At 41.2% G+C, this 193657-nt stretch carries 166 protein-coding genes, 1 tRNA gene, 1 other RNA gene and 2 pseudogenes; 78 read left to right on the top strand and 92 right to left on the bottom strand.

Annotated features, from left to right (window positions below):
• Window positions 1–509: 509 nt before the first annotated feature.
• The 4 genes from EO92_RS00925 to EO92_RS00910 are packed head-to-tail and all read left to right on the top strand — an operon-like array spanning window position 510 to window position 5657.
• Entirely contained in the window at window positions 510–1646 is a 1137-nt protein-coding gene (locus EO92_RS00925; RefSeq protein ID WP_048168743.1) for a glycoside hydrolase family 57 protein, read from the top strand.
• Window positions 1643–2833 (top strand): glycoside hydrolase family 57 protein, encoded by a 1191-nt coding sequence (locus EO92_RS00920; RefSeq protein ID WP_048168742.1) that lies wholly within the window; start codon window positions 1643–1645, stop codon window positions 2831–2833. Before EO92_RS00925 ends, EO92_RS00920 begins: the two co-directional genes overlap by 4 nt.
• A gap of 44 nt (window positions 2834–2877) precedes the next feature.
• Window positions 2878–3684, top strand: coding sequence for a V4R domain-containing protein (locus EO92_RS00915; RefSeq protein ID WP_048168741.1), 807 nt, complete (start codon window positions 2878–2880; stop codon window positions 3682–3684).
• A complete protein-coding gene (locus tag EO92_RS00910; RefSeq protein WP_048168740.1) occupies window positions 3681–5657 on the top strand; it encodes a glycoside hydrolase family 15 protein in 1977 nt (658 codons plus the stop codon). The genes EO92_RS00915 and EO92_RS00910 overlap by 4 nt, the downstream gene beginning before the upstream one ends.
• A 174-nt stretch (window positions 5658–5831) precedes the next feature.
• Here EO92_RS00910 and serS read toward each other — a convergent pair whose 3' ends face one another.
• On the bottom strand, window positions 5832–7097 hold the full coding sequence (gene serS / locus EO92_RS00905; protein WP_048161344.1) for a serine--tRNA ligase: 1266 nt from the start codon (window positions 7095–7097) through the stop codon (window positions 5832–5834).
• Between the two features lie 139 nt (window positions 7098–7236).
• On the bottom strand, window positions 7237–8481 hold the full coding sequence (sppA, locus tag EO92_RS00900; protein WP_048168739.1) for a signal peptide peptidase SppA: 1245 nt from the start codon (window positions 8479–8481) through the stop codon (window positions 7237–7239).
• Window positions 8482–8802: 321 nt separating this feature from the next.
• Here sppA and metG point away from each other — a divergent pair, with 321 nt between their 5' ends.
• The gene (metG, locus tag EO92_RS00895) at window positions 8803–10950 is read left to right on the top strand and encodes a methionine--tRNA ligase (RefSeq protein WP_082107898.1); all 2148 of its coding nucleotides are present in this window, start codon (window positions 8803–8805) and stop codon (window positions 10948–10950) included.
• Between the two features lie 175 nt (window positions 10951–11125).
• On the opposite strand, the gene cyaB is transcribed toward metG, so the two are convergent.
• The 5 genes from cyaB to EO92_RS00870 all read right to left on the bottom strand — a co-directional run bounded on the left by cyaB (window position 11126) and on the right by EO92_RS00870 (window position 15175).
• Complete coding sequence (gene cyaB / locus EO92_RS00890; RefSeq protein ID WP_048168737.1) at window positions 11126–11659, bottom strand: class IV adenylate cyclase; 534 nt, start codon at window positions 11657–11659, stop codon at window positions 11126–11128.
• 90 nt (window positions 11660–11749) lie between these two features.
• Window positions 11750–12148 carry a Zn-ribbon domain-containing OB-fold protein gene (locus EO92_RS00885; protein WP_048168736.1) on the bottom strand — a complete coding sequence of 133 codons (399 nt, stop codon included), beginning with the start codon at window positions 12146–12148 and terminating at the stop codon, window positions 11750–11752.
• Window positions 12149–12154: 6 nt separating this feature from the next.
• Window positions 12155–13327 carry a thiolase domain-containing protein gene (locus EO92_RS00880; RefSeq protein ID WP_048168735.1) on the bottom strand — a complete coding sequence of 391 codons (1173 nt, stop codon included), beginning with the start codon at window positions 13325–13327 and terminating at the stop codon, window positions 12155–12157.
• A 15-nt stretch (window positions 13328–13342) separates the two neighbouring features.
• The gene (locus EO92_RS00875) at window positions 13343–14392 is read right to left on the bottom strand and encodes a hydroxymethylglutaryl-CoA synthase (protein WP_048168734.1); all 1050 of its coding nucleotides are present in this window, start codon (window positions 14390–14392) and stop codon (window positions 13343–13345) included.
• Between the two features lie 42 nt (window positions 14393–14434).
• Window positions 14435–15175 carry a helix-turn-helix domain-containing protein gene (locus EO92_RS00870; protein WP_048134125.1) on the bottom strand — a complete coding sequence of 247 codons (741 nt, stop codon included), beginning with the start codon at window positions 15173–15175 and terminating at the stop codon, window positions 14435–14437.
• Window positions 15176–15317: 142 nt separating this feature from the next.
• Between EO92_RS00870 and EO92_RS00865 the strand changes: the two genes are divergently transcribed.
• The 4 genes and pseudogenes from EO92_RS00865 to EO92_RS00850 all read left to right on the top strand — a co-directional run bounded on the left by EO92_RS00865 (window position 15318) and on the right by EO92_RS00850 (window position 19604).
• A complete protein-coding gene (locus EO92_RS00865) occupies window positions 15318–16136 on the top strand; it encodes a Dna2/Cas4 domain-containing protein (RefSeq protein ID WP_235283109.1) in 819 nt (272 codons plus the stop codon).
• Window positions 16137–16685: 549 nt separating this feature from the next.
• Window positions 16686–16826: pseudogene (locus EO92_RS18355) on the top strand (YncE family protein); the annotation flags it as partial.
• A gap of 139 nt (window positions 16827–16965) precedes the next feature.
• Window positions 16966–17553: a UPF0228 family protein gene (locus EO92_RS00855; RefSeq protein ID WP_048168731.1), complete on the top strand. Its 588-nt coding sequence runs from the start codon at window positions 16966–16968 to the stop codon at window positions 17551–17553.
• Between the two features lie 146 nt (window positions 17554–17699).
• On the top strand, window positions 17700–19604 hold the full coding sequence (locus EO92_RS00850; RefSeq protein ID WP_048168730.1) for a phosphoadenosine phosphosulfate reductase family protein: 1905 nt from the start codon (window positions 17700–17702) through the stop codon (window positions 19602–19604).
• Window positions 19605–20157: 553 nt separating this feature from the next.
• Here the strand turns inward: EO92_RS00850 and EO92_RS00845 are convergent.
• Both EO92_RS00845 and dinB read right to left on the bottom strand, forming a co-directional pair.
• On the bottom strand, window positions 20158–20412 hold the full coding sequence (locus EO92_RS00845) for a protease inhibitor I42 family protein (protein WP_048134120.1): 255 nt from the start codon (window positions 20410–20412) through the stop codon (window positions 20158–20160).
• 496 nt (window positions 20413–20908) lie between these two features.
• A complete protein-coding gene (gene dinB, locus EO92_RS00840; RefSeq protein WP_048168729.1) occupies window positions 20909–22006 on the bottom strand; it encodes a DNA polymerase IV in 1098 nt (365 codons plus the stop codon).
• A 284-nt stretch (window positions 22007–22290) separates the two neighbouring features.
• Between dinB and EO92_RS00835 the strand changes: the two genes are divergently transcribed.
• Window positions 22291–23274 (top strand): energy-coupling factor ABC transporter ATP-binding protein, encoded by a 984-nt coding sequence (locus EO92_RS00835; protein WP_048168728.1) that lies wholly within the window; start codon window positions 22291–22293, stop codon window positions 23272–23274.
• Between the two features lie 37 nt (window positions 23275–23311).
• A complete protein-coding gene (gene cbiQ / locus EO92_RS00830) occupies window positions 23312–24118 on the top strand; it encodes a cobalt ECF transporter T component CbiQ (RefSeq protein ID WP_048142183.1) in 807 nt (268 codons plus the stop codon).
• Between the two features lie 74 nt (window positions 24119–24192).
• Here the strand turns inward: cbiQ and EO92_RS00825 are convergent, their stop codons facing one another.
• The 3 genes from EO92_RS00825 to EO92_RS00815 all read right to left on the bottom strand — a co-directional run bounded on the left by EO92_RS00825 (window position 24193) and on the right by EO92_RS00815 (window position 26788).
• Complete coding sequence (locus EO92_RS00825) at window positions 24193–25014, bottom strand: nicotianamine synthase family protein (RefSeq protein WP_048168727.1); 822 nt, start codon at window positions 25012–25014, stop codon at window positions 24193–24195.
• Window positions 25007–25879 carry a nicotianamine synthase family protein gene (locus EO92_RS00820; RefSeq protein ID WP_048168726.1) on the bottom strand — a complete coding sequence of 291 codons (873 nt, stop codon included), beginning with the start codon at window positions 25877–25879 and terminating at the stop codon, window positions 25007–25009. The genes EO92_RS00825 and EO92_RS00820 overlap by 8 nt, the downstream gene beginning before the upstream one ends.
• A gap of 303 nt (window positions 25880–26182) precedes the next feature.
• Entirely contained in the window at window positions 26183–26788 is a 606-nt protein-coding gene (locus tag EO92_RS00815; protein WP_235283107.1) for a class I SAM-dependent methyltransferase, read from the bottom strand.
• A gap of 823 nt (window positions 26789–27611) precedes the next feature.
• Here EO92_RS00815 and cbiM point away from each other — a divergent pair.
• Complete coding sequence (gene cbiM, locus EO92_RS00810) at window positions 27612–28277, top strand: cobalt transporter CbiM (protein ID WP_048168724.1); 666 nt, start codon at window positions 27612–27614, stop codon at window positions 28275–28277.
• Window positions 28274–28579 (top strand): PDGLE domain-containing protein, encoded by a 306-nt coding sequence (locus EO92_RS00805; RefSeq protein ID WP_048168723.1) that lies wholly within the window; start codon window positions 28274–28276, stop codon window positions 28577–28579. Before cbiM ends, EO92_RS00805 begins: the two co-directional genes overlap by 4 nt.
• Window positions 28580–28618: 39 nt before the next feature.
• Here EO92_RS00805 and nth read toward each other — a convergent pair whose 3' ends face one another.
• Window positions 28619–29323: an endonuclease III gene (gene nth / locus EO92_RS00800; protein WP_048168722.1), complete on the bottom strand. Its 705-nt coding sequence runs from the start codon at window positions 29321–29323 to the stop codon at window positions 28619–28621.
• Window positions 29324–29728: 405 nt separating this feature from the next.
• Between nth and purH the strand changes: the two genes are divergently transcribed.
• Window positions 29729–31345 (top strand): bifunctional phosphoribosylaminoimidazolecarboxamide formyltransferase/IMP cyclohydrolase, encoded by a 1617-nt coding sequence (gene purH, locus EO92_RS00795; protein ID WP_048134099.1) that lies wholly within the window; start codon window positions 29729–29731, stop codon window positions 31343–31345.
• Between the two features lie 921 nt (window positions 31346–32266).
• Complete coding sequence (locus EO92_RS00790; protein WP_235283106.1) at window positions 32267–32902, top strand: winged helix-turn-helix domain-containing protein; 636 nt, start codon at window positions 32267–32269, stop codon at window positions 32900–32902.
• A 281-nt stretch (window positions 32903–33183) separates the two neighbouring features.
• Here EO92_RS00790 and EO92_RS00785 read toward each other — a convergent pair whose 3' ends face one another.
• From EO92_RS00785 to EO92_RS00775, 3 genes are all read right to left on the bottom strand, one after another.
• Window positions 33184–34107, bottom strand: a complete 924-nt coding sequence (locus tag EO92_RS00785; protein ID WP_048168721.1) for a UbiA family prenyltransferase — start codon at window positions 34105–34107, stop codon at window positions 33184–33186.
• A 698-nt stretch (window positions 34108–34805) separates the two neighbouring features.
• Window positions 34806–35645: a class I SAM-dependent methyltransferase gene (locus tag EO92_RS00780; protein WP_048168720.1), complete on the bottom strand. Its 840-nt coding sequence runs from the start codon at window positions 35643–35645 to the stop codon at window positions 34806–34808.
• A 344-nt stretch (window positions 35646–35989) separates the two neighbouring features.
• Window positions 35990–36592 (bottom strand): acetate uptake transporter, encoded by a 603-nt coding sequence (locus EO92_RS00775; protein ID WP_048161357.1) that lies wholly within the window; start codon window positions 36590–36592, stop codon window positions 35990–35992.
• Window positions 36593–36864: 272 nt separating this feature from the next.
• On the opposite strand from EO92_RS00775, the gene gpmI reads away from it, so the two are divergent.
• Window positions 36865–38412, top strand: a complete 1548-nt coding sequence (gene gpmI, locus EO92_RS00770; RefSeq protein ID WP_048168719.1) for a 2,3-bisphosphoglycerate-independent phosphoglycerate mutase — start codon at window positions 36865–36867, stop codon at window positions 38410–38412.
• A gap of 422 nt (window positions 38413–38834) precedes the next feature.
• Here gpmI and EO92_RS17365 read toward each other — a convergent pair whose 3' ends face one another.
• Window positions 38835–39011, bottom strand: coding sequence for a hypothetical protein (locus EO92_RS17365; RefSeq protein WP_156165689.1), 177 nt, complete (start codon window positions 39009–39011; stop codon window positions 38835–38837).
• A gap of 165 nt (window positions 39012–39176) precedes the next feature.
• Here EO92_RS17365 and EO92_RS00760 point away from each other — a divergent pair, with 165 nt between their 5' ends.
• Entirely contained in the window at window positions 39177–40133 is a 957-nt protein-coding gene (locus tag EO92_RS00760) for a beta-ribofuranosylaminobenzene 5'-phosphate synthase (protein WP_048168717.1), read from the top strand.
• 137 nt (window positions 40134–40270) lie between these two features.
• On the opposite strand, the gene EO92_RS00755 is transcribed toward EO92_RS00760, so the two are convergent.
• The 6 genes from EO92_RS00755 to EO92_RS00730 all read right to left on the bottom strand — a co-directional run bounded on the left by EO92_RS00755 (window position 40271) and on the right by EO92_RS00730 (window position 47519).
• A complete protein-coding gene (locus EO92_RS00755) occupies window positions 40271–41278 on the bottom strand; it encodes a cation diffusion facilitator family transporter (protein WP_048168716.1) in 1008 nt (335 codons plus the stop codon).
• 78 nt (window positions 41279–41356) lie between these two features.
• A complete protein-coding gene (locus EO92_RS00750; protein WP_048168715.1) occupies window positions 41357–42613 on the bottom strand; it encodes an RNA-guided endonuclease TnpB family protein in 1257 nt (418 codons plus the stop codon).
• 178 nt (window positions 42614–42791) lie between these two features.
• Entirely contained in the window at window positions 42792–43808 is a 1017-nt protein-coding gene (gene fen / locus EO92_RS00745) for a flap endonuclease-1 (RefSeq protein ID WP_048168714.1), read from the bottom strand.
• Window positions 43809–44123: 315 nt separating this feature from the next.
• A complete protein-coding gene (locus EO92_RS00740) occupies window positions 44124–46049 on the bottom strand; it encodes a clostripain-related cysteine peptidase (protein ID WP_048168713.1) in 1926 nt (641 codons plus the stop codon).
• Window positions 46050–46147: 98 nt separating this feature from the next.
• Window positions 46148–46450, bottom strand: coding sequence for a hypothetical protein (locus tag EO92_RS00735; protein WP_011032857.1), 303 nt, complete (start codon window positions 46448–46450; stop codon window positions 46148–46150).
• Between the two features lie 733 nt (window positions 46451–47183).
• Entirely contained in the window at window positions 47184–47519 is a 336-nt protein-coding gene (locus EO92_RS00730) for a hypothetical protein (protein WP_048134073.1), read from the bottom strand.
• Window positions 47520–48039: 520 nt separating this feature from the next.
• On the opposite strand from EO92_RS00730, the gene EO92_RS00725 reads away from it, so the two are divergent.
• From EO92_RS00725 to EO92_RS00675, 11 genes are all read left to right on the top strand, one after another.
• Window positions 48040–48933, top strand: a complete 894-nt coding sequence (locus tag EO92_RS00725; RefSeq protein WP_048168712.1) for a presenilin family intramembrane aspartyl protease PSH — start codon at window positions 48040–48042, stop codon at window positions 48931–48933.
• Window positions 48934–49053: 120 nt separating this feature from the next.
• Window positions 49054–49854 carry an HAD family hydrolase gene (locus EO92_RS00720; RefSeq protein ID WP_048168711.1) on the top strand — a complete coding sequence of 267 codons (801 nt, stop codon included), beginning with the start codon at window positions 49054–49056 and terminating at the stop codon, window positions 49852–49854.
• 244 nt (window positions 49855–50098) lie between these two features.
• Complete coding sequence (atwA, locus tag EO92_RS00715) at window positions 50099–51733, top strand: methyl coenzyme M reductase system, component A2 (RefSeq protein WP_048134068.1); 1635 nt, start codon at window positions 50099–50101, stop codon at window positions 51731–51733.
• Window positions 51734–51774: 41 nt separating this feature from the next.
• Window positions 51775–53352 carry a methanogenesis marker 3 protein gene (locus EO92_RS00710; RefSeq protein ID WP_048168710.1) on the top strand — a complete coding sequence of 526 codons (1578 nt, stop codon included), beginning with the start codon at window positions 51775–51777 and terminating at the stop codon, window positions 53350–53352.
• A 168-nt stretch (window positions 53353–53520) separates the two neighbouring features.
• Window positions 53521–53964: a methanogenesis marker 6 protein gene (locus EO92_RS00705; RefSeq protein ID WP_048142219.1), complete on the top strand. Its 444-nt coding sequence runs from the start codon at window positions 53521–53523 to the stop codon at window positions 53962–53964.
• Window positions 53965–53970: 6 nt separating this feature from the next.
• Entirely contained in the window at window positions 53971–54474 is a 504-nt protein-coding gene (locus EO92_RS00700) for a methanogenesis marker 5 protein (RefSeq protein WP_048134062.1), read from the top strand.
• Window positions 54471–55718 carry a methanogenesis marker 15 protein gene (locus tag EO92_RS00695; protein ID WP_048134060.1) on the top strand — a complete coding sequence of 416 codons (1248 nt, stop codon included), beginning with the start codon at window positions 54471–54473 and terminating at the stop codon, window positions 55716–55718. Before EO92_RS00700 ends, EO92_RS00695 begins: the two co-directional genes overlap by 4 nt.
• Window positions 55693–56325, top strand: coding sequence for a methanogenesis marker 17 protein (locus EO92_RS00690; RefSeq protein ID WP_235283105.1), 633 nt, complete (start codon window positions 55693–55695; stop codon window positions 56323–56325). Before EO92_RS00695 ends, EO92_RS00690 begins: the two co-directional genes overlap by 26 nt.
• A gap of 1 nt (window position 56326) precedes the next feature.
• Window positions 56327–57262: a methanogenesis marker 7 protein gene (locus EO92_RS00685; RefSeq protein WP_048134058.1), complete on the top strand. Its 936-nt coding sequence runs from the start codon at window positions 56327–56329 to the stop codon at window positions 57260–57262.
• A 142-nt stretch (window positions 57263–57404) separates the two neighbouring features.
• Entirely contained in the window at window positions 57405–57896 is a 492-nt protein-coding gene (locus EO92_RS00680; RefSeq protein ID WP_048168708.1) for a carboxymuconolactone decarboxylase family protein, read from the top strand.
• A 489-nt stretch (window positions 57897–58385) separates the two neighbouring features.
• A complete protein-coding gene (locus EO92_RS00675; RefSeq protein ID WP_369793099.1) occupies window positions 58386–59039 on the top strand; it encodes a matrixin family metalloprotease in 654 nt (217 codons plus the stop codon).
• A 38-nt stretch (window positions 59040–59077) separates the two neighbouring features.
• Here the strand turns inward: EO92_RS00675 and EO92_RS00670 are convergent, their stop codons facing one another.
• Window positions 59078–59515: an NUDIX domain-containing protein gene (locus EO92_RS00670; protein WP_048161711.1), complete on the bottom strand. Its 438-nt coding sequence runs from the start codon at window positions 59513–59515 to the stop codon at window positions 59078–59080.
• 301 nt (window positions 59516–59816) lie between these two features.
• On the opposite strand from EO92_RS00670, the gene EO92_RS00665 reads away from it, so the two are divergent.
• The 3 genes from EO92_RS00665 (at window position 59817) to speB (ending at window position 63491) form a co-directional block, all read left to right on the top strand.
• Complete coding sequence (locus tag EO92_RS00665; RefSeq protein ID WP_048168706.1) at window positions 59817–61535, top strand: aldehyde ferredoxin oxidoreductase family protein; 1719 nt, start codon at window positions 59817–59819, stop codon at window positions 61533–61535.
• Between the two features lie 614 nt (window positions 61536–62149).
• Complete coding sequence (locus EO92_RS00660) at window positions 62150–62536, top strand: translation initiation factor IF-5A (RefSeq protein WP_048168705.1); 387 nt, start codon at window positions 62150–62152, stop codon at window positions 62534–62536.
• 79 nt (window positions 62537–62615) lie between these two features.
• A complete protein-coding gene (speB, locus tag EO92_RS00655) occupies window positions 62616–63491 on the top strand; it encodes an agmatinase (RefSeq protein WP_048168704.1) in 876 nt (291 codons plus the stop codon).
• A gap of 144 nt (window positions 63492–63635) precedes the next feature.
• On the opposite strand, the gene EO92_RS18175 is transcribed toward speB, so the two are convergent.
• From EO92_RS18175 to EO92_RS00615, 9 genes are all read right to left on the bottom strand, one after another.
• The gene (locus tag EO92_RS18175; protein WP_200896719.1) at window positions 63636–63812 is read right to left on the bottom strand and encodes an MM0924 family protein; all 177 of its coding nucleotides are present in this window, start codon (window positions 63810–63812) and stop codon (window positions 63636–63638) included.
• Window positions 63813–64029: 217 nt separating this feature from the next.
• The gene (locus tag EO92_RS00650; RefSeq protein ID WP_048134045.1) at window positions 64030–64209 is read right to left on the bottom strand and encodes an MM0924 family protein; all 180 of its coding nucleotides are present in this window, start codon (window positions 64207–64209) and stop codon (window positions 64030–64032) included.
• A 722-nt stretch (window positions 64210–64931) separates the two neighbouring features.
• On the bottom strand, window positions 64932–65150 hold the full coding sequence (locus tag EO92_RS00645; protein ID WP_048168703.1) for a helix-turn-helix transcriptional regulator: 219 nt from the start codon (window positions 65148–65150) through the stop codon (window positions 64932–64934).
• A gap of 1 nt (window position 65151) precedes the next feature.
• A complete protein-coding gene (locus tag EO92_RS00640; RefSeq protein ID WP_048168702.1) occupies window positions 65152–65535 on the bottom strand; it encodes a DUF2178 domain-containing protein in 384 nt (127 codons plus the stop codon).
• 445 nt (window positions 65536–65980) lie between these two features.
• Window positions 65981–67087 (bottom strand): rod shape-determining protein, encoded by a 1107-nt coding sequence (locus EO92_RS00635; protein WP_048162979.1) that lies wholly within the window; start codon window positions 67085–67087, stop codon window positions 65981–65983.
• Window positions 67080–67877: a hypothetical protein gene (locus tag EO92_RS00630; RefSeq protein ID WP_156161325.1), complete on the bottom strand. Its 798-nt coding sequence runs from the start codon at window positions 67875–67877 to the stop codon at window positions 67080–67082. Before EO92_RS00630 ends, EO92_RS00635 begins: the two co-directional genes overlap by 8 nt.
• Before the next feature lie 512 nt (window positions 67878–68389).
• Window positions 68390–69490: a cell division protein FtsA gene (locus tag EO92_RS00625; RefSeq protein WP_048168701.1), complete on the bottom strand. Its 1101-nt coding sequence runs from the start codon at window positions 69488–69490 to the stop codon at window positions 68390–68392.
• A gap of 2 nt (window positions 69491–69492) precedes the next feature.
• Entirely contained in the window at window positions 69493–70281 is a 789-nt protein-coding gene (locus tag EO92_RS00620) for a hypothetical protein (protein ID WP_156164026.1), read from the bottom strand.
• Between the two features lie 958 nt (window positions 70282–71239).
• Window positions 71240–73228: a cation:proton antiporter gene (locus tag EO92_RS00615; RefSeq protein WP_048168700.1), complete on the bottom strand. Its 1989-nt coding sequence runs from the start codon at window positions 73226–73228 to the stop codon at window positions 71240–71242.
• A gap of 603 nt (window positions 73229–73831) precedes the next feature.
• On the opposite strand from EO92_RS00615, the gene ablA reads away from it, so the two are divergent.
• Both ablA and ablB read left to right on the top strand, forming a co-directional pair.
• Window positions 73832–75091, top strand: a complete 1260-nt coding sequence (ablA, locus tag EO92_RS00610; RefSeq protein WP_048168699.1) for a lysine 2,3-aminomutase — start codon at window positions 73832–73834, stop codon at window positions 75089–75091.
• 144 nt (window positions 75092–75235) lie between these two features.
• On the top strand, window positions 75236–76111 hold the full coding sequence (ablB, locus tag EO92_RS00605; RefSeq protein WP_048168698.1) for a putative beta-lysine N-acetyltransferase: 876 nt from the start codon (window positions 75236–75238) through the stop codon (window positions 76109–76111).
• 42 nt (window positions 76112–76153) lie between these two features.
• On the opposite strand, the gene EO92_RS00600 is transcribed toward ablB, so the two are convergent.
• From EO92_RS00600 to ffs, 6 genes are all read right to left on the bottom strand, one after another.
• Window positions 76154–76771, bottom strand: coding sequence for a hypothetical protein (locus EO92_RS00600; protein ID WP_048168697.1), 618 nt, complete (start codon window positions 76769–76771; stop codon window positions 76154–76156).
• A 470-nt stretch (window positions 76772–77241) separates the two neighbouring features.
• Window positions 77242–79191 (bottom strand): type II secretion system F family protein, encoded by a 1950-nt coding sequence (locus EO92_RS00595; RefSeq protein WP_048168696.1) that lies wholly within the window; start codon window positions 79189–79191, stop codon window positions 77242–77244.
• 11 nt (window positions 79192–79202) lie between these two features.
• A complete protein-coding gene (locus EO92_RS00590) occupies window positions 79203–80900 on the bottom strand; it encodes a type II/IV secretion system ATPase subunit (RefSeq protein WP_082107899.1) in 1698 nt (565 codons plus the stop codon).
• Between the two features lie 1281 nt (window positions 80901–82181).
• A complete protein-coding gene (locus tag EO92_RS00585) occupies window positions 82182–82880 on the bottom strand; it encodes an RAD55 family ATPase (RefSeq protein ID WP_048168695.1) in 699 nt (232 codons plus the stop codon).
• Between the two features lie 222 nt (window positions 82881–83102).
• Window positions 83103–83187: transfer RNA gene (locus EO92_RS00580), tRNA-Ser, on the bottom strand.
• A gap of 151 nt (window positions 83188–83338) precedes the next feature.
• An RNA gene (gene ffs / locus EO92_RS16875) (signal recognition particle sRNA) lies at window positions 83339–83653 on the bottom strand.
• Between the two features lie 445 nt (window positions 83654–84098).
• Between ffs and EO92_RS00575 the strand changes: the two genes are divergently transcribed.
• Window positions 84099–85724 (top strand): methylamine methyltransferase corrinoid protein reductive activase, encoded by a 1626-nt coding sequence (locus EO92_RS00575; RefSeq protein ID WP_048168694.1) that lies wholly within the window; start codon window positions 84099–84101, stop codon window positions 85722–85724.
• 1837 nt (window positions 85725–87561) lie between these two features.
• Here EO92_RS00575 and purB read toward each other — a convergent pair.
• Entirely contained in the window at window positions 87562–88908 is a 1347-nt protein-coding gene (purB, locus tag EO92_RS00570) for an adenylosuccinate lyase (protein WP_048168757.1), read from the bottom strand.
• A 556-nt stretch (window positions 88909–89464) separates the two neighbouring features.
• Between purB and EO92_RS00565 the strand changes: the two genes are divergently transcribed.
• The 4 genes from EO92_RS00565 to EO92_RS00550 all read left to right on the top strand — a co-directional run bounded on the left by EO92_RS00565 (window position 89465) and on the right by EO92_RS00550 (window position 93139).
• Window positions 89465–89614, top strand: a complete 150-nt coding sequence (locus EO92_RS00565) for a 50S ribosomal protein L40e (RefSeq protein WP_048168693.1) — start codon at window positions 89465–89467, stop codon at window positions 89612–89614.
• Between the two features lie 6 nt (window positions 89615–89620).
• Window positions 89621–90364, top strand: coding sequence for a geranylgeranylglyceryl/heptaprenylglyceryl phosphate synthase (locus EO92_RS00560; RefSeq protein ID WP_048134019.1), 744 nt, complete (start codon window positions 89621–89623; stop codon window positions 90362–90364).
• A 235-nt stretch (window positions 90365–90599) separates the two neighbouring features.
• The gene (locus EO92_RS00555; protein WP_369793101.1) at window positions 90600–90890 is read left to right on the top strand and encodes an MTH865 family protein; all 291 of its coding nucleotides are present in this window, start codon (window positions 90600–90602) and stop codon (window positions 90888–90890) included.
• A gap of 512 nt (window positions 90891–91402) precedes the next feature.
• Window positions 91403–93139 carry an ABC transporter ATP-binding protein gene (locus EO92_RS00550; RefSeq protein WP_048168756.1) on the top strand — a complete coding sequence of 579 codons (1737 nt, stop codon included), beginning with the start codon at window positions 91403–91405 and terminating at the stop codon, window positions 93137–93139.
• 171 nt (window positions 93140–93310) lie between these two features.
• Here the strand turns inward: EO92_RS00550 and EO92_RS00545 are convergent, their stop codons facing one another.
• From EO92_RS00545 to EO92_RS00535, 3 genes are all read right to left on the bottom strand, one after another.
• Entirely contained in the window at window positions 93311–94048 is a 738-nt protein-coding gene (locus EO92_RS00545) for a flavodoxin family protein (protein ID WP_048168691.1), read from the bottom strand.
• A 143-nt stretch (window positions 94049–94191) separates the two neighbouring features.
• Window positions 94192–94830, bottom strand: a complete 639-nt coding sequence (locus EO92_RS00540; RefSeq protein WP_048168690.1) for a flavin reductase family protein — start codon at window positions 94828–94830, stop codon at window positions 94192–94194.
• A 253-nt stretch (window positions 94831–95083) separates the two neighbouring features.
• Window positions 95084–96298, bottom strand: a complete 1215-nt coding sequence (locus EO92_RS00535; RefSeq protein WP_048168755.1) for an ABC transporter permease — start codon at window positions 96296–96298, stop codon at window positions 95084–95086.
• Between the two features lie 590 nt (window positions 96299–96888).
• On the opposite strand from EO92_RS00535, the gene EO92_RS00530 reads away from it, so the two are divergent.
• Window positions 96889–98229: an ATP-binding protein gene (locus tag EO92_RS00530; RefSeq protein WP_369793100.1), complete on the top strand. Its 1341-nt coding sequence runs from the start codon at window positions 96889–96891 to the stop codon at window positions 98227–98229.
• Between the two features lie 390 nt (window positions 98230–98619).
• Here the strand turns inward: EO92_RS00530 and EO92_RS00525 are convergent, their stop codons facing one another.
• From EO92_RS00525 to EO92_RS00510, 5 genes and pseudogenes are all read right to left on the bottom strand, one after another.
• Window positions 98620–99876, bottom strand: a complete 1257-nt coding sequence (locus tag EO92_RS00525; RefSeq protein ID WP_048168688.1) for a COG1361 S-layer family protein — start codon at window positions 99874–99876, stop codon at window positions 98620–98622.
• Window positions 99877–100202: 326 nt separating this feature from the next.
• Window positions 100203–101090: an ABC transporter ATP-binding protein gene (locus EO92_RS00520; protein WP_048168687.1), complete on the bottom strand. Its 888-nt coding sequence runs from the start codon at window positions 101088–101090 to the stop codon at window positions 100203–100205.
• 132 nt (window positions 101091–101222) lie between these two features.
• The gene (locus tag EO92_RS00515) at window positions 101223–101648 is read right to left on the bottom strand and encodes a GbsR/MarR family transcriptional regulator (RefSeq protein ID WP_048168686.1); all 426 of its coding nucleotides are present in this window, start codon (window positions 101646–101648) and stop codon (window positions 101223–101225) included.
• Between the two features lie 780 nt (window positions 101649–102428).
• Window positions 102429–102569, bottom strand: a pseudogene (locus EO92_RS18890) (IS1634 family transposase); the annotation flags it as partial.
• A 306-nt stretch (window positions 102570–102875) separates the two neighbouring features.
• Window positions 102876–104687: a DEAD/DEAH box helicase gene (locus tag EO92_RS00510; protein ID WP_082107894.1), complete on the bottom strand. Its 1812-nt coding sequence runs from the start codon at window positions 104685–104687 to the stop codon at window positions 102876–102878.
• A gap of 1586 nt (window positions 104688–106273) precedes the next feature.
• Between EO92_RS00510 and EO92_RS00505 the strand changes: the two genes are divergently transcribed.
• The 4 genes from EO92_RS00505 (at window position 106274) to EO92_RS00490 (ending at window position 110202) form a co-directional block, all read left to right on the top strand.
• Complete coding sequence (locus tag EO92_RS00505; RefSeq protein WP_048168753.1) at window positions 106274–106546, top strand: carboxymuconolactone decarboxylase family protein; 273 nt, start codon at window positions 106274–106276, stop codon at window positions 106544–106546.
• 421 nt (window positions 106547–106967) lie between these two features.
• Entirely contained in the window at window positions 106968–107546 is a 579-nt protein-coding gene (locus EO92_RS00500; RefSeq protein ID WP_048168685.1) for a TetR/AcrR family transcriptional regulator, read from the top strand.
• A gap of 147 nt (window positions 107547–107693) precedes the next feature.
• Window positions 107694–108785, top strand: a complete 1092-nt coding sequence (locus EO92_RS00495; protein WP_082107893.1) for an aldo/keto reductase — start codon at window positions 107694–107696, stop codon at window positions 108783–108785.
• Between the two features lie 64 nt (window positions 108786–108849).
• A complete protein-coding gene (locus EO92_RS00490) occupies window positions 108850–110202 on the top strand; it encodes a tyrosine-type recombinase/integrase (protein ID WP_052734230.1) in 1353 nt (450 codons plus the stop codon).
• A 369-nt stretch (window positions 110203–110571) separates the two neighbouring features.
• Here EO92_RS00490 and EO92_RS00485 read toward each other — a convergent pair whose 3' ends face one another.
• The 7 genes from EO92_RS00485 to EO92_RS00450 form a co-directional block, all read right to left on the bottom strand.
• A complete protein-coding gene (locus EO92_RS00485) occupies window positions 110572–112602 on the bottom strand; it encodes a hypothetical protein (protein ID WP_048168684.1) in 2031 nt (676 codons plus the stop codon).
• 911 nt (window positions 112603–113513) lie between these two features.
• Window positions 113514–114629, bottom strand: a complete 1116-nt coding sequence (locus EO92_RS00480) for a pentapeptide repeat-containing protein (protein ID WP_048168683.1) — start codon at window positions 114627–114629, stop codon at window positions 113514–113516.
• Window positions 114630–114721: 92 nt separating this feature from the next.
• Window positions 114722–115531, bottom strand: coding sequence for a DUF4145 domain-containing protein (locus EO92_RS00475; RefSeq protein WP_156165688.1), 810 nt, complete (start codon window positions 115529–115531; stop codon window positions 114722–114724).
• 160 nt (window positions 115532–115691) lie between these two features.
• Window positions 115692–115964, bottom strand: coding sequence for a hypothetical protein (locus EO92_RS00470; RefSeq protein WP_048168681.1), 273 nt, complete (start codon window positions 115962–115964; stop codon window positions 115692–115694).
• A 67-nt stretch (window positions 115965–116031) separates the two neighbouring features.
• A complete protein-coding gene (locus EO92_RS00465; protein ID WP_048168680.1) occupies window positions 116032–116682 on the bottom strand; it encodes a hypothetical protein in 651 nt (216 codons plus the stop codon).
• Between the two features lie 320 nt (window positions 116683–117002).
• Complete coding sequence (locus tag EO92_RS00460; protein WP_156165687.1) at window positions 117003–117317, bottom strand: hypothetical protein; 315 nt, start codon at window positions 117315–117317, stop codon at window positions 117003–117005.
• Window positions 117318–117682: 365 nt separating this feature from the next.
• Window positions 117683–118336, bottom strand: coding sequence for a hypothetical protein (locus tag EO92_RS00450; RefSeq protein WP_052734229.1), 654 nt, complete (start codon window positions 118334–118336; stop codon window positions 117683–117685).
• 316 nt (window positions 118337–118652) lie between these two features.
• Here EO92_RS00450 and EO92_RS00445 point away from each other — a divergent pair, with 316 nt between their 5' ends.
• From EO92_RS00445 to EO92_RS00435, 3 genes are all read left to right on the top strand, one after another.
• On the top strand, window positions 118653–118946 hold the full coding sequence (locus EO92_RS00445) for a hypothetical protein (protein WP_048168677.1): 294 nt from the start codon (window positions 118653–118655) through the stop codon (window positions 118944–118946).
• 140 nt (window positions 118947–119086) lie between these two features.
• Window positions 119087–119599 (top strand): winged helix-turn-helix domain-containing protein, encoded by a 513-nt coding sequence (locus EO92_RS16580; RefSeq protein WP_052734228.1) that lies wholly within the window; start codon window positions 119087–119089, stop codon window positions 119597–119599.
• Window positions 119599–120015, top strand: a complete 417-nt coding sequence (locus EO92_RS00435) for a hypothetical protein (RefSeq protein WP_048168676.1) — start codon at window positions 119599–119601, stop codon at window positions 120013–120015. Before EO92_RS16580 ends, EO92_RS00435 begins: the two co-directional genes overlap by 1 nt.
• A 191-nt stretch (window positions 120016–120206) precedes the next feature.
• On the opposite strand, the gene EO92_RS00430 is transcribed toward EO92_RS00435, so the two are convergent.
• Window positions 120207–120743, bottom strand: a complete 537-nt coding sequence (locus tag EO92_RS00430) for a hypothetical protein (RefSeq protein ID WP_048168675.1) — start codon at window positions 120741–120743, stop codon at window positions 120207–120209.
• 799 nt (window positions 120744–121542) lie between these two features.
• Here EO92_RS00430 and EO92_RS17360 point away from each other — a divergent pair.
• Together EO92_RS17360 and EO92_RS00425 are read left to right on the top strand one after the other, a co-directional pair.
• The gene (locus tag EO92_RS17360; protein WP_156165685.1) at window positions 121543–121683 is read left to right on the top strand and encodes a hypothetical protein; all 141 of its coding nucleotides are present in this window, start codon (window positions 121543–121545) and stop codon (window positions 121681–121683) included.
• Complete coding sequence (locus EO92_RS00425) at window positions 121680–122039, top strand: hypothetical protein (RefSeq protein WP_048168674.1); 360 nt, start codon at window positions 121680–121682, stop codon at window positions 122037–122039. Before EO92_RS17360 ends, EO92_RS00425 begins: the two co-directional genes overlap by 4 nt.
• Before the next feature lie 763 nt (window positions 122040–122802).
• Here the strand turns inward: EO92_RS00425 and EO92_RS00420 are convergent.
• Window positions 122803–124146, bottom strand: coding sequence for a hypothetical protein (locus tag EO92_RS00420; RefSeq protein ID WP_048168673.1), 1344 nt, complete (start codon window positions 124144–124146; stop codon window positions 122803–122805).
• A gap of 934 nt (window positions 124147–125080) precedes the next feature.
• Between EO92_RS00420 and EO92_RS00415 the strand changes: the two genes are divergently transcribed.
• Window positions 125081–125323, top strand: coding sequence for a hypothetical protein (locus EO92_RS00415; RefSeq protein WP_048168672.1), 243 nt, complete (start codon window positions 125081–125083; stop codon window positions 125321–125323).
• Between the two features lie 355 nt (window positions 125324–125678).
• On the opposite strand, the gene EO92_RS00410 is transcribed toward EO92_RS00415, so the two are convergent.
• The 6 genes from EO92_RS00410 to EO92_RS00385 all read right to left on the bottom strand — a co-directional run bounded on the left by EO92_RS00410 (window position 125679) and on the right by EO92_RS00385 (window position 133204).
• Window positions 125679–126371, bottom strand: a complete 693-nt coding sequence (locus tag EO92_RS00410) for a hypothetical protein (RefSeq protein WP_048168671.1) — start codon at window positions 126369–126371, stop codon at window positions 125679–125681.
• A gap of 601 nt (window positions 126372–126972) precedes the next feature.
• Window positions 126973–129087: an ATP-binding protein gene (locus tag EO92_RS00405; protein WP_048168670.1), complete on the bottom strand. Its 2115-nt coding sequence runs from the start codon at window positions 129085–129087 to the stop codon at window positions 126973–126975.
• The gene (locus tag EO92_RS00400; RefSeq protein ID WP_200896718.1) at window positions 129084–130316 is read right to left on the bottom strand and encodes a hypothetical protein; all 1233 of its coding nucleotides are present in this window, start codon (window positions 130314–130316) and stop codon (window positions 129084–129086) included. Before EO92_RS00400 ends, EO92_RS00405 begins: the two co-directional genes overlap by 4 nt.
• 395 nt (window positions 130317–130711) lie before the next feature.
• Window positions 130712–130942, bottom strand: a complete 231-nt coding sequence (locus EO92_RS00395; protein WP_048168669.1) for a DUF3006 domain-containing protein — start codon at window positions 130940–130942, stop codon at window positions 130712–130714.
• 2 nt (window positions 130943–130944) lie between these two features.
• Window positions 130945–132234: a lamin tail domain-containing protein gene (locus EO92_RS00390; RefSeq protein WP_048168668.1), complete on the bottom strand. Its 1290-nt coding sequence runs from the start codon at window positions 132232–132234 to the stop codon at window positions 130945–130947.
• Window positions 132235–132397: 163 nt separating this feature from the next.
• Window positions 132398–133204, bottom strand: a complete 807-nt coding sequence (locus EO92_RS00385; protein WP_048168667.1) for an FRG domain-containing protein — start codon at window positions 133202–133204, stop codon at window positions 132398–132400.
• 248 nt (window positions 133205–133452) lie between these two features.
• On the opposite strand from EO92_RS00385, the gene EO92_RS00380 reads away from it, so the two are divergent.
• Window positions 133453–134193 carry a hypothetical protein gene (locus tag EO92_RS00380; protein ID WP_156165684.1) on the top strand — a complete coding sequence of 247 codons (741 nt, stop codon included), beginning with the start codon at window positions 133453–133455 and terminating at the stop codon, window positions 134191–134193.
• A 38-nt stretch (window positions 134194–134231) separates the two neighbouring features.
• Here the strand turns inward: EO92_RS00380 and EO92_RS00375 are convergent, their stop codons facing one another.
• Window positions 134232–134750: a hypothetical protein gene (locus tag EO92_RS00375; protein ID WP_048168665.1), complete on the bottom strand. Its 519-nt coding sequence runs from the start codon at window positions 134748–134750 to the stop codon at window positions 134232–134234.
• Between the two features lie 268 nt (window positions 134751–135018).
• Here EO92_RS00375 and EO92_RS00370 point away from each other — a divergent pair, with 268 nt between their 5' ends.
• The gene (locus EO92_RS00370; RefSeq protein ID WP_048168664.1) at window positions 135019–135900 is read left to right on the top strand and encodes a hypothetical protein; all 882 of its coding nucleotides are present in this window, start codon (window positions 135019–135021) and stop codon (window positions 135898–135900) included.
• 194 nt (window positions 135901–136094) lie between these two features.
• A complete protein-coding gene (locus EO92_RS00365; protein WP_048168663.1) occupies window positions 136095–136700 on the top strand; it encodes a site-specific integrase in 606 nt (201 codons plus the stop codon).
• A gap of 347 nt (window positions 136701–137047) precedes the next feature.
• Here EO92_RS00365 and EO92_RS00360 read toward each other — a convergent pair whose 3' ends face one another.
• From EO92_RS00360 to EO92_RS00350, 4 genes are all read right to left on the bottom strand, one after another.
• Window positions 137048–137314 (bottom strand): hypothetical protein, encoded by a 267-nt coding sequence (locus tag EO92_RS00360; RefSeq protein WP_156165683.1) that lies wholly within the window; start codon window positions 137312–137314, stop codon window positions 137048–137050.
• Between the two features lie 98 nt (window positions 137315–137412).
• The gene (locus EO92_RS00355) at window positions 137413–138126 is read right to left on the bottom strand and encodes a hypothetical protein (protein WP_048168661.1); all 714 of its coding nucleotides are present in this window, start codon (window positions 138124–138126) and stop codon (window positions 137413–137415) included.
• A gap of 49 nt (window positions 138127–138175) precedes the next feature.
• Complete coding sequence (locus tag EO92_RS18715; protein ID WP_255350312.1) at window positions 138176–138301, bottom strand: hypothetical protein; 126 nt, start codon at window positions 138299–138301, stop codon at window positions 138176–138178.
• Between the two features lie 152 nt (window positions 138302–138453).
• Window positions 138454–139887, bottom strand: coding sequence for a winged helix-turn-helix domain-containing protein (locus tag EO92_RS00350; protein ID WP_162197434.1), 1434 nt, complete (start codon window positions 139885–139887; stop codon window positions 138454–138456).
• 149 nt (window positions 139888–140036) lie between these two features.
• Between EO92_RS00350 and EO92_RS18710 the strand changes: the two genes are divergently transcribed.
• Entirely contained in the window at window positions 140037–140165 is a 129-nt protein-coding gene (locus EO92_RS18710; RefSeq protein WP_255350311.1) for a hypothetical protein, read from the top strand.
• A gap of 324 nt (window positions 140166–140489) precedes the next feature.
• Here the strand turns inward: EO92_RS18710 and EO92_RS00340 are convergent, their stop codons facing one another.
• From EO92_RS00340 to EO92_RS17350, 3 genes are all read right to left on the bottom strand, one after another.
• On the bottom strand, window positions 140490–143009 hold the full coding sequence (locus EO92_RS00340) for a hypothetical protein (RefSeq protein WP_048168658.1): 2520 nt from the start codon (window positions 143007–143009) through the stop codon (window positions 140490–140492).
• A gap of 188 nt (window positions 143010–143197) precedes the next feature.
• Window positions 143198–143425 carry a hypothetical protein gene (locus EO92_RS00335; RefSeq protein ID WP_048168657.1) on the bottom strand — a complete coding sequence of 76 codons (228 nt, stop codon included), beginning with the start codon at window positions 143423–143425 and terminating at the stop codon, window positions 143198–143200.
• 2 nt (window positions 143426–143427) lie between these two features.
• Window positions 143428–143574, bottom strand: coding sequence for a hypothetical protein (locus EO92_RS17350; RefSeq protein ID WP_156165681.1), 147 nt, complete (start codon window positions 143572–143574; stop codon window positions 143428–143430).
• A 762-nt stretch (window positions 143575–144336) separates the two neighbouring features.
• Here EO92_RS17350 and EO92_RS00330 point away from each other — a divergent pair.
• The 4 genes from EO92_RS00330 to EO92_RS00315 all read left to right on the top strand — a co-directional run bounded on the left by EO92_RS00330 (window position 144337) and on the right by EO92_RS00315 (window position 151137).
• Window positions 144337–145494 (top strand): hypothetical protein, encoded by a 1158-nt coding sequence (locus EO92_RS00330; protein WP_156165680.1) that lies wholly within the window; start codon window positions 144337–144339, stop codon window positions 145492–145494.
• Window positions 145495–146113: 619 nt separating this feature from the next.
• Window positions 146114–146929: a nitroreductase family protein gene (locus EO92_RS00325; RefSeq protein ID WP_048163341.1), complete on the top strand. Its 816-nt coding sequence runs from the start codon at window positions 146114–146116 to the stop codon at window positions 146927–146929.
• Between the two features lie 172 nt (window positions 146930–147101).
• On the top strand, window positions 147102–148298 hold the full coding sequence (locus EO92_RS00320; RefSeq protein ID WP_048168747.1) for an aldo/keto reductase: 1197 nt from the start codon (window positions 147102–147104) through the stop codon (window positions 148296–148298).
• Window positions 148299–149004: 706 nt separating this feature from the next.
• Window positions 149005–151137, top strand: coding sequence for a PAS domain S-box protein (locus EO92_RS00315; protein WP_052734227.1), 2133 nt, complete (start codon window positions 149005–149007; stop codon window positions 151135–151137).
• 82 nt (window positions 151138–151219) lie between these two features.
• On the opposite strand, the gene EO92_RS00310 is transcribed toward EO92_RS00315, so the two are convergent.
• Window positions 151220–151786, bottom strand: coding sequence for a flavin reductase family protein (locus EO92_RS00310; protein WP_048133701.1), 567 nt, complete (start codon window positions 151784–151786; stop codon window positions 151220–151222).
• Window positions 151787–151981: 195 nt separating this feature from the next.
• Between EO92_RS00310 and EO92_RS17345 the strand changes: the two genes are divergently transcribed.
• The 6 genes from EO92_RS17345 to EO92_RS00290 all read left to right on the top strand — a co-directional run bounded on the left by EO92_RS17345 (window position 151982) and on the right by EO92_RS00290 (window position 157206).
• Window positions 151982–152185 (top strand): hypothetical protein, encoded by a 204-nt coding sequence (locus EO92_RS17345; protein WP_156165679.1) that lies wholly within the window; start codon window positions 151982–151984, stop codon window positions 152183–152185.
• A gap of 141 nt (window positions 152186–152326) precedes the next feature.
• Window positions 152327–152479 (top strand): hypothetical protein, encoded by a 153-nt coding sequence (locus EO92_RS17340; protein WP_156165678.1) that lies wholly within the window; start codon window positions 152327–152329, stop codon window positions 152477–152479.
• 322 nt (window positions 152480–152801) lie between these two features.
• Window positions 152802–153332 (top strand): Ig-like domain-containing protein, encoded by a 531-nt coding sequence (locus EO92_RS00305; RefSeq protein ID WP_052734226.1) that lies wholly within the window; start codon window positions 152802–152804, stop codon window positions 153330–153332.
• Between the two features lie 391 nt (window positions 153333–153723).
• The gene (locus tag EO92_RS00300; RefSeq protein WP_048168655.1) at window positions 153724–155232 is read left to right on the top strand and encodes a serine--tRNA ligase; all 1509 of its coding nucleotides are present in this window, start codon (window positions 153724–153726) and stop codon (window positions 155230–155232) included.
• Window positions 155233–155659: 427 nt separating this feature from the next.
• A complete protein-coding gene (locus EO92_RS00295) occupies window positions 155660–156274 on the top strand; it encodes a 30S ribosomal protein S3ae (RefSeq protein ID WP_048133703.1) in 615 nt (204 codons plus the stop codon).
• 341 nt (window positions 156275–156615) lie between these two features.
• Complete coding sequence (locus EO92_RS00290) at window positions 156616–157206, top strand: hypothetical protein (protein ID WP_048168654.1); 591 nt, start codon at window positions 156616–156618, stop codon at window positions 157204–157206.
• Between the two features lie 62 nt (window positions 157207–157268).
• Here the strand turns inward: EO92_RS00290 and EO92_RS00285 are convergent, their stop codons facing one another.
• Window positions 157269–157538 carry a hypothetical protein gene (locus EO92_RS00285; protein ID WP_156161172.1) on the bottom strand — a complete coding sequence of 90 codons (270 nt, stop codon included), beginning with the start codon at window positions 157536–157538 and terminating at the stop codon, window positions 157269–157271.
• A gap of 61 nt (window positions 157539–157599) precedes the next feature.
• Here EO92_RS00285 and EO92_RS00280 point away from each other — a divergent pair, with 61 nt between their 5' ends.
• Window positions 157600–157785 carry a hypothetical protein gene (locus tag EO92_RS00280; RefSeq protein ID WP_048168653.1) on the top strand — a complete coding sequence of 62 codons (186 nt, stop codon included), beginning with the start codon at window positions 157600–157602 and terminating at the stop codon, window positions 157783–157785.
• A 37-nt stretch (window positions 157786–157822) separates the two neighbouring features.
• Here EO92_RS00280 and EO92_RS00275 read toward each other — a convergent pair whose 3' ends face one another.
• A complete protein-coding gene (locus tag EO92_RS00275; RefSeq protein ID WP_048133706.1) occupies window positions 157823–158080 on the bottom strand; it encodes a type II toxin-antitoxin system RelE/ParE family toxin in 258 nt (85 codons plus the stop codon).
• A gap of 1 nt (window position 158081) precedes the next feature.
• Window positions 158082–158282, bottom strand: a complete 201-nt coding sequence (locus tag EO92_RS00270) for a hypothetical protein (RefSeq protein WP_048133707.1) — start codon at window positions 158280–158282, stop codon at window positions 158082–158084.
• A gap of 338 nt (window positions 158283–158620) precedes the next feature.
• On the opposite strand from EO92_RS00270, the gene EO92_RS00265 reads away from it, so the two are divergent.
• The gene (locus EO92_RS00265) at window positions 158621–159259 is read left to right on the top strand and encodes a MarC family protein (protein ID WP_048168652.1); all 639 of its coding nucleotides are present in this window, start codon (window positions 158621–158623) and stop codon (window positions 159257–159259) included.
• A 102-nt stretch (window positions 159260–159361) separates the two neighbouring features.
• On the opposite strand, the gene EO92_RS00260 is transcribed toward EO92_RS00265, so the two are convergent.
• From EO92_RS00260 to EO92_RS00245, 4 genes are all read right to left on the bottom strand, one after another.
• Window positions 159362–160633 (bottom strand): helix-turn-helix domain-containing protein, encoded by a 1272-nt coding sequence (locus EO92_RS00260; RefSeq protein WP_048162487.1) that lies wholly within the window; start codon window positions 160631–160633, stop codon window positions 159362–159364.
• Between the two features lie 824 nt (window positions 160634–161457).
• Window positions 161458–161589, bottom strand: a complete 132-nt coding sequence (locus EO92_RS18705) for a hypothetical protein (protein ID WP_255350313.1) — start codon at window positions 161587–161589, stop codon at window positions 161458–161460.
• A gap of 339 nt (window positions 161590–161928) precedes the next feature.
• Window positions 161929–164346, bottom strand: coding sequence for a phosphoenolpyruvate synthase (gene ppsA, locus EO92_RS00250; protein WP_048168651.1), 2418 nt, complete (start codon window positions 164344–164346; stop codon window positions 161929–161931).
• A 386-nt stretch (window positions 164347–164732) separates the two neighbouring features.
• Window positions 164733–165206 carry a nucleoside deaminase gene (locus EO92_RS00245; protein WP_048168650.1) on the bottom strand — a complete coding sequence of 158 codons (474 nt, stop codon included), beginning with the start codon at window positions 165204–165206 and terminating at the stop codon, window positions 164733–164735.
• A 185-nt stretch (window positions 165207–165391) separates the two neighbouring features.
• On the opposite strand from EO92_RS00245, the gene EO92_RS00240 reads away from it, so the two are divergent.
• From EO92_RS00240 to EO92_RS17335, 4 genes are all read left to right on the top strand, one after another.
• Window positions 165392–165664 (top strand): DUF5661 family protein, encoded by a 273-nt coding sequence (locus tag EO92_RS00240; protein ID WP_048133712.1) that lies wholly within the window; start codon window positions 165392–165394, stop codon window positions 165662–165664.
• A 700-nt stretch (window positions 165665–166364) separates the two neighbouring features.
• A complete protein-coding gene (locus EO92_RS00235; RefSeq protein ID WP_048133713.1) occupies window positions 166365–168665 on the top strand; it encodes a PAS domain S-box protein in 2301 nt (766 codons plus the stop codon).
• Window positions 168666–168973: 308 nt separating this feature from the next.
• Entirely contained in the window at window positions 168974–169741 is a 768-nt protein-coding gene (locus EO92_RS00230; RefSeq protein WP_048168649.1) for a GTPase, read from the top strand.
• Between the two features lie 132 nt (window positions 169742–169873).
• Complete coding sequence (locus EO92_RS17335) at window positions 169874–170035, top strand: hypothetical protein (protein WP_156161173.1); 162 nt, start codon at window positions 169874–169876, stop codon at window positions 170033–170035.
• Window positions 170036–170074: 39 nt separating this feature from the next.
• Here EO92_RS17335 and EO92_RS00225 read toward each other — a convergent pair whose 3' ends face one another.
• The gene (locus EO92_RS00225) at window positions 170075–170689 is read right to left on the bottom strand and encodes a hypothetical protein (protein WP_048168648.1); all 615 of its coding nucleotides are present in this window, start codon (window positions 170687–170689) and stop codon (window positions 170075–170077) included.
• 495 nt (window positions 170690–171184) lie between these two features.
• Here EO92_RS00225 and EO92_RS00220 point away from each other — a divergent pair, with 495 nt between their 5' ends.
• Window positions 171185–171505 carry a hypothetical protein gene (locus EO92_RS00220; RefSeq protein ID WP_048168647.1) on the top strand — a complete coding sequence of 107 codons (321 nt, stop codon included), beginning with the start codon at window positions 171185–171187 and terminating at the stop codon, window positions 171503–171505.
• A gap of 145 nt (window positions 171506–171650) precedes the next feature.
• On the opposite strand, the gene EO92_RS00215 is transcribed toward EO92_RS00220, so the two are convergent.
• Window positions 171651–172166 carry an NTPase gene (locus tag EO92_RS00215; protein WP_048168646.1) on the bottom strand — a complete coding sequence of 172 codons (516 nt, stop codon included), beginning with the start codon at window positions 172164–172166 and terminating at the stop codon, window positions 171651–171653.
• Window positions 172167–172312: 146 nt separating this feature from the next.
• On the opposite strand from EO92_RS00215, the gene EO92_RS00210 reads away from it, so the two are divergent.
• Window positions 172313–172504: a hypothetical protein gene (locus EO92_RS00210; protein ID WP_048168645.1), complete on the top strand. Its 192-nt coding sequence runs from the start codon at window positions 172313–172315 to the stop codon at window positions 172502–172504.
• 114 nt (window positions 172505–172618) lie between these two features.
• On the opposite strand, the gene rsgA is transcribed toward EO92_RS00210, so the two are convergent.
• Together rsgA and EO92_RS00200 are read right to left on the bottom strand one after the other, a co-directional pair.
• Window positions 172619–173716, bottom strand: coding sequence for a ribosome small subunit-dependent GTPase A (gene rsgA, locus EO92_RS00205; protein ID WP_048168644.1), 1098 nt, complete (start codon window positions 173714–173716; stop codon window positions 172619–172621).
• An 81-nt stretch (window positions 173717–173797) separates the two neighbouring features.
• Window positions 173798–174295 carry a Holliday junction resolvase-like protein gene (locus EO92_RS00200; RefSeq protein WP_235283102.1) on the bottom strand — a complete coding sequence of 166 codons (498 nt, stop codon included), beginning with the start codon at window positions 174293–174295 and terminating at the stop codon, window positions 173798–173800.
• 281 nt (window positions 174296–174576) lie between these two features.
• On the opposite strand from EO92_RS00200, the gene EO92_RS00195 reads away from it, so the two are divergent.
• Together EO92_RS00195 and EO92_RS00190 are read left to right on the top strand one after the other, a co-directional pair.
• Complete coding sequence (locus EO92_RS00195; protein ID WP_048132385.1) at window positions 174577–175623, top strand: hypothetical protein; 1047 nt, start codon at window positions 174577–174579, stop codon at window positions 175621–175623.
• Complete coding sequence (locus EO92_RS00190; protein WP_048168643.1) at window positions 175624–176499, top strand: mechanosensitive ion channel family protein; 876 nt, start codon at window positions 175624–175626, stop codon at window positions 176497–176499. It begins immediately after the preceding gene.
• Window positions 176500–177387: 888 nt separating this feature from the next.
• Here the strand turns inward: EO92_RS00190 and EO92_RS00185 are convergent.
• The gene (locus EO92_RS00185; protein WP_235283101.1) at window positions 177388–178233 is read right to left on the bottom strand and encodes a mechanosensitive ion channel family protein; all 846 of its coding nucleotides are present in this window, start codon (window positions 178231–178233) and stop codon (window positions 177388–177390) included.
• Window positions 178234–178638: 405 nt separating this feature from the next.
• Here EO92_RS00185 and EO92_RS00180 point away from each other — a divergent pair, with 405 nt between their 5' ends.
• From EO92_RS00180 to EO92_RS00170, 3 genes are all read left to right on the top strand, one after another.
• On the top strand, window positions 178639–179448 hold the full coding sequence (locus EO92_RS00180) for an AzlC family ABC transporter permease (RefSeq protein ID WP_082107892.1): 810 nt from the start codon (window positions 178639–178641) through the stop codon (window positions 179446–179448).
• Window positions 179448–179786 carry a branched-chain amino acid transporter permease gene (locus EO92_RS00175; RefSeq protein ID WP_048168640.1) on the top strand — a complete coding sequence of 113 codons (339 nt, stop codon included), beginning with the start codon at window positions 179448–179450 and terminating at the stop codon, window positions 179784–179786. Before EO92_RS00180 ends, EO92_RS00175 begins: the two co-directional genes overlap by 1 nt.
• A gap of 80 nt (window positions 179787–179866) precedes the next feature.
• Window positions 179867–180724: a 4Fe-4S binding protein gene (locus tag EO92_RS00170; RefSeq protein WP_048168639.1), complete on the top strand. Its 858-nt coding sequence runs from the start codon at window positions 179867–179869 to the stop codon at window positions 180722–180724.
• 100 nt (window positions 180725–180824) lie between these two features.
• Here the strand turns inward: EO92_RS00170 and EO92_RS00165 are convergent, their stop codons facing one another.
• The 6 genes from EO92_RS00165 to EO92_RS00140 form a co-directional block, all read right to left on the bottom strand.
• Window positions 180825–181892, bottom strand: a complete 1068-nt coding sequence (locus tag EO92_RS00165) for a hypothetical protein (RefSeq protein WP_048168638.1) — start codon at window positions 181890–181892, stop codon at window positions 180825–180827.
• Between the two features lie 282 nt (window positions 181893–182174).
• On the bottom strand, window positions 182175–182684 hold the full coding sequence (locus EO92_RS00160) for a nitroreductase family protein (RefSeq protein ID WP_048168637.1): 510 nt from the start codon (window positions 182682–182684) through the stop codon (window positions 182175–182177).
• 486 nt (window positions 182685–183170) lie between these two features.
• The gene (locus EO92_RS00155) at window positions 183171–183602 is read right to left on the bottom strand and encodes a serine O-acetyltransferase (RefSeq protein ID WP_235283004.1); all 432 of its coding nucleotides are present in this window, start codon (window positions 183600–183602) and stop codon (window positions 183171–183173) included.
• A gap of 1114 nt (window positions 183603–184716) precedes the next feature.
• On the bottom strand, window positions 184717–185265 hold the full coding sequence (locus tag EO92_RS00150) for a ferredoxin-thioredoxin reductase catalytic domain-containing protein (RefSeq protein WP_048168635.1): 549 nt from the start codon (window positions 185263–185265) through the stop codon (window positions 184717–184719).
• 14 nt (window positions 185266–185279) lie between these two features.
• Window positions 185280–185585, bottom strand: a complete 306-nt coding sequence (locus EO92_RS00145; RefSeq protein ID WP_048163034.1) for a glutaredoxin family protein — start codon at window positions 185583–185585, stop codon at window positions 185280–185282.
• Window positions 185586–185836: 251 nt separating this feature from the next.
• Window positions 185837–187324, bottom strand: a complete 1488-nt coding sequence (locus tag EO92_RS00140; RefSeq protein ID WP_048168634.1) for an MFS transporter — start codon at window positions 187322–187324, stop codon at window positions 185837–185839.
• 740 nt (window positions 187325–188064) lie between these two features.
• Between EO92_RS00140 and EO92_RS00135 the strand changes: the two genes are divergently transcribed.
• Together EO92_RS00135 and EO92_RS00130 are read left to right on the top strand one after the other, a co-directional pair.
• Window positions 188065–189189 carry a DUF21 domain-containing protein gene (locus EO92_RS00135; RefSeq protein ID WP_048168633.1) on the top strand — a complete coding sequence of 375 codons (1125 nt, stop codon included), beginning with the start codon at window positions 188065–188067 and terminating at the stop codon, window positions 189187–189189.
• A gap of 215 nt (window positions 189190–189404) precedes the next feature.
• On the top strand, window positions 189405–190715 hold the full coding sequence (locus tag EO92_RS00130; protein WP_048168632.1) for a hemolysin family protein: 1311 nt from the start codon (window positions 189405–189407) through the stop codon (window positions 190713–190715).
• Window positions 190716–190741: 26 nt separating this feature from the next.
• Here the strand turns inward: EO92_RS00130 and EO92_RS00125 are convergent, their stop codons facing one another.
• On the bottom strand, window positions 190742–192418 hold the full coding sequence (locus tag EO92_RS00125) for a nitroreductase family protein (RefSeq protein ID WP_048168631.1): 1677 nt from the start codon (window positions 192416–192418) through the stop codon (window positions 190742–190744).
• A gap of 191 nt (window positions 192419–192609) precedes the next feature.
• On the bottom strand, window positions 192610–193152 hold the full coding sequence (locus tag EO92_RS00120) for a DJ-1/PfpI family protein (RefSeq protein ID WP_048168630.1): 543 nt from the start codon (window positions 193150–193152) through the stop codon (window positions 192610–192612).
• Between the last annotated feature and the right edge of the window lie 505 nt (window positions 193153–193657).

Below are 193657 nucleotides of genomic sequence, written 5' to 3'. Positions count from 1 at the left end.
TTTCAAACCTATACTCTATTGTCAAGTTTTGTTCTGGAAGCTGTGAATGCTACAGAAGTCGCTTGACTTTGCTCTGAACTTAAACTATGAGGTTCTATAGAGGAGTTCTATAGGTAAAAGTTTGAACGGTGTTGGCGAGACAAACATTATTTGCTCTAGGGCGGTATAGCATAGGTGCAATCCCTTAGATGCCTGCCAATTCATTGGCGGGAGCCGTCACCCTGTTGTCTGTATATTGCTACGATCTACGCAGGAATTCCTTCAATATACTATCTCTCTTAATTGCGTTACTGGCTTGTAAGTTGTTTTTTATCTGGTTGGCAGGCAGGCCCTAACCCCCTTACGGCGCAGGAAGAGAAAACTGAGAAATTCCTTCTCCGGGTTCCGGCTTAGATCCCCCAATTAACCAGGAATCAGCTTTTTTGAATATGATCAATAATTCTGTTATTAGGCAAAAGACTAAAAGAAACAATAGTTTTTAGTAGGTTTCCGCACAAGATTCTTTTGTTATGAAAGCCGTGTGCATGTGTCTGGGAGTACATCTGCCTTACAGTCCCAAATGGTACTGGCCTGTGGAGGGTTTTTCCGGAGTGCCTGAAATGGACAGGTATTTTGACCGAAATCAAATTTTTTCAAGGCTCTTGAAAACAGGCAGAGAATTTCTGCGCCTTAATGATTTTTTTCTAGAATCCATTGAAAGGGGGGGAAGCTATGCCTTTGACCTTTCAGGTCCTTTCCTGGAACAGTGTAGATGGGACCCTGAACTTCTTGAATCTTTCAGGGAACTTTCGGAGAGTCGAAGGGTAGAGTTTACAGGAAGCTGCAGTTACCATTCCCTGAGCGCCCTTTATCCTGACCTTTCCTGGTTTAAAGAGGAAGTAATGAGTTACAGGGAAATGCTCAGGGAACTGTTAGGAGTAAACCCCAGGACTTTCGTGAACACAGAACTTCTGTACACGGAAAGAGTAGGAAGTATACTTGCAGATGTGGGTTTCAGGTGCCTTATTGCCGAAGGGTCAAGAAACATTCTGGATGGATGCGATCCTGTCCGCGTTTTTGAAAACCACCTTCCGACTCTTCTCAGGCATATAAACCTCAGTGAAGACCTTGAACTGCGCTTTTCGGAACAAAACTGGGAAGGCTATCCTCTGATCCCGGAAAAGTTCGCAGACTGGATTGCAGGCATGGAAGGGGATGTCCTGACCCTTTATTTAAATTACACAAGCCTCTGCCTTCACCACAGGAGCAAGAGCATGATAGCCGATTTTATACGGGCTTTTCCGGAAGCCCTGAAGAGCCGAGGCATTGAAATGATCACACCTTCGGAAGCAGTAAGCAGGTTCAGTCCTTTGAGACTTTCTACCCTTGGGACCGAACAGACAATCCGTTACGGAATGCACAATGCTGTCGGAAACCATGCGCAGCAACTCTACCTGAGGGAACTGGTAAGGGTAGGGGAAGAACTTGCAGAAATTAAAGAAAAACCGAATTACCAAAAGCTGAAGCATCTTTTCGGCTACCTCCAGCAGAGTGAAATCCTTTTTTCAATGAATGCTGGAAACGCCCGGGAAGGGTCTGAAAGGGCTGTGAACTACTTTTCCATTCTTTCTGATTTAAGAAGAGCCGTTCTGGAGGAAGGGGCATGACCTCTCTCTGCATGTACTTTCAGGTGCATCAGCCTTTCAGGCTGCGCAGGTTCTGGCCTGATGACAGGTCTGGCTTTTTCCGCTACTTTGATGAAAGAAGCAACAGGGAGATTTTTGAAAGAGTGGCCCATAAATGCTACATCCCTACAAACAGGGCTCTTCTGGACTCCCTCGACGAGCATAAAGGAGAGTTCAGGTTTTCCCTTTCAGTTACTGGCACACTGCTCGAACAATGCGAACTCTGGGGAAAGGAGGTGCTTGAGAGTTTCCGGCAAATGGCAGAAACAGGGGCTGTAGAGTTTCTGGACGAGACCTGTTATCATTCTCTTTCAAGCCTTTTTGATGACAAAACTGAATTTATTGAAGAAGTGAAGGAACACCGTGAAATGGTTTTCGACCTCCTTGGGGTTAAACCTCAGGTATTCCGCAACACAGAACTTCTTTACAATAACACCATAGCAAAGGTAGCTTCCGAGCTGGGTTATAAGGCAATTCTTACGGAAGGTGCGGATCATATGCTTGAGGGAAGGTCTCCTAACGTACTTTATAAGGCAAAAGACTCAGGGTTACCTATTCTCTTCAGGAACTACAAGCTGAGCGACGATATCGGGTACCGTTTTTCGGCAAGGTGGTGGGAAGGATATCCACTTACTGCGGAGAAATGGGCATCGTGGGCTTCAGGGGTTAAGGAGGATTGTATCAATGTTTTTATGGACTACGAGACGTTCGGAGAACACCAGTGGGAAGAAACCGGAATTTTTAATTTCCTGGAAAAACTGCCTGCAGAAGTCCTCAAAAACGGTCTGGAATTCAGCACTCCTGTAGAGGTTGCCAGAAAATATTCCCCTGTAGCCGAGATCGATATTGGAGACTTTTCGACGATTTCCTGGGCTGATATGGAACGCGATACCAGCGCATGGCTTGGAAACGACATGCAAAGACGTTGTTTTGAAGAAATGAAATTGCTTGAGCCTTTTGTGAAAAAAACAGGAGACCCCGAAATCCTGCGCATATGGAAGCACCTGTTGACTTCGGACCACTATTACTATATGTGCACCAAGTGGCTCGGGGATGGAGATGTGCATTCTTATTTCAGTGTCCACTCCACACCCTTCGAGGCAGCAGTAAACTTTATGGCAGTACTTATGGACTTCAAGGCTCGTGTATTCAGGAGCTTAACGCAATAACTTAATGAAATGTATGCATATAGATTCATGGGAGTTTGAGTCACATGGTTAGGGACTTATGCATGTTTGCAGGATTTAATGAAGATTCGCAGATTTTATGGTTCAAGGTTACTTATTCTAAAGAGCCTGGTTCTTTATCTATAATAACTGATTTTTTTGAAAAAGAGAATGCCTTCATTATGTTCGGGCATATTGACAATATTACACAGACGACCGGAGAATACTCCATATTTACAGAGCTTAAGAAAGATGTGGATATAGCGAATCTTGCTCAAAAAATAGGAGAATTGGAAGTTGTAAATGCAGTGGAATTTGGGATTTCAGAATTCGGGATGATATACTCTGTTGATTTCCCCCTGAATGTCATAGGTGTCAGGGGAGTTATGGCAAGGGCACTCACAATTGTTGATATCATCAAAACTCTTAATCAGAGTGTGCCACATGCAGAAGGGCTTCTTACCCTATCCGGACTGCGGGGAGGAAGTCATGCTGCAAAATATTTCAAGAGTATAATGCCTATTAATAACAGCAATTTCGCAAGCATGCTTGCAGAGCTGTACATAGCTGTGGGCTGGGGGATCCTGGAAATTGACTGTAACCCCGAAACCTACGAAGGAAAAATCATTGTAAAAGACTCGTTTATAGCCGATGTTTACGGAGCTTCGGACCAGCCGGTCTGTGCCTTCATGAGCGGCTACTTTGCGGGTTACCTGACCGAGTATTTCGGGAAGAACATAAGTGTGAGGGAAGTCAGCTGTAAAGCCACAGGAAAGGATGTCTGCGAACATATTATCTCCCTGGCCCCCTCCAGCGCAAGCCAGGAATACCAGCTCAGAGGGGACACACGGTGATCAGACAACCGAATGTCATTCTCGGAAATGACGAACTGCTTGTGACAATGGGCAGAAAGGGAGATATTTTAGGCTTATTTTATCCTCGCAGAGACCATGCCCAGCACGTAGAAGAATCCCTTGCCTGTATCCATACAGGGGAAAAGCTTCTCTGGACAAATGATAACGACTGGCACTCTATTCAGAACTACATCGAGGATACCAATATCGTATCCACAAAACTCTACCACGATTCAGGGATAAGGATCTCGATTCTTGACCTTGTGCATCCTGAAGTGCCTGTCCTTATCCGTAGGTTTAAGGTGCAGTCCCAGCAAAAAATGTCGGGGAAATTCTTTTACTATTCAAATTTGAACGTAGGGGAAACTTCCAAGAAAAACTCCGGATTTTGCGATACGGAAGCTCGTCTGCTTGCACAGTACTGGCAAAATTACTATATAGGAATCTATGCCCTGCCGGAGTTTACGGAATGGCAGATCGGAAAGGCAATGGATACCATATGGTGGACAAATTCCAAATACGATATGGAAGACGGAAAGCTGCAGCGGAACAAGGAAGATATAGGGAATATCAACAACGCTGCTGGCTGGGACCTTGAACTGGAAGCTGATGGGGCAAATGAGTTTGTAATCTTTATAGGAGCTGCATCTTCCCGGAGCCTCCTGTATAAGAGGATGCATGAGTTATCCAAAATGCCCCTGGAACACATCTTTGAAAAGACGCGGGAACACTGGGTGATGTGGCTATCAAAAAAACACGTGCTCAAGATGCCAGGACTTGAAGGACATAATAACCTGCGCCAGGAGTTATTCAATGCATATAACCGGGCTCTTCTCATGCTTTATCTCCTGAACGACCGTGAATATGGGTCTTTCGTGGCTGCTCCGGAGTTTGACTCCAATTTCGAGAAATGCGGAGGATACGGGTTTTGCTGGAACAGGGATACCTCGGAGGTTGTGCTTGCTCTCAAGCATTCCGGATATCCCGAGTATTGTGACAGATTTTTCAAGTGGTGTATCCGGGCCCAGCTCCCCGATGGTTCATGGTTCCAGCGTTACTGGCTCAACGGAGACATAGCTCCTTCTTGGGGTAATTTTGACTATTCAACCCAGATAGACGAGACCGGGTCCACACTTCATGCCATGGATGTGTATTACAGGATTCTCGAAGGCCTCAAAAAGGTTGAATTTCTGGAAGAGGTCTGGGTCTCCGTGCTCAGGGCTGCCGAATACCTGATGAAGAGGACCAAGTCCGGGCTGCATGAAAGCTGTATGGACCTGTGGGAGACTTATTACGGAGTTTTCACCTATACCAATGCCTCGATCTATGCAGGGCTCATGGGCGCCTCTCACCTTGCGGAAGAAAACGGTGAGTCTGGCATGGCAAGACGCTGGAAGAAAAGGGCGGAGTTCATCAAGCAGGCTACAATTGACCGGTTCTGGCTTCAGGAAGGCTATTTTGCAAAAGGAATCATTAATGAAAAACTGGATAAAACGATTGATGCAAGCGTCCTTGGAGCTTATATGCCCTTTGGAATGCTCTCCCCGAAAGACCCTGTGGAAAGGGATATGATTCTTTTCCTGATAGAAAATATCCAGAAAAAGCTCTCAATTCCTATCAATTCGGGTAATGGAATCAAACGTTACGAAAATGACAGTTACATCGACGGAAATCCCTGGATAATAACCACTCTCTGGCTTTCGGAGGCTATGTTTGCCTTTGTCCTCGATCTCCCCAATGGAAAAGAGGGACCTTATGCCGAAGATGTGAAAAAATTGACCGATGAAGGGGTTAAATGCCTGAGATGGGCTCTGGCCGGAGCAACAAGCACAGGGCTTCTCCCTGAACAGGTGGACAAGTCTACAGGAAAACCAGCATGGGCCATTCCTCTTGGCTGGAGCGGTTCTCTCATGCTTGACAATATCCTTCTCCTTGATAAGATTTGCAGAAGAAACGCAGGAAATCATGAATAAGGCTGAATATATGAAAAAATAAGTACTGGAAAAAGAGAAAGTAAGGGAGCCCGTTAATTACTTTATACAGGCAAGGATTTACTCCTAAGAGCGTTCCTCAAAGTAATTGACGAGCTGCCGTTTTTCTCATCGAATTCCGGATTATATGGTTTTTTTTAAAAGTAATCCACAAGCTCAAACTTTGCAGATTTCTTCGGCCCCTCTCATGTACGGCCTGAGGACTTCCGGAATCTCTACGCTGCCGTCCTCACGCTGGTAGTTCTCCAGTATCGCAACGACGGTCCTGCCGACAGCAAGGCCTGAACCGTTAAGCGTGTGGACGAACTGAGGACCTTCAGGGGTTCTGAAACGGATATTGGCTCTTCTGGCCTGGAAGTTCTCAAAATTCGAGCACGAGGAGATCTCCCGGTACTTTTTCTGTGCGGGTACCCATACCTCTATGTCGTAAGTCCTGGCCGCCGAGAACCCTATGTCGCCAGTGCAAAGGCTTATGACGCGATATGGTATCTTCAGGAGTTTGAGAATCTCCTCAGCATCGAGGGTGAGTTTTTCGAGTTCTTCATAGGATGTTTCCGGCTTCACGAATTTGACAAGCTCAACCTTGTTGAACTGGTGCTGGCGGATGATGCCTCTTGTATCCTGACCATGTTTCCCCGCCTCACGCCTGAAGCAGGCGGTATATGCTGTAAGTAATACCGGCAGATTTTCTACATACTCGTCCATGAAGAGGTTGGTCACCGGGACTTCCGCGGTCGGTGCAAGATAATAGCCGTCAGCGCTGCATACATACATGTCATCTTTGAACTTTGGCAGCTGCCCTGTGCCGGTCATGGCTTTTTCATTGATAAGCACAGGCGGCAGAACTTCGAGATAACCCTGATCGGCGTGTACATCAAGCATGAAGTTTATGAGAGCTCTTTCAAGTTTCGCGCCCATGCCTTTATAGACTGTAAAGCCCTGGCCTGCTATCTTTGTTCCTCTCTCAAAGTCGAGTATATCCAGCGCCTCCCCTATCTCCCAGTGAGGCTTTGGAGTGAACGTAAATTCTCTTGGCTCTCCAACTACCCTTACAACCGGATTGTCATTTTCATCCTTGCCTATAGGCGTCATGTCAGAAGGGATATTGGGGATACTGAGCATTATTTCATTTATTTTTGACTTATAGTCGCGTATCTTATCATCTATTTCTTTAATACGATCATTGATGCCCTGCATTTCGTTTATTTTTGATAAAGCATCTTTATTTTCCTTCTTAAATTGCGCTATCTCGCGGGTGACCACATTGCGTTTATGCTTCAGGCTATCACCCTCGGTGATACAGTCCCTCCAGGCCGCGTCATATTCAAGAAGGCTATCTATAAGCTCGGTGCCCATATTCCTGTTAATAAGAGCACGCCCAACTATGTCGGGGTTATTACGTACAAATTTGAGTTCCAGCATGTTAAGCCCGAGATATCCTGCATGTTAGCTAATATATATTTTGCTATTTTCAGGCTGTAAGCCTGTCTAAAAAACAGAAAACTGAATTAATTAAGAAAAATGAATAACGGAAAAAAAGGAAATAGAGGGAATCCGATAATTAACTTATACAGGCAAGAATCTTCCCATAAGGGCTTTTCTCAAAGTAATTGACAAGTTGCCTGGTTTCCTCATTGGAATCCCCGGACTCCGAACCGAGAAGTAACCTTGAAATGCTTGCCCTGTTCATATATACAACTCTTGGTTCACCCTGAATGCCTCCAAGTTCCGCAGCTTTATCAATTGCGTCATAGAGGTTTCCAAAGTCGTCCACAAGCCCAAGTTCCTTTGCTCTGGACCCGGTATATACGCGTCCGTCGGCGAGGTCTTTTACTTCACTCCGGCTCATATTACGCCCTTCTGCAACCTGGGTTACAAAGTTTTCATAACTCTCCATGACAACGGTATCAGCGTATTCTTTTTCGTCGTCCGTAAGCCCTCTCCAGGACCCTCCCATATCTTTGAACTCTCCGGACTTTGAAATGTAATAATCTATACCTTCCTTTTCGTTGAAAGAAGACATATTCTCAAAGACCCAGATAACTCCTATGGATCCCGTACTTGTGGAGGGATTTGCAAATATGTAATCTGCGGGCGCAGAGATGTAATATGCAGCGCTGGCCGCAAGATCTCCCATGGAAACAATAACAGGGATACCCTGTTCCTGAGCTTTCTCGATCTCTATTGCAATCTCCTGGGCGGCGGCAGGAGACCCTCCAGGACTGTTTACCCTGAGCACGATTGCCCTGACGTTTTCATCTGCTACAGCGGCGTGGATGTTTTCAGAAATCTCTTCTGAGGTTGCATAGCCGAACCCTGAGGGAACGTTTCCAGTGAGCATGGAGCCCTGTACATAAATTACCGCTATCTTCTCGGAGGTCCCTAAATTTCCTCCGAAACCGAGGCCGTAGAATATAGCAGCCATACTGACTGCAATAACAGTAATCAGAGCCAGTAAGACCACAACATAGGACGTACCGCTGCGTTTCTTTTTATGTACGGAAGGAGAAGAGCCTGAATTCATGCTTAAACTCTCATTTTCAATTATTTTCTTCTCATGAATTTTCTTCTCAGGGTCCCGGGGAGGAAGTCCCTGATCATCCGTTTTTGCCGATCCCTGTTTTTCAGGAGCAGAATCGGAATCTGAGGAATTTTCCTTGATGGTAATATCTGAAATATCCTCCTCAGGGATAATAGTCTCTTTTTTATTGAAAGCACTACTTCCCGAAAGGTCGTCTCCGGATGCCTCTTCCGGATTCATACTTTCTGAATCCGTACCTTCTGAGTTTACATTTTCATCATTCATATCTGACAGGACCGCACTTCCTGGATTTGTTTCTTTAATTTCCGGTCTATGTTTATTTACTGCTGAAAACTCCAGTTAAGGGGACAGGCAAATTCTCCTGGTAGGGGAACTGCCAGAAACATATTTTTCAAAAGCCCGCAAATAAAAGGGTCAATTCAACAGGTCTGAATTGTCAGAGCAACTATTTATGTTTCTCTGCGTTCCACCCCTCTTTTATATATGATTATCAACTATCCCTCAAATAAGTTCCCTTGTACATACAATAAGCGAAATATATTTCAGAATTGCAGTCATCCAGAAGAGATACACTTATAAAAATATATGGAGATAAAAATGTCAATATCATCCAGTAAACCCGTACTTGTCACCTGTGGCCTACCCTATGCTAACGGCAAGGCACATATCGGGCATCTCCGGACCTATGTGCCCGCTGATATTTTTGCCCGCTCCTTGCGGAAGGAAGGGAGGGAGGTTACCTTTGTTTGCGGTTCGGACACCCATGGAACCCCCATTGTCGTAAACGCCGAGGAGCTCGGGATCACCCCTAAAGAACTTGTAGAGGTCTATCATAAACACTTTGATGAAACTTTCAAGCAGCTTGGAGTTTACTTTGATGCTTTTGGGACAACCGATGACCCTGAAAATCATAACCGGACCCTTAATATTGTAACCAGGTTGATTGAAAAGGGCTATGTGTACCCGAAAATCATAGAAATCGCTTACTGCCCAAAGTGCAACCGCTTCCTTCCTGACCGCTATGTGGAAGGAGCCTGCCCTCACTGCGGAGAAACAGCCAGAGGTGATGAATGTGACCAGGGCTGCGGAAAACACCTTGAGCCTGGGGAGCTTCAGAACCCTGTATGTACTATCTGCGGAGGACCTGCAGAGTACCGCCAGCAGGAACACTTCTTTTTCAAACTTTCCGAGTTTAGCGACTACCTGCTGAATTACCTCTCTAATGATCTGGGAGGCACCACCAATGCTATCAATTACGCACTTGGCTGGGTAAAGCAGGGGCTTACGGACTGGTGTATCACAAGAAACCTTGAATGGGGAGTTAAATTCCCGGGGCATGAAGATCTTGTGGTTTACGTCTGGGTGGATGCCCCCATAGGATACATGGCTTTCACCGAGGAATGGGCTGCAAAGACAGGGGATTCCTGGGAAAAATTCTGGAAAGAGGACGGGGAGATAGTCCACTTCATTGGAGGGGACATTACCTACCACCACTGCATTTTCTGGCCTGCCATGCTTAAAGGTGCAGACTATTCCGTGCCTACAGCTGTTGTAGCATCAGGCATGGTCAAAATAGAAGATAAAAAGTTTTCCAAGACCAGAGGTTATGTGGTCTGGGTAGGGGAAGATTATCTTGACCATGGCTTCCATCCAGACCTCCTCAGGTATTACCTTGCAAGCTACACCTCCCATACTAAGGAACTGAACTTCTCCTGGCGCGTGCTTCAGGAAAAGATCAATACCGAACTGGTGGCTGTATTAGGAAACTTCCTGTACAGGACCATGCTCTTTGCTTTCAAGAACTATGGAGAAGTCCCTGAAGGGAAACTCGAACCTGAAGTAAGCGCAGAAATAGAAAAGGCTCTAAAAGAAATAAAAGCTGCAATGGCTGAGTACGAGTTCAAAAAAGCTGTCGATTCTGCCATGACTCTTGCGTCTTTCGGGAACATTTACTTCCAGTCCCACGAGCCCTGGAAACTTCTTAAAGAAGATCGGGCCGCTTGCGGACAGGTCCTCTACAACTGCCTCCACCTGGCAAAAGCCCTGAGCATTATATTTGAACCCGTGCTCCCGCTGACCATGGAAACAGCCTGGAAAGGACTCGGACAGGAAAGCGATATACATGCCGTGCAGTATGAAGAAGCCCTCGTGCCCCTGAAGGCGAGCACAAAACTTGCAAAGCCTGAGCTCCTCTTTACCAAGCTCGAAGATGACAGGATAGGAGAGATGGATGAGATTGCAAATCAGAGGGTAAAAGCTGCAAATGAAAAGAAAAACGCGGCAAAGGGAAAGGGAAAGGAGCCCGCCAAATCTGATGGAATGGGCCCTGTAGAAGAGGCAAAACCAGCCGAAAAAGCCGGAGATGCAGCAAAAACAGAAGAAACAGAGCAAATAGAAACCCTTCCCCAGATAGATTACGAGGACTTTGCAAAACTTGACATCAGGGTAGGAAAAGTTATCTTTGCTGAACCTGTAAAGAAGTCAAAAAAGCTCCTGCGGGTTGAAGTGGATATAGGAGAGGAAAAGCCAAGACAGCTTGTAGCAGGCCTATCTTCATATTATACTCCTGAAGAACTCACAGGTAAATCCGTAATTGTACTCGCCAACCTGAAACCCGTCAAACTCTGCGGAGTTGAGTCAAACGGCATGATACTTGCAGCCGATGACGGCGGAGCGATTGTAGCAGCCCTTATGCCGGATAAAGATCTAAAGCCCGGCTCCAGAATAAGGTAAAAATAGAGTAAATTAAAATCAAAATCGAAATTAAATCAAAATTAAATCAAAATTCGCCAGTTGTTTTCATGTCCGTACATGATGCGGGCATGAACAACTTATTGAGCCGATCCAAGGGCCCATTTTAGGAGCAATAAAAAATAGTCGGGAAAATTACTGAAATTGAACCGGTAAATTAATCATTGCTTTTATCCAGTACCATTTCAAGATAAGAAGTCCGAATAGAGTCTTTTTCCCCGGCGCCAAACTGTTTTAGCAACTCGAATAATTTTTCCCTTGAAGTTTCGAGCTCTTTTTCATCTTCAGCTACGATTTCGACTTCCAGGAATTCTCCGAGCCCTTCGACTGCGTCAAGACAGACAGTTATCTCTCCTGCCCTGAAGACTTCCCTTTTTTTGCGGACAATTCCGGCTTCCGAGAATCCAAGGGCACGTAGTATTCCTGTGGTAGTGGCCTCATCCACAGAAGTTTCGAGCTCTTCTCTGGTTTTGGAGACTTTATCGAGTTTGGGACCTTTATAGGTCAAAACAGCACAACCGTCCAGGGAACGAATCCTGAGCGCCTCGTCAGTTTTTGCAAAATCCCTATAAGGAGCTGCAAAATAAGTATCTGACTGATTCTCTACCCCTATTTTTATTGCCCCTAATTTCTGAAGGATGAAGCGGACCTTTGAATGATCCGCTCTGACCTTTACTTCCACTTCAATCATAGTTTACAGACATCTCCAATTTGATCCGGGAGGCCCCGGAAAATCCTCACTTTAGAATCATTAACGGAATCCGGAATAATCCGGATCCGATCATGTATCTGCAGGGATGAATTTGGTGCCGTAGTAGATCATACCGCGCTCGCCGTCTTCCCCGAGCTTCCTGAACACGGATTTAACCCGTGTTCCTATCTGGATTTTATCAGGGTCGCCAATCACCTGGGAGGTTAGACGGGGTCCTTCATCCAGTTTAATAATTGCAAGGGTATAGGGAGTCTGGTTTTCAAAACCTTCCGCAGGGGTGTGGATCAGCGTATAGCTTACTATTTCACCGGTGCCTTTGAATTTGAAGGGTTCGAGCTCACCCATGCGTCTGCAGTTTACGCAAACATTGCGTGGGGGATAGAAATATTCTCCGCATTCCTTGCAGCGGGTCCCTTCAAGGTTGTACCTGTTGCCCAGGCTTCTCCAGAATCTTGGAACAGAAGACATCGAATATCACCTCTCCCTCGAGAAAATATGTATTACTGCGGTCGCTCCTGACCCTCCTACGTTGTGGGTCATTCCATACTCGGCTCCTGTTACCTGGCGCTTTCCGGCATCCCCGCGAAGCTGGGTTACAATTTCCACAGCCTGCTTTATACCGGTTGCTCCCACGGGATGTCCGCAGGCTTTCAGGCCACCGGAGGTGTTTACAGGGATCCTCCCGCCTATCGCAGTTTCCCCATTTGCCGTGACAATTCCACCTTTCCCTTTCTCTGCAAATCCGAGGTCTTCAATTGCGCAGATCTCGGCAATGGTAAAGCAGTCATGCACCTCGACAAGGTCGATGTCTTCAGGCTTCACTTTTGCCATGGAATATGCCCTCTTTGCAGCCACCACTGTTGCGTCCAGAGTTGTGATATCCCTTCTGTCATGAAGGGCAATTGTGTCACTTGCCTGTGCTGTTGCCTTAATGTAAACAGGCGTATCAGTATATTTGTGGGCAACGTCCGCAGGAGCCAGAACAAGTGCAGATGCCCCGTCTGTTATAGGGGAGCAGTCAAAGATATGTAACGGGTCGGCTACCATTATTGAATTCAGCACGTCGTCCACGCTAATTTCATTCTTGTACTGGGCAATGGGGTTAAAACACCCATTTTTGTGGTTTTTTACGGCTACTTCTGCAAGCTGTTCGCTTGTAGTTCCGTACCTGTGCATGTGCAGCTTTGCAATCATTGCATAAAGCCCGGGGAAGGTTGCTCCTGCCATGCCTTCCCATTCCCGGTCAGCAGCTGCTGCAAGAGCTGAAGAAGCCTCTTCAGACCCGACATCAGTCATCTTTTCTGCTCCTGCTGCTACTACGATGTCGCTGTAGCCTGAAGCCACAGACATTATAGCCTGGCGCAGGGCAAGCCCTCCGGATGCACAGGCGGCTTCTACTCTGGTAGCCGGGACATGAAGGTTTCTCGAAAGCCCGGAATAGTCCGCGATAAGGGCACCTATGTGCTCCTGATCAATAAAGCGGCCTCCACTCATGTTTCCTACATACAGAGCGTCAATCTCTTTTCCACTTACGCCTGCGTCCTGGATTGCTCCGATCCCGGCTTCTACGACGATGTCTCTCAGGGAACGCTCCCAGAGTTCCCCGAATTTTGTATTCTTTATTCCGATAATTGCTACGTCTCTCATGTATTCACCCCGTTTTCAGGCCAGGCGGATTTTACCTTTATGTCTGGCATACTTTGCGTAGTCGATGTATATAGGATCCTTGATAAGTTCGGAAACCGTCGGAGCCAGGTTTCGAATTTCCTCAATCCTGTCAGTAACTGTTATGCTGAATGAATCGGACCCTGCTCCGGACCCGAAGGCGGTTGCAAAAATCCGGTCCCCGGGTTTTGCCTGGTCAAGGGTTGCGGCGATTCCCATAAGGCAGGACCCTGAATATGTATTCCCTATTTTTGGAACTACAAGTCCCGGAGTTATCTGGGCTTTTGTGAACCCCAGCATCTTTGCAGCTTTGGTAGGGAACTTCCCATTTGGCTGGTGGAAGACTGCATAATCATAATCTTCAGGCTTTGTCCCTAGTTTTTTAAGCAGACCTTTTGCGCCGTTTGTTACATGTTTGAAGTACCCCGGCTCTCCTGTAAACCGGCCTCCATGTTCGGGGTAAGGCATCCCTTCCCTTCTCCAGAAGTCAGGAGTATCTGTTGTAAAAGAGTACGTATCTTCAATGATTGCTGCAAGTTCGGATTCTTTTCTCCCGATGAGGCAGGCGACTCCTCCTGCTGCGGCAGTGTACTCAAGGGCATCACCGGGGGCTCCCTGGGAAACGTCTGCTCCTATAGCCATGCCAAGGTCAATCATTCCGGAACCCACCAGTCCCATACATGCCTGAACTGCAGCTGTTCCTGCCTTACATGCAAACTCAAAGTCTGCTGCAGTCATTTCAGGGGTTGCGCTGATAGCCTGGGCTACGATAGTGCTTGTTGGTTTTACAGCGTAGGGATGACTTTCTGAACCTGTATATACCGCCCCAATTCTGGAGGGATCGACGCCGCTTCTTGCTATTGCGTATCTTGCCGCTTCCACTGCAATCGTTGCTGCGTCTTCATCTACATCAGGTACGGATTTTTCGTACACCATGAGGCCATTTTTAAGAGCCTCTGCGTCATCACCCCAGAGCCGGGCAATTTCTTCAATTTTTATACGGTATCTCGGAACATAAGCACCGTATGATACAATTCCAATAGTCATGTGTTCACCTGTTTTTGAGTGTTTAGGGCATCTTCCAGGGGGTCATTCCCTTGCATAGTATTGACTGTATTTTTTCAGTAACTGCACAATCTGGTCGAGGTCCATTGTAGTTGCGACCAGGGGTACACGGTCTACTTCCGCCATCTTGACTGCAACAGGTTCGACCTCTTCTTTACAGAGCCCGTGAAGCACAACGGCTCCGGGTTTCAGGTTGGTGACTCGGATAGCTACCATGGGGGATTTCCCGGTACTGACCTTCGTAAAGATCATGGCTCTGTCCGTACTCCAGCCGTAGAGCTTCTGGAATTCGTGGGAGGAAAGTTCCAGGACTGCCCGCTGGCTGTCGATGACAGAAAATCCATATAGAGGTCTTTCAGCTCCTTTGTAGACAATCTCGCCTTCAATAAGGTTTACCAGTTTAGCAAGCTGTATCGGGATAGTATACTCGTAGGTTGAGTAGATTGATTTTGAGCCGCATTCGGCGTTAAGTATCGATTCGTAGGTGTGAATCTTTTTGCCTCCCCGCTCTATATCAACTTCAAGCAGGGATTCTACGATCTTCCGGACGATCATTGTCCCTGGAGACTTTCGCCTCCCGCTTTCATAATCACTGATAACAGAGGGAGAAACCTTCAGGTAATTTGCAATATCGGTCTGGGATATCTCAAAGTTTAACCTCCACTTTTTCAGTGACTCTCCGGGTTTTTCGGAAAGTGTGATATCTCCAGCCATTTTTTCTGCCAGGCGGTTGCGCAGATTTTCTGAGGAATCGTTGGATGTCATGACTTACTTAATCTAAGAGGAAACGTTCCCTTATATATTTAACGAATGCGAGTTCGGCAATTGTCGCAGAAGCTTGACTACCGAGTAAGGGCGAGGTCTTATCCAAAAAATTTATATCAAGTGTAAAAGAAATTAGTATGTGATGCCTGCAGATTCACGGAATCCTGAGATAAGCGTTTCTGATATTCTCCTGTATATCAACTGCCCGCGGCGCGTATACTTTGTCAGCCGGGGTTTTGAGCTGTTTCCGGAAATAAACGCTTCAAGGCTTGAAAGAATGCTCCTTAAAGAGTTTTCTCTGAATTTTCCTGAAATTGTGAGGGAATGTTCGTTAAACGCCGATAACCTGTGCAAAGAACTTGAAACTGCTTTTCTCCAGGCATGTGAAGATCTTCCTCTTATGTTTCCAACAGAATTCGCATGCATTGAAAAGGAAGTCCTTGAAGAAGGGCAGGCGCGGGCAAGAGCTAAAATTCCGGAAATTGCCGCTAATCTTCTAAAAGGACTTGAAGAATTCGGAAAAGATCCTATGCTTGCGGCACTTACGCCTGTTAAAACCGAGCCATTTCTTTCATCGGAAAGGCTTAACCTGAAGGGTGTTCCGTCCAAGCTTGTCTGTTTCGAGGGCATGAATGTCCCCTCTATTCTAAAACCGGGAAACTGCCCTTTACAGGGGGTGTGGGCATCTGACAGGATGCATGCTGCATCCCTTGTCCTTCTCCTTGAAGCCGAGGCCGGAGGGGAAGTGCCCTTTGCCTTTGTTGAATACGTAAGTTTCGGCCTGATTCGAAAAGTGGCTATCCGAAGCTCGGACCGCAGGGAGGTATTAAAAATCTGCAGGCGTGTGGAGAAAATAAAAGCCGGATTCATGCCTGAGAAAACGGAAGAAAAGTTCTGTCCGGAATGCACCTTTTCAGAGCACTGTGTTTCGAATTCTTCACTTATGTCTAAATTTTTCTAAACCGGGAATGGGCGGAGATAGATTACAGCACAATGAAAAGGGAAAAAGAACCTGTCCCATTTGTATGGTTGGATTTGGAAGGAATAGATGAATGGTAAAAATGGAACATTAGCGCTATGTATTGCTATGGCATTGTGTCTATTTCTGATGCCATCAGCAATGGCTTCGACCGAAGAACAGCAAACCAACCAAACTAAAGATGCTTCTCAGTTAAAGATTGAGGCTTTGGAAGCTGAGCTGGGTGAAGAAGGAATGAAAAAAGTTGCGGATTACCTGGAGCTACAGGCTTCTTTGCCTGATGTAGTGAAACGTATGCCGTATAGAGGACTTGCTTTTGCTGCTACTGATCCTGAAAGTCAAGCCATAAAGATGGGATATATTGACAATTTCGATGTTTCTGAACAGAAGAAAGAGGAGTATAAAACTGGATTGCAGGACATCTGGGACAGGTATCCAGAAAATATTACTAAAGATGACTATGCTTTCATGATCGAGTTGGGTCCAATGATCGATAAAGAGGCTTTTAAGAAATATCAGGATCAGGATTATTCAAACAACAGTGATTTTGAATCTGATAATGTTAGTAGCTCAGGTGAAAATGAATCGAGCAAAAGTAACTCTACTCCAGGCTTCGGATTATTGGGGAGCTTGACCTGTCTGTATGGAAGATGGAAACTCGGGAAAAAGTAATGAAGGACCTAGATAACCGGATCGCTGGCAATTGGTAATCTGTAGCCTGTTGGATCTGATATACAAACGGTTGAAGCCTCTGGTTATGAAATTAACCGTATATAAGCGGGATTAAAGCCATATTTTTGAGTGGTTAAATATGATTAAAGTAAATAAGAAAATCGCCTTCTTTATTATTTTTCTGATTTTTGTAGTAATTATTGGATTATTTGTAAAAATGACAATTTTTACTCCAACAGTAACTCCTGGACAAGAAGAGAGAAAAGTAGCTGGTTTAATCATTCAATTTAGAGATGGGGTTAGTGAGCAGGAAGCAAAATCTATTCTCAAAAACTATAATTTAGCTAGATATAAACTGGATTTCACGGTTGATGTCCCGGATAACTACTACATAATAGTAGATGAAGATAATATAATGGATGTAAAAAATGAATTGAGAGACGAAAATTGGACTGAAGCTACTCCGGCTTTAGAAAAAGGAAATTATTACATAACTAAAAAAGGAGATTATTACATAATTACAATAGCGGAACAAAACATTCATAATGAAAGTTTTATTGAGATGCTAACTAAATATAATCTTGAAGTGAAAAAGTTCGTCTACTGCCATGTTATCATTACAGATCGCCCAGATAGTGGGATTTCAGAGGAACGTGCGAATAAATTAAAAAGTGAGCTTGAAATGAATGAAAATGTTTTCACCGTATACTTTGAGTCTATTGAATAATGAATATTTCACATTATTTGGTAATTAATGATCCTTGCTTGTTGAGTCTGGTACTTATTATATGGAATCATTTGGGAGTTTAGATAAGAAGGCTCTGAGGAAAAGCCAAAGCCTTTTAAAGGTGAACCTCGCTCAATCTGCATGACATGTCCAAACCAGTATACCTTGGCAAAATGCTCCTGCACTGGTGCGATGCCTGCAATGTGCCTGTGCTCGGAAAACAGTGTGGTTGCGGCAATAGAGCAAAAAAAGTTGAGGTCACTCCTCCCGGCGATATTCGTCCGGCTTTTGATTATGATATAAAACGCATAAATTCCGTTTCTGAAAAACAGTTCAATGCCCCCCTTATCCCCGAAGGGCACCTTGTGGTGCTTAACAAAGCCCCTTATGAAGACCGGATGGATGAAATTATAGTGGACGGGGAAGTCCTTGCATCTATCAGGTTTGAAATAGAAAACTGCACATGGGTCCTGCTCCCCAGGCTTGAAGGAGCACGGCGGCTTTTTCAGGGCAGGGACAGGAAAGAGCTTAAAAAATGGGTTGTTATCGAGCCGGAAATTATGCCTTTTATCCTGAAAAAAGGGGCAAGTATTCTTGCTCCCGGAGTCCTTGATGCAGACCCGGAAATCGAAAAAGAGGACGAGGTTGTCGTTCTTCTTCCTTCTGGAGAGGTAGTTTGCTGCGGGAGAGCCCGGCTGACAGGCAGGGAAATGATTGAAGAGAAGCGCGGGAATGCGGTAAAGCCGCGCTGGAGTGCAGAACCCGTGGCTGCAAAAATCCTCCTCCCGGAAAAGAGCTGGGATGATGCCGTAAAAGCTAATGAGAAAATTCTTGACTCAATAATAGAGACTGCTCATTCTTTCATAAGAAACGTTTCCGGAAGTATGGATCTGAAAGTCAGCGTATCCTATTCCGGGGGCAAGGACAGCCTTGCAGTGCTGCAGCTTGTGGATGAAACTCTGGACGATTATGAATTGATGTTTGCAGATACAGGGATTGAGTTTCCGGAAACCCTTGAAAACGTCAGAAAGGTTTCAGAATATTATGGAAAAACCCTCAGGACAGCTAATTCAGGAGATTCTTTCTGGGAGTCTATCGGAGTTTTCGGGCCTCCTACAATGGATACGCGCTGGTGCTGCAAGATCTGCAAACTGGGGCCCATTACCAGGGTTATTGACGAAAACTATGAGGGGGGCTGCTTGAGTTTCATAGGCCAGCGCCAGTACGAATCCCATGCTCGCTCCATCAGTAATAAGGTCTGGAAAAATCCCTGGGTTGGAAATCAGGTCGGAGCGTCTCCCATACAGGAATGGACAGCTCTGCATGTCTGGCTCTATCTCTTCAGGACAAAAGCTCCCTATAATCCGGCTTATGAGAAAGGGTATGACCGGATGGGATGCTGGCTTTGCCCCTCCTCCTCACTATCCGACTTTTTCCAGCTTAAGGAAAGCCATCCTGAACTTGCACAAAAACTCAACTCCCACCTCCTGGCTTACGCAGAACGGATGGGGCTTTCCCCCGAATGGGTAAAATACGGCTTATGGCGCTACAAACGCTACCCAAAGGTCCTGCAGGAGCTTGCGGATAAAAAAGGAATATCCCTGCTCCCTACCCAGGAAGCTCCCGGAGAGCTCCATTTTGAAGTTGCCACCGGATACAGGCCCTGCAAAGCAGGAGGGATTTCTGCGGATGGAAGTTTCGGACAGGCGATAGATATCGAAACTCTTGAAGAAAGCGGAATGCTTAATCCTGTAGGGAAAGTTTCCTTTATAGAAGGGGCTGCCTCTGTTGCCCTGGGGGAATCCAGAGCTCAGGTCTTTGCTTCAGGAAATGTAAACGGAAGAAGCGAAAACGAAAAAACACTGAAAAAGCTCATGCGAATGGTCGAGTTCTCGGTAAGAAGAGCTGTTCTTTGCCAGGGCTGCGGGGTCTGTGTAGGACACTGTGAGCACAGCGCGATTGAAATGAAAGAAAAGAGAGCCTGGATCAGGGAGAGCTGCACTCACTGCGGAGCCTGTATAGAGGTCTGCCCGCTTGTGAAATTCATGTAAGTATTATCCAGTGTTAAATGTTCAGGTTGTCCATATTTAATCTCTTGACATTATTCCGGGCAGCCTGACTTACATCTCCTATTTTTTTTCTGTCTTGTGCCTTTGCCACTGTTTTCGGTGTTCTCTTATGACTGCGCAGAGCTGAGCCGGCTCGCCAGCCAGAGAATCTACAACACCAGGCAATCCGTCACTGCTGTTGAAATAAGCCATAATCGAAATTCTTTCATTGACCTCAACTAAGAGATAAATTATAGAATACACGATGGAAGGACAAGGAAAAGCTATCAATATTTTTTAATTCGCCCTCTTGAATGCAGCTCAGCTAAACCCCATCAAGTAGTCCTCTTGAGCGCAGCGAAAAGGACCGCGTACTCCCGAGGCGCAATTCGGGTGCCGAGGCGCAATTCGGGTGCCGAAGCGAAACTCGGGAAGCACAACCAGGGGAAAAAGTAGATTAAATATAAAGTGAGCCCACGGCAAGGTAGGGCGGATGGACTTAAACCAGAGAAGGTGGCCTTGTCAGGGCTCCAGGTCCCGTGACCTGTAAAAAGTATTATTCGGCATCAATATTGATCTCAAAGCAACTTGCTATCTGGTTACCCCTCCGGTATGTGCCTGTTATCTTTTGACTTCCCTGGCAAGTTACCTGAATGTCCCATACACGGTATCCCCCGCTGCCAGTCTCTTCTTCATCTTCAGGGACAAACCTGTCCCTCATTATCTGTAGACCGTTACTGGTTGCGATATCCCAGCTGAAGCCGCTGACTGGATTTTCCGGAAACTGGATTGTAAACGGTTTTTTAATCATATTGTCCCTCTCCTAACCGTCCTTATGCAGCCGTCCTTCCTTTCCCACTTTTAATATTTTTCGCCATTTTTTGTGAATTTCAGATAAAGTGTCGTTTTGAAGAAACCCACATGCAGAGGTGATCTTCATAAAAAATAGCCTCTTTCAAAAAATGGGGTAGGAATTCAGGTTATGGAAGCAATTTCAAAATGTTATCCTTATTATTATTGCATTTCTTGTTTGATAAATTTTATGAAAAAAATTCTCTCCCGGGTTAACAATAAAGTGGTAATCACAATAAAATAATTCCAACTAAGGCAATGGTCATTTATATACTGGTGATGTATATAAATTATGTAGGTAGATAGAATCCTGTACATCTATAATAGAGTAAACATAACTCTCGTAGAGTAAACATAACTCTCCTAACCTGTATAAACGACCAGGCAAACATAAAATCTAAACATACACAAACAGTAAGGTAGACATACTCCCAAACACCTGCACAACACAGCAGTCAATAATCAAAAAGGCTTTTCTGACCCTTTCTTTTCTGGAGCCCTTCTACCTTTATCCCCACGCGCCGGAGTTTAGTCCTGTTTTCCGAAAGGAACCCGCCCAGGATTTCCCGGGATACTTCAAGAAGTATTTCCTTTGAAGAGACTGCATGGTTGAGTGTGTGACTCCTGGTGTACATCCTGAAATTCGAGTTTATGGCTGTAACGGTTACAACCCTGAAGGAGAGTTCCCTTGAGTCCAGTTTTTCAATAACGTCTCCTGCTAGCCTATCCAACAGCGGAAAGATCAGTTCCGGGTCCAGAGTATCCTCAGACAGGGTTGCAATCCTTCCGATCTGCTCTGAGCCGTCCCTTTCCTTAAGGGGGGAGTCATCAATTCCTGCAGCAGCTTGTTTAAGCCACGTACCCCGGGATTTTCCAAAGCTGGAAATAAGTTTGATAACATCATACTCTGCAAGGTCCTTTACTGTAACTATGCCCATTTCCTGCAATTTTCTTGCAGTTATATCCCCTATCCCCCAGAGTTTGGACACCTTCAGCGGCCAGAGAAAAGCTTCCAGATCCTGCGGACTCACGACCGTAATTCCATCAGGTTTTTTTGCGGAGGAAGCCATCTTGGCAATAAGCTTATTTGGTCCGATTCCTATAGAGCAGGTCAGGTTCTCCTTTTCTTTGATTTCCTTTTTAATCTGCATCCCGAGCTCTAAAGCAAGGTTAAAGTCTCCCCCCGTCCTGTCGGTAATATCAAGGAAAGCCTCATCAATACTTATCTGTTCAAAGGAATCTCCGTTTTCTCCGGGGTCTGCATAGTTGCGGAGAATTTCCATGATCCTGTCTGAAACTGAAGTGTAAAACTCCTTCCTTACAGGCAGGAAAACGGCTTCGGGATTGAGTTTCTTAGCCCTTGAACAGGGCATCCCTGATCGGACTCCAAACTCTCGTGCAATGTAATTACATGTGCTTACAGATCCGCTGAGTTCGCTTCTTCCGGAGAGCATGCAGACCACAACTGCTTTTCCGCGGAGTTCCGGCTTTTCCCGCTCCTCAATGGCTGCATAAAAATAGTCCATGTCTATGTGAAGAATGACCCGGTGCATCACAGTAAAAGATGCGGGGAAGATTTGTATAATTATCTCTCAAGCTTTGAAACAGGAAAATTGCAGACAAAAGTGCAGACAATGGAGCACAAACTTAGAAACTCTCGTAAAAACATAACGCGCAAGCAGCAAAATGAACTCATGTGTCTTTAAAATAAAATGGAATAAATATAAAATAAAAACCATAACACATAAAAAAGATAACTTCATTAGATGTAACACGATTTTTGAAAAAATTATTTTTCAGCAGTTAAACACGATCTTCATACAGGACGTTTTCAAGTATGAGTATATCGAAGCTCCCACACACCTCAGAAGAAGCAAAATCTATCCCGAAAGAAATCGCAGGTCGGAGGAATCTTAATACAGGGGTCAGCTCCGAAAAAGCAGACCGGACCTCTGAAATAAGTGGTATTCCTATCCTTGAAGTCAAAGACCTCTGTCATAGATATCCTCATCTTGATTCAAACGCCCTTGATAATATCAACCTGAAAGTCTTCAAAGGGGAAAGGGTTGCAGTGCTTGGGGCTAACGGGGCAGGAAAATCAACTCTTTTTAAGCACCTCAATGGGATCCTTCGTCCTCTTTCCGGAGAAGTTCTGGTAAAAGGAGAAACTGTTACTAAAAAAAATGTCCGTATGTGCAGGGAGGCAGTGGGGATAGTTTTTCAGGACCCTGATGACCAGGTGCTTGCTCCAAGTGTTGAAGAAGATATAGCTTTTGGGCCTATCAATATGGGTTTGTCCAGAGAAGAGGTAGAAACCAGAGTTAAAGAAGCCCTTGAAATGGTGGGCCTTACAGGTTTTGAAGAGAGAGCTCCGCACCATCTGAGCGGAGGGCAGAAGAAACTTGTGGCAATTGCAGGCATCCTTGCCATGCGTCCGGAAGTTATTGTGCTTGACGAACCCACCGCAGGGCTTGACCCTTTGAGTTCAGCCCGCATCCTGGAACTCATCATGAAAATGAACCGGGAACTTGGAATTACCCTGCTTCTTTCAACCCATGATGTGGATGTTGTCCCTTATTTTGCTGAAAGGGTATTTGTGCTTCATCATGGGAGACTTGAGGCTGACGGAAGTCCGGAGGGGATATTCAATGACCCCGAACTCCTGAAGAAAGCTCACCTTAGACTTCCGAGAGTGGCTGAAGTATTCGAAATGCTCCGGCAAGAAGGACTCGATGTAAACATACAGATAACAGCCGAAGCGGCCAGAGATGAAATACTGCGGCTCATAAACTCTGGACAGCAAAAATCGGGGAATGAGTGAAAGCCGGAAAGAAGGCTCCTTACAGGAGATTATATTTATGGTAACTCTCACGGATATCGAACGCGAATCATATAAAAACAGTCCCATACACAGGCTTGACCCCCGGGTCAAATTACTCTTTGCGCTCGCGATAATCATTTATGTAGTTAGTCTGCCCCGGATTCACGAAAAAAATATGATTCACCTTTTTGCCATAGAAGTTTATTTGCTGCTTCTTGTGCTTGTTTCCGGGCTGGATTTAAGATATTTTTTCCTTCGTATTGTTGCGATTTTACCGTTCGGACTCGGAATTGCCCTTATCCAGCCTTTCCTGAGACCTTCCTTCATTGAAAATTATACTCTTTACCCATTTGACCTGCCTTTAGGGCTAAGTATAACATACGAGGGACTTGCTTTTGGGAGTACATTGCTTGCGAAATTTCTGGTCTGCATAACAGCCATCGTCCTGCTATCTTCCACTACACGGCTGAGAGACATGGTTTCAGCAGCAGATAGGATGGGCATTCCAAGGGAATTTACTTTGCTCCTGAGCATGATGGTGCGTTATCTCTTTCTGTTCTGGGCCGTCCTCAAAAGGATAAGAATCGCACAGCAGACCCGGCTCTTTGATATCTGGAACAAAGATGTGCCGAGGAGATGGGCCATCGAGCAGGTAGGAAATAGTATGAGCGCAATTTTCATACGCTCCTACGAGCAGGGAGAAAGGACCTATATCAGTATGCTTTGCAGAGGCTATGGAAGAGGGTATGAAAAAGCATATTATCGGACAAAAATAAGGATTCCGGATATCTTTTTTTTGCTCCTGAGCGCATGTTGCATATTATATATCCATCTTTATATCTGAAAGATCTGCTGCCTGAAAAGAGGCTAGAGTTGTATCGTTTTTGAAACTCGTTTTCTGCAGATCTCCAGAGGTTTTCATCTTTTTTTCAGAAATACAACCGTATTATTAACTGGAGGTTCCGGCTGAACCCTGAGGCATTCTTCAAATCCTGAAGGCAGCTCAAAGAGGGAACTGCCGTCCAGAACTCTCCGAAGACCTTTTTCGTAGAGGCGGTAGGAGACTTTGCTCCCCTCAGGAATGACTTTTGCAAGGTGTTCGAATACCTCCTTTTTGGGTTCAGCCTGGGCAGCGACCATGTAAAGGTCACAGCTGATTTTAAGGGGCAGGATGAAGTGGTTTCCTTCTATTATCTTGATGCTTTCGGAAAGACCGAGGCGGGCAATTACCTCTCGGGAGAGGCTTGCCCTTTTTCCATCCTGCTCAATTCCTATTCCGGAAAGGCCGTATTCGCTGCAGAGCACTATCAGACTCAGGGGGAGAGGGCCGCTGCCAAGAAAAAGAACACAGTCGTTGGGTTCCAGGCCGGAATCTGTATATTCGGTCCTGGCAAGCTGCAGGTAGTTCGGGTAAAATGTAAAATTCCGGAGAGTTTTCCACGGATTCGAGCTTTCAAGAAGGCTTTTTGCTTTTTCAATCTCAAGTTTCAGGTTATATAAAAACCGAAAGCGAGAGATCGCATCCATCAGATAATTAAAATCCGGGCTTTTAAGGATTGCATCAGTAGACTTTTCATCTACATTTAGGGCTGCAAGTTCATCCAGCCTTATAAATATGGAATGCAGTTCTTCAGAGGAGCTTTCCAGAATCTCTTCCTCTCCAAGATCATTTACCATAACAGAAATCTGCCAAAGTTCGGCAATTAAGGGCGCGGTATCGATTTTCGGGATGTTATTCACACTCCATGAAGACCAGGGTATTGTTTACCTTGCCAGAAGGGTAGATTTCAGTTATTTTTCGAAAACCCGTGGTCTGGTCCGGTTGGACTGGCCAGTAGAGCAACTGCCTCATTCCGCTATAGTTACGGTAGCACACCGAGGTTGGATTTTCAGGTTCTGACTTTCGATTTTTTATAATCGAATGGAGGTTCCTAAAGATGCGCTGTTTGGGTTCAGCGAGCCCTGCTACAAGCACAGAGTCCCAGTCGAGTTCTGCAAGTGTATTTTCATCTCCCTCGACAATACTGATTTCTTTTTCGAGGCCAAAGTGCTTTACACAACTTTTTGCCAGTACCACTGCTTCGGGATCCTTATCTACGCCGATACAGCGGATGCCGTATAGTTTACTAAAAATTAGCAGGGTAACAGGAAGGGGGCCGCAGCCTATAAAAGCCAGCACTTCAATTTTGGGGGAATTCTGGACATGGGTTTTAATCATATCTTCGTATCTGGAATACAGGGGAAAAGACTCCAGCATTTCCCAGGGTTCTTTGCAGTCCAGAATTTTTCGTGCAAGATGGGTCTCGTGCAGGCTGAAAAAATGGGTGTAACTGGTGTAGACAGCGGGAAGTAAGGATCTGATCAACGGGTCCCTGAGTAAGGCCTGACAGAGATCTTCAGCAACATCCCGATGCCCAAGTTCATCCAGTTCGGAGAAGATTTCATAAAGGTCGGAAAGATTCGCCTCTGCCTTTGTACTTAAATCCAGATCTTTAATATTGCTGTAAAAATGCAATATGTGAGACCTTATGTCGTATAATTGTGGCTCATATTCCTGAAATTTGAATGGAAAATTGTTGTCTTCAGCACTCAGTAAGCTGTTCATGAGATTAGATCCCTCGTTATTCCTCAACAATGAATTACAAAAAATATAATATGTGTATATTTTATGGGCAGTTTTCAAGATTCACATATAAAGTTTTGCATAATTTTCGACAAGTAAGTATGATAAAAAGTTTTGTTGTATTATGTAAAAAATATGAGGAAAAATGTAAGAGATCTTAATAAAACTCATAAATATAATAAGAAAATACAAAAAAATAGATTGTTAACGGAGTGATTATAAAAATGTTGGAGCATTTTAGGGAAAGTTTTGATTAAAAAATGCCGGGGTCAGAGAGGCTTAACCTCACTTTTTCTGCCCTGATATCAAAAAAATGGAGTTATCCCCCAGAAGCCTCTGCGAGAATGAGTGCCTATTTTTTTGAAACTCCTGAACCTCCCGGAGAGGATTGATTGCAGTGTTCACAAATCCGGTTTCAGAAAAGAGAAGGGAAGCATTCTCCGGACTCATTTTTTCATAGAGGGGGAGGGAATTCCTTATTGGGCCGTAGCAGTCCTTGAAAATCAAATTGTACTGGTTCTTTTTTGCAAACCTTGCAGCAAACTCGGAAAGCATTCTTTTGATACATTTGTCTGGTCGGGGATCAAACCAGTTGCCATCGATGGCAAAAATCATGCCTTCCGGTTTAAGGACTCTTTTCCATTCGCGAATTGCACAGGAAGGCTCCGGGAGGGTCCAGAGCAGGTATTTACTCACAACCAGGTCAAAATGACCGTCCTCAAAAGGCAGATTTTCCGCGTCTCCGTGGAATAAATCAATTTCAAGACCCATATTATCTGAATTATTCCTCGCTTTCTCTAACATGCCTGCGGAAATGTCTATGCCTGTTACCTCATGCCCCATCTCGGCAAAAAGGAGTGCGAGAAAACCAGTGCCTGTTCCCACATCCAATACTTTTAAACGCTTGTCGGAAACCAGGGAATTTTCAAATATTTGTTTCCAGACAGTGCGTTCTTCTTCATCAAAGCCATTTACTCCATTTTTGTAAGTGGAAGACCTGAAATTCCAGTAATTGGCAATAACTTTCTTGCAGTCTATAAATACTCCTCCATATAATACAAATCTGGCAATATACCAATGTACTTTTTTTTCACAACAAATATTACTAAAGCTTTAAATCGAATGAGTATATATTACTTAATGGCATAAAAAGGCAACTATGCAAAAATCAAAAATACATTGAAAAATGGGGACTATGTAAATTAACACCAACTTTTTTTCTGCGAATATATATTCGACTTGGTGGGTAATATGGGAATATTTAATCTGATTTAAAAATAAAAACACAGGTCCTGAAGATGACTTCCCTAAATAATTGTCTAAAAAAATAATACCAAAATGTATATATGTAATACTGAATTATCTAAGATATAGGAAAATCTTTAAAGAATTTGTTCCAAAATGAATGACAGTAACAGTAGTAATAGATTAATAAACTGATCTTTATTCACATTATAAAATTCTACAAATTTTGTTTTATGGGATTTTTATCCTCATCTGAAAAATATTCTTAAAAATATTTTTTGGATGTACGCCATGAACAAGGAGGAGCCTTTGTAATCTCTTCTGAGTTTTTGATCTATTACGGTCACAAGATACTGAAAACAAATCTAAATTTTGATGATTCCAGAATATATTAAAAAGTCTCTAAAAAGTCTCTAAAAAGTCTCAAGTGGGTAAATTAAAATTTAAATATAGAAAGAGGAAATGAAATATGCATATACCTGATTCGTTTATACCTTTAAGCCAGGCAGTTATTTACTGGGTTATTGCCCTTCCTTTCATTATAATGTCAATGAGATGGGCAAAAAAAGAGCTTGACGAGATGAAAGTACCGATTCTCGCTGCCCTTGCAGCAGGAATCTTTGCTATTCAGGCAATGAATATCCCTATAGGGATGGGTACTAGCGGACACATGGTAGGGGCAGCCCTTGTGGCAATTGTTTTCGGAAGCCCCTGGGCTGGAGTACTGGTACTTACACTCGTGTTGCTCGTGCAGGGTTTTGCCTTTGGTGACGGTGGAATCACCACCATGGGTGCAAATATCCTTAACATGGGTGTCATCTCCGGATTTGTCGGATATTATACTTATGTTTCCCTTCGCAAGAGTGTGGGCACAAGTATCGCAGCTTTCGGGGGCGCTTGGCTCGGGCTCTTTATCTCTGCAATGGTCTGTGCTGTTCAGATGTGGCTTGCGGGCACCTTCCCCCTGGTTCCGGGACTTATGGCAATGGGTACCTATCACCTGATAATTGGTTTTATTGGTGAGGGACTGATCACTGCAGTTGTAATCACCGCTATTGCAAAATCCCGTCCTGATCTCCTTGAGGATAGTTTCACTGCCAGACCAGAGAAGTCTAAGAAGGAGGTTCACGCATGAGTGGAAACTCTAACTTGAAATTCTTCTATGTGGGAATTGCGATTGCGCTTTTGCTTTCTGTCCTTGCTCCCTTCCTTGCATCTCCAGACCCCGATGGGCTTGAAAGTGCAGCAGGTGGCATTATTGAAGAATCAAAGATGTCTCAACTTGAAGAAATGGAACCTGCAGTAAGTTCTCCAATGCCTGACTATTCAATTGAAGGTATGGGCAAGGGAGGAGAAGTCCTGGCAATTGCAGTGGGAACACTTGCGGTACTGGCAATCAGTTTCGGGTTTGGAAAAGTGTTCAATAAAAAAGCCTGACCTTTTGAATTCAAAGTTTCCATCATCTCCACATTGAGGCTACAGGTCCATAAACATAATACTCGAAGGGCAGAACGGGTTCACAACACATGAGGAGCAGCGGGGTCGCCTCGCCCTGCAAACCCTCCTCCCATGATAAATAAAGGTCATGGAAATTGAATCAAGGTCTTCTTTTAAGGCAAGTGATATAAGGTCCTGTTCTATTTTTACAGGATCTGAATGCCTGGTAAAGCCCAGCCTTTTCGATACTCTTTTTACGTGGGTATCCACGGCAATACCCTCTATTACCCCAAAAACCCTGGCAAGCACTATATTTGCGGTTTTTCTTCCAACACCGGGAAGGGTTACCAGTTCTTCCATGGTCTCCGGGACTTCTCCACCGTAGCGCTCGACAATCAATTGCGCAGTAGCTTTGATATTTTTTGCTTTGTTTTTGTAAAATCCTGTGGAATAAATGTCAATTTCAAGTTCCCTTATGTCTGCGCTGGCATAGTCTTCGGCAGTCCTGTATTTTTTGAACAAATTTTCAGTCACCCTGTTAATCTGGACATCCGTTGACTGAGCAGAGAGCACGGTTGCTACAAGAAGTTCCAGAGGGTTGCTGTAGTTAAGAGACGGTTTTGCATCCGGGTACTCTTCCTTTAAAAGTGCCCATACCCGGTTAAAATTATGCCTGTTATCAGGAATCTCATACTCCTGCAAGGGCTCATTAGGTGTCAATTTCTTCGGTTTTTTCTCCTGCATCAAAGAACTCCATTACCATGTTTATTTTCCCGGCCTTAACCACAAGAACAGGTTTCTTAAAGGCATCTGGATTTCTTTTTATTTGACCTTTTCTGGGTCATGACTCTGTACCCCTATCCCCCTATACCACTTATTCTTTCTATTTCCAGGCAATAAGAATTTCATCTGAACTTTTCCTGAAAGAAGTTCCTGATGGTAGAGGGGCAGAAAAGATAGTTCCAAAATACCAACAACTTAAAGAACTAGAACCTCAAGAGATTCATGATTAAATGTTAACCGAAATGTTGTATTTGAGGAATTAAACTCTGATTTTTTTCAATAAAAAAAGTTTCTTATTAATAAAATAATATGTAAACCATAAGTTTTATAGCTAATAATTTTTAAACCAAATATATTGGTGATTTTTTGGTAAAAAGGGCATTGCTCAGCGTTTCAGACAAGACAGGAATTACGGAATTTGCACGCGGGCTTGAAGCACTCGGCGTGAAGATCATCTCAACAGGCGGGACTGCGAAAATTCTTCGTGATGCCGGTATCGAGGTTACTGATGTCGCGGAAGTCACAGGCTATCCGGAGATGATGGGGGGAAGAGTCAAAACTCTCCACCCGAGAATTCATGGTGGGCTCTTATGCCTGCGGGACAGCAAAGAACAGATGGCGGAGGCCGCAAAAGAAGACATTTCTCTCCTCGATCTGGTGGCCGTAAACCTGTACCCCTTTGAAGTAACGGTTTCCAAAGAGGGTGTGGAACTTGAAGAAGCCATCGAAAACATAGACATCGGGGGTCCTACCCTTCTCCGCTCGGCAGCCAAGAACTATCGCTCGGTAACGGTGATATCTGACCCTTCGGACTACGGGCATGTCCTTACGGAACTGCGCTCAAGCGGAATTATCTCCGACAAAACCCGTGCTGATCTTGCGGTTAAAGCTTTCAGGCATACGGCTGATTATGATGCAGCCATTGATACTTATCTGAGCAGGACCCTGCTTGGAGAAGATGTACTGCGCCTGAAATATACCAATGGCGTAAAACTTCGCTATGGGGAGAACTGGCATCAGGAAGCCTCTTTTTTTAAAGACCCTAAAATTGAAGGTCCGAGTCTGGCAAAAGCTGCCCAGTTGCACGGGAAAGAACTTTCCTACAACAACTATGTAGACGCCGACAATGCTCTTCAGACGGTCAAAGAACTGGGGAATACTTCTCCTGCTGTGGTAATTGTAAAACACAATAACCCATGCGGACTTGCTACTGGAGGCACACTCTTGCAGGCTCTGCAGGCTGCCTGGGACGGAGACCCGATTTCGGCTTACGGAAGCATAATCTGTACAAACGAGACTTTTGACCTTGAAGCTGCAACTTTTCTGAATGGGAAATTCGTCGAAATCATCCTCGCCCCTGACTTCAAGCCCGATGCCCTTGAATACCTGAAAAATAAAAGTGAAAATCTGAGGCTCCTGAAACTTCCGGAACTCAGAGAGGTTTTCGGGACGGAATACACCTACAAATACGTAATCGGGGGCATGCTTAAGCAGAGCCGTGATATGGGGATCTACGAAAAATGGGAGTATGTTACTGAAATCCCCTATCCTGAGGACAAACGCGCCCTCTCGGAGTTCTGCCTTAAAGCCTGCAAAGCTACAAAATCCAATGCTGTGACCCTTGCTCACGAATACGAACCTGGATACTTCATGGCACTGGGTATGGGGGCAGGGCAGCCTAACAGGGTGGACTCGATCCGCAAACTGGCAGCTACAAAGGCAGTTGAAAATCTAAAGGTAATCTATGAACGTGAGCAGCCTGCTGCACCCTTCGAAGAGTACTGCCAGAAGATTATGTTAGAATGTGTAATGGCATCAGACGCTTTCTTCCCCTTTGATGATAGCGTAGTCTATGCAGCAGAAAATAACATCCGCTATATTGTTTCCCCCGGCGGGTCGATCAGGGACAATGAGGTTATTGCTACTGCAAACCGACTTGGAGTTTCCCTGGTTTTTACAGGCATGCGGCATTTCCTTCATTGAAATATCAGTAAAGACAACGAAAAACTCAAGGTATACACTTGAGCTCAATGTAAAAACTCGAGTACCCTGCATTTAAGGGCAGGGTACATTCTCATTTTAAGCTTATTTTTCAGAATCTTATTTTAAGCTCATTTTTCAGAATCTTATTTTAAGCTTATTTTTCAGAACGGCATGATTTTAAAGATAATAGCTTTGCCGGAGTTGAAATTTTTATCTATTCTTACTTAAGTGTGCTGTATATGAGGGTTTGATTAACCAATTACTTTTTTAATTAATTAATACATTTGCGTACACATTTATTTCACTGCTGGATTTGCGTACTTTCATTAATAATTCCTCGAAAGGCTACATCAAATATCAATTTTTTATCCATGATTTTCAACCTGCTGGCTGAATATGTAGCTTTAATCCTTATATTAGTAAAATCATTTTATATCATCATCACACGAATATTTTTTGTAAAGTGTTACCTATTTCCCAACTGGATATCTTACGTTTTCGAAAGACTGGTACATATAATCTCTAAATATCATCAAAAATTATTAAGAATCAAGTCTACTCTTGAAAAAGATAATATATCTTGAATTCGTATACCATTCTAGCAATATTATATCACCCTGATATAACTGCCACCTCAATTCAATATAAAAGATGATAAAAATTAAAAAAATCAAATTACCTTCGCTTCAAATCAAAGTCGGAGAACTTATTTTTCCATAATAACTCTCCAATTTCTCTAAATACATTATAAAAAATCACGGGCTGATATGTGTGAAATCAACTGGACTTTTAAGCATCCTAACCTTTTCTGAAAAATGAAAAGATATTTTATTTCTACTTCAGGGGAGCCCAAAAACCCTTTCGGAGATCAGGGAATACTTCGATGTAAAATCACCGGAGATTCTACCTCGCCTGAAGGAAATGGAAACCGCGAATTTAATTATCAGACAGGAAGGACTGTATCAGCTGACTTCTCTGGGGAAAGTTGCAGCTATATATTACAAACCTTTCCTTGACACTCTGACAGCTATAGAAGCAAACGAAGACTTCTGGAAAGAACATGACCTTATAGCAGTTCCTGATATGTTGCTAAATCGAATTCAAGAGCTAAAGGAGTGCAGAGTTATAAAGGACGAACATGAACATATTTATGATTCCCATAAGGCGTTCATGGAAAATGTCCTGACTTCCGGTCGTTTTATGGGGTTTGCATCCATTTTCCTTCCCAGCTATCCATCGATGTTTCTGGAAATGGCCCGCAGGAATATCCCGATCTCCATAATTGTTACACCAAATGTCTTTTTTAAAATAAAAAGTGAGCATAACGCTGAAATTGAAGAGTTTCTTAAGTACAAACACACAAGTTTCCATGTCTACGACAGCGCAAAGGTAGCTTTTGTCGTAACAGACAGGTTTATGTCACTCTCACTGTTTTTCAAAAATGGAACCTTTGACCCGAGAAGTGACCTTGTGGGTTTTGACTCTTTATCACTTAAATGGGGAGAAGACCTTTTTAAACATTACAAAGAGGGTGCAGTTGAAATAAAGAGTCTGTAAACTTAAATGTTGTAATGTCCTGAGGTTGCGGATTTTCGGAGAGTCTGAAGGACAAACCTGAAAAACAGAATTGAAAGTATGGCTGAAGACGCTCGATCTTCAGTCTAACCTGTTTAAAGCCTATTTAAACAGGCTTTCAACAGATCTTTTTTACTAATACTTTTTGTAAACGTTTTAATTACATCAGGCTCCAGATGTATTCTCAGATCAAGTATCGGATCAAATATCAGATCGAGTCTTTTATCATAGTTTTTTATTAGAATCTTTTGTACAGTCAGGTCTTATGCAATCAGAGCGCTTGCAATCATCCTGAGTCCAAGAATCGAAGTTGATTCTCCGTCCACAAGAAAGGTCCTTTCAAGTTTTCTGGAAGAAAGGTTTTCATCCTCAGAATTTGTAAAGTTCTGGATGCATATCAGTCCGCAAATGAAACTGTAGAGAACTATAAGGGGTTCGAAAGCAAGGACTCCATGGATAAGGGCAATCCCGAGTGCCAGGTGGGAGATAAGGTGCATGGCAGTAAGAAGATTGCGGGTTTTCTGTGTTCCGAGGCTCACGGGAAGGGTCTTGATACCTGCAAGAGTATCTCCTTTAATGTCCTTGAAATCATAGATGGCAGAGTTAATAAAGAGTTTGACTCCAAAGAAAATAAAAACCAGAACAATAGGAACCAGATTTCCACACCCACTGCCTGCAAGGCCTGCAATAAAAATACCCCATGTAAGCCCCACAACAATATTCTTAATTCCAAGTCCTCCTTTGAGTTTCAAAGCGAACTTGCCGATTTTTATGCCTTTACTGTAAAGATAGCCAGTTATGAAAGGTATGAACGCAAGTGTAAGAATTCCCTCTTTTGCCAGTATATAAGTTCCTATAATAAAAGCCAGCAGTGAAATCACAAGTCCAACTTTTTTATTCGAGCCATTAAGTTCCGTCCGGTTTACGGTGTCTTCCTCGGCTCCCAAAGCTCTGTCAAGTGTGTATACAGTATAAATTATTAGACCACCTGCAATACAGGTTAGTATACTTGATTGAATATGAAGTAATAGAAATGCGAGGTGTATTCTTAATGCACCGGAGAATGCAACTAAAATAGAACTTTTCAACAGTTCGATGGTGGCATTTTCCTTTTTATATTCAGGGTTATTCGTTCTACGGTACTTGAAAATGTGTCCAAAACTTCCAGAAAATTCATTGGAGCTCATGAAACTAATACAGTCTGACTTTTAAATATAATTATTTCACTATAATATGGGCAGATCTGTATAATGGATAAACCATTAAACAATTTGTATCTCATTAAACTAACAATTGTGTGGATAAACTATCAATTATATTTATACAGATAAACTATTCGATCAGAAATTTTTAAAAAAAGCAACGGGATACTTTATTCTAAAAACTTGGACGCGCAAAAAACGTGTAATTCTACAGGATCAACCCTGTACTCTGAGTGTCGACGGCAAATTTATAACGAATATTTAATCTTCGTGAAAACAAAAATGACCCAAAATGAGGTTGTCGCCGGATTGACAATTTTCCTAACGATAACATACATAATTTTTGTGAAACATCAGATCCTGAGTAGCACGGGAATGGATTTCGGGATCTTTATGGTTGCGCTTTGTATCTCATCTCTTTGAGCAAGCGCCAGAGTTCGGGAAAAAATACAGGCAAAAATATGCAAAAACACAAGCAAAAGAGGGCATGATAACTTTGCCCTCCCTTTTTTATGGAGGGCAAAAATACCTTGTCTGAACCTTATATGTGGAAGTTTTCACGGAGGGCGCACGTGAAATACTACTATATCTCAGTTTCGTAAACTATTTTTAGTAATAATATTCACATATATATTTTATCCCGCAAGGGATATTTGAATTATTGTACTCGAAATCTTTTTCTTTTAAAAGGCAGAGACTTTCCACCACATCTTTACCCTTGTACTCCAGCCCTTCTGTACGAGAGCCCCATTCTCTTCCTCAAGTACTTCCTGAAGGTAAGACCTGAGAATTTCTTCTTGCTCAGGCGAAAATGCGGCATATTGAGGCTTAAAGTGCTCAAGAGCTTCTTCGAGATTTTTAAAGCGGTTTTTGTGTTCAAAAGGAAATACCTTCACATCTGGATAGATTCCCATATCGTAGAGTACGTTGTAAAGAACGTCTGCCTTTGGGCCCTGCCTGTACTCACACTCGTGCAGGATGGGCCAGAGTTTTCGAGAGTGTATGTCCCAGGACGTATCTCCTGCAAACCAGTAAAGGTAAACATATCCTGAAGACACGTCAATCATTTTTTGGATTGAGGCCCGGATATCTTTCATGCCCAGGGAGTAAGATGCAAACACGACATCATAAGGGGGGCAGAGGTCAGGCTCTGTATCAACAGTTTCCCAGTCTTTATAGACGCAATCGATATTCTTTATTCCGTAAGTCTCGATATTTTGTTTCAGAATCTCCATCATCCCTTCTGCAGGCTCGACTGCTGTTACATTTGCAACTCTCTCCGCAAGAGGAATTGCCAGGCTTCCGGGGCCTGCCCCGATGTCAAGGACTCTGGACTCCGGGGAAAGAACCATCCCAGTCAGGGTTTTTTCAATCCTATCCTTATTTTCCAGAGACATTTCCCAGAAACGTCTGGCGTTCTCTTTCCTTTTCCACATGTTTGTACAATCAGTATTCATCTGCGTTTTACTCTGCAACTCCATTCTTTCTTTCCAGAGCTCATTCCAGTCGATTTTTATATCCATTCTGCTTCCTCGTTAATTTGCTTAGTTTTAATACGAATAATATAAAAAAACAAATGCGTATTAAGAAATAAGTATTTTTCTAAAAAATCGCATAAATATATGAAACCAAATACTCTATGTCAAAAAGCGATCCGAACTAAATGACCGCGATAAAAATGGGCAAAAAATATACACAAAAAATAGGCGATAAAAACAGCTAATAAATAGACATAGTCAAAAAAATAAGTCCACTAAAAATAGCTGATAATATAGATAATGGGGAATAAATAAGTATGAAAGTTTAATATAAAAAAAATCCGGGCTTAAGAGCCCGAAAAAATATTCCTTAACTGTCACACGCTTTTTCAGAGAGGAACCATCTTTTTCCCGTAAGCCTCGTTCAGTACCTGGCCCATGGCAGTGTAAATGGCTGAAAGTCCTGTAAGGATTCCTTCATAACCAGCGATTTTGAGTATTGCTGCACTGCCAAGGTAGTTTCCTGCGGCTAACAAGAAGAACAGGATTGTAAGAGTCAGGAAAACAACAGAGAGAGCCCTTGAGCCTTTTAGTGTGCCTATGAACATGAAAAGGGTGAAAACTCCCCACATGAAGAGGTATGCGGCAAATGGGAACGCCTCAGTAGCAAACATTGAATAGCCTTCAGGCTTAGGGATTAAAACAAGGCCCACAAGAGAAAGCCAGAAAAGTCCATATGATGTAAAAGCCGTGGCTCCGAACGTATTGCCTTTTTTCCATTCCTCAATCCCTGCAATGACCTGAGCTAATCCACCATAGAAAATGCCCATAGATAGGATCATCGAATTCATCGGATAGAAGCCTGCATTGTGTATATTCAAAAGCACAGTTGTCATTCCGAAACCCATCAAACCCAGAGGAGCAGGGTTTGCGGTTAAATCCGCTATCTTTACACTACTAATATTTGTAATATCTTTGACGCTTTGACTCATAAAATCCAATCCTCCTTCCCGTTAATCGGAGATTTCGCCTGAACTTCCTATAAAAACTACATAGAGACACTCTGCCGTTTTTGATGTCTCTTTTTACCTTTTAATTTAGTATGTAATTATTAATACTTATATTTACGGACAGTAAATAAATTTTCAATACATCATAAATATATAATACATAATTTTTTATGCAGCTATTAGAGACTCTTCTAACCGGATATTATGGAGTTTCATAACAAGCTATTTATGAACATGTGTGGAATTCCCTTCATATGACTCAGGCAAGAAGACCTCTTATGCTTATGATCCTTGATGGCTGGGGCTACAGGGAAGCCGAAGAAGGAAATGCTATTCTGGCAGCCAGAACTCCAAACCTCGATCGCCTGCTGAAAGAATACCCATGGTGCTTTTTAGAATGCTCAGGGGAAGCCGTAGGTCTGCCAGAAGGTCAGATGGGAAACTCTGAAGTCGGCCATCTGAATATAGGGGCAGGAAGAGTTGTTTACCAGGACCTTACAAGAATAAACCTCTCTGTCAGGAACGGAGACTTTTTCAAAAACTCTGTTTTGCTGAATGCAATTTCAAACGCAAAGCTCAATGATTCAAGCCTGCATCTCATGGGGCTTGTCTCTTACGGAGGCGTTCACAGTTATATGACCCACCTTCATGCCCTTATTAAACTTGCACAGGAAAAAGGGCTAAAAAAAGTATACATACATGCTTTTCTGGATGGGAGGGACGTACCCCCTAAAGCTGCTCTTGCAGATATCAGGGAACTTGATGCGTTTTGTAAGAAAAGCGGGAGTGCCAGGATCGCGACAGTATCAGGGCGTTACTACGCAATGGACCGGGATACGCGCTGGGAGAGGACAAAGCTTGCCTATGATGCCCTGACTCGTGGGGCAGCCCCGTATACAGCCATTAATGCTGAAACTGCAGTTTCTGAAGCCTATGATAGGGGAGAAACCGACGAATTTGTAAAACCCACTATAGTCACTGACCCTGAAGGAAATCCTGAGGCAGTCATACAGGACAATGATTCAATAATCTTCTTCAATTTCAGGCCTGATAGGGCACGTCAGCTTACCTGGGCTTTTGTAAATGATGATTTTGAAGGTTTCGTCAGGGAAAAACACCCGAAGGTTCACTATGTCTGCATGGCACAGTATGATGAAACCCTGGATTTGCCTATTGCCTTTCCACCTGAAAAACTGGAAAATGTGCTTGGAGAAGTACTTAGCAAGCAAGGGCTTGTCCAGCTTCGAATTGCAGAAACCGAGAAATACGCTCATGTGACCTTTTTCCTGAACGGTGGGCAGGAAAAATGCTATGAGGGGGAAGATCGCTGCCTGATTCCCTCGCCGAAGATTGCCACCTATGACCTCAAGCCCGAGATGAGTGCATATGAAGTTACGGATGAGGTGATCAGGAGAATTCAGTCCGGAACGTATGATGTAATTATACTCAATTTCGCAAATATGGATATGGTCGGGCACACCGGAATTTTTGAAGCCGCTGTACAGGCAGTAGAAACTGTGGATAACTGCGTGGGCAGGATTACGGAGGCTCTGGAAAAGGCAGGGGGTGTAGCACTTATAACTGCAGACCACGGAAACGCCGAACAGATGGAAAATCAACACACAGGAGAGCCGCATACAGCTCATACGTCAAATAATGTCAGATGCATTTACGTAGGAAACGGCGAAGTAAAAGCCCTTGAGAACGGGAAACTGTCTGACCTTGCTCCCACTCTCCTGGATCTTCTCGGGGTCCCTAAACCCGAAGATATGAAAGGCAAATCGTTAGTTGTAAAAGAGTGACGGTAAAGATAAAGTTAAGGGCAATAGTAAGGAAAGGAAGCAGTAACGAAAAAAACCAGTGCTTTTTATTTTCATTTAATTTTCTTTTTGCTTCTTTTCACTCTCTCTTTTTCTCTTTAGATTTCAGTTCTCATTTTCTTTTCTTCCTGTTTGCACCCTTAAGGTTTTTCTGCGGTTTTTAATATTTGCCTTTTTTCGGTTTAATTCTATTTTTTTCCTGTTGGGGGGGTGGTTCCTGATTAATTGGTTGATCTATTCCGGAATCCAGGAAGGAATCTTTTAGTTTTCTCTCCCTGTGCCGTAAGGGGCTGGGGCCGGCCTGTCAGCCAGATAGATACTTTCCTTAACCCCGATGTTTTTCAATTCAGGTTAATATAAGCGCCTCCGCCCGAGCTGACATTGTTTTTTTGTACTCAAAAACATCAACCAGGTAACAATGGATGACCTGTTGTTTTCTTACCGGTTTTTTCTGTCGCTCTTCGAATTCCTCTCACTCTCTTCCCTAACTCATTATATCTATTCATATTGAGTGGGGTTTCGTTAATACTTTTTATTACTGATTTTATTTCATTTGGGTTTCTGCCCGGTTCTTTTCGCATAAACTCATTTTTTTAAAGAGTTCCCGGCATCGGTTTTTATAATCAATACTGACTTTCCAGGCAGGATTTTTTTAAAAAGATTAAATATCAGCAGCTACAATAGAAAGTAAATATCGTGAACATATTATAAAAACCACAAATGTCCTCTTTGGGGTTGTACTACACATGATCAAAATAACTACTCCCAGTCGGCTTCACATAACCCTTATCGATATGAATGGTGAGATCGGGAGGGTGGATGGGGGAGCAGGGCTGACCCTTTCCTCCCCTAACATAAAAGTTACTGCAGTAGAAGCTGATGGAATCAAGATCGAGGGGCTTCAGGGATTTGCCGACCGCATGAGAAAAGCCGCAGAAGCCCTGCTTCCAGAAGGAAAAGGGGTCAGAATTCATGTAGAAGAACTGATTCCTGCTCATGTGGGCTTTGGATCAGGTACCCAGTCTGCCCTGGCTGCGGCAGCAGCTGTGAATGAACTGTACGGGCTTGGAAAAAGCGTTAGGGAACTTGCATTTGCAGTAAAAAGGGGAGGAACCTCGGGTATAGGAGTAACTGCTTTTGAGAAGGGGGGATTCATAGTTGATGGAGGGCACAGGTTCAAAGACAAAGGGGCTTTTATGCCTTCGGCCGCCAGCAGGGTGCCGCCCGGACCTGTACTTTTCAGAGAAGATTTCCCTGATTGGGATATAGTTATTGCAGTTCCCAATGAGAAAGGCATGTATGACCAGCAAGAGATCAATGTGTTTCAGGAATTCTGCCCCCTCCCGATAGAGGAGGTCAGGGAGGTTGCACATATGGTACTCATGAAGATGATGCCTGCCGTAATAGAGGGGGACATTGAAAACTTCGGGGCTGCGGTAAACCATGTCCAGACAGTAGGTTTTAACAAAAGGGAGAGCCTGATCTGGCCCGACTTCGTGAAGAACATTGCCTCCTTTATGCGCAGCCGGAGTTACGGAGCCGGAGTAAGCTCTTTTGGACCTGTAGTTTATGCCTTTGTGGATAACAGGGAAGAAGGCAGGCAACTTCAGGCAGAAGTCCAGAAAATGCTTGATGAATCGGTAGGTGGAATCACAATGATGACTCGAGCAAAGAACAGCGGGGCAGAGGTCTCTAAAGTCTGATCTTTAAGTCTGATCTTTAAGTCTGATCTTTAAGTCTGATCTTTAAAGTCTGATCTTTAAAGTCTGATCTTTAAAGTCTGAGCTAAATTCCGGGTTAAAGAATTTTGATGTCTTTTAAAGTCCGGAATACTCCAGGTTCAGTGAGAATTAGCAGGTGGAATATCGGGGTCATGTCCCGGAATGCGATGAAAGGCCTCTCCGGACGCTCCCAGAGGATCTACGTGTACAACTGCGTTTGACAGGTAATTCAGACCATGAAGCATCCTGTGCCTCACGTTTACCGCGATCTCATGCCCTTCCTTAACAGAGAGTCCGGATTCTACTGCGATGTTAACTTCAGCATAAAGCCTGTGCCCTAACCAGCGCACTCTTATCTCTGTAATATCCCTCACATCTTTTACCTGGCTGACCACCTGCCGGATATCATCAACAATCCGAGGGTCAACCCCATCCAGCATGCGGGAAAAAACAGATTTGCCTGCTTCCCATACTATGCGGAGGATTGCAACTGTGATCAGGAGCCCGATTATCGGGTCTGCGAGAGGATACCCCAGCCAGACACCCAGGGCTCCGAAAAGCACGGCAAGACTGGTAAATCCGTCTGCTCGGGCATGGTATCCGTCGGCAACAAGGGCAGCGCTTCCAATTTCTGTCCCTACCCTGATCCTGAACTTTGCCACAAGTTCATTTCCCAGAAAACCAATAATTGAAGCTGCAGCCACAGCCCATAGATAATCAACAGGCTGTGGGGAGAGAAGCCGGTGAACCGATTCATAAGCTGCAACTGCAGCACTGAGAAAGACAAGGAAAACAATTAAAAGACCTGCGAGATCTTCTGCCCTTCCGTAGCCGTAAGTAAAACTTTTGTTGGGTTTTTTTCTGGAGAGCAGGAAGGCAAATCCCAGTGGGATTGCAGTTGCGGCATCCCCGAAGTTATGAATGGTATCGGCAAGAAGGGCTACACTTCCCGAAACCCATACTACAAGAATTTGAAAGAGCGCGGTTAGCATCAAGCCGGCAAAGGACCATTTGACAGCAAAGAGCCCCCTATCCGTGGAAAGAAGTTCGGGGTCCACAACTCCGTGGGCATGGGAATATGAGTGTTCTTCTCCTGAATGCTCCGGTTCAGATTTTGTCAATCTCAGACCTTCCTACCTGTATGTCTCTGACGACGAGACTTTCACAAGTAATGGATTCAATGTAACGAAAATGTGAACTACCCGTCATTGAAATGACGGGCATCCTGCTTCACAGCTCTCTCTTTTGAGAATAACTCCGCAGGCTCTACCCTCTGTTCCAGAGGTGATTAGATTATTAATTGCAAATTGTTTAATGTTGATGGCTGCATTAATATCTCTGTCATGGTTTGTATTACAAGAAGGACAAAGCCATTCTCTATTCTTTAAAGTTAATTCAGAATTATGGTATCCACAAACATGACAATTTTTAGAAGATGGTTCAAACATTCCAATCTTCAAAATGGTCTTGCCAAACCATTGAGCCTTATACTCCAACTTTGTTACAAAACTGCTCCATGCAGAATCAGCCACAGCTTGAGCTAATTTGTGATTTTTAATCATACCTTTTATGTTTAAAGTTTCAATTGCAACTGCTTGGTTTTCGCGTATTAGTGACAATGAAACTTTATGCTGAAAATTATTTCTCTGGTTTGAAACTAATTGATGTTGTTTTGCAAGTTTCTTAACAGCTTTCTTCCGGTTTTTAGAACCTTTAACCTTTCTACTGACTCTTTTTTGTAGCATTTTAAGCTTATTTATGGACTTATTAAGAAACTTGGGGTTCTCAATTTTCTCCCCTGTAGATATGGCTGCAAATGTCTTGATACCAACATCAACACCTACCATAGTTGATTCGGAATATTGTTGAGTTACCGGATAGTTATTCAGATCCTCGGTTAAGATGCTAATGTGGTATCTTCCGGCTGATGTTCTGGAAACTGTAGCAGTTCTTAAGAATTCTGAATTAAGATCCTTCTCAACTATTATTTCGTTATTAATGGTAGTTGTTTTGATATGAGTTTCAAATAATTCAGGTTCAAAAAGGGGTCTATGTATGTTGATTTTAATCCAGCCAATAATGGGTAGAAAGATCTCAGACGTAGTTAAGTTAATTTTATAATGCTGAGGAACCTGAAAAGAGAAATGTTGTTTTTTCTTTAATTTCTCAGCTGGATAATCCCCCAATCCTTTAAAAAAACGTTGATAAGCATTATCTAAGTTTTTGTTTGCCTGTTGCAAAGATTGAGAATTAACATTCTTCAACCACGGATAAATATCTTTTAAGACAAGAATGTGCTTATCAAGTTCTGATCTTGAGATACTACATCCACACTGACTATATAAAATAGATTTAATATGAAGAAGTTTATTATAGAGAAAACGGACGCCGCCAAAATGCTGTTCAAGCACTTGCTTTTGGCCCTCTTCAGGATAAATCCTATATAAACTTCCTTTTCTCATATTTATCATGTATATAAAGGTTTTGAACTTACATTAAGCAAATAGTTATCGAAAAATGGCAAATATACGGAAGTTGACGGCATTCATCCCGCCACTAAAGTAACAGGCATTCTGCCTTCGTTTTTCGTAAAGAAGGGATCTGTATGGATGGGAATACCTCTTGAGCCCTTAAAACTCTTTAGAACCACTGGTCAAGGGTTTTCTGCCTGGCCCCTGAAGCCGCTTTAAGGCGTTCTACAGCTTTTTCTATCCTGTCTACGGAGAAGTCATTCTCCTCGCAGAGGAATTTGATGAGTTTTTCGGAATCAGGCTTGCCCCATTTAATTTCATAGTCGTCCGTAACATCAGGATGGGTAAAAAGTTCTTTTATACTGTCCAGACCTTCGATTTCCATCCCTTTTTCCCGGAGCACGGCGTGGATATCTCCATGCTTTTTAATCAGTTTAAGGGCTGTTTTAGGACCCACTTTTTCCAGTCCTTTGTTATAATCCGTACCCACACAGATTGCAATATCGATAAGTTGGTCCCTGTTGACCCCCAGAGCCTCGAGGGTTTCATCGAGTTCAATCATTTCAAGTCCGACATCAACATATACATTCTTTCCTGGGAGCTTGCGTTTTCCGGTGACAGCCATGTTGCGGACGACGCTCGGTGCTCCGAAAAGGAAGGAATCGTAGTCCTGGGAAGCAACACAATCAGCATCCTTTTTAAGGACCATATAGGCAGCCTGTGCTTCCCCTTCACAGGGAGCCTGTATCCATGGAATGCCCATTATACCGAGGAGGTATTTTGAATCTTCAACGATGTCCTGGTCAACCTTTGAAGAAGCCTGAGCATACTTATAAGCAGCTTCAAGATCCCCTTCTGCCTTTGCATTTTCCCACTTCTCCCGTGAAGATTCTCTAACTTCTTTCCTTCGGTCCAGGGTCCCGGATTTCAGGTCAGGGGGTTTACCATCAAAAATGAAAATAGGTTTGATACCAGCTTCAACAAGGTTTGCTGTCCTGTAGAGCAGCCCGGAGAGGTGTGAGGTCACTTTCCCGCTTGAATTAACCAGGGGACTTCCGTCTCTCTGGCGGATAATGCTCAAAAACTGGTGAAGGGTGTTAAATGCATCAATTGCAACCACCCGGTTTGAGAGGTCTGAAAGCTCTATTTTTCTTTTCTGAAGCAGATCTCCTATATCCGTGCCCATATTTTTTCCTCTGGTGTATGAAACTCTTTTTTAGCCTCAGGCTTCTTTACTTTTACTCTATCTCTAACTCTTTTACTGCCTTCGGGCAGTTACTATCCTCAGGCGGGTTTATTCGGTGATACCTTTTACTACCTTTATCTCGCTACCAGTATCTCCATCTACTGGACAATAGGCTTTATGTGTACTGAAGTTTTATGCTTGTTGCCAGATTAACGGCCTTTTGAGATGGAAGGGAGTTAAAAAGGAGATTTTCAGGAAATTATTCTATGAGGGGAATTTTCAGGAAATTATTCAAGGGGATGGATTTTCAGGAAATTATTCCCGGATAATCTCCACAGGTTCGCTCATATTGAAGTTCAGGCGGTAATCTTCTGCATAAAGTGCGGTATAATAAGTTCCTGCAGGCAGAAAGTCATAGACAAAAGTCGTGTTTTCATCCATCTTAAGCCTGCCAAGTGTTGTCCAGTCCTTAATATCGGATTCTCCGTAGACTGGGGCGTATGTAGTAATAATATCTCCTGGTTCCGGTACAAGCACTTCTTTTGAGAACAGGATGTTTCCGTCATCCAGGGCTTCGTAGGGATTCATGTAAGCTATGACAGTCCCGTTGAGAGTATCCAGGTAAAGCTGGGCAAGACAGGATCTGAACTCTCCATCTCTTTGAAGCCCCAGTTCTGCAGTAAGTATCCTGTTTCCATTCTCGCTTTCTCCTCCACATGCTGCATAAATCAGAGAGCTTTTCCCTGTTTTGGAGTCCTCTATAAAGATCCATTCCCCTCCCCAGGCAGGGAGGCTGTAGTTCGTGCCTCCTGAACAGTTGAGGGGCATTCTTCCTATGAGAACCGGTCCTTCCGGAGAGGCTATGAAGTAAACCTGGTCTACTGAAGCCAGCCCGGAATCATCTTTTACTGAAAAGGAATCTCCGGATTTTGAGATGCCGGGTTCTGTAAAGTCTGCACAGGTTCTTACCGAGTAGCCATCAAGAAATTCCGACCATGCTTCGGAAATGGAAACCCTGCTGTAATATTTAGAGTAATTGTCCTGAGTCTGGGGAGAATATACGGATACTCCATATGCATCAGGCATTGTGCCGTCCTGCCTTGAGTAAATAACAAAATCTTCAAGCGATTTTATGAGAGCTTCAGACCTGCCTGCAAGTTCCGGCATTTCCTCTCCGATTCTCAGGGCAAAACTCTTCAGGTCCATTGAGATTTCAGATCCTTTCTTTGGTTCGACCCCGAACTTCCGGGTTTTCGTAAGAGATGCCCCAAGTCCACAATACCCTTCCGGGCTTGAAACGCTTGTACCCATATCATCTGCAAGCCTATCGATATTCTGCAGTACTTCATCGGTTTTTGAGAGGTCAAGGAGAGAAAGGGTTCTGGGGGGTACATGAGATGAATTCTCCAGATAGCTGTCAATGATAACCCTTCCTATTTCTTCTGTAGGGGCTTTGGGATTTTCTGAGACATAACCTATGAAAGCAACATAGTCCCAGCCGTGGGTAGGTTCGATTGATTCGGAGGCGAGCATGTAATCTGCAGAAGGCTTAACCGCGCTTGCAAGCTCAAGGGTGGACATGAGGCAGGCATCAAAACCAATAAGGTCAAAATGCATTCCTGAGGCTTTAAGAGTGTCACTCAGTTCAGGAAGCTCCAGCCTGTCATAACCATGATTCTCGTCAAAGCAAACCCCTCTGTAAGCATCTCCGTGATCCCAGAAAATAAGCAGGGTACTTTCACTCTCATAGTTTTCTCGAATATATGAAAGAAAGGTTTCAAGCCCTGCGGCATCTCCCATGTTTGCATGGGGATATGTCTCTCTGTGGATGCCCCCATTGCCTATGGTCCCGTCCTCTCCGTCCTTTCTGAGATCCTCAAGCTCTGCGATTGTCATGCCTTCCCATCCCTCTGCAGAAGCTCCTCCATAAGCTATAAGAATTTCAGTATCTTCCACGTTCAGCGTGGAGGCACCATCAATTATTTCGAGGATATCCTTGCTGGCATATTTGTTTGAAGACTCAAGGTCACTTCCAACCATATAGAGAGCAACAACAGTAGATAGCTGGTGTTTCTGAATATCTGCCTCAGGTCCTGCAGAATCTCTGCTTTCGATTTCAGCCCCACCGCCGGGCTTTTTAAAATCTGTACCTTCTTTTAGACAGCCGCTGCTCAGCAGCAAAAAAAGAATTATAATAAAAATAATTACAGTAAACCCTGCTTTCTGGAATTTCCATCCCAAATTCAGCTCTCCATGAATGCCATCCGGGCTATCCCGGAGAAAAGGGAAACATCCAGGAATCTCTAATTTTTGTCGGCATATGTCGAAGTAGAAGGGTGTCAGGCGGTAAGATCAAGTCGGACGTCAATTACGGAATCTTCATTTGCCTCTATTTTGGATATTGTTAACAGATTTCCTTTTCTTTCCAGAAGCGTCGCCTTCGTGACCTGTACCTGGTGACCATCTATTTGTTTTTTGCTATTATTTTTATGGATAACCAGAAGCTTCTGGCCCATTTCGGCTCCTTCTCCTATTTTGGACACTATATTTCGTATGACCTGCTCAAAATCAGAATAAATCAAAATCTCCGACTTATTTGCAACCTTTTTGATAATGCCAATCGGTTCCAGATTGAGGTGCATATTAGCTTTCCTTCTTTACCTGTTTACACAAGTAATCAATATACTAACTCTGAGTAATAATAACTTACGATACACTATATCAATTTGAATATATTTATAACTGTCTGGATTCCAGATATTCCTCTCTACTACAGGACATCCAATATATATACTTTGCTAAATCATGGGGCTTGCGCCTGAAATTACTGGGCTGGATAACAATTCCGTATCGATAAATAACATAAATTATCATATCTGTAAATGCTCGTATTAACAAATCAAATTAATCAAAAATGTAAAGTAGATTCTCTTTTACAAATCCTGTATATTAACTTTTCCTCTTAATTGTATCTGTTTGTGCCGGAATTTACTCCATAGAACAATTCAATTACACGAATTTTGCATATTGTCCAGCCTGAAGAGATATTCAAAAATGAAAATATTTGGAAGTTTTCTAAAAAATCGTTGATTAACGATAAAACCCGTTTTAAAACAGTCCTGGTAAAAAAGAGGACGGACAGTTTAAAAACCGTCCGATAAAAAAGAGGAGGAAATGGAAGGAAAGACAGTTTGAAGGGAAAATTAAGACCGAATTAAGAGGGTCTGAAAAAAAGGCAAAGAAAACACTGTGAAAAGAAAGACAGGGCACAAAAAGAAAAAACCTGTCACATATGGCAGATAATTGAAGAGAATCTTATTAGAAGAAACCTGGCCGTATTTACTCCTGAGGGAAAAATAAGATTGTGAGCAGAAATCAGTGATATTTTCTGCGGTTGAATTCATATACTGCATTATCAACTTTACTTGAGAGCTCATTCATACTTTCTTCTATTTTTGTTTCCGAACTTTCCATATTAACCCTGAGGGCACGGTCCTTTGCTTCCATCTTGTCTTCAAAACTCTGAAGCTTGTCATTAATAGAGATGAGCATGAGAGATAATGTTCCGGCCAGAATCATAATCGATAAAATAATTAAAGGGTCAATGAAAGGATTTGTGGGCTTGTATGTAAACCTTCTAAGCCATTCGAAGGATAGAAGGAATGATGACAGAACCATCACAACAAGGAATACTGTATCTCTGGTCTCCATTGTATACCTCTAAAGTACTTATGGAATTTCTCCTTATGCAGTCATAAACTTCGTGTAAAACCACAAATTCCTCATACCGGGCTGAAAATTATTAGGTGGAGATAATTTCCATTAAAGTATTTACTGTTTTTATATTTTTTCCGCATTTCCATATTTACTATTTTTCTATTTTTGCTTGTTTTTTATACAGTGATTCTATATAATTTTTTGCATAAACTATTTATGTATCTTTTATCCAGAATTTATTTTTTCCCTGATCTCTCAAAAAACCAAACAATATCTGAAAGAAAATTCCCCGGATTCCTATCAGGTAAACTAACAGTGGAGGGAGAATTCTTACAAAATGAAAACGCCTGATAAATTGTGAATCTATTCTAATATTGCAGAACAAATACGGGGAAGGCAGATAATTGGCGAAATTGATTATTTATTAAGGGGCATAAAAATTAAAGACAGAGGATAGAGTAAATATATAAAGGAATAGAAAAGGCATAGTGTCAAGAAATAAGGAGTTTAGTACTTGAGTTCCAGCGAAAATTCACTTAAAGATTATTTGCCGATTCTTTCCATGGCAGGGTTAATCCTGGTAGTGCAGGTTCTCGCCCTTCTTTTATCAACGCCAATGGAAGTTAATGACATGCAGGCTTTTGAAGATCCGACACAGGTTTCCAATTCGATTTATTATATCGTGATGATCCTGGTTTTTACGCTTCTTGTCCTGATAGCGATAAAGAAAAACATGAAATGGATTATCAGCCTACTCATATACTTCGCCATAGTCAGTACTCTCTACTATGTCTTTTTCGCACTGTTCACCCTGATTCCTTCCTTCGCAGGCTTTGAAAATCTCGCTTCACTCCTGATTTCTATAGGGTTGACAGTATTACTTTACAAATATCCTGAGTGGTATGTAATCGATATTCTGGGGGTCTGCATAGCAGGTGGAGTCAGTGCCCTGTTAGGAATCTCCCTTTCCATTATCCCTGTAGTTGTCCTTCTGATATTGCTTGCAGTCTATGATGCCATCTCGGTATATAAGACAAAACATATGATAACCATGGCTGAAGGTGTAATGGACCTTAAACTTCCTCTTCTTTTCATAATCCCAAAGAACTCGAACTATTCATTCATTAAGGAAAGTTTTAAAGAAGGGGAAAAACGTGAAGCCTTTTTCATGGGCCTTGGAGACGCAGTCATGCCCACCCTGCTGGTAGTCTCCGCAAATGTATTCCTCGAAAACGGAGGATTCTCATACCCTGTACTTGGGGCAATGCTGGGAACTCTTGTGGGGCATTTATTTTTGTCCATCCTGGTAATGAAAGGGAAACCTCAGGCAGGGCTGCCCTTCCTGAATTCCGGAGTAATTCTCGGATTTTTTGCCGGAGTCCTGCTTTCGGGAGCCTCAATCCTGTAAGAAAAAATGTAAATAGGAGTTTTACTTTCCTACTTCATTTATTTTTATAAATTTCAGTTTCCCATCTACTTTTCCGGGCTTTCACAAAGATTTTTTTATTTTATAGATTAATCAATTGACATGGCTAAACGAATCGCAGTGGTCTTTGACAGTGCCGGAACTCTTCTCCGCATGTACAGAGTTGCAAAAGAATCCAGCACCGGGAATATCCTTGAAAACATAGAGAGCACTGCCATTGTCGCGAAGAAAAACGGTTGCGGCCTTGTAGCTCTTAATACCGATAATGAAATAATCCTGCACTCAAGAAGGGATATGTTTTTATTTGAATTTATAAAGGAGTACAGAGTTTCAATAGGTATCAGCCGTTCAAAAGGAAAGTTTACCCCTGACGTTGCCTGTGAGATCATAAGGGGGGCTCCTCTCCTGATGGGGGATGTACATGACGTGCTTAATGCAGTTACATCCCTCTGCCCTGACAGCATATATCTTGCGGCAGGTCTGATAGTGGACTCAGAGGCAAGAAAAGTACCTTATGTGCTCAGCACGGGAGGGCAGGTATTCGGTAAGACGTTGCAGACCATCCAGTCGCTCTATGCCATGAAAGTGGATATGTACATAGCATCCGGGGACAGAATGTCCGCTCTTGTGCAACTTGCAGAGTTAGTAAATATCCCGCAAGAAAGAGTCTTTGCTTTTGCAGATCCCATTATGAAGGAGAAAGTGGTGCTTGAACTTAAAACCAGGTACGAGAAAGTAGTTATGGTAGGGGACGGAATTAACGATATCCTGGCTCTCAGGGCAGCAGATGTGGGTATAATGACGACCCAGCAGGGAGACGACAGACCAGAAGAGCTCAGGGCAGCAGCAGATGTGGTGCTCGACGATATAATCAAAGTTGTGGATGTGGTAAAAGGATTATAAAGAGCAAAAATCCATCAAATTCACCAGCTGATATTGATTCTAGATGTTAACAGTGACATAATAATGCGTTATGTTTATGTAATGTTTACTCTTATCTAATTGTTGCCCATATGTGTGAAATTTATTGATTCTGTTAATGCGATATTCACTTTAAAGTAATTACTTTTCACTCTTGAGCGATACGTCCAGGCAGGAGAAAGCCACCAGGACTTATTTGCAACTCATAATTTGCGGAGGAAAATACATGCCAGTATTTATTGAAGTAAAAAATCTAACCGTAGATTTCGATGGTCTTAAGGCACTGAAAAACGTAAGTTTAAGCATCAACGAAGGGGAAGTCGTTGGGATTCTGGGAAAAAGCGGATCCGGAAAAACAATCCTGATGCATGTGTTGCGTGGGACCGAATCTTTTGAGAATATCTCAGGCGAAGTAATTTATCATCTGGCTCGCTGTGAGAAATGCGGATATATAGAACGTCCAAGCAAAATAGGCCAGAAATGCCCGGTCTGCGGCGAGAGTCTTGAGGCATTCAAAGCTGATTTTATAAAACTTTCACTTTACGACCCTATAAGAAAGGATATCACCAAGCGTATTGCAATCATGCTCCAGAGAACCTTTGCCCTTTATGGGGATGAAAGAGTTCTGGTAAACGTCATAAACTCCCTGAATGAAATCGGGTATAAGGGAGAAGATGCCATGAAAAAGGCAGTTGAGCTCCTTGAGGAGGTAAACCTGAGCCACCGGATGATGCACGTGGCGAGGGAGCTTTCCGGGGGAGAAAAACAGCGGGTTGTGCTTGCAAGACAGCTTGTAAGAAATCCATTTCTCCTATTAGCCGACGAGCCTACAGGTACCCTTGACCCCATGACTGCAAAGCTGGTTCACGAAGCCATTATAAAGGCTGTTAAGAGCTACAATATGAGCATGGTCCTTACATCCCACTGGCCCGAAGTAATCGAGAAACTGGCAGATAAGGCAATTCTGCTTGAAAATGGGGAAGTAGTCCAGGAAGGAGACCCCCTTGAGGTTTCTGCGATCTTTATGCAAAGTGCATCCATGGTCAGGCAGGAAAAGAATGCTCTGGTAGGAGAGCCTATTATCCGCGTAAGGGATCTTACAAAGCGTTATATCTCAGTAGACCGGGGTGTGGTAAGAGCTGTGGACAAAATCTCTTTTGACGTGATGGAAGGAGAGATTTTCGGCCTTGTCGGGGTAAGCGGAGCAGGCAAGACCACAACCTCAAAAATCCTGATGGGAATTTTACCACCAACCTCAGGAGAAGTTGAAGTCCGCGTCGGGGATGGATGGGTGGACATGACAAAATTAGGGGTTGAAAACAAGGGCAGGGCAACGAAATACATGGGATTCCTGCACCAGGAATACGGGCTTTATACCCACAGCTCCGTAATAGACAACCTTACAGAATCCATTAGTCTGGACCTTCCATTCGAACTTGGGGTTCGAAAAGCCATAATTACTCTAAAGGCTGCAGGTTTTGAAGAAAATAAGGCAAAAGCTGTTTTGTCCAAAATGACCAATGAAATGAGTGAAGGAGAGCGACATAGAATTGCACTTGCGCAGGTTCTTATCAAGGAGCCAAGAATCGTCATTATGGATGAACCAACCGGGACAATGGACCCTATTACCAAGGTATCAGTGACAAACTCCATCCTTAAAGCCAGAGAAGAGATCGGAGAAACCTTTGTTGTTGTCTCTCACGACATGGACTTTGTGAATGAAATATGTGACCGTGTTGCACTCATGCGCGATGGAAAGATCGTAGCTATAGGGAAACCGGAGAACGTACTCTCCCATCTCACTGAAGAAGAAAGGTTCAAAGCTACAGAAGAAGGGCTCAAAGCTACAGAAGAAATATAAATATGCCGCCACCTCTTAACATAGAAAAATACTAAAATGAGGTGCCGATTACGAGTAATGAGATCAGCGTAGAGGTGAACGGGCAAAAATACACTTTGCCTGCAGGCTCTACCCTTGGAGACGCCCTTAAAGTTTCCAGAGCCCCCTATATAGCCGGTACAGCGGTTGGAATTCTTAAAAAAACCGCTGAGAAGAGGACGGAGAATGTCACCGAATACGCTATCAAGACCCCCAGAGGGGAACTAAGGATAGAACTCAAAGATCCGGAATCATCCTCTGGAAAACTATGGGCTGAACATTATAAAGAGTATGAAGGTAAAAACATCCACTGGGCAAGTCCTGAAGCTCTGGCTTTCGGACCTTTTGAAGCCGACATAAAGCCTTTGCGTGAGACCGGGAGCTTTGAAGCGTTTGATGTTGTATTCGGGGCAGGAGGATTTGACTCCCGTAATACTCATCTGATCCTGTCAAGAAAAAGGCATGCCGCTGAGTATGGATCTCCCGAAGATGGCGTTTTTGCAACAATTGTAACCGGGAGAAATCTTATTTTTAGGCTTTCGAGAGAAGACTCCATCCTGAGCATAGAGCCTATTATAGAATGGGAACAACTTGCAGAAAAAACCTGTACTACCGATCTTTCTATCCTTCTTGAAAATAATGACAGTGTATTTACTTATTTTGAGGTCGAGCTTTCCAGAAACGCCCCTAAGGGAGCTGAACACTTCTATGCCCTGACCCGCGAGGGAACTCTTAACGTAGATGTGATAACCAGCTCATTTATCTCAGATGATAGCCTGAAAGAAGAACCTGTTCCTTATGAAAATTTTGAGCCGAGAAGAGAAGGTGCCATCTCTGTCAGGACAGTCGGATACGGGGCCGGTAGGGTATATGTCTCCAGAGAGGAACGGCCTTCAAGCCTTGTGCATTCGGTCGTAGGGCAGGTAACAAAAGGCCTTGAGCTTATCAAACTCGCAGAAAAGGGACAGAAGCTGTCAGTAGAAAGCCTTCCTCCCCAGATAGTCCTGTTGGGACACAGCTTTGAAGAGGTCGAGCCCGTACTTTCCTCTATAGGGGTGGAACTGGTAAGAGATGGGTACACAGGAAAGGACGCAGTAATTGTCAGGCAGGACCCGCCAACAACTCTGGAAATTTTCGGAGAAGCGAAAGTGACTGCTTATGCGGTATCCAGGGAAAAACTCATTGAAGTTGAGCTTTACCCGGAGATAGCCCCAAAATCGGTAGACTTTTTCCGTCATTCTCTTGAACTCAAGACAAAAACCGTCGGAAAACTTCCTGTTTATATGGTCTATGAGAACACTTACCTTTTCAAAACAGAAAAGGAAGTGGTGAAATACAAAGAAATCCTTCCTGAAAACACGCCAAGTGGCAGGGTACTGGCCGGGGAAATAGGAATCACAAATCAGGCCGCAAAAAGGATGGGGACCATAGGAGCGAGACTTGTAGATGATGATCTCTTCGGTCCTACCGGAGAAAAGTTTTCCTCAACGAATATTATCGGTCGGATAGTCGAGCCTGAGAGACTTAAGGGCATCGAAGAAGGAGATGCGATATATATAATTGAAGCTGCACGCAGGAGAACTGATGATAAGGGGAACTGAGAATCCTAATTATTGATAATTATTCAATTATATAATTTGTATTAAATTAATTAAATAATGCATAATAAACTATTACATAACCGAAAATAATGTACCTGATACTTGAGTGGATTCACATGTTTGGATTTATCGCAGGTGAAGTCTCCCGAAGTTGAGGAGAGACAGAAGATGACAGAAATAAAACAAAATGAGATTACAAAGTACATTGTAATCAGTTCGGATAAAGTGCTGCCTGCGGATGCAGCCATGAAGATTTATGAATCAGAGTTTCCGGTTACGGTAAAGGAGACCTGCTTTGGGCTTATTGTAACAGGATCAAAGGAGGATGTCCTTTCAGTGGTAGAAAAGATTCAGCAGATGGATAAAAACCACATTTTTATAAAAGATAGGGGATTTCCTGCAGGTGATGAGAGGCGCTGTCGGGCAAGCCGGGGCGGAGGTCCGAGGCCTGGATTCCATTTCCTGAGGGAAGAAGTGAAGATGCTCCCTGCCATAGGGGCTGCACTTGATGAACTGGAAGCAAAAGAGTCCGTAAAAGAAAAACACAAAGAGAAAAGCAGGCTTAAAGTTTCCGATTTGGAAAAAATTATTGAAGAGGAGCTTGCGAGGTGAATTTTTTTGGCAAAGGTTTTCATTTACCCTGTAAACAGTCTTATTTTATCTGACCTGGTTGAGCGCTTCGAGCATAAACCCCTTACAATGATGAACCAGGTAAGAGAGAAAGTTACAAACATCAGCCTGGATTCTCCCCCTATTAATATTACTCCCGAAGATCCTAAAATCGGGCTTCGATATGCTGCGGTTGAAGTGCCGGCTGGAGTAAGGGGCAGGATGTCTCTAATAGGTCCCCTTATAGAAGAAACAGAAGCTGCAATCATAGTTGAAAACCCCCCTGCAAACTTTGGTTGCGTGGGCTGTAACCGCACAAACGAACTGATGAAATATCTGGTGCGCGATAAAGGAGTCCCTGTTCTGGAAGTAAAATACCCGGAATCCGACGAGGATGCCCGCGATTTCGTGAACAAAATCGCAGCATTTCTGGAGTCATTGCCTGAAGAAAAGCCGGACGAAGATGAAAAGCCAGTAGAGGAAGAACCGGCAGAAAAGGAGGCAGAGGAATGAGTGCCGAAGAATCCGGACTTGTAAAGATTGCTCTGGTTTCCTGCGGCTCTGAGTATGCCGGGGTTCAGCCCGAGTTTGAAGCTGCCGCAGCCAGAGTAGATGCAAAATTCATTTATCCCGAAATTGACATTGCATCCATAGATACCATAGGCAAAGATTTCGGGCTTGAAGTTGCAAGCGGAGACCTCAGGCTCATGATGGCACGGGCAAAGGCCGTTGTTGAAGGTACAACAAAAGTAGATGGGGTCTTTATTACTACCTGCTTCCGCTGTGCAGAAGGAGCTATTGTTCGAAACGAGGTCAGAAGATACATCCATAAGCACTCAGAGATCCCTGTAATCAGCTATTCATTTACCGAACGAACAAGTGCAGGCACCCTGCTCACCCGTCTTGAAGCCCTGACCACAATTGCCAGGCGCAGGCATCTCCTTGCCAGGGAAGTCCAGACCGGGCTGACTGCGGGAATTGATTCGGGATCGACAACCACAAAAGCTGTGGTTATGAGAGATAACAAGATCATAGGTAAAGGCTGGGTGCCCACAACAAAAGTCCTTGAAAGTGCTGACGAAGCATACTCCCAGGCCCTTAAAGAAGCCGGAGTTGCCAGAGAAGAAGTCCAGGCTCTGGGCACTACAGGATACGGACGTTTTCTTATAGGGAACCATTTTAACGCCCAGCTGATCCAGGAAGAAATTACCGTCAACTCAAAGGGAGCTGTCTACCTTGCAGGCAGGCAAAAGGGCTCTGCGACGGTCATTGATATCGGAGGTATGGACAACAAGGCGATCTCTGTTGAAGACGGAATCCCTGGCATGTTCACAATGGGAGGGATCTGCGCAGGAGCTTCGGGACGTTTCTTTGAAATGATCTCCAAGCGTCTCGGTGTGGAGATTACGGAACTCGGGGCACTTGCAGTCAAGGGTATGCAGGAAAATGTAAACATGAACAGCTACTGCATAGTTTTCGGGATACAGTCCCTTGTAAACTCCCTTGCCAAAGGAGCTACTCCTGAAGATGTCGCAGCTGCAGCCTGCTACAGTGTGGTAGAACAGATCTACGAGCAGCAACTGCAGGAAGTGGACGTAAAAGAGCCGTTGATCCTTGTAGGAGGTTCTTCCCTTATCGAAGGAGTCCCGAAAGCTCTCGGAGACCTTCTCAAGATTGAGGTTCTTGTACCGGAAAACTCCCACATGATAGGGGCAGTAGGGGCAGCACTTCTTGCTTCCGGCTATGTGGAGGAGTGAGGTCAAAATGGATTCGCTTGAGATCTTTGTTGTCGAGTCAGCAATTGATTCGGAGCAGGAGTTTTACAGGAAGATTATCGAGGACAACCTTGCAAGTCTCAAGCTTGCCCCTGCAATAGGACGTATCAAGGTAGTGCTAAGACCTGAAGATTCTCTTTTCCAGATGGCAATCATTCTCAGGGATGTTGGCACCAGGGTTACGACAATCGATATTGCTGACGTGGAAGCAAAACCTGTCGCCGGAGAAGTAATGATTTCTATCAAAAAAGAGCAGTACATTCCGGAACTGCTCGGGAAACTCTGGGAGCGCTACGGAAAAGCGAACATCAGCCAGCCGGACCGCTGGACTGTAGCCATAACCACGGATAAACCCGCAGAAGAGGCGGTTTTTATTACAGAAATGATGGTTGCAGACCCCCGGCACAGGCTTCACGAAAATCTCGTGGATTTCGCGGTCCGCGCCACTCCTGAGGGTTTCAGGGTTCGCTACCATCTATATAAAGGTAATCGCTTTGTTTTTGTGGCATCTGAGGAAGCATTGAAACATGAGTGGATCGAAGAAGCAGGAGCAATGCTCGAAGAACTGACGGAAGGAGGGAAAAAGTAAGATGGTTGTACTCCTACCCTATCTTTACACCGGCGGAGTCCATAAGCACGGGCTTTTAATCGAACTGATGGAAGACCTCGGAGGCTACATAATTCAGAAAGTAGTTACCGGGACCGAAGTCAATCTTATAATGCTTATCCCTGAAAAAGATATTGATATTGTAAAAAAGCTCTCTCATGAACTGCTTGGAGTCCTGATGGAAGCTCCTCTTACAGGGGTAGAGATTGCAGTTGTCTCCCCTACACTTGCCTCACACCACCTGCCACATTCGGCCTGCGATATAGCAGAATACCTCCGCCATCCCGGAGCTAATACAAATATGATAGGGCTTGCAAGGGGAATGGGGCGCAGGGTCTCCCTGTCCATGGACTATGAAAGAAAGCTCATCAACGAGCACGATATTGCGGTTTTCACCTTCGGGTCTTTCAGTGACTGTATTACGAAAAAGAAGCCGAAACTCTTTGAAGGCATTGAGATACCTATTGTGGTTACCGGAGGGCCTGCTGAACTGAAAACCGAAGATGTCCCCGGAGCAGACCTCTACATTGGAAATATCGGAAGGGTTTCTCACAGGTTAAGAAGAACAGAGGAAATCAATGCCCTCGACAATCTGAACGAAGGGGTTTCAAAGATTGCTTCTGAGATTCGCCAACAGCAGGCAAAAGACCCGCTTGCGGTGCTTCCTGCGCGAGTCATGAAGGAGATCGAAAACCAGGTTCCGGAAATCCGCAGGGTGCTCTCTCCTGCTCCTCTCACCCTTCAGCTTGACGGACTCAGGGTCAAACTTCCATACGATGAATTCCATGAGAAAATTGAAAAGCTGGAGTTTGATGAAGGAGTCGTCCTTTCCGAGCTTGCAAATATTTCCAGGTCAAAAATGAAAAATTATATATTGATAAAAATCAAATCTAAGTCTGACGTTGGTTTTGCAATTTGACCCGGATTCTGTTGGGTTAAACTTTATCCTTTACATTTTTACTGGGTTTGTGGCTTTTCACTTATCCTTTAAACTGTAAAGCCCTACCAGAAAAATGGCGTCCAATCCTGTTTTCCACGTTAATGTGCGCTGGTGGTTTCTTATGGAACTTGAGGATATTGTGGAAATTTTGAAAAGTGATCCCGAGAAAGTCATCCCGGAGCTTCTCGATGATGTCCGGAAACAGTATGGGGAAGTTCCTTACATTATGAATTTTATGAAAGATCTCCCTGAGATCTTCATCCCAAAAACTCTTTATGATAATTCTATCATGCGAGAGTTCAAAAATCTCGACCCGGAAACCGTGGAGCTTATTTCCATAGGTGTAGCTTCTGCCCTTCGTTGCGATCATTGCCTTAAAATGCATATAAGAATCGCAAAAAGAAAAGGAATCACAAAAGAAAAAATATTTTATGCAATAATGATAGGGGCATCCCTGGCCAACGCCGCAGTACTTGCAGGAAGTACAAGGGCGCTTGCATCCGAATTCCCTGGTGACGAAGAGGGATCTGAAGAAGAGGTATGTGACGAAAAAGAACAATGCTGTGATCCTGATTGCGAAGTATGCAATATCTCCGGAGCAAACATTAAGTAAACAGTCAGCAAAATCCCCGAAATTTAACTTTTTCAGGCTCACTTATTGGAAGTTCAATTTTAGATTTTATTTTAAAAAACAATTTTTGAAGATCGTTTAAATTAAAAATCGGTTTACATACCAAATTCTGGTTTAATTTTTTTAATAAACATTCCTAAGTTAAGTTCTTATAATCTTAAAGCTTATTTTTTGACAGATCTTTTCGGTATTTAATTAACGCAATCCATAAACTTATTGAGATCAATTGAAAACTCACAAAGTATGCCTGTAAAACGGGTTTACCTGATTCTTAATTCTAAGAATTCTAATTCTAAGAATTCTAATAATCATACTAATAATCATACTAATAATAAAATAATAATGGTAATAATAAATTAATGTCAATAATAATGGTAATAATTGGAAGTAAATTAATTGCCGATACGGAGGCTCATTTACATTAATCAACACAATATTCATGGAATCATTTTATCCGTCGTCTTATTGCTGGTGGTATTATTTTTACCTGCTGTTTTCCCTGCATCCGGGGCAAGTTCAGAGAAGATTCTCGATAATCCCTGGAATCATTCTCCTATTACAGTGTACATAGACGACAAAAATACCCCGCTCCATTACAGCCCCACCTACTATGAACAAATAGAGAAGGCTCTTGAATACTGGGAAGAAGGGGGAAACGGGAACCTCGAGTACAGCCCTGTTTTTGAGATTGTCGACTCCGAAGAAGCGGACATACGAATAATGTGGGTGGAAAACCTGGAAAGCGTAGCAGGTGCTCCTTCTGGTGTAGCAGGCTATGCAAAACCCAGTATTTCCGGAGACCGTTTCGTTGGAGTGGATATAGTCCTTGAGGTTGGGAACTATCAGGGTAGGGGCTGGAGGCAGTATGGAGACGCAACCATGCTTACCATTGCAAAGCATGAGCTCGGGCATGCTCTTGGCCTTGGGCACAGCAATGATCGGGGAGATATAATGTATCCTGAGTATGAACTCAGGGATAATGTGAACCCCATTCTGCTGAACAAATATGGAACTCTGCTGCGTGTAGCAGGTTTTATAGCTCTTGCAATTCTCCTGCTCCTTGGTGTAAGCTGGCAGTACAGCCGGAAAAAAAGAGAAAAACTTGAAGATGAGTACTTCAAATGAATGATATCAAATGAAAGATAAATTGGCAGATTTCCGGATCACACCGGAGGCTCGTAAGGTTTTTTGTTTTCGAGGGCAAACCTTTTGAAAAAGTCTCTGAAATAAGCAGGAAGTGTCTCCATTTCGAGAATGCGTTCAAGGGAAATCCAGGCGTATTCAATATGCTCCGAACTCAATTTTACCTCAGATATGACATACCCCCCATTATATAGAACAGCAATAACCTTTTTTTTCGGGAGCTCAAAGGTTACTTCTCCTGCAACTTCCCCTGGATAAATTGAAATTCCGGTTTCCTCCCAGACCTCACGCACAACTGCTTCTTTAAGAGTCTCCTCCAGGTTCACCTTCCCACCCGGCAGGTCCCATTTTCCAGGATTGGTGCGGGAGTTTTCCGAACGCCTGAGCAGCAGAAATTCTCCCTTCTCATTCCGGACAAGGGCGTATACAGATATGATATACGGTTTCTCCAGATTCATGTACTATTATCTCAGATTTCTCTGTCTTAAAGGCTGGCTCTTTTAAGATCTTCACATTACAGGTCCTGATTAAAATTATCTCTCAATAGGAAGGCTTTAAGGCAAATATTTCGATAGAGTGGTTAAAGACTTAAAGGAAAAGGACAGAATCCCGAAATGAATGAATTAATGAATGAATTAATGAATGAAAATGAATCGAAAAAGAATCGAAAAAGGAATTCTTATTTGAAATCCGGTTGAAAAGACATCAGAACTACGTTACAAAAAGTAGAACTAAAAGAGGCATATAATAGGGATTGATATGGCTGGCTGGAAAGGAAAAACAGTATATGTAGACCTTAGCTCCGAAGCAGTTACCGTCACCGGTACCGATGAAAAATTAATCCGCATGTATCTGGGAGGCAGGGGACTTGGAGTTCAGTTACTTTCCGAGCTTGCAGATCCTGATATTAACCCTCTTAGCCCTGAAAACCCCCTTGTTTTCACTACCGGGCCGCTTACAGGTCTTGCTCCGATGGCTTCAGGGGCAGTTCTTACATCGAAGTCACCTCTAACAGGCACAATATTTAGCTGGAACATGGGTGGGGGCTTTGGGAGAGAACTTAAAAAAGCCGGGCTTGATGCTCTGGTCATTACCGGAAAGGCAAAAAAACCTTCCTTTGTGGAGGTAAGGGGGGAAGAGATCAAAATTGTGCAGGCAGACCAGCTTTGGGGAAAAAACACCGAAGCATGCACCAAGGCCCTGAAGAATAACGGAAGCGTCGCCTGCATAGGTCGGGCAGGAGAAAAAGAAGTTCTGATTTCTTCTTTTGTCATTGATTCCATACATAGCGGAAGGGGAGGCCTGGGGGCGGTTGCAGGCTCAAAGCTGCTAAAAGCAGTGGTTGTAGAAGGGGATAAAGAGTGTTTGCCAGCCAGTCCTGAAAAGTTCAAAGATCTTAAAACAAAGATGCTAAAGCTTTTTGAAGCAAACCCCGTGCTTTCCAAAGGGCTTGCAAACTACGGCACGCCTGCATTTGTAAAACTTCTGGATTATATGGACCTCATCCCCTGCAAAAACTTTTCCGGAAGAGGAACTACTTTTGCGGACCTGTTTTCAGGTGAATATCTCAAAACCAGCTTCGAGCTTGAGAAAGAAAGCTGTCCTGCCTGTCCCCTGGGTTGTAAACGAAGGATAATGAAAACAGGGCAGGTTCTTCCTGACTACGATTCCCTGTGGGCTTTCGGATTCAATCTTGAAAACCAGGACTTCGATTCGGTGCTCCGGGCAGACCGAATCTGTAAGGATTACGGGCTTGACCCTATCTCTGCAGGTTCCGTACTCGGCGCCTGTGTGGAACTCAAATCCGGGAAAATGGATCTCAGGGAACTTGAAACTCTTCTTGAAGCAATCGGGGAAGGGAGTGAACCCGGAAATGGAGCTAGAAAGTATTTCTCAGCCCGGAAGAGAGAATATCTTAGTATGGATGTAAAGGGTCTCGAACTCGGGGGTTTTGATCCCCGGGGAATCCGAGGGCAGGCCCTTGCTTACGCTACCTCTTGCCATGGGGGAGATTACTTTACAGCCTTTATGGTCGGACCCGAAGTTCTTGGAAAGCCTCTGCTCCTTGACCGCTTCAGCCTCAAAGGAAAAGCTGGAATTCTGCAGGTCTTTGAAAACCTGACTGCTGTGCTGGATTCCCTTGTGCTCTGTCCGTTTTCGATTTTTGCCATTAATGAAGAACTCTGTTCAGCCCTTTTACATTCGGGGGTCGGGCTGGAAGTATCTCCTGCTGAACTCTTGAAAGCAGGAGACCGAATCTGGAATCTGGAGCGAATTTATAACCTGAGGGCGGGTTTTACATGGAAAGATGATACCCTTCCGGAAAGGTTTTTCGAAGTCGACAGCGACGAAAGAGCAGATGGAATTCCCAGGCAGAAGTTTGAAGTTGCTCTTCAGGAGTATTACCGGTATCGTGGCTGGAATACGGAGGGAGTGCCCTCTCAGGGAAAACTGAGAGAACTTGGACTCGGATGTTAAAGGAAAACTGAAAAAGGCTACGGACTTTTGCATGTATTGCAAATTCCGCAGGAACAGGTTTCATCCGGAGTTCATAACACCTCCACAGGAAACCCGTTAAATCTTTAGATTTAGCGGGTAATTGACTTGAACAGTCAAATTTTACCTATTATCTCGAAGATTCCGTTCAAATTAATGGAGTTCTCCAGTTATTTTGAAAGTTTTCTCTGAAATTACTCCCGGAAAAACAAAATCTCGCATAAGCGTTATATACTCTAGGATAATTAATCGTATTAGTTCTCTACCTGTGAGATTGTACATGCATTCAGGTAGTAATTACTTTCCAGTTTTTCTATACAGAGCAAGTAAGCAAAGTATGGATTAAAGGGTAGACAGGCTTAAAAATTAGAACAGCCATCTTATACCACTTCATCGGAATTGGCACTGGAAAAATTTCCAGCAAATCCGGTATGGCGCTTACAACTTATTGAGATAAAAGGGTAGACCGGCTTAAAAATTAGATAAGCCTTCTTATACCACTTCGCCGGAATTGGCACTGGAAAATTTGCCAGCAAATTCGGTATGGCGCTTACAACTTATTGATATACATATCTAAAACGTAAGGGAGAATTGTTATGAAACAGCAGGTTGAAGTTAAGGAGCTAAAAGAAGGGAAGTACATGATCGTCGACGACGAAGCATGCATCATAAAGAGCATTACAAAATCCAAACCAGGGAAACACGGATCCGCAAAGGCAAGAATAGAGACAATTGGCCTCTTTGACGGCCAGAAGCGCTCCTATATTGGTTCCGTTGCAAACAAAGTCTATATCCCGATTGTGGAAAGAAAAAATGCACAGGTAATCTCAATCGTTGGCGAAATCGCCCAGCTCATGGACCTGGGAGACTTTTCGACCTTTGAGATTGTAATCCCTGGGGAATACAAGGAAAAGGTAAAAGAGGGCGAAGAAATTTCTTATATCACAGCTCTTGGAAAGGTCAAACTCGATATAAGGACATAAGTCTCTGAAAAGCAGGTGAAAACTCAGGTTAATAACCTGAGTTTCTTTTTTAAGTAAACAATTTACATCAGGTAAGAGTATGTTTTTGCCCACTTCCTTTATAGATGCTCTTGCAGACTATGAGTCTGCACGTTATGTTATTTTCGGCGTACCCTTTGACAACACCTCCTCGTACCGCGCAGGCAGCCGCTGGGCTCCGGATGCGATGAGGCAGGTTTCTGCAAATTTTGAGAGTTATAACCCGACATTTGACATCGATCTTGTGGACCTTCCGATTTATGACGCCGGAAACCTGGAAACATCAGCCCTGGTTGACGAAACCCTGCGGGACCTTTACGAAGATGTAAAGGGTTTACTGAATGACGGAAAGCTTCCAATAATGCTTGGTGGAGAACATTCCCTGACTTATTCGACGGTTAAGGCGTGTGCCGAGTTCGCAGGAGATGATTTTGGAGTCCTTGTCCTTGACGCTCACTTCGATCTCAGGGAGGGGTACAGGGGATTTAAGAATAACCATGCATGTGTATCCCGGAATATTCTCGATCAGGTCACGAAGAATCTTGTTTCCATAGGTATAAGAAGCGGCCCGGAAGAAGAATGGGTTTTTGCCAGAGAAAATAACCTGAAATACTACACGGCAGATGATGTTGAATCCATAGGCATGGTCGAAGTCCTCAAAGAAGCAATTGAATGTCTGGACTGTAGCCAGCTCTACCTTTCTCTTGATATGGATGCAATAGATCCTGCTTACGCCCCGGGTCTCGGTACACCTGAGCCTTTTGGCCTCAGTGCCCGGGATGTCAGAACTGCAATAAGGACTCTTGCTCCTTACGCAATGGCTTTCGATGTAGTTGAAATTGCCCCTGAATATGATTCCGGACAGACAGCCATGCTCGGAGCAAAACTCATGAGAGAGTTCATTGCCTCCCATGCAAAAAGCTGTCTCAAAATATAAGCTGCAAAGGACGGATGGGCTTTTTGTAAAAAAGTGATGAAAGGATGAAGTATCCCACTACGGGACTTCTCCAATTCAATATCTTTTTATTTGACAACTCTTTATTTTTTAAAATCTGACTCGATCACACTCTTTTATCCTTTATTACGCGCGCCAGATAGCTATGATCTTATCAATTGCTATGTGCGTGTATTTTCCATTTTTTCCAAGAGTGAGTACATTGTCTGCGCAGGCTTCCACCTTTCCGTTAAAAATATCAGGCTCCCCGCAGTAGACGTCTATAACTTCTCCGAGATGGTGTTCCACTATAAAAGACTGCATTTTTTGCACCTCAGGGTATTTCCCATGTATCTAATTTTGGTCCTGCTGGATAAGGAGCAGCTTTCATCCTCTGTATGAAGAATAAAAAGCTTAAGTCCCTCCATCAGTCCAAAGAATTATCTAGCTGTAAAAGGGTTTAGAAAAAGATCAATAATGCCCTTTTTCTTCCCCTGTCATTTCCAATAATATAACGGTTTTAAAATATAAATTTGTTAGATTATTGAGCCCACATAGCTATAATCTTATCAATGGCTATATGTGTAAGTTTTCCATCATTATTGAGTGTAAGGACATTATCGGCACAGGCTTCTACAGTTCCCCTGAAAATATCTGGCCCGCCACAGTAAACATCTACAGCTTTGCTAAGGTAATGTTCTACAATAAAAGATTGCATCATATATTTTACTCCTGCTGGTCTTCTTGTTTCGGTAGCTGTTTTTATTTGCCTGTTACCTGTCTACCATTGCTTTGTATATACCGGTTTTCAAACCAATATCTTAGAAACAGACATCTGTGTTTAACTAACTGCTCATTCCTTATAAATTTATTTATAAACTAATATTGATTTTCCGGATGCATCGGCTTTAAATCCCATTTAAGAAAATTAGCTTACGTGCTGAAATTTCACTTCTTTACTAGATAGCGGTTTTACTAAAAATAACATTATATTTATATGCTCTTTTACTTCAGGTTTATTTGCGCGGAGGAGCCCGGGAAAGCTAAGTTTAGCTGAAAAATATTTGATAAAGTCCTTTTTTATGAAAAACTTAATGGAAACTCAGGCAATACCTACGAGAATAATTATTATTACTTCTATTAAGAAATCCGACTTTCAGGTTTTGGAAAAAAGATTTATATGCGTTTATTCACCCATCAACACCCTTAATAGCTATTTTTCATCGAACAAATGTCCCCTAAATTTTAATATTATTTTCAGTCGAATACCCCGCTAGCTTGCTGCGGGGTGCGCCAGCGCAACTTTGATTAAAGAAGTTAAGGGATAGATCTTTTTCAGAGCAGATCTCAATCCTCTCTACTATCAATTATCTCTACTATCAATTATCTCTACTATCAATTATCTCTACTATCAATCCTCTCTACTATCAATTATCTCTACTATCAATTATCTCTACTATCAATCCCCCTGATCTCATAGAGAAAGATATCTTCAATTCTTGCGTCAAAAAGCCTGGCAAGCTTGAAAGCAAGCTCAAGAGAGGGGTCATACTTTCCTTTCTCAATAGCGTGTATTGTCTGCCTTGTTACCCCGACTTTCTCAGCCAGGCCTTCCTGAGTAAGGTCATGAATTGCCCTGTAAACTTTAATATTATTCTTCATCTCAACCCCCGTATTCTTTGTTGTAGTGTCTGTAAAACAGGGAATAAAGCACAAGAACACCACAACTGGCGTATGCCATGACGAAACCGAGATCTGTGTAGCCGGGGTAGAGATCTCTCGTGGCTATCAGAACTGCACCCCCAATAGCAAAACCCAGTGTAACTATCCGGAGAGTAACATACGAAGCCTTCTGGCCGACCTGGTGAACACGCTCGTCTTCAACAACACCTTTCACTCTGCTTTTGCATAAATATATAGCAGCTGCGCCTGCGAAGAAAACGCCTGCGGCTAGTACTGGATTGCTTATTGAAAAAGCAAAACTTAAAACCGCTCCCATGAACATTACAATAAGGAATAAAAATATTTGAAATTGCTTCAACTTCATCTGTAAAATCTCCTTATATATTTCCCATTATATTTGTTCTTAATACTGGTCATCTTAAAGTATAAGTTTGGATACATATAGTCAATTAAAATATATAAAATGTACTATACACTTTACATATGGTAAATATTATCTTACATTATTTAAACGTTTCTGGACTTATTGGTTGTCCCCTGCTACATGGTTGATATTCGGGTATCAAGTTTCACGGCGGTAGTAATTTCTTTTTTATCTGCACACAGAGGGCTCAAGCTGCTTGCGGCGCACAAAATGAGGGGAGAATAATTAGATAATTTTAAGGAGAGCTGAAAAAAGAATGAAAAATGAAAATGAAAGACCGAATAAAAAGGGAATGAGAAGGGGTTTGGCCCCTCAAAACACATTACTCTGAGAATTCTGGGAAATTCTCTAAATTCTCTAAAATTCTCTGAAAATTTAATCCTGTTCAGTCCCCGCCTCCAGACCCGACAGCCACTGCTGCCTTGCCATGGGCTTTAGTCGCCTGGAATTTGGGTGCCTGGTTTTCCTGGACTTCCGGGATAAGGCTTGCTTCTTTTGTGAGGGCTGCGATCAGGCATCCTCTGGCGATTGCATAGATTGGGTCCCGGGAATCCGTACCTGCGGGGTTTACGAACTTGCTCTTCTTTACACCGGAAATCCTGATCGGGAGGTTAGCTTCTTTCAGCCTCCTTTCAAACATTTCCACAAAGCCTCTTGCCCTTGTACCTCCTCCGGCAATTGCCACCTGGAATTCAGCGTCAGGGGGGGCGGTTTCCGAGAGTTTGCGTTTGAGGTGCTGGAGGACGTATGTCAGGAGAGCATCATAGTAAACAGCAAGGGCTCCCTGAACGCTTCCTATCTCGTATTCGGAGCCTATTGAAAAGTCCGTTTCCTTAATAGAGGTGATTCTTTCCTTTGCCATGCCTGTGGCAATTGAAACCTGTTCATCGATCCAGTCTCCTCCCCGGGCAATACTGAAGGAGACTATGGGAGTTGCCATGTAGGCCACAGTTACGTTTGTCATCCCGGCTCCAATACTGACCCCTATTCCTGTAAAGTTTGAGTCGCTGAGTTCGGAGTACACGACTGCAAGCCCTTCATCAATCGGGAAGGTATTGTACCCAAGCTTCCTGGCAAGGGCTTCTACGGTCTTGCTGTGATAGAGCACATTTAGCTGGTTGTCAACAGGGTTTGCAGGGACAGAAACGTACAGGACCTCATCATCTTTTTCTGGAGTTCCGATCACTCTTTCGAGGATGATCCTTATCATCGGGATTGATTCTTTCTCATCTGGGCTGATGATCCCCTGTTTCATGGGCCTCCGGATATTCTTGTTGAAAACGGTGGAAAATTTAAAGGCATCTTCCCCGAGCACATTTAGCTGGTTGTCCTTATGTGTGTACAGAACTTTGGAATTGTCAAGCATGTGTCGTGTCAGGTCATTTGCTTCCATTTCCAGAAATGCATTTCTTTGCTGTGTAAAGGAGATCGACCCATCTCCTTTGATCGCACAGATAATGTTCATGGTTCCTACGTCAAGTCCTTTAGCCACTTTTGTGCCTCCTTATAAATTTCTTTTTGTTATCGAATATCCCTCTTCTTTTTTTATTCTTGGAGTCCGGACTGATAGCCCTGGCAAGAAGCAGCGATGCAGAATCAAGCCCGTCATCGAAAACTTCAAGCTTTCCGGTACTGGCAAGCTTCAAGCTTTCAACTTCAGAAATATCATCCTTAATAACGACCTTCTTCTCTTCCGAGTCGGTAAGCGCTTTTCCAAGAATAAAATCATATTCGGAATCTTTCAGCCCCAGGTTAAAAGTCGAAAAACCATCTTTTTCTGAGAGAGATCTCTCAAGGGTCTTCTGAACCTCTTTTTCGATCTCATCTTCACCGTAACCCTTCGTCTTTTCAGCTTCGGTTTCAAAAAGCTGTCTTGCCCTCTCCTCAATCTGGTTTAATACCGTGTTTGCAAAGGCATTTCCTGCGAGCAGGCAGATCCCGGAAGCGTATGCAATTGCCACATAGGTAACATTCGGATATCCCCAGGCAGGGTATCCTCTGGGATAGAGCGTCAGAAAAGCTCCAGCCCCAATCCAGCTGAGTGCAAGCCCTGTTCCCACAACATACAGGTGATATTCCTTCGGGTACTTGATCATCAGGTTAATTCCCGTAAGGATCAGGGATAAACCGAAACCGATGAAACCATAAGTTATGGCTATTTCCCCCGGATCAGACTTTCTCGTAAGATGTACGGAAAGGGCATAAACAATACCTGCTAACGCCAGGAGAAATCCTGACAGCAGGGTCATCGACGCAGAATAGTGGTTTAATTTAGATTTCATCGAGATCCACTATCTAAATTATCAGAAGGAGATATATACGTTTCTATTTTTTTTATGATGTTTTTCTGGAGTATTGAGAATTTTTTTCCTGGGACAAATATTAAAAAAGATAAGCAGCCATATAGAAACAAGGACTCTACACAAGTAGAATATACTTCAAGATTACGTTTTTACACATTGATGCATCTGGGGTAACCACAGATTCAATTGGAAAAATGACTGTAGAACTCGAGCACAAAACAAAACAAGAATATATCTGACTAAATATATTTATAAAGAAATATCCAATACGGCAGTAAATTATTTGAATTAGATGTATTCCACACTTGAAATTCCCGGCAAAACCGGAATATTTCATCAAATCTTTTATTCTACTAAATCTATAATAATCTTAAAAAAGTGGTTTGAAAAAGAGGTTTGAAAAAGAGGTTTGAAAAAGAGGTTTGAAGAAATAATATTTGAAGAAGGGTGTTTTCCTTCTTCAAATTTATCGATATAAGTTTCAGTCAGGTTCAGCTCTTGTTAGCGATTCCGACTGGCTCTGGCTTTTGAGCTGAGAATTTTGAGACGTGGGGTTCGGGGGAGGGCTCGGGCGAGGGGGCGAGGCTTGCCTCCTTAGAGAGAGCTGCAATCAGGCATCCCCTGGCAATCGCGTAGATAGGATCTCTGGAATCTGTTCCCGAGGGGCTTACAATCCTGTTCTTCTTGACACTTGAAATTCTTATTGGCAGGTTAGTTTCCTTTAATCTTTTCTCAAACATTTCCATAAAGCCTCTGGCTCTGGTGCTTCCGCCAGCAATTGCGACCTGGAATTCAGCATCTGGAGGAGCAGTTTCCGAGAGTTTGCGCTTGAGGTGCTGCAGAACGTATGTCAGGAGGGCATCGTAGTAAACAGCAATTGCTCCCTGGACACTTCCGATTTCGTACTCTGAACCCAGTGCGAAATCTGTTTCTTTTATTGAAGTGATCCTTTCCTTTGCCATGCCTGTGGCAGTTGCGACCTGCTCATCGATCCAATCCCCTCCACGGGCAATGCTGAAAGAAACAATGGGAGTTGCCATGTAAGCTACAGTTACGTTTGTCATTCCTGCTCCTACACTGATACCGATCCCTGTGAAGTTGGAGTCACTGAGTTCGGAATACACGACTGCAAGCCCCTCATCAATAGGGTAGGTGACATATCCTAGTTTATTTGCAAGGGCTTCTACGGTTTTTCCATGATAGAGCACATTGAGCTGGTTATCTATAGGATTTGCAGGGACGGACACGTACAGTATTTCATCTTTCTTATCAGGGACTCCGAGTACTCTTTCAATGATGACCTTGATCATAGGAATGGAATCTTTTTCGTCAGGGCTTATAATCCCCTGCTTCATGGGCCTTCGGATGGGCTTGTTAAACACATTTGAAAATTTGAAGGCATCTTCTCCGAGCACATTCAGGTTGTTGCCCTTATGGGTGTACAGTACTTTTCCATTGTCAAGCATTTGCTTTGTCAGTTCGTTTGACTCCATTTCAAGGAATGCGTTTCTCTGCTGGGCAAAGGAAATTAAGCCATTTCCTTTGGTCGCGCATATGATATTCATGGTTCCTACATCAAGACCTTTAGCCATTTTTAGTGTCTCCTGAAAAGTTTCATTTTACTGTTGAATATCCCTTTGGTTTCTTTGCCGCTTGATGCCGTACTGGTAGCCCGGGCAAGTAGCAGTGACGCTGAATCAAGTCCATCATCGAGAACTTCCAGCTTTCCGGAACTGGCAAACTTCAGGCTCTCAACTTCTGAAATTTCATCCTGAATACTGACCTTTTTCTCTTCCGACTCTGTGAACCCTTTTCCGAGAATAAAATCATATTCAGCGTCTTTTAACTCCATATTGAATCTCGAAAAACCATCTTTTTCTGTAAGAGACCTTTCGAGTGTTTTCTGGACTTCTTTTTCGATCTCGTCTTCACTGTGACTCTTGATCTTTTCGGACTCTATCTCAGAAAGTTGTCTTGCCCTCTCCTCAATCTGATTCAAAACCGTATTTGCAAAGGCATTTCCTGCAAGCAGGCAAACCCCTGCTGCATATACAGCTGCTACATAGGTAACATTCGGGTATACCCAACCATGGGGGTAAACTGCAAGAAAAGCTACAATCCCTGCACAATTAAGGATCAGCCCTGTTCCTGCGATATGCAGATGATATTCTTTCGGTTGTTTTATCATCAGATTGATACCGGTAAGAATCAGGGATAAACCGAAACCGATGAAACCATAAGTAATGGCTATTTCCCCAGGATCGGATTTTCTTGTAAGATGTACAGAAAGAGCAAAAACAATACCTGTTAGCGCCAAAAGAAAACCGGATAGTAGCGCCATCGATGCAAAATAGTGGCTTATTTTGGATTTCATTGACACCATTAATAAGATAGTAGAGATATATAAAAATGTTTTGTTTTTTTTACAAAGACACTGTCTAATTTTAAATAATTTGTACTATTAATCCATTTAATTATTGACTCTGCATCGATGGTTAGGTATGAACTCTTCAAAAAAGGTTTTCCTCTATTCAGTTTTCAGATTAAACCTTTTTATGCGCTTTGCCGATTGCAAAATTCTGCATATATTCCCGGGGCTTGTAGAGAACAATTAATATATGACTAGTTACTGCTTTCAGTATTCTAAAGAGATATATAATAACCTCTTAATTTATTACAAGATTATTATCTTTCTTAAGTGGGCTCTATTATTCGGTTAAACTGTTCTACTTATCTAAATAACTCTATTCGGGCCGACTTCTTTTGACGGGGTCATTTTTCAAAAATCGTAAGTAGGATTACAAAACCGATCAAAAATACTAAAAAATATTGGGGCAGAAAAATACCGATTGAAAAAGTTGAAAGTCCGAAAGACAAGAATTCAAAGGTTTAAATCTGCTCAGCTGTCCAAAACCTGCTCAGCTGTCCATCAACAATAGTTCATCTTTTTCCAGGATATTCTTTAATCACACTCAATGTCTTATTTTTTATTTGCGCACATTCTCTATATTGCAGGGCCTCATCCTGTTTTAGAGCGTTTTTCGCATTCGAATCCAAACTGTGGAAATAATTTATATAAGATTGGAGCACTATTAAAACTATGGAGGATAATTTTTTAAGATATGCTGAAATTATATTTTGTATTATCCTCTTTGTACTTTTTCTGATTTCCTGCAGTAATACGCCTGTTTGAAATCAATTCGCAAACAGATTACAGTAAATAGATTGACATACCTGGGTTTACTTCTTCAGTTTTATAAGAACAATTTATTTTCTGCTCTATCATACAGGAGTACGGGATTATACAGGAAGAGAAAGTATTTGCGAGAAAAAGAACCTTCTCAAATCCTATCTTCAAAAAGCTCTCTAAGTTCCTCAAGCCTTTCCGGAGGGCTTATTACAAGCAGGATATCATCGGGATTAAGTTCTGTTTCAGCTCCCAGATCATAAATAAGTTTGTGGTTCCTGGAAATTGCAAGAACAGAAACTCCATACTTCTTCCGGATATTAAGGTCCCCCAGACTTTGTCCTGCAGTTTCGGAATGTTTTCCTACTCTTATGCTTCGGACATCTACATCCGTAAAGTCAAGGGAAAGTTCACAGAGACTTTTCCGGCGCATTTCAGGGCTGCGAAGTATCATGTAGTGGTCAGCCCGGAGTTGCTCACCCATAGTTTCAATCTCACTGTAAGGAACCATGTACTTGTGAAGCACCCGGGAAAAGAGTTCTATGGAGCTTTCAAATTCGTCCGAGATGACCTCATCAGCGCCCAGAGCATAAAACCGATCGAGTTCGCTCAGGAAGTGGGTTCTTGCAATAATATGGATCTCCGGGTTCAGCCTCCTTGCCGTTTCAATGATCCGCTTTGCACTTATAGGGTCTCCTGCAGTCACAACAACTGATTTTGCAGCCCTGATGTCCGCATGTTCCAGCACGGCTTTCTGGGCAGCGTCCCCGTACATAATAGGCTCTCCTTTTGACTTTTCCTTCCTTACGGTATCCGGGTTGATATCGATTATTTTGTAGGGAATCAAAGCTGCTCGGGCAGCGGTCGCAACGTTTTTCCCGTTGACTCCGTAGCCTATTATGACCAGGTGGTTTTCAAGCCTTTTTTCCAGGCCGTACTCCACAAACTCCCTGTACCAGCCGGATTTCAGCACCTGAGGAAGGGAAAGCCTCTGGGCGAAAGCCGCAGCCTGATGTCCCATTCCCATGATGAAAGGGGTAAGCGCCATAGAAAGTACTGCCACGTTCAGGAACTCCTGATAGATTTCCGCGGAAAGGAGTCCGTTTGCAAAACCAACATTCGCAAGGATCAGGGAAAACTCCCCCACCTGGGCAAGGGAAAAACCTACCAGAATCATCGTATTCAGGGGAAAACCGATAATTAAGGTGCTCAGGGCATTTACAAGAGCCTTGAGAATTAGCACCGCAAAAGTGGCAGCCAGGATCAGGAATAAGTGCTGCCTCAGGATGTCCAGGTCAAGCAGCATCCCTATGGATATAAAAAAGATGCTCATGAACATGTCCCTGAAGGGGATCACGTTTCCAAGAGCCTGGGTAGCATACTCTGACTCGGAAATGATCAACCCTGCCAGAAAAGCCCCGAGGGCAAGGGAAAGCCCTGCCATGGAGGTCAGCCAGGCAACGGAGAGCCCTATTACCACCACGCTCAGGAGGAATAGTTCACTGTTGCGCGTCCGTGCCACCTGGTGCATAATAAAAGGAACCAAATACCTGGCGCTGAGAAGGGTAAACAGGACAAGCCCCAGGCCCTGAAGAATAAGTTTGAAAAAAGCCGTTTCTGTCCCTGGGACTCCTGCCAGGAGTGGGGTCAGGAGGATAATTACCACAGCAGCCACGTCCTGGAAAATAAGGATGCCGAGTGCTATTCTCCCGTGAGCGCTGTACATTTCTCCTCTCTCCTGAAGCAGTTTGAGGACGATGGCGGTGCTGCTGAGTGCCACCAGAAGCCCCATAAAAATAGAAGTTTCCCTGGAACTCCCCAGCAAGAAGGTAATGAAAGCAACAACAAGAGTGGTAATTGAAAGCTGAAGCCCGCCCCCCAGGAGCACAATGCGCCGGAGCTGCAGGAGGTCGCGCAGGGAAAACTCTATCCCTATGGTAAAGAGCAGGAGCACAACTCCTATCTCAGCCAGCATCTCGATTTCCCCGCTCTCTTGAATCAACCCGAACCCAAAAGGTCCGGCAAGGATGCCTGCAAGTAAAAAGCCCACAAGCGGAGCAATCCTCAGTCTGGAGAAAGTAAAGACCACAGGGATCGAAAGCCCGAAAATTATCAGGAGGTCCCTCAGAAGCAGAGATGCCATCAATTGTAGATTGACTTTTCAATTAATATAAATTTCATTGGCGTGAACCGGGACGGTCCTATACAATAAAATAATTTATGCGGATTATATCCAAAAATAAGGGTAAAATTGGATTATTGGGCATTAAAATCCATTTTTAGCCCTTAAAAATTGAAATCTGCTTTATTGGTAAATTAAAAGGATATTCTAGCTTTTAAAAACATCAGAACGCATTATTATTCCCCTGATACTGCTAATAAAAGAATTAATTGTTTTTCTTCCTTTTTATGCGCATATAATCCCCTAAGAGGATGTAAAATCGAGAATACCAGAAGAACTGTAGTTTTAAATGAGTATAAACGGGCAGGAAAGCGTAAAATCAGAAACAGTGTCAAATAAAAAGAGCGTATTATGAATTATTTTTAAAAAAGGAGATTTATTAAAACTTCTTTAGACAATAAGTATTTAATATATGTATTAAATCTTAATGTTGTCTAATTTATGACGCATTTTTCTTCAAATAAGCTGGAAAAGATCGGATTTCATTTGCTAAGCAGGATTCCATTTGCTATCTTCTGGACCTCGGTCCCTTAATTTTTCTTCCAGCTTTCACGAGGGTTGAACGTGATATCTAAAATTAAAGACTGTTTTAACGCATCTAATGAAGAATTTTCAGATTGGAAATGGCAGTACAGGCACAGAATTACGACCGTGGAAGAGCTTGAAAAACTGATCCCGCTCTCGGAGCCTGAAAAAGAAGACATAAAAAAAGCTCTTGAAGTATTTCCCATGGCGATATCTCCTTATTACGCTTCTCTTATTGATCCTGAAGACCCGGAATGTCCCATTCGGATGCAGGCCGTGCCCCTTTCAGCCGAACTTCAAAAATCTTCCGGGGAACTTGAAGATCCTCTCTGCGAGGACAGTGACTCCCCTTCGGAGGGGAGCTGCATAACCCACAGGTATCCGGACAGGGTGCTTTTTCTGATCTCAAACCGCTGCGGGATGTACTGCAGGCACTGCACCCGCAAGCGCAGGGTCGGCAACAGGGAATATGATTATTCTGAAAAGGTAATCAGGGAGGGGATCGAGTACGTCAGGGAGCACCCTGAAATAAGGGATGTCCTGCTTTCGGGGGGAGACGCCCTGCTTGTTTCCGATGAGAGGCTGGACTGGCTCTTAAGGGAACTTTTTGATATTCCCCATGTGGATATTGTACGGATAGGCACAAGGGCTCCTGTAACCCTTCCCCAGCGCATAACCCCGGAACTATGCGAAATCCTTGGGAAATACCCTTCGGTCTGGCTCAACACCCACTTCAATCACCCAAAAGAGATCACTCCTGAAGCTAAAAAGGCAATGAATATGCTTTCACGTGTCGGAATTCCCCTTGGCAACCAGTCCGTACTTCTCAGGGGAGTAAACGACTGCCCTACGATAATCAAAAAACTCTGCCACGAACTCCTGAAAATAAGGACCAGACCTTACTACCTCTACCAGTGCGACCTTTCCTTCGGGCTGGAACATTTCAGGACATCGGTTGCAAGGGGCATAGAGATCATAGAGATGCTCAGGGGGCATACCTCGGGGCTTGCTGTCCCTACTTTTGTGGTCGATGCCCCGGGTGGGGGAGGAAAAATCCCTGTCGGGCCCAATTACCTTATCTCAAATTCGGACAATGGGGTCACCCTCAGGAATTACGAAGGGGTGATCTGCATGTACTCGGAACCTGCAGAATACTCTGCGGTGTGCCAGCAAAAATGTTCAATCTGCGATAAGCACCCCGGGCTTAAAAGTGATACGGGCCTTGCAAAACTCTGCGACGAAGAAAACGATATCATATCCCTCGAACCCGAAGGCCTTGAAAGAAAACAGCGGTTTTGAAGGAAAAACCCGGAAAACCCGGTGTTCCGAATGCAAAAAATGTGTTTAAATACTTAAGGAGGAGTTACTGCGGAAAAAAACGTTCCCTTAACGCTTGAGATTAAAGAAGAACTCCCCGACTACTGGCAAAAAGCAGAGTTGAAGATGCCCGGGGCAAGGGCTGAACTTGTAATTGATTACTACAATAGAAGAATTAAAGTCATGGATTTTACCGGGCTTTTTGAAGAAATCTCCGGGACCCTCGAAGCCCTTGCCGAAGCAGAAGAAATGGGTAAAATAATCGTATACACTCCTCCGGAAAAAGGACACGAGCCCAAAAACTGCGGATATGCGGAGGAAGGGACCATCAGGGGATACTACGCCGGAAAAGACTGCCATATTTTCTCAAGCTATCCTAAAAACTCCCGGGGAATTTCCTTTCATAAGGAAAAAGAAGACCAGGTAATCAAAAATTGCCTGAGGAAGAGCAGAGGAGCCGAAAAAATCCTGCAAAAATCAGGAGATTCCAGGAAAAAAGGGAGCTGGATAAAACAATATGAGAAAATCCGGCTTCCGGAAGAGTACACGCTCAGGCCCGCAGTCCAGGCCGATGCCTCCACAATGGCAACCCTTTACAGTCAGGGATTTCAATTCTATCCCACTCCCCTGCACATGGAAAGCTACCTGCTAAAAACCATGGATTCCAATGTCCTTTACTTCCTTGTGGAAAAGCAAGGGGAAATCGTGAGCCTTGCCTCGGCAGAAATGGACTCCGAAACCGGGAGTGCTGAAATAACCGACTGCCTGACAGTTCCTTCAGAAAGGGGAAAAGGGCTGATAAAAGAGCTTATCACAGCCCTGGAAAAAGAACTTTCATACCGAAACTTCCTGAGTTCCTATACCCTTTGCAGGGCTTCGTCTCCTGGCATCAACGCAGCCTTTGCTTCCCAGGGCTATGCCTACACAGGCAGGCTTGTGAACAACTGCAGGATCGAAAGGGGATTTGAGGATATGAACATCTGGTGCAAGAGGCTGAAATAAATGCCCCTGCAAAATTTATTCCTTAATTTTGCATCCTGTACATCAGGGAAAAACGCTGATTTGCTGCTGGAGTTGTTCTACTGTTTTCCTTGCAGCTTCTTCAGCCAGGTGCATCCTGTGGGCTTTTTGCGAGACAATCCCTTTTGTTGAGTCCTGCAATTCCAGATCTCCCCGTACCAGTTTTTCCCCTTCCGGAGAGCCAGTGTTTACAAAGGCTACAGTTACATTTCCTTCTTTGAATTGTTCAAAATATTTTGTGTCCTCTCCTGTGGAAGTATAGAAGAACAGGATATTCAAGTCCGAAGAAGCGTAAACAGGTGTATAGAGCCCTTCGGATTCGGTTACATTAACCATCAGAGTCTGGGAATCATATTTTTCCTCCACACTATCTACAACCAAAACTTCCATCCCTGATTTTTCCAGTTCATCCCCGAGGCTTTCAGTTAGGGATTTTAATATGAAATCGTCGCCTTCGACATAGAGGTAGATCCTTCCCGGAAAGTCAATTTGTGGGTCGCCTGTGGAGTAGGCACTTACGACGGAGTTAGCTAGGGTCTCGCTCCGTGCCGCTTTGAAGTCCAGGACATAAAAGGAAGAGAGGACAACTGCAAGGACGAGCGCGGAAAGGACTATTTTCTTTATTGCTGCGTTTTCTGCCATATTTCTCAAAATTATATGTTTATCCGGCTTTCCGCAGATGTCCTTTCAATTTTTACTATTTTTCTTGCTATCGTTTTTTCTGAAAAACTCCATGTTTACCCAAAGTATATTTTTGATCTTTTCCTAAATTTGCGGCTTTTTGCCTTCATTGAAAACTTCCAGCAGCCATTTCCCTAAGCTTCAGTTGAGATAATAACTGCAAATTATCGAATAATTCTTCAAAAACGATAGCATGAAAAATGTTATTTTTTTGAAGACATCTGCGGAAAGACAGGTTTATCGTTAAAAAGAAATCGGATTTATGGGGATTAAGGGTTTAAAAAGGGAAATAAGGTCTTAAAATGGGGATAAATAATGGTCGGGAAATCGGGACGTACCTGAAAAGGAAAATATAGGAAATCGTGTTAAAAAAGAGAAATGAGAATTCCGGATTTGAAATCTCCTGAAGGATAAAACCGGAATCCCGAAATTCAGATAAACACGATGAACAGCACATAGGACACCGTCATCATTGCAAGGGAGTGCTTGAGCCCTGAAGCCGTACTTCCCGAACCCATTTTTCCTGCAACCAGCCCTGAGCCTAAGCCCTGCAGAAGAGCTGCATGGAAGAAGAGCAGGGTATACTCCTTCAGATCAAAGCCTCCCATGGACATTGCCGGATTGCTGGAACCGTCGAGGGCCGGGAGGAAGAACGCAGCAAGCACATATACTATGACCAGGAAGACGCAGAAGGTCACGAAGATGATAAATACATAGATAAACATCTCTGCAGAGCGCTCTTTTTTAAGGTATTTCTCAATATCGGCATCATCCGCAACCGTGCTGATTACCTGGTGGATATCCCCTGTGGATTCGCTTGCTTTGGCTATGAGGGTCAGGCTGCGCCGGGTCATGTTTGTCCGTATCCTGGCTTCAAAACGTTTCAGGGCTTCTACGAGGTTTGAGTTCCAGCGGATATCCGCAACCGTACATTTGATTTCGGATTTCAGCCTGCCCATATTTGACTGGGCTGTAATAGCAATAGCATCGGCAAGCAGAATCCCTGTCCCGTTTATACTTGCAAGCCTTTTAAGGAACTCCGGGACCTGATCCTCAATCTGCCTGATCTTCCGAACTTCGATTTCGTGGAAGATAATGTAAGGAATGAAAAGGACAAGAATGGTTACGTAGATATAGTCGTCAAGGGTAGATGCAGTTTCAACAAACCCTCCATAGTAAGGCCTGTGTTCCAGGAAAGCAGAACCAAAGTACACGAGTGCAACGGGAGCGCTTATTACAAAAGCACATGCTGGCCTATCAAGCATAGTCTTTATAGGGTGCAGGAGCACACTTTTGACCCTGTATACCTTTTCAAAAAACTCCATTTTCTTAAGCAGTTCCTCATCTTTTTCTGTTATTGGTTTTACCCTGACATCACTGAAAGAATCCTGCTTAACTCCGGAGATTTTCTCCTCAGGCATCTTTTCCGCATCTCCTGTAAGCATATCCAGGAAGACGAGGAAGATCATTGTCCCGAAGGGAATTGCTCCGTATACAAGGATATACAGGTTTGTCGCATCCCCGTTATCAATCATATTCATGACCACGAGGATAACCATAAGGAACAGAGGGCCTACAACGAATACAGTAATATAAACCTCTGCCAGGAGCCCAAGAGTCTCAAGGAAACGCTTTTGTTCTTTATTGGCATTGGATTTATAGAGGTCAGTCTTATTTTTCAGGTAAAGGGTAACGTCTCCTCCACTGGAAACTATTGAAATCAGACCGTCTACAAGATCTTTGAACTGTTCGGAAGGCGTCCTGTCGGCTGCATCCCAGAGAGATGCTTGAAGGTCTTTTCCAAAATATTCTATGTCCCTTATAATATTTCCGAACTCCCTTGAGGCAGTCCCGTAGAGGTGCGAATATTTCGAAAGTGACTTCATGATCTCAAAGATAGTCATGCCCCCGCCCCTCTGCATAACATAGAGAAAAGCTGTTGCATGGGGCATTGCTACATTGATAGCTCGCTTCCTGCTATCAGCTTTCATGGACGGGTATGCCATAATAAGCCCGTAGGTAAGGGCTCCGATCATCGAGAACAAGAGGAGGCCCCCTACAACCGTAAGGATGAAGGGAAGCTGCGCTTCAATAAAAGTAGGGATATCAACTGCCCTGGTTACCCTGTTCGAAATGCCAAAAGTCGAAACAATGCTTTCCGGGGTGATGCCCCTGAAAATCTGCCCTCCTATCAGTAAACCTGTAAGCCCGCCGAAGACTCCTGCAAGCAGGGAATATAAAATTGCAGTTGAGACATACTGTTCCACAGGCAGTGGAATCTGAGCCTGGCGAAGCTTTATCCTGAACAGGGAAAACCTGTCTTCTTTCTCAAGGATTTTTTCTCCGAAGATCCTGAATGCCAGGGTATTTATAGCGTTCATGGATACCCCCATTAACCGTGGTGCAGTACCATATCCCGCAAGGTGTCGTTTTCAACCGCTTCCATTACAAGCTGCGGGTTTATGGCATACATATGCACTATCAGGGAAACACTCACGTAATCACGGATCTGTTTTGCTGTCATGTAGGCAAGGATCTGTTCCCGGTTTTTAAATTCAATAAAGAGCTTCTCTGGTTTCCAGCCCCTTGCTTTCATAATCTCATTGAGCACATAGGAATCCCCGGCCCGCTTGAAGTTGTCATGTACCGGGTCCCAGCGGTAAAATTCATTGATCCTGAGACTTCCTGACCTTGCATCAAGCCCTGTAATCTCTACAATGGTGTTGGTTCTCCTTACCCTGGTCTCATTGACATAGGTCTGTATCTGGATACTGATTACTCCAAGGGCCTGCATCATCACGTGTGGGACATTGATTGGTTCGTTTTCAAGCCTGTTAACCACTGTCTGTACATCGCTTGCATGCATTGTCGAATAGGTAGTGTGCCCTGTTGACATTGCCTGGAAAAGGGTAAGAGCCTCCTTTCCCCGGACCTCACCCACAATGATATATTCCGGGCGCTGCCTGAGGGCGGCTTTCAGGAGTTCGTACATGGACACCTCTCCGGTACCACCTACCGTGAACGATTTCCTGGTTGCACCTGCGATCCAGTTTTCGTGGTGGAGCATGATTTCCCTGGTATCTTCAATGGACACTACCTTTGACAGCCTCGGAATGAAAAGAGAAATCGCATTCATAAGGGAGGTCTTACCCGAAGCAGTACCTCCTGCCAAAAGTACACTGATGTTGTTTTCAATGGAAATCCAGTAGTAAGCCATCATCTCGATGCTGCATGTCCCATATCTTATAAGGTCAATTGGGGTTATGGGGTCTCCTTTGAATTTACGGATAGTGTAGGAACTGCCCCTTGTTGTGATCTCTTTTCCAAGGATTGCCTGAATCCTTGAGCCGTCAGGAAGAGTTGCGTCTACAATCGGTTCTCCTATGGAGATATGCTTGCCGCTCCTCTGACAAAGCTTGACAACCAGAGAGTCCAGTTCCTTTTCCCCAAAATTGATATTGGTCACGATGTTATTGTGCTTTCTGTGGTAGAGATAGATCGGGATCTCAATACCTGAACAGGAAATATCTTCGATATTCGGATCCAGAATGAGTGGATTTATCCTTTCGTATCCGATGAAATTTCTCCTGAGGAAATACATTATCTTGTGAATCGAGGGAACTTCCAGGGTACTGTAATACTGGTCCAGAAGCCTCATGCCTCTGTTAATGAGAATAACGTCCTTCTCCTGTCCGGATATCATATCATCCTGGGTAAGAACATCTTCCAGATTGTCCCGGACCCTATCAAGAACGGCTTTTTCATAGGTGGTGAGAGTGGGCTCAACAGCATTATAATATTTCATTTCCATGTTTTCAATTATGCTGATAAAGGCGTAAGGCTCCTCTACCCAGTAGCGTTCTATTTCAGTAAATCCTGCAGGAATTTCATACTCAAGAAGCGGACCGTAGGTATCAGGGTCATATGGGGGGAGAACCCGGATCTCCTCATCCTTAAGACTCTGGATAATTTCTGCAAACTTCTTTTTTGCCCCTTCAGGGGTTTTTACTTCATTAAAGAACTCTTTAAGCTTATCACTTAATTTTTCGCCTTCTTTGATCCCAACTATATCACGGCCCAGATCCTTCAGATTCCCGGCGAATCCGGATTTTTTCTTAATTTTTGCTTTTTTGGAAATCTTTTTATTTTTTCCTGAAGTTCTGACTTTTTTATCCTTTTTTGTTTCCTGCAAACTCTTTAATTCTTCAACTCCACCTTCGTAATCTGGGCTGTTCTCATTGTGAGGGCCGGATGGAGGGAAAATACCTTTGTTTTCGGTTTCAAGAATAAGTTCAACTTTCTTTTCAGGAGCAGTTTCTGCAGAAACGGTGGGTTTTGGTTCAAGAGCTACTTTTGAATAAACGGAAGGGTTCGGTTCAAGAGCCTCACTTTCTTCCGGTGAGGTGGGTTTTTGAGTTCCGGTCGCTTCTACAAACGGAGGAGTTTCCGATATGAATTTATTTATCGGGTTTTCCTCATTCTCAGTTTCCTGAGAAATATTCGTAAATTGAACAGTTTCGAGTACAGGTTTAGGTTTCCGGCTTTCAATCTTGATTTTCATGTCAGGAAGGTCGGTATTCGCGTTTTCTGTATTTTCATTCCCTGTATTATCAGTTCCTGAAGCTTTCGGAAGAATATTTTCCAGATCCCTGTTGTCATTATCAGCCGGAAGGCTGTTAATATTAGCTCTATTCAGAGTATCTTTATAAAAAGTCCTTTTGACAGGCACCTGTAGAAGACAGGATTTCCCTGCCAGAACATCTTCTCCCTCACCTTTATGTATATTCTTGTCTGGTTTTTCTGAGTCATCCGGAGATTTCTCGTTTTTGGAAACCATAGAAGCTCACCCCATCAAGGATTTGTCCCCTCTCAAATTTAGTTATCAGTATAATATAATGCATAATAAACTGTTTAAATCTTTTCTCTAAGATCTAACAACTTTTCAATATTCCTAGTTATATTACTTAATACTTTGTGTATTCTTATATGGCCTTTTTTATTCCTTTTATTGGTATAATAAGGGTAATTACTGGAATTTTCATTTTTTAATCCTATAAGAAATAGAGTTCAATAGTATTAACCTTTTCATTAATTTCTTTCATATGTTTATAATTATCTTTATGCTGTAATATGGGAATTAAATGTATAAATTAAATAAGTAATCGTTTACAGTTTGAAACACAAAAACGGATGTTTTAGAAAGGACAGGAAAATCAAAAGAGATGAATGGGAAATAAATTAGAAGTGAAATAGAAGCAAATGAATGAAAAAGAAGCAAATGAATGAAAAAGAAGCAAATGAATGAAAAAGAAGCAAATGAATGAAAACGAAATTAAGAATGAACAATAAGATTAGAGGGAATGTGGATTTTTCAAAGGAGTTTAATCCCCGATGAGGTTATTTCAAACCTGATCGGATTCAGACTGAGGCATGTCCTTCGCATTTTAGGAATCCTTATGTAGCGCTCAATATTCCCTGTATACGGATTTTCGTCTACCATCAGTCGGAGAGACCCGCTTACCGAGTATTCTGCAAGGTTATGGGTCATCTTTAATGCAGTATCGTCCATGACGAACATAGATGTGCAACCTGCCTTTGTACTCAGGATGAAGTTAAGAGCATCAAACTGGTCCCTGAAATCCTGGATCGAGAGGCGAAGTGTAAAAACGCCGATATTATCAATGACTACAATATCGGTTCCTTCAGGCACATAATCCGAAAGTGTGGGTAGATCTATCTCCAGACCTTCAGGAGTAAACCCAAATTTGGAAGTCTGGACTTTCTCAGAACGTTTTTGAAAAGCTTTTTCGATGGTCAACTGACCGGATTCATAATATTTAGTAAGCCCAAGGTCCAGCATTTCAGACAGCTCGAGGATATCTTCGGGAAGTTCTTCTGTTGCGACCAGGACACATTTCTTGCCATCAAGGCACGCCCTATGCAGAAAATGAACCGTAAAAGTAGTTTTGCCAGTCCCTGTATCTCCGGTGATGAGAAGAACTCTGCCTGGCAGGTATCCGCCGCCGATCCGGTCGTCAAATCCAGGTATTCCTGATGATATCCGTTTCATTGTTTTGACTCAATCCATTTCTGTGTAGTAAAGCCTTAAAACTCTTGAATTATGAGATTGATGAGAGTGGAAGTAAATGATGAGTGAGGGAGTAAAACTGAACTTTTACTTACTGGGTATAAGGCGAGGTCTTATATAAAATTTACATACAGATTGTTGGGGAAAACTGTAGTAAATAACAGAATATGAAGTGTCGAGAAAAAAATATTTGAAAAAAAGAAACGACGAGAGGGGGACTCGAACCCCCGGGATGCGGGGCATCACGGGATTAGCAATCCCGCGCCATACCGGGCTTGGCTATCTCGTCATATCGAACTTTAGAAACGCGATCCCTAAAATGCATTTCATATATTTAACCTTTTCCGGAGAAAAATACTTTAAATAAATTGTTCATCCAGAAAAATTACAGTTCTTTTATATTACCAAGCTCTTGAAAACTACTAAAGCAATGTGCTTAGTGATGAGCACACCGCAGGTTGTTGTACCTCGGAGACTTCAGTAGGCTGAGATCTCTTCTCCACCCCGCGACCCCACAAGCGACGGTTGCCCACGGTGAGTCTGCTCCCTTCCGGGCCTCGACCGGTTTCCGCGGTTAGGGCATGAGAACCTGTTTTCCAGCAAGTCCGCATACCTGCACTATCCAAGCAGGACGGGGCTTCTCAGTTGAAATCACAGGCTGGAATCTCTTTGACACATCTTCCTTTGGCTTCGTCCCCCGCATATCGGCGATTTCGGGTTATAGGTAACGCCGGGCTACCCGGACTAGCTCATCAGCTATACAAAGACATTAGTCACTTATAAAACTATCCCTTCCGATATGTATTTTAAATCCCCCTTTCATAAACAGACAATGCGCCCGGGTAAAATAAATAAACACATCATGAAAGCATTTCTTGAGAAAAAATACATATGGGAAAAACCAATGGGCTGGAAGGTTTTTTATAGAATCCTTCTTTAAAAGCTATTTTTAAAAGCTATTTTTAAAAGCTATTTTTAAAAGCTATTTTTAAAAGATATTTTTAAAAATCAAAAAAAGGTTAGTGAGAGAGCCTTCCTTTGAAATATATATTATCATGAATAAAACGCCTTATTTATTTATATGCCGTTTTTCAAAGTAATAGATACATAAAATATATGCATAAAATATATGCATAAAATTCCAAACGGCTTGCAGGGTGTTAAAACACCCTGCAAAATAAATCCACTAGGGGAGTTTGTATGAGATATGGAGTTGCAATTGACCTGGGGACAAGTGGGTATCGGGCTCAGAAGATTGACCTTGATACTCAGGAAATTAAAAGGACAGTAATAACATTGAGAAATCCCCTTCCCGGAGCGAATGTGATGGATCACATGGACTTCGCAATTCACTATGGTCAGGATCTTGCGCACGGACTTTCCGTAAATGCGGTAAAGACCCTTCTCCAGACCCTTGATGTGCAAAGCGGAGAACTTGACAGACTTTCAATCTGCGGAAACCCTATTCAGTTATCCATTTTTCAGGGAATCAGCATTGAAGATCTGGCTTATGCAGGGGAACGGAAGAAAAAAAAGTACAATATACAGGAACAGAACAGGAATGCGAGAATAATATCCAGCAGCGAAATTTCGGGGCTTGAGGAATTTAACTGTGAAGTTGTAGTCCCTCCTGCAATAAAACATGAAGTTGGAGCCGATGCCCTTGCCCTTATTATTAAATCGGGCATGCTTAACAGCGATGAGATTTCGATTGCAACGGATTACGGGACAAATGCCGAGATGGCGCTCAAAGTAAAAGATATTATTTATACAGGCTCAGCAGCTGCAGGCCCGGCTCTTGAAGGGCAGCAGATAAAGCATGGGACCCTTGCTTCCCCCTTTGCAATTTCGGATTTTGAATTCGAGGATGGAGCATTGAGGAATTATGTATTAAACGAAGAGATGAAACCTTATCCCGGAGATCTTGTAGACCCCAAAACCGGAGAAATTCTTGAAGAGGGGCAGATCAAAGCAAGAGGAATTACGGGTACAGGAGTGATCGCCCTTATAGAAAAAGCCATGGGCCACGGCCTGGTTGAACTCCCAAAAATCAAGACTCCGGACGAACTAATTCACCTGCAGAACAAAATCACTTTCTCGGAAAAAGACCTCAAAGAAGCCGGAAAAGCCATTGGTGCAATCAGGGCGGGGCACATTACTCTCTGTGCGGTTTCAGGTATCGAACTGACAGATATTGAGACCGCGTATATGGCAGGCGCTGCCGGCACATATATGGATGCGGAAAAAGCCCAGAAAATTGGCTTGATCCCTTTCTCTACAGGAAAAATTGCCCAGCTCGGGAACACCTCTCTTGCTGTTGCAAGGGAAATCCTGCTTTCGGAAGAAAGGCTGTGGGAACTTCAGGATATTGCAAGTCAGATTATAGGCACTCACACAATGTTTGCGACTGCTCCGGAGTTCCGGGATGCCTATGTCCTTGAACTTGCGTATTGGGAAGAGGGAATGCCCTTTAAGATGTTTAAGAAATTCCTTAAAAAGAAAGGGCTTCCGTCACTTGATGAGCCCATAGGTAACCCTGTGGTAGATAAGCGCGTGGAAAGAGATATTCCTGTACTTGGTGAAGAAGGTCTGTATGTGCTCGAAAGGGTCGGGACCTATATGACAATGGTTGTTGACTGTCCCGAGTGCAGGCAGTGCATAAAAGTCTGCCCCAACGACGCCATCACAATTGACGAGGAAAACAGGGTTATGATAAGTACCGATCTCTGCGAAGGTTCACACTGCCAGAAATGTATAAGATCCTGCCCACCTGACAAATTTAACTGGGAGAATTTAGAGGTCTTCAAACCACAGCAACAGGAGTAAGCTTAATCTGATTGTCAATGGATCAGCACTTAGGTACTTATAATATCGAAAAATGTTATTATACAATTCACACTCAATAATTAATTCGAGTGATGACGATGGGCGAATCCATCTTAAGATATTTAAAAGTACCGTTCAGCATTACTCTGGTCTTTATGTATGGCTTAGCAGAATTTACCTGAATATTTAGGGATAAACAGGTAAACAAATAAGAACACAATCTGAAATAAATACTATTTGAACCTCAAAAAGGGCAGAATAAGCAAGAGAAATAAGAGGACCCGTTTGTGAAAAGAACCCGTTTGTGAGAAGAACCCGTTTGTGAAAAGAACTATTTTGTGAATTCAATGTAAAAGTGAGGAGCAACCTTTTTACAAAAAAGGAGTTTTGGGCGGTTGTGTACACAATGAACACAAATTATATAAATAACCTCATCATAACGAATTATTGAGGCATCTAATCCACTTTCACACCATAAATCATCTACCACATCTAGCCCAATTAGGTTTTTAAGTTACGCAACGCAGTTTTTTAGATGCCTCATTACCCAAATAACGCAAAGCTAACTGGGATAGAAAATCATCATATATAACCTTTTATATTCAATGTTTAAAATACTAATCTGATTTGCGATCTCATCTAGCAGAATAAGTGTATTTTGTACAGAATATTGTACAGAATAAAGCATTAAAGCTCCTGATAATTCAAAAGCTTTAATATCTCTACACAAAATATTTCTCTTTTTATTTCGGTGCATTCAGGTCAGGGCATCAGGAGTACGACTCATTATTCGTGAATACTGTATCTATTTTCTCTACTATACTCATCAGGGTTTAGTTTTTATAATTATATTGGGTTGTAGCTTTGTTTTTTGAGGCAAAAAATTCTATATTCTAAAGCTGAATGAGTATAAATCCTGACATGTAGAGATTTTAATCGAAAATAGATCGGAAATAAGCCCGATAGAAAGAACATCTACGCTTTACCTATACTTTGAATGATACCTGTAAAGGCTGAGATTTTAAATGATATGCAGTCTTGCTGAATAATATTGGAAAGACGCTGAAAAGGGTGAAGGGGAGAATGAATTATTTAGGAAGAGTCAGGGGTAAAACTAGCACAAATTTTATAAATAACCTCTACATAGGAGTTAATGAGGCATCTAATCCACTTTCACACAGTAAATCATCTACCACATCTAGCCCAAATAGATTTTTAAGTTACGCAACGCCTATTTTTTAGATGCCTCAATCACCCAATTTGAATGAAACTTTTGATAACGTCTTCTATTAATAATAGAGTTTCTCAGATATAAATATTTATATTTAACTCTATCTATAATTATACCGGGTATTTAGGAGCGTTGAAGGCTAATCTCCGTCATTTCAATGGCGGGATACAGCCGTCAACTGTATTTATTTCGGTATGTTGTGATATTTTTCTTCTTTTTCCTCATCCTATGTCATATTGTCGTTTTTTCCAGCAGCATAATAGGCTCAAGTATGTCAGTTAGACTTTGCTCTTAAATCTAAGTATGAGATTCTGTAGGGAAGTCCTGCATGTGAAACTTTGAACAGTGTTGCGAGACAAGAATCATAATTGCTCCATGGCGGTATAGCATCGGTTGTGATATCGTAGATGCCTGCAAATTTATTCGCTGGAGAAGTCACTTGTTTGTAGAAGTAGGTGCCTGATAAATACAGATTCCAGAAGGAAAACACAGACAATAAACCTCAGTACACAAACATGTTCTTTTATAGATGGATAAAAAAGGGAAATATAAGGAAAAAGGAAATAAAAGGAAAAAGGAAATAAAAGGAAAAAGGAAAGGAAGAGGTCAGAGGGAATAAGCTTCACGAAGTTTTACAACGAGCGCTTCGACCTGTTCCACTGCTGTTCCTATATACTTATCAGGGTTTACGAGGTTCTCAATATCTCCTACACTCAGGTACCTTGAAACAGCAGGAGTATCCAGAAGTACCTGTTTGAAATGCTGGCCTGTATCATGGGCTTCCATAGCTGCATTCCGGACAAGTTCATGGGCTTCCTGCCTGCCTACACCTCTTTTTGCAAGTTCTATCATTACAGCTTCGCCCATATTCAGGCCTCTTAGCAGATCCAGGTTCCTGCGGATATTTTCTGGATAGAACCTGAGATTCTCAAGCACACTGATCCCAAGTTTAATGATATGGTCCGTAAGTACACAGGCTTCCGGGAAGACAACCCGTTCACAGGAAGAATTTGTAAGGTCCCTTTCGTCCCAGAGGGTATTGTTAAGAAGTTCAGGCTCAACCATTGCTCTTACGATCCGTGCAAGCCCGCAGATCTGCTCGGACTTTATGGGGTTGCGCTTGTGAGGCATGGTAGATGAACCGACCTGCTTTTTCCCGAAGCTCTCCTCAATCTCGGCGATTTCACTGCGCTGAAGAGTCCTGATTTCTATGCCGATCTTGTCCAGAGTCGTAACAGTATTTGCCATCCACATAACAAACTCGGCATGCCTGTCCCTCTGGATTATCTGGTTTGATACATCCACAGCCCCGATTCCGAGGTGCTGCATTGTAAGTTTTTGGATCAGGATTCCGGATTTTCCAAAAGCTGCCTGAGTCCCGACAGCTCCGGTCATCTGCCCTACGGTAGCTCTCGGAGTCAGCTCGTATAAGCGGTCCAGCTGCCTTGAAATCTCGGAAGCCCAGATTGCAAAACGGAGCCCATATGTTGTGGGAACGCCGATCTGTCCATGTGTCCTTCCGCAGCAAACCGTGTTCTTGTGGGCTTCTGCCTGGTTTACCAGAACCCTGAGCAGGATTTTGAGTTTATCTTCCAGTATATCGATTGCGTCCTTTATCTGGAGAGCTGTTGCTGTGTCAAGGATGTCGTTTGAAGTAGCTCCGAAATGGACCCACTTTCCTGCATCGTCTCTGCACTGCTCGGAAATCGCAACAACAACCGCCATCATGTCGTGGTGAATCTCGGCTTCGATTTCGTCAACTCTTTCAGCTTTTACAGAGGTAATGCATTCGGAGATGACCTCAGCCGCTTCTGCGGGGATAAGTCCCATATCCGCTTCTGCCCGGGCAAGGGCTGCCTCGGTCTGTAAGATCCTAGCAAGTCTGTTTTCCTGACTCCATACGTATTTCATTTCTGCTGTACCGTACCGGTATTCTATAGGATGAATAGCCACATCAATCACCTTACTGGAATCGGGAATTTTATTTAATCCCGGATCTACTTTAAGCCTTAATTGTTCTTAGTTTTTTAATAGTCTGAATTTTAGTATTTTTTCCTGAATAACCTTAAACTAAATTATCCTTTAGGCTAAATTATCCTTAGCCTAAATTATCCTTAGCCTAAATAATTCCTGGCAGTATGGAGTTTCAATATTCACTTCACAAATATCATATAAACCTGCTAACCGGTAGTCTAATATTTCAGTTACTGCCGGAACTGCAAATATTAACAATACCACTGATGTCAATAATTCTAGTATCATTACTGTTCCGCAGCCGTTAACTTCAGCTTGCAGAGTACGGAATAAACAACAGAACCAATAAATAAACTTTGAGTCTGCAGGATCGAACAAAATCGGGGCATGTGAATGAGAAGAGAATAGGCGAAAAGAAAGGGTTGCAAATTCAGCAGGTAGCGTAATTTTTTAATGAAAAACATTATATGCCTTAACATCCTTTAAGCGGGCTATCTACCGTATCAATAATAAAAAATAATAGCAGGTGACAAAAATGGCTCGTTTTCCAGAAGCAGAAGATAGATTATTAAACAAAAAAATCTGCATGAAGTGTAATGCCAGAAACGCTGTAAAGGCAACCCGCTGCAGAAAATGCGGCTACGGTGCTCTTCGCGTGAAATCTAAGGAATCCAAGGGAGCATGATCTTTTTTGCAGGTGGAAGCACACCTCCAGAAAATTATTGAACAGGACGGAAAAGTTCATCTTACCCTTATCGACCCGGCGTCCCAGACGCCCGAACGAGCCGCCGAAATTGCTCTTGCAGCAGTTGAAGGAGGCACAGATGCCATCCTGATAGGGGGCTCAACCGGAGCGTCGGGAACCCTATTAGATGAAACTGTAATAAAGATTAAAGAAAAGGTAAATGTCCCCACCATCCTTTTCCCGGGAAGTTCAGCAGGGCTCAGCAGGTATGCAGATGCCGTATTTTTCATGAGCCTCCTGAATTCCAGAGACTTAGGGTATGTGATTACAAACCAGGTGCTTGGAGCTCCGCTTGTATACAGAAGCCAGATTGAGCCAATCTCCATGGCATACCTTGTGGTCGAACCCGGAGGCACTGTTGGTTGGGTAGGGGACGCAAAACTGATCCCCAGGAAGAAACCTGAAATTGCTGCGGTCTATGCCCTTGCAGGCAAATATCTTGGCATGCACTATACCTACCTGGAAGCAGGATCCGGAGCCGATACGCCTATAAACCCCGAAATGATAGGGGCTGTCAAACACGTACTCGGAGAAAACAAACTTATTGTTGGCGGCGGGATCAGAGACGCAAAAACCGCAAAGCTCTGTGCTTCTGCAGGTGCGGACATGATTGTCACCGGCACGATTGTTGAAGAAGTAAAGGACGTAACTGCAAAGGTGGCTGAGATTGTATCTGCCATCAAAACCTGAACTCTTATAAAAGTTCTCACGGGTTTGCTGCCTGCTTTTCGGCAATCAAAAAGATTCATTTTATTATTTTACTATTTACTTTTTACTTTTTTGAGTTTCGTTTTTAGAGAGCTTTAGCTGTCTCGACTTCCTGCTCTCTCCGGCTGAGTGAATGAAATAGTATTCGGCAGTTCAGTCACGGTGCAGATTAAGTATAATAGCGATGACCTGCCAATAAAAACCGGGGGCCTGGTCTCTGAATAAAGGCCAGAACCAGCAGAAGAAAGGACAAAATAGGAGGAATAATCTGGACGTAAGAGAAGAAGTCCATGAACAGATTCTGGAAATCCTTACAGATGCAAAATTTCCAATAAACACGCTGGAGGAATTAATTGCTGCTTTGCCCGAGGGGCTGGACACCACATGCATGATAGGCGGCACTGAAGTCACGGCAGCAGAGGCGAGAAGCCTGATTACTGAAAAGGACTTTCCATTCAAAGATGCAAAACACGTAGCAGATCTCCTGGTTGAAAGAGCAGGGCTCTAAATTTGATTTATTCTTTTACAAGGATTTCAATATCGTCGGTGGAGAAACCAGCCTGTGAAGCTTCAGGCTGAAATTATTTTTTAGCTCCAGAGAATGCCTGAACTCTCCTAAAAAGGTATTAAAACTGCTCTGAAAGTTGCCTGCTCAAAAGTTGTCTATACACACTGGGATACCTGCTGCATTACAGGACTTCACTTATAATGTAACCCTTACTTATACCGAAACTTTTTATTTCTGAAACCGTTTTTATACTTAGAAACTATCCTAATGCTTAACTTTCTGGAATCTGTAACAGCATCAATTTACAGGCAGCCGATTGTAATAAATAGTTTTAAAGGTAATATCTCACTCCTATTTTAGTATCATTCTCCTGTTAACACAAAATGTTCTATTAATATGATAGGGTCCGAAGAAGGCATGTTCAGAGCAGACAACTCTTCGTGCAGCGAATACAAAGTCTGCAGAACTCCGGAGGACCCTTTAACTTGCAATAAACACTAAGAGGTATGATTATGATCAGGATTTCCAATCTGGTAAAGGATTATGAGGTACGTTCCGACAAAATAAGAGTATTGGACCATATCGACCTCACGGTGAAGGACGGAGAGATTCTCGGAATTACAGGTCGAAGCGGAAGCGGGAAATCGACCCTGCTCCGCATTATCCGGGGAGTTGAGCCCTTCGATGAAGGAACTGTGGAAGTTGATGGGGAAACTGTGAGCCATGATTCAGGGATTGAAGGAGTAAATTTCCTGAAAAGCGTTACCGCGATCCACCTCCAGCGAAATTTTGGACTCTGGAACGGTCCTGCAATAGAAAACATCATAAGGAAACTGAATTACCTCCGAATAGGGCATGAAGCCCTTCCGCACAACGAGACTGAAGTTTATGACGATCTCTTTGCCGAGGCGATGGAGTACATGAAACTTGTGGGCCTGGAACACAAAGCCCTTCACTCTACCAATCTCCTCAGCGGAGGGGAAAAGCAAAGAGTTGTAATGGCAAGACAGCTTGCTGCAAAGCCCAAAGTCCTTCTCCTGGACGAGCCTGTAACAATGACGGGACCTGATACAAAGCAGGAAGTCCTTGATGTGATAAAGGGCCTGAAAGAGAAACTGAATATCCCGATTATAGTGGTCTCCCATCTTCCTGAAATCCACGCCTATCTTGCAGACAGGCTTATATTCCTCGAAAACGGAAAAATCGCAGCTGATGGAGAACCTACCTGGGTTCTTAAAAACTTCCTTAGAGACCTGAAACCCAGGAAAGAGCTCCCAGAGCCCGGGAATAAGGAAGCCTGCATAAAAGTAAGGAATATTTCAAAACGCTATTCTCTTATCAGGATGGGGGAAGTCCTCAATATCAAAGACTTCTCTCTGGATGTTTATGGGGGAGAGATTCTGGCATTTATCGGTCCGTCAGGAGCCGGAAAGACAACCATTATGAAATTAATGGAAGGGCTGGTCAAGCCAAAAAGCGGGTCTGTCGAGTATTTATGCAGCGGGGACTGGGTGGATGTTACCGAGTATAGTGAGAAGCGCATGGAACTCCGGCGGATCATGAGCGTTATGAACCAGGAGTTCTCAATGTCCGTAAACTCCACTGTAAGGGAACAGATCCGCTTCAGGCTGAGCATGAAAAAACAGGGTGCAATTGAATATGCGAGAAATAAAGCCAGGGAAATGGGACTTTCGGATGAGACTCTGGATACTATCTACCGCCTGCCCGATATGCCTGAAGAGGAAAAGACTACCGCACTCAGGGAGCTGAACCTCAATGACACGGTTTACTTTGAACTCTTCCCCACAATTCCGATAACTGATGTCGATACCTATGCAAAGCCGGTATTCGAAGCCCTTGATCTGCCAATGGAAGTCCTTGACAAAACTCCTTACCAGATAAGCGGGGGAGAACATGTCAGGGCGTTTATTGCCCTGAGCCTTGCAACCTCTCCCGAATACCTTATGCTTGACGAACCTTTCGGAGACCTCGACCCTGTAACCCTCAGGGACGTGACAAATTCATTAAAAAGGATCAATGAACGCTTCGGCACGACTATTGTACTCGTGAGCCATCACATGGACTTTGTCCGGGAAGTTGCCCACAGGGCGGTATTAATCGAAAACGGAGCCCTTGTAATGGATGGAAAGTCGATTGAAGTCTCCCGGGAACTGATCAATAGGAGCAATGCCCCTTACATGGAGCACAGCCTGGAAGACCTCATTGAAGGCAACTTAGAAAGCCAGTAATTTAAGAGTCTGCTCAAGACTCTTTTTCTTATTTTATTTCGGCATTTCCAATTGAGTTCCTCTTCTTCAGATTGTCTGCCAATTGAGTTCCTCTTCTTCAGATTGTCTGCCAATTGAGTTCTTCTTCTTCAGATTGTCTTAAAAATTGGGGCAGATAAAAACACATTATATTTATGCCTTCTTTTTTTTATATTCTTCTCGAAGTTTGTCCCACTCATCGTTTCCGAATTTTATGTACAGGCTCGGAGGTACGATTTGTTTCTCAAGATCTTTAACTGTTTTCTCAGAAAGTTCCTGATTTTCAATAACCTCTTTTCCGGCGGAGATGAGCAGCTTTTTGTATTTTCCTATCAGCGGTTTTAGAATGATATTGTTTTTGCCCCTGAATATTTCCCCTTCTCCCCTGTAGATTTCTGCAATCAGTTCTGTGTGAAAAGTTCTTGCTAGCCGCCTGAAATAAAGGCGTTCGACCTCAAAATTTGTTTGTCCGGGCAGCCCTGCATTCGAAATCACAACGAATTTCGGATACTTCTCGTAACGCTTAGAGTGCCTGTATTCCCCCATTGCATCCTCTTCAAAGTGGGGCAAAAGGGCAGGAGTAAGTCTATCTATGAATTTTTTCATTATGGAAGGGACATTATCAAAATATACGGGGCATGCAAAGACTACGATATCCGAAGCCATAAATCTGGGAAACAAATCATCCATATCATCGCGAATGGTACACCGTCCGGGTGTCTTGAGCCAGCACTCAAATTTCCCCCTACAGTGCCTGATATCCTTCTCGGCAAGGATTATATTTTCAGTTTCTGCCCCGGCTTCTTCTGCTCCTTTCAGAAATTCCTCAACCATGATGAGCGTATTTCCTTCTCTACCTTTATGGCTCCCGCTGAACACTGTTACTTTCATATAACAACCCCCTGTTACTCTCCATTAAATTAAAACTGATGAGCCGTCTCTTCTCCGGCTCAGAATCTTCCGAATCCTTTGAATCCCCCGAATCCTCCGAATCCTTCGAATTCCCCGAATCCTTAAATCGTTTTCAAAATCCTTTATCTGCACCCGTAAAGAGATCCTTCTTTCGACCTACCAGTTTCGTTTCTGTCCTCATTAATGTTTTCACTAAACTTTTTTCCCACGCACCATGCTTTTCCCAGATGCTTTCCGATTCCCCAGTAGTTATTGTCGTACATTGAAAAAACAATGGGTTCAATCTTTTCTATATCAGGAACTCCATTACAGAGATACCGTTCTTCTGCATAACTTTCCACAATCTCCCCGATGAAAACCTCGTTATTCCCGCCGAAGTCAAGGGTTTCCACGAGCCGACATTCAAGGTTTACAGGGCATTCCCGGATCATTGGAGCTTTTTCGAGCTTTCCGTAGAAAGTTTTGAAGATACCTGATTTGTCTACCTTTTTCCCGGAAACTATGCCACAGTAGTCTGTAGCTTCAACTATGTATCTGGAAGGAATATTCACGCTGAAGCAATCGTTTTCCCTGATTCCTTCATTTGTATAGTGCATTTTTCCCAGGGTAACTGCGATCATAGGGGGACTTGCCTGAACAATTCCGCAAAAAGCAATTGTCAGGTAGTTTGGCTTTCCTTTCACATCGGCACCCACGAGGGTAGTGGGCATAGGATAAAGAAAACTCCTGGCTCCGATGGCTTTCTTCTCTCCGATTTCCATCCTTTCATCCTCCTCAGAGGTTAAGTAAATTGAAATTCTCCAGGGATGTAATTAGTATTCCGGTTTTGAGCGATATCTTGATAGATATATAATTCATCGAAATATAAATGCCCTGCGAGATTTTGAAATGGAACCCGGTGGTTAGGGGAAAAAGGAATTGAAAACGATTCAGTGGGACAGAGGTACAAAAAAGGAAGTTTGCAAGCAGGAAACACGATGGGCTGGTGTGAACAATAGCACACCTGTTAGTCGTTTATTCATGCCTCAAAGCATCTACAGGAACCAATTTTGCGGCCTTGCTTGCGGGATAAACCCCTGCGGCAACGCCCACAACTATAGCAACTATGAGGCCTGCCACAAAAATGTAAGGGGAATAAAGGAAGGGAAGGTTAAGGAGGTTTGTGGCGGCATAAGCCCCTCCTACTCCCACTCCTACTCCAAGGAGACCTCCGAAGAGGCTGATGATAATGGATTCTATGAGAAAGAGCAGAAGAATATCAGTGCTTGAAAAGCCAAGTGCCTTCATGATCCCTATTTCCCTGGTGCGCTCAGTAACTGTTACAAGCATGATGTTCATTATTCCTATCGAGCCCACAAGCAGGGAGATAAGAGCTACTGCAACAAGGAAATTTCTCAGGGTATCAGCAAGCTGGTTTGTTTGCTCAAGGACATCCGCCTGATTGAAAATCCGGTAGGGCTTCGCGTCTTCATCGTTGATATCCCTTGAAGATACTCCAAAGTTCCGGGCAAGCCGCTTATCCACCTCGTCCGAGACTTCTACCACTTTCTCGATGTTGTCGGACATGGCAAAAAAGGCCGAGAAATCATCTTCTTCTAGCATCTGGTTGATGGTTGAAACTGGGATAAAGATGCTCACATCCCTATCGATCCCCCCTCCGACGAAAGATGTAGCAGGGCTTTTAATGATGCCTTTCACCTTGAACTTCCGGGTCACCTTCCTGCCCCCTTCAAGACGCAGGGTAATGTCTATAGAACTGCGGGTGGATATGTTCCTATCAAATTTTTCGTTTGCAACTTTGGACCCGATTGCTGCAGAAAACGCGTCCTGGTCACTTATGAAACTGCCGCTTTCCATAATGATATTGGCAGTATCCTCATAGTCTCCAGTTACTCCCGCGATGTCTATATTTTTTTTCTGGGAGAAGGAGGTTACCACCCCAAGCTGCTGTTTTATGGGAGAAACCCCGCTGATGCCGGGAGTTTTTTTGATTATTTGAAGCTCATTGTTGTAAAAAAGGTTAGGTTCCTGGCTGTAAATAATAATAAAATTGGAACCCTGGGCATTTATCTCCTCTTCAAAAAAAACATTGAAGCTCTCCCCAAGAGAGACGTTCGCCACCACCGCAGCAATCCCTATGATAATGCCAAGGGTAGTCAGGCCTGAGCGGAGCTTTGCACTCGCTATGCTCCCAAGAGATATACCGATAGCTTGCCTTACCTTCAGCATACATCCTCCCATTTTAGAGTTCCGGGCTTCTTAAGCTCTGAATCCTCTTTTCGACAGGTATGGGGAGATTAAGGGTCTTCAGCCCTCAGGCAGTCCATTGAGGATCAATTTCTACAAAACCCAGCAGATATTAATGTACAATATTCCCCTGTAAATATTAATGTACAATATATCCCCGTAAATATTAATGTACAATATTCCCCTGTAAATATTAATGTACAAATATATAATAAATCATTGTTGGAAGAAATAGGGGTTTCGATGGGTACTCTGCTCTAAGGTACTCATGTAACACAGGCGTTAAAAACAGAACAAACTTCCAAACATTACAAATTAGCACATTTCTTATATATGCTGATGTTATATGATAAGAAATATAAGCATATGTATGAAATACTGAAAGTTAAAAAGAAATAAAAGATAAATAAATATCATTTTGATCATTTTATAAACATTTTCTAAACACTTTAAACTAGATTTTGAGTGCTGAATGTTATCATTTATACCTCCACCGCCTCTGCTTCATGCCCCATTCAAACCTTGACTGTGCGCTGAAAGATGCACTATTGTAAACACATGGAGGGGGAAAGATTCTGACAAAAAATACTGACAAATACCCCGAACTTTTTTCAAGCATTCCACAGAGCTCACAGCTCTCCGCCGTATATCGTGATCTCGAAGAACTGGCAGAACTACATGTTGCCTATTTTAAACAAGGGATTGAAAGGGGAGATCACTGCCTCTGGACCGTCCCGGATTCGCTTTCAGCCGAAAGAGCAAAAAATGAACTTGAGAAGGCAGGAGTGGATGTCGGGAAATACATCACTTCATCTCAATTAGAGATTTTACCAACCGGCACACTTTCGGAAAGTATCCTCCTGCTTGAATCTGCAGTAAAAGAACTCATGGGGGCGGGGAATGAAAACGCCCTTTCCGAAGATTTTCCTGGATTCCGAACGAATATCGGTGTTATGGGGGCCGGAAGCTCCTTCAAAACCTGCTTTGAAGGGTTAGAAAAGATCCTTGAAGAGATCAGTCAGGGTAATAGAGTAAATCTCACATTTCTCTGCACTTTCCCGCTTGAAGAATTGTCAGGCAGCGCACTTCTTGAGCTGGTGGAGGAAAAGGGCGTTCTCGTTAAAAGAAAAGGCAAATGGGAATATCTGGTGAATACATGCAACTTAAACGGGCACAAAGAACTGGAAATCACCCTTCTCAAAGCAAAAAATGATGCTGAAGCTACAAACAGGGCAAAAAACAGTTTCATAATGAATATGAGCCATGAGCTTCGGACTCCTCTCAATTCAGTAATAGGCTTTTCTGACCTGCTGCTGGAAGGAGCTTTCGGGCCCATGAATACAAAACAAGCAAAGTACGTCAACAATATCCTGATAAGCGGGAAAAGCCTGCTGGAGATTATTAACAACTTGCTTGACATCTCAAGGCTTGAAGCCGGTGAAAAGACCCTCAAATATGAGGACGTGGATGTTGCAAGCCTCATAGGGGAAGTGAGAATGAGCCTCCTTTCGCCTGCTTCGGTTAAGAAGATCACTGTTGAACTGAAGATAGATCCTTCTGTGGGAAATGTTCGGGCTGATATTACAAAATTCAGGCAGATCCTGTACAACCTGGTCAGCAACGCCATAAAGTTTACTCCAGCAAAAGGAAAGGTCATCATCAGTGCCTGCAAAAAAGAAGGAGTTCTTGAGGTCAAGGTTTCGGATAATGGAATAGGGCTTTCAAAGGAGAGTCACGAAAAGATATTTATGCCCTTTACACAGGCAGATTCTTCTGCAGCCCGCGGGTACGGTGGAGCCGGTCTTGGGTTATATATTGTCAGAAACTTTGTAGATCTTCACGGCGGGAAGATCTGGATCGACTCAGAGATCGACAAAGGAAGTACGTTTACCTTCACCCTTCCGGCAGAATAGGAAAATACCTCTCTCCCGGAGAATAAAACGAAAAAAGCAAACTCTTCCCTTAAAGGAAAAAAATCGAAAAAAATGGGCTCGGCACCTGAACCTGAAAATTGAAATTAGAATACAAGCTACTTAATAAGCGAATTGAAATTAAAAAATCCTGCAAAAAGAAGCCGGGTCCAGCGGAAGATACCTGCCATAAAAAAATTGATCGAAGCTGGTTCAGGGATACACTGGGCGTTTCCGCAATAATCTCCTTTATGAGCCAGGGGTTGTAAAGGCAGTGAACAATCTGGCACTGCCTATACTTCCGATGGATCAAAAAAGATAGATTTGAACTTCTATCTTCTTATCGCCTCTAACATATCCGATTTAAGGATTATTCAGGGATCTCCAGAGCACTCATTTGTTTTTCTGCTGCTTTTTTCTGTAAATCAGTACACCGGCCGCGATAACGGCGACAAGCAGGATACCGGCTACAATCGTACCTGAACTGGCTCCCTGATTTTCCTCAACCTGCTGAATCTGGAGATTGCTTACCAGATTTTCGTGTTTGTTTATGCCATTGCCGTAACTTGCAGAAAGGCTAAGATTTATCGGTTCAGAGGTTCCCCCTATGTTTTCCGGAGATGGGTCTGCTACAGCATCAAACTCTATTGTGAAAAGCTCATCAGCATCCATGGGGCCGATGAAATATTCGGCAGGGTAAAATTTCACCCCTTCAGCTTCAGGTCTGATGCTTACGGAGTTAAACTCATTAGGATGGGTATTTGCCACATCAAACTCGAGAGTAGCTTCGCCATTTACCAGTCTGAGGGCCTTTGAAGGGATCACCTTTACATTAGAAGAGTCAACTTCAAGTGGAATGTTCTTCCGGCTGTTGTAGTCAAAAGAGTTGCCCTCAATTGCAAGTTCAAGGTTGTGAGTTCCCTCATTTGCATCTTCAGAAACCATAACGTTAAATGTCAGTTTGATGCTATCCCCTGGACCAAGAAGCCCCATTTCTCCGTAGGGAGCCTCAAGAACAACTATTCCCTCAGACAGCGGTCTCAAAACTGCAGCCTGGATTCTCGCATTGGTATCATAGTCTTTTCCATCAATGGTGACAGTAGGAGTTGTTGCGGTATTGCTGAGGGTCACTGTAACAGTACCCCTATCTCCAGGCATGAAAGCTTCAGGGTAAGAGATCACCTCTTTGAGTTCCAGAGTACCTTTGCTGTCAAAGGTTTCAGTCCCTATCCTTATATCAAAAGTTTTCTCACTCCAGGGGCTGGTTTTATCGATCCTTGTACGGATGTCAATTGACCGGATTCCCTTCTGAGCATTCTTGTCCACGAAAAGGTGAAACTCTTTGGATGCAAATTTGTTGGGAGCAAGAGCCCCTATATTCTGTACTGCGTTTGCCTGGGAATCAAGGGAAAAGGGATATTCAGGGACTATTTCAATATCAACATTTTCTGCCCTGTCTCTACCTACGTTTTCTACCTGAACTGTCAGGTCAAGATACTCCCCTATTTTAGCAGGGTAAGGGTTTGTTTCAACTATTGTAACTTTCAGGTTTGCACTTGCAGTCGCAGCAGAAGCAGGTGCTGCAAAAATAAATGAAACTAAAAGTAGAAATATAACAACAAAAGTAATTGGGTTTTTCAGTCCTGTCATTTTAACTCATCCTGATTGACTAAATTTGGAAACTTAATTATTAGGTGTAGGCTGGGTTACTCTGGATTGTTCTGATTTCCTTGGTTATTCTGAGTATTGGATTATTCTGAGTATTGGATTATTCTGAGCATTGGATTATTCTGAGTATTGGATTATTCTGAGCATTGGATTATTCTGAGTATTGGATTATTCTGAGCATTGGATTATTCTGAGTATTGGATTATTCTGAGCATTGGATTATTCTGAGTATCATATTATTCTGAGTATCATATTATTCTGAGTATTATATTATTCTGAGTACACTGAATCTTCCGAATTATTCTAGCTTATTCCGAATTTCTCTGGACTATTCCGTCTTTTACGAGCACTAACCTGTCAGCATACTTCGCAATATCTGGATCATGCGTAATCATCACGATAGTCCTGCCTTCTTCATTCAGTTTGGTAAACATGCTGAGGATTTCGCAGCCAGTTTTAGAGTCCAGGTTTCCTGTAGGCTCATCCGCAAGGAGGATTGCAGGATCATTGATAAGAGCTCTGGCAATAGCTACCCTTTGCGATTGCCCTCCCGAAAGTTCACCTGGTTTGTGGTGCATACGGTCTTCAAGCCCTACCATTTTTAAAAGGTCTTTTGCCCTTTTGCGCGTATCCACACCTTCTCTTGTGTTAGCGTAGGTGGGCAGTTCAACATTTTCAAGAGCTGTAAGCCTTGGAATTAGGTTGAATGTCTGGAATACAAAGCCTATCTCAAGCCCCCGGAGCTTTGCAACCTCCCTATCAGATAGTGTATTGATATCAAGGCCTTTAATTATGATCTTCCCTTCTGTAGGTCTGTCAAGAAAACCTATGAGGTTCATAAGTGTACTTTTTCCTGATCCTGAAGGGCCCATTATAGCAAGAAATTCTCCTTCCCGTACTGTCAGATTGATGTCGCGAAGAATAGGAACTTCCATATCTCCCAGGGTATAACTCTTTTTAACATTGATGATTTCTATTACCGGGGCTCTTTTAAGCAGATTTTCTCCTTTGGTATCTTTTGCCGGGCGACTGGAACGGGGCAATTCACACTTAAATTGCTCTTCATCTGAAGTTTCATCCGAGGCAAAAAGGCTTTCTTCCGGAGATATCTTTTCTTCAGTTTCCCTACTTCTACCTGCTTCCGGGTTCGAATTTCCGGGAGGAGATACTTCATGATCGAGTATTTTGGTCTTCATGTCCACTTCTTCACTGTTCACACTTTAAATATATTATTCTACTGAGTGCTGTACAATATCAACATTTTCCTTGTTTTAAGCTTTAAACGTTTGTAATCCATCTCATTTTATAATATCAAATCTGCAAAATAATTATTTTTCCCGATTCAGATTTTCAAGTTTTTCGATTACTTCTTCAAGTATGGTGTCAAGCTTGAGCAGATCTCTGTGGTATCGTTTAAGGATTTCTATTTTTTCCTTCTGTATCTCGCTGAGGTCTTCATTCTGATAATGCTCGATCATACGAGGGATTTCAATAGTTGCAGGTTGAATTTCACCTGCCTGTGCTCTTATCAGCTGTCCGATAGCAACCCTTAAGATGTCCTTGTTTGCCTTTACATAGACTTTCCTTGTGCCGGGCTTTGTCCCTCTTACAATAAAACCCGAAGGCTCAAGCTGACGGATCTTGTTGCTTACCGAAGCCAGGGAATAGCCGGTCTCCTCAGCAAGCTCTTTCATTGAAACTTCTCCTGGTTCGATAAAAAGCCTGGCAACTATAGCTGCAGTGAAACTGTCCATTCAGTAGGCTTTGCCAACCCTTTGATAATGAGCCGATCCCAAAACTCAAAATTGCTTCTCCAAATCCCGTATTCAGAATAATCAATAGAGTTTCTGATCATGAAAATAGTTCTGAAACTTTACTGATTTGAGAATAAAATTGGTTTTGGGATGAGCTCAATAATTAATAAACTCCCTGTCAATCTGATCCATAATCATTCATTCAATCATTTATTGCTTTTAGTATTTAGTAAAAATAATGTAAATAGAATTTACTTAAGAGCTGATCCCAAAACTCAATATTTGCTTCTTTGGATCTCGTATTTAAGTGACAAATCGAGCTTCTGATTATGAAAGCAATCCTGAATAATTCTGATAATTAAGATTAAAACTGGGTTTTGGGATGAACTCTTTTACCGGTTAGCCTTTGAATAATGGGACAGTAAGGGCTCGAAGTGCTTGTTCAACGAAAGATGGAGGCATCCTTACTGTTTCATTGGCAATGGTAATCCAGAAAATCGTGTGAGATAAACTATTCAGAAGGAGAAGGAAGCATAGAACTTCAGCCGGAATAAATCTATTGCATGTGACAAATTTTCCTTCTGGGCTTAGTTAACCCGATCTAGAGATTTATTCCGGTTGAAGATCCAAAATCTTGAGGGTTTTTGATACCTCAATAAGGAATATGGAATAACTTTTCTGAAAAACAGGTATTTTTCTTAAATGTGTCTTTAGGTTGTCCCTGGTCAATCGGTTGATATTATTAAAATATTCGAAAAACCTACTTTCTGCACTATTTTTTCACACATAATATTTTTCGTATTTTTACCCCTAAATTTAAGGACTTTTATGGATTTTTTTATCCCAATTCAATATCTTTTTGACCTTCTTTCCCCCCATTTTAATTACTAATTCTGTTATTCTTCCGAACAGGAAGAATAATGACCAGATGAGGTGTGGATTCAGATCTAAGAGGGGGTCATCATGGTAAAATGGAAATAACTTTTATAACAAGTACCTTGAATGATTTCAAAAATATAAATTTAAGAAATTTTACTGCGGAAAGTCGGATGCAGTGATCAGAAGAGAATTAGGGTCCAAAGATAATTCAAAGTCAAGAAAGAATCAAAGCCAGAAACAAATATCCTCGTAAAATTCTGCTATCAAAAAATTACCCGAATTCCGAAAACTTCACGGCTCCCGGAATCCTGAAAAATAAGAAAAAGAATAAGTTTAGAAATGGAAAATTTATTTTTTCACACTTCTTGAGCTGCCGCTGCTTCTTGAGCTGCCGCTGCTTCTTGAGCTGCCGTCACCTCTTGAGCTACCGCTGCTTCTTGAGCTGCCGCTGCCTCTTGAGCTGCCGCTGCTTCTTGAGCTACCGCTGCTTCTTGAGCTGCCGTCACCTCTTGAGCCACCGTTGCCTCTTGAGCCACCGTTGCTGCTCCCATCGTTTGAGCCTTTTGTGCTTCTTCCCCTGGATTTCTGGGCAAGTTCCACGAAAGGTTTGCTTCCTTTTCTTTTATTTTTGAAGATGTCGAGCAGGGCTTCAGCCTGAGCAAAGGGGAGGGATACGAAGGAGAAGTGGGGGAAAATCTCTGCATCCCTTAAGTTCATTTCGCTGTCCCCGATTTCCTGCTGTATGAAATCGGCCAGTTTTTCCGGAGTCATGCCGTCGGCTTTTCCCATGGCTATGAAGATCCTGGTTTTGCCTTTTCTGTCGACATAGGAGCTGCCTTCGGAAATTTCCGTGTACATGCTCTCGTCGAACTTTTCCTTGAAGGCGTACTTTAAAAGGGCAGCCAGGATTTTTTCTGCGGGGTATTCCTCAAGGAGCTTTTCGCTCATCCCAAGGCAGTCCCCATATTCTTCTGTCTTTATAGTGTTTTCGAGTTCGGCTTTCACTCTTGCCCTTTTGGCTTTTATTACATCTTTTATCGCAGGGATGCGGCCTTTCTTCATTTCTGACTTTGAGGTCTTCTGTATGTAAGTGAGCCGCCTGAATTCCGAGGATGTAACAAAAGTGATAGCAGTTCCCTGTTTGCCTGCCCTTCCTGTCCTTCCTATCCTGTGCACATAAGACTCTGGGTCCTGGGGCAAGGTATAGTTGATGACATGGGTCAGGTCCATGATATCAATTCCTCTTGCTGCAACGTCGGTTGCTGCGAGGATGTGTATCTTCTGCTTCCTGAACTTGTTCAGGATTTTTTCCCGCTCCTGCTGGGAAATGTCTCCGTGAAGGGCATCAGCTAAATAACCCCTGTCGCTGAGTTTCTGGGCAAGCTGGCTGGTGTCGATCTTTGTCCGGCAGAATACGAGCCCGTAGAATTCATCTTCGATGTCGATGATTCTGCAGAGGGCTTCAAACTTGTCGCTTTCCTTAACCTCAAAATATATCTGTTCGGTCAGGTTTGCTGTAATTTCTTCTTTCTCAATTGTAACATGCTCGTAGTTCCGCATGTACTTCTTGACGATTCCAAGGATTGTCTTTGGCATTGTGGCTGAAAAGAAAAGCATCCTTTTATCAGGGCCTGTTGCCTTTAAGATCTCCTTTATGTCATCAATAAAGCCCATGTTCAGCATTTCGTCGGCTTCGTCAAGTACGAAATACGAGATATGTTCGAGGTTTAGGCTCTTTCTGTTAATGTGGTCGATGACCCTTCCCGGAGTCCCTACGACAATGTCCACGCCGGTTTTCAGCATGCGAAGCTGCTGGGTCATGGACTGCCCACCGTATATGGGGGCAATATACAGTTTTTTGTCTCCTTTTAGGGAGTTAAGCTCTTCTGAAACCTGGATTGCGAGTTCCCTTGTAGGGGTCAGGATTATTGCCTTAACATGTCCTGATTTCTCAGGAATTTTCTCTATAATGGGGGCTCCGAAAGCTGTTGTTTTTCCTGTCCCTGTCTGAGCCTGCCCTATAATATCAGATTCTCCTTTCAAAAAAAGCGGGATTACCTTTTCCTGAATCGGGGTTGGTTCTTCAAACCCTTTCTTTTTGAGGGCTTTCAATGTACTGTCCGAGAGCCCAAGCGCCTTAAATTTTGCTAATTTTTCCATGTACTCACTCTATAATTTACAATTATTTTTCTACAAGTCTTGCAGATTGCAGACCTGCTGTTTGCATACTGTCTGCCGCATGCCCGGCAGTTTCCTTTGCGGAAAAGCCCACTTATCAACATCGGTACATGATACCGCTAAAAACAGGTAAACACGCCGTATAAATGGTTGATCTCCCCGGGACTGCGAAAAGTTGCCTAAAACCAGGGAAATTCAGAATTGACATGCATAAACTTATACAGCAAAAAATAGCTTTCTTGGATAAGTTCCGGACACTTTTGAATTCTTCCCCGTGATACAGGCAAATGAGTAACCAGACCTGTGGTCTTTTACTCCAGTGGATACTCACTACACCTCTTGCCTGTATATAATCCTTTGCTACCTTTCGGGCAGGAACCTCTCAGAAGACGCTGTGAACTTCGGAGAAAAACCATGATTGAAAGTTTATATTACGAAGCGTAAAACCCCTGAGTCTTTAGCTCAGGGGATATAAGCGTCAACCTAAACTGTTAACCGTTATTGATTCTGTCAATTGTTTAATATTTTCAAAACCTTTGTAATATTAGATTTTGCTGTCACCACAACCTCACAGTTCACCAAGAATGTTGCTGATTCTCAAAGCGAAAACCAAGCGAGGTAACGTTTGAACATCGGGGAGTTGGATAACAGGGCAAGAATCATCCTGAAGGGATCAGGATTAAGGCGGGGAAAGCCGTTAGCCGTATGGTATCTCTAGTATCACACTCATATTTTCACCTGCGGGACGCAGGGTTGAGCTCGCGTGACTTGTCCTCAATAGAGGAAGGGATGACCCGAGAAGCCAGTCAGTCTTTAGCTGAGTGGTAGTTCACGAGGTTGCTGCAACATCATACTATTTGCAAAATGTATTATGATTAGAGGTATATTAGAGGTATATTAGATGTGCATTAGAGGTGCATTAGAGGTGCAGCACTTCAGGACGCTGTTAAGTTATTGAAATAATTTGAGTACCTCCAGAAAATGCTGAAAAATCGCAGTATAACCCCAATTTTATATATTTATGGGCATTATATAGATATAGGGCATCTGAAAAACTTTTTTCAAACCCCCCACTTTCCTATCCCCCAATTCCCACCTCAGTAAAAGCCAGATGCCCCACCCCTTTAAAAGAGGTATACTTTTAACAGTACCATTTTACACTACTTTTGTAATTATCTATTTGCAGCACCATTTTACACTACTATAAATGGCATACTACCATACATGTCAGATTTCAGTTGTCTTTTCCTGTGCCTCTGCGTGGCTGGAGTCGGTTGCCTTTGAGTAAATCAAAGTGCAATTTTCAAACGGGCTGGAAAATAAAGGACAAAATATCAACCATTAAGCAGTGGATAGCTAATTGTTAAAAGTGGATAGCTAATTGTTAAATATACTATTAGCAGAACTCAAAAGTGGATATAGCAGGCAAGGGAATACAATTGATATGTAAACAGAGGGATAAATAAATAGAATAATAGTAATACAAATAATCAACAAATGTAATCGAAATTTCCGGAAAATACCTATAAGGAGACGATAATTTGTCAGAAAACCCATTGCAGGTCATAATGGATAAAGATCCAGAATTTTTCAAGCTTCTCGAAAGTACGCGCGGACTTGCATTTTCAGAAGGCGGAATGCCCATGAAATACAAGCTTCTTATTGCAATGTCGCTTGATGCAGCCAACGGTGCAGTGGACGGCGTTAAGAACCTTGCAATCCAGGCAATGCAGGCAGGGGCTACAAAAGAAGAGGTTCTGGAAGCAATAAGAATAACTCAGTATATTTTTGGGGTTGGAAGCGTTTACACGGCTGCAAGAGCCCTGAATGACGTGTTATAATTAATCTGTCAGGGTTTCGGGCAGGTACGGAATTTGCGTGTACTGCCCGGATTTTTTCTCATCCTTACAATACTGCCAGAAATGGAGTAAAACAAGATTATTTCATTATTTTTATATGTAATGAAGGACTAAATACTATAGGGCATCTGAGAAAACTCTTTTTTTCAGTATAATATCCCAAATTCATATCCATCTAAACTCAATCCCAAATATCAGGTGCCCCATATCCCATTAACAGGTTTTTTTATCTTTAGGATTTCATTTTTCTTCGTTTTACCGGGTGGCAAATAACCATCAACAGTTATTGATTTTTAAATTGCCGATCTATTCCTTAAAGGTGTGGCTTCATGATTTATGGAAATGATTTTATACTAAAAACCCACTGACTGATTAGTCAATCTTTTAAGTTGAGAGCACAAATATGGACCAGCAGGTTAAGGATAAAAAAACAGCAATTATGGACGTGGCCCTGAAGCTCTTTACGGAAAGAGGCTTCCACGGCACATCCACCGCGCAGATTTCAAAAGACGCGGGGGTAGCTACAGGGACCCTTTTCAACTACTTCCCTACCAAGGAAGACCTGATAAATAGCCTTTATTTTGAGGTAAAGGGCAGGTTAAGCCGCAGTATAAAAGCAGGCATTGATGAGGAAGTTTCCATCAGGGACAAACTTAGACGGTTGTGGTCAAACTTTATTATGTGGGGTGTAAACAATCCCGAAGAATACCTGTTTGTCGAGCAGTTCTGTTCATCGCCTTACATCACGAAAATAACCCGGGAAGAAGTGATGAAGGAGTATATTTTCCTCTCTGAGCTCGTGCAGGAAGGAATCACCAGTGGAGTTCTTAAGGATTATACGCCGGAATTGACCATGAAGGTTTTTTTCCACGGTACGAAGGCGGTGGTGAGCTTGATCCTGGATTCAAATGTCTCTCTGGATACTGAGGAACTTATTGAGAATGGGTTTAGGATTATCTGGAATGGTTTGACCGACGAATAATTTTTTTTCAATCTCTTATGGGGTGCTCAGTCACTCTAAAATTCCACTCTCAGAACTGAACCGAAAAACAAAAAATCAGTCTGACAAAAAGAGTGATCAGTCAATCAAAATTTGATCAAAATCAACCAGGAATCAGGAGAATTAAAAATGCTGTACAGGAAAATGCCCAAAAACGGAGACGAACTCTCAATACTTGGATTCGGGTGCATGCGCCTTCCCGTAGTAGAAGCCGGGACGATCGATGAGGAAAGAGCCCGAAAGCAGGTCCGCTACGCAATCGATCACGGAGTAAATTATGTTGATACGGCCTGGCCCTACCACATGGGGGAAAGTGAGCCTTTCGTGGGACGGGCGCTTGCAGATGGATACCGGGAAAAGGTCAAACTTGCTACAAAACTCCCATCCTGGCTTGTGGAGAGCCGTGAGGACATGGATAAATTCCTGAACACCCAGCTTGAAAAGCTCAACACTAACCACATAGACTATTACCTCATCCACAGCCTGGTCGGCGAGAACTGGACTAAGCTGGAAACGCTCGGTGTAATAGATTTTCTTGACAGAGCCAGAGCTGATGGCCGTATCATCAACGCCGGTTTTTCCTTTCACGGTTCGAGAGAAGACTTCAGGAGAATAGTGGATGCCTATGACTGGGACTTCTGCCAGATCCAGTACAATTTCCTGGACGAAAAGAACCAGGCAGGTACTGAAGGACTTGAATATGCAGCTTCGAAGGGCCTTGGAGTTATCATTATGGAACCCCTGCGTGGAGGAAAACTCGCCAGCCCCTTGCCTCCTGCTGTGGAAGATCTCTGGAATGAGGCCCCGGTAAAACGGACAGCTGCAGAATGGGCTCTTCGCTGGGTCTGGAACCACCCTGAAGTAACGGTTATCCTCTCAGGGATGAATGAAGAAACCCACATTGAAGAGAACCTTGCGGTAGCAGACAAGGCATACCCAAATTCTCTGACTGAAGCTGAACTGCAGCTAGTAAAGAAAGTAGAGCAGAAGTACCGTGAACTCATGAAAGCAGGCTGTACAGGCTGCCGCTATTGTATGCCCTGCCCGGAAGGAGTGAATATTCCTGCCTGTTTCGATGCATACAACAACCTGTACATGTTCGGCAATGCAGACGAGGCAAAGTTCATGTATGCAGTAGGGTTGAGTGGTGCTCTATCCGGCGGAAAGCCCGGATTCGCTTCCCAGTGCGTGCAATGCGGACAGTGCCTTGAAAAATACTGAAAGTTGGGGACTTTTCCAAAAGGTTTATTTTAGTGAACACTTAATAAACTAAAGGGGAAAGTATATGGAACAGGAAATATTAAATGATGAAAAAAAATCAAAGTATGAGTTGATTTTAGAAGAATATGATATATTAGAAAAATATCAAGATAAATTGATATTGAAAATAGAAAAACAAACAACTATTCAAACTAAAGTTTGGGCAATCGTACCTTTTTTAAAATTTATTAAAAACAAATCAATAAATGAAGTTACAAAAGATGATGTTGAAGGTTATTACCGTTCTTTAATAAAATTAAAGAAAAAAACAAACACTATAAGAAGATATTTAATAGAACTAAGATATTTTTTAAAAATATATAAACCAATCAATAATTTTTTTGAAGATATAAAAATTAAAAAAGATAAAAGTAAACTTCCAACAGATGCAATACTCACTAAAGATGAAGCTATGAAAGTTTTAATGCAAGCAAGAAATTACCGTGATAGAGCATTAATATTTCTTCTTTGGGATTCAGCAGCACGATTAAGTGAAATATTAAATTTAAAAAAGTGTGATATACAATTTGATCAGTACGGTGGCACAATTCGAGTTGATGGAAAAACTGAAGATAGAATAATAAGACTTACTGATAGTGTTCCTGATGTTCAAGAATTAGTTAACCGTCATACTGGATCAATAAACGATTTTCTTTTCTGCTCACCTGATGGAAAACAGCTTACTGCACATGGAGCACAAAATATAGTAGGACGTGCAGCTAAAAGATCAGGAATTGATAAGAATGTCCATCCTCACATTTTCAGACATTCAAAACTGACTTATCTTGCAAAACATGGTATGATGGAGATGGAGCTTAGGATTTTTGCTGGATGGAGTAATGATTCTGATATGCCAGCAACATACTTACATCTTTCAGGTGCAGATATTGAAGATAGAGTTTTACAAATTGCAGGTATAAAAAAGATTGAAAAAGTTGAAGAAGTTAACACCAGCATAAAGACTTGTCCAAGATGTCACACTTTAAATTCTTTTGATACAGTTTATTGTAGAAATTGTTCAATGATTTTAGATCAAACGAGAGCAAATCCTGTAAACCCTGAAATTGAAAAAATACAAAAAGATATGGAAATTAAAATGATAGAAATAGAGATGAATGCATATATCAGACCTGACAAAATGAAAGTCAAAGATCTACAATACAAAATAGGAACGTTAAGAAAATATATTAGATCGGGAAAGCGACCAGATGAAAGAATTTTACATAAACATGAATTTATTAACCTTTCACCTGAAGAACTCGAATTATATAAAAATGAAATTGCGGAAGCTAAAGAAGAACTCGAAGAACTAAAACATGGAATTCAAGAACTTACAAGTGATTATCAAAAACAAATTGATGAATTGAAGGGGAAATAAGAAGGATAGAATTAGAAATCTAGCAAACGAAAGAATATTACATTGGTCAAATGCAAGAAGTAAAAGAGAAATATAGTGCTATTGAGTGAAAAATACTTCTCGCAAAAAACGCAACCCTGAAAAAAAGGATAAGAACCAATTAGATTATTTGTGCTGATGTTTGATGATAATTTAGCAATTGGTTTATAAATAGGGATGTTATCTTATTAAATACACTTTTGCAGTGGTATATTGATAAGAGGATCGAGGGTAATTGTTCGAATTCTGCTTCTCTCACTCTTATATCGGGATATAGGTAAAGTCTAAAAATACAACCTATAATTTTTTTTAAATATGTCATGGCTTATGAAAAAAATAGATGTTATTAATCTATAATTTTTTTCGTGGTTTTTCAGCAAAGTCAACTTCTCCTCTTAGATAAGAATACCATTTATCTATATCTTCTGAGTATCCTATAATGTTTGGAATTGTTAGACTGTCAATATCCTCTGTTTTTGTTAAAGAACCATTCTCTAAATAATATCCTAAATAATCAAGTTCATCCATAGCCACAATGTCGTTCTCTTTCCCTAAACGTACACGTTCTAATACATACTCTATAAAATCGTTTTCATTTTCTAACAAATCGGTTACTATTAACAAATCATATATATTGATATTCCAAGGGTAGATATCCCCTTTAATTAACCTCTCATCCCATTGTTTTAAAATTCTTAGATCAGTTGTGAACTCAGAAAAAGAATCTGCTGTTACGTTTACAAGAAAAATATTTTTAAAATCTTTTTCTTTGATTGATAAAGTCATACCTTTTTCTTTGCAAGTAAATTTGACTTCAGCCTTACTTTTAATGTACTCTAAAGCTCTCTTTGATTGTTCAAATGTTTTATTGATATGCTCTTGAACATCCTCTTTTGTCATCTTTAGAATATCTTCTGCACATGCGATACAGCGTCTTTTCTTTCCTTTAATTTCAATTAAAAATAAATTATTTTTGTAGATAACCAAGCCATCCAATTCAGTTCGTCTTGGGTACTCCAATTTAGAGTATATTTCTGCATCAGGCAAAATGGTATGAATTAGTTCCAAAGTTTTGGATTCAAAATAATTTCCTTTCTTATCCCTATACTCATTAAATTCAGGCGTCGTTAATAGTGATTCAATGATGGAAATTGTGTTTCTGATTAAATGTTGTTCAATAAAGCAATAATATTTTTCTTCTACCTTTATAAGTGGCCTTAAGGGAGTTTCACTCACATCAAAAGGAGATGTCCAATCTTTATTTGACTCAAAATGAAGTACTAAAGAATCTAACAAAGCTTTATTTATTTTTTCATTCAATTTGATTTCATATAAACGTCTAGGTGAATAAACGTCTTTAAATTTTTTATAGCCATGCTCTAATTTAGTTCTTATTTCAGGTATTCTCTGGTTGTATTCAGCATCGATTTCTTGAAGGGTTTTTCTTTCTTTTATACCATTTTCAACATAATTTAGCCATAAAGTATGTTCTTCCTTTATTTTATCTAAGAAACCAAAATAACTAGAAAAATTTGAATTTATTTGTTTATCTATTTCATTTAAAGTCGAGAAATAATCTTCTATTGAAAATCCTTTTCTTGACAAAATATGGTCAACATTAGAAAATAGTTCTTCAGCTATCTGCTGATAATGCTGTGGATAAGCCTCACCCCTCATAAATAGAAAATGCGAAATAGTTCGGAAATATATATCTTGTTCTTCAAATGATAACTCATCCATTGACATTGTTTCATATATTATAAACCAAGTAAATTTACTCCAATAATCCTTGAATAGTTGTTCCAATTCACTAAGTTTAGTGTAGTCACTGTTTTTAGGAAAGTCACTATATTCATGTTTTAATATAATATTATGGACAAGTTCAACAAAGAATTGCTTTCCTTTAAAACTGGATTCACTATACTCTTCAGGGTTACCTGTAAGATTTACCAAAGAGACATGACCTAAAGCATCTAAAGGATTAAAATTTTGAACAATAAAACTTTCAATATCATCCAACAATTTGTCTACTTCGTACTTAAAGTTAGGCAGATCAGATTTGATGTCGTCAATCATCTTTTCATGTTTTTCTTTCTCAAAATTAGAAACTATAAATGTCTGCCTTCCTTTTCTCCCTAAAGTAATAGGACCATAGTCATAAATTTCATCAAATTTTAAATCTGTAAGTTTGGAAGGAGAATCTAATGAAACCATATTTTTATTGTATAGGAATAATTTTTGAGATTCTATTAATTTGCTTAATCGCTTCTCAATTTTGTCTTCGCTCACACCACTAATATGTTTAGTCGCTTCAATTAAATCACTTTTAACAAAATCTTTCTTTTCTAACAACATCCTGAAAATATGCTCAAATTTTGCCATGTTTGCTTATTGGGAATAAAATTTATAAACTTAACTCATTTTCAAATTATAAATTGTTCGTCAACCTCTCTACTGCATCCGTATTCAAACTAATATCCTTATTCACCAGAATCCTATCTTTTATCCTCTTGAAAGTACCTCGATCTACACCCCATTCTTCAACCAGTGATTGAGGCAATTCAAGTATCTTTTCATTATATCTTGCTTGTCAATGAACACCTGTGAACGCTTAATATCCAAGGCCTGTTCATCAATATTATTAGCTTCCTTTCCAATATAGACCAGCCTATCAGCCGGAATTTCTAATCTCTTCGCTGTCCTCCTCTCACAATTATACCTAACGGATCAAATCGGAATCGATATTCCGAATATCTCTATCTAGAGCATCTAGCATACCGAAAAGTCAGGACGAAAAATGATAAACCTTTCACCTTTTGAATGTAGCAAAAAACGCAGCCGTAAAAATGGATAAGAGACAGTTAGATTATTTGTGTTGGAATTTGATGATAATTTTGTAACTGGTTTATAAATAGGGATCGAGAATAATGGTTCGAATTCTATCACTCGCACTCTTATGAAGGGATATAGGTATCTTCAAAAAAGTGTACGCCACTGAATAATATCCACAGTATAGTTTTTTTTAGAAATTTACCCTCACAAAAATTAGTTCTTTTCTATAAAGGCAGTTTAATAAATTAGTCAAATTTTTTGGATGCCTCTGTGTAAGAGTTATGCACAACCGCTAATTTTAGAGAGTTGCCTTAACCAAAAAATTACTATGTTTTCTATAATTTATGTTAAATCAAAGTTGCGCTGGCGCACCCCGCCGCAAGCAAGCGGGGTATTCGACGGAAAATAAAAAAGTCAAGTTTTTTCACATTTACTCTTCCTTTTGTCAACCTACGAAACTGTTATTCTTTAGTAAAAGGTACTGCACCTAAAGAGGTTAATATTTCCATACGTTGTCTTATCACTTCTTCAGTAATTGGATTTTCGAAAAGATCAGGGTGTTTTTCTTTAAGTATATTGGCAAGGTCTTCGTCTAACTTTGTGTTATAAAGTGATCTTGCTTTGGAAAGTTGATCGAATGTTAAAAAGAAAGCTCCGGTAAAGTCTGCGTTTTGTAGATCGGCGTTTGTAAAGTCTGCTTCTTTACAAGTGGCTTCTTTGAGATCTGCCCCATTAAGATCTGCCGATTTGAAATTAGCCTTTACAAGCTTGGCATATTTAAGGTCAGCTCCCCCAATATGGACTTTTTCAAGGTTAGCTCCTATAAGATTAGCATATTGTAGATTAGAACTCCATAAATATGCTCTCTCAAAGTTAGCTCCTTTAAGATCAGTGCTTTCAAGATTAGCCCATCCAAAATCAGCTTTTTTAAAGCTGGATCCTATAAAACTAACAAACTTAAGGTTAGGATGGTTAATAAGGCGAGCTCCGTTTAAATTTACATTATCTAGATTTATTACATCTGTATCAGGATGTTCATGGTCGGATAACGCTTCAAGAATTGCTTGGATCTCGGGGGATATTTTACATATATTACTTGGATTCCTATCTACAGGTGATTTTTCCCTGACATATGCGGTTAAAATTTTCATGATTGGCCAGTAGTCTTTCTTAGACTCTTTTGCAATCCTCCCAAGAGCATATATCCCACCTAATTTTATCTCCATTTTTTCGTTTCCAAACTGCTCGATAGCCCGAGTAAAACGTTCAGTAATCTGACCTTCCTTGGCAGTTACAAGATTTCCCCATGTAAAATAAAGCCCAAGTAATAAAGCAAATCCACCAAAGATTTGAGCCAAAGTGGCTCGATAACTATTTTCAGCATCAGCTAAATCTTTTGGGTTAGTAATTTCAAATTTAGACACTTGAAATTGAGGATACCATAGTAACACAATTGCAACACTAACAAACCCTAAAATTATCAGTAATCTAGGGTGCTGTATTGCTTTCCCATAACAATGTTTGAGAAAACGTACTGTTTTCCTATAATAACGTTTGAAAACTTTTGTTACTTTCACCAAACTTCCACCAGAGCTTTTATTTCTATACTCTCCGGAAATAACTTAATGCATATTTTCATCTATCTTTCTAGAACTGGAGATAAATGAAATTATTTTAATGTAAGAACATTGTCTTTAGTAAATGTCAAAAAATCTTTAAGATCCCTTTTAGAATAGTTCTTGAAATCAGGACTGTTATGTGCTGCATCTGATCCAATTGTGTAATACGATTTAAGTCTCTCTTCAAAAGTTTGTTGAATAAACCCCTCATTTCTCAACTTGACGATAAGTTGATTAAATTTCATTTGAGAATTGTAATTTTCCTGTAGTTTTAATTTTGCAAATTCTCTTACAGCAGTTTCCAATACAATCCTGCCATAAACACCCGCAGCTAAATAAGTACTTTCGTTCTCTAAAAAATTATAAGCCTGATCAAGTAGATCACTAAAAACAATCATTTCTCTCTCATAAAATAAATCTTTAGTTAATCCTCTGTTAAGAGCATTCAATGCAGCCTGTAAAGAACCAATTTGAACAGGCAGCCTCTTTTTAGAAACCAGCCGAGGATCATTTAATTCATATGGCATAAGAACCATATCATAACTACTAGAAAACCGTTTATAAAAGACAGAATTTACTCCAAAACCTAGTTCTAGAATATTTTCTCCTAACGTCTGAAATTGGTTGAATTCAATAGGGTCAATAGAATCGGGTCTGAATTCCAAACCTATTTTCAAAAGCCTAGACAATTCATCAGCTACCTTAGTCTCATCACCAGATAAAGCCATAAAATGATGCTCCTTTGCATGAAAGAAGGAAAGATTCTCTATTAATAATATTCGATATTTCTTAATTAAGCTTCTTGATCTGGTTTTCCCAAGCTTTAACTCCCAATATTGAACTACGTCACTGAATTTCACTAACTGATGTAAAATTAACTGTATTTTACAACTCTTTTTACAGCCTCTCTTTAATCTGTTTTTACTACTTTACTGTAAATTTACAATTTCTTCTGATATTGTTTTACAATTTTACATGTAAATTTACATTTTTACATTTTACAGTAAAAACATACACATTTTACCTTTGACTTGAAACCAATGCTTCCCATTTATTTACCCTTTCCAGAACGTGAGCATTAAGAGTGAATGGCTTATCGCTCTTGGCGTTGTGTTTCATGTAATGCAAAGTGCCTTTAGAAAACCCTAATTTTTTCCAATCAACATAAGAAATACTCAGGATCTTTTGTCTTATGTCATAAGAGTCAATTCTCTCAATTTCATACTCAGGATTAACAAAATCCAGTTTTTCCTTTTTGCTTGTGAGGTAATGGGCTAACTCTCTTACTTTCATTCATCATGAATAACACAAACAGGAAATCTCAATAGATATTGATTTTTGGGGACAGAAATACATCTGGTCACCTGTAGGCTGGATGGTTACCATTTTTTCTCGAATACACATCAACTAGTGTCATGCTAGTTTTTCCTGTTATGAGGTCAGACTCTGTACATATATCCCAACTATGTCCGTGTTCACAGCCCATCTTCATGATACAAATTTTTCTCCACTTCATCGGGACACTTTCATCGGGATCAAATAAATTGTTAAGTTTTACATTACTAGTAGAACATACAGGACATATGAGAAAAGACTCACGTTCGAAATCTAAAGGTTTTGAGATATCATTAATAAGAATTTCTCCTATCTCTCTGATGTTAGTAACCTCAAAAATCATTTCACCGTCTATACATTTAATTTCTACATCCCATTCTGTATCACACTCCAGATGTTTCAGATGGGCTGTTAATGTAAAATCACCATATTTAAGATCAGTAAGATTATATAAAAAATCAGTAGATATAGGCTTTTCGCACATCGGGCATAGGCCATTAAAACAATTTTCGCTATATTTGTCTGCCATGCCTTTGTAGGGACAATTTGAATTTAGAACATATCGATCATTAATTATGGAGTTATTAGCATCACATGTCCATACTTCTTTATTGTTCTGTCTAATCAAATGTAGATTCTTACAATTATAACATTTTTTTATTTCAGCAATTTTCATTATGAGACCTCACTTTTCAGAAAACTAAAATATATGATCTAGCATGTTTTTTATACTAAGTTCTTACCTCGTCAACAGTACAATAGAAAAATAGATAGGAATAATGACCAAACAAATTATTAAAAAAGAGGTGACGGTGATTAAAAAGTATCTTTGCCCTCTTCGTAAAACTTTTACCATTGTAGTCTCGGTATTGGAATCACATATTGTATCTATTACAGGGAATTGTTTCTCAACTGGCCAAGTAATTTACTTTATTTCCTGTGAATTGCCGGTGAATGTCATATGGCCGCCTAAAAATATGAGGGATTCAAAACACCTTATGTCTTTTTATAGACTACATAATTCCCTTCATCATCATAAATCAATCCAATGTTACCGTCTTCCAACTTCTTAAAAATTACATTTCCTCCGTTATCATCATCAATCCAGAAAGTGTATTCGTCTTCTGTCTCTGTCCAAGTTCCTTTTGCATTTTCTGTTCCACCTGAGTGATAAAAAGCAGTATGTTTCTCGTCATTATTAAACTGTATATATTTATTGGAGTCTTTGGCATTTACAAATTTCATTTCCTTAGAAGCGCAACCTGAAACTAATAAGGCAAGTATCAAGATTATTAAAATTGTCTTTTTCATTTTTTCACGTCTTTTCTCTATCTATTCCGATATAATCCACTGCTATAGAAAATTCTATCGATTTGTGTTTATAGCTAAAAATCATGAGAAACTTGTAGACGGTATAAAATAAGGAAGTATTAATTTGCTCCTTAAAAGCTTCCTAGAATTTCCTAATCTAGGAAGTAATGGGAAGCACCATGTAATATCAGGAAATTTAATATGTTATCGTTTCCTAAATTTTTCCTATATCCTCCAAAAAGAAAAAAAGTGCCAGCAGATGAGAATCAAGCTTAATGATGACATAGTAAATGAAGAGACTTTTTAATATCTTCTGGGATCGCTAAAATTTACCATGAATTCCACTGGCAATTGACTGCAATTAATCAAAAACCCAGAAAATAATAAAAAGTCTCTAATTTATCTAAATAACGTTTGCTTGCATTGCGTTCGATGTCATTCTTTGTCTCTCCATCCTGTTTGACGATCGGCTCTGGTGCAAAAGGTATTACCTCCTTTAAATCAGGATGAACGATTGCTCCACTCAACATCTGGTGATGATAGGTAACTTCACCCGTTTTCGAGTTCGTTTTTGTACAACAAGATTTACAATGAATCTTATTCGAAGAGAAATAGCCTGTACCATCGATGGAAAACAAATAATAATCATCCAGATAAACCATTTTTTCCAGGCACTTTCCTCGTTGTAACTGATGGAAAATATCACTGAATAAAGGCTCAATGCTAGCAGGGTCTTGTTCATCTAAGATCTTGCGCATTTGAGTGTCACAAGGTACTTTATTTACCTTGTAGATTGTCTTCAAGTTTGTATCTGATCGCCTCGCCTCAAAAAAGAGCAAAGAAGGGTCTTTGAGCGAAAACATCGCAAAAGCAGACATAAAAGCATCAGCTAGAGGAATCTGAGCTTTTTCTGATCGATGATCTTTTAAATTCTCAAATCTCGAACGAATTAAACTGAATAATGTATCAGCATTCAGATCTTTTCGTTGTTTTATATCTTTATCTCTGCGGGATTCCATTTTTTTGTATCCTATTTTTTTAAATAATTATTACGGATTACATAGAATATTATCCGCTGAGATACATATTATTTACGAAAATAAAATTTAGAGACCCGTCAATTGCATGTGTTTTCGGTTAGAACGGGAATTGCTGATGATACTGTACATTGTGAAAGAGCGCAAGCGGACACAGCACACGTATATGGGCTTTGAAGGGCTTCGCTGAGAGCCTTACAGAATTTTCATCGGAAAGATTGGAAAGTAATAATATTCTCGCTACATGTCGATATTAACTAGGTAATCTTATATATAGGGATGTTTAATTCTTTTTATTATGTCATGTGGTCTTTCCGAAGATGAGCGCCTTATCCTGAAAATATTATATACAAATAGAAATCTCGCATCTAACAGAGGCTATAACTCTAAACTGCTCGAAAGAGTAGTTGAAAAAAAGATATCTTCAAGCTACGGGGATACTATTAAGAAACTCAAAAATGGTGGATATATAGCACAAATTAATAAAAAAGATCTTAAGTACTATATTCCGTCTTCTTCTATTCCAGCGGTGTGTTCAGCCTTAGATTCACATGGATTTTCGGTAACAAAAGGCAGAACTAGAAAGCTGTAAACTATTTTTTACATGCGTGTAAAAAATAATATGCAAATCCTTTTATAGTGGGAATGCAAGACTTAAAGGTGTATACATGTTGTATATGCATACACATGTCCTGCTGCACAAAATTGAAAGCTTTTGGGAGATGTAGCCACATGATGAAGCCTTTTGAGGGTCTGCTTGGAAACGCATGCGAACTAAGAATGATTGAATATCTATTGCCTTTGGAAGGAATAGAATTCAATTTAACTGATCTAGCCGAAGAGGTTGGAGTATCAAGACCTTCAGCTACCAAAGCAGTGAAGAAATTTGTAGAATGGGGCTTGATTAACGCAAGATCAGAAAAGACTGTAACGTATTATAGCATAAATCTCGAATCCCCAATTGTACAGAATATACTGCAACTTAACAATCTACTTATCGAAAAAATGCTCGGTGAAGAGACATTATATGAAATCCATGATTATTTGGAGAGCAAAAAACCTTCAGATGAGACAACTACTGTGACTATTTCTATGGAAAGGGAGTCGAGATTATTCGATTGTGTAGATACTGATCTTAACAAAATTTCCAAGCCACGCATATGGTGGCAGGAATCGTCACCATTTAATGAAGTTCCGTGTTGTAATGAGACAAAATCACTTTATTTGTCGGGGGCTACCACATAATGGCACAAAAAAGATTTTTTGAGAAAGAAATAGTTAAAGAATTAAGACTAATTGAAGCATCAATGAAAAACGAAGAAAATGTTGAAAGAAAAATTTATTTGTTCTCTGCGGCTTATGGAATCATGGGTCGCTCATACCGATATGAATTTTCAAGAGATGCTTTATTAGCTGAACTTGTACTGAACAATAGCTACAGTGTATTGACAGACCGTTTCAACAGACTCAAATCTGGAGATACAACGGTTAAATTCGAACCATTCCACTTTGAAAAAATAGAAGAAGGATTGAGGTTGCTTGCTGACAGTATCGAAAATGAAAAGTCAATATTAGAACCTCTAGAACTCATATTAACAGTTGCTTTCAGCGCATCTGGACCAGGAAATTATCTTCGGGAAAAAGGTATGCTAAACCTCTAATTCTCCTTTTTCTCTACATCCTTACAGATGAAGATTTTGGGCTTACTTCCTCTAAGTCATTTCGAACACCAGCAAGTTATATGGGGTGTCACTACAAAAGTATAAGCAATGAGTTTAATCCTTACTCCTCTGCAAGCACAGTAAGGAAGGAAAGCATGTTATTAGTGCCATTCTGGCTCTTGTATTGTCATTTACCTGAAATATTGGTCATACTTAGGGTTATTTATGTCAGTTATGAATGTACCAAGCACTTGACGACTTGTAAGGTTACTATCATTAAATCCTGCCTCTTTTCTCATCATTAAAATCAAGTCACCAAGCTCTCTATTTATCAGAGCTGAGCTTCCACTACCTTGTGATGTTGTCAGAAATTTAAGATATGCATTTAGTACTTCTTGTGAAGCATACATGGACATTCCCATTTGGACGTCAAGCCACTCATCTTGACTAAAAGGGCTAGAGCTTTTTGATTTAGAATTTATACTTTGAATTTTCACCGCCAAAAGTGCCTTCATAATTAAATTTACTAGCTTAGCATATTGTTCTTTACGCTGCTGATGTATTCTAGACTCCATTTCAAGTTGATGTTGATGCATTCTAGACTCGATTTCACGTTTTTTTGCACTCCGAATTTCTAACCCTACAAATAAGCCAGATGCGGCTATTGCCAAGAATTGAACTACTACTGAACTTATTTGTATCTCTTGGTCAAGTGAAATTGAACCCACATTAATTCACCAAATCCCTAAACCGTAAAATATATTGCTTTTTACATACATCGCATCATATAAAAATATTCACAGCAGTGTGAAAGTATTCACCGACCACAACTTTACAAAATCATAATAAAATCAGAAAAGTTATTTACTCCCTCTATTGACAATATATAGAGGGTTTAAGATGTCAGAAGCTATTGGAATCGAATCTTTTATTCCTATTGCAGCAATTCCCGTTTTGAAAAAAACGCATTCGGAAGACGGTTAAATTTATTAATATTTCGTAATCATTTTATTACACTGTCCACAATTACATAATACGAATCAAGATGCATGTTTTGAATATTGACTGCAAAGAATGAAAGGAATTATAACACCAAATTCCTTAAAAAGTGCCTTAACAGATGAAAGGAATTAGCAGAACGGTCTCATTATTTTATTATCTCAATCCAGAAGGTTTGAAATTATAAGGCCAGTATTTGTTGGTTTTTCTTGTAAGTGAGAGCATCGGAATGGTCTGGAGTTTATAACTAACCTCGCACAGTCATTGAACTCAATTCCACAAATCAGCATCATGTAAAATTATTAAATTTATTAACGATGAAAATATGAGTCAAAATTTGGATAATCATGCACTTTTCCGACACTCCTCGAATAGAAGAAATCAGTATAAATAAAATGATTACGAAATATAAAAATATTATACCTTCGCTTGCATACGTTTATTGCTAAAACGGGAATAGCTGCCAGTAGACTTTCCTTTTTCGAAAGCCTATTATATTGTGCTCCGAATGATAGACGAAGGCGAAACATGAAACGATACAATAAAAATATCATATGCCCGTACTGCAAACAGATCTTAACGAGATACAAGAAGCTGAAAGCGCATATAGAAGAAGATCATCCTGGGGAAACGGTCCCGGAATGGGTAATAAAAGAGGCTGAAAAATGATAGACAAAAAGAGAAAGCAGGGACAGAAATGCGCAACACCTACAATTTGTCCTGAATGTGGCGAATATCTTAAACGGAATTATACCTTGGAATTAGTGGAAGGAAAACAGCAGTTTGTTAAATCGGGCTGGACCTGTCCCTCTTCAACCTGTGAGTACATCATAAAGGATCCTGAAGAACTCGAAGATGAGGCAGAGAAGGGCACAGAGCCCGAAGATAAATTAAAGAAACTTCAAGCGGAGTTTATGAAAACACATGAACAGCTTAACAGGCTGGCCGAACAAATAAACGAGTTTGAAAGGGCAGACCAGGAAGGCCAGAAAATCCCGCTACGATACGAAGAGAAAGAGGAATAAACAGTAATTCCTTTTACCTTTATTAACTGAGTAACTTTTTTAACCATGTTGTTCATAAGTAAATATATGTCTTCTCCTGATGGTGCTATAAATGCGGCTTGTTTTCTCCTGGCAATGATGTTAACCTTTGCTTGTTTTGATTCTTATATGTCCGCTTCTTTTTGGGATCTTCCATTTTTTATTATTGCAGTATGCGTTTTAGCGGTTTTTATGACGTGGTTTGCGCTCTTCCACACACTTGCAAGCAAAATAAGAGCTTAAAAAGAGTCATACGTTTTTGCAGCTGGACTAAGAGTCTATCCGAAAAGTCAGCAATACACGTTGAAAAGCCATAATAGATCTATAATATCAAAATACTCGTTGCGGTTTTACATACCGCATATTGTAAAAAGTTACAGCAAGTAACCACTTTTTAGATAGACTCTTAAAAGACCCCTTCCACACAGACCATGCATTTCTACAAGTTTAATTGCGAATATTCCCAGAAACTATAAAATAAAATTTAACTAGTTTGAAACTGATATACTATATGGACCCTCTGCAGGGTCTGTTTCATCGGTAGGACAGGTACTGGTCATACCTTTCCTGCCTTCTACTTCGGATTTTTATTTATCTAATCTTCATGTGCTCTTGTGCTCTTGTTCCTTTGCTCCTATTAGGTGATTCTATTAGACGATTAGTGGAGACAATTGAGTTCATATAAAAACTCATAATTTCCTTCTAAACTCCGTCCTAATAATCTTAGGTTATCTTATTATGAAAATTATTTGGAGATTCCCTGATTATTAATAAAAATAACTTTTATGATAAGCTTTTTATCGTTAGACTCTGTCTGCTTCTCACTTTTTTCATGAATATACACAGAACGTCTTAATGGATAATCCCAATCACGTGGCTTAATTCTGTAAATGCCGACTTGAGATCCTTTTGTATCCCATAACCATGAATAACTACCATAACTAGGAACTTTTATTTCAGATTTTGAGCCATATTTCGTAGTTTTACTACTTTCTTCTTTTTGTGTTTCCGTACCTACTATAATCAATTTTTCATTTTGTCTATATATATCAAAAAGTTTCTTTCCTTTTCCGAATACTATCTCCTCTCCACTCAGATTTGTGAATGTAATCCTAACTTTCTCCCCTTCTCCACAAGAAAATTTATCAATTATCCAGTCTTCGTTTCCGTGTAAAAATTCTAGAATTAAGTTATTCGAAAAAAAGCTAATGAAGAATGTCCCAATAGCTCCGGATGATATCAATAAATAGATGTATCTTCGAGTGGATTCAAAATCAATCAGTTCACGACAAAACCAATTTGTAACGGTAATAAAATAGATAATTAATACCATCACAATAAATGCATCTACGGAAGATGCAATAAAAGATTTACCAAACAATTTAATAGACTTTTTATGTTTATCAGATTCGTCTTTAAGGTATTCCTTTATAAAATAAAATAATTTGAGAGACAAGATAATAATCAGCATCCATGTTAACAGTTTCATAGATGACTCATTTATAAAATTTAAAGGAGTAGTTAGCCGAGTTCCCGAATTTACTATAGTGGTTGAGAGAGTACTTGAATTTTCTATCGTAGTTGAAAGTGTATCCGAATTTTCTAACGTAATTGATAAAGTATCCGAATTAACTAAAGTACTCGCTGGAGCTTTCGGAGTTGTAACTATAACAGCCACTCCAACTATTACCGTTACCAAAATAAACCCTATGTAAATACACTTAATATATTTCTGCCGTTTTTCTTTTTTAAATTTATCATAAGTCACTTCATTTAACTCAGTATCTAACAATACTGCTGTTTCGAGAACTCTAGCTCTAATTGAAGCAGCCTCAATCATTCTTCGATAGTATACATCCAAAAAAAACAAGCCAACGATAAATGCGATAGTTATTATTGATAAAAAAACTTTAGTAATATTGCTAAAACTAGAATATGCCTGAATAGAATTAGCGGCTAGTAATGCAGCTATGAAAACAAAACCATATCTTCGTAATCCATCAAGGTATCCATCAAATCTAGCGATAACCGACCTGGTTTCTTTCCATTCATCAAAAGCATTCGTGTAATATGAACGGTCTACCGTCACTATACCCCCACATAACTGCTGTTTTTTAACTCCCCCTTTATTTTGTTATGATGTCTGTATATTTCTGTAAGGCATATTGGAATGAATAATTATGTTGATTCAATATTAGTCGAGAAAGATTTAAGTTTTACATATGCTTCAGAGAATTTTGTTATTGTTAGTTAAGATCTTCGATGAAAGAACAGTCTGTAAAATTTCCATAAACAAGAAAAAATGAGTTTGAAGTAAGCCCAGCAACCACATAGTCCCTTATTTTAAAAGTTTGAGACTTTTCCTCAAACGAATAGATGGATAGAACCTTCAAGAGTACCCTGCCAGATCTTTTCGAAGACTTTTTAAGAATATCCTGAGAAGTAAATCAAGGTGTAAAATTTATGAAAATTTCATATGAGAAAGCTGCAGAATTACTTGGTAAAACAGCACAGCTACAGGTCCTAGTACCATGAAAACTTAATTATGGATCATCAATTTAGACCAAAACAATATCAGTTGATGGTAGTCATTAAAATATGTGTTCAACATTTGGGTTTTCACGATACTAGTCTATTTGTTTAACTACATAGATGAGGAGGACTATCTTTAAGGAATAGCGAGAGAAACCAAATTGTCCCATTCAAGTGTGAGTCGAGTCGCAAAACCACTTTTGGAGTCAGGTGTTTTGCTTGAAAGAAAGCTTGGAAAGCAAATTCGGATACTTTGGATCAATCCTAATTCCGAAATTGCCCAAAAAACTCGTGAATACTTCGAGGCGGTTTTTTCAGAATAAATCTAATTTCCAGAAGGCATTACAACACCCAGTTATTTGCTCCTCATGTGCAGATATTCATTCACTTTTTTGATAATAGCGGCTGAACACTTTCAGGTAACTCGGATTTGTTTTTTGACAAAGGAGGATAATCATGTTAAGTAAAACTTTCAGGAACAGATTCTGCAGATGGATACATCAGAAAAATACGTAAGAATGTGCAGGGAGTCAAAGGAAATTCAGCACCTTTGGAGTTTCGAAAGCGGGGATTATGTTTTTGATCCTGATTGCTTGCTTAAACATGATTACCCCCTTTCAGATCAGGAGTTTGTAGACTACGATCCCGACAAAATGATTAGTATCAGTCTCGATATCATAGAAGACTGTCTTTTTAATGAACATGTTAGCAATCCTGCAAATATAATCCTGTAAATACGTGGTAAGAAAGGTTAGATTTTTTTCCTTACCTATCGTTTTTTCGTTTTTTATTTATTTTATAGATGATGGTAGTACAACTTGATCCACTTAGAGGACGTTACCAAAACTTATACCAAGGCTTCTTTTTTTCTCCAGGTGCCTAGCCTTCTGATTAATCAACGTTTGAACCTGCAGCATGTAATTGCTGTACAATTTTTGGATAGTCTCTTTATCCTGTGCTGCCTTCTCAAGTTCTGCCCTTAGTGTGGAATTATGCCTTTCTAACCCCTCAGATTGGCCCCGGGTCTCTGCAAGTTTTCCGGGATCAATGGACTTTGATATTGATAATTCAGCATTTTATATATCAATTTCAGCATTTTTTTTCCGGTAACACCGGTTTTAAATTGTGTGTTTCTGAGTTTTTAACTTCTTGTATCTTCTCCCAAACTTCACCTCCCCAAATTTTTAGGATTAATAATAAAAATACAATGATCGAAAAAACAAAAGCAAATGATTGTGGTTGGTTAAGCTTTCTATATGTATGAGCATAAATTGTTATAGATATGAAAATACAAGCGAGTGTAGCAATTGTATCTAAAAATTCAATTTTACAAATTCGCTTGAAAAGGGTAATATTATAAAAATGGGGAGTATCCATTTCTAAAGAAATAAAAAAAGAAATCATATAATAAGAAAAACAAATTATGTACACAAGGAGAACTATAAAGAAAATATATGAGATAAGTAAAAGCCAACTAAATTTTTCAAATATCGAGTCAGAGATGAAATAAACAAGCATGCCATTATACATTTCAACGGAAATTACAAAATAAGCAAGAACAATGAATACGCTTTTAAATAAATCGATTGTAGAGTTAAATTCGTCATTAAACTTTTTTTGTTCTTCTTTTGTTTTATTTTGTTTCCTTAATGGATTTAACTCAATATCCTTCTTATAATTGAATAGACTTTGAAGTACTAAAATAAAGATCGCTATGAATATTCCATACAATGCTCCAATTGTCTGCATTATTGTTGAAGGCAACCACGTAGGATCACTCATAGAATAAGTATACGATGCATCTGCCTAATAATCTTTTTGATGTGTTGTTTTAAGGTGTCCAGATACACATACATAAACTGAAGTTACCAAAACTTCCACCATGGTTTATTATTCTCGGCGAACTTGTTGTTTAACTTGGTTGTTATTTAACTGGTTGTTGTTTAGGAATGATTCAAATATAATATCAAGGATTTTTGTTGCCAAGAATGATTATTTGGGGAGAATGGAGAATCCGAAGAAATAAACTCTTGTGAGGAGTTAATGCTGGAATACACCATGAAGCTCATTTATTGGAAAAGATGGGATGGGAAAAAGTGGGGAAAGTAAATGGATTAGTAACTTAGGAATAAAGAAGATATAATCTCATGATTTTTATTCTTGATATTGTCTTCAGCAGTGGCTATGAAGTCATTCTTAAAGAAATATTTGAAATTATATTTTTACCATTCCTTAAAGGAAGTGAAAGAGCAAAATACTTTCTGATATCTTAAATCAGCCTCTATTTTTATCCTTATGCTTTTCAAGTAAAGCAGAAACTCTTTCTTTTGCATCCTCTGTCTCTTGCGTTTTTGAAATAGTAGACCTCAAGATACCCCTTCAGTTATTTTTTGAGAACTACCCATCTAGTAGTACCTCCTCCTTTACTTTTCGGTCTAGATTCGGTACCCCATTTTCCTTCTCCGAAGACAGCATTAAGTGCTCTCGAGGTAATAGCGAATGCAGTTTTGCGTCTTATATCTTCTTCAAGTATGCCTGGTAACTGATCACTAAGCTTCACCTGAATACCGTACCATGGAAGGCCATTACTTTTGATTTTACCTATAGTAAGTTCGTCTAGTTTAAATGCCTCAATTGCAGAGTTAATGTATGTTTCCATGGTATCTATTGGTTCAGCATGTTCCTCCTCATGTTCTGAGTCAAATACAGATACTTTCTCTGTTGATTCAGAGGTCGGTGCTGTAATTATCTTTTTATTCTGAATCGCTGCCTTAAACTCAGATTTTAGTTCCTGAGCAAACGTTTTTGCTGCAGGTTGATTGTAATCCTTATCTCTTACAGTATAAAGCTCTTCAAAAGACATTACACGAATAGGGATAGGATAACTTTTCCCTCCTACACTGCTCCAAAAAACGCCATTTCCAACAATAGGTTCATTCAAAAGAGTACTTAATATATCATCACTAAAGTGTGCATTCGCTTTTTTCAGAGCCTGAAGGTCACCCGCAGAAAGTAGATGGAACGCAAACCAATTGTCACCCTGGCTTAAGATCTCGTTAGATATGCTTCCAGGCTGTTGGGTGATTAGTACAGCACCTAAATCATATTTACGACCTTCTTTCACCCATTCTACATATGGCCGTAGACTGCCTGAATTCCCAAGTACAGATTGTGCTTCTTCTATCACTGCAATAGTTGGTATGGTTTCTGGATTTGCACTTGTGAACTGCCTTTGATTAAACTCGAATATATTTTGTAGAATAATCCCTGAGAGAATCAGTGAAGATTCTCCTCTCAACTGAGAGATATCTATTATACAAAGTTTGCCTTTTCTGATACTGCGAAGAAGCATATCTAACATCGAACTTCCTGGATCATGTAACATTTTTACTATAGCAGTCATATTGGCTCTAGCTGCAACCATTTCTACATTTTGGTCACTTTTAAGATGAAGTAACTCTTTTATTTTTTCTTCATCGGCATTGTTACCATCCTTACTAATCAGGTTAACTAGTTCTTTCCAGTTTTCATCTTTAAGGCCTTTTAATTTCCTAACGTTCTGTTGATCCTGTTTGTCTGGACCTAAAGCTACAGAAATCACGCCAGAAGGTTCTAATCTGCGAATATCTAGTTTGATACCTGAAGCAATGAAAGAATTGTAAAAATCACTTGGACCTTTTTTCTCAGTAAAAATAACAAGTTTATCTTCTAATTCTGGAACGTCACAAAGTCCAGGCCTGTTTTTGTCATCTGGCCAATAATATTCTCCATCTGGATCAAAGATGATCGTACCAACTGGTGCCTGTTTTCCTCCACGTTTTTCGATAGTAGGAGTTTCTTTGTAGAGATTACTGAACAATAACTTGTTAAGGTTTGATTTACCAAATCCTGCCCTGGCAAATATAAAAGATCTTCTTGAAACGAGATTTTTAATTTGAAAACGTGGAATTATGGCTGGATACTTTACTCTAATCCATTGTTCGTGTATTAAACGATCATCGGCTCCTGAATATATAAATTCTCCAAGGGCAAAAAACCCAATCTCTGCACCATCCAAATTATGTCCGGCAACTTCTCTTATTATTTCGTCCGATAGAAAAGCAACTTTACTTCCGACATGTGGTAATCTTCTGTGAGATGGTGCAAAAACAACCTCGCTGTCTTCCACTCTCACAACTCCAAGTACACGAATATCAACACGGTACTTTAGGTATTGTTTACGTAGATCTTCCGGAATAACTCTGTCTTCTGCAATAGCCCGGATGCCATAGTCTTCTCCAGAGCTTGATGCCAACCTGCCCTCTGAGGATAATGATGTAATTCTCCCTAATACTGCCTCATTTTCATGCTCCAGCTGAACCAGCAGAAATTGTCCATGCATGGGAACACTTTGAAATTCACTCCTGTAAGGGAGTATGATTTCTGCATGAAATTCCATACCACCCTGGCTGAAGCCCCTGAAAACACCAACAACTTTGTCTTTTGGGAATAACTTCATCCATATCGCCTCATTGAGAGATCGGATCGGAACTTCCAACCATCAATAATGTTTTTTTTCTCTGTAGGAAGCAAATCTCTAACAGCTTCAAAAACATTGTCCTGAAATATTTCAAGATCAAAATCGACTATCTGAGCATATTCATGGGCTTTTTGTAAACATCGAGGATAAAAAGGAACAGGGAATCCATTTATTGCATCATTAAGCAGGTACCCAAATATTTCGGATGCGTCGTAACTTTGCTTTGAAAATATATCCACTGCCCATATAGGATCCCCATCCATTGACCCAAACCTGACAAGAAACATATCGCCAGCAACAAATCTTGGAACTCCAATATCTTTCCCTTCAGCTTCAGCTCCCCTAGCGTATTCGTTCCAAATATAGGCTTTAGCTTCTAAATCACGTGGTATTCTAACATATCTGGCATCTCCTGAAGGGAATACATTTTCTATTGCCATCGCCAGTTGATAGCGTGTAATTACTTTACTATGTTTAGCTATGCCAACAAGGTATACACGTCGATGATCTTCTCTATATATTCTATCCATTACGTTTTCAACATTTTTCCGCCATTTTATGAAAAGATCTCCAGCAAAGATAACGCTTCTCAGGAGTCCATCTCTGACAATAAGTGTGTCAGTTGCAAAAGTAGTATAACATATCCTCTCATACAATACTGCCCATTCACAAAGGTCTCGATAAGTTGATAACCATCCCGGTTTGACCGAATCCGGATGATCACGAATATCTGATCCCTTCGGGATCATAGGGCTCAATCTGCTCAAGTGTGGAGGATTATCTACCCCCAGATCTTTCATCATCCATCCCAGAGCAGTTATTGGAGTACCATTTGAATTAAATTGGGCTTTACCCAATTCATCTGTGTCTGTTGAAGGTGATACGGCATCTACACAGAGATTCTTTCCATAAGAGTCGGTGACACGGACAAGTTGTACATAAAAAGGATCAAAGGATAGTTGATTATTCCCACCGTCACTTGCAACCAGTGAGACTGCATTTGCTGAGTATGGTTTTATTGTCCTCACTTCTTCAGAAAAGGAGATAACTTCCCGTCTCAATGTATCAAGCATTTTCTTATCTGACTGAGTTCTTTCATATATTGCTTTTTTTAATGCAGGAAAAGTTTCAACATCAAACGTCCAATACCCCCTCACTACTGCATGTAAATTAATTTCTTTAATGGCACTATCCAAATGGTTTGACATAAAATCATTACTTCTTGATGAGTAGATTTGGTACATTTGCAAGTGTAAAAGATGAAGTAATTGGACATTTAGATTTTTGGAAGGAAAATCTAGTGAAAATACTGTGCAACATACCCAAATTAATTAAGCTTAAGGTAAGAATTTTTCAGGAAACCTATCAAGAAAGAATTTCAAAGTGTCTTCGAAGATAATAGTTTTCCCCATTTTGCCCCCGATTACTATCTAATATCTATTAGACTGACTTCTATAAATAATCTTTGAAGAAGACATTTAATTCAAACATTTTAAGAAAATAAGTACACATTTATCTCACATAGCCAAATATATTGGATATTCATATAATTAGTGTTTTAAAAAACTTATAAGTAAATAATTCTCTAGATGTTAATTTTTATTTACATGTCTCTGTTTTTATTCTTAAGCTTCTCAAGCAAACTCAATACCCTTTCCTTCGCATCTTCTGCCTCCTGTACATCCCTATCAATGGTAATATCCAGGATATCTCCTTCCTTGCTTGCAGGTAATAAAAAGAGAGGGATATCAATTTTTACTGTCTCTTCATCCCTTACAAGCAGCACTGCAGTACCTTCTTCAATTCGGTCGAGAGTAACTTTGAAGTTTCCCATATTTATCTCTCCAGCTTCGAGACCATCTTTCCACTTTCATCATAGAGGTATGCTGTGTCTCCATCATTATTCCAGATGGGACTTCCCAACTGCCAGTAGAGTTCGGTAGCTGAGTTTTTGCCCTCTCCAGTATACAGAGTTACAGTGGTTCCAGAATCCAATGTGTAAGAAGAAAATGTATAGGTATTTTTACCGCTTTCATCCTCAATTTTCCAACCACTCAAGGAAACAGGAGAAGATCCTGTGTTTGAAATCTTGACCCATTCATCCTGGAGGTTCAGGTTGCTAACATAGACATCTGACTCTGTAGAACTTGGTGTTTCCGACTCATCAGCTGTTGACTCTGTAGAACTGTAAGCTCCACTTCCACTGGAAATAGTCCCGGTTTTCTCAGTTGTGACCGCATAGGCGGATCCATCTGTTGTGATTGTGATTGTGCCATCAAGGTCGGTCCTGTATACCGTCGAAGCTTTCTGTAACCGGTTAAGAATTTCAGTATGAGGATGTCCATAGCTGTTTCCGGCTCCAACTTCGATTATACTTACTTCAGGACTCACAGCTGAAATGAAGGATGCTCCACTACCGGATGTGCTGGCGTGATGGCCGACTTTCAGGATGTCAGAGTCCACATCATATCCGGCTTCCATTATGTTTTCTTCACTTTCAAGACCTGCATCACCCATGAGCAAGAATGAAACTTCCCCGTAGCTTACTTTGAGAACCACTGAGTTTTCGTTTAGGTCATTTGAATATGTGGTTCCAGGATTCAGCACTTCAACTTCAACAGCAGGATCAAAGTCAATTGTCTGACCAGCTTGAGCCACCTCAAAAGGAATATTTTTCTGATCAATAGTAGTCAGCATATTTTCATAAGTTTTAGAGGTATGCGGATATCCGCTATCAATGAAATGCTCAATCTGGAAGTTGTTGAGGACATCGTTCATCCCGCCTATATGGTCAGAATGTGGGTGTGTTGCAACTACATAATCCAGCGTTGAAATTCCCTGGTCCTGCAGGTAAGATGTGACGACTTCTCCTTGGTCACTTTCTCCTGCATCTATCAGCATATCTTTATTGTTATATTCGATCAGAATAGAGTCCCCTTGACCAACATCCAGGAAATGTATGGTGAGGTTCTGGCCTGATGGAGAACCGGCATTTTGAGCAGTTGTTGTAGGAGTTGGCTGTTCCGAAGTTGTTTCTGAAGGAGTGTCTGTAGAATCTGTGCATCCTGCTGCAATAAGTACTAAGGATAGGCAGATAATTGTGGCAATCAACTGTGAGAGTTTCATAAAGATATTAATGTCTCAGAGGTATTAGAAAGTTGCATTTAGGACTCGTCACAGAACAAACTATGCACAGGTTTCGATTGGATGCCTTGATTTTCAAGATCAATATCACAAATTGAAAATTAACTTTATGAAAAATCTACCTAATTTATCTTGTGACAGTTACTTAGTAATTATCAATTTCAATATGCGTATTACAATATATCGAAGCTCCTTGTAAATCAGGAAAAAGAGTCAAGTGATTAATATTCATTCTATTTAGAGATTTTAAAAACATTTTTCTACTAATTTCATCACCAGGTATTAGTATTTTCATTAAGACTATTTCGTTATTAACATGTTTAAATCTTGTTTTTACATAAGTTTCGATGTCAATTCCTGTTGGACATCTAACAAAAAGACCCTGTTGAGCTATAACTCTCGGGTTATCATCATATTCTGGATAGAAAATCTGAATTGATGGGCTATATTGACCCAAAACTTCATATTGATTATAATCTACTTCAGGATATTTAAAAACGTCTAGTAATGGTTCTTTAGAAAGTACGTATACTACTCTCTTAGTATTATTTCCATCGTCTTTTTCCAAAAAAGCAAAGTAAGCTGCAATAAATGGTGATTTCGTCCAGTCAAGTAACGGACTAACCAATCCATAGTGTTGACCTAATGCCCACCAATCATTTTCACTAAACTCATTGGCGTTAAAATTTTTAACTCTACCTCTCTTAGAGTATTTAAAACTTTGTAAGTGTTTATTTAGTATATCTTTGGTTGGTTTTTTCCCACAGCTTTGCACCAATCTATCAAAAGAAGGTTCTAATTTCCAAGAAATGTCTCTTTGACCTCTAAAAACACAATCTATATTATCTAGCATTGACCCCGTTATGAATGAATAAAACATTTTCCAAGAGCTTAATTCTACTTCACAAACACCATCCAAACATTCGGAGCTTTTGTAACTTTCTACTTCCATATTTCTCCTCCATCAATCAAAATAGTTAATATAGACGAATACACAATATTTTAACAAATCTTAAATTTTGAGGGCTATGTACAAAGAGTTAACTAATTTTACTTTTATCTTTTCTCCTGATTTGATTTATACATAAGTTTTGTGATAGTTCATCAAAAGATCTGTAAAATCACTTTTGAGTTCTTATTTAAAATATGAACCTGAATCTCATATAAAATTATTAATATGTAGCAATTCATTTAGTTTATATGAAATACCTTGAATCGCTAGAAGGAAAAATAGAGTCAACAACTGAAAAAAAAGAAGTATTAGAAGATATTTTTAGTAGTTCTAGGAGTTTAAGTTATAGTTTGTCCACATCTTTGCAAAATCATTGTGACAAAATGTTTGACATATGGATACAGGAATTAAATAATAATGGTCTATGTAAACATGAGAGGGAACTTTTCTTACATAAAATACCTTATACGGCAGCATCAGGCTATAAGATCGATCCTCTTTTTAAGCAGCCAGGAATTTACCTTTGGGGTCATGATGACATACCCCGATATATAGGCAAAACAGAAAAATCATTTAAAAAGAGATTATTTAGCAGATATATACCTCGAAAAGACGATACAACATATAAAAGTCCAACTCAATGTGGTATCTCTGAAATTTTAAGAGATTATTATTCTAAACCAGAATTATGCGATTTTAAAAAAAAGTTAGAAAGTGATGCTAAGAACGATAAGAAAATGATTAAGGAACGGATCGAAGAAGAGCAAAAAATAACAATACAGTCCTATCAGCGTCTATATGGAGCATTAGATTTCTCAAAATTCGAAAAAGAAAGTATCTGGTTTGCAATACTTCCTTTTGAAGACACACATAAAAAATTTATAGACATATTTGAAACCCTATTTATACATTCGGCTCAGAACTATAACAATAAAAGAAAGTATCCTGAACTGCTAAACAAAGGAAAAATGGAAACTGATGAAGGATAAGCCATTTAGCGTTTCTAAAGCTTCTCCAACCTTTCTCTTTATTTTTTCACTTCATATTTTGCATTACATTTTAGGCACTGAATTTTAAAACTACTTGAATAACTAATCTCTGGAATAAATTCAATTGAAAAATAGTTCTCAATAGGAGATTCAGAATCATTCTTCCATGAGTTCCCGCATGACTTGCAATCCATGTGCTTAAACTCATTTGATTCACAGTATTTAACTACATGGAAAATCGACGTTGGTTCATCTTTATGATTTATAAGGATTCTTTCAAGTGTTGGTTTTCCTGGGTGATCTCTATCGTTTTCTCTATATCTTTCTTCGATTTCATATTCTTGGTGTTTACCAGTTGTTTTATTTCCACTTCTTGATACCGTTTTTTTGAGTCTGGCTTTTACTAAAGTTGTTGTTGAAATATTGATTTTTACTTGTCTGTGACCACAGGAATAATAAAAAGTTTTTGTACACTCACTACTTGAACTTTCTTCTATTTCTTCTAAATCTAAAGTTCCTTCACCACAAGTAGGACAAAATTTAATCTCATCTACCATACAATCACTGCTAACGATATCAGGACACTTTGTATTTAACTACTTCAAAATAATTCTGTTTTATGAAAGTTATTTGTTTACTCAACTGTTTTATCCAACTCCCATAATAAAGGACGAAGGTTGAAGAAGACTTATGAAACAGAACAAAGCATATAAGGAGCATATTTCAAAAAGTGAAACAATATCTCTGAATATCGTACTTTGACTTTTATTTAATATTCTAAAGTCTAGTTGATTATATGCTCAGAGATTAAAGGTTTGATGTTTAATGACAGATTCTTCCGATTTTTACTCTACTATTGCATCAATAACAGGTGTTTGGATATCTATTCTAATCCCATTCGGAATAACTTTTTACATATATATATGGGACAAAAACATGGATTACTTCAAATCAGTAAGAAGTGAAAAAATAAACTTTTATTTGAGTGTTACTAGTTTAGTCGATGAGCTAAATATACAATTTCGACGGCATACTGATATTAATTGTAAAGATAAATTGTATGAGACACTGAAATCTGTCGACTCAATGTGTGATCAACAAAATAAAAATAGGGACGAACTCTCACTTAATATGGAGGAAGTATGTGGTATGGTGAAGGTAATATTCCGATGTTATCCGCATCCCATAGAACTTGGTCATGAATTTCTATTCACAAATAAATTACCACACAAAGATGAAAAATACAAATTATGGGTAGAGAAATATAGAGACATTGAGTTCAGGAAGATTGATAAAACATTCGATAAGCTTTATGATATCTTTGCTTATTATTTAAACACGAGTCCGACTACAAATCAAAATGAGTTAGATGCTGACACTAAATCAAAAATATTGAAACTCAAAACTGTAATGAAGAAATTAAGAACCATTGATATTTCAATTAATGAAATTGAAAGACTCATAAAAGATTATGAGCCTTTAGATGACGTTCTCAAAGCTATCACAAGTAAGTCTGTGAAATTGTATATAATGGGAACTATAATATTTGGTATTGTACTACCACTTTATATGTTACTTCCAGAACAGTTCGTAGGGTTAACTTCTGAGTTTTGGATGATAGCCATAATTGTTATTGGCTTCTCAGTTTGTTTGTCTATTACATTACGTGATATATTCAAAATATCAAAACTCCTCATTAGAGAGTAATCCTCATTAGAGAGTAAAATACAACATGCTATCTTTTTTTAATCACCTGCTTTCATTTGATGCATAGGTTTTACGGTAAAATCTATGCATTTACCCGGAATACATCCTTAATATCATCCCTTTTCTTATCATTTGCAGGTAAACAAAGATGTTTAAATATAACCTATGTATTTTATATTCTGGGAGTGATAATAATGAAATATCCAAAGTTACAATATACAAAAGATCCAGAAGCCCTTCACCTCTATGTAAGAGATATTAGAATATTTACACAGAAGGAATATGAAATTTTTAAAAATTGTATTAAAATGGAATCACATAAAGCAATTTTTGACATTCTCCTTATTACCGGAATGCGATACGCTGAAATGCTTCGCCTATACGATCATCGAGAATGGTATAATGAAAAGAGAAACATTATTCACCTTCCTGAAGAAGCACAGAAGAAACATAAAAGAAGGCAGCTTGAAAGAACTATTCACCCTCTGCCTTCTATGTTCAACTATATGCTTAAAGACTTTTGGGAATCCAGAAGACCACCATTAGAAAGCACATGGAATAAGAACATGCAGAGATGGGCACAGGAAGCCGGAATAAGCCCATATGGACTATCTGTTAAGACCAGTAGAAAAACAATAGAAAGCTGGTCAATCGTCGCTGGATTGGTAGAATCGACCGTTTGCTTGCGACAAGGACATGACAGTTTAACAAGCATGAGACATTATCAAGGTCTCGCCTTTTCAGACGATGAAATAAGGGACATAAAAAAACAATTGACAGCATGGGGAATTTCGAAATAAAAACTGAATTCATTCACTAATAAGCGATTTTAAAGACTTTTTTTCTTAATTGATATATTTCCTTCATCAGCTCCAAAAAGTTGCAAAAAAGGTTCTAATATCCCTTTTAAATGGGTTTGTGATATCTACTCTGACCTTCCTATATCTCATCCCAAAAAAGATTTTAATATATGTGATATAATTCTAACAGTATAAAACGAAAAATATTGTGTATGTTATCTATCGTTATCTATTATACACACTCTCTCAATTATTTTCGTAGGATAATGCCTATATTATATAGAGAGAAAGATGAACTTTGCAGAGTTGGTGGAAAGATTAACCCCTTTCAGCAGCATTTTGTGATGTTAGATACCGATGCGTGAAAAGCTATTCATATTTTTGTCATGAGGTCTAACTATCGTTGGACTATCAAGATCTTTTGAAAAATCCATTATTAATGCAGACCCAGTAGTTTCAGAAAACTTCTTAGCTGAATGAATCAAAGCTATAGTTTCAGCTTGTGCCTTTTCACGATTGACTCCTTTGCCCCGATAAATTGAGTATCGATCTTCAAGTCTGGTGAATGCAAAGATTTCATTTCCAGAGTACAATACTCTTTCAATTTTATCCACATTAATTAGTAGATCCGAATCAACTGCTTTGATATAATACTGTATACATAGTTCATTTCTCCTTAACAATAAATTTAATAGAGGGAGATAAACCCCGTTCATTTCTTTTTCTGTGAACTCTTCGAAGCAGCTGACATTGCCCTTGCTTTGAAATCCTGATTTGTTTCAGTCTTGTCAGCATGGGATTGTATTCTTGATGCAGCCTCTTTGGTCATAGGCGTTTTGCTTCTTCCTAAAGATTCTGTGTTAAAAGTAGAATCGATTCTATACTTTTTGATATCTATCGGTGGAGTTGGTATGATGCCTGAAAATTCCTCATCATAACCTAATTCACTAAGCCAAAGATCTTCCCATTTATATTTTTCATTCAATGCACATTTTTGGCAAATTTTGTAAGGCCATATACCATTGATATCATAATAGGAATTGCATTCATCACATGCTACCTTTTGGGAAGGTATTCCAGCAGTCAGCAATTTCTCTTTTTCATCTTTTGCAATTTGCTTCAAATCCATGCTAGAGTAGCGTGTGTCGGGATGTGACTTTAGTGCATTATCAACTTTTTGTTTCAATTCATTATCAGAAATATAATCCTTGAGGGTTAGAAAAAATAGGTCCCTTGGCAATTGAGGTAAGAACTCCCGAAGTTCTTCGTTAAATCCAAGGATTTCGGTTGCCCATACCCTAAATACCTCGTCAATTTTTTCGGAAGCACAGTTTTTACATATATTATACTTCCATTTTGGGTCTAATGCATCTGTTCTTCCACAATTTTCGCATTTTATTCGGCCTAAATTCTCATTTTGAACCATTATTTGACCTCCATAGTGAAAAATAAAAAAATAAATTCGTAGTGATGTTTTATTTCTTGTTCTTTGTAGCTGCAGATTGTGCTCTTGCCTTGAAATCTTGATTGGTTTCAGTCTTGTCAGCATTGGATTGTATTCTTGATGCAGCCTCTTTGGTCATAGGCGTTTTCTTTGCCATTATATTTCCTCCTAATTATTTGCCAAAAATTGTTATATTTTCAATATTTAGCCTTTTCTTCCCAATCTTCGGGTCTTTCTTCTTCACGGCTCTGCCAATAGGCATCGTTGTTAGGATTGCACTGGTTTGCGTGGTTATCCTGATCGGATTGTTTACTCAATACTTTCACCTCCTTTTGATTTGTTGTCATCGCAATGACTGTCATTTAATCCGAGTTTATCAGCACAATAAGGATGATAATATCGATTCCCATATTTTATTGCAAAAGTTTGAGCCAAAATAAATGTAAAATCTCTATCGTTACGAGAACTTAATGCTGCCTTATCAAAATCATAATCATCTGGATCGAATGCCCAATCGATATGAGAATACAAGTTTGCTTCAGGTCCAAGCAATTTTTCATAAGAAGTCTGAATATTTTTTAAATAATTTTTTTTGATGTCTTGTGCAGCACTCCAGATTTCTTTAGTTCTAGAATTTACATCGTACTCTTCTGGACCAGATGACCTGTACTTGATCAAAAGTTTCTGGAATTTTTCTGCGATTTCTAATTTTGAGAGATCACCGTCAAAAGTAAACATCAGATCGTTTGAAATTTCGTGGCATATTTCTCCAAAGGGAGCCATCTCAGGGTTATTTTCATCATCCTTAATTCTCTCATCTAACCACCCAGGCACCTCTAGATTTAATTTTTTGTATACTGCTCTTATTGTCGAGTTTTGAGGTGTAATTGCATGTCTTTCTCCGAAAAAAGGATAACGAGCTGGTACAAACCAACTTTCTGTTAATTCCTCTAGCAAAGTGATTGATTTCAATTCAAAACTGAAAAAATGATCTTTTAATAGTTTATAATCAACTGAGTATTCAGGTAGCATTTTAGGAGAAAGTGGAAGACCACAATGAGAACAGAACATTGAGGGTTTATGCCTACCATACATCGTATTATATGCTTTAGACTCAGGCAAGCACTTTGAGTGAATCTCTGTAGAAAGCCATGGTCTTTGCCTAAGTCCATTAGTTTGTCTAAAAAATGCTACTACAACTGTTTCATATTTGTTCAGCTTTTTTTTACATATGGGACAAAGACCTATTTTTGAGTATCCTATATATGTTGGAGTGTAGGTTGAAGCTCTAAAATAGTCATCACAATGAGTTGTTAGTCCTTTTCTAGGTAGGCCTCCCCTTTTAGTCAGAGATATATTTCCCTCTTTTATTAGCCCATACGATTCAAGTAGATGGATGGCACTAATGATCCTATCTTCATTTTGTCCCAATTCTTCTTCTATTTCCTTTGGATAATATTCTTTTACTGCTAATAACTCAAGAATTTTGATTTCTAATTCTCTTATTATTTCTAATTCTTCTTTGGTTATCGAGTACTTTCCTTCTTCAGGACAGATGACAATTCCTTTTTCCTTTAATATTTTCAAATTATAGTGAATTTTACCTCTATGTCTTTCTCTACTTAGATCCAATTTAGCCGCAATATCTGAGGGACCAAGGGGTTCAGAGGATTCTCTGAGAATTTTTAGTATATCTTGTTGCAGGTTTGTCAAATCTGTCACACATATTGTTAATGTGTTCAATGAAGTTCAATATGCCGTTCAAAATTTTAATATTACGTCATAAATAAGATCAATTGGTTCAAAATATGAACATAGATGTTTAAAACTCAAATTTTTGTAATTAATTCCAAAAAAGCCCTACAACGCCACGTAAGACTATTGAGTCCTGGATGCTGAAAGCCGGAATTAATGAATATGAAATATATGGAATGGCTGGACATTATCAAAGCCTATCTTTCACAGATTACGAAATGAGGGATATTCAAAAAAGATTGACAGAATGGAGAATATTAAAATAAATCATCAAATAATTGATTTAATCAACTTTTCTTTTTTATTGATGTATTTCCTTCCTCAGTGTCGAAAGATACAAGGAAGGAAAGATTTGACCCCTTGCTGGCAGGATTATGTGATGGCTCTGTGGTGTCTCTCTGCCATTTCACCTTCACAGTTTGGATCATATAGAAATCTTCGATTTCATTCTCTGTCCGCTTGCAACAAGTATAGTTTTTTGTACGCATTAAATATGCAATTCTGATTTGTAAAAGTAAATAATGTTGATAAACAAACTATGTTATTGAACTTAATTATTTCAGTAGCCGTTTGTCAAAATCTTTAAAAATTCATTTATCCGTAATATCAACTATTCCAATATTGAGTTCTTGAGTTAATTCATCTACAAATTCGCCATTCACCAATATTTTGGAGTCCTTGCCAAAAGGCATCTTTAATAATTCATCTGATGATTTGTAGTGCAAGTTAATCGTTGTTTTTTTCGGGTACAGTTCAACTGACTTGTTTTCACCCTTCAGCTTGAACCCAATATCTTTCAGTATTGTTTCACCAAAGGATTTTGCAACCTTTGCCGGAACTCCATTTACAAACATCCATAAGCGATAGAGTGAACCAATTTTTTCAATTACATATGGCAATTTACTGTTATCAAAGTACAATTTCAAGTGGCTAATATCATATTCAGAATTTGTCTCGAACATAATGCAATTTACTTTACTTCCAGGCATTAAGAACCTGAAATAGACATTCTTCTCTCCGTTTATATGTTGTGAGAGCAGTTTGTCCGTCAGAGGCATGTCTTTCTCAGAAAATGTATTATGCTTCACAATTGTTCTTGTACTGACTTCACTATTATTAATAATTAAATCAAGAAGTGAACATTTTAAATTTATTTTGAATTCATTCTTTGTCAAACTCCCATAATAATGCGTTATATATGGGAGAATAATCGGTTTTGATTTCAAATAATTTTTAGACAGTATGCTCTTTATTAGAGTTTCGTTCCAATTTTTTGTTCGTACTACAGCAGGTCTTGGTATTTCTTCACCACTTATGTGAACATTGACCTCTTTGCTTTTACCCCGAACTTCAGCATCGATTATCTCAATTTTTCTACCAATACCCCATGATACCAGAGCTATTATATCTCTTTCAACACATCCAAGGGCAAAGACAATTGATATTTCTTTGCCATTAGGGTCTTTTGCACGACTTAATGCTTGTAATACATCAATCTGCATCTTTTCTTCTCGTGCTATTTGAGCTTTCTCGGCAGAATCTCGGATTGGATCACATGAATGTGCTGGGATGTGTCCCAATCCTATGAGTATGCAAACTCTTTTTGAGGAATCGACACCCATAACTTCAGGAGCTCGGTAATAGGTTACTTGAGGATTATATTTGGTTTTTTCAAAATAATCTTTCCAATAATTAAATTCCTTCTTATTTTTGCAAATAATAAGACAATTTTTGGAATCATGTATATCCATAATTTGTTCGCAGCGTTTCTTTATTTCCTTTCTACAATTATAAGTAGAATTTTTGCCAAAAGCACTATATGATTTACTATCGCAGAATATCACCATTTTTTCATTGGTATTTAATGGGTCTCCAAAATTGTATTTGTGTATATTCGTGCCATGATTGAAAAATTCAGTATAATCATAATCTGGAAATGTTGCTGATGTCAATATTATTTTGCTTTTTTTATCGTGGTTTTTTATTTTGAGAAAATCTGATATTGCAGAAAAAAATTCTTTATTAAGAGCACAAATCTCCGTTTTGATCTGCCTGTTATCCTTATTTCCTGTTTTTTGGGCATGAAGGGTTAATTCATCTGCTTTTATAATATTCAACATGCTAATTATGGACAATATCTCTTCAATTGTTATTTTTAAATCTTTATGGCATTCAATTAATTCGATGAGTTCTTTTAATATCTCACTTGATTTTTCTCCTACTTCCATTTTACTTAATTCATATTTTTCAGTTTTATAATTAAAATAAAACTTTGATTTCCTTGGATCCATAAAGGTAAGATCTTTTTTTGAATTAGAAATATTACGAGCTTGATGTTTACTGTATGTGTTGTAACTGTTATCATTTGTGTATGTATTCAAAGATTGTTCTAATTCCAACACATCTTTATTTTTGATTATTTGTATATAGTTAAAAATGAGTTTCCAGAGGTTTTTGAATTCTCCTCTCTTTTTATTTATTTTTCTAAGTAAATTCTGAGAATAGTTGAAATCGTGTTCATTAGACATGTCTAATGCTACAATCAGCATATATGCTAAAAAATGAGCTTCGTCGAGAATGACGACATCAGCACTGTATATTTTTCCTAAAATTTCTGATGCATTTGATTTTGGATAAAGAGAGGCTTTATTCATAATCGCTGCTAACTTGTGATAGGTAATTGCGATTCCGTCAAATTCATCGTCTCTCAATATTTTTGTCACAGGGCATTTTTCAAAATGTTCACAATCATCACCACATATTTCCGGCAATGGTAAATATGGGAGATTTTCCAAATCCTCATTTTCTTCAATCTTACTTTTAATAATTAAACACTCAAAATTGTTTGGTATATGAATTATGTTTAGATTTTCTTTTGTGGATAATCTTTTTACATTTCCCAATATTGTGTCTTTGATGATTTTATTTGTCGGAGTCACAATTAAAAACTTTTTATTCTCAAATATTGATGCGAGACAGAGGGATGTGGTTGCACCAGCACGTGTTGTTTTGTGCAGTTGGATTACTTCATGATCGCTGTTGATTACGTCTAAAGCTTTTTGTAATCTGATATCTGAGATAGAATCATTTGAACTGTTTGTGGCACTCATTTGTACCACATACCTTTTACAAGACTTAGAAAAAATATATATACTATTGTGTAAATTATATTATTGGTCATATAATCACCTTAATGTGCGGATTATCTTTGACAGAATGGTTATATTGCGACGGGCCGGTCGCAATTTCTTTCTTATTTAGTTTGGACAATTCTTGAACCTCTGTTTCTAATGCTAATTTAGTCACAACTGTATGGTATATCTTCATTGGAGTCGATTATTTCACCACGCTCATTGATAACATTTCCATCAGAGTCTTCACTAAGTTTATTTCCAATGTCTTCAAAGTATTTCCCATGAGAATTCTCAAACCAAGTTTTGCCAGGCCAACCTGTTACTTTTATAATTGCTCTCCCCGTAGTAGAGCTAAAAACAGTTTCAATTTGAATATCATATCTATTTGTCATCTTTAATCACCTCTTATTTTCAAGCTTTTTAGATCGGTTTTCATCAGTTTGTTAAAATATTTGCTACGTGGGGTCATTGTTTCTTCCAGAATTTCATCAATTTCTGATAATGCATCTGCGTCGACTGTGATAGTTATTGCTTGTTTCATTTTCTCATCCTCATTAATTCTTTATTATCATAATATTTATACTGTATATATGATGAATAGCACAACTTATATATATACATTAGTATTGAAAATGAGTCCATAGATGGCGTTTTTGTTCTTATTAAAAATTGAATAATGGGAATACATTATAAAGTATTCAATTAAAAAAATTGAATAAGAGAGGAATGTCGGTAGTTGAAAAAAATGTAATTATGCATTTATCTAAAAGGCTCTATTATGAATGATTTAATAATAAAAATTAATAAATTTTTATTTATTCATTTTTTTAGTGATAGTAGTTATTGAAACCGATGAAAATTTTGCAGTGGCTATAGTGTTTAATATGGTTGTATTTTTTATAGTGGCTATAGAACTTGTAGTGCATGTAGCAATTGGTGATTTATGTCTTCAACATTTGTTCTTTGAATTTCGTTAATTGATGTAATCTTAGTTAATTTTTGCATTACAGCCTCAAAAATATATAGTTCGACATATATGAAAAAACATGCTTTGTTCTTCAAATTCATTTCTGTTCTTTCAATTTCCACCGTTATGCGTTGAATGGTGTCTTGTTATTCAATTAGTGTCGGATTGGTTGAATTTTACGCATTGGAAATTTACTTACCTGCTTATATGTAAGTCAGAGATTTTTGGAGGAAATCCTTTGAGGAAGAGAATATACAAATGAGGAGGAAGATATATATAACAATAAAAAAATAATAATTAATTGAATATAAATATTGGAGAGAAATGGTGATGCTAATGGGTAAAAAACTGCCAATACTTACTAAAGAAGAACAGGACGAAAAGAAACTAGAATATTATCAAACAATGTCTGTCTTTACCGGAAAATCAATTTCTGAACTTAGGGGTGATGAAAAATATAAAGATAATTATCCAAATAATGATTGTAAATCTAAGGAATTAATTTTAAAAAATTGTGCAGAACCGATTACTTCAAGGGAACTATGGGATTTAATACAACGTCAAGGATATGCTGGAAAATATAAAACGTTTACAAGCCTGTTGGTCAGATACCATAAAGCAGGATTCATTGAAAAATCAAATAATAAACCTGTTGAATACCAGCTTTCAGAGTTCGGAATCCAGAACGCAAAGAGCCCAAAGATGCTTCGTGAGAAATGTATAAGACGGTATCATGAATTCCAAAATCAAAAACTTGCAAATATAATAAATAACGATCCAGTAAAGTTTAAAGAAATATATGAATCAATTGTTAGCTCCATAGGCGGCTCCGTTTGCTCCGTGGGCTCCAGTGTCTCCGTAGGAAATCAATATTCAAGCAATGATTTTGGTTCTGAAGAATTAAAGCAGGAATTAAATTCAAAAATATTTGACAACGAATTCTTTAAAAATGCAGATGAAGGAAAACTTAAAACATTAGTTGATGGAATTTTGAAGGGTTCTCTTACTACTGAAGAAAGAGAAGAATTATTGATTGATGCCCTTCAGGAAGCCGTCAATTCTCATAAGGGCTCAATGGTTTTAAATCGAGAATCTAAATCATCTAAACCTGATGGTGAACGAAAATATTATAAAATATTGGTAAAATCAATAGATAAACCAGTTACAAAATTTTTATATAAAGAAATTCCATTTGTGTTTATTTTTGTGTCGAGTAAGAATGAATTAAGACTCGAATCTGAATCTATTGCTGGGAGATATCGAAACAATAAAGATGCAATATTTATTGATTTTGATCTTGTGAATCAAAGATTTTTTCACAATAATATGCAGATAAAGACAAAAAATAATGGAAAAGAATTAGAGTTTTATTATGCAGTTGTTGATGGAAAAGGTACATGGGGATTCAACCGTAAAATAACAACAATGAGCTTTTCTGACTATCAGAAAGCCTTAAATAAATCAAGAAAACAAACTGTGAAAATAAAAGGATGATTAAGTATTCTTTTTATCTTTTTTTACATACTAGTTGTAAGACTACAAAAGTCGTTTTTTGTTCGTAATGTACGAACATCTTTTTTATCAGTATAAGTCGATGAATACCTTGAACCAGCACAAACCTATATACTTATGATATTATGATACGAGCCTTAGAGAAGCAATTTTGAGTTTCAGAATAGACTCAATAGTTCATATGTAAAAATCTTATCCTGCAATTTTTTAAATACAAAAAATTCCATAAAGCAACATAATAAAAAAGAAACTGTCCCCTTTTTTCAGTATTTCCTTGAAAAATGTCCTCAGCACCTTGATATACCAACAATTCTTGAATCCGTTTCAGAAGAACTTGAAGGGCCTGACCTGGAGACAAGAGTTGCCATGGCAAAACAGATGTTTAAACTCACTTAAAGGCTAGATGGTTTAAAGTATCCGAAAAGAACTGGAACGAACAGAAGTGGAGGTATTCTTTAAGAAAAGATTGACCAATTACATCTTCACTTCTAATCATTTTCCTCGATTTCAGTTAATTATATCATTTCCTCGATTAATAGAAGTCAGTTACTGGATCGATAATAGCCGGATTAAGAATATAGTATGAAGAGAGGTACCCAGAATGAGCCTTATTTCTTTTGATGCTGGAAAATGCACAGCCTGCGGAATCTGCTCCATGATCTGCCCGGAAAACATAATTATGCCCGGAGAAAGCGGAGTTCCTTCTGTACCTGCCGAATATGAAGCCTTTTGTGCACACTGCGGACACTGTGAAGCTGTCTGTCCAGGCAGTGCAATCACTTCAAGTTATCAGGCTTTCCCTCCTGAAGATGATACTGCCGATACCGGACAGGTCAGCCCTGATGTGCTCACAAAGTACGTTCAGAGCAGGCGTTCGATAAGGGTTTTCAAAGATATGCCTGTTGAAAAAGAGAAAATCGAAGCCATCTTCGAAGCCGTCCGCTTTGCTCCTTCGGGCATGAATATGCAGCCCGTTAAGTGGCTTGTAATAACCGATGCAGCAGAAATCAACAAGCTTGCAAAGCTTACTATCGACTGGATGCGGATGATGGCCGAAACAGGTACAGACCATCCTCTGAAGCCTTTCTTCCCGGCTCTTGTTGCCCTGGCAGATGCGGGCCTTGAACCTATCTGCAGAAATGCCCCGGGCCTTGTGTACGCTTACTCCGAAAACGCCTTCGGATTCACTGATAGCATTATCGCCCTGACAACCTTTGACCTGATGGCTCCCTCTTTTGACCTGGGCACCTGCTGGGCAGGACTTTTGCATCTTGCTGCTGTGGAATCCCAGCCCTTAAAAGAAGCCCTTGGAATTCCCAAAGGATATATATTGCAGTATCCTATGCTTTTCGGATACCCGAAATATAAGTACAAAAAGATCCCGGGAAGGAAAACAGCAGATATTATCTGGAAATAATCTGCACCCGCAAGTTGAAACTCTTATTTCTAAAAGCATTAACTAAAAACCTCAGGTATTTCTTTATCCGAGGTCAATATAATTTTTGGATTAATTATTTCTATTTTTTACGGAGTTCAGGGCAGAAACCCTTTAAAATCAGGGAAACAACTTAAAACAGAAGGTAATGGAAATGCTGTACAGAGAAATGCCGGAGAATGGAGACGAACTTTCGATACTCGGGTTCGGATGCATGCGTCTTCCTCTCAAAGAAGGAAAAATAGACGAAGAAAGAGCCAGACAGCAGGTGCGCTATGCAATCGACAACGGAGTAAACTACATAGACACAGCATGGCCGTACCACCTGGGGGAAAGTGAGCCTTTCGTGGGGAGAGCTCTTGCTGACGGCTACCGGGAAAAGGTCAAACTCGCAACAAAACTTCCCTCCTGGACCGTGAAAAGCCACGAAGATATGGACAGGATACTCAATGCCCAGCTTGAGAGGCTCAGGACAGAACATATAGATTATTACCTTGTGCACGGGCTTGTGGGGGCTTTGTGGGACAAAATGGAAAAGCTCGATGTTTTGAGTTTCCTTGATAAAGCCAAAGCTGACGGGCGAATTATTAATGCAGGTTTTTCCTTCCACGGATCAGTTGATGATTTCAGGCGGATTGTGGACGCATATCCCTGGACTTTCTGCCAGATCCAGTATAATTTCCTGGATGAAAAAAATCAGGCAGGTACTGAAGGACTTGAATATGCAGCTTCAAAGGGGCTGGGCGTAATTGTAATGGAGCCCCTGCGTGGGGGTAAACTGACAAATCCCATACCTCCGGCAGTACAGGATCTCTGGGACGAAGCATCCGTAAAACGCACACCAGCAGAATGGTCGCTTCGCTGGATCTGGAACCATCCCGAAGTTACGGTTGTGCTTTCAGGCATGAACGAAGAGTCTCATATTGAAGAAAACCTGAAAATTGCAGATGAAGCCTCTCCGGATTCCCTGACAGAGGACGAACTTCAGCTCGTAAAAAGAGTGGAACAGAAATACAGGGAACTCATGAAAACGGGTTGCACGGGCTGCAGGTACTGCACACCCTGTCCTTCAGGAGTGGACATTCCTGCCTGTTTTGAAATTTACGATAACTTTTACCTTTCAGGGAATGAAAAAGAAGCAAAACTCATGTATGCAGCAAAACCCGGCGGAATAATAAGAGGCGACGTTCCGGGATATGCTTCCCAATGCGTGCAGTGCGGAGAGTGCGTTGAAAAATGCCCGCAGCATCTGGATATATCGTCCCTGCTCAAAGCCGTTACAGAAGAATTTGAGGGAAAAGACTTCAAGGGATGGAGAGTTATGGCGAAAAAAGCGTTTGGAAAGGAGTAACGGTTATATTGCCATAATGATTAACGAACTTTTGATGTAAATCCATAAATAAAAATCGATACAGATGGATGATTGGAGTAATAAATTAAATATTAGCAGATTTCTGTACCTGATGTAAATATGAGCTTTTGCCATTTTCTTTAAAATTACTTTAAAAGCTAAAAAAGATCTATAAATGCTTATTTACCTTAAAAATTACATCTAAAGTCTTTTAAAAAAACACTACTCCAAGAATTGTTGTGTATAATTGCGCTAAAACATATACTAAATAAGACTTTTAGTAAAAAATTCATAATATTATTTTAATTTTAACTTACAAATTGATAAGTATATTATTTTTCAGAAAATATTAAAAATCTATAAGCCAATTATTCAAATCTTTAAGGAATAAAATGAGATTTAACCAGAAAAAATGGAATAATATATATTTATATTGACTATAAGTTGATTAAACATACATTTTTGACAAAATAAGACTGAAAATTGAATATTATTGAAAAATAAGTAATTTTAAAGAAAATGGCAAAAGTTCATCTGTATAGATAAAATTTTATCCTCGGAGTGTCTTATTAAATATATCTACAAAGTTAGGGGGTCAACTATCAAAATTTATCTTTACATCGGATTTAGAAAGAATACATTCTGAATTTTTCACCCATTTTTTAATATGAACAAATGAGATGAAGACCTTATCCTTGAGTACAGGATGTTAACAAATTCAGGAAACGCCCGCTGGATCAATAAGAGAATTCTAATACTGCCTGAAAAGGATGGGATTATCATGAGCTATTCAAGTACAGTTTTTGATATTAATAACAGAATAAAGTCAAAGGGATCAATCAGGCACAAGCTGGCGATCGAGGAAGTATTACTCGAGATTTCTAACATGTTCATCGTTCCTGTTAACCTTGAAAGAGATATAAATGTTGCACTCGAAAAGATTGGTCTTCTCTGTGGGGCTGGCAGGAGTTACATTTTCCTTGTTCGAGAAAATGGAACCACAGTGGACAACACGCATGAATGGTGTGCTGAAGGGGTGGAGCCTCAGAAAAACAACCTTCAAAATATTCCTTGCGATGTATTTCCCCGATGGTCGGAAAAACTTTCTAATGATGGAATAATCCACATAACCAATGTTTCGGCTCTGCCTCCAGAAGCAGCAGTAGAGAAAGAGATGCTTGGAAGTCAGGGAATCAAATCTCTTATTGTTTTACCTCTATATGTAAGTGGAAAGCTTGCCGGCTTCATGGGAATGGACAATGTGATTAATACCGGGAGCTGGGGAAAAGACGATGTATCAATACTCAGAATAGCTGTAAACCTGATAGGTATGGGGATACAGCGCAAGAGGGCTGAAAAAGCAATACACGCAGGGGAAGAAATCTACAGGTCCATGTTTCTGAATGCTGCCAACCTGATTACTCTTGTGGACAAAAAAGGGATTATTGTTGATTGCAATTCCCGGGTAGAAGAGCTTCTGGGCTACAGGCAGGATGAGCTCATAGGACATCCCATAAACAGCGTCATATTTTCAGATTACCTGAAAAAGCTTCAGGAATCTTTAGAAGAGATAGAAAACAGGGGTTTTTCCTTCAACAAAGAGTACAGGATGGTTCAAAAAAACGGGAAGCCTGTTGATGTCAATGTCAATTCCTCGGGCTTAAAAGATGAAAATGGGAACCATGTTCAGACTATTTACATAATAGAAGACATAACTGAACGCAAAAAAACAGAGAAGATGTTAAAGGAAAGTGAAAACAGATACCGTTCTCTGTTTCAAAATAACGGTGCTGTAACACTGCTGATCGATCCGGATACGGGAGATATACTTGATGCAAACCCGGCTGCCTGTTCTTACTACGGATACGCCAGCGAGAAAATGCTCAGCCTGAATATTGCCGATATCAGTATACTTCCTAAAAAACAAATATCTGAAGAATTGGAACAGGCAAAGTCAAGGGACATAAATCATTCCTTTTTTACTCACCGCTTAGCAAACGGAGTGTTACGTGATGTTGAGAAATACAGTTATCCTATTTTGATAGATGGGAAAAAACTCCTGTATGCAACCATTTCGGATATCTCAGATAATAAAAAAATGCAGAATGAGCTTGTTAGAGCTAAAATGGAAGCTGAAGTTGCTAATCAAACAAAAAGCGAATTTCTGGCCAACATGAGCCACGAATTGAGGACACCCCTGAATTCTATCATAGGTTTCTCAGATATGCTGCTTACTCAAAACTTCGGCCCGCTTAACGAAAAGCAACTGAGATATGTTAGCAATATCTCCGTGAGCGGAGGCCATCTCCTGAAGTTGATCAATGATGTACTGGACCTCTCAAAGGTTGAAGCCGGGAAGATGGAACTTAACGTAGAGAAGTTTTCCATATCCAGTTCAGTCTCTGAAGTTAAGACTTTATTGACACCTCTGGCATCAAAGAAAAGTATCCAGATCCTGAGCATGGTTGATGAAAAGCTAACGACCATAAGGGCTGATAGAACGAAGTTCAAGCAGATCTTATACAACCTGGTGGATAATGCTATCAAGTTCACACCCGCAGGTGGGCACGTTATTGTTGATGCCAGGGTTTGGGAAGATGGAGCAAAAATTACTATCAAAGATACAGGCGTTGGAATCTCCGAAGAGGAAACCCGGAAGGTCTTTCAGCCATTTACACAGCTTGAGAACTCTGAACTCGGAAAACAGGTTGGGACGGGACTTGGACTTTCTCTTGTCAAGAAATTTGTGGAGATGCATGCAGGTCGAATCTGGGTTGAAAGCGAGTTTGGAGAAGGCAGCAAATTCATTTTTACCATACCCCTCAACTCAAATAATTAATCAAAGGATAGATTTTCTGTCCTGCTGAGTTTTTATGAATGTTTTTTTCTGTTCTATTTTGTTTTATTCACCATTTACGGTTTCAGGCCTTTTTTCCTATCGAAAAAGCTTTTCCAAGGTTACACCCTATGCCGTAATAGCTTCTATTTCCTGTCCCGTATATAAGAGGCCTGATTTTCTCAATATCGGGATTTCCGTTTTCATCAAGCACGGATTCTTCTGCCTTGATATCCACAATCTCTCCTACAAACAAAGTATGAAGCCCTATCTCAAGGCTGTGGAGAAGTTTACACTCGAGGATAACCGGAAATTCTGCTATATATGGAGCAGGTACAAGCTCACTCCTTATTGGGGTCAGACAGGCTGCTTCAAACTTATTCTCATCTCTTCCGCTTGTGATGCCGAAGTAATCAGCTTCCTTTATATTATCCTCTGATGGGATGTTTACAGTAAACGCCTTATTTTCCATGATACCGGCATAGCTGTAAGTTGCTTTTCTTAAGGACACGCTGATACATGGAGGGTTCGAACAGCAGATCCCTGCCCAGGCTACAGTCATGGCATTTGGCTTTTCATTCATGTCGTAGGTGCCGACAACCCAGGCAGGTGTCGGAAATGCGAGTGTCTTTGCTCCGATTGATTGTTTCATGGCTAAATCTTCTTTTTGATAATACAAAAAGGTTTTTCGAGCTGGATTGAAAGGCATCCGTTTTGCTCTTTTTTCCGGTTATTCTTCCGATTTCTTTTGTCATCAATAGCAGTCAATAATGGCAATCAGTTTATTTAACCGGTTTATTTAGCGGCAAATATATATATTGCGGCCAATATAATCAGTGGTGCATATTTGAAAGAAACACGTCATTCAAATTCAAAACTAGAGGGGGATTTCCTGTTTTGCTCAGGATTGGTGAACATTCATTTTTCCAGTGAACATCGATTCTTCAGCCAGGAGAAAACCGGGGGAGATAAGAGTACAGGTGAATACAAATTTGAAGCTGCTGCAAATTGTCATTTGAAGTATTTGCCACTGCTGCAAATTGTCATTTGAAGTATTTGCCACTGCTGCAATAAAATACCGTTGTAAAGATTTCTCTTAATCAGGGTAGATTAAGGCTGAATAAGTAAAAAAAAGTAGCATATTAAAGGGGGTATCAAACTGACGAAGAAATATATTCTTGGTGGTCTGTTAATGGGGTCAGCCGCCGGAGTTGCTGCGGGTGTGGTTGCCGGGGTTACGATGAAGTATACTTATGATAAATATATTCAGGAGCAACTGCATAAACAATTAAAATCCATTTTCGATGAAGTATCCAGAAGACATCAGAAATGCCTCATTATATAATAATAAGTATTCCGAAAGAAACACTCTATTCAAATTCAAAACTAACTGGAATTTTCTGTCCTGTTCTGGATTGATAAACACGGCTTTGTCCGGTGAACATCTATTTTCCGGTTAGGACAAAACCAGGGGGAGATAAGAATGCCAGGTTTAAAGGGTTGCTGCAAATTGTCATTAGGAGCAATTGCCATTGCTGCAATAATATATACAATTACAAAGGCTCCTCTAAAGGGTAGAGGTAAGATTAAGGTTGAATAAGTAAAAAAAGTAGCATATTAAAGGGGGTATAAAACTGACGAGGAAACATATACTTGGTGGTCTGTTAATGGGGTCAGCCGCCGGAGCTGCTGCGGGTGTGGTTGCCGGAGTTGCTGCGGGTGTGGTTGCCGGAGTTACGATGAAGTATACTTACGATAAATATATTCATGAGCAACAAGTGCACAAAAAACTCAAATCCATTCCCTTAAAGGTGTTTAAACGCGGCCCGTTTCCTGTTACAGTGAAATCTGTTTATCCGGATCGTCAAACCTTTTCTCATAACCTGAAATCCCCGATCTGGATCGAATTCGATGCACCTATAGACAGTTCTACTGTCACGAAAGATACGGTAATAGTCAAAAGCTCAGTATCCGACGAGCCTGTTGAAGGTTTCCTTGATGCAGGTAATAGGATTCTGATGTTCCGGCCGTATGGGAAATATCCTGTAGAAAATGGTGGAGCCAAAGTCTCTATTACATTGATAGGAACCGATACCGGATCGGGAGCTATCACCGATACAAAAGGTGTTCTCCTTGATGGAGATAAGGACGGAAAAGCCGGTGGAGATTTCGAATACAAGTTCAGTATTATGAGGTGACAAAACATCCTCTGAAAAACTCTTCTAACTTTTTTTAGTTTTTTTAGGAGCAATAATTCAGGATATATCCATAAAACCTGTGAACACCAACTACAGAATAGAGAGATTTTATGTCTCCTCTTCAAATTGAGTTGAAAGTCAGAGCTTTCCATTCAATTTGAAGAAGATACATAATTTCAAAAAATTTTACTAAATGCCTGTGCAGTTAACAGTTTTTTATAAAAGCTAACTATTTAAATAGTTAGTCAGTTTCTTATTTAGATAAAAAGAGCAGGCAGGTTACAGGCATCTATATCTAATTTTATATCCGAAATAGAGGTTTGAAGTTCTGCTGACATTCTTTTTAGATTCACAATCACACTATCCAGTATAATTAAAAGAGGCTCAAACCTTGGAATTACAATTCAAACTCAAAGCTTATTTTAAAACAGGTGCAGACCCTGCTCCCGCAAAGGAGGCTGTGACTGCACTTTTTGAAGAGGCAAACAATACTCTTCTTACCAGAGGGGCACCTGAAGGACAGGGAGCAAAAATTACTGAATGGAAGCTCGGGGAAGATAGGATAGAGCTTGTGCTCGAGTCCGGAAGGTATGTCAGAGTACATGATGCTGTTCTGAGGCTGAAGAAAGTGCTTGTCGAGGCGCTTGGAAAGAGGTACAGGATAGGGATCAGGGGGATTGAGGTCGAATCTTTTATCATTCAGGTGCCGGCTGAGCGGGAACTCAGGATGCTGAAGGTCCCCTATATTAAGAGCATGGAAAATATCGAAGGCGGGATCGTACTCGAGCTTGAAGTGGGGGAGGCTGAGATGAAGAACAGGGTTCCGGACCGAATCCTGACCCTGCTCGAGGAAAAAATCGATGCTGCCCGGTACGGAGCAAAGGCTGAACACTGGAACCTGATCTGGCAGAGAGAGCCTATGGAGCACTCCTTCAAGGAAGACCCGACTCAGGCTATGATGAAGGAAGGCTGGCTCAAGAGAGGAGCAAGCCGCGGGCAGTGGATCCATGGGCCTCAGTCCACAAAAGTGTTCCGGACCTTTGAAAAAATTGTATTTGAAGAACTCCTTGAGCCCCTGGGGTACAGGGAAATGATTTTTCCGAAACTGGTTCCCTGGGAAGTCTGGATGAAGTCCGGGCATGCCAAGGGTGTCTACCCTGAGATCTATTATGTCTGCCCTCCGAAGACAAGGGACCCTGAGTACTGGGAAGATGTCGCAGACTACTACAAGGTCACCCATGAGGTCCCGACGAAGCTCATTAAAGAAAAGATCGGGGAACCCATAGGCGGCATGTGTTACGCTCAGTGCCCTCCTTTCTGGATGTATGTTACAGGCGAAACTCTTCCTAATGACGGGATTCCTGTAAAAGTCTTTGACAGGTCGGGGACCTCGCACAGGTACGAAAGCGGTGGGATCCACGGGATTGAAAGGGTAGATGAATTCCACAGGATAGAAATCGTCTGGATCGGGACAAAGGAAGAGGTAATAAAGTGCGCAGAAGAGCTGCATGAGCGCTACATGCACATCTTCAATGAGATCCTGGACATCGAATGGAGAAAAGCAAAGGTTACTCCCTGGTTCATGGCACAGGAAGGGCTGCTCGGGCTTGCCGAAGGGAACGTTGTAGGAACGACTGACTACGAAGCCTGCCTGCCTTACCGCGGGGAGAACGGCGAATGGCTCGAGTTCCAGAACGTAAGCATCAACGGGGATAAGTATCCCAAAGGCTTCAATGTAAAGCTGCAGTCCGGAGAAGAACTCTGGTCCGGGTGCTCAGGTGTAGGGCTTGAAAGGTGGGCTGCGGTTTTCCTGGCCCAGAAAGGTCTTGACCCTGAGAGCTGGCCTGAAGAGTTCAGGAAGAGAGTCGGTGAGCTGCCGGAAGGCATCCGCTTCCTCTAAACTTTTTTTTCTTTCCCCCTGATGCAAATAACAGGACAGAAAGCGTTTCTGACCGATTTATTTATATATGGAAATGATATGTATAGTGAGCCATTAACTAGTTAGTATCCGTTAATTTCTGAGGATTTCTGGCCGATTTCCGGTCACACTTTTGACTATAAGGAGCCTGTGGCTGTCGGCAGATGGGATGGGGCCCGAGTCCGGAAACGCCAAGAGGCTCAGAGATTTTTGATATATGCAAAGACAAGGTACTGAAAGAGCAAACCTGCGGCAGTGTAAAACCTGTGCAGAAACGCCTGAAAACCTTTCACATTCATTGATTATGGAAAAGCTCACTTGAGCATCCGGAAGACAAAAACCTGAGATTGCCTGAGGGCATCAGGACAAAATCAAACTACACATAACGAGTATACTTCGGAGGAATTACGTGGCAAGAAAGAAAGTACAAAGAAAGCTTGACGGATGGAAATCCAAGGAATGGTACAATATTGAAGCCCCGGTTTACTTAAACAGGGCTATTGTCGGAAACACAATGGCAGGAGATCCTTCTCTGCTCTTAGGCCGCAATGTTGAGACTACAGTTGGGGAACTCACCAACGACATGAGCAAAAACAACACAAAGGTCATCCTCAGGATCAACAATGTCGTCGGAGACATTGCAACTACCGATCTCATGGGCCACGAACTCACAACCGACTACATCCGCTCAATCGTTAAGAGGCAGACTTCCAGGATCGACGCCAATGTCGATGTCAAAACCAAAGACGGCTACGTTATCCGCGTAAAGCCAACCTGCTTCACCATCAAGAGAGCACGCTCAAGCCAGATTAAAGCCATCAGGGAAATGATGGTCGAGATCGTCAAAAAGCGAGCCTCTGAATCCGATTTCGAGACCTTCATGCAGGAAGCAATCCTTGGCAGGCTCTCAGCAACCATTTACAGGCAGGCCAAGTTCATCTACCCTCTCCGCAGAGTAGAGATCAGAAAGACCGAAGTCGAAAAAATGCCCGCAGCAGCTGCACCTGCACCTGCAGCAGCATAATTATTTTCAAAAGATATCTCTGCCGCAATTGCGGCAGAGCCTTTTTTGACCTTACAAATACTTTTTTTGTGATCTGATAAATACTTTTTTTATGACTTTCATACTGATGAAGGTACCATTGAGTTAGCCTTTAAAATAGCTATTAAAGGATGATTAACGAGGCATCGAAATCCTCTCAGGTCTTTGTCCTCCCAGGTTTTTGAAAACATTAATAATGTAATTGTGGGCGGCCATAATTTTTCACTTCATAACAAAGAGAGCTTCGACTTTTCTCTTTAGCCCGGGAAAAATAACGTAAACCACAAACAATTTTTTATATTTCAAAATCCGATTTATCCACCATGGCTACCTTCTGGTCGGTATCCCACACCCTTGGAACAAAAGAGAAGGTTTTTTCCTGGTGGATAGATAGCCGAGGAAATATTTTTATAAAAAGGAAGTTCAGGAACGGCTGTTTCCCCCGGATCGATAAAATTAGTTGCAGTCACCTGGACAAACTTCAGGGGTTTATGCAGGACAGGGAATGGAAATACCTGGCAAACGACGCCGCAAAGCTGTATATGGGGACTGAAAAGGACGGTATAGGCAAATTCCTGTACAGGCTCAGGCCAGAAGTTCCGTATGCCCAGCTCTCAAGCCAGTTAGCAGCTATTTTTTATCACTCTGAAGTCTGGGAATGGAACGAGCAAAAAAGGGGCATGAAGTTTCTGCTGCTCCCCGGAAACTGGCAGGAGAAGACAGCGCATTATTACAGGAATTCGCTGGCTCTGAAAAATGAAGGCACTTTTATAGATGAATTTTCAGAAAGTGGTTCGAAAGTAGAACAGGGACAGGAACAGGAAGAATTGCAAGAAACATTGAACGAATCACTGCCAGAAGAAGCAGTCCCTAAAATAGAGCAGACAAAACTTTCGACCTTTTTCGGATTTTAAGGAAAAAATAGGAAAGAAATGATCGAAGAATGTGGCTTTTAAACTATTCTGGAAGCCCGGATTCAGGCAGTTTCAATTTCCATTTCGATGCCGCCAAACTTCTTTGCGACAAAATTATAAATGACGCCAATAAGAAACCCTCCTATTCCTCCCGCAATTCCATAAAAGAGAACAACACCTATAATCACAAGTATACTTTCAGTAAGACCAATAGGTCCCTCTGCGCTTATCATAAGAAGAATGAACGGCGAAAAAACAACTGCAAGAATCAGATACATAAGACCGAAAACTTTTGCCATAGATGTACTATTTAAAGATTTGATACGCACCATTCATGACCACCTACTTAATTATTTAGAATAGTTTTTCTTCTATAAAGGCTTATTCTGTTAGATGGCTGAAACAGGCGGCTTTTTTCAGGGATCCGGCTACAGGAAAGTTTCAACAGAGAAAGCCAGAAAAGCCAGAAAAGCCAGAAAAGCCAGAAAAGCCAGAAAAACCAGAAAAACCAGAAAAGCCAGAAAAGCCAGAAAAGCCAGAAAAGCCAGAAAAATCAGTAGAGTAGAAAAAGGCAGATAGAAGAAGAAATTGCCATTAAAAACCCTTAACCATCAATTCAATGGTACATACGAGTTAAAGGCTCGATTGTTATAACTACAAGGGTTAGTTTTTCGTAATCTACTCTATAAAGAAGCCTTAGATGCCTGGACCGAAACCGGAATAAATTTTCCTGGCTTTCGATTATTCTTTTTGCGCCCAGGGGAACGGGATCAAAAGCAAGCTCTTCAAGGGTTTCCCTGACCCTGGAGTGCGTACTCTCATCTGCCTTCATCATAAAATCCTGTGCCGGGATATCAAAAAAAACTTCGAACATTTCAGATCCTCGTTTTTTCAAGCTTTTTTAACGGTACAAGCCTTCCTCTTGCCTCATTTTCAAAACTTCTGAAAACAAGCTCTTTTTCTTCTGCGGTGAGCAGGGCATCTATATCGACCATATGCTCCTTAATTTCGGCAAGCTGTTTCTTTATGAAATTAAGCTCTTCAAAGATTTTTCTATCGATTTTTTCCCCGGTCATCAGAACCACTGCCTTTGGTTATATAGCTTGTAAACCGTTATCCACTATTCAATGTTTGGAAGCAGCATCAAAGAGTTATCTCATAATATAGAGCGTCTCCTGACAAAGAGTTATCTTCTTACTTCCTCATCAAAGTATCGTGAAATAAAACTCTCTGGAAAACTTTAAATTCAGGATATCCAGATTATTCAGAGTGTCCAGATTATATTGATTGAACTTTTAGATTTCAATTTAAAAAATCGAATACAAAAAACCTGGCAAACTCAAAAGGTAAATATTATAAGAATAACAAAATTGTACATAAAACCTGGAGATCTGTAAAGGGGCAGGAGAAAAAAATGGTAACTGGAAACCTCGGGTTTTTCATCTATGTATTCTCATCCATCTTTGTGGTTGTAAGCCCTATCAGCGGAGTTGTAACTTTTATCTCCCTGACGAGCAAGATGACCCGCAAGGAAAAAAATGAAATCGCAAAAAAAGCAGTGGTGCTCGCGTGCGTAATCGCCCTCTTTTTTGCAATTACCGGAAGCGTGATACTTAAATTATTCAGCATCAGTGTGGACTCACTAAGGGTTGCGGGAGGACTCCTGCTTTTCAGTATAGCATTTGACATGATGCATGCAAAGGTCTCAAGGGAGAGCATTACTGAAGAAGAAATTACTCAGTCCCAGGAACGGGAAGATATCTGGGTATTTCCGATCGGCCTTCCGCTCCTGACAGGTCCGGGTACTATCAGCACAGTAATTGTCCTTATGGGAGTGGCAGATGGCGTTCAACAAAAAGCAATCGTTCTCATATCTATTATATTTGCATTCATAATCTGCCTGTTTGTCTTCCTTTTCTCGAGGAGGCTCCACAAGTTTATAGGATATAATGGAATGCTGGTCTTTACAAGGCTCATGGGGCTTTTGCTTGCGGCTCTTGCAGTGGACCTGACTGCCACGGGAATAATAAACATATTCGGGCCAGTAATTTGAAACCTTCAGGTTTGAGAGTTCAAAACTCTTGAACCTTCAAATTTTTAACACATGCCGGGTAATCAGACAGGATTATCAGACAGGATTATCAGACAGGGTTGGTTAACCCTGTTTTCCGTTATACTGCCTATTCACGTACTCGATCAGTTTACTGCCTGTGAGCCTTTCGCTTGAGGGGCCTATGCGGATATAAAACTCTTCGTCATTTTTATCAGGATTGAGGAAAACAGCCTTATCACTTTTTCTGCAGTCGATTTCCAGGATGTTTTTACCGCTTACAGGCACAAGGGCGTACTCTATCATGGGAGCGTAGTTAAGGCCGATATGCTGCTTTATGAGCTGTTTGAAATGCAGGAGGAACTTATCCTCATTCGGAAAGCCGTCGTTTTTGATTCCCAGAACCTCCCCGCTGTTGGAGACGCCAACAAGAAGTATTCCGCCGTCAGTGTTCAGGTACGCGACTATCGTCTTCAGTACTGCATGTTCTATATTCCAGTCAGGCTTTCCACTAAGAAGGTTCATTCGCAGCGTGGACTTGAACTCAAGCTTCTTGCTCTCCCCTCGACGGATCAGCTCCAGAATGTAGTCCGAATCATTTGCAAGCTTCACCGCCTCCCGGATAAGTTCGAGCTTCTTGCGGATATGGGTTATACTCTTGGGATAGGTTGAAAGCCTGCATTCGAACACACTTAGCTGGGAAATAAGTTCCTTTGTGAGAGCTTTGATTTTAAGGACCTCAAGCTGGACCTGCAGGTCAGGGAGATAGAGTTTGCTATGTGTAAGAGAATCAAGATCCACATTCGGAAAAGATGATATTCCGGGAAGAAGAGGAACAGCCGTACCTGAAAGTAAAGAAGTGTTCTCCCCTGTTTCCGTACACATATTTTCAACCGAAACTTTGCCTTTAAATGTGATTTCATTTGCCGCCAGAGAGGTGATTATTCCTGAAAATCCCGATTCTCCTGATAAATAAGCATCTCCGGCAGCTTCATGCAGGGCAGAAACCTCAGAGAGTGCCATAGCCGGCTCTTCAGGTTCCCGGGTTTCAGGTCTCAGGATAAAGCCCCTCGTCTCCCAGGCCTTCCGGATCTTCAGGCCGAGAGGATTGTTGAAAAAGTCTGCAAGGTATTCCGAACTTGCTTTCTCAGGGTTAAGGACAAGCTGAATGTAAGCCTGAAAATCGTTTCCAGTCCCGGAAAGAGAACTGACGGCCTTCAGTTCTTCATAAATGGGGAGATAGAGTGAGTTTTCTTCTCCGGTAAAGCCGTACTCCAGGCCCGGGTCAGGAGAATTGACCTTTAGCATAAGGTCAGAGAGGCTTGTCGGCTTCAGGCCATACTGACTGCATAATGAATCTATTTCTTTTTCGACCATGCGGATCAAACAGAAAGGGTTTCTAGTATTAAAGCTGTTTTAAAGCTGTTTTCAGGTTTATGCAATTGTTGAGGTTAATGTTGCATATTGAATTCTAAAACTCATATACCTTTTTCTGTTCAAGTTACTTAAAATTTTATTTTCCTGTTGGAAACCCGATAAACTGGAAGGAAAAGGTTCCAAAATAAAAAGTAAAATAAAAAGAAAGAATAGAAAAAACCGTATCTGATTACATGGTTGGTATTCTGGAATCTGAGTTGCCAGTACATATAGTTTTTTTGTTTTTTATTTACTATATGCAGGCGGGCTCAAGCGGTGCACGGTATTCGGAAAGAAAGAAATCCATATCCCATTTCAGGTTTTTTGGAATAATGCCAGCCAGAAACCCCGGGAATGCCCGGAAAAATAAAAAATAATTCAAAAACAGGTGCCTGGCCCGAAATTCATAAAACCTCAACAGGAAACCCGTTAAATCTTTAGATTTAGCGGGTAGTTGACATCGCTAGTTGGTCAGAGCCAGGCTTGCCTTAGACATGTTTTAAGATTCCCAGTTCAGATATTAACCATCTCGATACTATTTTCGGCTTCTGGAACGTTAATATCAGTTTAGCTTTAGTACAGTTCTTGAAAATCAGTTATCTGAATATCGCTTTAAATGTTAGCTATTTCCTGGACTGCGGATTGAGTGGATGCACTGACCGATGTAACTGAGGACGTACACCCACATTTTCTGCAGTAGTAAAAATTATTTGAGCCAATTATCTGTTTTTTAAGAGGTGTGTCACATCTGACACATTTTGAAGGGAAGTCAAACATATCTCTACTCACTCCATAATCATTAGCGGTTCAAGCCTTGCGGTTTCTTTTCTTGTCCAGTACCCGCACACAGTACAATATTGGAACCCTCTGAAAAGATCGTTTTCAAGTTTGGAATGGCACTCCGGACATCTTTTCAAAAAAAATATATTCTCCGGCTCTTTTTTATCCCCTGTAATTTGTGTTTTGGTTATTTTCTGCATAATTAATTGCTTCCTTTGTATTTTTTACACCCAATATGAATATTTACTGCATTGTGTATATAGATTTACCTGCATTAACTTATTTTTAATGCAGGTATGACATATTCTGCAAATATCTACAGTTCCCAACCGGCGGGGATTGCCCTGGATAATCATAAATCACCATTTATGGATAGCCACTGATCGATAGCTGTTGATAACCGACCTCTGGCAATTGTCGGCTGAAAATTTGGCCAACTTCATAATAAGTAAGTCGGCAGATTCCCGGGTCGTTTTTCAATGCCTTCCGAGCTCCTTTTCAGTTTTAAGAACCTGAAGGGTGATTTTCATAACAGAGTCCGGATTAAGGGAAATAGAATCGATCCCCTCTTTTACCAGGAATTCTGCAATCTCAGGGAAATCACTCGGAGCCTGCCCGCAGATCCCGCTGTGCCTTCCATTCCGTTTTGCTCCCTGCACTGCCATTGACATTATTTTCATAACTCCCGGGTCCCGCTCATCGAATTCCGCGGCAAGCAGTTCGGAGTCACGGTCAACTCCAAGGGTCAGCTGGGTCAGGTCGTTTGAGCCTATAGAAAAGCCGTCAAAGACTTCGCTGAACTCGTCGACAAGCAGGACGTTATTGGGGATTTCGCACATAACATAGACCTGAAGTCCGTTTTCTCCACGCCTGAGCCCGTTTTTCTCCATCTCGGCAATGACTTTCTTCGCTTCCTCAATGGTCCGGCAAAAAGGGATCATAAGAATAAGGTTCGTAAGCCCCATTTCATCCCTGACCTTTTTCATAGCCCTGCACTCAAGGGCAAAACCTTCCCTGTAGCGCTCATCAAAGTAACGGGAAGCCCCCCTGAATCCTATCATGGGATTGTTTTCTTCCATTTCAAAATAGCTGCCCCCAACAAGGCTTGCATATTCGTTGGTCTTGAAGTCGCTCATCCTGACCACAACAGGCTTCGGGTAAAAAGCCGCAGTAATCAACCCGACGCCTCTGGCAAGCTGCTCGACAAAATAATCTTCTTTTTTCTCATATCCCCGTATCAGTTTTTCGATCTCCCGGAGTTCTCCCGGGTCTTTGACCTTTTCCGGATGCACAAGGGCCATAGGATGGACTTTGATATAGCTTGTAATAATGAACTCGAGCCTTGCAAGCCCGATCCCGTCATTGGGAATCATGGAAAACGCAAAAGCGCTTTCAGGGTTTCCAAGGTTCATCATAATCTCGGTTTTGGGGCGTTCCAGGTCTTTGAGGCTAAGGGTGTCTTTATGGAAGGGAAGGATACCTGCGTATACAAGCCCATCTTCTCCCTCGGCACAGCTAACAGTAATTTCCCTGCCTGTTTCGAGGACTTCAGTCGCGTTTCCAGCCCCGACAACCGCAGGGATTCCGAGTTCCCGACTGACAATAGCCGCATGGCAGGTCCGTCCCCCTTTGTTTGTGACAATAGCGGCTGCGGTTTTCATAATTGGTTCCCAGTCAGGAGTGGTTGTGTCCGCAATCAGGATCTCTCCGGGTTTGAAAGAGGGCAGGTACGAAACATCAGGGATCACACGGACCTTTCCGGAAGCGATCTTATCCCCCACGCTCCTGCCTTTTGCAAGGACTTCGGATTTTTCTTCAAGGACATAGGTTTCCAGCATATCCTTTTCTCTCTGGGACTGGACGGTTTCGGGCCTTGCCTGTACTATGAAGAGTTCTCCTGTTATGCCGTCCTTTGCCCACTCGATGTCCATGGGCCTGGATTCCCTGTACTTGTTAGAATAATGGTCTTCAATATCGATTGCATATCCGGCAAGCTTGAGCACCTCTTCGTCATTAATACAGAAGCGCAACCTTTCAGCCTCAGGAACCTCCACGTTCCGGGTGAGCACTTTGGAATCTCCCCTGCCGTAGATCATCTTGATTTCTTTGCTTCCTATCTTCTTCTGGATGATCGGCTTGTATCCTTCCTTGAAAGTCGGTTTGAAGACGTAGAACTCATCGGGATTGACCTGCCCCTGAACGATATTCTCTCCAAGCCCGTATGTGCCTGTAATAAAGACCACGTCTCTGAATCCTGTTTCCGTGTCAAGGGTAAAAATAACCCCGCTGGAAGCCAGATCCGACCTGACCATTTTCATGATTCCTATGGAAAGGGCTACCTTGAAGTGGTCGAAATTGTTGGTTACACGGTAGGAAATGGCCCTGTCCGTAAAGAGTGAGGCAAAACAGCGCGTGCAGGCATCCCGAAGCCCGGGATAGCCCCTGATGTTGAGGTAAGTCTCCTGCTGCCCTGCAAAAGAAGCAGTTGGCAGGTCTTCAGCCGTTGCCGAACTCCGCACAGCTACATCCGTATCTTCTCCATACTGCTCGCAGAGGCGGTCATAGGCATCTTTGATTTCCCCCCAGAGGTCATCCGGAATTCCGGCTCCAAGGATCAGGTCCCTTGCAATCTTCCCCCTTTTTGCAAGGTCTGCAACATCCGCAGTATCAAGCCCTTCCATTGTCTTTTTGAGCTTTTCGAGAATTTCTCCGGCTTTCAGGGTATGCCAGTAAGCTTCAGAAGTGACTGAAAAGCCATTTGGAATCCTCACACCTTTCGAAGTAAGTTCCCTGTACATTTCCCCAAGGGAAGCATTCTTCCCGCCCACCAGCGGGACGTCCTCGATCGTGGTCTCTTCAAACCAGCGGATGTACTTGCTTTTGTTTGCAGGCATATTTCCCGAATTCCCCTCATAAGATTTTGTCTGAACTAAATATGAGTTAAATAGTACTGTAACAAATTTAAATTTTAATGACGCTGTGGAAAAGTTACCAAAAAGCGCAAAGTGCAAACGCCAGAACAGAAACTTTCCCGGATTGAATTCAAAGCCCCATATTAATTATGCTCTAATGAAAGAAATCAGTTCGCCTACATAGAATCAATTATTCCAAAGTATTCGCGTAAAATGAAAAACCAGAAAAGCTAATGTTTAGACGAGGTGTTCTATTTATAAATTTTACTGTAGAGTTCAAAAAGAAAGGTTGAGTCCGGTTGTTGTGTTCAGGCCGGCTCAGTATTTCACCTTATACTCGGGTTCAGTATTCCACCTTATTCTCGGGTTCAGTATTCCACCTTATTCTCAGATTCTTCCCACGCCCCAAAAGCTTCAAGAGCCTCTTCCCTGAGGAGTTGTCGGAATTCTATTTTTCGTTCCCTGAGGGGGCGTGAAATTTCCTCGTATATGAAGGAGTCGTCAAAGCCGATATTTTCGGCATCAGACCTTGTGTTGGCAAAAAAAACTCTATCTATCCTTGCCCAGTAAATGGCTCCAAGGCACATGGGGCAGGGCTCACAGGAAGCGTAGATCTCACAGCCGCTGAGGTCAAAGGTATTCAGTTTCCGGGCTGCCTCTCTGATGGCACTGATCTCTGCATGGGCGGTCGGATCGTTAAGTACGGTGACCTGATTGCAGCTTTCAGAAACTATTTTCCCATTTTTCGTTATCACGGCCCCAAACGGTCCTCCTCCTCTTTTTACACTTTCGAGGGAAAGTTCAATGGCGCGTCTCATAAACAAAAGATCTTTTTCTGACATGTGTCACTCCCTCCTTTATATTTTCATATAGATGATAAATATAAGGATAGGACATACTCTTTAATGACAGAACATGCCTTTTCACTAAAGGATAAAACCTTCCTGTAAAAGGACAAATAAAAACGGACATTTTGCAGGACAACCCTTAAGTACACAAACATATCAAACCATTACCCGGAGTGATAATGTTGACAACCACAAATTTTTCCGCTGAAGAAGCAAAGGCAGTTGGGGAACAACTGGGAATTAAATGGGATAAGTTCGATGTCGACCAGTTCCGCAGAGGCATGGACGTAGAGCTGGAACATGGAACCATAGACCCCGCAACAAACGTTACTAACGACGACCCCATAATGACAGGAAAGATTGCTCTGGCTCATCTTAACGAGTTTCCGGACTATTATGACAGGCTGGAAGAAATGGAAGAAGAAGCTGAGGAATTCTGGGAAAAAAACTGAACACTGAGCTTTAAAAAACACAATTTTATTTTTTATTTTACATTTAATTTTAGTCTGAATTTTACTTACACCTTCTTTTGTGCTCCCTGGTTAATTGGTTGGTATGATTCCGAAATGACCTTTTGTTGTATCTCCTGTTAACCTTCTTTCCACGTGCTGCGCCCTGCTTGAGCCCGCTTGCGTACAGTAGATAAAAACAAAAGCATTAGGCAGTCTGGAAACCTGATGCCAAATATCAACCTTGTAGCCAGGGATGACCATTTTTTAATTCACCTTAAATCTCTTCTAACCTCTAACACTTTTTACCCATTTCAGTTTCAATCAAGCCTTTAAGCCTCAATTAAGCCTGAGCTCATATATACTCTTGCAAACCAGTTTAACTGAAAAGAAAAATTGTGTAAACTCAACTGTATAAATGTGATACATTTTTTATCCAGTGGTGGGCGCTTTTTTAATGTGATTCCTGGCGAATCATTCATGCAATCCTGAGGAAGATCAACACTATTAAAAGTAATTTCACGGCAATACTCTCTGATTATGTACTGAAGAACACTCAAAAATTAGAAAATTTTTTCCTGGAAAAATATGTTATAATCTGAAACTTTTCCATTTTATTTGAGAAAAGAAATTATATAAGTTGAAATCATACAGATAGTTGATCTATATAATATTTTTTATTTAGTCGCATAAACCATGAAAAATGGTACTCAAGATGATAGAATTGGACGCCTCCGATAAACCAAAAGTTCTCATAATTGATGACGAAAGGGATCAGGTAGAATTACTATGTTTACAGCTCGAAGATGAATATCTTCCTATCCCTGCATATACCGGAAAAGAAGCTATTGAACTTGTAAAAGCTGAACTTCCGGATTTGATTTTATTAGACCTGATGCTGCCTGAAAGTGACGGGTATGAGATATGCAGCATACTCAAAAGTGATCCCGGCTCCAGGTTCATACCCATAATTATAATTTCCGGGTTTTTTGAGAAGCCGAACAAAATAAAAGCAACTCAATGCGGAGCTGACGATTTCATTCATAAGCCAATAGATAGATTTGAGCTTAAAACAAGGATAAAGTCTTTAATTAGAATAAAAAAGAATTATGAAGCTCTTCAGGAAAGTGAGAACAGATATAAACAACTTTTTAACAACAGCCCGGCTGTCACGCTTCTAGTAAACCCGCTCAGTTATCGTATTGTCGATGCAAACGATCCTGCATGCGCTTACTACGGGTACACTTATGAAGAGATAACTGCAAAAAAAATCACTGACATTGATTCCTTCTCTCTGGAAAGAAATAGAGAAATTAGCCAGCAGGTTTTTTCCGAAAAGAAAGGCCATTTCTATTCCTGCCATAAACTCTCCAGTGGAGAAATAAAGCATGTAGAGGTGTATGTCAATACAATCAAAGTTAAAGAGAAGGAACTTCTTTTAATAAATATCTATGATATCACTTCCAGCAAGAAGGCAGAAAGGGAACTTGCGGCATCCGAAGAAAAATTCAAACAGGTTGTGGAACTCTCAATTGACGGCGTATTCATAGAATCAAATAGTGGAAAAATTGTTGACTGTAATGATGCCGCCTGCAAAATTTTCGGGTATGATAAAGAGGAGATCCTGAAGCTGGATGTAACTGATCTTCTTCCTGAGAACTTTTCCAGAAACCTTAAAAATATACTAATCAGTAAAGAAACCACAGGGAATAAAGCAGTCGAGAGGATTAACAAAAGAAAGGACGGCACATTCTTTCCAGCCGAAATTACAACCAGAAGACTCAAACTGGGCAATGAAGAAAAGCTGATAGTGTATGTCCGGGATATTACAGAACGTAAAAAAGCTGAAAAGGCATTGAAAGCAAGTGAAGAGAACTTCCGCACTCTTGCCAATAATACTCTCGATGGTATTCTGATACTTGATTTTGAAGGCAGGCTCATAGCTGCAAACGCTGCTGTTGGAAAAATGTTTGATCTGGAGCTCGAAGAGGTAAAAGGTAAGAGCATTGCAAAATACCTTGCTCCCGAATCATTACCGATTGCAATTGAAGACCAGATAAATGTTCTCAATGATAAGGGAGGCTACCTCAGTGTTTACAAAGCAATCTCTTCCAGGGGAGAGCCTTTCTGGATTGAAGGTCTTGGTACAAAAATAATCTACCGGGATCAGCCGGCAATTGTTGTGGTTATAAGGGATATAACCGTTAGAAAAATAGCAGAAGAGGCTCTAATAAATGCAAAAACAGCTGCTGAAGTAGCAAACCGCACAAAAAGTGAGTTTTTGACCAACATGAGTCACGAACTGAAGACTCCTTTGAACTCTGTAATCGGGTTTTCTGACCTTCTTAATGAAGGAATTGCAGGGCCCCTTAACGAAAAGCAATCCCGGTATGTTCAGTTCATTTCTTTAAGCGGAAAAAACCTCCTCAACATCATCAACGACATACTCGAGTTATCAAAAGCAGAAGCAGGAAATGAAGAACTCAATATAGAAAAATTTTCGGTTGATGAATCTATCAATAAAATTATCTCGAAGACGATGCCGCAGGCTCAGGAGGCAAATATCAAATTAAATTATAATTCCGAAAATCGGAGATTATGGATCTCTGCCGATGAAGGTAAGTTCCAGCAGATTATGATCAACTTATTAAGTAATGCTATAAAGTTCACGCCTGCAGGCGGTTCAATTGATGTAATCTCAAAACAGGAAAACGACCTTGCAATTATTACCGTCAGAGATACTGGAATCGGAATCTCGGAAGATAGCCTTGACAAAATTTATAATCCATTTATCCAGATTGATTCTTCTCTAAGCCGCACTTTCGAAGGTACTGGACTGGGGCTCACCCTCGTTAAAAAGTATGTTGAAATGCACGGCGGCAATATATATGTGGAAAGTAAAATCGGAGAAGGTTCATCTTTTAGATTTGAACTGCCGGTAACCCGACAGAGGACAGCTGAACCCGTTCCAAAGGTATTAGAGAGCCAAAAAATCAATAGCTGAAAATCTGTAGCTGAGAAATCATTATCTTAGAAACCATTAGCTGAGAAATCATTATCTTAGAAACCATTAGCTGAGAAATCATTATCTTAGAAACCATTAGCTGAAAAATCATTATCTTAGAAACCATTGCATGGATTTTGCCGAGTGTATCGGTTACTGCTGACTGCCCTTTTTTAATGTTTTGTATTTATTCTGCTCCTCAAGTCACAGGTTATGGAAACAAAAGTTTCCCATTTGAATATATCCTTAATTGAAGATGTCCTTAATTTGAAGATATCCTTATATCCTTATTCCTCATAGCACAACCGATGGCAAGCTACAAAGTCCTGGTAAGGGATGTTATAAAAAAAGCTGATGTCCTTCTTGAAGTCATAGACGCCCGGTTTCCGGAAGAGACCCGAAACAGTGAAGTTGAAAAGGATATTATCCGTTTAAAGAAACCTTTCATAATAGTCATCAATAAGTGCGACCTCGTATCAAAAGAGAAACTTGATAAAACCAAATCCCGCCTCTCCAAAATTGCCCCTACGGTTTTTATATCCAGCAAGGACAGGTCCGGGACAACCATGTTAAGGCACCAGATACTTGCATCCGCCTGCAATATAAAAGAGCGTGATATCCTTGTCGGCACCCTCGGTTATCCTAATGTAGGCAAGTCCTCCGTAATTAACGGCGTTACCGGCAGGCATAGGGCGAGCACCTCCCCCATATCCGGCCACACAAAAGGAGTGCAGCATGTGGGTGCAGGTTCACGTATCATGTTTATTGATACCCCGGGAGTCATCCCCTTCGATGAAAACGATGAATATGTACAGGGCCTGCTAGGGATAAAGGATGTAACTCACCTGCGGGATCCACTCGGCGTTGCCCTTAAGATAATAGAAAAAATGCTTGCCGAAAACAAAACTGCCCTTGAGTCCTGTTACAATATCACAATCGAAGCCCAGACCGGTTCTTCCGTACTTGAACTGATAGGCAAGCAGTGCAATTTCCTGCAAAAGAAAGGCGAGGTGGATGAAATGAGGACAGCTGCCAAAATAATCAATGACTGGCAAACCGGGCAGCTCCTGATCTGAAAATATTGATGACGCTCCTGAGCCCGGAACAATATTTAGCCCGGATCCGGGTTACGGTTTTCCCGGAGAAAAAGGAAAAATTATTCAAGCTTTAAAAAGAAATTAACATAAAAAAGATAAGGAACGAAAAGGATGGCCGAAAGTCTGGAGCAAAACCTCGAAAAAGACGAAAAATCGGAAAAGGACGAAAAATCGGAAAAAGAAAGGATATTGAGGAACAAACTAATTCTGGTTACCTCAAAACTTTTTATAGTAATATTCTTGATCCTGCTAGCCCTGCTCTCCCACAAGTAAAGTAGGATACGGCGGACAGGGTCGATTTATTCAGGCAACTTATTTTTCTTTGACCAGACAGGGTGCTCTACAGTGAGAGCTGATCCTGGACGAGACCGGCCCGTAATTATCTCCTGTACAGAAAACGATACTTTTGATACCGTATCCTCCTGACAACACAATCGTATTGTTGCGGGGGTAAAAAGTTACTTTTTTTACGTTTTTCCACTTCATAACCTGATATTGTCCGGCATTTGCCAGGAAGCCCGTTCCTGCTGCTGTTGGGTTCCGGAGAAGAAGCCCAAGGATAATGAGTAAAAAGTTTACCTTACTGTTTTTCTTTTTCTGCCCGGCCCGGGTCCGGGTCTCAACTCCTTTTTCGTCCATTATGTATGTGAGTTCGTATTTGTTCCCGTAGTAAGTAAAGATGAAAAGGGCGGTCAATAAGAATACTAGGCTAATCAGCATCAGGGCATATTTGAACCCTGAAAGGTTCGTGCCGTCAGAATAAAACTGATTATCGAGAATTGATGGAAGGATTATCAAAAATACAATAGTGGCTGTGACCAGAATAGCAATTCCTAAAACTTTGATGAGCTCTTTTAAAATGAACTTGTTGTTTAATATTGAAGTGTCAATATCCCATTTAATTTTGTTTTCGTTATTAATATTCATTTTCATACCCCCTATAAATGAGTCATGTAAGTAAGAAATCTGGACTTTTAAAAACACCCCACTTTTATAATAAATTAAGATATATATAAATAAATGCCTGAGAATACGTCTTTAAACGTACCATTGGTATTTTCATGGCCATTACTAAAAATAATTAATCAAAACCAGATTAACTGCCCTCTTGCAGGTCCTTCCATCAACCGGGGATCTTAATCGCCTCCCTATAATTGATTTAAAGATGAAAAAACTTTCAGTATCCATAATAATTTGAGCTTTGGCGTTTGAAGATCGGGAATGAAGTTGAACAATATATGTATAAAGTTTTTAAAGCAGAAACAAACTTTCCTGATATTATATATCCTTATGAAAAAAATAACACCATGACACTTTTGTTGAACCTATGTTATGGAAAAAATATTCGTATGAGTAACATCGGGAAAAATTAAAAGTTGCCAAAAATCTATAAGAAAGGGGAATTTTGAAAGAGGAAAATAAATGAAAAAGATAGTAGTTTTTTTCCTGGCATTTGCATTATGCATCAGCGCAATGTGCATGATAGGGGAAGCGGGTAAATCCACTGTTGCAACCGATTCAAGCGGTGGCGGTTATTATGGCGGAGGAGGATCCGGAAGTGGAGGCCACGACGGAGGAGGATCCGGAAGCGATGGAGGGTGTGATGATGGAGGTGAATCCGGAGGTGAAGGTGGAGCAGGAGGACCCGGAACTAAAGGCTACCATGGTGGAGCAGGATCCGGAACTAAAGGCCACCGTGGTGGAGGAGGGTCCGGAAGCGATGGTGGGTGTGAAGGAGAATAAGATCACCTGCAAGAGAAAGAATAAATCTTGAGAAATGGGCAGTTTAACCAGAAATAAAACCCAATTATTCGTTTTTTAGACATGTATGAGGGGTAATTAACCGGCAACCCTGGTGTTAAGTATTGACCGGAAAATGCTGATTCCTTTATCTCAGCCTGGCAGCGATTTTTTCAGGCAGCTCATCCCGGTTCCCCTCATCAACCGTCAAAACCTCGAATTCTTTCCTTATCCTCTGAGCCAGCAGGTGACTGCTTGACCTGTGCAGCACTGCCAGAACCGGTTTATCGGATTCCAGGACTGCTTCAACCGCCAAAACAAAAGCCTCGGATTTAAGCTCCATCGGCCCGACCTCATCGATAACTATCAGGTCACAGTCCAGGGCATTCCTGAGAGCATTTGCCCCGATTTTCTCAAGGTCTTCGAGGTTGACGTGGTACTTTCCTATCCTCGGCCCACTCCCCCTGACTCTGCTCAGGATTCCGGTTTCCCCGGTAGCAAGATCCCGAATTGAAAAACCTTCCCTCTGTCCTTCTTTCCGGATTTCGGTTGTCTGGATGCCGCCTATTTTGAAGCCCGGCTGATCGGCAAGTTTTTCAGCGGTTTTTGCAACAACTGTTGATTTCCCAATTCCGGGCCTGCCGGTTACTGCAATTCTCAACATTGTCTTTTCTCCCCCTTTCTTATCCCATTCCCCGGTAAAAATAGACCTTGATTTTATTTAAATCAGACAGCAGTGAGGTTTTCCGTTGATTATAAGAACATTGCAGAATATACTGGAATATACATCAGAAACTTCTATTATGCCAAATGCTAGCTTTCGTAGATCTATCAGGGGTTGATATTGTGACTACGGATCAGGAAATTCTTGTCAGATTGCAGGAGATCGAGAAGAGAATGGATAAGATGGAAGCCACGCTGGAAAGCATTAACAGTGTCCTTAAAAAAGTGGAGCAAAATACTTATTTTGGGTGTTATGTAGAGGGAGAAAAGCTGGATTAAAACAGTCCTCCGGGTTTTTCCTGAAACTTCAAAATCAGAAGATATGGCAGGGTTTCAGCTTGTTCTGGAGGACAATTCAGGGGGTACCGGTTGAGTTTACGCAGAGCATTCAGCTTACGGCTTGCCCGTAAATTTTCGATATTTTTTTATGGTCACTGCAATTTCCCTGTATTTTTCTTTTTCAAGCCGTTTCAGTCCGATTTCTGATTTTTTCGACTGGAATATGAGTTCGTCGTTTAACCTGTGATAGCTGTCCAGCCGCTCCTCCGGAATAAGCCCGTCCTTTACTGCCTGCAGGACAGCACAGCCTGGTTCATCAAGGTGAGTGCAGTCTTTGAACCGGCAGTTGCGGGCTGCAAGGACAATCTCGGAAAAAGCTTTTTCAAGGCCCTCAGAAGAGTCTCCAAGCTGGATTTCCCTGATCCCCGGGTTATCTATAACAATTGCGCCGTTGGGAAGCAGGAACAGCTGGCGGACTGTTGTAGTGTGTCTCCCTTTCTCATCGTCTTTCCGGACATCCGCGGTTTTCTGGATAGCTTTATCGAAAAAAGCGTTGATAAGCGTGGATTTTCCAACGCCGGAGGAACCTATAAGTGCCACTGTTTCCCCGGGGTTGAGATAAGGACTGAGTGCATCAAGCCCGTCTTTTGAAAGGGCACTTAAAGGAATAACCGGAACGTCCCCTGCAATAGACTGTATTTTTTCTGTTATCAGGACAGGGTCATCCGCAAGGTCGATTTTGTTCAGCAAAATTACCGGGCTTGCCCCGGAGGAATACACAACGGTAAGATACCTTTCAAGCCTTCGAAGGTTAAGGTCTTTTCCCACTGAAGTTACAATAAAGATAGTATCAAGATTTGCAGCAAGCACCTGCTCCCCGCTCCCATCCCCCGGAGCCCCTCTTGACAGGCAGGTCCTTCTGGGGAGGATATTCACAATTATGCGTGAGCCCAGTTCCGGCTGGTCCAGTAAAACTACAAAATCCCCTACTACCGGTTGTTTGCCAATTCGCAGGAGTGCCCCGGAAATTCCTGCCTGTACGACAGCACCCGGAATCAGAATTTCACAGACCGTTTTATGCCGGGATACGACTCTTCCGGCAATGTATGGGCCTTTGTAGGCAGTAAATGCTGATTCAAGCTTTTCATTCCAGCCGGGAACACGATTCATGGAATTATGACCCGTACTTTCCGTTTCATGTCGGTCATTCATCGAATAGAACTATCAATTTTACACTGATAAAACTATTGATTTTTATAAAGCAGCCCCGGGAAAAAGGTTGACAAAAGGGAATTATTCTTTGTTGTGGATGATCTCGTAGCTTACCTTTCCTCTGTTGATACACTCCCTGACAAGCTTTTCTCTCGGAGAAAGGGCGCAGGTTTTTCCGGATTTGACCTCAACAAAGACCACCTTATTCATTTCTCCTTCTGAAAGGCCGTCAAAGATAATGAAGTCCACAGGAGTTCCGAGGAATCTCGCGTCCTTGGGGTTGTATTCGAATTCAGGGAAATAAGGGATCAGGTGTTCCGTGACCTTGCCACGGATTACGGCTTCGCTTTTCTTTACGGCGTCCTGGCGGATTTTTTTCTCCTCGTCAAGCTTCCAGGTCCTGAAGAGAGTATCGGCTTTTTCGGAGACCTGGCGTTCCATCTCCCGGGTCTGCCAGGTTTCATACAGGTCTCTTGCACGGGATTCGACCCTGCCTTTAAATTTGATGTATTTAACGAGCAGGTAAACTATAAGGAGGGCAAGAAAAAGGATAAGGGTTGAAATCATCCAGTCATCCACAGCTATTTCTCCTGAAAGGGGGTGAGGTTTTCAATAGAGTAAATAAAGTGAGGAGTAAATTTTTAAGAATAAATTTCAGACTCTATAAATGGCTATAAATATTTAAAAGTTCCAGCCGAATTTCGTTTCCACTAAATTAATACCTTAAAGATTCCTGTGACTACCTTACAAAGTCCTGCGACTACCTTAAAGAGTCCTGTTCCTGAAAATAACTTAATTCGGGCAAAAATATCAGCAGTATCTATTAAGTACAATACAGGGAATATAAAATAGGGGATACAGTGGGGACTCAGCACAGCGGCTCTGAAGAAAACGGTTTCGTCGAGGTTCTCGGACTGCGGGACGAAATTGGAGAAATACAGGCGTCAATTGCTGATTATGAGATAGGGAAAAAACTGAATATAGCCATAGTAGCCGGGACTCTTGCAGGAAAGACTACTCTGCTTGGTGAAATAGAGAAGATAAATTTAAGCAGGGCTACAGGAATCACTTTTTCCGAAATTGTCCGGGACAGAAAGGAGATTTCCCTTCCGGATGACGCTAAAAGAATAGCGCTCTTTGACAACTGCCACTATCTGTACATGAGAAAACCCGGCGGTTTTGACATATTTTATGAGTTTCTGGACATGATAAGCTCTCAGGAAAGGCTATTCATCACTACCTGGAACCTTTATTCCTGGAGATACTTAAACGAAGCCTTCGGACTCGAGAGGTATTTTCCGGTACAGATCTTCATCCCTGCCTTCGAGAAAGAAAATCTCAGGCTCTTTATCTTCAAAAGGTATGGAAAAGCGGAGATCAGATTTTATAACGGTAAAGAGTCCGAAGAAGAGCCTCTCATATACATTGTAAAATATCCGCTTGAGTTTTCCTCGCTGGGCAGGAAAATCCTCATCCCGGTCCCGAAAATAAACACCCCTTACCTTAAGAGCCGCCTCCTGAATAAGAAAGAAACACAAACTGCTGAAGACCGGGTATTTGAAAAGATCTACCAGGAATCAAAAGGCAACCCCGGCATTGCATGGAAGATCTGGGAGCTTGGGCTTGATTATCCCCGGATACAGCCTGAAGATGTAGGGCAGTTTTCATTTGATATAGAGCTTGAATACGAAGAAGCCTTTGTTTTAAGCCTGATCCTTTCATACCAGGCTCTGGAAAAAGCCGAAATTGCCGAAATGATAGGTTCTGCATTCAGGACGGATGAAATTATCTTCAGGCTTCTAAATCAGGAACTAATTTTTAAAGATGAAGTCGGTTCCTTCCGTGTCAGGCCTGAAGCCCTGCACAGCGTCGTTGCTTATATGGAAAAACTGAGGCTGGTGTGGTAAATGGCAAATGGAGACACAGGTGCGCAGCAATTTCTGGAAACCATCAGGTCTATAGATACTCAAACCCTCATAACTATGTTCCTGATTCTTTCCATTGCCTATGTGCTCGGCAGGGTTATTACCATACTTTTATCAAAGCTTTCGGAAAAAATGAACCAAAGTGGAAGGGTAAAAGTAAAACTGATTATCCCTGTGGTAAAGTTTGTAATCTATATTGTGGCGTTTTATTATATTTTTAGGCAAATATTCATAATTTTCGGGCCGGAACTGTTCCTCCTTACAGGGCTTCTGGGTGCAGCCATCGGTTTTGGAGTTAAAGACCTTTTTGCAGACTTTGTCGGAGGAATTGTAATTACATTTGAAAAACCGTACCAGATAGGGGATAAAATCGCCCTTGGAAATTATTATGGTGAAGTCACTGATATAGGGCTAAGGGCAACGAAATTGGTCACCCCGGATGATAATACTGTCACGGCTCCGAATAGCCTGATATTCAATGAAAGTGTTGCCAGTGGAAATTATGGGGCTTCGGAAATGATGGTTGTAATAGACCTGTATATTGCAGGAGAGTCAGATGTAGAGCCTGCAATGAGGATCTTGCGGGAAGCAGTTGTAAGCTCCAAATATGTTTACATCTCCAAAAAAAGACCTGTTACCCTGCTGCACAAAGCTCTCCCGTTTTATACCAGGTTAAGGGCTAAAGCATATGTAAATGATCTAAGAGATGAATTCAAGTTTGAATCCGATGTACACACAAGAACCTGGATAGAATTCCAGAAGAATGGGATCAGGCCTCCACAACTCCATATCCTCAACATTCCTCCAATAGAGGAAAACATTGACTCAAATGCTACGACCCGGAGAAATTCCAGTTAAATACAGTAGCTCGGAAAGGTTCCGAATTCAATACGGATTTTCGGAGGAATCTCGAGCTTTGAGCCCATTTTATGCAGTTCTTTATTTTATGTAGTTCTTCAAACCTTTAGCCCGGCAACATGAAGTTCTGTTTCCTTTTCCTCTGATTGGCTAATGAATTGAAATGTGCAGGAACCAGAAAAAATCTGACGAAAAATCCTGGCAGTCTCCTATTAATCTTTTGATATTATCCAGAACGTTGGAAATAGTATTTCCGGATTATTTTCCCCTACCACACAGGGCTGTAACCGGCCTTCTGCCAGGTAAAAAAAGAACTGAAGAAATAATCCTGCATGTCCGATAAATACTTCCATTTACCCCCAGAAACCGGTTTTAAATTCATGCATTATCGGATGCCTCCGCCAGCTTGTCTGGCGGCCCTGAAAAAACAGCAGAAAACAGCAGAAAACAGCAGAAAACAGCAGAAAGTTATCAGTTTCCCTAGTCACTTTTACATGTTAATTTCTTAAAGGGGTCCTTAGTCGTTTTTACTTGTTACTTTTATCTCTTCTTCTTCTTCTTCTTCTGTCTTCCTATTTTTTGTAAGGCCGCTCTCCTGCGTCGAGCGTAACAGGAACGACTCGTTAAGGCGAATAAGGTTGTATTGGTCATGAATATTTATTATTCAGACCACTTGACATAGCGAATCTCACTGCTACAATCCATCAATTAGTCCTCTTGAGCGCAGCGAAAAGGACCGCGTACTGTTGCGATTACATCGCAACTCCCAGAAAATCTCCGATTTCCTGAGATCCCGAGTCGCAATTCGGGCGAGTCGCAATTCGGGCGAGTCTCAATTCGGGGAGTGAAGCTCACTACTGTCTATAAATATATGTGCTGTTTTACACCTCATCCTTTATCTGGAGACTTCATAAGATCGATACTCGTAGCGGTTCCCACCATAATATCCTCTTCTTTTTCCAGAGCTTCAAGGATGTTTGAGATCAGAAGGTGGCTGATTGCTCTCCTTTTTCTGGGATCTACTACATACCTCAACCGCATTTCGATCCAGTTTTCCTGCATCTTCGTGTAGAGTTTTGTCTGCACATCATAGGTTGTAATAAAGTATTTTTCTCCCATGAGAAGGAGCTCCTTCTGCGCCAGATCCTCGAACTCTACTACGATCGGACCCGCGGTTTTGAGGGCAATTTCTTCGGCTTTTTTCCAGTTACTGCCGTAAATCAGCAAAATCCGGATTTCATCCCAGATGAAGGAATAGTCCTTCGTATAGTTTTTAATCGTCTGGTTGAGGACAAAACTGTTCGGGATATGGAGAATCCTGCCAGTGTACTGGTCTGCGTCCACCCATTCCTTGATTTCCATAACTGTGGTGTTGAAACTCCCTATATCCAGCACATCCCCTGTACTGTCTCCTACCTGAATTCGGTCTCCTGCTTTAAAGGGATGAGATATGATTATGAGAATTCCTCCGGCTATGCTCCTCAGAAGGTCCTGAAGGGCGATTGCAACTCCGGCACTCAGGATCCCATAAGCGATAAGCAGGGTGCTGGTCCTCTCAACCCAGATTGCAAAAAGGGAAGCAAAAACAAGTACTGTGATGAGGATTGATACCGTTTTCCTCAGGGTGTATCTGTCTTTGGAAGCTGAAACTCTTCTCAGGATAAGATTTCCGGTAAGGGAATTTATTATATAGGCTAGAAAAACTACAATTAAAGAGGTAAGAAGAGCATCCAATAGAGACCGATCCTCGACGATATAAAAGTCAGTCAGATACCGGATATATGCAATAAAAAGTATCAAAAACAGCAGGATAAAAACATTCAGTCTTTGGAGAACCCCCATGTAATAAAATATGAGGTTATTTATATATCAATGTGATCAGACCTTACGAACCAATTCAATTCAATTAAAAACCCGTCTTTGCGGTTGAAGACCAAGCTTTAATTTGATCGAAATCGGTCAGTTCCAGCCTTGAAGGGGAGCTTGAAAGGCTCTTCCAAATAACAATAAATCATCAAGTTTTACCTTAATCTGACAATAATTATTATTTTTTTTCATTACATTTAAATATAATAAATACAATTTATGTTTTTCATTCTTCAGGAAAAATTACGGAAAAAGGGTAACAGAAGAGATAGTATGACTGAAAAGGAGGTAAAAAGGCACGAAATAAGGGAAGGTAATATGAACCTTTTCATGAGTGCCCTCAAGACCACGGTTCCTGTATTTCTCGGATACATACCCCTCGGAATGGCTTTTGGATTCCTGCTTAACGGTGCCGGATATCACTGGATTTATGCTTTCCTGATGAGCCTTTTTATTTATGCGGGATCAGGCCAGTTTCTGGCAGTAGCTTTACTTGCTGCAGGGGCGGGGCTTACTGAGTTTGTTATAGCTACCCTGCTCCTGAACCTCAGGCACTCCTTTTACGGGCTGTCCCTGCTGGAAAAGTTTTCCGGGGTTGGGAAGGTCAAGCCATACCTTATCTTTGCGTTAACTGATGAGACCTATGCCCTTCTAACCACAACCGAAGTCCCGCCAGGCGGGTCAAAGGCAAGGTTTTACTTCTATATTGCAGCCCTTGATCACCTCTACTGGATCACAGGGTCGGTACTCGGAGCAGTGCTTGGCTCCATGCTGGACCTCAATCTCGAGGGCATGGCTTTTGTGCTGACTGCACTTTTTGTGGTGCTGACCATAGAGCAGTATTTCAATTCCAGCGTACGCTTCCCCTTCGTAGCCGCGGTGGGCGCAGGAGCCACCTCCCTTATACTCTTCAGCCCTGACAACATGCTGCTGATCTCGATTATCCTGGGAACTCTGGTTCTGATGGGCAGGGAAAAGTTGGTGCAGGGAAATATGAGAGTAAATAAAGGAATAAGGCAGGCTCATACACAGGCTCATGCAGCAGTAAAGCCGGTTGAAGATGGTTCACGGGAGGAAAGCTGATGACCGATACCCTGCAAATGCTCGGAACCATTGCAGTAATAGCCCTTGCGACCTTTGCTACAAGGGCACTTCCGTTCCTGTGTTTTGGCTCAAGAGAGCCTCCGGCAATACTTTCAACTATTGAAAAAAACCTGCCTCCGATGATTCTCCTGCTGCTGGTCATTTACTGCCTGAAAGATGTGCAGTGGCTTGCAGCTCCATACGGGATTCCTGAACTGTTTACGATAGGGGTTGTTGCAGGGCTGCACTTCTGGAAACGAAACGCTATGCTCAGCATCTTTGCAGGTACAGGGCTTTACATGGTACTCGTTCAGTTTAATGTTTTTTCGTTCATCTGAAAAGCGGAGATCGAATATTTTCCGTTATTACACAAGTTTTATATATGTAGACCGCGACCACACACGATGAAGTGACCTGTATGAATGAAAAAAAAGTTGATTTAGCTTCACTCAAAAGTAAAGGCTTTCTGCCCCAGAGGCAGGAAAACATGTTTTCAATGCGGCTGAAAGTTGTGAGTGGGAATCTGGACGCCGAAAAACTGCGGGAAATTGCGGATGCAGCTGAGAAATATGGGTCTGGTTATGTTCACATAACCTCAAGGCAGCAGATTGAGATTCCTTTTGTCAAACTCGAAGCTGCGGAAGAAGCAAGCTATGAGCTGGAAAAGCAGGGCATTTCAGGAGGCTCTGCCGGAAAGAGAGTAAGAGCCGTGATCGCCTGCCAGGGAGATAGGGTCTGCAGAAACGGGTTGATCGACTGCCAGAACCTGGCATGCCGGATCGATGAAAAATACTTCGGGGAAGCTGTCCCTAAAAAGCTCAAGATTGCAGTAACAGGTTGTCCTTCAGCCTGTATGAGGCCTCAGGAAAATGATTTTGGGGTCATGGGTACGGTAAAACCTGAAATCCTCGAGGAAAATTGTGTCGGCTGCAAGCGCTGTGAAAAGGCGTGTAAGGTGGGAGCAATAAAAGTCCTGGAAGATAAAGCCCGTATAGATACAGAAAAGTGCATCCTCTGCGGAGCCTGCATTGCAGCCTGCCGGAAAGATGCTCTGAGAGCAGAAAAAACCGGATGCACGATCTTTGTTGGAGGTAAAGCAGGACGCCAGCCCAGGCAAGGGACAAAACTTCTTGAGCTTGCGGATGAGACGCAGCTATTCTCAATCCTTGAAAAAACCTTTGAGTATTACAGGAGAGAAGGCCTTGACGGAGAGAGATTTGGAGAACTTCTTGACAGGCTCGGAATTGAAAAATACAGGGAAGAAGTTCTTCCCTGAACTTCTTTAAACTCGCGGAATAACTGCACTCCGAAATAAGGTAATTGGCAGATTACTTGATTACTTTTTTGATTCTTTTCGATTACCTTTGCCTTTTCAATCAACTTTCAGGCTTTGCCTTCTTCGCAAGCCAGATTCCGAGTACCCCCAGCCCTACCAGCAGCGCAATAAACTGTATTAGCCCGCCAAGGTAGGGAATTTCATAAACTATTGCAAATACAACCGCTCCGGTGAGGTAATATATCATTTTCCCGGCTTCTTTTTTGAATAGCTTCTCGTAAATCATTTCACCTGCAAGCAGTTTGACCGGTACTGTAGCGATAAGGGTTGCGAGGGTCAGGAGCAGCATCAGCAAGATTGAAAGACTCCACCCGAAAATTGTAATTAGCAGGATAAAGGAGAGGACCGGAATGAAGACCAGGAGCAAAAAGCCCAGCAGTCCGGCTTTCAACGCTGAATCCCTTACAATTTCCGCAAGTCCGGTTACAAAACCCGGGAAGGTATAGATAAGGATAAAGCCCAGGGCAAGAGATGCCAGCAGACCTATAATGAAGAAAAAGATGCTGAAACCTTCAACTTCACCTGCATACTGGTCTTGTTCTCTGGTTACGGGTGTGATACTCAGGTTTCCCCCTACCTTATCTTCAAGGTCAGAAGGGTAATTTTCGGCTTCAAGTTCAAGGTTCCCTTTAAGCTCAAAGTCCTCTCCTGTCTGGAGGGTCCCGGCAGAGACTGACCCGTCTCCATTGACGATCCCGTTAAGGATTACATTCCCTCCAGCCAGCAGGATATCACCTTCAACTGTGCTATCCTTCGAGAGAAAAATCTGACCTCCGGCTACTACCAGGTCTCCGCCAACATTCCCATTTACCCGAATCGAGCCTCCGGCTGCTATGATGTTTCCTGAAACATCCCCGTTAACAATTAGTTCTCCGCCAGCGCCGATGAAATCATCTATAACGTTTCCGTTTATCTCAAGCCTGGACCCTCCAAGTACCAGATCTCCCGGGATATCCTGATCGATCTGAAGGTCATCTCCTCCACCGAAAACGTTTCCTGAGCTCGTATATGTAAGCAAGCTCTCTTCATCAACGGCTCCTGCCGAAAAAGGCAGTGCAGCAAAAAGTATCATAAATAAAATAAGTAGTGATGCCAGCTTCTTTTCCATAGAATCACCTTCTTTGGTATCATTGAGTCTTTCCGGTTAAATTGAGTCTTTCCGGTTAACTGCTCCGGACGAATACCAGGATATTCTGGCTGGTATATTCCCACTTGTTATTATATTCCCACTTGCTGGTATATTCCCACTTGTTATTATATTCCCACTTAATACGATGAATATGTATGGAAATCCCTTAGAAAATTAAAAGGCACTTAAAGATAAAAAATAGGACGAAAAAGCCTCCAATCAGTTCTCCAATCTTTTCCCTAACCTGTATTCAGGGAGGCTTTACCAGGAATTGTCATGAATTCTTGAGGCTTCGTACCTGGACCTTCCGGGTTTTTCTTCTGCCGGATAGCCAATTGCGATTGCCGAAAACGGGGTTACATGCTCAGGAATGTTAAGTAATCCCCGGATTCCGGTGACAAGTTTTTCAGCCGGATAAACCCCTATCCAGACCGCTCCTAGCCCCAGGTCATGGGCAGCCAGTAACATGTTTTCGCTTGCAGCCGAACAGTCCTGAACCCAGAAATCCTTGAATTTCGGAACATTCTGGTCTGCGCAGATCATTAATGCAGCCGGAGCGTCCTTTAACATCTTTGCATAAGGGTGCATTTCCGAGATTTTTTCAAGCAGATCACGCCTGTCAATTATAATGAAATGCCAGGGTTGTTCATCCCCTGCTGACGGTGCACTCATGCCGGCTTTCAAAATGTTCTCAATTATATCCCTGCTGACCGGCTCTGGCAGGTATTTCCGGATGCTTCTTCTGGTGAAAATCGCGTCCATTGTTTCCATAAATATTATCCCCCATTTATTAATGTATTATTATAATGGATAAAAGTATTGTTCAGATCTGAATAGATTGTAGAGCAGTTAAAAAGATCTAAATCACAGAATCAGAAAAAGAATCAGAAAAAGAATCAGAAAAAGAATCAGAAAAAGAATCAGAAAAAGAATCAGAAAAAGAAAAAATACGTGGCTCAGAAAAGAATCCGAAAGTTCAAAAGAAGAAGATGACCCGTAAGATGATCCGTAAAATGATCCGTAAAATGATCCTTAAAATGATCCTTAAAATGATCCTTAAAATGATCCGTAAGATGGCCCGGAATTTGGTTCTAAAAGATATGTAACTGCTAATTCATCTAACTCTAAAAAACACAATCAATAGCCATTAATTTTAAAAAATAAAATTAGAGGAATTTGCCAATCGAATCTTAAGAAAGATGGCTATGGCAAATTTATTGAGGCTGCTTTTCTCAGTTTGAATAGTTATCACTTTACTTACTCAATTACAGTGATGCGATCTACAGCTTCCTGTGGATTAGGGACTGAAAGAATTTCTGTAGCTGAAATTACCATTCCCTCGGATCCTTTATTATTTATTTTTTTAGCAGGAACTCCTGCGATTGAAATCCCTTTTTCATAAAATGATTTGTTTACTACAGAATTTGCCCCAATTGCAATATTATCAGCAATTTCAATGTTTCCAAAGATTTTGGCACCTGGGCCGATGTATACATCATCTCCTATTTTTGGCGCCAAAAGAACGCTACCTCTGCCAGATCCTATATTAGTACAGGCATGTATTCTGCAATTCTCTCCAACTCTGGCATCTTTATTTACAACGATAGTTCCTCTATGGGCTATGCATAATCCAGGACCAAAAACATTTATTGGAATACTATACCCGAGATGGATACTCTTTATATGCAATCTAAAAAGTATATATTTTAAATATAGTTTATGAATTAAAGATTTTTTACAGTTATTATAATACTCAGCCTTTCTTAATAATCTCTGAAATTTCCATATATCATCACCAATTAATTTAGGCCTGTTGTAATTTTTCCCTAAAGCTAATTTGTCTGCTTCAATATATAAATCGTAATCTGCCTTTGATTTGATAATAGATATTCCCTCTTTATATATGATTATTTATATGGTTTGAGGTCTTATGCCACTGGTTTTTCCAGTTTAACTGTGGAAACTAATATGTAAAAAAATTAAAAAATGTGAATATATGTGTGATACTCACAACATTTTATTTTCAAAATTATTTTGGTTATATATAACTATTTTTAGATTAATTTGTCCAAATATTACTCACACATGAATATATATTTAGATATCTGGTATGTAAATAAATTAAGCAGAATCAATTTTCCTTATCATTAATAAGTAACATGTATATGTAGATAAGTGGCACGTAACTAAATTAAGTAGAATCAATTTTCCTTATCATTAATAAGTAACGGAAATAAGGCCAATATAAATAAAATGAAGGGAGTTTCTTTTAAGAGCATTTCGATAAACCTCTAGTTTCAGCAAGTTGCTTATAAACAATTTATACGCGTGAGACGAAGTATAGGGGCTTTAGAAATCAGCTTTAAGGAATTCCAAAACATCAATCATGTAAAGTTGAAGATAGGGGAGTCCAACCTCAATAAAACTGTATTTGCTAAAGCCCTGAGTATTCGATTCCATAGCTTAACGCCTCCAAATAAGGAAACTTTTTATGGAGTCACGAAGAAATAATTTATATTTATTAACAAAGTAAAAAAGAGAAACTTATATTTATTAACAAAGTAAAAAAGAGAAACTTATATTACTCACTTAAGGCGCAAAATCACTAACAATAGCCTTTGTGGTTTAACTTTATATTTTAGACCGCTACAGGCTTAACGGTATTGATTTCTCAGTTCAACCACGTAAGTCCTAACATATTAAGAAAAGAAGTACCTGCAGCAGTTCTGACATAGTTTTTAAAATTGAAATTTGAAGAGGATACAAAAAAGGAAAAATTACATGAAAAAATTACATGAAAAAATTACATAAACCGTTCAAATCTTTCCTTTTTCGCCTTACAGATAGGACAGACCCCTGGAGCCTCGTCCATGGCACTGAGATATCCGCAAACCTTACATCTCCATACTGGCTTTGAAAGTTTCCCTGAGAATTCCATAGTTTCCATCATCTCCGTTCTTTCAGCTTCCTCGGCTCTTTCAGCTTCTCTTTCCTCGCGGGAAGGGCGCCTTTCCGGGATAGATTCTATTTCTCTTTCTCCTCTAATGGCCTCGTCCGAAACATAGAGTGCACAGTAACAGGCTCCATAATCGTTTAGATCAGGATCTCTGTAGTAGCAGGGACAGATAATATCCAGGTCTTCCTCTTTATTTCCGGAAGCCAGTCTGCATGGACAGCCCCAGTAGCCGTAACGCTCCTCATTGACCAGCAGCCCCCGCACAAGGTCTTTTGTGAACTCGACATCAGGATTCAGGTGGTAGCCTGATTTCTCAGCCTCCTGCTTCAACCGCTTATAGACTGTGTCCACTTTCTCTTCGGATATGCCTTCTTCGGCAGTTTTCTCTTCTTTCAACCCAACTCCCCTCCTCAAAAACCAAGAGCTTCACGGATTTGTGTTTCCTTAAAACCCACAATTGCCTTTTCGTCATTTATAATAGTTGTTGGGAAAGAGATTGAAGGATTAAAACGTCTGACTATCTCAACAGCGTTGTTTTCTTCCTCTCCTTCCAGCCTGTCCACATAAATATACTCAAAATCCACTCCAAGATCGGTGAGCAGTTTCTTTGTTTTTTTACACCATACACAGGTGCTCAGCCCGTACATTACGACCTTACCCCTGTCAATTCCGGAAACATGGTTTCCTTTCTCTCTATTCCGGCTAAAAAGATCCACTAAATAAACCCCCTGCAATAATTAAGTTAGCTGTATATCTATAGCGTTTTACTCAAGACAGATTGTTGCTCTGGACTTCTGGCAGTAAATTCAAAATCCACTAGATAGTAGATTCTAGATAGTAGATTCTATAAACTCCTTATCAGAAAATGTCAGATAAAGTATATAAAATTGAGATATACTTCTCCACGGCTGCACGTCCTCGGGATACGCCAGATTACTCGAAATGGAACCTCAAGAAAGTTATTTTTTCAACGCACTGTTTTCTTACCCGCTTCAGGTATGCCTGTGCGAACCACCGAACTGGTTTTTCCTCTTACCAGAGACGCGAATACCCCGATGATGCAGAATATCGTAAACAGGATAAACGCATAATGCAGGCTCGAAACGAACTGGGAGTGATATTCGGGTGTGATCTCCACAGGGCCGATTACAACCGCAAAGATCATCATCGCGATACCCATCGAGAGCATCTGGCCGAGGAGCCGCATAGTCCCGTTCATCCCGGATGCGACACCGTAGAACCTCTTATCAACCGAACTCATAATTGCATTCGTGTTCGGGGAAGAGAAGAGCCCGAACCCTGCACCGAGTATGAGAAGGGTGAGGACCAGGTGCCAGAGAGGTGTCGTTTCTGTAAGGAAAATGAGGAAGAAGAGCCCAATTGAAGTGAGAGCCATTCCCGCCGATGCAACGATCCGCGGCTCAATCCTGTCAGAGAGCCGGCCGGCAATTGGGGAAACCATGGCCTGGACAACTGGCTGCGCTATCAGGATAAAACCTGCGTGCTCAGGCGTGAAGCCTTTTGTGTACTGCAGGTCCAGGCTTAAGAGAAAAGTCACTGCAAAAGTTGCACTGTAATTGATAAGCGCGGCAAGGTTCGAAAGGGCAAAAATCCTGTTTTTTGTCAGGAGCCTGATGTCAAGAACAGGGGAAGGTATTCTCATTTCATAAAGAGCAAAGCCGATAACCCCGAGAATTCCCGCAGCTATGAAGGCAACTCCTTTAAAGTCCGGAAGAGTTGAGAACCCGTACATAACAGCAACGACCGCTGCCCCATAGATAACAGACCCTGTAAGGTCGAACTTCTCCCCCCTGCACTCGGCCCATTCCCCTTTCAGCTTCCAGAGGATGAGAATAACCGCTGCGATGCCTATAGGGACGTTTACGAAGAAAATGCTCCTCCAGCCCAGATATTGCGTCATTAAACCTCCAAGGAAAGGTCCAAGGGAGAGCCCGAGGTAAACTGCAGTGATATAGATCCCGAGAGCCTTACCACGTTCACCCGGGGGGAAGACGGAGGTAACGATGGCAACTCCTGTCCCGAAGATCATAGCACTTCCAAGCCCCTGGATAACCCGGATACCGATCAGTATTTCTGTCGAAGGGACCATGGTCATTGCCAGGGACGCAAGGCTGAAGATAGAAATGCCGTAGAGGAAAACCTTTTTCCGTCCGTAAATATCTGCGATTTTTCCGAACGGGACAAGAAACACGGCTGAAGATAGAAGGTATGCGGTCGCAACCCAGGAGAGAGCTATTGCGTTCATATGAAATTCTGCCCCCAGTGTAGGTAGGGCAATATTTACTGCCGAACCGTCAAAAGGAGTGATAAATCCGGCAAGTATCGCAATAGTGAGTACAATTCTTTTTTCTGTGGCAGCTTCAGGAGTATCGGTAGTATGGCGAATTTCCGGAACTTTAGCAGATGATCTGGTTTTTTTTGTTTCTTTTACCATGTTTATCACTGATAAGAAGGGGCGTAATCTTCTATCTGGAGAGTCCGGAAGATTGCAAAGGGTTTGTGCACAGAATGTGGTATTAAGCAGTAATGCTCTCCTCATAATATTTATTGTCACAGTTGACTAATCAGAAATCTTAATATGATCTGCTTGTTTTTAAATATTATACAATTCAACCGGTTTTTCAGCAAGCTCGAGGGCACAGATTTAATCCGAAAAAGAAATTCTCGTCAATTTCAAGCCCTGTCTGACAAAACAGGGGCTCAATAACTGACATGGCAGAATAGCCGGTCAAAATGAGATGAAGCAAATTAAGTTATATCATCAGGGTAAATTTAACTTAATGGCAGAGTAAAAGCTTTTCCAGCAGAGGAATAGTAAACCAACAAAGCATTAGAACAAATAAACAGATAAATCATAAAATCAGCATTCATCCAAATATATAAACTAAAATAAACTAAAATAAACTAAACTAAAATAAAATAAACTAAAATAAACTAAAATAAACTAAAATAAACTAAAATAAAATAAAATAAAATAAAATAAAATAAAATTAATTCACAAACAGCTCTGGCGATGAGTTTAAGCCCTACGTGGTGAGTTTAAGCCCCGCGTGGTAAGTTTAAGCCCGACGTGATTAAATTAAGCCTGATGTGGTGAGATTAAGTTTATAAGAGATTAACTGATTAAGGATTCGACTGGACTTATACAGATATTCTAGAGGTTATGGACATAAAATGAATGAAATCATTATCTGGATACTAATTGTATTTTGCCTGACACAGTCTGCTATTTTTTCAGGGCTGACGATCGGTATTTTCGGTCTTGGAAGGTTGAGGCTTGAGATTGAAGCCGAAGCAGATAATAAAAATGCAATTAAAATCCTGCAGGTCCGGCGTGACTCAAATTTCTTGCTTACGACTATGCTCTGGGGGAACGTGGGCATAAATGTCCTTATCGCGTTGCTTACAGATTCCGTAATGGCAGGAACCTCAGCTTTTCTCTTCTCGACCTTTGGTATTACCTGTTTTGGAGAGATTGCTCCCCAGGCTTATTTTTCCAGGAACGCGCTTGCGCTTGGGGCAAAGCTGACTCCTCTTGTCCGCTTTTACCAGATGCTGCTCTATCCGGTTGCAAAACCGACAGCCCTTATCCTTGACTGGTGGCTGGGCAGGGAAAAACTTGATCTGTTCAGGGAGCAGGCAATGAGGATTATGCTCGAAAAACATATAGAGTCCGGAAAGACCGATATAGGCACTTTTGAAGGGATAGGGGCCCTGAACTTTCTTTCCATAGATGATGTCAACATTTCTGACGAAGGTTCTATAATAGACCAGAGGAGTATTATCTCTCTTCCTGTGGGAAATAACCGCCCTGTTTTCCCGTCATTCAATAGAGAACCATCTGACCCCTTCCTGCAGAAAATAGAAGCATCCGGAAAAAAATGGGTAATCATCACCAACCCGGCAGATGAGCCTGTAATGGTGCTGGATGCGGACGGCTTCCTGAGGGATGCAGTCTATAAGAAAGGACCTTTTATTCCGCTTTCTTACTGTCATTTCCCTGTAGTGGTAAAGTCTCCGAAAACCAGGCTTGAGAAAGTAATCCGACAGTTCAAGGTGTATCCGCAGTACCCGGAAGATGATGTAATTGACCAGGACCTCATTCTTTACTGGGGTGAGGAAAAGCGCATAGTAACAGGGTCGGATATTCTGGGCCGTCTGCTTCGCGGAATTGTGGTCGAATGCGATGTGGGCTCAGGATGTGAGACACCTGCTCCTTCCCCACAGCCCAGATTCGTCAGAAGGACAGTTTTAAGAAAAGGGAAGAAAAAAGAAACCGACGAACCAAAGAAAAAATAACCAAAAGAGAGGTAAAGAGGCAATCTTCAGTGTTTAAGGAAGCTTTCATTATTTTGATATTCTCCAAAGCTTCTGTTTCTTTTCTTCTCATTAATCACATTCCCCATTCCCGCCGGAAAAACGCCCTTCATCGATTTTTGAAGGCATCAGAATTTATTTCAGGAAACCTGTGCTATGAATAGCTTTAAATTATAATCCGCCGATATACCTGAAAAATGTCTTATTTCTTTGAAATTATCATTGTCCTTGTTCTTATAGTGCTTAATGGTATTTTTTCTCTGTCAGAATTTGCCCTGGTTTCAGCCAAGAAAACCCGCCTCAGGCAGAGAGCGGAAGAAGGGGACACACGGGCGGCCAGTGCGCTTAAACTTGCGAACGACCCCACTCCGTTTCTCTCGACAATCCAGATCGGAATCACCCTTGTAGGCATCTTTGCAGGTGCATTCGGTGGAGCAACGATAGCAGAAGAACTGGCAAGTTATCTTCAAGAAATTCCTGCTCTCGTCCCGTACAGCGATGCGCTCAGCATCGCTCTTGTAGTACTCGTAATAACCTATTTGACCCTAATATTTGGGGAACTTGTTCCAAAGCGGCTTGCTCTTAACAATGCGGAAGCAATTGCTTCTCATGTAGCAAAACCTATGTTTTTTCTCTCTTTCATAGCAAAACCACTGGTGTTTATTCTAAGCCACTCGACAGAGACCGTACTCCGGCTAATGAGGTTTCGGAAGACAACCGGACCACCGATAACAGAAGAGGAAATCAAGATTATGCTTGAGGAAGGAACCAAAGCTGGAGTATTTGAGAGAGCCGAATTGAGTATGATAAAAGGTGTTTTTGATATTGGTGACCGTCGGGTTGAATCATTGATGACGCATCGAACTGATATTGTCGCACTCGACCTGGACGATCCCGTTGGTGAGAACCTGCGAAAGATGATTGAAAGCGGTCGATCCAGTTTTCCAGCGTACGAACGAGATCTGGACGACGTTGTCGGGATGGTGTCCGTAAAAGATATCCTGGCAAAGCTCGTGGAAAGCGGTACTGTTAATATCAGAGCCTCGGTCACTAAACCGCTCTTTATACCTGAAGCTATCACCGTCCTGAAACTCCTCGAATCGTTCAAGGAAACAGGCGTGCATGTTGCCCTGATTACGGATGAATATGGAAGCATCCAGGGCATTATTACCCTGCATGACATTCTTGAAGCTATAGTGGGTGATGTCCATACCCTTGGCGAACCGGTAGAAACACAGGTGATGGCTCGAGAAGATGGTTCCTGGCTTATTGACGGGGACACGTCTATTGAAAAATTAAAGGAAGTTTTATCCGTAGATTCCTTTCCAGGGGAAAAAGAGGGATATTACCGGACTATTGCCGGCTTGATCATGTTCATCTTGCAGAGGATCCCTAAAACAGGAGACCATATCGAATTAAGGGGACTGCGCTACGAGGTGGTTGATATGGATGGTAATCGAATAGACAAAGTGCTGGCCACGCGAGTTCCCGAAAATCCAACAGAATAAATACTTTTTTTCTACAAAATAAAAAATTATTCCCTGTACGCAGGGAAGGTCAAAACCCCTATTTCCTGAAGAGGCGAACCTACTGCAAAGTGGTAGAGATCCTGGTACTCAAGCCCTTTAAGCCCCAGGGTTTCATGCAAAGGGTCATCGAAAAAACACCCTATTCCGCAACCCCTGAAACCGCGGGCCTCTGCTTCAAGGTAAAGGAGCTGCCCCAGGATTCCACATTCCCAGAAAAGGTAAGGGTACATCCATGAGCCGGATGTTTTCAGAGGCTCTTCGAACTCCGAAAGCATGCAGGCAGTAAAACAGGCATCTTCTGCCTTTCTCTGCGCACATGAAAGCTGGGCTGCAAAATGATGCAGTTCCTCTTCCACAAGCAGGTAAAATTCAAGATCATAAGGACAGCTTTCAGGTTTTTCCCACAGAAAATCCGACCTGAATGCAGTTTTAAATTTCTCCTTTTCTCCGGGTTTCCGCAGAAATATATAAAGACCTTCACGAAGTCCCTTCACCCTGTTTACAAAAAGGAGCAGGTGTGCAAAGGGTCCGGAAACAAGCGTATCGAAAACCGGGTTTTTATCGGGAAGGGTTCTTCGCAGTATGCCGTAGAAAATGTCTTTGTCCATGTAAGCACTGTTATTCATTTCCAGAGCACTTCTTCTCCTGTGAATCACACTGCGCAGAGGGACCGTATCCAGGCCTGAAGGGATTCCGTAGCCCGAAATTGTCCCGGATAAACCTGAATCTCGCCTTTCAGGCTTCAGCTCCGGCTTTTTTTCATCGGTATGGGAAGTTTCTTTCTTCCTGGTTACTGAAGCAGCCTTTTCAATATCAGCCCATTCTACATGCGCAGGACTCAAGCGATTAGGGATACCATTCCAGGAAAGATTTTTAAAATCAGAAAGTGCAGATGAAGAGACCTTACCCGATGGACATTCCTTTCCTGCAGGATAAACTGCAAGCAGACAGGCAGGCTCCTCTTTTTCAGGGCCCCGCTTTCCGGAAACACCAAGAAGTTTTGCTATATCCTCCGAACCCGTATCCACAAGAAGGCTTGTTCTCCAGCCAAGCCCTGCTGCCGCAAAGGTAAGGGCAGCAATAGCATGTCCGAGATCATGGTTTGCATACCTGAAAGCCCGGATGCCGTATTTCCAGGCAACCCGCCAGTAAATTGAAGTAAGCCCTATGAAAAATGTGCCGTCCGGAAAGCCGGAACTCAGCTTTTCCCAGGTCTCCCGGGAAAATTCAGTTCTTACCTCAAGCGCATGCGGCAAAGGAGCGTAATGGCAGACAGCCGGTTTTTCCAGAAGCTCCGGAACCGGACCGGAAATAAGGTAAACCTCTGTTGGGTGAAGGTTTCCGCTGGAAGGATTAATGCGGAGAGCCCATCTCATACTTTCTGCTTTTTTCCATACTGATAGGGCAAAGCTGTCAAAAAAAAGCTGAGAAATGCTGTTCCGGTTCAGCCCCGAAGGTTCCAGTTTCTCCGGAGAAAATGCCTGTTCATATGCAGGAAAAAGTTCGGACTTTATATCTTCTCCACTCCAGGTGTCGAGCTTTAAAACCGGAGCTCCTTTGTAGTTAAGAAAAGGGTCTGGCTTGATTGACATTTCAAGGAGTTGAGGACCGGGAGCATAGGCTTTAAAGCCATGCTTGCTAGCCTGATGATAAGACAGTATAGCTTCAAGTTCTGCATTCATAACAGGGCACCAGCTTTGCTACCGAATAATTTTCAATCCGTAGATTATATTTCCAATAAGTATATCTTATTTCAATCCATAAATAATAGTTCCGACCAATATGCCCGATTATGCCCGATTTCCAATCAGTCGACCATCTATTTAATCCGTAGATTTGGCTTCTAATTGTTTGAGTTCAATTTTCAGAGGTATTATGCTTTTTTCAGAGCTTTAAGGACGGCTTTTCCAAAGGCTTCCGCACTTTTTGGGTCTCGTCCTGTCACTACCCTGCCCGAAACTACAACTTCCCTGTCCTGGTAGACAGCCCCATGCTCCTTAAGTTCGTGTACAGTATCCGGGCTCTTAAAAACCGTACTTTCCTTCCCCTTCAGGACCCCTGCTCTTGCCAGAATCACAGGCGAGATGCAGATCGCAGAAACTACCTTTTTAAGGGAATCAGCTTCCTTTACGAGTTCACGCAGGTACTGATTGTCCCAGAGATACTTTCTTGAACCTGGCCCTCCGGAAATTACGATTGCATCATAATCATCAATTCTGACTTCGGAGATCTTGATATCAGGCTTAATCGTACCACCCAGTGTTCCTTTTGCAGTTTCAGTAAACTCAGCTGCGACCGTAACTTTTGCCCCTGCAGCTTCAAATATCTGCCTTGGAACAAAGCATTCTTCATCCCTGAACTGCTCCTGAGCAATAACAAGCAAAATCTTTTTTCCTTTGTGTTCTGGTTCTGTCATCTGGCTACCTTCCTGTATATTTAAAAAGCGAGATTTCTGCTGTCTATCTTCATTGAAAAACAATAAAGTCTGAAGAAAGATGGATTACTGAGAGACAGGATTTCTGTTTCGTATTGTATCCTGCAATGTATCTGAAAAGACCTAAATCGAAAGCTGCCGAAAGCTGATGAAAGCTGATATTAGTTTATTTTCCTGAGAACTTAAATATACATACAATCTTACTCAGAAATTGCATTAAAGGACACTGCAGTAACCCTACCCGAATAAGAAGATATTCTTAAAGATATAAATGGATGTCTTTTTGGAAGTATAAACACTTTTTACGGAAAAATTAAAAATTCAAACCCTGAACAAAAGCCAGAGCTCAGTGGAATTTATATGGTAAATTATAATATATACAATATATATCGAGTATTGTGGATATATATCATATATTAAACATCCCTTTACGAAAAACGAAGGCAAAATGCCCGTTACTTTAGTGGCGGGATGAATGCCGCCAACT

It is taken from the genome of Methanosarcina sp. 2.H.A.1B.4 (genome assembly GCF_000979385.1).
Taxonomy (GTDB): domain Archaea; phylum Halobacteriota; class Methanosarcinia; order Methanosarcinales; family Methanosarcinaceae; genus Methanosarcina.
The sequence above is the reverse complement of the archived record's forward strand: the minus strand, read 5'-3'. Positions and strand labels throughout refer to the sequence as shown.

What these genes read in the sequence shown, in the direction of transcription:
- EO92_RS00170 (WP_048168639.1), top strand. Translation starts at nt 179,867, where the DNA reads ATGAATGAAAAAAAAGTTGATTTAGCTTCACTCAAAAGTAAAGGCTTT.
- EO92_RS00615 (WP_048168700.1), bottom strand. Translation starts at nt 73,228, where the DNA reads ATGGCATCTCTGCTTCTGAGGGACCTCCTGATAATTTTCGGGCTTTCG.
- EO92_RS00620 (WP_156164026.1), bottom strand. Translation starts at nt 70,281, where the DNA reads ATGGTGTCAATGAAATCCAAAATAAGCCACTATTTTGCATCGATGGCG.
- EO92_RS00240 (WP_048133712.1), top strand. Translation starts at nt 165,392, where the DNA reads ATGTTGACAACCACAAATTTTTCCGCTGAAGAAGCAAAGGCAGTTGGG.
- EO92_RS00365 (WP_048168663.1), top strand. Translation starts at nt 136,095, where the DNA reads ATGAAATATCCAAAGTTACAATATACAAAAGATCCAGAAGCCCTTCAC.
- EO92_RS00695 (WP_048134060.1), top strand. Translation starts at nt 54,471, where the DNA reads ATGAGTGCCGAAGAATCCGGACTTGTAAAGATTGCTCTGGTTTCCTGC.
- EO92_RS00400 (WP_200896718.1), bottom strand. Translation starts at nt 130,316, where the DNA reads ATGTCAAACCATTTGGATAGTGCCATTAAAGAAATTAATTTACATGCA.
- EO92_RS00915 (WP_048168741.1), top strand. Translation starts at nt 2,878, where the DNA reads ATGGTTAGGGACTTATGCATGTTTGCAGGATTTAATGAAGATTCGCAG.
- EO92_RS00130 (WP_048168632.1), top strand. Translation starts at nt 189,405, where the DNA reads ATGTCTTATTTCTTTGAAATTATCATTGTCCTTGTTCTTATAGTGCTT.
- ablB (WP_048168698.1), top strand. Translation starts at nt 75,236, where the DNA reads ATGCCCGGGGCAAGGGCTGAACTTGTAATTGATTACTACAATAGAAGA.
- nth (WP_048168722.1), bottom strand. Translation starts at nt 29,323, where the DNA reads ATGCAGGAGAAAAAACCGAAGAAATTGACACCTAATGAGCCCTTGCAG.
- EO92_RS00880 (WP_048168735.1), bottom strand. Translation starts at nt 13,327, where the DNA reads ATGAGAGACGTAGCAATTATCGGAATAAAGAATACAAAATTCGGGGAA.
- EO92_RS00235 (WP_048133713.1), top strand. Translation starts at nt 166,365, where the DNA reads ATGGTACTCAAGATGATAGAATTGGACGCCTCCGATAAACCAAAAGTT.
- cbiM (WP_048168724.1), top strand. Translation starts at nt 27,612, where the DNA reads ATGCATATACCTGATTCGTTTATACCTTTAAGCCAGGCAGTTATTTAC.
- EO92_RS00490 (WP_052734230.1), top strand. Translation starts at nt 108,850, where the DNA reads ATGGAACAGGAAATATTAAATGATGAAAAAAAATCAAAGTATGAGTTG.
- EO92_RS00640 (WP_048168702.1), bottom strand. Translation starts at nt 65,535, where the DNA reads ATGAAGTTGAAGCAATTTCAAATATTTTTATTCCTTATTGTAATGTTC.
- EO92_RS00470 (WP_048168681.1), bottom strand. Translation starts at nt 115,964, where the DNA reads ATGAAAGTAAGAGAGTTAGCCCATTACCTCACAAGCAAAAAGGAAAAA.
- EO92_RS00650 (WP_048134045.1), bottom strand. Translation starts at nt 64,209, where the DNA reads ATGATGCAATCTTTTATTGTAGAACATTACCTTAGCAAAGCTGTAGAT.
- EO92_RS00500 (WP_048168685.1), top strand. Translation starts at nt 106,968, where the DNA reads ATGGACCAGCAGGTTAAGGATAAAAAAACAGCAATTATGGACGTGGCC.
- cbiQ (WP_048142183.1), top strand. Translation starts at nt 23,312, where the DNA reads ATGGTAACTCTCACGGATATCGAACGCGAATCATATAAAAACAGTCCC.
- EO92_RS00760 (WP_048168717.1), top strand. Translation starts at nt 39,177, where the DNA reads ATGATCAAAATAACTACTCCCAGTCGGCTTCACATAACCCTTATCGAT.
- EO92_RS00575 (WP_048168694.1), top strand. Translation starts at nt 84,099, where the DNA reads ATGAGATATGGAGTTGCAATTGACCTGGGGACAAGTGGGTATCGGGCT.
- EO92_RS00315 (WP_052734227.1), top strand. Translation starts at nt 149,005, where the DNA reads ATGTTAACAAATTCAGGAAACGCCCGCTGGATCAATAAGAGAATTCTA.
- EO92_RS18175 (WP_200896719.1), bottom strand. Translation starts at nt 63,812, where the DNA reads ATGCAGTCTTTTATAGTGGAACACCATCTCGGAGAAGTTATAGACGTC.
- EO92_RS00340 (WP_048168658.1), bottom strand. Translation starts at nt 143,009, where the DNA reads ATGAGTGCCACAAACAGTTCAAATGATTCTATCTCAGATATCAGATTA.
- EO92_RS00190 (WP_048168643.1), top strand. Translation starts at nt 175,624, where the DNA reads ATGGCAAATGGAGACACAGGTGCGCAGCAATTTCTGGAAACCATCAGG.
- EO92_RS00120 (WP_048168630.1), bottom strand. Translation starts at nt 193,152, where the DNA reads ATGACAGAACCAGAACACAAAGGAAAAAAGATTTTGCTTGTTATTGCT.
- EO92_RS00775 (WP_048161357.1), bottom strand. Translation starts at nt 36,592, where the DNA reads ATGAGTCAAAGCGTCAAAGATATTACAAATATTAGTAGTGTAAAGATA.
- EO92_RS00835 (WP_048168728.1), top strand. Translation starts at nt 22,291, where the DNA reads ATGAGTATATCGAAGCTCCCACACACCTCAGAAGAAGCAAAATCTATC.
- EO92_RS00630 (WP_156161325.1), bottom strand. Translation starts at nt 67,877, where the DNA reads ATGAAATCTAAATTAAACCACTATTCTGCGTCGATGACCCTGCTGTCA.
- EO92_RS00280 (WP_048168653.1), top strand. Translation starts at nt 157,600, where the DNA reads ATGGCTGAAACAGGCGGCTTTTTTCAGGGATCCGGCTACAGGAAAGTT.
- EO92_RS00535 (WP_048168755.1), bottom strand. Translation starts at nt 96,298, where the DNA reads ATGCTGAAGGTAAGGCAAGCTATCGGTATATCTCTTGGGAGCATAGCG.
- EO92_RS17360 (WP_156165685.1), top strand. Translation starts at nt 121,543, where the DNA reads ATGAAACGATACAATAAAAATATCATATGCCCGTACTGCAAACAGATC.
- EO92_RS00265 (WP_048168652.1), top strand. Translation starts at nt 158,621, where the DNA reads ATGGTAACTGGAAACCTCGGGTTTTTCATCTATGTATTCTCATCCATC.
- EO92_RS00545 (WP_048168691.1), bottom strand. Translation starts at nt 94,048, where the DNA reads ATGAAAGTAACAGTGTTCAGCGGGAGCCATAAAGGTAGAGAAGGAAAT.
- EO92_RS00450 (WP_052734229.1), bottom strand. Translation starts at nt 118,336, where the DNA reads ATGGAATCCCGCAGAGATAAAGATATAAAACAACGAAAAGATCTGAAT.
- EO92_RS00735 (WP_011032857.1), bottom strand. Translation starts at nt 46,450, where the DNA reads ATGCACCTCAATCTGGAACCGATTGGCATTATCAAAAAGGTTGCAAAT.
- EO92_RS00375 (WP_048168665.1), bottom strand. Translation starts at nt 134,750, where the DNA reads ATGGTAGATGAGATTAAATTTTGTCCTACTTGTGGTGAAGGAACTTTA.
- EO92_RS17335 (WP_156161173.1), top strand. Translation starts at nt 169,874, where the DNA reads ATGGCCGAAAGTCTGGAGCAAAACCTCGAAAAAGACGAAAAATCGGAA.
- EO92_RS00865 (WP_235283109.1), top strand. Translation starts at nt 15,318, where the DNA reads ATGCCTGCAGATTCACGGAATCCTGAGATAAGCGTTTCTGATATTCTC.
- EO92_RS00670 (WP_048161711.1), bottom strand. Translation starts at nt 59,515, where the DNA reads ATGAATCTGGAGAAACCGTATATCATATCTGTATACGCCCTTGTCCGG.
- EO92_RS00385 (WP_048168667.1), bottom strand. Translation starts at nt 133,204, where the DNA reads ATGGAAGTAGAAAGTTACAAAAGCTCCGAATGTTTGGATGGTGTTTGT.
- EO92_RS00165 (WP_048168638.1), bottom strand. Translation starts at nt 181,892, where the DNA reads ATGGAAAAGAAGCTGGCATCACTACTTATTTTATTTATGATACTTTTT.
- EO92_RS00180 (WP_082107892.1), top strand. Translation starts at nt 178,639, where the DNA reads ATGACTGAAAAGGAGGTAAAAAGGCACGAAATAAGGGAAGGTAATATG.
- EO92_RS00390 (WP_048168668.1), bottom strand. Translation starts at nt 132,234, where the DNA reads ATGAAACTCTCACAGTTGATTGCCACAATTATCTGCCTATCCTTAGTA.
- EO92_RS00230 (WP_048168649.1), top strand. Translation starts at nt 168,974, where the DNA reads ATGGCAAGCTACAAAGTCCTGGTAAGGGATGTTATAAAAAAAGCTGAT.
- EO92_RS00320 (WP_048168747.1), top strand. Translation starts at nt 147,102, where the DNA reads ATGCTGTACAGAGAAATGCCGGAGAATGGAGACGAACTTTCGATACTC.
- ppsA (WP_048168651.1), bottom strand. Translation starts at nt 164,346, where the DNA reads ATGCCTGCAAACAAAAGCAAGTACATCCGCTGGTTTGAAGAGACCACG.
- EO92_RS00505 (WP_048168753.1), top strand. Translation starts at nt 106,274, where the DNA reads ATGGATAAAGATCCAGAATTTTTCAAGCTTCTCGAAAGTACGCGCGGA.
- EO92_RS00665 (WP_048168706.1), top strand. Translation starts at nt 59,817, where the DNA reads ATGGCTGGCTGGAAAGGAAAAACAGTATATGTAGACCTTAGCTCCGAA.
- EO92_RS00845 (WP_048134120.1), bottom strand. Translation starts at nt 20,412, where the DNA reads ATGATTAAAAAACCGTTTACAATCCAGTTTCCGGAAAATCCAGTCAGC.
- EO92_RS00215 (WP_048168646.1), bottom strand. Translation starts at nt 172,166, where the DNA reads ATGTTGAGAATTGCAGTAACCGGCAGGCCCGGAATTGGGAAATCAACA.
- EO92_RS00355 (WP_048168661.1), bottom strand. Translation starts at nt 138,126, where the DNA reads ATGGTTCAAAATGAGAATTTAGGCCGAATAAAATGCGAAAATTGTGGA.
- EO92_RS00730 (WP_048134073.1), bottom strand. Translation starts at nt 47,519, where the DNA reads ATGGAGACCAGAGATACAGTATTCCTTGTTGTGATGGTTCTGTCATCA.
- EO92_RS00410 (WP_048168671.1), bottom strand. Translation starts at nt 126,371, where the DNA reads ATGAGTGATCCTACGTGGTTGCCTTCAACAATAATGCAGACAATTGGA.
- EO92_RS00435 (WP_048168676.1), top strand. Translation starts at nt 119,599, where the DNA reads ATGGCACAAAAAAGATTTTTTGAGAAAGAAATAGTTAAAGAATTAAGA.
- EO92_RS00550 (WP_048168756.1), top strand. Translation starts at nt 91,403, where the DNA reads ATGATCAGGATTTCCAATCTGGTAAAGGATTATGAGGTACGTTCCGAC.
- EO92_RS00680 (WP_048168708.1), top strand. Translation starts at nt 57,405, where the DNA reads ATGGAACTTGAGGATATTGTGGAAATTTTGAAAAGTGATCCCGAGAAA.
- EO92_RS00305 (WP_052734226.1), top strand. Translation starts at nt 152,802, where the DNA reads ATGGGGTCAGCCGCCGGAGCTGCTGCGGGTGTGGTTGCCGGAGTTGCT.
- gpmI (WP_048168719.1), top strand. Translation starts at nt 36,865, where the DNA reads ATGACTCAGGCAAGAAGACCTCTTATGCTTATGATCCTTGATGGCTGG.
- EO92_RS00125 (WP_048168631.1), bottom strand. Translation starts at nt 192,418, where the DNA reads ATGAATGCAGAACTTGAAGCTATACTGTCTTATCATCAGGCTAGCAAG.
- EO92_RS00460 (WP_156165687.1), bottom strand. Translation starts at nt 117,317, where the DNA reads ATGAAAAAGACAATTTTAATAATCTTGATACTTGCCTTATTAGTTTCA.
- EO92_RS00600 (WP_048168697.1), bottom strand. Translation starts at nt 76,771, where the DNA reads ATGGCAGAAAACGCAGCAATAAAGAAAATAGTCCTTTCCGCGCTCGTC.
- EO92_RS00870 (WP_048134125.1), bottom strand. Translation starts at nt 15,175, where the DNA reads ATGACATCCAACGATTCCTCAGAAAATCTGCGCAACCGCCTGGCAGAA.
- EO92_RS00820 (WP_048168726.1), bottom strand. Translation starts at nt 25,879, where the DNA reads ATGAACAGCTTACTGAGTGCTGAAGACAACAATTTTCCATTCAAATTT.
- EO92_RS00335 (WP_048168657.1), bottom strand. Translation starts at nt 143,425, where the DNA reads ATGACAAATAGATATGATATTCAAATTGAAACTGTTTTTAGCTCTACT.
- EO92_RS00540 (WP_048168690.1), bottom strand. Translation starts at nt 94,830, where the DNA reads ATGGAAATCGGAGAGAAGAAAGCCATCGGAGCCAGGAGTTTTCTTTAT.
- EO92_RS00685 (WP_048134058.1), top strand. Translation starts at nt 56,327, where the DNA reads ATGGTTGTACTCCTACCCTATCTTTACACCGGCGGAGTCCATAAGCAC.
- cyaB (WP_048168737.1), bottom strand. Translation starts at nt 11,659, where the DNA reads ATGATTGAAGTGGAAGTAAAGGTCAGAGCGGATCATTCAAAGGTCCGC.
- EO92_RS18710 (WP_255350311.1), top strand. Translation starts at nt 140,037, where the DNA reads ATGCTGAAAGCCGGAATTAATGAATATGAAATATATGGAATGGCTGGA.
- EO92_RS00495 (WP_082107893.1), top strand. Translation starts at nt 107,694, where the DNA reads ATGCTGTACAGGAAAATGCCCAAAAACGGAGACGAACTCTCAATACTT.
- EO92_RS00625 (WP_048168701.1), bottom strand. Translation starts at nt 69,490, where the DNA reads ATGGCTAAAGGTCTTGATGTAGGAACCATGAATATCATATGCGCGACC.
- EO92_RS00135 (WP_048168633.1), top strand. Translation starts at nt 188,065, where the DNA reads ATGAATGAAATCATTATCTGGATACTAATTGTATTTTGCCTGACACAG.
- EO92_RS00140 (WP_048168634.1), bottom strand. Translation starts at nt 187,324, where the DNA reads ATGGTAAAAGAAACAAAAAAAACCAGATCATCTGCTAAAGTTCCGGAA.
- sppA (WP_048168739.1), bottom strand. Translation starts at nt 8,481, where the DNA reads ATGAATGATGAAAATGTAAACTCAGAAGGTACGGATTCAGAAAGTATG.
- EO92_RS18715 (WP_255350312.1), bottom strand. Translation starts at nt 138,301, where the DNA reads ATGGCAAAGAAAACGCCTATGACCAAAGAGGCTGCATCAAGAATACAA.
- EO92_RS00780 (WP_048168720.1), bottom strand. Translation starts at nt 35,645, where the DNA reads ATGGATATAAAAATCGACTGGAATGAGCTCTGGAAAGAAAGAATGGAG.
- EO92_RS17340 (WP_156165678.1), top strand. Translation starts at nt 152,327, where the DNA reads ATGGGGTCAGCCGCCGGAGTTGCTGCGGGTGTGGTTGCCGGGGTTACG.
- EO92_RS00245 (WP_048168650.1), bottom strand. Translation starts at nt 165,206, where the DNA reads ATGTCAGAAAAAGATCTTTTGTTTATGAGACGCGCCATTGAACTTTCC.
- EO92_RS00785 (WP_048168721.1), bottom strand. Translation starts at nt 34,107, where the DNA reads ATGAGCTCCAATGAATTTTCTGGAAGTTTTGGACACATTTTCAAGTAC.
- EO92_RS00445 (WP_048168677.1), top strand. Translation starts at nt 118,653, where the DNA reads ATGTCATGTGGTCTTTCCGAAGATGAGCGCCTTATCCTGAAAATATTA.
- EO92_RS00395 (WP_048168669.1), bottom strand. Translation starts at nt 130,942, where the DNA reads ATGGGAAACTTCAAAGTTACTCTCGACCGAATTGAAGAAGGTACTGCA.
- EO92_RS00595 (WP_048168696.1), bottom strand. Translation starts at nt 79,191, where the DNA reads ATGAACGCTATAAATACCCTGGCATTCAGGATCTTCGGAGAAAAAATC.
- EO92_RS00275 (WP_048133706.1), bottom strand. Translation starts at nt 158,080, where the DNA reads ATGTTCGAAGTTTTTTTTGATATCCCGGCACAGGATTTTATGATGAAG.
- EO92_RS00175 (WP_048168640.1), top strand. Translation starts at nt 179,448, where the DNA reads ATGACCGATACCCTGCAAATGCTCGGAACCATTGCAGTAATAGCCCTT.
- EO92_RS00515 (WP_048168686.1), bottom strand. Translation starts at nt 101,648, where the DNA reads ATGGACAGTTTCACTGCAGCTATAGTTGCCAGGCTTTTTATCGAACCA.
- EO92_RS00325 (WP_048163341.1), top strand. Translation starts at nt 146,114, where the DNA reads ATGAGCCTTATTTCTTTTGATGCTGGAAAATGCACAGCCTGCGGAATC.
- EO92_RS16580 (WP_052734228.1), top strand. Translation starts at nt 119,087, where the DNA reads ATGATGAAGCCTTTTGAGGGTCTGCTTGGAAACGCATGCGAACTAAGA.
- EO92_RS17365 (WP_156165689.1), bottom strand. Translation starts at nt 39,011, where the DNA reads ATGCGAAAAGAACCGGGCAGAAACCCAAATGAAATAAAATCAGTAATA.
- EO92_RS00465 (WP_048168680.1), bottom strand. Translation starts at nt 116,682, where the DNA reads ATGAAAATTGCTGAAATAAAAAAATGTTATAATTGTAAGAATCTACAT.
- speB (WP_048168704.1), top strand. Translation starts at nt 62,616, where the DNA reads ATGTTTTTGCCCACTTCCTTTATAGATGCTCTTGCAGACTATGAGTCT.
- atwA (WP_048134068.1), top strand. Translation starts at nt 50,099, where the DNA reads ATGCCAGTATTTATTGAAGTAAAAAATCTAACCGTAGATTTCGATGGT.
- EO92_RS00660 (WP_048168705.1), top strand. Translation starts at nt 62,150, where the DNA reads ATGAAACAGCAGGTTGAAGTTAAGGAGCTAAAAGAAGGGAAGTACATG.
- EO92_RS00850 (WP_048168730.1), top strand. Translation starts at nt 17,700, where the DNA reads ATGTCCAAACCAGTATACCTTGGCAAAATGCTCCTGCACTGGTGCGAT.
- EO92_RS00270 (WP_048133707.1), bottom strand. Translation starts at nt 158,282, where the DNA reads ATGACCGGGGAAAAAATCGATAGAAAAATCTTTGAAGAGCTTAATTTC.
- EO92_RS00380 (WP_156165684.1), top strand. Translation starts at nt 133,453, where the DNA reads ATGAAATACCTTGAATCGCTAGAAGGAAAAATAGAGTCAACAACTGAA.
- EO92_RS00425 (WP_048168674.1), top strand. Translation starts at nt 121,680, where the DNA reads ATGATAGACAAAAAGAGAAAGCAGGGACAGAAATGCGCAACACCTACA.
- EO92_RS00210 (WP_048168645.1), top strand. Translation starts at nt 172,313, where the DNA reads ATGCTAGCTTTCGTAGATCTATCAGGGGTTGATATTGTGACTACGGAT.
- dinB (WP_048168729.1), bottom strand. Translation starts at nt 22,006, where the DNA reads ATGCACCGGGTCATTCTTCACATAGACATGGACTATTTTTATGCAGCC.
- EO92_RS00330 (WP_156165680.1), top strand. Translation starts at nt 144,337, where the DNA reads ATGGGTAAAAAACTGCCAATACTTACTAAAGAAGAACAGGACGAAAAG.
- rsgA (WP_048168644.1), bottom strand. Translation starts at nt 173,716, where the DNA reads ATGAATGACCGACATGAAACGGAAAGTACGGGTCATAATTCCATGAAT.
- EO92_RS00160 (WP_048168637.1), bottom strand. Translation starts at nt 182,684, where the DNA reads ATGGAAACAATGGACGCGATTTTCACCAGAAGAAGCATCCGGAAATAC.
- EO92_RS00370 (WP_048168664.1), top strand. Translation starts at nt 135,019, where the DNA reads ATGACAGATTCTTCCGATTTTTACTCTACTATTGCATCAATAACAGGT.
- EO92_RS00805 (WP_048168723.1), top strand. Translation starts at nt 28,274, where the DNA reads ATGAGTGGAAACTCTAACTTGAAATTCTTCTATGTGGGAATTGCGATT.
- EO92_RS00290 (WP_048168654.1), top strand. Translation starts at nt 156,616, where the DNA reads ATGGCTACCTTCTGGTCGGTATCCCACACCCTTGGAACAAAAGAGAAG.
- EO92_RS00260 (WP_048162487.1), bottom strand. Translation starts at nt 160,633, where the DNA reads ATGGTCGAAAAAGAAATAGATTCATTATGCAGTCAGTATGGCCTGAAG.
- EO92_RS00855 (WP_048168731.1), top strand. Translation starts at nt 16,966, where the DNA reads ATGATTAAAGTAAATAAGAAAATCGCCTTCTTTATTATTTTTCTGATT.
- EO92_RS00285 (WP_156161172.1), bottom strand. Translation starts at nt 157,538, where the DNA reads ATGGTGCGTATCAAATCTTTAAATAGTACATCTATGGCAAAAGTTTTC.
- EO92_RS00885 (WP_048168736.1), bottom strand. Translation starts at nt 12,148, where the DNA reads ATGTCTTCTGTTCCAAGATTCTGGAGAAGCCTGGGCAACAGGTACAAC.
- EO92_RS00225 (WP_048168648.1), bottom strand. Translation starts at nt 170,689, where the DNA reads ATGAATATTAATAACGAAAACAAAATTAAATGGGATATTGACACTTCA.
- EO92_RS00405 (WP_048168670.1), bottom strand. Translation starts at nt 129,087, where the DNA reads ATGAAGTTATTCCCAAAAGACAAAGTTGTTGGTGTTTTCAGGGGCTTC.
- EO92_RS00585 (WP_048168695.1), bottom strand. Translation starts at nt 82,880, where the DNA reads ATGAAACGGATATCATCAGGAATACCTGGATTTGACGACCGGATCGGC.
- metG (WP_082107898.1), top strand. Translation starts at nt 8,803, where the DNA reads ATGGAGATAAAAATGTCAATATCATCCAGTAAACCCGTACTTGTCACC.
- EO92_RS00510 (WP_082107894.1), bottom strand. Translation starts at nt 104,687, where the DNA reads ATGGAAAAATTAGCAAAATTTAAGGCGCTTGGGCTCTCGGACAGTACA.
- EO92_RS00310 (WP_048133701.1), bottom strand. Translation starts at nt 151,786, where the DNA reads ATGAAACAATCAATCGGAGCAAAGACACTCGCATTTCCGACACCTGCC.
- EO92_RS00920 (WP_048168742.1), top strand. Translation starts at nt 1,643, where the DNA reads ATGACCTCTCTCTGCATGTACTTTCAGGTGCATCAGCCTTTCAGGCTG.
- EO92_RS00220 (WP_048168647.1), top strand. Translation starts at nt 171,185, where the DNA reads ATGAAAAAGATAGTAGTTTTTTTCCTGGCATTTGCATTATGCATCAGC.
- EO92_RS00720 (WP_048168711.1), top strand. Translation starts at nt 49,054, where the DNA reads ATGGCTAAACGAATCGCAGTGGTCTTTGACAGTGCCGGAACTCTTCTC.
- EO92_RS00790 (WP_235283106.1), top strand. Translation starts at nt 32,267, where the DNA reads ATGGAAACCGCGAATTTAATTATCAGACAGGAAGGACTGTATCAGCTG.
- EO92_RS00525 (WP_048168688.1), bottom strand. Translation starts at nt 99,876, where the DNA reads ATGACAGGACTGAAAAACCCAATTACTTTTGTTGTTATATTTCTACTT.
- EO92_RS00485 (WP_048168684.1), bottom strand. Translation starts at nt 112,602, where the DNA reads ATGGCAAAATTTGAGCATATTTTCAGGATGTTGTTAGAAAAGAAAGAT.
- EO92_RS00705 (WP_048142219.1), top strand. Translation starts at nt 53,521, where the DNA reads ATGACAGAAATAAAACAAAATGAGATTACAAAGTACATTGTAATCAGT.
- serS (WP_048161344.1), bottom strand. Translation starts at nt 7,097, where the DNA reads ATGCTGGAACTCAAATTTGTACGTAATAACCCCGACATAGTTGGGCGT.
- EO92_RS00565 (WP_048168693.1), top strand. Translation starts at nt 89,465, where the DNA reads ATGGCTCGTTTTCCAGAAGCAGAAGATAGATTATTAAACAAAAAAATC.
- EO92_RS00645 (WP_048168703.1), bottom strand. Translation starts at nt 65,150, where the DNA reads ATGAAGAATAATATTAAAGTTTACAGGGCAATTCATGACCTTACTCAG.
- EO92_RS00750 (WP_048168715.1), bottom strand. Translation starts at nt 42,613, where the DNA reads ATGAGAAAAGGAAGTTTATATAGGATTTATCCTGAAGAGGGCCAAAAG.
- fen (WP_048168714.1), bottom strand. Translation starts at nt 43,808, where the DNA reads ATGGGCACGGATATAGGAGATCTGCTTCAGAAAAGAAAAATAGAGCTT.
- EO92_RS00415 (WP_048168672.1), top strand. Translation starts at nt 125,081, where the DNA reads ATGGATACATCAGAAAAATACGTAAGAATGTGCAGGGAGTCAAAGGAA.
- EO92_RS00925 (WP_048168743.1), top strand. Translation starts at nt 510, where the DNA reads ATGAAAGCCGTGTGCATGTGTCTGGGAGTACATCTGCCTTACAGTCCC.
- EO92_RS17350 (WP_156165681.1), bottom strand. Translation starts at nt 143,574, where the DNA reads ATGAAACAAGCAATAACTATCACAGTCGACGCAGATGCATTATCAGAA.
- EO92_RS00875 (WP_048168734.1), bottom strand. Translation starts at nt 14,392, where the DNA reads ATGACTATTGGAATTGTATCATACGGTGCTTATGTTCCGAGATACCGT.
- EO92_RS00520 (WP_048168687.1), bottom strand. Translation starts at nt 101,090, where the DNA reads ATGAAGACCAAAATACTCGATCATGAAGTATCTCCTCCCGGAAATTCG.